This is a genomic window from Pseudomonas sp. NFACC42-2 (assembly GCF_900116055.1).
GTDB classification, from domain to species: domain Bacteria; phylum Pseudomonadota; class Gammaproteobacteria; order Pseudomonadales; family Pseudomonadaceae; genus Aquipseudomonas; species Aquipseudomonas marginalis.
In genome coordinates, this window is the sequence record NZ_FOZO01000011.1 from 1 (window position 1) to 162,186 (window position 162,186).

The following is a 162,186-nucleotide window of genomic DNA, read 5'->3' on the forward strand; positions in this document are numbered from 1 at the left end:
GGGCACACCGAGCCTAGGCGAGGTGCCGAGTGTTGGGGCGAAGCGTTTTTGGTTACTTTTGGCGCTCTTCCAAAAGTGACCCGCTGTAAGAGCGGAACCCTAAGTGGCCGTTACCGCAGCAACGGATATGTACTCGGTCAAAGCCAACGACATGGTCGGCCCGAAGGCCGCCACGGAAGCAAGCCACAGACCTCTGAAAGTTGTGTAGATACCTATGACCATCGGAGGCCCCCTAGCACATTTAGGTCGCAGGGCATCAGTTGGATAGGCGTCGGCTCCCGAGCCGTCACAGGAACAATCTCCCAGCCCCAACAAAAAAATGCCCACCCCCGCCAAGGGATGGGCATTTTCCCTCCAACCATTACTGCTTGGCGTGCTTGGCCTGTACTTCAGGCATCGCCGAAGAATGATGGTTAAGAATTTTCCACTGGCCACCCACCTGCTCATAGACGAAGGTGTAGCGCGCCTGCACCTGACGCACCTTGCCATCCGACTCGGTCAGGGTGAAGGTGTAGACGCCACTGTCCATGGCCACGTTGCTGCCCAGCTGGCGGATCTCGCGGTAGTTGATCTGGCCCACCGGCTTGAGCGCCAGGAAGTGGTCGAAATAATCGGTGATCTGCTCCGGCGTCGTGCGCACCTGGTTGGACACGGTCGGCTGCAACACAGCACCCGGCGCGTAGAGGTCAACCACGGATTTCACGTTGCCGGTCTGCAGGGCGGTGTTCCAGCGGTCGAATAAACCGGCAATCTCGCGGTCTTTGACATTGGCCGGGGCCTGGGCGACTTCACGGTAGACATACGGGGCCGTCTCGGCGGCATGAACAAACGGTACGCTCAGGGCAAACATCAGGGCGATCGGGGCAATCTTGAATTTCATGGCGATACTCCAGTGGTCGTCGTTGCGGCCACTTTGCCAACCTGCCCGCCAGCCGCCATCGGCCAACCGGAGGTATTTACCTATGCCATTTGGCAGATAGCGCCCAAGGTGTCCGACCCTGTTTAATAGCTGCCCTCGCGCCCGCAGCAAAATGGAGCATCACCCATGCATGACACGCCCCATGATCCCGGCAGCGCCCTGGCCATGCGCGCGCACTTTCGCCAATCGCAAAGTCGTACGGCGCGCCTGCGCCTGTTGGTGGATACCGGCCAGGAACTGCGCCAACTGGCCCCCGACGCCATGCGCGAACGCGTGCTCGCGCGGGCCTGCGCGTTTCTGGCCATGGACCACGGGCTGCTGCAGGAGTGGGACGCCGAGGGCATCGCCTATACCAGCGCCCGCCATGGCAACCCGTCGCGCGTGGGCAGCCTGGCCGCCCTCGCCGACCGCAGCCTGCGCACAGCGTGTTGGCAGGAGCGGCCATCCGAGGACGTGCCCAGCGTCTTGCAAGTGCCGTTGCGCGCCGGTGACGGCGATGCCTTTGGTGTACTGGTGCTGGGCAATAGCGTCAGCCTGCGGGCGCCGGAGCACGAAGACAGCGAATCCCTGCAACTGCTCGCCACATTACTGGCCGCCCACCTGGAAAACGACCGGCTGCTGAGCACCCTCAAGCTGCGCGACAAAACCCTGTCCGACCTGGTCAACCGCTTGCTCCGCGCCCAGGAAGACGAACGCAAACGCGTCGCCTACGACCTCCACGATGGCCTGGCGCAAACCCTGGCGGGCCTGCACCAGCGGCTGCAAGGTTTTGCCGGGCGCTGCCCGCCGCTGCCGGAGGCATTGGCCGCCGACCTGGAGGCGATTCTCACCCTGGCCCAACACTCGGTTGGCGAGGGCCGGCAACTGATTGCGGGCCTGCGTCCCACGGTGCTGGATGATTTCGGCTTGTTCAAAGCCCTCGATAAGGAGGCCGACCGCCTGCGTGACGCCGGCATCAACGTGGTGTGGCAGGCGCACTGTGAGACGCGCTTACCCAGCCAGGTGGAAATCGCCTTGTTCCGGATCGGCCAGGAAGCCATCAACAATGTGCTCAAGCATGCGCGCGCAAGCCAAGTGCAACTGGCCCTGGCGCTGCACGACGGCCAGGCGTCCCTGCGGCTGGACGACAATGGCCGAGGCTTCAAGGCAGAGCCATCAGCGGATGACTCCCAGCATCTGGGCCTCGCCACCATGCAGGAGCGCGCCAGCCTGTTGGGCGGCAGCTTCACCTGCGTCAGCACCGTCGATGGCGGTACCCGGCTGCACGCCCGCGTGCCTGCGCACTTGATTGGAGTCCCGCAATGACCCACGTCCTGCGCCTGGTGCTGGCGGACGACCATGAAGTCACGCGCACCGGTTTCGTCTCCCTGCTGGCCGGCCACCCGCAGTTCGAGGTGGTCGGCCAGGCCGGCGATGGCCTGCAAGCGGTGGAGCTGTGTGAGCAACTGCTGCCGGATATTGTCATCCTCGACATTCGCATGCCCGGGCTCAATGGCCTGGGCGCCGCACGCTTGCTGCAACAACGCCTGCCGGCGGTGAAGGTGGTGATGTTCACCATGGACGACAGCCCCGAGTACCTGGAGGCGGCCATGAATGCCGGTGCGGTGGGCTACCTGCTTAAAGACGCCAGCCGTGCCGAGGTGATCCAGGCACTGCAACACGTGGCCGCCGGTGGCGAGGCGCTCAACACGGCGGTCAGCGCCCGGCTGTTGCGGCGCATGACCGAACGCCAGGCCAGCGGTGCCGCCCCCGGCGAACCGCTCACCCCACGGGAACGCCAGGTCCTCGGCTTGGTCGCCAACGGCATGAGCAACCGCGCCATCGGCGAACACCTGGGCATTACCACCGGCACGGCCAAGGCCCATGTCGAGCGGGTGATCGGCAAGCTCGGCGCGGCCGACCGTACCCAGGCCGCCGTGCGGGGCATCGCCTTGGGCCTGGTGACACCCACATGAGGCAGCCCAAATGAGAAAGCGTTGGGCCGACCTGCCGCTGCGCGGCAAGGCGCTGGTGGTGATTTCACTGCCACTGGTGGTGCTGTTGCTGTCCCTGGTGCTGATCTACACCACGGAACGCCAGACCGCCCGCGCCGAAGAGGATGTGCGCCGGGTTTTGCGCGTGCAAAGCGATATCCAGGCCGTGCATACCCTGCTCGCGGAAGCCGCCGCCAGTGTGCGCGGTTACCTGCTCACCCGCCGCGAAGACTTCCTGCCCAGCTACCTGAACGCCAGGCCCCAGATCGAGTCAGCCCTGCGCAGACTGGACCGCAACGTGCGCGATCCACGGGTGCGCGAGCAGCTCAGCGCGATCAAGCCGTTGATCGACGGCAAGGTCGACGGGCTGGAGGAAATGCTCAAGGACAGCGACGCCACACCGGAGTCCATCAGTGCCATCCTGATCAGCAACAAGCACATCCTCGACGCCCTGCGCCAACACATCAGCACCATGCTTACCCTTGAGGCGTCGTTGCTGGCCGAGCGCAGCGCCGCCGCCTCCGAAACCCGCCAACGCTTGTTGCTGTCGACCTGGCTGGCGGCGATCTGCGGTTTGTTCGGGGCGATTGTCGCGGTGCTGTTTCTGTCCAAGGGCATCGTCGCCCGGGTGCAGAATGTGCAGCGCAATGCCCAGCGCCTGGCCCTGGGCTCGCCGCTGCTGCCACAGCCGCCGGAAAAAGACGAAATCGGCCAGTTGGGCACCAGCCTGGTGGAGGCCGGACTGTTGCTGGCCGAACGCGAACGCGCCTTGCGCGACAACGAGGAACGCTTGCGGCTGATCATCGATGGGGTCAAGGACTACGGGATCTTCGCCCTCGACACGGCGGGCCATGTCACCAGTTGGAACAACGGCGCCGAGCGGATCAAGGGCTATACCGAACAGGAGATCATCGGCCAGCATTTCTCGCTGTTCTACCTGCCCCAGGAATGCCCGCAGCACCCGGACATGGCGTTGCGCGAGGCCACCCGCAACGGCGATTACACCGAAGAGGGCTGGCGCTGCCGCAAGGACGGCACGCGGTTCTGGGCCAGCGTGGTGATCACTGCGCAATATGACGGCACCGGCGCCTTGCGCGGTTTTTCCAAGATCACCCGCGACATCACCGACCGCCGCGCGGCGGAGATCGCCCTGCGCACCGCCCGCGAGGAAGCCGAACGCGCCAGCCGGGCCAAAAGCGAGTTCCTGTCGCGCATGAGTCACGAACTGCGCACCCCGCTCAACTCGATCCTGGGCTTTGCGCAGTTGTTGGACATGGACGCGCCCAAGGCGCAAAAGGCCGATGTCGGTCACATTCTGCGCGCAGGCCAGCACCTGCTCACGCTGATCAACGAGGTGTTGGATATCGCCAAGATCGAGGCCGGAAGCCTGGCGTTGAATATCGTACCGATCCCGCTGGCGGGCGCCTTGCAAGAGGCGCTGACGCTGGTGTCGCCCATGGCCGCCGACGCGGGCGTGCAGTTGCGGCCGCTGCCGGCACTGGCGGCGGATACGGGTATCGTTGCCGACCGCCAGCGCCTGACCCAGGTGCTGCTGAACCTGCTGTCCAATGCGATCAAATACAACCGGCGCGATGGCCAGGTGAGCCTTGAGGTCGATATCCACGACCAACGGATCAGCGTGGCCGTATGCGATACCGGCAACGGCATCGCAGCCGATCATATGGGGCAACTGTTCAAGCCTTTCGAACGCCTGGGGGCCGACCCGAATGTGGAAGGCAGCGGCCTGGGCCTGGCACTGAGTAAAAGCCTGCTGGAAAATATGCACGGCCGGCTCACGGTACAGAGCCAGCCCGGCATCGGCTCGCGCTTTATCCTGGAACTGCCCTTCGTGCGCGTGGCCCACGCCCAGAGTATTGCCACGCCCGGCATCGACACCGAATTGAAGCGCCCTGCTCCCGTCGTCAGCACCTTCGAGGGCAAGGTGTTGTGCATCGAGGACAACCTCTCCAGCCTGGCGCTGATCGAAACCCTGCTCCAACGCCGGCCCGGCATACGCCTGCTGTCGAGCATGCAAGGCCAACTGGGCCTGGACCTCGCCGCGCAGCATGCGCCACAGCTGATTCTGCTGGATGTGTCGCTGCCGGACATCAATGGCTTGAAGGTGCTGCAACGCCTGCGTCAGTCACCGATCACCCGCGACACACCGGTGCTGATGATCACCGCCGACGCCAGCGACCTTACCCGCCAGGCCTTGCAGGAGGCCGGCGCCACCGCGGTATTGAACAAACCGATCAACGTGCCGGCGTTTCTCGCCCACCTCGACCAAGCTTTTCCGGAGCCCGCGTGAACCTCGACCTGCGAATCCTGATCATCGACGACCAACGTCCGAACCTCGACCTGGTGGAGCAACTGCTGGCGCGCGAAGGGCTGACCAACGTGCTGAGCAGCACCCAGCCGCTGCGCACCCTGGAGTTGTTCAACAGCTTCGAGCCGGACCTGGTGATTCTCGACCTGCACATGCCGGAGTTCGACGGCTTTGCCGTACTGGAACAGCTCAACCGGCGCATTCCCCAGGGCGAATACCTGCCGATCCTGGTGCTCACTGCCGACGCCACCCGCGACACGCGCCTGCGCGCCCTGGCCCTGGGCGCCCGGGACTTCATCAGCAAACCCCTGGACGCGCTGGAAACCATGCTGCGGGTGTGGAACCTGCTGGAAACCCGGGTGCTGTACAAGACGCTGCGCACGCTGGTGCCGGCGGACCGGATTGAGTTGTTGCAACGCAGCAGATCAACGGCTATTCGACGCGGCTAGGGCGATTGGCTCACAAATCCACCACGTAGCCAGCGCCGGGCAGTTGTATACGGCGGCCCGACACCGGACAATCCCGCGCCCGTCCATTTCGCCCTACAGGGATATTCCGCGCATGGCTGCTTCCAATAAATGGCTGATGTCATCGCTTGCTTATTACCTCGATTTCTTCACCGTTCCGCTGTTTGTGGTAGCTGCCCTCTATCTGGCGCCCTTTGAGCCTTGGCTGGCACTGTCGGGCCTGCTGGCCTGGACCCTGGTGGAATATTCGGCGCACCGTTTCCTGTTCCACTCGCTGTATCGCCGCGAGCATTGGACCCACCACATCGACGTGCTGGCCTACATCGGCGTGTCCAGCTGGAAAACCAGCTCGACCTTCGCCGTGCTGTTGTTGCTCGCCTGGTCCACCGGCCTCACCTCGGCGTTTATCGGCGCGGTGACGGGCTATTTCGTCTACATCTCGCTGCATTACGTGATGCACCGCCCGCAGCATTGGGCCTATGCCTTTATTCCGGGGCTGGTGGCCAACCACGACCTGCACCATCGCAAAGGCATCGAGAAGAACTTCGGGGTGTCTTCACCGCTGTGGGACCATGTGTTCGGCACCTACATCCACGCCAAACAGGTAAACGGTTAAAGCGCGCCCAACTGCCTCATGAGCGTCAGGTTGTCCTCGATATGCCAGTTGGCGGCAATCTTGCCGTGTTCGATCCGATAGATATCGGTGGCAATAAAGTCCACGGCCTGGCCGCGGCCCTTGAGTTGGCCAAAGGTGCCGGTGAAATGCCCGCGGAAATGCAGGTGCACCACCGCGCGGTCACCAGCGATGATCATTTGTTCGATCTCGCAGCCGAGGTCAGGTACTGCGGCCCGAAAGGCGCGCGACGCCAGCAACGGGCCTTCCGGACCTGGTTGACGGCCCTGTGGGGGTGTCTCGTCGACAAAGTCAGCAGCCAGCGCCTCACGGGCCAGGCGCTCCTCACCGGTATGCCAGAAGGTGTCATAGCGACGTGCGACGGTTTCCATCACCGCCAACTGGCTCGGGGTGAGGCTCTTGTCGGCTACCAGGACAGCCGGCTTGACCAGATCGGTGTTCGCTGCCAGGGCGGCCCCGGAAAGCGCCAAGGCGATGGCGGTCGTGCCAAAGCGCAAAAAAAGGGTTGTGCGTTTCATTGAGTCATGTCCTTGAGTGGCTGCCACGTGGCGGTTCAGATCGTCTCGCTTTCCCTTAGGCTGAGCGGATTTTCCAGGGTGTATCGGGCGATGGCGTCCTTGCGCATGAAAGCCACGCCGGGGTGGCTGTTGGCATAGCGCAGGAACTGGTCCCACACTCGCACCATCTGCGGTGTACCGCTGATGCGATCATGGGCGCTGATCGACATCATGCGACGCCGGCTGCCGGCCTCTTCGTAGAGCTGGTCGAATTCCTGCTTCACCTGTTCCAGAAACTGCGACGGTGAATAGTTGCGGCCTTCGACCAGGACGATGTCGTTGTTGCGCAAGGTGTAGGGCACCACGACAAAGTCCTTGCCATTGACCTGTTCGATAAAAGGCTCGTCGCGGCTGACATCATCGATGTGATAGACGTAGCCCAGCTCCTGCAGTAACGACAGGGTATTCGGCCCGCGACGCAGCCAGTTGCAGTTGTAGCCCACGACCGGCTGGCCGGTGACGTCCTGCAACATGCTCGCGGCCTGGCGCAGGAAGCTGCGTTCCTGGTCGCGGCTCATGGCAAATTGCGAGCTCCAGTGCGGGCCATGGCCGGACGCTTCGTGACCGCGCGCGACAATCTTGCGGGCCAACTCAGGGTGACGTTTTACCGCGTCACCAATCATGTGGCACGTCACCTTCACACCATGGCGTTCCCAGAGGTCGAGCATTCTCGGAATGCCTTCCCGGTAGCCGTAGGCGAACCAGGTCGCGGTGGCCAGGTCGGCAGGAACGCTGTCGGGAAAGTCCACCTTGGGGAACGGGCTGTCGGTGCCCTTGAGCGGTTGGCCGCCGGCTTCGAACTGCATGGAGACCGACACCACCAGGCGCGTGTCTCCTGGCCAGAACCGCCCTCCTCGCTGAATCCGCGCCGACGCGGGCGTACCCGCTCGTCCCTCGGGCCCGGTGGCTGCGCTGGCCGGGTTGAGTATCGATCCCGCTGCCAGGACGGCTGCACCTGTGCCGGCCTGGGCCAGGAATGTACGCCGTTGTGGGTTGATCAATGACATCGCGTTGACTCCGTTGAATAGGCACGGATGCAACCTTAGTTCTTTTGGTTTAGCTTGATAATTGAGCCATTTTCAAAAACCCTCTTCGGAAACCCCGAACAATGCCCTTGAAGAACCTTGAGTTGTTTCTGCTGATTGTCGAGAAAGGTGGGTTGTCGGCGGCGGGCCGCGAGCTGGGTTTGTCGCCTGCCTCCGTTTCCGAACGGCTGGCCCAGCTGGAGCACTTCTACGGCGCCAGCCTGCTCAAGCGCACGACCCGCGCCATCCATCTGACGGATGAAGGCCGTGTGCTGGTCGAGGGTGCCCGCCGCCTGCTGGCCCAGGCCGATGAGTTGCACAACCGCATTCGCCAGGGGGCCCACACGCTGTGCGGCCCCATTCGCCTCAGTGCCCCGCAGGACCTCGGCCGCCAGTACATCGAGCCGATCCTGGCGCAGTTCATGGACGAGCATCCCGGCGTCAGCATTGACCTGGATCTCAGTGACGGCTACGTCGACCCCGTGAGCCAAGGCATCGACTTCGCGGTTCGCTACGGCGCGCTGGCCGACAGCACATTGCACGCCAGAGCGTTGGGTGAAAACCGCCGCGTGGTCTGTGCGTCCCCGCATTACCTGGCCCTCAATGGCACCCCACTTGAACCTGAGGACCTGACCCGCCACGAATGCCTGGTGATGCGCCTGGGCATCAACATTGCCCGAGAGTGGCGCTTCGAAAAAAACGGCCGAACCCATCGAATCAGGGTTCCCTGCCGCAGGATCGCGAACGACGGCGCGCTGGTGCGCCAGTGGTGCCTGGCCGGCCATGGCCTTTGCCTGAAGTCGGTATGGGACGTGCGCGCGGATCTCGACGCGGGGCGCCTGGTCGAAGTGCTCGAAGACTATGACCTGGGCAGCACCGCGCTGAATATTGTCTACCCACCGACGCGGGCCCAGCCCCGGCGCGTGAAACTGCTGATAGAGCGCCTTGTTGCGCAGCTGTCCGATGAAGGCGTTACGTAGATGCCGGGGGCTTCATTGCAGGGTGCGCAACACACTGTTGTCATCACGCCCATTGATAGCCCCCTAACGAAAGCCCCATGCTAGAGGGCTAATCCCGCGCTTATATCATTCCGAATGATAGTTACCTTTGCTTCATTCGATTCGTGACATACCGCCTCGCCGCGCATGATCCGCCCATCTCAAATACATTGGCGGATGCACCTCATGGAACAGTCACTCAAACATTTGCGCTTCCCCCTGGCGATCCTGGCCGTGGTGGTGATGAGCGCGTGCGGCAAGACCCCGGAACAAGCGGCCGCCATGCCACCGGCAAAAGTCAGCGTGGCCAAGGTGCTTGAGCAGCCGGTCAACGAGTGGGATGAATTCACCGGTCGCCTGGAAGCCCCCGAAACCGTACAGATTCGTCCACGGGTTTCTGGCCAGATTGACCAAGTCGCTTTCACCGAAGGCGCCTTGGTCAAGAAAGGTGACCTGCTGTTCCAGATCGACCCGCGTCCGTTCCAGGCCGAAGTGCGCCGCCTGGAAGCCCAACTGGCTCAAACCAAAGCCGCCGCCACCCGCAGCGACAACGAAGCCCAGCGCGGCGAACGCCTGCGCCAGAGCAATGCGATCTCCGCCGAACTGGCCGACTCGCGCACCACCGCCGCCCAGGAAGCCCGCGCCGCCGTCGCCGGGATCCAGGCGCAGTTGGACCTGGCCAAGCTGAACCTGAGCTTCACCCGCGTGACCTCGCCGATCAGCGGCCGCGTCAGCCGTGCCGAAATCACCGCCGGCAACCTGGTGACCGCCGACGTCACCGCGCTGACCAGCGTGGTCTCCACCGACAAGGTCTACGCCTACTTCGACGCCGATGAACGTGTGTACCTCAAGTACACCGAACTCGCTCGCCAAGGCCGTCGTGGCGCCACCACCCCGGTGTACCTGGGCCTGTCGAATGAAACCGGCAACCCGCACCTGGGCCAGATGAACTTCGTCGACAACCAGGTCAACCCGGCCACCGGCACCATCCGTGGCCGCGCCGTGTTCGATAACAGCAAGGGCGAATACACCCCTGGCCTGTATGCGCGCCTGAAGCTGGTCGGCAGCGGCACCTACTCCGCCGTGCTGATCAATGACGAGGCCGTCGGCACCGACCTGGGCAAGAAGTTCGTGCTGGTGATGGAAGGCGACAAGCCGGCGTATCGCGCGGTGGAACTGGGGCCGAAGATCGAAGGCCTGCGCATCGTGCGCAGCGGCCTGAACAAGGACGACACCATTATCGTCAAGGGCCTGCAACGCGCGCGCCCAGGCTCGCCGGTCGCCCCGGAAACCATTCCGATGGCCAGCAAGGAAACCCTCGCCGCCTTGGCTCAACAACGACAAGCGCTTGAAGCCAGCAACCTGGAGCAAGTGGCGCCGGAAAAAACCGCGCCCAAGCTCGCAGCCGTTGCGTCTCCACGCGGTTAAGGGATACGACTCAAGATGAATTTTTCCAAGTTCTTCATTTCACGGCCGATCTTCGCAGCGGTGCTGTCGCTGCTGATCCTGATCGCCGGTGCGATCTCGCTGTTCCAATTGCCGATCAGCGAATACCCGGAGGTGGTGCCGCCGACTGTGGTGGTACGTGCCAACTTCCCGGGCGCCAACCCCAAGGTCATCGGTGAAACCGTGGCCGCGCCGCTGGAGCAAGCCATCACCGGCGTCGAGGGCATGCTGTACATGTCCTCGCAATCGACGGCCGACGGCAAGCTGACCCTGACCATCACCTTCGCCCTGGGCACCGACCTGGACAATGCGCAGGTGCAGGTGCAAAACCGGGTGACGCGGACTCAGCCAAAACTGCCTGAGGAAGTGACGCGCATCGGTATTACCGTGGACAAGGCCTCCCCCGACCTGACCATGGTGGTGCACTTGACCTCCCCGGATCAGCGCTACGACATGCTGTACCTGTCCAACTACGCGATCCTCAATATCAAGGATGAACTGGCCCGCCTGGGCGGCGTCGGCGACGTGCAGTTGTTCGGCATGGGCGACTACTCCCTGCGTGTCTGGCTGGATCCGAACAAGACCGCCTCGCGCAACCTGACCGCGACCGATGTGGTCACCGCGATCCGCGAGCAGAACCGCCAGGTGGCAGCCGGTGCCCTGGGCGCCCAGCCTGCACCGTCGGACACCAGCTTCCAGTTGTCGGTGAACACCCAGGGCCGCCTGGTCACCGAGGAAGAGTTCGAGAACATTGTGATCCGCGCCGGCGCCAACGGAGAAATCACACGCCTCAGGGACATCGCCCGGGTCGAGTTGGGGTCGAGCCAATACGCGCTGCGCTCGCTGATCGATAACCAGCCGGCCGTCGCGATTCCGATTTTCCAACGCCCCGGCTCCAATGCCATCGACATCTCCAACGATGTGCGCGCCAAGATGGCCGAGCTGAAAAAGAGCTTCCCGGCCGGCATGGATTACCGCATCGCCTATGACCCGACGATCTTTGTGCGCGGTTCCATCGAAGCGGTGGTGCACACCCTGTTCGAAGCGCTGATCCTCGTGGTGCTGGTGGTGATCCTGTTCCTGCAGACCTGGCGCGCCTCGATCATTCCGTTGGTGGCGGTGCCGGTCTCGTTGATCGGGACCTTTGCGGTGATGCACCTGTTCGGGTTCTCGCTCAACGCGCTGTCGCTGTTCGGATTGGTACTGGCCATCGGCATCGTGGTGGACGACGCCATCGTGGTGGTGGAGAACGTCGAACGTAATATCGAGCTGGGACTGGAGCCGTTCCCGGCGACTGAAAAAGCCATGAGCGAAGTGACCGGCCCGATCATCGCCACGGCGCTGGTGCTGTGTGCGGTGTTCATCCCAGCGGCGTTTATCAGTGGCTTGACCGGGCAGTTCTACAAACAGTTCGCCTTGACCATTGCGATCTCGACGGTGATCTCGGCGTTCAACTCGCTGACCCTGTCCCCTGCCCTGGCCGCCGTGTTGCTGCGCGGTCACGACGCACCGAAGGATCGTTTCTCGAAGGTCCTCGACAAGCTCCTTGGTGGCTGGCTGTTCCGTCCCTTCAACCGCTTTTTCGAAAAGTCCAGCCATGGCTACGTGGGTACCGTACGCCGGGTAATTCGCGGCACGGGCATTGCCCTGTTCGTGTACGCCGGCCTGATGGTGCTGACCTTCTTCGGGTTTGCCCATACCCCGACCGGTTTCGTACCGGCCCAGGACAAGCAATACCTGGTGGCCTTCGCCCAACTGCCCGACGCTGCGAGCCTGGACCGCACCGAAAACGTGATGAAGCGCATGTCGGAGATCGCCCTGAAGCAGCCTGGTGTGGAAGCTGCGATTGCCTTCCCCGGCCTGTCGATCAACGGATTCACCAACAGCCCGAACAGCGGCATTGTGTTCGTGACCTTGAAACCGTTCGATGAGCGTAAAGACGCGAGCATGTCCGCCGGTGCGATTGCCGGGGCGTTGAATGGCCAGTACGCCAACATCGAAGAAGCCTACATGGCGATCTTCCCACCGCCGCCGGTACAGGGCCTGGGCACCATCGGCGGGTTCCGCCTGCAGATCGAAGACCGTGGCAACCTCGGCTATGACGAGCTGTACAAAGAAGTGCAGAACGTCATCACCAAGAGCCGTGGCGTGCCCGAGTTGTTCGGCCTGTTCACCAGCTACACGGTCAACGTGCCCCAGGTCGATGCCGCCATCGACCGCGAAAAGGCCAAGACCCACGGCGTGGCGATCAGCGACATCTTCGACACCCTGCAGGTCTACCTGGGCTCGTTGTATGCTAACGACTTCAACCGCTTCGGGCGTACCTACCAGGTCAACGTGCAGGCTGAGCAACAGTTCCGCCAGGACGCCGACCAGATCGGCCAGCTGAAAGTACGCAACAACAAGGGCGAAATGATCCCGCTGGCGACCTTCATCAAGGTCAGCGACACCTCGGGGCCGGACCGCGTGATGCACTACAACGGCTTTATCACCGCTGAAATCAACGGCAACGCAGCACCGGGCTACAGCTCCGGCCAGGCCCAGGCGGCGATTGAAAAACTGTTGAAGGATGAACTGCCCAACGGCATGACTTACGAGTGGACCGACCTGACCTATCAGCAAATCCTCTCGGGCAACACCGCGCTGTTCGTATTCCCGCTCTGCGTACTGCTGGCGTTCCTGGTCCTGGCCGCCCAATACGAAAGCTGGAGCCTGCCGCTGGCGGTGATCCTGATCGTCCCGATGACGCTGCTGTCGGCCATTACCGGGGTAATCATCTCCGGCAGCGACAACAACATCTTCACCCAGATCGGCCTGATCGTACTGGTGGGCCTGGCGTGCAAGAACGCGATTCTGATCGTCGAGTTCGCCAAGGACAAACAGCAGGAAGGCCTCGACCCGCTCGCCGCGGTACTGGAAGCCTGCCGCCTGCGTCTGCGGCCGATCCTGATGACCTCGTTCGCCTTCATCATGGGTGTGGTGCCACTGGTGTTGTCCAGCGGCGCCGGTGCCGAGATGCGTCATGCCATGGGCGTGGCGGTGTTCTCCGGGATGATCGGGGTGACCTTCTTCGGTCTGTTGCTGACACCAGTGTTCTACGTACTGATCCGTCGCTATGTGGAGCGCAGCGAAGCGCGCAAAGCGGCCAAGGCCTTGAAGCTGGAGACACAGCAATGAGTGTGAAAGTATTCCTGCCGAGCTTGCTGGTCCTGGCGCTGAGCGCCTGTGCCGTGGGCCCGGACTACAAGACCCAGACCCCGGAGGCGGCGAACATCACCGCCGCCGCGGACGCCAAGCAGTATGACCACGCCAAGTTCGAAGGCATCTGGTGGCAGCAGTTCGACGACCCGACCCTCAACCAGTTGGTCACGCAATCGCTGCAAGGTAACCGTGATCTGCGCGTGGCGTTTGCCCGTCTGCGTGCTGCCCGTGCAATCCGCGATGACGCCAGCAATGACGCCATGCCGACCATTACCAGCCGCGTCAGCAGCGACCAGGGCAAGGGCCAGATCCCCGGCCAGACCACCAGCCGGGTCAAGACCGAGCGGTACGACCTGGGCCTGGACATGGCCTGGGAGCTGGACCTGTTCGGGCGCATCCAGCGCAACCTGGAAGCCACCGACGCCGACCAGCAAGCCGCCGAGGCCGACCTGTACCAACTGCAAGTCACCATGATTGCCGAACTGGTAGACGCCTACGGTCAACTGCGCGGCGCGCAACTGCGTGAACGCATCGCTCTCGACAACCTGAAGAACCAGCAGGACTCGCGCACCATCACCGTCAGCCTGCGGGATGCCGGTGTGGGTGACCAACTCGACGTGGAGCGCGCCGACGCACGCCTCGCCGCAGTGGAAGCCAGCGTGCCGCAACTGCAGGCCGAACAGGTGCGTGAGCGCAACCGCATCGCCACCCTCCTCGGCCAGCGTCCCGACAAGCTGACCGTGGACCTGAGCCCGAAAGACCTGCCGGCGATTGCCAAGGCGTTGCCGATCGGCGACCCGGGGCAACTGCTGCAACGGCGCCCGGACATCCTCAGCGCCGAACGCAAACTGGCCGCCGCCACCGCGCGTATCGGCGTGGCCAAGGCCGACCTGTTCCCACGGGTCAGCCTCAGCGGGTTCCTCGGCTTCACCGCCGGGCGCGGTTCGCAGATCGGCTCATCCGCCGCGAATGCCTGGGCCCTTGGCCCGAGCATCACCTGGGCCGCCTTCGACCTGGGCAGCGTCCGCGCCCGCCTGCGGGGTGCAGACGCCGAAGCCGATGGCGCCCTGGCGACCTACGAGCAGCAAGTGCTGCTGGCGCTGGAAGAGTCCGAGAATGCCTTCAGCGATTACGGCAAGCGCCAGCAACGCCTGGTCTCGCTGATCCGCCAAAGCGAATCCAGCCGCGCCGCCGCCGACCTCGCCGCGATCCGCTACCGCGAAGGCACCGTGGACTTCCTCGTCCTGCTCGACGCGCAACGTGAGCGCCTGGCCGCCGAAGACTCCCAGGCCCAGGCCGAAGTGGACCTGTATCGCGGGATTGTGGCGATCTACAAGGCGCTAGGGGGTGGCTGGAAGCCGGACACCGTCGTGGCGACTGCCCAGTAACGTAAAGAGCTCCTTTGGTTGGTCGCATCCAGCCAATTTTTAGCCCCGTGGTCTATTTGGTCATGGGGCTTTTTTTGTTTGGAGCGTCCTAAAATGTTGAAAGTTACTTCTGTAAGCGAAACAAGAAGTCCTTCGTAGGTCACTTCCTAATACCGCGCTGCGCCTGGCAATCAGGAGTACATGCTTTTTATTGCGGCAGCCACTTCTTCTACAACACAGAAAATGAGGCCTTCTAAAACAAATGCATGCACCTTAAACTTTAAATATCGTCAGCTTAAAAAGACAGATATTTAAATAAAAATGAGCACCCTGAACCCACTCAAAAACAAGCACGACAACCTATATTACTCCCTATCAATTTTTATGAACCTGGATGTCCAAAGAAGCCTGTTTGTCCTTTACCTGCTGCAACTTGGAATCACACAAGGAGAAATAGGCATTCTTCAATCTTTTTTATTCTTCTCTTCCGTAGCGTTAGAAATCCCATCCGGTTTGCTCGCGGATCGATATGGTCGTAAATGTTCTCTCATACTCGGCTTTTTAGGGCTATTTATAAGCGGCATTGGATTTCTGCTATTTTCCTCCTTTATTCCTTTCGCCATAATATTTTGTCTGTTCGGCGCCAGCATTGCCATGGGCTCCGGTTCGGACAGGGCATTACTGTATGACAACTTACTGGCTCAGCATCGCGCCGAAGAGTATCCTAAAATACTCTCACGCGCCCGCGCTATTGGTGCGATTTCATTAGGCTTATCCATGCTGCTTGGTGGCGTATTACAAGACACATGGTCTTGGAACAGTGTTTATATTTGTTTTGCGGCATCAAAGCTCATTGGAGCTGTTGTTGTGACATTCATTCCCGAAATGAAGCTCCCGGCGTTCTCACTGAATTTGAATAAAAAAAGTCACAAAAGTAATGAAAAAACGGAGGGACATCTCACCTCGCTGATTAATTTTTTTCGATCTAAAAAAGGCGCATTTCTTATACCTTTGTTTATTGGATATGCTTTATTCGAGCTTTCAACGACCCCCTTGTTCATCTATGGCCAACCCTTTTTTTCCATGCAGGGTTTAGAGGTACCTATCATCGCTGGCATTTATGCTGCTGTTGAAGCCCTATCGGCATTAATGTTCATGGCTGCTGGCTTTTTTTGTTCTCGTTTTTCTCTCGGCACAATTGCTTTCTCTACCACCCTTATTGCCACCTTTCTTCTTTTCATTCTTTCATTGAATATCGGTACAACCACTTCGGTCGCAAGCTTCCTTCTAATCATGTCGCTCCCTGCCATATATGAAACCTCATACGAAACCTATATTCATGACAATATTGAGTCACACATCCGAGCATCGTGTCTCTCTGTTGCGAACCTGGTTAACTCAGTTATTATCGGCATCTCCTATACTGTTTTCGGCGGTTTGCTGGATGCATATGGTTTTTCGGTGACGTTGATCATCGTTGCAGTCTCCTGTTTTGTTGGTTTATTGGGTGTAAGTACAACATTGCTGTCAAGTGGGCAAAAAGACCATTTAAAAAAACAAGAAGCTTGAATCGTCCCAGGTTTTCCACGGGGCCGTCGAGTCGTTGAACTATAGTGGTTTTAAACGGCAAATTTCAGCCAAGCCGTTGCTTCCCCAGGTTCATTCAAACATGCGCTTCAGTGCCACTTGAACACCTCTTGAACGACATCGCTGACAGACCGTGGAGCATGAGGCCCGTGCCCGCCCGGCCGGGGGAGACGCTCCAGCACCTGGACGATTTTGCCGGTCTGATCATGGCGTACCAGTACAAAACGCGGCAAGGGAGCGCTGCTGACTGCACGCTTGCGAATAATCCTGACGGGCAAGTGTTCGGTAATGACACCACCTGTGGCCTTGGCCTTGTCCAGCGCCTGTTGAATCGCTTTCACATTTTCCTCGTACAACGGCCGGTTGTTTTTAGCCTGGTCCAGCAACGCAATGCCGAACAGGGTCGAGTCGGCGTTATGCGCCTGGGGCGCCTTGGCGAACAAGCTCAAGGTCGCCTCCTGCACCTCGTCACCCAAGTGGCGAAAATGTGTGGGGTCCGTGGTGTTCCCCAGGTTGAGCAGGTCTGCAATGTCCTCGCGTCCGCCTTTGATCGCGCCGGAATAGACATAATCCTCATCACCGGGAAAACCATGGGCCTGCTCGTGGATCAGGGTGTTGGCCAGGGCTTCGTCGCTGTTCCCCATGTAACGGTAATAGTCCGTGGCGCCGCCCACATTCACTTCAATGTATTTTTCCCGGAGGTTGCCCGCCTTGTAGCGACTATAGGACGACGGCAGGAGCTGGGCCTGCCAATCCGTGCCTTCGTTTTCGAGGAAGTTGATGTTGGAAAGATCCAGCTTGTCCAAATCCACTTTCATGGTGCGCTGCTTGCGCGTAAAGGCAGCCACGACGTCCTCGGAATCCGCGCCGAAGAAGGTTTTGCACACGAATTTGAGGTCTTTCTCGAACTCAGGATCGGACAACGCACTCAAGGCGCCATTGAGTCGCTCCCGGGCGATGGGCAGTGCTCGCTCAATGGCTTGACGGCTTTGCTCAAGGAGGGGTGTCGGGGCGGTCTCCAGAGTGGGTAGTTGAGCCGGGGCGTGCGGACGCGGTTGCTCACCGTCGACGGAAGGCCTGCGCATTTTCCGGGGACGTTCAATGGCAAAAGGCGGCGCGCCCAGTTGCTCCTTCATCGCGGTCTTCCAGGTCGCACGGAGCTCCCCCAGCGGCCTGCCAAGACGAAAAACAGGGCGGCTGCTCAACCATTCGTAGCCTGCCTGTAAGGGCTGCTCCAAACCCGCAACAGGATTGAACAGGTTATTGCTCAGCGCACCAAACGCTCTGGTGGCCGCCGACATCTTGGCCAAGGCAGTCTCTGCCCGACTGACAGCCTGCGCCCCTTCGACAACCTCGCCAGCGACCACGGAGCCGATCATCACGGCGTCGAGCGCACAGCCGGTGAGCGCGCCCAGCTCGGTCTTCACGCGCCCGGAGGCGATGTCGTCGTAGCATCCCTTGAACGGAATAAGCAGGTCTTCAATGGTCTTGACCGCTTCCTGCGTGCGCGCCTCGAAACGCTCACGCGGCGTCGTGCCCATGGCGGAGTCCAGGAGTTCCTGGCGATTGAGCACCAGGTCATGGCGCCGCACATAGGCGGCAAAATCCCTGGTTTTCTGTGAAAAGTATCCGCCGTCTGCCAATGATCCGCGCCCGCTGCCGGCCGGCAGGGTCTCGCGCAGGGCCCGTATCTGCACCTGGGACTCCCCGGCCCCATGGCCGTCCGCATGGGATTGCAGTTTCGTCACCCACACACGGGGCACCTGCGCTTCGCCTCGGGCCAGTGCCTTGAGGAAATCGGGACGCTCGAAGTACTCGCCCCTCAAGGGCCAAAACTCAAAACATTTCGCATTGTCACCCTGTCCTGCCTGGACGATAAAACCATAGCGCCCCTTTACCCGCTCCGTTTGTTCCGCCGCACCGCTGATGGCCTTTCCTTCGGCGGTGATGGACTCGCCCTCGACCCGGTAAAACGTCAGTTCTTCTCGCTCCAGCACCTGTCGGTCCTGATAGGGCATTTTGCTGAACAGGTCCTTGAGACGTGTGGTGATGGCTGAGGTGAACGTGTCGACCCCCGACTTTACCGAACGGTCGAGCATGTCTTTGGTAAACCGAAGCCGATTAAAACCCGCCTGCAGGTCGGCGAGCTCTCTACCTATGTCTGCCGTAGTCCCGCCAAAGGGGCCGTTGGCCACTTTTTGCGCATACTCACCGCTCTTCAAGGCCCCCATCATATGCAGGTCGATCAAGCTCAATTCATGGGAGGGATCAGCCATGAAAAAAGGCATCGGATAGGTATCTCTCTGCACGGGCTTATCCAAGTCCCGCCCTGGGAACACCGCCTTGAGGTCCGCCTGGGCCAAGGCTCTGCGCGTCACGGGAGGGCTCTGCAGGACCGCAGTGGCCTTTTGAGTAGTCTCGATATAGTCCTTGTATTTGCCCGCGCTCTTGCGCAGATCTTCCACGGTGTAACGGTCATCGGTACGGCCCGCGATCACGCCATTGAGCACGCCCCAATCCAGCAACGGATCTGCCTCGGCTGCCTGGAACAACGGCACCAGTGGGGGTGCCGGAGGCTGGAGAGCCGCGCGTTCCAGCACCTGAGCATAGGTCAGGGTCCGACTCGATCCTGGCGCGTGGGCTTCAAGCAGGGCAACGGTTTTCCTCAACACCAGCCAGGCGGGAGAACCGATATGCACGGTGTCGGGGATATCCCGCACCAGAAATTCCGGCGCGACAGTCGCCAGGAATAGATGGCTGACAACCTCCACGGCGTCCGGACTCACGCCTTTGTTCTGCACCAGGTGCATGTGCAGGTCTTCGCGGGCATCGGCCATCTTGAGCCCGGCATTTTGCAGCGAGTACAGGTCATACCCCGCCACGTGATTTCTCTGCTGTCCCAGGTGCGGATCAATACGCAACAGATGCGCGGTGACCTGCAACTGATTGAGCTGCTGTCTGCGCCAACCATCGAGGGGAGCGTTCAGCCCTTCCAGCAAGCGGTGCTGGCGATACACATTGAGATTCTTCTGGCTGCGTAACCGCCCAAGAATGTGCGCATCGACATCACCGGAAAGAGGCTGCTGTTTATCCAGCCACTGCGGGCCGACGAAGCGTTCAAAGGACTCAACCAGCCTTTGGCGGTCTTGCTGGCTGAGTCTCAGCGGCGAGTCCAGCGCCAGCCAGGGCCCGGTATAGTTGCCCATCGGCGGGCTGGAGGGAAGCGGATGGCGTTGCCAGCCAATCAGGTTGCGAATGACCTTGGCCGAGCGCGGGACATCCTGCCCGTCGGCTTTGGGTAGCGTCACGCGCAGCATCTGCAATGCGTCGACTTCGCCCGTGGAATGGAGGATATGTCCGGTGGTTTGCGCCATGTCCAACAGCGTGTCGAAGCGTTTCTTCAAGCCTGGCCGGGCGGATACATGGTCGCTCAAATCGATCCAGCGCCCTGCACTGTCCAATACCTCCAAGCGTCCATCGAAAATGCGTAGATGGGCGGTCTGGCTGTCGATTCCATATTTTTTCCAGGCCGCCTGCATGCCTGGACGATTTGCCAAAGCGGCCAGGGCCTTGCGCCCACGCTGTACATCGGTCGCCAGCGTGGATCTCGTGACGCTTGAAAAGCGGATCTCGGCGAGGTCGATAGTGTCCTGATCCGCCTTGCCCTGCACGTGGTGCTCCAGGGCAGCGATCCAGCGCTCCTTATTTCTGGCCTCCAGTACCGCAGTGTCGAGCAGGGCTTGCGAAAAATCGCTGATGCCCTGCAATTGGCCGGGGATGTGATGAACCAGCGTCGAAGGGCGCAATAAGGGCTCCGGACGGATGACCTCAAGGGAACGATCTGGCTGAATGCCGGGGGCGGTGGACGGGATACCCGCTACAAAAGGTTCAGGCGCAGCAGCGACGTTGAGCATTAAGAGAACTCGCTTTCACGATTGAAGAGCATCTACCCTGCCCCGGAAAACGAATGGATGGGATCGGAAAAGTCCTGGCCGTCAGCAGTCCTATGCACTGCTCAACGAGGCTCCCCCAGAATCAAACTACGATAATGCCCAGGATTCGACCCGCTCCATTTACGAAACGCCTTATAAAACGAACTGGTATCGGCAAACCCCAACCGCGCCGCGATCTCGGCAAAGCTGATCTGCGGTTCGGCCAGCCACACAATCGCCAACTCCTTGCGCACGCTGTCCTTGAGTCCCTGGTAGCTCTGCCCTTCTTCCGCCAGGCGGCGGCGCAGCGTGGAAGCGGAGATACACAGCGTGGCCGCAAGGCCCTCGGTCTCAGGCCAGGTGTCGGGAGGCATTTGCCGCAGGTCGTGCTTGATGCGTGTAGCCAGGCTGTCGGGGTTGCGGTATTTGACCAGGATGTTGGCCGGCGCATGGGCGAGGAAGCGCTTGAGTTCTTCCGGGCTGCGCTTGATCGGCAGGTCGAGGCAGTCGGCGGAGAAGATCATGCGGGTGCGTGGCCGATCAAAACGCAGGTTGTCGGAAAACATCACCTGGTAGTCATCGCAAAAGTCCGGCTGCGGGCAGCGCAGTTCGATGGCCAGGATCGGGATGCGCCGGCCTGCCAGCCAGCAGGCGACGCCGTGCACGATCATCCAATAGGTGAAATAGGTGAATGCGCGCTTGGGCGCCGGCTCGGGTTCTTGCAACACGATTTCCGCCAGGCTCTGTTGGCGCACCAGCTGGGCCGGCAGGTGTTCCAGCATCAGCGAGAGGAACCCCAGGCCGGTGTGCAGGCCCGCTGCCACGCTGGGTTGTGCAATGGCGGCGCGACAGAGGAACTCCAGGCTACCGGACTTGAGCTTGCGCGGGTCCATGCCGAAGAACTCATCGTCCATGCGCCTGGCCAGCAGACGCCACAAACGGGCGTAGGCGGTGGCCGGAACGCGGGCCACGGGTTGTTCCAGCAATGCCGGATCGATCCCGACCTTGCTCAAGGCTTCGACGGTGGCCGGCCCCGGTGCGCAGCTCTGCAACAAGGCTTCGCGCACGAGATGGATGGAGATGGTGTCTTTTTCCGACATGGGAGATTGGGCAATCCGGCGGCACTCGAGATGCCGTGCATCATAAGGGGGGTTGCGATTCGCCACCACCGTTCAGCCATTGTTCAGCAAACGTCAAGTTTTCCTGTTTAGCAATGAGTATCATTATGTTACAACTTAGCTTCCTACCTACTTAAGCTGCGGTGCCCGATGCTTGTTCCCTTTTTAATCATGCTGCGCGAAGGCATTGAGGCCGCGCTGATCGTCGGCATCATCGCCAGTTACCTGCAACAAACCGGCCGCGGCCAGTGGATGCCCGCCGTGTGGATCGGCGTGTTCCTCGCCGCTGCCCTGGCCTTGCTGGTCGGCGGCGGCCTGGAACTGGTCAGTGCCGAGTTTCCGCAGAAACAGCAGGAATTGTTCGAAGGCATCGTCGGCCTGGTCGCCGTGGGCATCCTCAGCTCCATGGTGTTCTGGATGCGCAAGGTCGCGCGCTCCATCAAGCATTCGCTGCACGCCTCCCTTGATCAGGCGTTGACCGGCTCCAAACACCAGGTCACGGCGTTGATCCTCATGGTGTTCTTCGCCGTCGCTCGTGAAGGCCTGGAAACCGTGTTCTTCCTGCTGGCGGTGTTCCAACAGAGCGAGGGCCCAGGCGCACCGATTGGCGCGCTGCTCGGCCTGGTCCTGGCGATCATCGTCGGCTTCCTGATCTACACCGGCAGCATGCGCCTGAACCTCGGTGCGTTTTTCCGCTGGACCGGCCTGTTCATCCTCGTGGTCGCCGCCGGCATCCTCGCCAACTCGGTGCAAGCCCTGCACGAGGCGGGCGTGTGGAACCACTGGCAGACCGTGCTGTTCGATTTCAGCGCCGCATTGCCGATGGATAGCCCCCTGGGCTCAGTGCTGGCCGGCATGTTCGGCTACCAGGAAGCGCCGACCGTCAGCACCTTGGGCGCCTATCTGGTTTATCTGGTGGTGGCGCTGGTGATGTTTTTCCTGCCCGCGGCACCGGCCAAGCCCGCCGCCCGCCCTTCTTCCGTTTCCAGCCAGTAAGGACCGTCTCTTGTCCAACCCAACGCCTCAACCCGCTTCGCCCCCCCGCGCCCTGCGCTGGGCGGTAGCCGGCTCGGTGGTCGTGATGATCGCCGCCGGTGGCCTGTTCTATTACGCCTCCCAACTGGCGGCCAGCAAGCGCCAGACCAACCACGATGAAATCGCCGTGACCATCCATGGCCATGCCTGCGAGCCCAATGCACTGACGGTGCCGGCCGGCCGGGCGAGCTTTCGCATCATCAACCGCTCTGACCGGGCGGTGGAGTGGGAAATACTCGACGGCGTGCTGGTGGTCGAAGAGCGCGAAAACATCGCCCCGGGCCTGAGCCAGGTGATCAACGCGAACCTGTTGCCAGGCGACTATGCAATTACCTGCGGCCTGCTGAGCAACCCGCGCGGCACCCTGCATGTGACGCCGACGGCTGAGTCCGACGCCCAGGCCAAGGCCAAGCCGTCGATGGTGGCGTTTATCGGTCCGCTGTCGGAGTTTCGCGTGTACCTGAGCAGCCAGGGCAGTGCCCTGGTCAAGGCCGTGACCGCCCTGCAACAGGCGATCGACGCCGGTGACCTGGCCCAGGCGCAGACGCTGTACGTGCCGGCCCGTGAGGCTTACCAACGCCTGGCCCCGGCCTCGCAGCGCCTGGCCGAGCTGGACAACGCCATCAACGCCCGGGCCGATTATTTTGAAAAACGTGAGCAAGACCCGGCCTTCAGCGGCTTCCATCGCCTCGAATACAGCCTGTTCCAGCAACGCAGCCTTGATGGCCTGGGGCCGATTGCGCAGCGCCTGGTCACCGATGTCACCGGCCTCAAACAGCAGTTGCTGGCGCAGTCGCTGCCACCGGAACAACTGGTGAGCATCGTGGTGCGCAACCTCAACAGCCTGGCGGATGTACGCGCCATCAGCGGTGAAGAAGAACGCTACAGCCATGTCGACCTGAATGGTTTCGCCGCCAACCTGGAGGCCGCGCACAAGGTGATCGATCTGATGCGTCCGCTGCTGACCAAGTCCGCCGCCGACCTGCTGCCGACAGTCGACAGCGCCCTCGCCGCCTTCGATGCCGAGCTCCAGGGTTTCAAGCTCGACAAAGGCTACGCCACATACGACAGCGTTACCGCCGATCAGCGCAAGCAGATCGCCGACAAGGCCAAGGCTCTGGCCGCCGCACTCGATGGAATCGACCCCGCCCTTGGCCTTTCCGGCCTGCAGTGAAGACGACCGCACACATGAGTGATTCAGAACAGTTTTCAGCCCAACGTCGCCGTGTCCTCCTGGGCATGGCCGCCACCGGTGCCGCCATCGCCGGCAGCACCCTGACCTGCCCGGCCATGGCGGCCGCCGCAGAGCAAGTCACCACCGCACCGCGCAGTGACAAGACCCAGGACCACCACGATTTTTTCGGCCAGCACCAGAGCGGCATCGTCACCCCACGCCCGGCCTGCGGCATGGTCGTGGCGTTCGACGTCCTGGCCAGCGACCGCGAAGACCTGGAGCGCCTGTTCCGCACCTTGAACGAGCGCATCGGTTTCCTGATGACCGGCGGCACCGTGCCCCAGGTCGACCCGAAGCTGCCGCCCACCGATTCCGGCATCCTCGGCCCGGTGGTCACGCCGGATAACCTGACCATCACCGTGTCGGTCGGCGCATCGTTGTTCGATGAGCGCTTCGGCCTGGCCGCCGTCAAACCCAAGCGCCTGATCCGCATGGTGGGCTTCCCTAACGATGCGCTGGAACCGGCGCAGTGCCACGGCGACCTGAGCCTGCAATTCAGCTCCAACACCCCGGACACCAATATCCACGCCCTGCGCGACATCGTGAAGAACCTGCCCGACCTGCTGCTGGTGCGCTGGAAGCAGGAAGGCAGCGTGCCGCCCCAGGCACCGGCCAAGCCCGGCGAACCGGCACAAAGCGCGCGCAACTTCCTGGGTTTCCGCGACGGCTCGGCCAACCCGAACTCCAACGACAACAAGGCCATGGACCAGATTGTGTGGGTCCAACCCGGCAGCGACGAACCCAGTTGGGCGGCCCATGGCAGCTACCAGGCGGTGCGCATCATCCGCAACTTCGTTGAGCGCTGGGACCGCACGCCGCTGCAGGAGCAGGAAAGCATCATCGGCCGCGTGAAGACCAGCGGCGCCCCCATGGATGGCCAGAAAGAATCCCAGGTGCCCGACTACAGCAAGGACCCGGAAGGCAAGCTGACCAAGCTCGATGCCCATATCCGCCTGGCCAACCCGCGCACCCCTCAGACCCAGGCCAACCTGATCCTGCGTCGGCCGTTCAACTACTCCAACGGCGTCAATAAAAACGGTCAGCTGGACATGGGGCTGTTGTTCATCTGCTACCAGGCTGATCTGGAGAAAGGCTTTATCAGCGTGCAAACCCGGCTCAACGGCGAGCCCCTGGAGGAATACCTCAAGCCGGTCGGCGGCGGGTACTTCTTCACCTTGCCGGGGGTCAAGGGGCCCAAGGATTTCATCGGGCGCACGCTGCTCGCTGCAACGCCTGTTCAAACCACTGCCCACACCTAAAACAAACCAGAGCGGAACACGTCCCATGAAGAAGTCGACTATCGCGTTGTCGTTGTTAATGACCCTTTCGCCGCTGGCAGCGTTTGCCGCTACCGCGCCGTTGGACCTGGTAGGCCCGGTGTCGGACTACAAGATCTACGTCACCGAAGAAATCGGCGAGTTGGTCACCCAGACCCAGGCGTTCACCGACGCCATCAACCAAGGCGACCTGGCCACCGCCAAGAAGCTCTACGCGCCGACCCGCGTGCACTATGAGTCCATCGAACCGATCGCCGAGCTGTTCAGCGACCTCGACGCCTCGATCGACTCCCGTGTCGATGACCACGAAAAAGGCGTGACCGCCGAAGACTTCACCGGTTTCCACCGCATCGAATACGCGCTGTTCTCGCAGAACTCGACCAAGGGCCTGGAAGCCCTGACGGCCAAGCTCAACACCGACGTCAACGACCTGAAAACCCGTGTCGATGGCCTGACTTTCCCGCCGGAGAAAGTTGTCGGCGGTGCCGCAGCGTTGCTGGAAGAAGTCGCCGCCACCAAGATCTCCGGTGAAGAAGACCGCTACAGCCACACCGACCTGTATGACTTCCAGGGCAACATCGACGGCGCGAAGAAAATCGTCGACCTGTTCCGTGGCCAGATCGAGAAACAGGACAAGGCCTTCCTGGCCAAGGTCGACAAGAACTTCGCCAGCGTGGACAAGATCCTGGCCAAGTACAAGACCAAGGACGGCGGCTTCCAGACCTACGACAAGGTCAAGGAAAACGACCGCAAGGCGCTGGTGGGTCCGGTCAACACCCTGGCCGAAGACCTGTCGACCCTGCGCGGCAAGCTGGGCCTGAACTGATACGACCTCCCGCGCCTGACGCGGGAGGTCGTCGGCTCAACGGGTTGGTTGGAAGCCGTTCAGTGGCGTGCCAAAAGGCGCGCCGCTGCGCGGGTCAATCGCATACCAGCGGCCGTTGTATGGCGTGGCGTGCACGTCGACCTCCCGATAACGCCCCGCCTTGCCCGCTGTCGGTGTCACCACGGGCGCCTCCGCGCCGCTCGCCTGCCCGGCTGCAATCAGCAGATACGCACGCAACTTCTCCTCGGCGGTCACCAGATGTGGAACCGCCTTGCCCCACTTCATTGCGCCCCCTGCCAGCAACGCCGGCAGTTTTACCAGCCCCTTGGTCGCGGCATTGATCATCTGCGGGTAACCATCCAGCGGGTTCAGCGCCGCACTGGTAAACAAACCGGACTGCTTGATGAAGTCAAATGCTCGATCGCTGAAACTCGCTCCAGCTTTCACCTGGGGCACTGCAATCGCCGATGGCTTGAGTCGTGTAATAAGCTGGGTCAGGCGGCTGGGCACCAGGGCCCTGGCCGAGCGGATCAGCGCCCGGGCCTGGCTACCCGCACCAATGGCCACGCCGACTACATCCAGTGTCAGGTTGGCCAGACCTGCGCTGATATTGCCTTGTTTGAACTCCTGATACGCCCCCACGAACGGCACGAACCCCAATAGAAAGGCATGATCGCGTGCCCGCGCTTCACGGTGCTTCTCCAGCGGCAGTGACTCGCTTGCGCGTTGCAACATGCTTTCGGCGGGCTCGTAAAAGTTGTCCTGGGCGATCCTGTTGACGATGCTCGCTGTTTTTCGCGAGCTGTAGGTATCGGGGACGAACGATTCCGGCGTATGGCTGGGCGGTAATTCTCGCGCAGCAAATGCGCCGCCCAACGCCGACACGATCACCGCCTGGAACGCTGGGTTGGGATCAGGGCGGGAACCGTTGGCATAGGCGTCCAAATCAAGGTTCATCTGCGCGCCGCGCACCACCGGTAAATAGACCGAGCCATGGGGTGATGGAAAACCCTCGCGGCGAATGACGCCGTCGAGTTCCATCGCGTCGGGTAGATCCGTACGCTTGATGATCTTGCCGTTGGCGAACACCTCGAAATGCACGACCGTGGGTCCATGCTCAACGCGCATCAGGGTACCGTGGCGCGCCCTGCTGGCGTCTTTGAGTGCGTCGGTCTCCTTGGCCTGGATCTCCCCGGTTTCCCGGCGCAAGGTGAAAAGTTCGACCTTGCCCAGTTCCAGCAATTTGCGATCCTCCAGAGGCAACTCGGCAAACATCAGCTTAAGCTTGGTGGCGTACGCGTCCTGGAGCTTTTTCCGGTGCTGGAGCACCGAGTTTTCCAGCAACTTATCCAGCTCGGGCAGACGGCGAATACGTGTATCGAGCCTGGCCCGCGCCGCCTCGGTTACCTGGGGTGCCCGCGCGTGCTGGTAAGGCGTTTTCGCCGCCGCGGGGAAAGCAGGCATGTCGTCACTGAGCACCCACTTGCCCGGTACCAGGTCGCCGGTCATATAGGTCTCCACCAACGAGCGGGTGCGCGGTTCCGAGATCGGCAGGTTGCGACGATCTTCTGCACTGGCCACATGCACGGTCATGCCTTCCAGTTCGGCCTGGGTGATACCAGGGAACACGCGCAGCAATTCCTTGATCGCCAGCGCCTTGCGCGTCGGCAGTTCGCTGCCCGCAGCCGTGAAGGCGGTGGCGACGTCTTCGCGCTGGCGGAAAAATACCCGCGCAGCCTCCTGGATATCCCCCGGCGAGTATTCACCGTCACTGCGCTGCCTGATACAGCCGTTCAACACCCCCCAATCCGCGATGACTTTCAAAGCATTGAGTTGCATCAGCGTCGCCTGCGCGTCACTGACGGGTTCCAGGGTGGTCAAGTCGGTGACCTGCTGTTCATTCATCATCCTCGACGTCCCTGGCGCATTGTGATCGGCCAATGCGCAGCCCAGGCGCAGCTCCATCCAGGCCGGCGTGCCGATACTCACGGACTCGGGCACATCGCGCACGAGCATTTCCGGCGCCGCCTGCGCCAGGCACACGTGGGCAGCCAACACCGCCAGCTTGGGTTCCAGGCCTTTGTTGTGCTGAAGGTGGCGCTCGATATCACGGCGTACCTGACTGAACGAGCGCCCCATGTTCGTTGGCTGGTAGATCGAATAGCCAGCCACTTCCCCGGGCTTATCGGACATCGAGGGATCGACGTGCAGCTTGATCGCGGCGGTTACCAGTTGCTGGAGCAGCGTCCTGGGCAGCGTCGAGGTATCGCCTTGGCCCACCTGCCAGCGCAGCGCGCCAGCCATTTGCTCGCCGAACGCCAAGGCATCCGGGCTGTCCAGCAGCCTGTCCAGGTGAGCCTGCGGGTCGGCCTGCAACGCCTGCAATGTGACCCCGGACAATGCGCTGAACCCACGAGCCAGGGGACCGCGCAGGCGGATGTCGGCCATGGTACCCATGTGCTTTTGATCGTCTGCGGTCAAGGTGCCCGGCTTCCAGTCCTGGCTCAACAGCGCGCCGTAGTCTCCCAATGGCGGCGGCGTTGGCAAGGCAGTGCGCAACCAGGCAACCAGGTTGCGCGTTTCACCCACAGTACGCGCCGAGCCCAAGCCCTTGAAGTCCAGGAGCTGGCGCATGTCGTAGCGTGGCGTCGAGTACAGGGCGTTGCCCAACGGCACGCTGAGCGCCGCCAGTGCCACGAGCTCATCGTTCAGTTCCGGGACGGCTTCCACATAGCGGGTCAGATTCACCCAACCGCCTACCGGACTCAGGCGCTCAAGCCTGCCTTCAGACACCCTGAATGGCGCACCGGCCCAGGCGAAGCCCTCCTGCTCCAGCAGGCGAACCATTTGCGGGCACGTGACAAACCGCTGCAAACGCTCCATCGCAGCCTGGCTATGCCGGGGCAATGGCGATGCCGGTGAAAGCTCGGTCTCATGACCCGACCAGTCCGTACGCGCAGTGTCCGGCAGATCTTCAAGTTCTGCTTCAAGGCGATCGGCCAGGGCAAGGCGCTCCTCCAGTTCGCTGATCACTTGCCAGGTCTGCTCAAGGTTGCCGGCAGAGATCTGGCCGGCCACTTGGCACGGCAGCCACAATGCGTCGCCTGGCCCGATAAAAGGCACCCCCTGGTCCGAGGGGTCCAGCAGTTCTCGAATCGGCCTCAGGGTGCGGGACACTTCGTTCCAGCCGGAGTTATCGGTCAGGCTGAATCTGACGGCGCTGCGTACACCATTATGGTTGGCGTAGCCCTCGATATGATCGCGGTGAAAGGTCAGGGTCGCAGGTTCAAGGCGCTGCTCGGCAATCCACTGTTGCAACGCCGGCCGGTTCAGCAGGTGTTGGTACAAGCGCGTTGCCAGGCCCGGACGGCTGTCCGGCGGCACCTCGACCATCGTGTAGCCGCTGCTTTCAGCGGCGGCAACGCGCTCAGCCAACTGAGCGTCGGCGGCGGCAGTGCGCGCCTGATCCCGGGGAGGCAGTTGCGTCCACGGGCCAGGCGCGGCCGGCGTTGCATCGGCAGTGGATCGCCGCCTGCGCAGGGTGGGTGGTTGAGTCGGTATGGGATCAGGCGCAGCAGGCACAGCGCTGGGTGGGGTGGGAAACTCCGGAACGGATGGGCGGCTGTGAGGCAGTAGCATCAACATAGTCATCGCTCTCTCGGATGAGTCCATTAAGAATGGATCCGTCCATCCGTGAACGGTGAGAGGCAATCTAAAGACGCTTATCCCAGGCTGGATATAGGAACTGTCCGATACCCTCTACGATTGCATTGCTGATGATTTCACAAGGCGGCTTAAAGGATTCGGTACAGCAATCGCTCAATCCTCACCCGGCTGACGCGGCGCAGGAACTTGCCCACCGCCTGCGGATAATCCACCAGGGTTTGCAAGTCCTGGTAACGCTCGATCCGCGTGGTGTGCTGGAAGATCTGCGCCAGCTCCGTGCGTCGCGGCTCCAGCCACTGGCCTTGGGGGTCATCGACGAGCAAGGCGTTTTCCAGGTCGAGACGAAACGCCCGTGGGTTGAGGTTGTTGCCGGTGAGCAAGGTGTAGCGCTGATCGACCCACATGCCCTTGAGGTGGTAGGTGTTGTCGCCGTCGCGCCACAGGTGCAGGTTCAACTGGCCGCTGTCGATCACCGGTTGATGACGCTTGGCAAAGCGGCGCAGGCTGATTTCATACAGGTACGGCAGTGCCGAGATCACCTTGAAGGGTTCGCTGGGCGGGATGTAGAAATCGTTGGCGGTCTTGTCGCCGACGATGATGTCGACCTTCACCCCACGCGCCAGGGCGCGGTTGATCTCCCGGGTCACCGGCAGCGGCAGGTTGAAGTACGGCGTACAGATGGTCAGTTGGTGCTGGGCGCTGGCGATCAGTTCGAGGATCACGCGGTTCAACGGGTTGTTCTTGCCCACGCCGAGCAACGGGCTGACAGACAGGTGGCCGTTGGGCAACTGCCCTGCCGTGGTGTCGTAGGCCGCATGCTTGAGACGGCTGCGCAGGTCGCCGATGTCGTTGCGCAGGCTGCGGGTGGTCGGCGGGTTGGGCAAGTCGAGGCGGTGCACGGCCTTGGAGGCCACCAGGCCGTGTTCCACCAAATGCTGCATGGAATCCGCCAGGGGCTGGCTGTGGATCAGGTGGTAACGGTCGAAGCGGTATTTATCGAACTTGTGCAGGTACACGTTGTTCAGGCTGGCACCGCTGTACAACACGCTGTCATCGATCACGAAGCCCTTGAGGTGCAGCACGCCGAACAGCTCGCGGGTTTGCACCGGTACGCCGTACACCGGCACTTCACTGGCATGGCGCTGCGTCATGGCCTGGTACCAGGCGCTGTTGCCCGGTTGCTTGCCGGCGCCGATCAGCCCGCGCTGGGCGCGCAGCCAGTCGACCACCACCACGATGTCCAGCTCCGGCCGTGCGGCCTTGGCGGCGTGCAGGGCGTCGTAGATCTCCTGCCCTGCCTCGTCCTGCTGCAGGTACAACGCGACGATGTAGATGCGGCGGGTGGCCGTGGCGATGTTCTCCAGCAGGCAGCGACGGAAAGCGTCAGCGCCGGACAGCACGTCAATGGCGTCGGGTGTCAGGGGAAAACCGCGCAGTTTGGGCAACAGGGAGCGTTTGAAGAACGACGGCATAAGGCTCGCAATGGGTCGAATCCGAAGAGGCCCCGAGCTTACACCATGGGGGTGCTCAGGTCTCGCAGTGGCAGAGAGTAAAATTTATCTTGACCAAGAAGAACGATCGTTCTACTTTTGCAGCCATGAACGATATGACCCATAACGAAACACGCGACATTATCCTCGACGTCACCGAGAAGTTGATCTATCGCCACGGCATCGCCGCCACCGGCATGGACTTCCTGGTGAAAACCGCCGGCGTCTCGCGAAAAAGTATTTACCGTTACTTCGCCAATAAAGATGAGCTGGTGATCGCGGCCCTGCAGCGCCGTGACGAGCGCTGGATGCACTGGCTGCGCGCCGAAGTGGAGCACGTCGATGGCAGCGGCGCACGCTTGCTCGCGCTGTTCGACGCGCTCAAGGCCTGGTTTGGCTCGGCGGATTTTCGCGGCTGCGCCTTTATCAACACCAGTGGTGAAACCGGCGACCCGCACGACCCGGTCCGCCTGCTGGCCAAGGCCCATAAACAGAAACTGTTCGAGTACGCACTCGAACTGTGCCAAGCACATGGTACCCCCGACCCCGAACGGCAGGCCGCGCAACTGCTGATCCTGATCGATGGCGCCATTACCGTTGCCCTGGTCATGGGTGATTCAACAGCTGCCGATAATGCGCAATGCATGGCGCGAACGTTATTGGGACTGTGAACGCACCCGCCTGGCAACTTTCGATAACGCTGTATGGTTTTGAGGAGCCGCCTGATGTCATCTACCGCAGAAACACGTCCGCCCTTGCCGCCCTTTACCCGTGAATCGGCAATTGAAAAAGTGCGCCTGGCCGAAGACGGCTGGAATTCCCGCGACCCGCACCGGGTATCGCTGGCTTATACCCTGGACACGCAATGGCGTAACCGTGCCGAATTCGCCCATGACCGCGAAGAGGCCAAGGGCTTTCTCACGCGCAAATGGGCCAGGGAGCTGGATTATCGGCTGATCAAGGAGCTATGGGCCTTTACCGGCAACCGCATCGCCGTGCGCTATGCCTACGAATGGCACGACGACTCGGGTAACTGGTTCCGCTCCTATGGCAATGAGAACTGGGAGTTCGACGAGAATGGCCTGATGGCCAATCGTTTTGCCTGCATCAACGACCTGCCGATCAAGGAGAGCGAACGCAAGTTCCACTGGCCGCTGGGACGGCGCCCGGATGATCATCCGGGGTTGTCCGAACTCGGGCTTTGACTGAAGCCGCAAGCTTGAAACTTCAAGCTTGCGGCTCATTGCTCAATCCTGATTGAGGCCCACTCGATACAGCACGCCATCGTCCTCATCCGTCAGCACATACAGAAAGCCATCCGGCCCCTGCCGCACATCGCGAATACGTGCCTTCAAGCCGCCCAGCAAGCGCTCCTCATGGATGATCTTGTCGCCATCGAACTGCAGACGAATCAGTTCCTGGCTGGCCAGCGCACCGATGAACACGTTGTGCTGCCACGCCTTGAACCGGTCGGCGTCGTAGAAGGCCATGCCACTGATAGCCGGTGATTTCTCCCACACATGGTGGGGCGCCACGGTGCCTTCTGCGGTCTTGCCCTTGGCCTCGGGAATCGGTGTCAGCGAATAGTTGATGCCGTGAGTCGCCAACGGCCAGCCGTAGTTCTTGCCGCGCTCGATAATGTTGATTTCATCACCGCCGCGCGGCCCGTGTTCGTTTTCCCAGAGCGTGCCACTCCATGGGTTCAGCGCCAGCCCTTGGGGATTGCGCTGGCCGTAGGACCAGATCTCGGGACGTACCCCGGCTTGACCGACAAACGGGTTGTCATCGGGCACGCGGCCATCCGGGTAGATCCGTACGACTTTGCCCTGCAGCTTGTCCAGGTCCTGGGCGGTCGGACGGTCGTTGTTTTCCCCCAGGGTCACGAACAGGTAGCCATCGCGGTCGAAGGCCAGGCGCGAGCCGAAGTGGTTGCCGGTGGAGAGTTTCGGCTCCTGGCGCAGGATCACGTTGAAATCGGTCAAGCCACTCAGGTCCGGCGCCAGGCGCCCGCGCCCCACTGCGGTGCCGGCCGTACCGCCCTTGCCACCGCCTTCGGCGTACGTCAGGTAGACCATGCGGTCCTGCTTGAAGTCCGGCGACAGCACCACATCGAGCAAACCGCCCTGCCCCTTGGCCCACACCTCGGGCACGCCGGTCAACGGCGCAGACAGCTTGCCGTCCGGACTGACAAAGCGCAGGCGCCCCGGACGCTCGGTCACCAGGAACCCTTGCTGGTCGGGTAGGAACGCCACGGCCCACGGGTGGTCGAGGCCTTTGGCGATCGGGGTCGCGGTGATGCTGCCTTGTTCACTGGGGAACTGCTGCCCGTCGGCGGCATAAACGGCCGTCTGCGCAAGCAGCGTGGTGGCGCACAGGGTGGCGAGCAGGGTTTTGCGTATCAACATAAGACAGCGTCCTTACCGGCGATTGCCGTTGGCATCATAGGTGGGGGCTTTGGCGTCGGTGGCTGGACGGCTGGGGGCCGCATCGCGTTGCGGGTAGCGATTGCCGATACCACCGTTTTCCAGGGTCGGTGCGCGCGGCGTCGGCACGGTCTGAATACCACGCACCGCCGGTGTATTGGGCTGGGTGCCCTGCATGCTGTTGGGATTGGCCCGGTGGATCGGGCCGGTATTGGAATCGCTTCTACCGGGCAGGTTTTGCGCGAGGGCAACTGGCCCAAGTGCCAGGCCCAACACCAGCACCGCGAGATGACGCACACAGCTGTTCATGACAAAGCCTCTCTGGGGGCGAGGAGTACGTGCTTTCGATACCACGCTACGCCCTGGGTTCGGCTTTCGTAACTAAATAGTTTCTCATCAGGTGTAACACGATCTGTCCGCGCATCTGCCCGGGGAAACTTTTCACGCAGCCTTCGAGTCACCAGAACACAGCTTCTTGTTAAGGAATCGCACGTATGCCACGGGCAATTTGGAAAGGCGCCATCAGTTTCGGCCTGGTTCATATTCCGGTATCGCTGGTCTCGGCCACGTCCGCCCAGGGCGTGGATTTCGACTGGCTGGACAAGCGCAGCATGGACCCGGTGGGCTACAAACGCATCAACAAGACCACCGGCAAGGAGGTCTCCAAGGAGAATATCGTCAAGGGCGTGGCGTTTGAGAAAGGCCGCTATGTGGTACTCAGCGAAGACGAGATCCGCTCGGCCCACCCCAAGTCGACCCAGACTATCGAGATCATCGCGTTCGTCGCCAGCGACCAGATTCCGTTGCAGAACATCGACACGCCCTACTTCCTGGCTCCGGATAAACGCGGTGGCAAGGTCTACGCACTGTTGCGCGAAACCTTGAAGAAAACCCGCAAGGTCGCCCTGGCCAATGTGGTGTTGCACACCAAGCAACATCTGGCGGCACTAATGCCCCTGGAGTCGGCGCTGGTGCTGGTGATGCTGCGCTGGCCGGCTGAAGTGCGCAGCCTGGATGAATTGGAACTGCCCAGCGATGTGACCAAACCCAGCCTGGCCAAGGGCGAACTGGACATGGCCAAGCGTCTGGTGGAAGACATGAGCGCAGACTGGCAGCCCGAGAGCTATCGCGACAGTTTCCAGGAAAAAATCATGGCGCTGGTGGCGAAGAAAGCCAAGGCCGGCAAGATCGAAGACGTCGAATCCCAGGAAGGCAGCGACGAGCGCAAGTCCGCCGATGTGATCGATTTGACCGAGCTGCTCAAGCGCAGCCTGGCGGGCAAGCCGGCGACGAAAAAACCGGCCGCGAAAAAATCCACCAAAAAGGCCTCTTGAGCCTGCCCTATGCGGGAGAACCACATGGCCAAGCCCCTGAGCGAATACAACCGTAAACGCGATTTCGAGGTCACCGCCGAGCCATCAGGCCGCGCACCGGGTCGTAAGCCCAAGGCATCGGCCCTGAGCTTCGTGATCCAGAAGCACGACGCGCGCAACCTGCACTATGACTTCCGTCTGGAGCTTGACGGGGTGCTGCTCAGTTGGGCAGTGCCCAAGGGGCCGAGCCTGGACCCGAGCCAGAAACGCCTGGCCGTGCACGTTGAAGATCATCCCCTCAGCTATGGCGGTTTCGAGGGCAGCATCCCGGCCGGCCAGTACGGCGCCGGCGATGTGATCGTGTGGGACCGCGGCATCTGGCAACCCCATGACGACCCGCACAAGGCCTACGCCGCCGGCAAACTCAAATTTACCCTGGTCGGTGAAAAGCTCTCCGGTGACTGGGCGCTGGTACGTACGCGCCTCAAGGGCAGCGGCGACAAGGAGCAGTGGCTGCTGATCAAGGAAAAAGACCAGCAGGCCCGCCCCGCCACCGAATACGATATCGTCCAGGCCCAGCCAAAGAGTGTCCTCAGTGACGCCTCGGTCGGCGAACCCAAGGCCAAGCCTCGCGCCAAACCACAGAAGCGGGCAACCGCCCTCCCCGAACAATTCGCCCCGCAACTGGCAACCCTGGTAGACCGCGCGCCCGAAGGCGACTGGCACTACGAGATCAAGTTCGATGGTTACCGCATGCTCGCCTGCATCCGCGACGGCGAGGTACGCCTGTTTACCCGCAATGGCCATGACTGGACCGAGCGCCTGCCACGCCAGGTCAAGGCCCTGCAGGCCCTGAAGCTCAAGGACAGCTGGCTCGATGGCGAGATGGTCAGCCTCAATGACGACGGCCTGCCGGACTTCCAGGCGCTGCAAAATGCCTTTGATATCGGCCGCAGCCTGGACATCGTCTACTACCTGTTCGACGCGCCGTTTTTAAACGGCAGCGATCAGCGCCAGGCGCCACTGGAGGAACGTCGCGCCGCGCTCAAAGACGCCTTGTCCGGCAGCCGCAGCAAGCTGCTGCGTTTTTCCGAAGCATTTGCCGCCAACCAGCGCGATATCGTCGAAAGCGCATGCGAGCTGGCGTTGGAAGGCGTGATCGGCAAGCGTAAGGGCAGCCCCTACGTCTCCAGTCGAAGTACCGACTGGATCAAACTCAAATGCCGCCTGCGCCAGGAGTTCGTGATCGTCGGCTACACACGCCCCCAGGGCTCACGCAGCGGTTTTGGTGCGCTGCTGCTGGCCGTCCATGCCGATGGCGCGTTGGTCTATGCCGGGCGCGTGGGCACCGGGTTCGACCAGGCCTCACTGAAAAATATCCATGCCCGCCTCAAGCCTTTGGAACGCACGGCGTCGCCCCTGGCAAAACCGCTTACCGGCGCCCAGGCGCGCGGCGTGCATTGGGTGGAGCCGACACTGGTGGGCGAGGTGCAGTTTGCCCAATGGACCCGAGAGGGCGTGGTACGCCAGGCAGCGTTTGTGGGGTTGCGCACGGACAAACCCGCCGCGCAGATCATTCAGGAGCAGCCCCGCGCGGCCAAAACCCTGAAAGCACCGGCGGCCCGCAAGGCCAGCGGGGTGACGATCACGCACCCCGACCGCATCATCGACCCGCAAAGCGGCACGCAGAAACAGCAATTGGCGCAGTTCTACGAAGGCATCAGCGAATGGATCCTACCCTTCCTGCGCCATCGCCCCGTGTCCCTGCTCAGAGCTCCGGAAGGCATCGAGGGCGAGCAGTTCTTCCAGAAGCACTCGGAGCGCCTGGCGATTCCGAACATCAAGCAACTGGACCCGGCACTGGACCCGGGCCATGCGCGCCTGATGGAGATCGACACGACGAAAGCGCTGATTGGGGCCGTGCAGATGGGCACCCTCGAACTGCATACCTGGGGCGCCACCTCGGACAAGATCGAAACCCCGGACCTGTTTGTGCTGGACCTTGACCCGGACCCGGCGCTGCCCTGGAAAACCATGCTGGAAGCCGCTCAGCTCACCTTGTCGGTACTCGACGAGCTGGGGTTGGAAGCCTTCGTCAAGACCAGCGGCGGCAAAGGCTTGCACCTGGTCATACCGTTGGCGCGGCGGGATGGCTGGGACAGCGTAAAGGCCTTTGCCAAGGCCATTGCCCAATTCATGACCGAGCAACTGCCCGAGCGCTTCACCGCCACCTCCGGGCCGAAAAACCGTGTAGGCAAGATCTTTATCGATTACCTGCGCAATGCACGAGGCGCGAGCACCGTGGCCGCTTATTCGGTGCGCGCACGCCCTGGGCTGCCGGTGTCGGTGCCGGTCAGTCGCGAGGAATTGAAGGGATTGCGCGGCGCTCAGCAATGGACGGTGGCCAACCTGCAACAACGCTTGCACGGGCTGAAGGTTGATCCTTGGGCCGGCTACGCCAATCGGCAGAAGATCAATAAAAAAATGTGGGAAAAGTTGGGCGCAAAGCCACCGGAGTGACTAACGCCCGGGTCGACTTCAAATCAGTATGAAGATGAGTGCCAGTGCCGCGAAGATCGCCCATTTTTCCAGGTAGTAACGTGTGCGGTTGCGTTTTTTCAGTTCTTTGCCACGCAAGCGAATCTTGTACAGCCGGTTAAACGCGCGATTGAGCCCGCCGGTCTTGTCGCCAGCATCGTTGGGCGAGCCTGCAGCGGCCATGACGTTACGACTGAACCAACGGTTGAACCTGGCAGCCCAGCGATATTTCATCGGCCGCTCGATATCGCAAAACAGGATGATGCGGTTCTGCTGCGTGGTGTTTTCGGCGTAGTGGATGTAGGTCTCGTCAAACATCACTGCCTCACCGTCACGCCAGTAATAGTTCTCGCCGTCCACATTGATATAGCAGCCAGGATCATTCGGGGTCACCAGGCCCAAGTGATAACGGTACGAACCGGCGTAGGGGTCACGGTGGCGCACCAGCTTGGAGCCCGGTGGCAACTCGGCGAACATTGCCGCCTTGATCGAGCCGATGCCCTGTAACAGCTCGGTGGTACGCGGGCACAGCTTCATCGCCGAAGGATGGCTTTCGCCGTACCATTTCAGGTAAAAGCGCTTCCAGCCAGACTTGAAGAACGAGTTGAAACCTACATCGTTGTACTGGTCCGAGCGCTTGATTTCACCCATGTGCATGAGGTTCAGGCCCTCCTCGCGAATCTCCTTCCAATGCGCCTCAAGGGGGCTCAAGTCAGGAAAGTCACTGGGTGACAGGTAGGGGCGACCGGGTAGCCTGGAGCACAGGTACAGCAAGCAGTTGATCGGGGCCAGGAAGGTCGAATGATCACTGAGTTGGCGGCCCAGCTTATGCCGCACCCGACCACGCAGGTGTACATACGCAATGGAGGCAACGTAGAGAACAACAATGATGAGTTTCAAGGGATTTCGTCACATGTCAGAAGAAAACAGGCTGCTCCTGCGCGCCCACAACGGCTGAGGATGGATAGCAGCATCTGAAATCACAATTCACACAATTGGCACGACCGGTTGAGTAATGACCCGATACGTGGTCCGTGGCAGTTATTTAGCCACAGTTTGTAACCAAAAGTTAATCAAGAATTGTGAAAACCTGTCTACCGAATGTGCGTGGCAGACGCCTCGACGGGCTGGCCGCGCAACGGCCCAAGAGGCGTTCGGCCCGACCTATTGATGAGGCAACTGGCGATCCTCGAATACCGAAAACGGCCCGATTGCGCGCCGTACCTGCACGAAATGCCGTATCAGGACCATGAGTATCCCCAGCATCAGGCCAGCCACTACGCTCAGCGCGATGATAATGCCCACCCTTGGCTTTATCGGGTTCGGCGACGCCTGTGCCTGACGATCCACAGTGACCAGTTTCAGCGCGCTCATGTCGATATTCAGGCTGCGCAACCGCGCTTCTTCCGCCCACAGCGGTTCAACGTCCGACAGAAACATATCTTCATTTTTACGGCTGTTGAGAACCTCGACTTCACGGTTAGTGTCGAGCATGCGCAGTTCCTTGGCGATCTCGGCTACCCTGCTGTTGGTGAAATCATCGTTGGTGCGCTGTTGCAGCGCGGCCCGCTCCGCCTCCAGCACTTCGGTACCCATGAAGTACAAAGGAGCCTTCTGATTAGTCACCACGGTGCGCATCACCTGGTTCGATCCGTTCAGCGCATCCCCTCCCATGGATAAGGGGGTCGTGGGGTTCTTGATGCCAACGGACCTGGCAATCGAGATCGCCTCGGCCAGTTCTGCCAGGCGGTTGGTGCGCTCCATCTTCATCTGCAAGCGCAAAGCCGTGAGTTCATCCTGCAAGCGCGCGCGTTGGACTTGATCGGCCTCCAGCAACCTGGCGATCTTCGACGCTTTGCCCTTCTCATAGTTGTTACGCGCAGCGTCGATCCTACCCTTGAGTTCGTTGAGGCGGTTATTGACGATCACCTTGAGGTCGGCCCCAATCTGGTTGCGTTCCTGCGCAATGGCGTAGTCGACGAATCCGTTGAGAATGGCCGCGCCATCGATCCCCTCGGGGTACTGCATTTCCAGGCGAAGGTAAGCGTTGTTGACTGCGTCGGACTTCTTCGAATCAGGCATCACCAGGTTGATGGCGTTGCTGTTGAACGCTTCAAAGCTCTGCTCCAGGCTTTGCCCCGGCCGTTTGAGGTCTTCGAACAGCGCGGGGTTGGCCCTGAAAAAGCCCAGCCGCGAATGATAGGACTCCAACTGTGCGCCGACCTTGGCCAACGCGTCGCCCGGCGGCAACTTGTAGACTTCTGAACGGTTGAGGGCATCCAGCTCATTGATCGCCGCTGGCCGCAGTACACTGCTGACCTGGTAAACCCTGGGAGCAAGAAACGCGTAACCTACTCCCAGGAGGCCTGCCAGGATCGTGCAACCGATGACCCATTTTTTTTGCTTCCATATCGCGTGAAACAATTCAAAGAGATCAATTTCGTCCGATGTCAATCGTTGGTGGAACTGGGGAATGTTGTTCAAATTACGTAAACCCTGATGAATTGAAATCCAGCGCCCAAAAACACAGACCTTAATAACAACTGAATAAACAGGGCGGCAACGTCAACCACCCAATTGAATGAATCTTCACACCTAAGCAGCCAGAGGTTTCATTTCAGTTACACGGGTGTCTTCTCTGACAAACACCAGGAGCATAGACGGTCTGTTGCGAGACGTTACCCGACGGGCAGACAAAGTAACGTTAATCACCTGTTATTAAAGGAAAAATTAAAAAAACCCTAAAAAACAGGACAATTCCTACATATATTCTCAAATCAGATGATAAAAAACGCCGCACCGTCCGGAACGACCGGCAAACAACCCTACAATAAAAAGGAATTTGTATGTCATCCATTTCAGACCCAGATATTCAAGCCCTTCAAGGCGCCTGGGAGCAAACCTCACTCGAAGACAGTGGCGTACTCAATCCCATCGATGCCCACAGCGCTCCGGGTGCTTTAACCACCATCAGCGGCGACCGCTTCGAAGTGAAGACCGTCAGTGGCGAGGTGTTGTTGGCGGGCCGGTTTTTCCTGGACAGCAGCACGGCTCCCAAAAGCATTACCTGGGTGGACGCCCTGGGCGATGACGCCGGTAAGCACTTGCCCGCCAGTTATCGCCTCGAGGGGGATTCATTTGTGTTCATTGCTGCGGATGAAGGTATGCCCAGGCCCATCGTGTTCAGTACCGGCCCAGGCCAAACCATGCGCACTTTCGTGCGCCGCGCTTGATGCCGTGCGCCATCCGAACGCGCGACAGCATTTTCACAAAGCCTTCACTTTCAGCCCTATAGGGTGAAGCCTACCTACTCCAGTAAATCCCTTGGCCTGCCAGTGCGCGGGCTTTTTTGCCTGGCGCCAATCGGCTCAGGCGGGACGCTTTGTGGCGGCCAGCGTGAAGCACAGGGGCAACTGGGCAGGCTGGTGCTCGTACTGGTCGTAAAGTTCTTCGCGATTGGAGTGGGCATATTCCTGCAGATGGTCGATCTGCAATTGCGCAGCAATCGCCGCGCTCACCACATCCCCCAGGGTGTGCACATACCAATAGGAGGTCGGCCCCGCCACTTCGCCCTGCCCCTCATAGACAATCGACTCCTGCAGCACAAAAGGCTCACGCTGGAAGTACGAACTGGCCGGCAACAGTGGGTCTGGCGCACGCGGGTCGAACATTTCCAGAAACGGGTGGGTTTCATACATCACCAGCGTGCCACCGGGTTTCAAGGTCCTCGCGACATGGCGCATGAACAGCGCCACATCCGGCATCCAGCCCAGCACGCCGATGGTCACCAAGGCGATGTCGAAGCGCTCGTGCAAGCGTGATGGCAACTGGTGGATATCGCTTTCGATGAATTCCGGGTTGTGGGGCGAAACGTCGGCAAGCTCACGGGCCTGCTGCAGGAACGCCCGGGATTGGTCCACACCGACCACCGAACGCGCGCCCAGGCCGAACAGTGACAGGCTTTCGCGGCCGTTATTGCAGCACACCTGCAGCACCTCTTTGCCGGCAACGCCGATGTCTTGCAACAGCCCGGTAAGGGTGGGGTCCAGGCACGAAAACCCAGGGTCGCGGACCCCGTTAAGCAGGGCGCTCCAGGTCTCGGTGGTTTTGTGCAGGTCCGCGGATTGATCCCAGGCGTCCTTGTTGCAGGCAATCGCCTGTTGAGCTGAGGGCATGTCCATTGCGTCTCCAGATAAGTCATACGGCGAGGCAAAGAAAATAAGCCACAAGCCCGCAGATTAAAACCCCAGCAGCAGGCGAAACTAAATGAACTGCGCGCAGGTCACTAGCGCAATGAGTGTTCAGCCTTTGAACGCCCCCTGCGAAGTCCTGATCGTGGCCAAACACGCCGACCTGCGTAATACCCTGTCCCTGGACAGCCTGAATTTTTTCCTGGCGGATGTGCGCGACGGCCTCGGCCCGTACCTGGCCATCTATCTGCTGGCGGTGCACAAGTGGGATCCGGCCAGTATCGGCGTAGTCATGACCCTGGCAGGTATCGCCGCGCTGATCACCCAGGGCCCGGCGGGTGCCCTGATCGACCGCACACGCAGCAAACGCGCTGTGATTGCCGTTGCCGCCCTGCTGGTGACCGGCAGTTGCCTGCTGCTGCCCTTCGTCAGTTCATTCAGCCTGGTTGCCTTGACCCAGGCGGCCAGTGCCATCGCTGCCTCGGTGTTCGCGCCGGCGATTTCCGCGATTTCCCTGGGCATTACCGGGCCACGTGCGTTCACCCGGCGCACTGGGCGCAACGAAACCTTCAACCATGCCGGCAACGCTGTGGCGGCGTTGTTGGCCGGTGGCCTGGCGTACCTGTTCGGACCCGTGGTGGTGTTCTACCTGATGGCCTTTATGGCGGTGGCCAGCGTCGTCGCGGTCAGTTGCGTCTCGGCCAAGGCCATCGACCACGAGGTAGCCCGGGGCTTCGATCCCGCCCACCACAGCGACCATGAGCAGCCGTCCGGCATTGCGGTCTTGCTGGCCAACCGGCCGTTATTGCTGTTTGCCGTCTGCTGCGCCCTCTTCCACCTGGCCAATGCGGCGATGCTGCCACTGGTCAGCCAGAAGCTCTCGCAGATCAACCTGCAGATGGCCACGCCACTGACCTCGGCCTGTATTGTCGCCGCACAATTGGTGATGGTGCCGATGGCCTGGCTGGTGGGCAGCAAGGCCGACGTGTGGGGGCGCAAGCCGCTGTTGCTGTTCGGCTTCATGATCCTGCCGCTGCGTGGCGTGCTCTATACCCTGTCCAGCGATCCCTACTGGCTGGTGGCCGTGCAGATGCTCGACGGTATCGGCGCAGGGATCTTCGGTGCGCTGTTCCCGGTGATCGTCAAGGACCTGACCCAGGGCACCGGGCGTTTCAACGTCAGCCTGGGGGCGCTGTCCACCGTATTTGGGCTGGGCGCGGCCTTGAGCAGCAGCCTGGCCGGTTTTGTGGTGCAGCAGGCGGGCTACAATGCGGCCTTCCTCACCCTGGCCGGGGTGGCGGGCGTCGCGTTGGCGCTGTTATGGCTGGCGATGCCGGAGACGCTGGCGAAGCCCATCTTGGCCCCCCACGCATCTGCCGCATGATATAAGCGACACTGTGCGCCGAACCCAAACAGCAAATGGAGTTGCCCCTATGAAGAAATACATCCTGTATCCGCTACTGCTTCTGCTCGCAGGATGCAGCACGGGGCCCTATCTGCATCCGGAGTCGACGGTGGGCAGCAACGCCCTGCTTTCGCGCACCTGCCCCGGCCCGAAAGCGGCGATGAGCTATGCCCCGCTGTCAGAAGCACTCAACTGGGTTCATGTGCTGGTCTATGTTGCGCCACCCGGCACATCCAGCTGGCCGGGTAACCAGCGCTCAACCTCTGCTGAACTGCGCCTGTTCGGACGGCTCTACTCATCCAATAGCACAGCAGCCGTCAAACAGGCCGACCCGGCGCTTTGGGTCAGTGCAGCGTCGCCCGTTGTCACGGTCACCCTGGCGAATGGGCAAAGCTATCCTGTCACCATTGAACAACTCAAAACCGGTTTCGACCCCAGGAAAACATTCCACAGCGAGTTCAAAGGGACAGCATTGGGCCAAGGCGACATGGATGATTTCACGCTCACCTTCCCGGACATATTCGTCAACGGTGAAAAAGTCCCTATGGCCCCGATTCACTTCAAGAAACGCGAAGAGCGTTATGCGCCTGTGTTTAATTGCTGACGGGCCGGGTTTCTGGCGCTCAGCCGACTCTGTTATCGTGCGTCCTTCGACCGCAATGGAAGCATCGAAGAATGAATTCCTGGAAGACGCTGGCAATCGCCCTCATGGCATCGATCAGCACCAACGCTATGGCATGGTATGTGGAGAACCCGGTCGAGAGAGCGCTGAGCGCCACCACCCTGTTCCCGACCTTTGTCCTCGGCGGGACCACGGCATTTACGGTCTACTCGCCCTCAGTAATGAAAAAAGCGAAGGATGATGCCCTTGCATTCATTGGCTCCGAGGGCGAAATTCGCGGCGCTCAGTTTGAGCAGGCATCTCTGCACTACCGCTCGGCCCCTCACACGCGTCCCATGACCGACATGCAGCTCGCGCAGGCAATCGCAACAACTTACTGAGCGCGGCCTCGTCGAGAATGGCTTGCCACATTCAATGCGCTGAACATCCCTCGTCGGCCGCCATACAACTGTCGCCTGACATATGCGACAATGCGCGCCAAATTCCAACACACATCCCCCATTTTTTGCTCAGCGACCGGGTTTCGCGCCTTGATGTCGCTGTTGATGCATGCCTGAAGGCTCCTGCCGCCACGCTCGCAACCCATTGATAGGTAAAGTAATTGATCTCCACAGCTAACATCACCATGCGGTATGAAACGCATTCTGATGATTACTGTTGATCAGTGTTTACTGAGCCAAGTCGTCATAGGTAATCAGCAATAAAGCACCGAAATGCACCCGTTGGTCCCAAGACTGGTCCCAACGGGCAAATTTCAGCTCATGCCGAAACTGCATAACCCCTCTCGCGGCGTCCTGCCGACCTAAATCAAATCCAAGATTAAGACCCCTGCTAAGCTGTTCACTCCAAGGAGGAAACAGACATGCCGAATACAGACCTACTCCCTTCCCTACTCTCCAAGCTCTATGAAAATCAGCTTGCTCTCGAAGCATCCATCATGGAGTTATCGAACTGGGTTGAGCAGCGCGGCTCCGCGGATGTAGCCGAGAATATCCGGGGCGCTCTGCACACCATCGACGAGAATGAAGAGTTTATAAAACTGACCCTGGCAGTGCTCATGGCGCCGGAGTAAATCCTACAGCTCGTCGCCTCAAATCGCACAATCGGCAAACCTCGATTGCTGTGTGCACATACAGCATTTGAGCACGCTACCATGAACATCGATGAAGACACGTACAACTACCCATTGAGCGACGCCGAGGCGCAATTGATTCTGCTGGGGCTTGCCCCACCACGGCCGCGATTGACGCCCAACAAAAAGCCGCGACAGGGCGCGGCTTGATGTGCGTTTTTCGATCCTACCTTAGAACTTCCAACTGACAGACGCCGTGAAGTTACGCGGGTCGCCATAGTTGCTCTGGCCATACCGCACAGCTTGCAGGTACTTCTGGTTGGTAAGGTTGTCGAGGTTGAACTGGGTGCTCCAGTGTGGGTCGATATCATAGTGCGCCATCAGGCCCACTAGTGCGTAACCACTCTGGTTCGCGGCTGGCGTATCGTCGTTCTGGATCTCGCTTTGCCATTTAACCGTGCCGCCGACCTTGACCTTCGGTGCCATCGGCAGTTTGTAGCTCATGGAGGAGGTCAAGGCATGGCGCGGGATGAATTTGCGTCCACGGTCGTTATCCGCATCCGTGATGTACACGTAGGTGTAACCGCCACTGACTTGCAGGCCCGGAGCCAGCTCACCAGAGGCTTCCAGTTCTATACCGTTGCTCTTGTAGGACATGCCCTCATACAAGTAACCACCTAGGCTGGCGTCGTATCCGGAGTATGTGGCGACATTGTCCTGCTTGGTATGGAACACAGCGGCCGAGACGTCCAGCTTGTTGTCCAGCAGATGGCCTTTAATCCCGGCCTCGTAGCTCTTGCCCTCCAGCGGGTCGAGCACCTTGCCCTGAGGGTCTAGGTAGTACTGCGGATTGAATATCTCGGTATAGCTGGCATACAGCGAGTACTGCGGCGTCAGATCGTAGACCAGGCCAGCATAAGGCGTAACCTTGCCGTGGACGCGCACATTCCGGCCTGAACCGTAGTTTTCGCCATCGCTGTCAGCACTGAGCATGCGCCCCCCGGTGATAAAGTGGAGATCGTCGGTGAGGCTGAAGCGCGCCCCGGCATACACACTCTTCTGCCGGTCGGTATAGCTGGAGGTATCGGCAGCGTTGGCGATATCGTAAGTAGTGGGCTTGGCAATGGAGCCACTGAGCGCATCCTGCAACGATACCGAGGTGTAGTACGACGATGTGTCGTATAGCGAGGATTCGTTGTTTCGCGAGCGGGCCACGTTGGCGCCCACCGTCAACTGATGTTCACGTCCACCCAGGGAAAAGGGGCCGCTGAAAGACAGATCACCGTCCAGTTCACGGTTCTTGTCCTTGTACTTGGATGCCAGGCCGGTGTAGCCAGTGGAAGACGTGCTGTCAGCGTAGATATAGAACATCTGGGTGTCTTCCCGGTGCTCCATGGCGGTGAGGGTCAGGCGCGACTTCCAATCGTTGGCGAAACTGTGCTCCCACTCCGCAAAAGCGCGAGTGGTGTGAACATCCCAATACACCCAAGGCTGGGCGATGTGGCGCTGGAGCTGCTGTAATGCAGCGACTTGCCACTGGCGTCGGTCAGCGGCAACGCGCCCCAACTGGCGCCGTTGGCATTGCTTTTCTGGTCTTCGTAACCAACGGTCAAGATATCGCTGTCGGTCAGGTCGAATGCCAGCATGCCGCTGAAAATGTTCTTTTCCCTGGAGTAACGATCCAAGTAGGAGTTACCCACCTCGTTGGCATAAATCAATCGCCCGCGAACATTTCCCCTTTCGGTCAACGGGCCCGACAAGTCGATATCCACCCGGCGCTTGTCCCAAGAACCAGCGCTCAGATCAATCTTGGCCTGAGTCTCGTAAGTCGGACGCTTGCGCACGAAGTTGACCGTTGCCGAGGGGTTGCCGCTGCCTGTCATCAGGCCATTGGCTCCATGCAGGATATCCACCTGCTCGTAGGTAGCCATGTCGACATCGCCGACAAGCAGCCCGCCGGTCATCTGCATGCCTACGCCGTCATACTGGAAATTGGTGATATCGAAGCCCCGGGCCGTGAAGTAGGTTCGGTCGGTTTCTACTTTCTGGACGTTCACACCCGGCGTGCTGTCCAGCACATCGCGGACACTGTTGAGTTTGAAATCGTCCATTTGCTCACGCTTGATACTGGTCACGCCTTGCGGGGTTTCCTGGGCCGTGAGGTTCAACCGCGTGGTGCTGCTGTCGGGTTTGGCCTGATAACCCGACGGCGCACGTTCCTGATCTTCAGCCGTAGCGCTGATGTTCGTGGGAGGCAGATTCAGAGTGCTGTCATCCGCAAAGGCACTGTTAAAAATACCCAAGGCGATCAAAGTGAGGGCTGACGTGGGCAAGGAGGACATTTTGCGCATGAATGGTTGAAACTCCGAAAAGCAAGAATGCAAATGATGTTTATTTACAATTCTCACACTCAGAGATAACGGAAATCAATTCCATTTAGGTATCAGCTTTGTAGCGAGCAGGATGACGACTCTGCCATCATCTAGTAATGGCCCTAACGTAAGCCTGGCATGCCCGCAGAGCGATCAATCCTTGGTCACCGGAGTCGGTGATTGCGATAATTCGTTGAGCATGCGCTGGGTCAAGTTGGGCTCGACGGGCTGCATGAACCACGCCGACGGCGCCGGTGGCGGAAGGCACGTTGCAGGCACTGGCTGGATCCTCGGCAAGGAGGACTGACAGCCGGACATCAGCAGTAGCAAGCTGGTCACGCAGGCGAGCCTGGTTGCGCTGGGCATCGGATAATTCCTTGATGTGTTGTTGGTCTTGGCCAGCGAGCTTCTGCTCTAAGGTCAGCCGTTTGTCTTGCTCCGCGCGGGCATGGGCAGAGGCGGCATTGCTGATGGCTCCCAGGTCCGTTTGGAACTGGGCCGCCTGCTCGGCTAGCTGCTTGCCCATCCGCCAGTCCTGCACCTGCCAGGCGCTGCCAGCACCAATGCCGATCAGCAGCAGGCACGAAAATAGGATCAGCGCGACCTTGTACTGCGTTACCAATTCGCCCATGACTCCTCCCAATTCGGCATATCGACAGTTTGACCAGCCAGTGCATGCGTGCAGTCGCCCAGGTACTGGATTCGTCCATCGGTGACGAATGAGTGGCAGACAACATCCTTTCCATGCATCCCATAGCGGGACAGTACAGAAGGCGTGAACGTCAGGGCCTCGGCGTTTCCGTTGTAGCCCCACCGCGGGCCAGGGCCAGTTCCAACGTTCAGGCTATGCGGGAGATCGCAACCATTGCAGAAGAACCACAGCGAGTCGTCTTCCGCCTGGCCCAGGACGCGGGAGATTGTTTTTATTTCACTCATACCAGCACCTTCAGCGCCCTGTAGTACAGCGCCTGCCGATCGGCTTGGCCGGTGAGCCCGCCATTGATACGGCGAGTGATCTTCGCGAAGTCGCCCTGGTCCGCAAGCGTGTTCAGGCCCTTGGTCGACCAGAACCAGGCCGCCGACATCGCGGCGTACTGCGGCTGCTCCAACAGTTCAGGGTTGTTGATGAGGTCTACGCCCAGCGCTTCCCCGCACGCGGCATGGTTCGCCCGGCCAGTGATCTGGATAAGGCCCCGGCCACGGTACTTGGAGCCATCACCCGGCTCCGTGTTGCCCAGGTCGGCGCGCCCCTCGTACCCGGCCTGTTGCGCGGTGGGGCCCCATATCTCGCGCACGTAGCGAAGTTGGCCCGACTCGTGCCCGACCTGGGCGATGAATGCCGCGATACGCAGCTTGGTCACGATCCCGTACTTGCCCATAGCAGCGTTCAGTGCAGGAACAAAAACGCCGGCTTGGCGGCCGGCGTTCGGGAGGATCTGCAGCAACTGCTGCTCAGTGATCGGCATGACTTTCTCCAGGCAAAAATAAACCCGCTCATGGCGGGTGTCGGTGTACTGATGGTGATCAGCTCGGCGCTACAGGACGCTTGCTGCTATCGGGGAAGTCGGGATTTGTTTCGGTCCACTTGCGAAGTGCAAGCCAATACCTCTGCCACTGCTGAGCGGTGCCGGGGATGTCTTCCTCGCCATACTCGATGGCAGTCACGTTTTGTTGAGCCTTAGGCATTTCGGATTCACGCCAGGCGTTTTCCAACACAGCGGGGTCCATGGGAGTTGGCTCTGGGTCTGGAGGTCTCGGAATCTCCTCCAGCAAACCTTGATCAAGCTGATCCTGAAACCACAGCCACTGCTCAGGCGTTACCAAAGGATGAAAGTTGTATGGCTGCCCATTTAACTCGCCTACAGTCGAGCCGTCTTCAAGGTAATAAAATTGCATCAAGATATTCTCCAGTAAAATCCGAAAATGTACTGGCCCGCCGTAGCTGCCTTGATTGTAGTTCCGCCAGCAGATACTCCAGCAGAGGAAGCCCCGATCAATGCCCCCGTCTGGTTGTTAGCCTGATGTATCCACCACGCATAGGTTCCGCCCGCGGGAAGTACGGCGGCGACACTGTCTCGGTTAAACGGCATAAAGTTTGCGCTGACCGGTATAAGGGCGGCGCTTGAGGCGTTCTGCTTTAAATCCAGGGTGGCCTGCAAATCTGTTTGAGCAGAAAGTGTTCCGCCAATTACTCCCCATGCCGGCGCTGCGGTTGTCGCCTTCCAGGCGCCCCATGCCCCATTGGTCTTGAATCGCTGCTGAGTGGTAATCGATGAATCCAAAGACGTCCACGTTTGGCGAGCATAGTCAGACGTCCAGTTATCATGAACCAAGTAGCCTTGGTTACGGCCGTCTGCGCCAGGATAAACAGAGCCAGTCCATGTGCCAGGCGTCGTATATCGGCCATTGTTAAGAGCCACATTGGCAGACGATTTCTGAACGCCAGCGCCGCCACCGTTACCTCCCTGCTCGATAGAAAGCGGGGTCGTCAAACCGCTGAGCGACGTAATGTCGCTGTTCGCACCACTTGCAGCCTTGCCAAGCGTTACCTCTTCGGCTTGTTCGGCGGATTCCGCTGCAGCTGCTGCCGATGCGGCGGCGGCCTGTTCCGACTGAATGATTGAGTTCTTAGCGGTCTCGGCACGATCGGCGGCGGCGCCCGATTCCACGGCGGAAGATTCGCTCTGCTGCGCAGCCAGTTGCGCGGCCTCTTTGTTCCCCGCGGACGCATTTGCGGCGGCTGTCGCGATACCGGCTTGTTCCGTGGCAACTGTCTTGGATTGCCCGGCAGATTCAGCCGCCTCGGTCGCGGTCGCCACCTGCTCCTGCATGTCAGCAACGCCGCCGGCAATGGTTTTAGTTGCTGTGCGTAAAGCGTCAGCGGAATCCTTCAGATACCCCTGTAAGGGCGCGATTGAGTACGCCGAAGAATCTCCGTAAGGCGGCGAGATCGCCATCGCAGTGTCGCTCGCAATATTGGTGATTTCGTACCACCCGCCATCGGGGCCGCGAAAGCCATCACCTACACGTGAGTTCGCAATGAACGATGTGCCGGTGCCGATCACAGCATTACTGCCCTGCGTAACAGCGACAGTTCCTGTTTTGTACCAGGTCATGTGATACCTCTAGGAAATTGGTTTGGCCCAGACAACTGGCGTGTATAAAGTGGTTTGTACATCAACACCGATCACTTGCATAACCAGCCTGTTATTTACATAGTCCCAGACTGCATATTGATTACCCTGCCTAGAAGTGCTGCCGGCAACGTCCATGGCGATATTATTAAGGAGCATGTAATCCCCTGTATTTAAAGGTGATGCCGCTGTCCAACTGAGCCTGTAAACACCTTGACTTGTCTGCTCGGAACCTAAATAAGTCCAGCTTGTGATAGTTCTTGTGAACTGCGCAGCGGGAGTCCCATTATCAAATAATATCTTAGAACTAGAGTCCCAAAGCCTAAGACCATAATTAGCAACTGGCTTAGATTGAAATGCTGCACTAAACCAAATCCCAGAAGTGCCAACACCAACAATGCCAGTAAAAGAAAAACCAGTCCATGCACCAGGACTCCCAGTTATCTTACAAAAACAAAGAGTGTTAGACTGATTAGGCCTTACAAAAACAAGAGGTGGCTCAGGAGATGTTACTGTAGACGGAAACCCTACACTGGCACCTCCGGAACCGCTATATGTGCCTTTTGCAATTATGACTAATCTTGAAAATTCAGAATCCAATGTAATTACATTACTATCGTTAACAAATGTTAGACCGAAAGACATTATCTATACCTCATAACCAAAAGTCGCTGAGGTGTTAGAACGCCCATCGGACCATTTGTATTAGGCTGCCCCCAAAATACAGTTACAACCCCAGAACCAACAATTGGTATATATTGTATATTTCTAATATCCTGAGCATCTGTTCCATAATTTGTAATAGGGATACATACAGCCGAGTGTGTTGACGGACTAACCCCTGGCAAAGATATAGTCATTGTTCTCTGACCATTTCCACTTTGAACCACAGCTGAATATTCAACTCTAACTGTAAATGATGTTTCATCTAACTCAAGGGCGCCATTGGCGCCCCATATCCTCATTCCGAAACTCATGCCGTCAGATCTCCAAGCTGTACGCGCTTAACTCCGTTTTCGTCGTAGACCTTGATCGCGCGGTTAGTCATGGTCAGGCGTCCACCACCAGGTGCAGGTCCGTTGAACTCCAGGTTGCCGGCCTTATCAAGGCGCCACCCCTGAACACCGGCGACGTAGTTGTCAGATTGCAGCGCCTGCCCGATCTTGAGCATGGTGATGCTACCGTCCTGGATGAAGGCCGAGTTCATGAACACTTGGCCATCCTGTACGGCGAAAGGAACGCTGACGGCACCGCCAGCAATGGTGTTGACGATTGCGAAACGATCAGCGCTGACCAGAAACTGGCTTTGCAGAACCCCTTCAACGTTCTCGATTCCGAGACCGACACCTGCATACACGTACTGCCCGTTTTGATTGAGCTGCATCTTCACGGACCACATGGTGGACAGCTTGCCGTCTGTATCGGCCTGTGCCTGACTGACCGTCTGAACGGCCGCCGAGGTTTCGCCGATCTCCACACCGATCTGCTGGATAGCTTGGGCGGTTGCTTCGCGATCGGTGGCCACAACGCTTTCGAGCTCGGTCACGGTGCCCGCAACATCACCCACCGAAGCGGTGAGTTCGGTCTGGCGCTGCACCATGGCCGCGTTCTGCGACGCGCGCGTCTTCACTTCCTGAGCGAAACTCGCCGAGGCGTTGTACCCCTGGAGCGCATCCGCCAGGTCGCCTTCGCCGGTGTCATCCCGATAGGCTGACTGCAAGGACTGAAGGCTCGATGCCTGGGCAGTGACCACACCGTCCAACTCAGTGATGCTGGTGGTGTTGAGCTCTACCTGGCGCGCCAGCCCGTTGGCGGTGACCAACACCTGGCCCACGTCCACCCAGTACGCGGCGTTTGGCGGCGAGGTATCCACGGGTACCAATTGCGTAGCCTGGTAGATCCGCTTTCCGACAACCACCAGGTCGCCCTCGAGGTAAACCGACTCAGGGTCGTAGGCCGATAGCCCATCGAGCGCATCGATTTGCGCCTGCAAGCCTGGGATCTTGTCGATTTCGTCGACGATGTCCTGGCCAAGCTCCGTACGACCAACCTGGCCGGCAATCAAATCCAGAACCGGGTCAGCGTTGGAGCTCGCCATGCCCATCACACCGTTGCCGACCGGATAGAACGGACCGACGTTGCCGGTCCGGTCCACCAGGCGCGCCCAGAAGAAGAACTGCGCGCCTGCCTGTAGGGCCTGCATGCTGTAATCCGCCTGGGGGTAGGCCAGGTCTGCCAGTTTCGATGCTACGGACAGGTCATTGGCCTGTCCGTACCACAGCTCGGTGCGCTGGGTGTCCTCGGCGCCAGCAGGAAAGCCCCAGCGAATGCCGATGCCGAACAATTCGCTGGTGGTAGACAGGAATGCCACCGCCGGCGGCAAGCCGACCTTCCCTTCCAGATTGGTCAGGTTGGAGCTCTTCCAGATCGAAGATATCTCGAAGGCGCTTACCGAGCGAACCCGGGCAAGATAGGCGCCCGAGTAAATGCCGGTGACATCGACGCTCGTCGCGCCCGTGCGCTGCAGCTTGATCCAGTTGCCGCTGTCCTTGCGCCACTCTACGTCATACGCAACCGCACCAGCCACAGCGGGCCACGAGATGTTCATGGTACTGATGGCCAGACCTTGGTCAACGGAGTAGTTCGACGTAATGTCGACGCTCGCCGGCGCCGGTACCACGGTAATTGGCACAACGCTGATTGGGCGCTCCTCCAGCCGGGCGCCGGTGTCGATGTGATCGAACTTGCTCGGGTCGTACTGCACAGCCGAGATTTCAAACACGCCTGGCTCTGGCCGCGCCACGCTGACCACGCGATAAAGCGGGATGGCCAGGTCGTCAGCATCCAGCGCCCACACCAGTTCGCGCTCTGGCGCAACAGAGTAAGCCACGGTTACGGTGACCTGCCGACCGCTGACCAGTTGCACGGTGCGGCCCTCGCACTTGCCATCTGGCAGGTTGAGGATCAGCCGGTCACCGGGTTTGGCCTGGGTGTCGCGGTCCAGGGTGATGACCTTGCCGTTCACCGCCGAGATGCGCCCGCCCACGGGCCGACCGGCCAGCAGTTCGTCGGCGATCGGGATTACGTAGCCAGGCAACGGAATACGCCCGTCCAACCCAACCTTGAAGGTAACGGCCCGGTCCTTGGAGTTCGTGAGCAGCGCCCACTTGCCCCGGCGCTGGGCTTCGGATTCACGGGTGCAGCCGATGGCGCTGATCTCCAGCGGGTTATCGCCGTAGCGCCGCTGCAGCTTCGGATCGGTCACCGGGGTGACATCGGTGTCGTAGTTGTTCAGCGGGTTGTCGTAGCTGATCAGCGCGCGGCTGTAACGGGTGCGTTCCGATGCGCTGGAGTAGGTGAACTTGCCGTCAATGACGTTCGCCCGGGTGTAGGCGAAGTCGAAGTCGGTAGCACGCGGCATATCCGCGAGTGTGAACACCTGGCCCTGCGCCCAGTAGGTCATGCCCCGGTAGATCGTCGAGATGTCACGCAGCAGAGACCAGGCGTCAGCCTTGCTCTGAAGGTTCAGGTTACAGATGAAGCGCGGCTCCATGCTGCCCTTACCGTCCGGCACCAGTTGGTCGCAGTACTGCGAGATGCGGTACAGCTCCCATTTGTCCACCATCCACGGCTTGATGCGACGGCCCAGGCCGAAACGGTCGTTCGTGGTGATGCCGTAGGTGTGCCAAACAGGGTTGTCGGTCCAGGCCTCTTTGAACGTTCCGTCCCAGACGCCCGTGTAGGTGCGCGACCTGGTGTCGTAGTTGCTCGGCACCTGCCATTTCCGACCATCGCACTCGATCGTCACTGCTGGGATGCTGCGGAACTGTTCCGCAGAAAACTCGATGTAAAGCAGCGCGGTGTTCGGATACCGGATCTTGGCGTCGATCACCTCAGTGAAGCCGGCAATCTGCATGGTGTCGGAAATTTTATTGTTGTTCTGGTTTGCAGTCAGTCGAGTGATGCGCAACAGCCACCCGGTTGTCGCGCGCGGCAGATTGATTCGCCGGGTTCGCTCGTACAAGCTGGTGGTCTTGCCGGATACTGCCTCGTTCAAAACCTCCTGGTAAGTTCCACCATCCGTTGCCAACTCGATCTTATACCCGATCGTGTAACCGTTGATGTTGCCGCCGGAATCCACCGATTGGAGCGCAGGCCAGGCAAAGCGCACACGTACAGCTGAGAGCTGGGTATTGGTGATCGCTCGAACCCACGGCGTGCCGCTGCGCAGCTCGGTGCTGATGGTTGTTTCGTTCTCGACCGATGGGATGCCCTGGATATAGGACTGGTCCACAGCCCCGCTGCGCCACTCCCACTTCACGTTCGGGAAGTTCATGTTCCCCTGCGGGTCTTGCAGCGGTGTGTTGTCGAGAAAGATGTCCTTGGCGGTAGGAGCACCATCAAACTCGCCCTCACCCACAGCAATAAGCATTTTCGCAATTGCGACGGAGCGCAGGCTGTCTGGTGCCTCGGTTGGGGTTTTAGGCTTCTCGGAACCGCCCTTGGCGCCATAGACATCGATCTTGCGTGCTGCGCCCATGCTTTTCTCCAGACGTAAAAAAACCGCCCGGGGGCGGTTTTATTTGAAAGATTCAACCAGTTATTGTTATCTGTATATTTCGTGTCGCAACACCATACGCATCCGCCAGCTGAGAAATAACAGCTTTCATATCTATTGATTCTTTAAGAGGCTCCGGCCGAGCTAAAACGTTATCCCGCCCATTAAAAAGATCTTCTAAATCTTGCTTGTTATATTCGTTAAGCCACTTAGTCCCTGGCACTGGGACTGTGCTGATGTAGCTCTTCTTAACAATTTCAGAAAATCGAAACCCTGCAAAGCTCGGATCTTCAGTGCTAATTGTAATCTCATCGATTTTTGCAACTGCTCGAATCGAATTACCAACAACAAAAGCAACGTACTTAAACTTAGAGGGATGGTGCTCTAGAAACTCCTCATCAAAATACTGAAAACCAAACCCTTCAAAAACTTTTGAAAGATTTTTTTCGTCATCAAGTTTAATTACCACACCTAACGTCGCCATAAAAACTCCATTTCTTAGCGCTATTCAGAGCGTCAGAATATAGACTACAACTGATCTTCGGCATAGATGGCAGCGCTAATAATTGCGCCACCCCATCGCCGGCGGCCAGCGCAAAGCGAGACAGGATTGCCGGAGGCCGTTGTGTTCTTGGCGCTGCCGAAGGCGTAGCCGGGGGTGTTCTCGGGGGCGGCACTGGTTTTAAGTCCGCTGGCTTGAGGGCTCAGCATCTGGATAACACCGCCGGCGACAAGACCAATGCCCGCTCCTATGAGCGGAGTACCGAAAGGCGTTGCAGAGAAAATAACACCCACAACAATCAAGATCGCACCGACGATGGTTTGAAGGATGCCGCCGCGCTTGCTGCCTACGACCACGGGCGCAATGCGGATGTCTCCGGAACCGTTGTAGCTCAGCTCCTTCTCCCCGATATTGCGCTTATCGCGAAACACCGCGAATTCAAGGCCTCGAGACTTGGCATTCGAAAGAAACCGCTCGAACCCAGGGATCTGCACGCATAGTGCTTTGATCGCCTCCGCCGGCGATTTCACCGCGAGCCTGAACGACTTCCCGAACTGACGTAACTGCCCGTGCAGACGAATCGTTGTCATGGGTTGATAGTTGATCGCTGATGCCTGCATCACTTTCTCCGGACAATAAAAAACCGCCCGGAGGCGGCTTCATGGCTTTCTTGGTTCAGTTGTAATCGACATAGGGCCCAATGTAGAACCCGGCCATGTCGCCGCTGATGCGGTACAGGCTTTCCTTGCCAGGCTGAACCGTCGCTGCGATGGTTCGAATTGCAGCGCCTGCGCACAAGCCAGAGCCTGCTAGACCGGCGCCCAGATTGGGCGATCCCGGCGGAAGGTAGAATGTAGCCCGCTGACCAGTACCGATTTTTGCAGCCATGCGGCCGTCGACATAAACAACAATGTCGCAGCCAGAGCCGACAGCGCCCGAGTCGCGTACCACGGTGATTTTTCCGCTCTCGCCAGACGGTTTAGTCTGGAAGGCATAGACCTCATCGGACGGTACCGGCTTCGCATCCCGCACTGAGATCGCCGATGAGGCGCACCCCGCCAGCATCGCCACCGCCACAGCCGCTATCAAAATCCGCATGTCGTTCCCTCTTTGGTTTGGCGGAACTGTAGCACTGAGACTCGGCAACAAGAATTCGACATGCAAAGAATCGGTCTTGACAGGTGCGCTCAGCATAGCCATTCGCTAAAATTCGCCCCTTTTTTAATCCATGGATGCAGAATAGAAATGAGCAGTTCCAACTGGGTCGCAATCGTATCTGTAGTCGCCACTTCCCTAGCTACCGGCTACTCCACCTATTCAAACAACAAGTCCAATACGGACTTAGAAAACACGAAGCAAGAGCACATGCTGTCAGTGGAAAAGCTCAAACAAGATAACTTAATTGCCCTGGAAAACGTAAAATCCACTCGTGAGCAGAATACCTTCTTACAAACGAAAACCCTCGAAGTTCGCACACAATACTGCAATGAGGCGAAATCTCTATATAAGGAGCTCGGTGACTCGGTAATTAATTCACAGGATAGCAACTATGTGGTTCAGTCCGCCGCATCGAAGCTCGTATCGAAGCTTACGATACAAGCATATGCATATCTTGATAACGCTATTGCCGACACCTATACGAAGCAAACAAAAAATTCTAACACACCCGATAGCAGCGCAATTTTAGCTGCTCTTGCAACACAAGTCAGAAGGTGTGCGGCGATGAAACCGAACGACGCTTAAATTCATTTGGGGTCACAGCCCCCGAACTTTTGCCTTTTTGCCTCAAGATCAGCCGGCTTCGGTCATGCCATGGGCCGCCGTATACGATGATTTCAGAAGGCCTCCCGTACAGGTGGTGCAGCAGGAACGGACCAGGGCCGAACGCTCCAGGCTCCTCGCCAGGTAGCGAAGGATCGTTGCCAAGGTATATGCCTGCGTGGTTCGGGTGGGCCGTCCGGCCAACCTGCATAACGATCATGTCGCCGCGCTGTGGGCGGTCGACACGCACGAAACCGGCAGCCTCGTAGTTCGCCTCGTACAGGCTGGTGTTCTCCGCACTCTCCCACCAACCATCGGTGCGCTGGAATGCTTCGAACTCAAGGCCCCACTCACGTTGATACCAGTCAGCGCAGACCTGCCAGCAGTCCCAGGCCCCATGCACGAACGGTCGCTTGAGCAGCGGCGTGCTGCCCGTTGGAGTGATCGTGCGCATGTCGCCCTCGGGCCACGACAGAATGTGCCAGGGCAACGCCGTGGCCTCGCACATGGCCAGGTCATGCGGTGACGGCCTGCTGGTGGCGTCCGGGTGTGAGTGAACGATGCCGATAACTTCGCCCAGGTCTTCCGCCGCAGCGTAGTCCTCGGGATCGAGCCGGAACTCTTGGTCCGGCTCCGTGGCGATGTTCCGGCACGGGAAATACTTCTGCTTGCGCCCGATGGCCAACAACAGACCGCAGCACTCGCGCGGATATTCCGCCGCCGCGTGCGCCTGTATGGCCGAGATGATGTGCTTACGCATAATCAGCTCCGGGCTATGAGGGACACGGCGGGGAATCCACCGAAGGAGAGTTCGTTGTTCTCGCCGAAGCGCAGCTTGCAGGACGACAGGCACCCCTTGCACTGGTCCAGTGCTGGGTCATCCGTGGGGTTGTCCTCGTCGTCGAACATGGCCGCGCCGGTGTAGCCACAATCCGGCCCCCTATACCCATTGGTCATGGCCCAGTGGCAGAAGGTTGTCATCTGGCGCCCGGGAAGCCCGTGGTTATCGATCTCGCCCGGGGAGGACAGCTCCCAGACCACCGCTTCACCGTCCTCGCTGGTTTTCTGGTCGATGTACCAGATCTCCAGCGCTTCCTGGGTTGGGTCGGCAGTTGGGTTACCGTCAGGGTAGTTCGCCGCGTCCAGGTACTGGGCCAGCGTCTCACGGACCGTCAGCTTGAACTTGAGCATGTCCTCGAAAGCCAGGCACAAAGCTGTAACTCGTCCATTCACGTTGCCGGCGGCGAAAGTAGGCCGAGAGGCGGTGCCGTCACTGCTCGAGGAAATACCCTCAATCTGCACCGGCCACGCCGCGTACTCCTGGCCCTGCCAGATAATCGACTTGGCGGGCAGATCTTCTTCCGAGCCCTCATAGGCCAGCAATTCCTCTGGCGTGTGCGGGATAGCGTGACCATGGAAGCGAAGGTAATCGGCGCCGTATTCCGTCCCGTCAATTTCAAACAGGCGAATTTCGCCGCCGGGCTCCAGTTTCTGGATGTCCGTGATCAGTGCCATGGGCAGTTATCTCAGGGATGAAAGGTTTGCTGGAAAGTCGCAGTGATGGCGTAGACCTGGCCGCCACGGTGGACTGGCTTGTAACCGTTGCACTTGTAGAGGCCAAGCTCACCCAGGGGCGGCTCCCAGAGGAAGCCCTTCACCCCTTTGTGCCGGTCGAGGAAGGCCATAATGTCCTTGATGCGCCCCTTCAAGCCAGTGAAAGTCACCGGCCAGGATTGCGACCGGTTGTTGATCCCATCCTCGACTGACTGCTCGTATCCATCTCCGAACTTCTTGGAGCGAACGCGCTGGGCAATATCTCCCTCCGCGCCTTTCTCCGTCGCCCAGGTGAATCGTTCGATAGCCATCATCGCCCCTTAATTGCGTTGTTGATGACGCCGCCCTGGCGCATGTCCCTGCTCCGCAGCTCCTGATACTTCTGCTCTACGAACGTCGCAAGCTCCTTGCCGAACAGGTCATAGCCGGGAGCGTCAGCCGAGGACGAGGCGTTGCCCTCGCCATCGATGTGCACCTCGACATTGATCTGCGTGGCACCGGCACCACCGCCGCCCATGGCCATGACGCCGAGCTTGCCGCTGGATGTCCGGGTCAATGGCATGATCGCCTCTTCACCAGCTTCGCCCATGACGCCGGTCTTGCCGTTGGCCATTCCGAACGCCGTGGGCTTGCTGACGATGGAGTTCGTGAACGCACCGCCGTCGGCGAACATCTGCACACCGCTCGACCACGCGCCGCCCTTGGCTTGCGGGAAGTAGGTGCTGGAGTATCCGGCAGATGATGCCCCGAGGTTAGACGACGTGGCGCCGGCAGACCCGGCAGCCATGCCATTGCCACCGCCAGCAGCGCTACCACCTAAGTAGCTCGCTGCGGCGCCAACCAGGCTACCCAGCAAAGCCGAACTGGCCTGGCGGGTAGCGATACGTGCCATGTCGGCCAAGATCGACTTGGTGAAGTCGCCGAAGGACGCCTTACCAGTCAAAACGAAGTTGGTGATCGAGTCTTCCATGGACCCAAAGGCGTTGCCGAACAGGCTCTTTGTCTGGCCGGCAATATTGCGTGCCGAATCCAGGTAGTTGTCCCAGGCAGCTGTCGCACCCTTCGTCCAGTCGCCCTGGGCATTCTCCACATCCGCATAATTTTGCCGGATCTGGTCGGTGGCGGCCTTGTTCGCGTCTGCGAGCGCCTGCGACTTCCGTTTAAACTCTTCCTCCGACATGTTGCGCGACGGATCAGACTTCTGGTTGGCGAGCTCCAGCGACTGCTGAGCAAACCGGTCCTGCTGGCTGTTCAGTTCGCCGCTGAGCGCGTTCTGGCGGTCGCCCTGCCCTACGCCGATCACAGCGCGCTGGCCCGCCAGTTCCAAAGCCCGCTGTTGCTGCCCCAGCGCCTGCACGTACGTGCTGATCGCCCGCTCCTGCTTTGCCAGGCGCCCGGTTTCGTTGGTAGCGAGCACTTCAAGTTGGCTGTCGGCATCCTTCTGCGCCTTGACCATCCCTGCCCGCGCGTCGGCGATCTTCTGATCCAACTGGATGCTTTGCGCAGCCGACGTGGACTTCTTGCCCTTGGCGGCCTCAAGCGCTGCAATTTCGGCCTCGTAGGCTGCCGTCGTCTGGTCGAGCTCGTTACCGATCAAGGCCTGACGACGTAGAAGGTAGTCTTCCTCGGACAGCAGGCCGGCTTTCTGCGCCGCTTCCAGCTCCTTCTGGTAGTTTTTGTAGGTGTCGGTGATCGCCGCCAGGTTGTTCTTGGCGTTGTTGAAGCCGGTCAGATCGACCTGGGTACCAGCGGCTTTCGGGTCCTTGAACTTGTCGTTGATGTTGGCGATGTTTTTATCGACCGTAGCCTGGGCCAGGCGCGGATCATTCGGCGCTACCTTGCGAATATCGTCGAGTTGTTTCTTGTAGTCCTTGAGTGCATCGGCGCGTTTCTGCTCATTCGTCCACGAGGACTTGGTGAGAGCGTCAACCTTTTGCATAGAGGTGATGGCGGCTTGTTGGGCCTTTGCCTGATCGCCTTCAAGCTTTGCAATTTCAGCCTGTGCCGCCTTCTGGTCCTCAAGCATATTCAAGCGGTTTTGATAGAGATCAATCATCTCCTGCTTGTTTTGGAACAGACCAACGTCGCCGGACTGCGCGCCTGCCAGGTCTCGGCGGGCCTGTTCGATATCGGCGCCGATGTCCGGACGGCCGATGTTCTTGAGGCTGTCAGCAGCGCGTGCGACCGCGTTGTAGCCTTTCTCCCAGAAGCTCAGGTTCTCCAAAATCTTCGGCGTGCGCTCGTTGATCGCGTCAGCGTAAGACTCGGTCGCAAGCTTTACGGCGCCAGCATGGTCGCGCTGCTCTTCCAGCGCGGCGATCTGCGAGAACACCGAAGCCGTCAGATAGTGATACTGCTCATTCAGGGCAGCCGAAGCCTTAACTGGGTCGTCGGCAAGCTTCACGAACTCGGCGACCGTCTCGCTGACGGCTTTACCGGTCGCCTCCTGCATCGAAACGGCGGCCTGGGTGATGCCCGCAAAACTCTCGCCGGCGATCTTGCCGTTATCCGCCAGCATTGCCAGTACCGCAGCGGCCTGGCCTGTGGTGCCAACGGTCGCACTGACTTGGCGCGCCATGTCGCCCAACTGCCCAGCGCTAACACCTGCATAGTTGCCGGTAAGGATGAGCGACTTGTTGTAGCTATCCTGCTCTTCGCTGCCTTTGTGGTAGGCATACGCCAGGCCGCCAACGGCTGCTGTCGCAAGCGCTAGAGGCGCCAGGATGGCGAGCAAGCCCGCAGCACCTGCGCCAGCGCCGGCACCCAACTGAGCCACGGCACGAACACCACTCCCCCAGTCACCCGACGAAAGCGCGTTACCCAGCTGTACAACGTTTTCCTGTGCCTGACGGGTGCCGAGTCGCAGTTTGTCGAAACCGGTGGTGGTCTTTTCGAGCTTTCCGTAATCCTTGTCGATCTTGGCCAGGGCGCTGTTGTACTGGTCCTGGCTGATTCGACCCTCGTCGAGATGCTTACCCAGTTGCTCGACCTGCGTGTCCAGCTTAGCCAGGGCGGCACGGGCAGGGTCAATAGCCCCTAGCAGGCTGTTGAGGGCCTTCTGCTCGTCCATAGCGGACTTGGCCAAGGCCACTTGCTGCTTGTCGAGCTGCGCCGAGATCTTCGCGGCCTCGGCCTCGCCATAGGCGCCGGTCTTAGTCAGCTTGGCGAGAGCATCACGCTGCTTTGCCAAGTCCTGGGTGGTTTTGGCGCTGGAGGACAGCGACTTTTCCAGCGCCTGCATTTCGTTCATCAGCGAAACGGCGGACTGCTCGGCCCGGCCGCCGGCCTTCGCCATTTCATCCAGACTCGTTTTCGCCTGGATTGCATCGGCCGAGTCGATCTTGACGCCGAGCTCTGCAATGTTCATCGACTCACCTTGAATAAGTGCCCGCGGTTACGGGCTGTTTTCCCTCTCCTCCGCCATGACGCGCAGGGCCTCGCCTTCCAGCACCTGGAGGTCTGGGAAGATTTCAGCGAGTTTCTTTCTCTTGATGCCCAGGAAGCCGGCCACATCGCGGATGCAGCTGTAGTCGAGACCGATCGCGCCGCCGGCGCCTGCTCGCCACTGGGTGGACATCCGGTTGAATAGGAGGAAGGCAGACCAAAGGCACGGCCAAACCTCGAACTCTTCTTCCATGTCCTCTGCGTCCCAGCCGAAAGCCGCGATCTGCTCGGCATCCGGCGGGGACTCATACAGGGCGCGGGCGGCGCGGATCAGTTTCCCGTGCGAGCCTTGGCGAAAGCTGCCTGGTACGCATCCACGACGGCCTCGGTCGTCCCATGACACGAAGTCACCAAGGCCTTGATGCTCTCGTCATCGAACTTGTCGTCGAACTCCCAGCCTACGACCAGATCCTTGATTTGCTGCATCTGGTTTTCGGTATCCACGGCAATAATTTCCGATACCGTTGGATTTTCACCAAAGCGCTCTTGGCCGTCCTTGCGCCGCTGATTCCACTCATCGAACAGGGCTGCCAATTCGATACGGTTTCGATACTTGAACGTGAATTCAACCTTCACTGGCTCCTGGCCAACGACGGGGATCATCACCGCGCCCAGAAACGTCGGCGCCTGGGCAATCTTGAATTTCGCCATGATTAAGCTCCGCCGCCTGCAGCAACAGGCGCGCGATACGCAGTGATTTCCGCGTTGATGGTGAACCCGAAGGAGACAGCAGCGCCTTCGTTACGCACCAGAGTCGGCGTCTTGTTGAACGATGCGTAGCCAGCGTAGTAGATCGTTTTGCCGTTGGGCAGCGACATACGCAGGATGCGGACTTCCTTCTCGCGGTCAGCCTTATCGAGCTCTTCGTACCAGGCCAGGCTGTCATCGTCAGCCAACTGGAAGGCGAAAGCCTGTGCGTTTTTGGTGGTTGGGATCTGCTTGTCGCGACGAGCCTCGAGCGGCGCATAAGTCCAGTACTGCTGCTCGCCACCGGACATGGAGTTGCCGATCACCTGGTTGACGGCTACCCAGCCGGTAACTTTCTTGGCAGTACCGCCGCTGATGCCGTCCGGGAAGAAAGCAACATTGGATGTGTCGATGCCTTCCAGCGTAAATGCGCCGGCGGCAGCGTTGGATACACGCACGGCGCGCTCGTTGATGTCCTCCCAGCCGGAGGTGATCAGCAGAATATCGCCATTGGCAAAACCATTCGCGGCGCTGGTAGCTACACCCGGGTTTGCGTTGCTGATTGCGGAAATCAACTTGGCGGCGGCGAACCCGCTGGAAATAGAAAGTGTTGCCCCGTTGGGGAAATAAACAGACATGGGTTTTCCTCTTTGCAGAAATGACAAAACCCGCACTTGGCGGGTTCAGGATGTGCCCAACGGGCGGGTTATGGCGTGGTGTCGGACCGGTATGAGAAAGACAGCGGGACGGTGTAGGTTGAGTCGCCAGTAATGCCTGGACCAACATCCACCGGAGTCATCGGAGTTACGACGAAACCGTTCTTCACGTCGCGCACATAGAGTGGGAATAGCGCGATGATCTCGGCGGCAATTGGGTTGGTCTTGATCTTCCCGGTTCCCGCCGGCGCGATGATGCTTACCTGAAACACTCCGGTATACAGTCGGTGATCGCCGCCGAGCGTGTTGCTCGCGGTATCGCCTGGGATCGTAAATGCACGCAGGTAGGTCTCGCCCTCCGCTGGGGCGTAGGCCGTGTTTTCGAAAACGATCTTGAGCTTTTCCGACCTGGCAGCGCTCCAGGCGATGAGCTTGGCCTCGTAGATCGAGGCGATGATTGCGTGACTCATACCTGATTGTTCCTGATGGCCTCCAGCACGATCTGCTGGAACCGTGCCACGGTTACCCGAACCATGCCGCCAGGGGCCTGAGTTGAGTGTCCGAACTCCAGCGGGATCGCATAGGGCAAATTGTTGATGATGTAGGCCATCTGGCCGGCGGTGAAATCGCTCATAGCGGCGACCAGCGCAGCGGTAGTTTCAGCGCCGCTTGGGTCTACCTCGTCGAAGGTGACGCTCTCGACAACGCCCAGCGAGATATGCCAGTTCGCGCGGAACCGACCGCCGACGTAGCCTTCAGGCGCCTTGACGTCCATACCGTCGTTGAGCTTGCGGCCTTTCTTCAGCCTGCCGCCCTTCGTTAGATTGGCCGGATCGCTGCGCAGCGCGCTGTTGTGGTCGTCGACAGCCTTGTTGTACTGGGTTGCAACAGCGTTCTGCGCCCAGATCTCCGGGTTCCCCACGGGAGACATCCGGATCAGGCTGCTGCCGACCTCAATGATGATCTCGCGAACACTGGCGTCAATGGCTTCACCCGTCTGAGCGGCGAACTCGGCCAGGCTGAGCGCAAAACTGCCGGACTGTCCGGCGCCTGCCCGGCTCACGACCGCACCTGCAACTCATACAGGATCGGCGTACCGGCAGGGTTGACCTCTTTCAGCGGCGGCACGATTGACCAGGTACGACCCTGAGCAACCACTTTGTCGAGCAGGCCAGGCACCCACGCCAATCCCTGCGCGGCGATCTTGAGCTTCTTGTCGCCCTGTTTGATGAGGCTGTTGTTCTGGAATTCTTGGCCGGTGAAGTCGAGCAGGATGCCTTGGGCGGTTTGCTCGACGGTCGCGCCCGGCGACTCGCCGCCAGTCTCTGGGTCGTACTCGCCCTGCTCCGTTTTACTGATGGTCACGGGCTGGCCGAACTCTGTGATCATCTCCAGAGCCATCACGGCCATTTCGTCGTAAAATCCCATGGTCAAATACTCAAGGAAGAATTATGAGTTACCCAGAAATCAGTGAAAAACTACGCCTCCTCGCAGAAAAAATAGACGAGAAAACCTCAGGCACGGGGAAGGATTATTTTCTCAAGTTTGAAGCGAGGGATGCTCTTAAGAATGCATTCAAGCGTGTCGGACTTAAGGATGTGTACCAGGACCTTGCCGAGCACCTAACTGATAAGTTCGAGCCCATACCGATTCAGAAGCTGAAAAGAGCAGCTATTGCTTTCGGGCAAGGCAACCAAGCAATCAAAGACGAGTTTGAAGAGGAACTTGATCTCTTTGTATTGCAGCACAGGTGATTAAGCCCTTACAGCGAATAAACCGCGCTTCTGCAAATAGTCAGCAAATTGTGTGGCGCTCGGTCGATCCGGCGCCGCCGGCAGCAGGCGGTTGCTGGTAGACGGGATAGCCGCATATTGCCGCGTCACCGCGCCCTCAACACGATCCAGCAGCACGGCGCCCTTGCGCTTCTCCACCGGGTCAATGTCGTCCTGATGAATTTCGGCGGCCAGGGCCATCTGCCCGTACTGGATCCGCGCCGGCAGGTAGTTGTCTGGCTTGATCTGGCAGTCCAGCTCAACACCCCGGCGCGGCCAGGCCAACGCCTGCTCGCTGCTCATCTTGCGGCCTTTCCAGGTCTTGCCGTCCATCGCCAAGGCAGCCCGGCGCAGCAGCGCTTCCTGCTCGGGAACACCCACGGGAATGACCGTGCCGAACTTCACGGCATACAGGGCCAGGTCCTCGGCGCTCGCATAGCTTTCGGCGTCAGGCTTGCCGGTGCCGTCCTCGATGATGAGTGTCATGCGTCAACTCGCTGGAATGGTTTGAGAATGGCGGCCGCGTCACCGGCAGCCAGCATTATCAGGCCTTGGACAGGTCAGCTACGAGCTTTTCCAAGGATTCTTTCGAGGCGTTCGCCCGGTAAGGCACCTTCGCGTCATCAAGCTTGGCCTTCAGGTCGGCGATTTCCTTCGCCTCGGCATCCACCTGAGCGGATCTTTCGGCCTGCTGGTGGAGGTCGTCCACCTGCAGTTGAAGAGCTTTCACCTTCTCGACTTCACCGTCACGCTCGCGAATGAGGCTTTCCACACCGGCGTTTACCGCTTCGAACACCTGGAACAGGCGATCAGCGACGGGACCAAGTTCGCCATCCGGGCGCACCAGTTCTTGACCGGCGAATGACTCGACGATCAGGCCGACAGATTCGAGTTCGGCACGGAAAGCATCGATATTGACGCTAGAGCTGCCACCATCGATCAGCAGCACCTTCGGCACTTCCTTGACCGTCACATCAGGCACGTCATCGGCAGCATCTTCGCGGCTTTCGGTAACGCTTGCGTCTACGATGCGCAGGCCGCTTGCTTTGGCCAGGGCCTTTACGTCTTCCTGGTACTGGTGGAATGGGCCAGGCAGATACCAGATGTTTTTGTTACTCATGATCGTGTCCTCGCCAAGCCGGGCACTGGGCCCGACTCAGCTGTCAGGGTTACTTGGAGGCGTCACCGATCAGAGCCACACCGGCGGTGTGCTTGATGCTGGTGGCGGTCTTGTCCCAGTTGGTACCGGTCGCCAGTTCGGCGTCGGTTGGCGACTTGCCGCCGGTGGTGGTGTCCCAGGTGTAGCCCTTCAGACCCAGGCCAAAGGTGTAGTCGGTTTGGAGCGTGGTTTCGATACGCTCCTTGCCGTTGGTGGTCTGGACGTTGCTGATGATGTCGCGGCCGTCATGGACCAGCGCAGCGCCTTGCACCAGGGACAGGATGATTTCCTTGTTGGGGGTGCCGGCCTGCATCAGCGCCGGTGCATCCGTAACGACGGAGATCTTGCCGAGGATGTCCACGACGCGGACGTTGCCCGCCTGGAACAGCTGCTGCTGGTTCGCCAGGTTCTGCCCGACCAACTTGTGGTAGCTGGTGCCCTGCATCACCTGAGTGACCAGGTTCTGGCTTGCGTCGCCGAACTTCGCGTGAGCGTTGTTCAGGCCTGCGTAGGTGATGCCAGCGGTAGCCGACACATCGTTGACAGCGGCCGCCTGAGCGGTGATTGCAGCAACCAGGGCGGCGATGGCGGTGTTCAACTGGTCCTTCAGCAGGATTTCAGCGAACGCGCGGCTCGCAACCTCAATGCCTTGCGCGGTTGGGCGCTCCAGCCAGGTCATCTGCGATGGTTCGTAGCGGATCGGACCGAAGCCGCCGGCTACCTTCACCGAAGTGTTCTTCAGCTCGGTCAGATCGGTTGCAGCGACAGTAGCGTTCGCGCTGTAGCGGTCCACGCGGCGCTGGGCAGCGGCCAGAGTCTGGAAGAACGACTCTTGGAGGAAGTCACCAGTGAAGCCGTCCGGAGACAGCACGATTGCACCGCGGCTTGCGGCGTTGAAAGCGGCGAGATACTGATCCAGCGTCTCGAGAGTCGCCGGCATGATGTATTCGTTGAAAACCTGCATTTGCGACAGGGACATGAGTTATTTCCTTACGATTGTGGGAGATCCGGGAACCGGCTCGCGATTGCGGCCGTACGTTCCTCTTTGGTGCCGCCGATTTTTCCTTTTGCGGCCCCGCCGCCACCTCCAGCACCAGCAGCCCCGCCGCCAGATGCCTTACTACCCGCGATCAACGGCGCGAAGGCCGTGTCGTTTGCGAATTCTGCTTTCAGCTCGTCCAGCGTTGCCGCCGAGAGCTTGCCCTGCTGGTCGAGGACGACCACAACAGGCTTCCCGTCGCGCTGCTCGACGCTCAGACGGCGCTCGATGTGCGGCAACAGGGCTTTGGCGCTGCCTGGGATTGCCAGGGCAGACGCGATGTCAGTAGCGGTACGGCCGACGGTCAGATCCCGGATCTGAGTGCTCAGCGTTCCACGCTCCTGTTCCAGCAAGCCGTTCAGCTCAGCTTCGCGGCGTTTGAATTTTTCAGACCAGGACTTTTCGAGCTCTTCGACGTTGCCAGACTTGCGAGCGGCTTCTTCACGCTCCAGTCGGGCCTGTTCTTCCGCGTCCTTGCGCGCCTTCTCTGCGGCCTTCTTCTCACCGAGCAGCTCATCAACCTTGGCCTTCAGGCCGGATACGTCTTCTTGCTGCGGCAGCCCCTCAATGCCGAGTACGAACTTGCCGTCCTTCTCGGTGTAAAGAGCGCGCACGGCTTCGTCGACACCATCAAGGGTGTCAATTTGAAATTTGATCATTTTCGTTCCCCTGGAACTTGAGAGAGGCCCAGCCTCTATTTTTTACAACGAAGAGTTTACAGCGAGCTTTATTGTAGATAGAGTAGCGCTACAACGAAGCCGCTACAACTCAAAGGAATACAACGATGAACGGCGTACAGTTCTTACACGACACCCTTGGAAACCCAGTATTTGCTGTGCTCCCAATTGATCACTACCGTCGACTGACCGATCAAAACCAAACCGTGATTGATGTTCAACCGCCCAACCTACTTGTAGATGGAGAATTTACAGTTAAGCTTCCCTATGGTGGCGCGGACGCGTACCTCGATATACGCGCGTTAGTTCGCCACCTTCTGAAAAATGAGATTTATGACCTGGCGATTAATCAGCGCGCACAGTCATTGGACCAGTACCCGCCAGAGCAACGCATGACTCTTGATCCAATCATTCGCCATGACTTTTTGCCTGCGTCGTCGCCTTACAAGAACACCATGCAAGCAACAGGTGAGGTGGTCGAGGCGCTCGTGAAATCCGGCTACTTCGTACGCATAAAAAAGAAGTACCCATACCTCAGCCGCACGGTAAACGCGCTGGCGATCGTGACTGAGAAGGCCGCGGACCTCAAATAGCTGTCGCCTCAAATCCCGGCGCGCTCGAAGGCTAAAGGTTCGAGAGCGCGCATCTGTACAAGGGTCACCGGCGCAAAGTTGCGATCAAGCTGCAGTTCAGAGAACCGTTCGATGCTCAGCCCACCCTCGCGGAGGAGTTTGGCGCGGACCGGGCCGATGGCCTTGTCCTGAAACGCTACCGGCTGCTGCTGGAGCCAGTCGTAATAGCTGAGGTCCGCCCTCACCTGCTGAGCACCAACGTCGCCGATAGATGCCCGAGTGGCGTCCTTGGCGAACAAGACGCTGAAGCGCGTCACCGCAACCACGGTCGAGCGGCAGTTAATGTGGATTGGCGGTCTCGGCCCCTCGGTCAGCTTGAACCTGCGCTTATCGAGTGTCCGGCACTGGCTGGTGGTCTTCGAATCCAGGGTGCTTACCCACTCCACCGACTGCACGACGTCGCTGTTTTCCTTCAGCGTCTCCATGCGTGCCTGGGTTGCGACGTGCTGCACCGCCGTGCGCACGATGGCGCCGGCGTTACGGTTCGTCGTAGCAAGGATGCCGTCGTTGTACTGGAGCGCCTTGGTGCCCCGGATATTCTTGATGATCTGGAAGTTCGTCTGGCCTTCGAAGAAGCCCTGCCTGATCGCGCCTGTGAGGCGTTGCCGCTCGGTGGCGGTGAAGCCATCAATAAACGACTTGAGCAGCTTCCCGCCGTCCGCACCGCGCACGCTGAGCGGGTTTGTGAGGATTGCCGCCCTGATTACCGCAGCACCTGGTACTGCTGCATCGAAGGTGACGCCCACCGGCGCCGCGCGGGTCAGGCTGGTTGCTTCAAACTCGGCCTCGTAATTGGCGATGTCCACCAGATCGAGATTCAGCTTCTCGCTGTACCGGTCGAAGATGCCCAGCAGCAGTCTATCAACCTCGCTCAGCAGCCGCTCTAGGCGGGCGACGGTGTAATCCGTCAGGTCCGCGCGGGCCAGCCGCTCACGAATCGAGCGGTCGATCTCCTTGAGGAAGGGGGCGAACTTCGCCACCTCCCCTGACTTCAGCTGCTCCAGGAACACAGCATGCCGGATGGTGGCGTCAAGGATTGCTTGGTTTGCCGCCATTTAGGTTTTCCTCGTCAGCGTCATCCAGGTCAGGCCCGGTGCTTTGTGCTTCCAGCTCATCCCGGATGTCGTCGTCAGTCTTCTCCGGGTTGATCACGCCGCGATCGCGCAGGTACTGCCAGAAGTCACCCTCGGGCAGCTTCCCGCCTTGCACTGCATTGAACAGCGCAGCCAAGATCGTCGCGTCCAGAGTGATCTGGCTGAAGTCTTGGTTGAGCTTGTAGACCACTTCTCCGGGCGCGTTCACAAACTCAGCCATCCATGCCAAGCACTGGCTGTAGGCCTCGCTGACGTTGCTCACAACCAGGGAGAGAACGCTGTGCTCGGCAGCGCTGTCGTTATCGGCCTGGGTTGCGGTCTTCACCGCGCTTCCACGCTCGATCAGCCGGGCGCCGAGAGAAACCATGTCCTCTTTCTTGGCGTCCATGGCCTCTTTCACAAGCGTGTTCGGCTCAGGCTGGGCAAACCCGCACGATCCATTGGCAGGCAGCGTAAGCGGCGCCCTGGAACCGACGTAGATGCCATTGGCTTCAAGGTGGTCGCGCCAGGCTTCGTCCAGGCCGGATATCCAGAACTGCGGTTGCCCGGAAAACCACACCGAGTCCTCGTAGTCCGCACTGTTGCAGTAATGACCGATGTTCAGCACGGCCATGTCGTACAGCGGCGCGTCGTCAATGCTGGTGTCGTTGTTTTCGCTACCAAGGAAGTGAAACGGGATGATCCGCCAGGGCTGGCCCGCGCCATTGAGTGGAGTGAAGGGAGGAATGATCATAGCCGTCTGGGCTGCTCCCTCTTCCCACACCTCCTGGGTGTAAACGCCGGTCTCGTCCAGGCGTAGCACGCGGTATTGGGTAACCTTTTCGCTACCGAAGCCATCATCTGTGTCGACATCTACGGATTCTTGCAGCACAACCAGACTCAGCAGGTGCTGTCCGCCCACCTTGCGAGTCTTCCAGTTCCTGATCGACTCAGCCGGGTAACTTGCAACGCTTGCACGAGCGCGACCCGCCTGTTCGTCCGCCTTGCTCACGGTACCGGCCTGCACCGCGGCATAGTCAACCAGCAAACCGTGCCGACCAACCTCGAGCAGGTGCCCGATGACCGATTGCGACTGCTGGTAGACGCTCACGCCCTGCCCGTCGATGTCCGTGGAAACGTAATCCAGCGCGCCAGGAACAGTCAGCGTTGGCCAGGTGCGGAACACGGCCCCCACCAGACTGTGCTTCGTGCGCCCGGTAGCGTTGTAGTACACGGCCCGCTGCTTGTACGACTTGTACCGTTCAAGGTTCTCAGGGCTGGTGTCGTGCTTGTTGGGCCTAGGCAAGTAAACATCGCCGCGCCCCTTGACCGTCTCGGAGCCCTTGCACACGTCGCGCACCAGCCGCCAACGGGACTGTGCCGCGTCGTACTCCGGGCGGGTGTATGTGACGTCTGCCATTAGCGTGCGAATCCCATTTTGATTGATTTGACCGGCTTCTTCGCGCTCTTGGCGACAGCAAAGTACCGGAATGCATCGGAGCCGTGAGACGTCCAGTCATGCAGCGGCTTGTCTTTCCAGCAGCCCTTCTTGTCGTCCCACTCCTTGCGATAGTTCTCGAGGCAGGCAATGCCCTCTTCGCACTTGGATTCGTCGAAGGCACACTTGGATAGAATTTCCCGAGCCTGCTCGATGCCGTCGTCCACCCCGATTTTCGGGACGACCTGGAACGTCATCCGATAAACCTGCCCGTCGATTTCGTAACCTTCTCGGGCGATGTCCTTGCGCGTCTTCGCATCGCTGCCGAACTCACGGTTCTCGATGTCGTGCGGGCCCCAGTGCTCGGAGTACGTGTAACCCTTGTCCTTAAGCACCTTCATGTAATGCCGCAGGCCTTCGCCTGAGTTCTCGTAGTAATCAATGACGTGGTATTGCTCGCCAACCTGTCGCACGAACCAGATGGCGGTGGAGTCGCTCACACCGATGTCCCAAATGGTCATCACCGGCAGGTGGCTGTTATCGGGCAGAGTGCCGATGCGCTGAGCGGCATACAGCTTGGTGAACTGCTGCGCGTAGTAGGCGCCCTCGACCGACTGCTGGAAGGCTTCGACGGGGATCGACGGATATTCCCGCTTCATGTCGTCGCCGAGTGTCTTTTCCTTGGCTGCGTACCAGGCGCGCTGGCCGTCATCGGTGACGATGCCATGCTTGGAGTGCAGTTCGTTGAAGTAGTCGGTCAGGCGCTGGGGCAGTACCACATCGGTCGAGTCAAGGCTGTAGGCCTTGTTGCTCCACCAGCTGAAGAAAAAGAACTTCCAGTCGAGCAGGCCCAGCGGCACAGCGGCCAGTTGCTGGCGCTCTGCTGACTGACTGTAATCAAAGAAATACCCGGCCCGGCCTTCTGCCGTCGACTCGATGGTGACGAAACACTCAGCTGCTACTGCCTCAAAAGCACCGGTGACAATCTCCCGCGCCTTGTGCGGGAACTTGGCACAGATCTTCCCGAACTCGGACACGTGCAGATAGCGCAGCGTGCCGCCCCGGAACGAGGTGGAGACGTAAAGCGAGCCGCCCTTGCTGAACACCAGTTCGCCGGCAGCGTCGTTTCTCGCCGGGTTAGCAGCGCGCAGCTCCTTCGGCAAGTTGTCGTAGGCGTACTTGACCTTTTCACGAAACAGGCGCTTCGCATCGTTCAGTGTGTGAGCGATCAAGGCGCACTTGGCAGCCTCGAACAACGCTGCATCCAACTGGACGATGCACACCAACGTCGTAAAGCCCAGCTGGCGTGCTTTCAGGATGATGTTCCGGGTATGCATCCCCTGGAAGTAATCGATCTGCTCCTGCGTCATGCGGAAGCGAACCTTTTTGCCCTGCTTGTCGGTGATGAAATAGAGATTATTCAGTCGCCAGAACCGATCCCGAAGCAGCTTCATGTGCTCGGGTTTCATATCAGGCGTCCTGTGATAATTCGTCCATCATCTTCGAGATCTCGTCGGCGTCGTCCGTCTTCTCCTTCTCGTCCAGGCTGAATGCCTGACGCTCCAGAACCTGCAGGTTCTTCATTGCAGAGGAAAGCTGAAACAAGGTTTTGGAATTGCTGGGTAGTGCGACAGCAGCGAGCATCGAGGCCCGGCGCATGCCGTTATTGTCCTCGCCAGTCTCGTCGATGATCGCGTCTTCGATCTCTTCGCGGCGCTGGATGGTATTGAGCAGATCATCCATCAGCAGGTTCGCAAGGTTCGTGGCTTTGCGAATGTCTCTACGGTGGCTGCGAACCACCCGAGCGCCTTCCTCTGCGGCCTCTTCGATGATCTCGGCGTCAAGTTCGCAGTTCGCGCCTTGGTCGTTGCGAACCTCTCCGCGAACCAGCTTGCTGCGAACCTCTTTGCGCACCTGGTCAGAAAGGTCTCTCGCCCATCCTTGGACTTTGGCTTTCTTCCGGATTGCCGTGTCGCTCACGCCTTGGCGCTCTGCGATAGTTCTGATGGAAAGCGAACCAGCCCGGTAGGCGCGTTCGATTGCCTCCCAGTCGGGTTGCTTGGCTGTCATAAATTGTCTCAGGTAAGCCTAAAGGCGGGATTGAAATAGTGGCGCGTTGCCGGTATTGGTGAGCCCCTAACTATTGATATGGACTACACATGGCCGACTCAAACATTGATATTTTTGATCAAATTACAGGGCTGATTTTCTCGAGGCTGTATCAGAGCTTTCCTGTGACAAAAACCTTGAGCTCGATGGACTTCATAGCAGCTTTCCCGAATGACATTGAGCGCCCGGGTGTGTTTTTTGCGGATACTATGAAATGGCTTATAGCTTCAGGCTATTTAATGGGGGAGATCGACGCAAAGCTCCACGCTACATTCCATAAATGCACACTGACAGCTAAGGGCCTAGAGGTGCTTAAGGCTGTGCCGGATAGCGTCACCGGGACAACTATCGGCGCCCAGCTGCAAGATGCTGCAAAGAAAGGGATGCTTGATTCGGTGAAGTCTCTCACCGGGAAGGCGTTAAGCGCCGGCGCGCACATGACGATTTCTACTGCGGCAGCCTGGATGGCAAATTCTTAAAAGGGATCGGCCGGCTTGGCGATCGAGCGCACGAACCACATGAAGCCTTGTTGCAGGTTGGTCTTGGCCAAGGCCAACAGGCGCGGGTCAACACCTTCAATCTGGCCGATCTGCTTGAACAGTTCGCCCGCGTCAGCCTCAAGCGCCTTGATGGAGTTCATGCCGTCGATCTCGGATTGACTCAGGTCGCGGTAGCCGGTGATTTTCTTGTGCTGGTTATCCATGGGTGATTCCTCATGATTGCGCGCCACGATTTGGCGCATTCGAAAACGTGGCGCGGATTACTTGCCCCGGCGCTCGACACCACCTGGAGCCTTGTCACAGTTCAGGCAGTGCTCGCAGTTCAGCGTCCGGCACAGCCAGACCTTCACCCGCTGCCAGTACGTGACCATGAAGATATGCCGTGCACCGGCCAAGGCCAGGGCGACATGCAACGTCAGGCCGGCAGTGGTCGGGCCGAAGAAGATGTTCTGGCTGCGTACCATCACAACGAAACCGGTGATGGCGATCGTCGAGTAGATCAGCTTCCCGAGAATGCCGTCCCTCACCTTCCCGCTCAGTACGCACCAGGCTGCCCACAGCGCGATTAGGCCGCATGCGATGGAGTTGATCAGTTCAAGATTCATGGTGGATTGCCTCCCCCGAACCGCTGGCGAATGAGCGCCCAGAGGTCAGCGGATTTGATGGCTCGATTGATGGCCGCCAGGAGCGAGCCGCCGAATGCGCCCAGCAGGAAGCCGATGCCAGCGACTATCTTCGGTTCGGTCACTCCCAGGTAGGTGCTTACCATGCTCGTCAGGTAGATCGAGCAGGCCATGCCGGTGATGAGGAAGATCATCCAGGCACGCCAGTCGTTCAAGTCGTCCTTGTGCCACCAACTGGCGATCACCGCCCCAACGAGGCCCGCAATCAGCAATTCGAACCTGTCGATCTTGTCGAGCAGGCGCTGTAGATACTCCATGCGCTCGACTCCGTGGGGCATGTTTGGAATAGGTCGGCTCCAGCAGCACTCCCAGCTCGGAGCAATGGGTGTGGCGGAGCCGAAAATAGGAAGGCCCCGGCAAATGCCAGGGCCTTGGCCTGTCACGTAAGGACAGGAGAAAAGCAAACGGCTGCAGATGCAGCCCACCGCTTCTTACGGCAGCAGGTCGTAGGTCACGTAGGCCGTACCGCCGCCATTCTGCGTCATTGCTACCCACAGGCCCTGACCGGCAGGGATGGTTACAGAGAACGGAAGAGTGGAAGAACCGCTAACGGCGGACAAGATAACGGGCACGTTGGTCACCCAGCGCCCTTCCGGAATGGTCGTGCCGGTACTAATAAATCCGTTCCCGACAGGGCTGATCATCGTAGCTGTCCGAACTACAGCGCCATTGACGTTCTGTGCCGGAGTGAAAATTGCCTCGGCGTAGCTGGTTGCCACCGATTTGAAACGGCTGCCGATTTGTACTGGTTCCATGTTTTCACCTATTGAGTCGAATGATTTGTCGCGGAGGATTCCGCTTTCATGTCGCTCAAAGGCGATTGCTCGAGGATCTTGTCCTTCGCATGATTCAACGTCCCGCATCGGGAACACTTGATCTGGAGCTCTGTAAACCCACCCGTACGGGCGAGAAGTCTTTTGCAGTTACCGCATCTAAATTCTTTCAACATCTGCAAATTCCTTTTGCTGAATCGCCCTTTTCCGTGGGCAATAAAAAGCCCAGCGCGAAGGCTAGGCATCTGTGTTTCGTAAGGTGTTTTATATGCGAGTCCTGGCCATGACTCGCCATATTTTTATCAACAGAAGAGCAGTTAGCGCGCCGAGCAGGCCTGCAAACAATCCCATCTGAAAAATTGCAGATGGCTGCATCCAGCACAGGCTCATTGGCTTGGTAAAAGAATAAAGGCAAGGCTCAGGGAACAGGATCTGCCATGCGGGCAACGCGCCAGCGCTAAACAATAATCCTGTTCCGAATAGTACTACGGCTACCCAGCGAGAAATGGTGGGGAATTTTATTCGAGCCTGCGATAGAGCAACTACCAGGGCGGCGGAAACGAATCCAGGAACGAAAAGAGCCGCAAAAAAAACCTGGCTATACTTATGGGCAGTATCCATATCACCTCAACAAAAAACCCGACACAGCGGCCGGGCTTTTTTATGTCAATCCCTAACGCGCAAGATCGACAGGATGGATAAATAATCTCTCACTTTCTCACTCATTGCAATGGCTATTTGCTACGCCGCGCAACTTTCGATTAAACCCTCGGCGTCGAGCAGTTCCTGGGCAGCGGTGAGCGCCTCGTTCACCTGGTCATCGAGCGTCTTGCGGATCCCTGAGCGCCACCGGTACCGAGTAGATTCTGGCTTGCCGTCGTTATCCCAATTGGTGATGTCGTACCAGGCGGCCGGCAGCACTGCGGCGGAGCGCTTGCCTTCGGCACCGGCCACTTGTGGAATCGCCCAGGTCAATACGGCACACTCCCGGAAACGTTTCGGCGCAGGCGTGCGCACCGAGTTGAGCAGTTCCAGAATCGCGCCGTGCTTACGCTCCTCATGGGTGGAATACTTCGCCACGAGTGCTCGCCAGTGCGCCGGGGTGAGCGCCTTGTGCAGCCGGCCGAACACCCAGCAGTCCTGGAGAAACGCCGCCTCCTTTCCGATGATCTCCCCCTTTTGCTTGGCACATTGCACCTTCGGTTCAAAGTCGCAGCCGCCGGCGGAAGTGATGGTCTCGGCCGCGAGGGCTCGAACTACTGCTGAAACAACGTTGCGATAGGTCATGCGGCTTCCCCTTTTTTCAGCTCTCTGGTCATTGCCCGGTATTTGGCCTTGATGGCCTTGATCTCTTCCACGGTGTACTTGCAGGCTGGGTGCAGACCTTCCAGCCAGACCACCTTCTCGGCGCCGATGCGCTGCACCAGGCGGATGCGGTACTCGACGGCATTGCCGGAAAGATTGCGGTTGCACTTCACACACTGGCGGTGGATGTTCAGAGGCTCGAAGCGCAGCTCCGGGCAGGCGCCGACGGATCGATAGTGCCCGGCGTCCCACCGGCTGCCAGTCATGAGGTCGTTATCGTTCGGCGTGGAGTCGCAGCTGATGCAGGACAGGTGCGCGTCACGGAGACGCACGTATTCATTCACCGCCGCCTGGGCTTCGCGCAGGTGATCCGCCCTGCTCTTCAGCTTCTCCTTGCGGACTTTGATCTCGCGCCGCTCAACTTGAGCCAGAGACTTACGCGCCTTCGTCTGATTTACGTCCTTGATCGCCAGGCCGCACTTCGGGCTGCATACGGCCTGGCCCAGGCGCTGCGGCGGAAAGCTGATACCGCATGCCGGGTTCTTGCACTTCTTCGGTTTGGGTTGCTTGGCGATCATGCAGCCTCCTTGCTGAGTAGATCAGTGAAAACCACACCTTGGCCCGTGAAGTAGGCTGCAATGCGGTCGGTGTAAGCGATGCCCTGGGCACGGTTAAACAGGCTGGTCACAGGGAAGCCATCAGGGCCAAACAAATGACACTCGCCCATCATGGCCAGCTTCGTTTCGTAGGGCAGATGACGCATAACCCGGTACCACTCGGCCTGGAACCCAGCGTCTTCGTTAAGCAATATCTGCACGCCAAAGTGCAGCTTGCAGTAGCGCCGGGCGTCCGCCGCGTCGCCAATCTGGGTCATTTCGGCTATTCGCTTGTACATCCCGAACCACAGCCGGTTCTGGTCGAGGGTGCGGTCCTTGCCCGGGCGCAGGGTCACCACGACAAACTTCTTGTCTTTGTACATGGCGCTGATTTTGGTAATGACTTCGGAGAGCTTGGCCTGGCAGTTGACGCTGATCTTGTCGGTCATTGTGCCGCCCTCTTCGCTTCCAGCTCTCGGGCCTGCTTGATTAGCAGCGCTCGGCGATCAGCCAACTCATTCGCTGCATCAATCCGCATTTCGGTTTTCCTCTCGGCACTGGCCTTACGCATCTCCAGCATGGAGTTCCTCACCAGTTCGAGCTTATGGCGAAGCGCCGGCGCTGGCCGCGTAACGGTGCCGGTTAGCAGGCCCGCGATAGCCCGACCATCCTCGTTGATCGGCTCGACACTCAGGTCCGCCAGGTACTTCTGTGCGTGTTCTCGCGGGATGCGTTTCAGCTCCATCGCTTTGGTCACAGCCTGGATCCGGCGGTTGGCGTCAAAGCCCACGGACACGTGCCAGTTGACCGGTTTCGCATCCTCGCGAGCCTGGCCCACGAACCTTTGGTAAGCGTCGATGAACGCCATGCGCGCGCCGATTTTGTCGCCGCCATCCAAGATGGGTTTCGCAGCGGCCAGGGCCAGTTGGATTTCATCGGTCAGCACCACGGTTTCAAATTCGTCGTTGGTGGTCATGGCGATGGCCCAGGCCTCGTCTTTGCCCGGGCGCCCGTCAGAGGACTGGACGCGTTGCAGGATGTCGGCCATAGCCAGCTTGCCCTTCACTTCGCAGCGACACGCCTTCAGCGCCGCTTTGACGACAGGCACCGGGTAGGCGCAAAGGTCTTCGGCCATCATCGCGGCGGTACCGGGGTTCATCTCCTGGCCCATGGCCTCGGCCGTTGCGCAGATGGCGGCGGCAAGCCCGGCGACCTGCTGGTCGTTCATTTCAAAGGTATTCATTGCGGTCACCTGCTTGGCGTTTGGCCAAAACCATCTGGGCGGCCTGCTCGGCTGCGGAGAGGTTTGCCTCGGTCCTTTCCATCTGGCGGGCGGTTGTTCCGTTGATGCGCTGCCCAGTGACCCATTGGGTGTGGTAGCTCTCGGCGTTGGCCAGCAGTTCGTTGAGGCTGTGGCACTTGCGCAGCACAGCGGCATCGCTGGTTTTCAGGAAGTGGGCAGCGACGTGGTGGGCGACGTCGGCACCGAGGCGGTCAACCAGTTGGCCGAGCTGGCCACCGACCTTGGCATTCCACACCGGCCAGGCGCCGTAGCGTTTGCGGTAAGCCATGGCGTAGTTCGCCCAGACCTTGAAGGTTTTGCAGGTCTGGTCTTTGGGTCCAGGCATGTCGGCGGGGATCTCGACCCGTGGGGTGTCGGTGCGATCAACAACCAGCACCAAGCCGCGGGACTGAGCCGGCACAACCGCGGCGGGAGCCGGGGGTGTAATTGGTTCAATGACCGGTTCCATGACTGGTTCAAGAGAGTTACTGATTCTGGGTGCAGCTGCTGCACTACCCCCTGGTGCAGGAGATTCACTAGGGGGTGAACCTGCTGCACTACCCGGGTGAATCTTCTGCGCTACCCCTGGTGCAGGAGGTGCACCACCCCCGTCGAGGGTGAGGAAGTAAACGTTCGACGAATTCCCCTTCGGACCACCCTTCCGGATTTCCTTGCGCAACAGTCCCGCCTCACACAAGGCTGTGATGTGATTCATGACAGAGCGCTTGCTGATCTCACACTGGTCGGCGATATGCTGATAGGACGGCCAGCACTCGCCTACGTCACTGGCGTTGTCGGCCAACTTGATCAGCACCAGCTTTCGCAGAGGATTACCGACGCGAAGCTTCATTGCGGCAACCATAAGGCCCATGCTCATGCTGCACCTCCGGCGAACACGCGGAAATCAATCGTCCGCACGCCCTTCCAGCTATTGCAGGACATGCAAAGGGTCTGGAGGTTGCCCAAAGAAGCCTCTCCACCTTGGCTTTCAGGTACGACGTGATCAGCCCTCAAGCGCATCAGCACCGAGCAGCCGCAGCGCAAGCACGCGTGACCGTCGCGGGCGAACACGCGAGCACGCAAGCCAGAAGGGATTGGTTTCTTTTTCGTCCTGCGCCGGGGCGGGAGGACCGGCGGTTGGTGCGCGGTGACGTGGCCCATTCGGTCCGGATTCCACTCACAGCCTTTTTCGGTGAGTCGGAATGCTTCAGGGCGAAGCTCAATCAAACCGGCCTCTTCCAGGGCCTTCAGCATGCGGTAAGCGGTGTCCGGTTTATCGGTGAGCAAAGGCAGCTCCTCGATGATCTTGGCCTTGCTCAGCGCGAAGAAGATCCCGTCATCAGTCTTGATTGGCTTGGTCCAGCTCGGGCAGCCATAAACGAAGGCGAACAGTAGGGCCTGCTGAGAATTCAGCCCCCACTCCAGCGCCTTCACTTGGTTAATCGTGACGGTGTATTGCATGTCAGGCCTTCCCGACCTTTGCGGCCAATTCAAGGAAGCGATCCACGTACCAGTGAGGCTGCGTCTCGCGGGGGCATTGAGGGCTGGTGAGGTTCTTGCCGTAGGCCATGCCCTTCTCGGTCACAGACCAGAAGTCCACTATTTCCTGCTTGGAGTTTTTGCGCTGGAGGACCTTGAGGAAGCCGTGGGCTTCAAGTGCAAGGTTGAAGGCGCGTGGCGTGCTGGCAATGGAGTGATCTTTGATCAGGGCGGTAATTGCCTTGGTCGGCATGGAAGAGCCACCAGCGGCATCAGGGGCGGCGTCCACCGCATAGCCTGGAAGGAATTTGGCATCTAAGCCGTTGTTGGTGGCGATCTGGGCGAGCATCATCACTTGGCTGGATGGCGCAGGCTTCAGCATGCGCGTGAAGCATTCCAGGATTGCGAGTTCGCCGACGACCTTCGTGCCGCTGGCGATCACAGCATGACGTGCTGCGTTATGACCCTCCAGTTCAGCCCAGCGACGAATAACAGCGCGGCGCATCTTGGCGCTGTAACCGGTGAGCAGCGTATCTGTCAGCTCGCGATCAAGCAGATACTCGACCTGCTCCCGCTTATACCCGTCCAAATAGATGTGCTCAAAACTGAGCACATCTTCTTCAAGGTCGGTAAGCATGGATACGATATCCCGCTTCACATTGTTGTGGCGCTTTCCGGTGACATTCGCAATTTCGCGTGACGACATTGTCCGCGCCACATTTTGCGATTGCGAAAAACGTGGCGCGAGATTGTTGGGGCTATTGATCGATTCTGTGTGTTGGTGCATGATTCGCTCCAGTTGTTTACCGCTGTAGAAAAAGCCACCCTCGTCCGGTGGCTTTTTTGTGTCTGAAATTCAGGCGGCTTTCACGGACTGCTTGAACACTTCCAGGCTGACGATCACTTCCTCAGCCTCCTTGAGCAGCTCGGACTTCTCGCGGGTGCATACGCGGCCATCGGCCTGGGCGTCGAAGGCAAGGCGCGTAACGTCGGCCAGATCGGCGTGGAGGCGCAGAAGCGCGGTATTGAGGTTGATCCCCTCAGGCTTGTCCTTCGGCACCAGGTCGAAACCAAATGCCTCGGCCCATGCCTTCAGCGGGCGGAAGTCCTGGGTGAACTTCATAATCCGGTGCAGCTCCTGGACGTTCAGCTTGTGGCTGTCGTAGTCCGGGTTCGCCTTTTGGGAAAGAAGCGTCTTCGAAGAGAAGCTGGCGCCCTCTGCAATCCGCCCAGCCCCGTGCTCGTCCACCACGTCATAGATCGCCTTCATCAATTCCTGCATGTAACACCTCGAAATTCTTTACGTGGCGCCCTGCAGGTGCAGAGGCGATCATTTGCTCAATGGAGCGGCGGAAGGATGTCAGGCGGCGGATCGGGCGCGCTTCTGGGGCATGCACAGCTCACGCGCAGTGATCTTTCCACCGGTCAACTCTTCAGCCTTGAAAGCTTTTTCTGCACGCATCGGGTGAATCCCGGCGACCCAGTACGAAACTGCTGCTTGGGATACGTCGAGCGCTGAAGCGGTTTTGGTTTGCCCGCCGAAGAAGTCGACGAGCCTTTCGATAGGGGTCATATGAGAGCCCTCCTGATAAGCCTGCTTATATCCTAAGTAGAAGCAGACTTATTTGCAAGCCAATAAGGGAACTTATAAATTCATGTGCATGAGCACACTTGCAGAACGACTAAAAGAAGCGCGGAAACACGCGAATCTGACCCAGGCAAAACTGGCGACGGTTTCCGGTGTTGAGCAGCCCCTGATCTCCCAGCTGGAGACAGGCAAGAACCTTCAAAGCGCACACCTTCCAAAATTCGCCCACATATGCGGCGTGAGTGCTATTTGGCTTTCGGACGATATTGGGCCCATGGTCATTGACTCAAAAAAGGAAGAGTCAAACGTATCGCTGGCTGCCCAGAATCCTCAGAGCTTCCGCTATCCAGTGATCAGCTGGGTTTCTGCCGGCTCATGGGCTGAGGCGGTCGAGCCGTACCCTGTTGGTATTTCCGACCGCTACGAGTTTTCCGAATACAACTCGAAAGGCCCTGCGTTCTGGCTGACGGTCAAAGGTGACTCGATGACGGCGCCCGCCGGCCAGAGCATCACAGAAGGCACTCTGATCCTGGTGGACACTGAGGCCGAAGTCGCCCCAGGCAAGCTGGTAGTAGCCAAGCTGCCAGACAGCAACGAAGCGACGTTCAAGAAGCTGGTCAGCGATGGCGGCAGGCTGTTCCTGAAGCCGCTGAATCCGAGCTACCCCATTGAGGCCGTCGACGAGAATTGCAGGATCGTGGGCGTGGTTGTGCAGGCGCTGCAGAAGTTTTACTGATGCCATCCGCCCTTGGAAAACCTTCTACCTCATGGCGAGAGCAGTCCTTCTGGAGCAAGGTTGGGGTCATTGCTTGGCTGGCGCTGCTTATGATGATCCCCGGCTACTCCGACGCAGCTGGTCTTAGCTGGAGCTCATCCGGCCGCAAGCGGGTCTTCAGCCCTGGCTTCGTTGTGCTCTGCGTTTTCGTGGCGGTGGTTGAGTTGATAGCGCTGATTCATTTCTATTGAGTTAAGCAATAAATATCAAAGGCACACCTCGCCTCGGCGAGGTGTTGATCTCAGCAAGCTAGATACTTAAATTAAACCTCAAATAACGCTGAGGAACAATTTTACATATCAATCAGCTTTGCGCTTTGAGTTAGAAATAAATCTAGTATTAGATAGAGGGGACTCATAGTAATCCTCATCTAAAAAACGCAGCAATTTCCTTAGTTCAGTATTATTATCAGGAACGATAATGCGTCCGTCATCTGACAGAGCTAATGGAAACTGCATACTCGCTGCAACGGCAACAATTTGATCTGTGCTGTAGTTCTCAAGAACCGCCGACTGCCGGATGAGTGATATTTTCTTTCTGATTTGCGGACCTGCGGCAGCCAAAAAAACTTGCACATCTTGAACCGCCAACTTTTCATGACCAGCAAAAGTAGTCACTTCTTCGTTAGTCGCCTCCCGAAAGTATTCCGAAAGATCGAATACGCGCTTAGCAAAGTGAAAGCTTTGAAATTTTAAATTAGTACCTTCGAGCACAGCTAAGAGCTTGGTGTCGAGAGACAGTCCCGACTCACTCATTTTTTGAAATTGATTATTTGCAAAAAATAGCATTAACCCTGCACGGGCAATCAGTCTGCGGCGTTCAAAAATCTGCACCAGAACCCGAGGTACGCCAGCTACCTCTATTCCAGTAAAAATCGCTCGTACTAAGTCAAGGCTGTGAGTGTTGGGATCATACTGATCAACAGACAGTGGGTTTGCAACGGCAGCTAATAGGCCGTCGACATCTGCGAAGTCAGGAATTTCAAGAAGCTCGCCTTCCTCTGGAGTATATCTACCATCAAATGGTATTATAGTATCAACACCCCGAAAAAATTCTGTGTGTTGATCGTTAAAAACAGTAGAAATATCGGCGCTTAAATCCACCGAAAGTGGAAAGCGAATCAGTCTGGCTCCAGGCACATCCATTAGTGCAAACAAATTCATTTTGTTTTCTCCTTAGTTTTTGCTTCCAAAATACCGTACTCCGTAAGCTGAACTACGCTTTTAATACTGGAGACGTTATTAATTGTTCTTTTTGTTAGCATCAAATACGTCACACCCTCTTGAGTCTCAACTTCATAAAAGTGAAACCCAAGAAGACCCAGCACGGGATTCACATGCAAAGCATGAGTCGTCCAGAGCACAAATATCAGCATCCCCCCCGCAAGCATCCAAGCGCCAAAGTCTAAACCAGCCTCTCCCTTAAATATCAAAGGAAGTGCATAAGCCACGAAGAAGCCTACAACTTCTTTGTCAGCACTCTTAACCTTCTTTATTACAACGGGAAGTCTCTCAAATTGGGCTGAGGCTTCAGTGATAATCCAACTAGATATAATTCCGAGGATGAGGCAGACGCAGATCGCCAGCACACAAAGCAACCACTCACCCTTTCGTGCGCCAAAAACGTATGCCAGCGATACCGAAACCGGTGCAATCGCTGTGAGCGCTAAAAGCACTCGAGTAGGTTTACCTAGCATGGACTGCCCCTCCCTGGGCTGATGCCATCATATCGCAATCATTCATCCTACAATCCTCACAATTGTATCTTTTAGCAATAACTGTATATAAAACCAGTATAGCAGCGGAGATTGAGATTTTCCCTAGCCGTATTTCGCAGATCGCTTAGCCATCAAATCTGGATGCATGCGTGCCTGCTACGCGCTACGAATGCTAAAGTAGCGGTCAGTTAAGGGAGGGATCCAATGAAAGGGTTTGGGATGTTCGCGCTGATCGTCGGTGTGTGCTGGCTAATCTTCGCGCTGAGCATGGACGTGTCCGTGCCGACCGGCGCCGGCGGCAGAGTGAACAACCTGGGGCTGATGGCCGACCGCCAAATTCACACTATTGTTGGCGGTGTGATTGCGCTGGCCGGCCTTATCATGGTTCTGCTTGGCGGCAAAAGCTCCCCTACTGCCGCCCAGGCAGAAAAAGACACGCGCCCCTGCCCTTTGTGTGCCGAGAACATCAAGACTGCTGCGGTCAAGTGCAAGCACTGCGGCGCCGACGTTGAGCCGGCAGTCGCCCCAAGGCTGAAAAACGGCTGGGTCGCCTCGACTACCTGCCGTGACGCAGAAGAACAGCAGCGCACCATCGAAGCCATTACTAGTACAGGGCTTCCGGTTGTTTCAATGATTGGCCTCGCTGTAGGCGCTGGTCCATTTGAAACGAAGGATGAAGCCAAGCAAGCCCTGGTCACGATGCGCGACGGCCCTAGGTTGTTCAGCGAGATTGTTTACAGGGACTCGGTGAGCGGGAAGTACCCGCCGATAAGCGACTGATACCGCCAGGCCAACAGAGCCCGCCAAGTGCGGGCTTTTTCATGCCTGCCAAAAAGAACCACCTGCCCAAATATGCATTTATGCATAAACCCTCTTGCTACCATCTTGCCAATATATGCCAACAAGAATACTGTTCATTCATACAGTTATCGCAAGGAGCGAAGCATGATCCAAGCCCCCTACCCCGCGGCAAAGCAACGTAATTCCTACGAGCTTGTAGGTCGCCGTCTACAGCGCATCATTGCCGCCCCAGGCGTGCAGAAGGTGCAAGCCGTCGTCGTCTCTAGGCGAGAGGACGAAAGCTCCGAGGCCTGGCACCAGGTCATTCAGGAGATCGGAGATACCGCCGGCATTCGCATCGAGCGCTTGAACGGCGACACCGTAAGGATCGGCTGGCGAGAATACTGTGACGCGTGAATGAGCCCGCCGCTGAGCGGGCTTTTTATCGCCCGCGGGAAAATTTATAAGCGTGCTTATTGACGAATAAAATAAGCTCACTTATATTTACTCCATCGCAGCGACACACAGCCACTGCGAAGGGCCTTCGGCCTGCACCGCTCTTTAAAAACTTGATGAACGCCGAGCTGGCCGATGCATAGCCAGCGGACGTACCGCGCAACGGTACGCAGCGATTCGACCTAATGTCGGCGCTGGGCATAGGAGACCTCATTCGGAGGGCGTAGCTGGAGAAGCTTCGTGGTGGTGAGTAAGCGTTTGGCCTTGGGACCTCGATCCCCTGTCGCGCCGAAAGACATCAACGGGAAAGCGACCGTTGGCCTATGCAAGGAGTAGAGATTACCTGCCCGTGACCAGCGGGCAGGACGCTCTCCAGAAAGTCCTGAAAAGGACTTTGCGGAAAGTGAACTAACTGCGACGACCTGAGCCGGGAGACCCGCCACGAACAGGACCACCTTTTCGCTCGTAGTAACCAGAGAGGAGATGCATTTCCTCCCTGCTAATTCGAGCCTCTAGGGCTCTGATTTCTGCTGGCATACCAGCACCACGACCAGGCGGCATGTCTTCAAACCGTTTCTTGAGTTTTTCGAGGCTGCTCCGAAGTCGGTCAAGCCTCTGCTGTGGCGTCTCGTCAGGATTATTTTTGGTGGTCATTTATGCCTGCCTCTGCCTGGTTATATGCCGTCAATTGACGCATGCGAGATTAGCAGTCAACTGACCCGGGCGTGCAGCGTAAAGCGCCAAGAACAGTTATCCAGCGGGAGAACAAGCCGAAATGTCCGCGGCTGGAAGAACAATCTGGAACTGCCGAGGAATTCTCGGTGGTTGGATTTAAGCCGGTGACCGACGCCAGTAGCGGGTCACGGCCAGCTCCAAAAGATTTGAATTAGCGATCCCGATAGCCGCGGCTGGGAACGCCGGACCTCATGCACCCTGCCCACTTAAACGGGCAAACGAGCTGCAGCGTGCATGTTGTAGGGACCTGTGATCCAAGGCGAACAGATGCTGATTGACGCACTGGGGAGGAAGCTCACCGCCAACCAACGAAGACGACCGGCCAGCCCTGCAATCAGCAGCGGGCAACGGGCCACAACGCTGAAGCAACAAACCCAGGCCGTCGCCAGTAGCCGGCCTGGGCCCTTCCCCACCTCTATTACGTCAGCACTCCTCCCCCGCGCCCATCGGCAACCAGCGGGAGGCATGAGTGTTGACGAATACAGGTGAAACAACGCGCCACCTTGGAGGCGACCATGAACGCAGCATTGAATATTTGCCAGGAGCGTTACGACGCTCAGTTGCCTCCAGAGATCAGCGAGGCGGATCCGGAACAGGAGTGGCTGGAACACTCGGCAGAGCAGCTGGTCTGCGGCATGGACATCAAATGGAAGCGCCGCTACGGCCAGCCGCAGGTGGTGACGTTTGATCGGTTCTGCAGTTACTTGCAAGACCACCTGAACCAACGCCAGATCGATGGCCTGGACGAGCGCGATTCGTTCGCTCGGCTGTTCCTTTCGGCGATCCTGGGCAGCCAGGCAGACTCCAGAGGCCACGCTGCTGACTTAATCGGCCAGCCCCACCCCATCGAGGCCGCCGAGCGGATCGCCATGGAGTTTCTCCGGCCCTGCGCCGCCGACGCAGTAGCAGCGGAACGGGAAGAGGCAGAAGACGACGTGGATACAGACCTATGAGCCCTCACATCCTGATCGATGAGGCGCTGGAGGCCCTGAAGCATCCCGCCAGCGAGCCCGGCGCCCAATCCGTCGTCGTGCGGATGATCACCAACATGCTCACCGGCGACGCGATCACCGTAGAAGAATTCAACCACTACTGCCAGCGCCTGCTGAAAATCACCAGGCACCGCAAGGAGGCTGCATGACCACCGCACCGGTTAAATCGCTGATCGACGAGCAGCTCGACGACATCGAGCGCCGCATCGCCATCCTGGGCTCCGGCCGGCCCTTCAACGAGCTCATCGGCCGCAAGCGTGAAGACCTGGTGCGGGATCTGCCTCAGCGCCTGGCGCCAACCATGAAGGGTGGGCGAATTGCGGTGAGGGTTCGGCCTTGACTCCCCACCAGCGCACCAGGCGCATGCTTATCTGGCGCGGCTCTTTCTCTGCCCTCTCCCTCTTCACCTTCCTGATGTTGCTCAGCGCCCTCGCTGATCGAATCACCCAATAAACAACACCTTCAATCGCTGCGAGCATCGCGGCAAGGATTCCTCATGTCCGCAGTAATGAAACAGGGCGACAACACGCCTGCGATGTCGGAGGCCGCGCTCGTTGAAGTGCTGAGCAGCAGCCTCTATCCCGGCGCAGAAAAGAACTCTGTAGTGATGGTGTTGGCTTACTGCCAGGCGGCGCACCTTGACCCAATGCTGAAGCCGGTGCACATCGTCCAGATCTGGAACTCGAAGACGAAAAAGATGCAGGACACGGTGATGCCTGGCATCGGCCTGTACCGCATTCAAGCGGCACGCACCGGCCAGTACGCCGGAATCAGCGAGCCTGAATATGGTCCTCCAGTAACGGCGAAGCTGAGCGGCGTCGAAGTCACGTATCCCGAATGGTGCCGCGTGACGGTCAAGCGGCAGATGAGCAACGGCCTGGTTGCCGAATACACGGCCAACGAGCGCTGGCTTGAAAACTACGCGACATCGAGCAAGGACACCGCGGCGCCCAACGCCATGTGGAAGCGCCGAGCATTTGCCCAGCTCGCCAAATGCGCCGAGGCCCAGGCCCTGCGCAAAGCTTTTCCTGAAGTCGGATCAGCGCCAACGGCCGACGAGATGGAAGGCAAAGCATTCGAGGAGCCGGCGCGCGATGTCAGCCCACGACAGCAAGCCCAGCCTGAACCGGAAGCGTTGCCCGCCTACTCCGACGATTTGCTGACCGAGAACATCGTGAAGTGGCAGCCATTGATCGACTCGAACCGCACCAGCCCTGAACACCTCATTGCGACCATCAGCAGCAAGTACAAGCTGAGCCCCGCGCAGATTGAAAAAATCACCAACCTCAAAGCCCTCAATGGAGACGCAGCATGAAAATTCACAACGTAGCTCAAGGCTCCGCCGAGTGGCATGCGCTGCGCGGCAAGCACTTCACCGCATCCGAAGCGCCGGCAATGATGGGCGTCTCGAAATACCTGACCCGCACCGACCTGCTGATGCTGAAGAAGACGGGCATTGCGCCAGAGGTCACGCAGTCGCAGCAGTTCATCTTCGACAAGGGCCATGCTACCGAAGCGATGGCCCGTCCACTGACTGAAGCGTTGATCGGCGAAGAGCTGTATCCAATCGTTGCCACCGAGGGCAACTTGCTGGCCTCCATGGATGGCGCCACGATGCTCGGCGAGACACTGTTCGAGCACAAGCTGTGGAATGAGTCGCTCGTGGCCCGGGTGAAAGCCGGAGACCTGGAACCGCACTATTACTGGCAGCTTGAGCAGCAACTGCTGGTGAGCGGCGCTGAGCGGGTCATCTTTGTTTGCTCGGACGGCACGCCGGAGAACTTCGTGCACATGGAGTACCGGCCTGTCGCCGGGCGCGCGGCCCAGTTGATCGAAGGCTGGAAACAGTTCGAGGCAGACTTGGCCCACTTCGAGATGGCCGACGCGCCTTCAATCGTCGTCGGCAAGGCACCTGACGAGCTGCCAGCCCTGCGCATCGAGCTGACCGGCATGGTTACCGCCAGCAACCTGAAGGTGTTTGAAGATTCGGCTCTGGCCGTCATCGACTCGGTGAAAACCACGCTCTCCACCGACCAGGACTTCGCCGATGCGAAGAAGGCGGTCAAGTGGTGCGGTGATGTCGAAGAGGCCGTGTCGGTCGCCAAGAAACAGGCTCTCTCGCAGACCCAAAGCATCGACGAGCTGTTTTCGTCGCTGGATCGCATCAGTGCCCATGCTCGCGAGACTCGACTGAAAGTCGACAAGCTGGTGAAGGCTCAAGAGCTGCTGGTGAAGACCAACATCAAGCAAAAAGCCGAGCTGGCGCTGGCGGATCACATCGCCGCCATCAACAAGACGCTGGGCAAAGTCACACTGCCTCATGTCGTTTCGGACTTCGCCGGCGCCATGAAGAACAAGCGGACCATCGCCAGTCTCCAGGACGCAGTAGATACCGAGCTGGCCCGGGCGAAGATCGACGCAAGTCAGGCAGCGGACGGCATCCGCTTGAACCTGACCAGCCTGGCGGAGCTCGCCGTTGATCATGCCTTCCTGTTCAGCGACGTGCAGCAACTGGTCACCAAAGCCAACGATGACCTGGTGACGCTGATCAAATTCCGCATCTCCGAACACCAGAAGGCGGAGCAGGCAAAGGCCGACGCGAAGCGCATCGCCGAAGAGCAGGAAGCCCAGCGACTGGCAGCCATCAAGCCAGAGCCAGTAGTGGAGAAAGTGGCGGCGCCCGAGCCAGTCCGCGCCACGACCGTCCAGACAGCGGCACCCGTCGCCCAGGCTACAAAGCCAGTAACGAGCCACTCGGTCGAGCAGGTAGCGCTGCAGGCCAACGTGACGGACTTCGAGGCACTGATCAAAGCAGTGGCATACGGTCAGGCGCCGACCACTGTCCTTTTGGTCAACTGGGAAGCGCTCGACGCGATGGTCGCAGCGCAGGGTGCAAACTTCAGCATGGCCGGGGTGACACTCGGCAAGGCGGCAGCATGATCAGCAACCTCAGATCTGATATCGAGTTCCGACGCGAGAAAGCGCTGGAGCTTTCCAGTCAGGTCCGGCGGCACCTGGCCGCCGGCGGCAAGCTCACCATCGGCGATAGTCCGCCGATCAATCCAGACCCGGCGAAGCGTTCGGAATTCATCGACCCGACAACCATCCTCAAGCGCCGCAAGCCGCCCATGACCCGGGCCGAGCGTGAAGCGCTGCGCAAACTCGCGGAGGCATTATGAGCAAGCGCAAACCGCATAACCTGCAGGCGCGCATTGCCCGGTCGTGCCGCTCGCTGCTGGCCGCCAACCACGTCGCAGTGGTGAACATCGACCCCAGCGGCCGCCAGGGCATGATCAATTACAAGTCGATGAAGAACATCGCGCCGGGGAAGATTGGTCAGGCCGTCTGCGGTATCCCCCACCGGTGGACGATCTACCTCAGCGCTCTTTGCATCGACGCCCGCGGCGACCGCTACAGCAAGTCAGTGGAGGTAGCGCCCGATGGCGTCTACCTCTCCGACCACCTGGAAGACGTGATCGAGCATTGCTACAAGAAGCTGCGTGACGAGGCCAATCAAAGCCAGATGGTGGCTTCGGGTTGGATCGCCATTCCCGACACCCTGTCGCTGGATGAGGCGCACGCCGCGCGGATCTTCGAGGCGGTCGGAGCCTGGCACCAGGTGAAGGTCGATTCATGCGCCGCATAGCCCGCACCCAGCAACGCAAACGTCAAACCTGGCTCGCACTGCCGGCCAGCGGAATAGAAGAGGTAGGCCATGGCCAAGACTGTGCAGGAACGCTCGGTAAAAACTGCCAGGAAGCGCGTGGCGAATGCCGAAGAGGAATTGAGGCTCAGGGTTCGCCCAGGCACGCGACAGGCGCTGGCCGACCTGATGGAGTGGTCAGGCATTACTGAGCAGGGCGAGGCGATGACGCTGATGATTCATCACCTGCACGCAATGGGTTCAGCGAAGTGCCAACCGCTGCTGAATCCGCCGCGCCACGATTACGAACCATCGCAAAACGTGGCGCGGGAATTCCTCAATAAAAGCCTGCTCGCCATCCAAAAAAACCCTGGCGACGAGATCATCGAACCCGCACAAATCAACCTGCTCACGAGCAATGGTGAAGCATACCTAGAGATGTGATCAGACATCGTCATCCTTGGAATTTGGTTCGCCGTCAACGAGCGGAGCTGGTGGTGGGGGAAGATTTGCAAAAGGATTTACCGGTCGCTCCATAAACGTAAGCTTAACCTTTTCAGGCATTACATATGTTCCTACCAATATATAGTTAACGATTTCTAATGCTAAAGAGAGCTGTTCTCTTGAATGAGACTCAGCCTCATGAGCAGACTTGTTACCCAACAGCCTTATCTTGTGCAGCGCCGCGACGCCCTCTTTCGTAACAAGCGACTTATTATGCAAATCGTCAATTTTTTTATAAAGATCTTTCCCTGATGCTTTCACATCCTTGCATATAGCGTCCAATATAGCGCGCACGCCAATTCCGCCAATTATTGAAAGATCATTTTCAATAGCTGACTTTGTTTCCTCGTAGAGCATGGCAATTCTATAAGGTACATATCTGCGATCTAGCCCTTTAAGGCCAGTCGATCGACCCGGATAAAACTTTATAGTCTCGGCCGCATATCTATGCTCTTCGTCGTATTCATAATCCTCTGAATTCGTGGAGATAGTTCGAAATGAAACCAAGTCGCATCCAACGCACTGGATAATTTGACTAGTTTGATTCCAGTAATAGTAGTTGCGCGAATCAGTCTCATCCGAACCGCTCTCAACGTAAGATGCGGCTATTTTATGGTTAGTCTCAATACAACATTGCCTGCATTCAATTTTATGCAATTGATCATCAGGCAAAACCAAATTGCATTCATAACTACGTCCGCCCAAAACAAACTCCTTTATCCGGCTCCATGCCGGTTACCCGTAATACCCCAACCCAAACCAAATTGCCACCACCGGCCACCGGAGGGCGGCGCTTACCCGAGGTAAACGAAATGCCTGTACGCCATAGCGTCATCCACAAGATCGACAAGAAGCCCGACGGTAGCCCGGCCGTGCTGTTCTTGGGCGCCTCCGAGCAGGTCGAGAGCCCGGCCCGTGACGACCTGATGAGCCAGCTCAACGAAAGCTACAACGCCACTGCCGGTAAGGGCTGGGGGTTCTTTCATCAAGAATCAGGCGCTTACCCATTGAGCGGATGGCTCGGCAAGTACCTGGCAGGCGTCACCGACTTCCTGGATTTCAGCACCACCGCCGTCGAACACCTGACCAAGCTGATGGAAGAGTCGAACCTCACAACCGGTGGGCACGCCCTCTTCTGCCACTACCAGCAAGGTCTGACCGATTACCTGGTCATCGCCCTGGTGCAGGAAGCCGAAGCGGTGACCATGACCGAAGAGCTGCACCTGATGACAGTGAAGCGCCTCGACCTCGACCACATCCGCCTGGCCGCCCGCATCAACATCAGCGAATGGCAGAACAACCCGCAGTCGAAGCAGTACATCTCGTACCTCAAGGGCAAGCAGGGCCGGCGGCTGAATGATTACTTCCGCGACTTCATCGGTTGCCAGGAAGGGATCGACGGCCCAGGCGAAACCCGGACCTTGCTCAAGGCATTCAGCGACTTTGTTGAAATCGAGGATCTCCCAGAAGAATCGGCCCGCGAGAAGACGCACACCCTGGTCAACTACTCAATGGCCCAGGCCAAGCTGGGCGAGCCCGTCACTCTCGACGAACTGTCGGGCCTGATCGACGAAGACCGGCCGAAGAGCTTTTACGACTTCATCAAGGCCAAGGACTACGGTATTTCCGAAAGCCTGCCGCCGGACAAGAAGACCCTCAACAAATTCCGGCGCTTCACCGGCAGGGCTGAAGGCATGTCGATAAGTTTCGAGGCCCACCTGCTGGGCGACAAGATCAAGTTTGACGCGGAAGGCGGCACGCTGACACTGCGCGGGCTACCAACTCAACTGAAAGAGCAGCTCAAGCGCGCTGCCACCTGAACGGCCATTGCACCTTGCTCTACAGGAGCAAGATACGACGCGTATAACAAGCATTTGCTCGCGCTTGCCCAGGGTTCGCAAGTTTCTGTCATGTGAATTGAACCTCAACAGCCCGTAGTTGGTAGGGTTTGAAATCACGCATTTGCCGAAAGTGGTAGAACACCGACTCAGCCTTTTCCCGCGACGCAAAAAGCTCAGCGCCGTCCTGGCTTGATGATTTCCATCGAAGGCCCTCGCGATCTGCTGAGCTTCCGTAAAAAACGTTGCCATGAATATCGGTAAGCGTGACGACCCAGGCCATTTAGATCTCCTTTATCCGGCTCCATGCCGGTCACCCGTAATACCCCATATCAACGAATCACGCCAGCCGCCAGCGCCCTATCGCCTTCCGTTCGTATTGGGAATAAAGCTACCCAAGAAAAATACAGCCGCAGGCCCTATGAGCCAGGCGGCGGTCGTTCCCGGACTGACAATAGGTACAGCGATAGCAGTTGCAAACAGCCCTATCCCTGCCCATAGCCGCTTACGCGGCGTGAGCCAATCGCGGAACGCTTTAAGCTTTTTACCGGCCATTACCACCTCCTTGTTTGATAAACAGCAAAGCATATCACCCACTTTAACGAATCACGCCAGCCGGCGAGGATCCCCTATGAACACGTATCGACACACGTTCGCCGCGGTCTGCCCGTCTGACGGCGAAACCATCGTTTATCGCCTTGAGCTGAAATCCTTGTCGATGATCCATGTCGAGCATATCCGGGCGGCCACCGCGCTGATTAAAAAAGGCTGGCATGAACAGATCGCCGATCGTTTGGCGGAATCCCTGGGCGGCGACCAAACCATCATCGCTACGCACCAGGGCGTCGAGATCGAAACAGTGAGGCTCAGCGGATGATCCATTACCACGGCACGCCTGTTGGCGGTAAGCGTGAGGATGCGGCAAAGTTCCTGGCCGGCAGGCACGCCTTGGTGCCGTTCCCGCGCAGGGACGATCTTGGGATCGTCGCCGACGTGTGCAAATCGTTTGTTTTCGATAACGGCGCGTTCACGGTATGGAAAAAGGGTGGCCAGGTTGATGTCGAGGGCTACACGCGCTGGGTAGAAGACTGGCATCGACACCCTGGATTCACTTGGGCGCTCATTCCGGACGTCATCGACGGCGATGAAGAGGCCAACGACGACCTTGTTCGACAGTGGCCAGAGGAGCTTCGCGGCGTGCCTGTCTGGCACTTGCACGAATCGCTTGAGCGGTTGCAGCGGCTTGCGCGGTGTTGGCGAACGGTTGCCCTTGGCAGTTCTGGGCAATGGGCTACACCGGGCACTGGGCCATGGTGGAAGCGGATGGGCGCTGCGATGAACGCTATCTGCGACGACCAAGGCCGTCCGACGTGTAGGCTGCACGGGTTGCGGATGCTCGATCCCGCGGTATTCCAGCACCTGCCCTTCGCCTCTGCAGACTCCACGAACGCCGCGGTAAATGGCGGGAGTATCAGCCGGTTCGGCATGTACGCCCCACCAACTGCCGGCCAGCGCGCCAACGTGATCGCCGACCGGATCGAGGCTCACAATAGTTCACCAATCTGGCAGCGGGAAGTGCAGGTCGAGATGACGCTCTAGGGTAAAACAGCATCCTTGTCGAGAACTCGCCAGATCTCACCGGGCCGTCCGTCCGTCTCAACTACCAAAACCTTTTCGCCTGTCGAGTCGAACTCGATAGCGATGACAAGACCAACGCGCCGGTCATCAGCGCACTGATCGATCACGGGGTCGCCAACTTCAAAGATATCCGGTTCGCCGATGATCATTGACTAACTCCACCCTTAAATTAAATAAATACAAATACCCCACTTCACCCAATCACGCCACCCCGGCGAGGGCAGCTCTTGCACGCAAGGACTGAAAATGACCTTTATAACATCCGTCACCCTGCCATTCAGTTAGCGTTAAGCAACCCCTCAATTTCAATGCGCTGCCTGTACTCCAAGACGCGACCATAATCAATTTTTCGGAAACACTTCAGATTTTTATTGTTGGTCATTAGGGCTTCGATGGCACGGTACGCGGTGAGATGAATTTCAAGCTTGGCTTCTAGATGATTCTCATCGAGAGCAGCATTAACAGGATTGCAGAGATTTACTTCCCCTTTCGTTCGCCAACGCTCTAGTCCTTTGATGAATAGCGCGGCTTCGCTGGGATTATGTGATAGGTAATTGACGAAATGACTACCACACTCACGCAACTCTTCTTCCGTAAGGTGATATCCATTAACAAGCGGGACATCAAGGGCACTGAAGAAAAAACCTAAATCTTCAGGAAATAGAGGCATTAATAAATTTCTAGCCTGTTCCCTGCGCCGAATAGCAAATCTTTTGAAAGCCCCTCGAGCAACTGCCAGGCCAAACCATAAAAGAATGGAAAGCCCGTAGGTCGGCCACGCCAGAAGAACCGCGAAAATAAACAGCAGACCCATACTCCCTCCCTAGTGCAGTGTGCATTCCACCGTAGGCCATGCGCGCATAGCGCTATCAGCGACATCAATGCTAACAAATTGCCATTATTAGGTGTATCCCCATGCTCACGGAAAACAAACCAGCTGATACCTTCGGCCCGAACGGCCGCACCTTTCACATCCATCTGAGCGTTCGCGGCGCAATCCGCGATTTCAGCAAGCGCCAACTCAAAGGTATGTTCCGTGTTGACGGACGTGAATGCACCGCTGACGAGGCGAAGGACCATCTGCTCGAAGCGCTGGCCCAAGGCAAAGAGGTGCTTCCATTCGGTCCGCCGTGTGAAGGATTCGACTTCAGCGGTGGCGGCTGCCCAGGTCATGACAAGGAGGTCGCATGAAGCGCATCTACCTGAGCGGCCCCATGACCGGCTTGCCTGACCTCAACTTCCCGGCATTTGCCGCAATGACCGATAACCTGCCCGAAGGCGGCCACACCGTCACCAACCCGGCCGAACTCAGCCCGGACGGCGGCTCCTGGAACGACTGCATGCGCCGCGACATTGTCGCCCTGATGGAGTGCGACACCGTGGCCACCCTGCCCGGCTGGGAGCATTCAAAAGGTGCCCGCCTGGAAGTCCTGATCGCGGAACGCTTCGGCATGATGGTTGTGAATGCCCATGATCTGGTAGCGAAAGAGGCTTCTGAATGATCAGCCTTCTTTCTTGAGCCAGTAATTCATTCGAGCTTCAGGGTCAGTAACTGCTTCCTGGCAGTTGTCTGAGTATTTGTTTAAGAGGATTGAAAAATTTGAGATGTCATTGTCCAGTTCCTTGGACATGGATTTGATCGCCATTTCAACTCTTGCATCGGCAACTTTTTTATTCGTGAGAGTCCTGGCGCCCATATAGGCACTTTCAGCTGCTGCATCGAATTGCTTCGCCGCTTCAGGCTTGGTACGTGAAATTATTTCCGAAGTTATCGAGTAATAAGCTGCGCACTCCGCAAATTCGTGCGCGAGGTTATTCGATGCTCGCTCAGGGTCGTACGCCGCAGCCGAGCCGACCGGGAGGAGGAGTAGAAAAGAAAAATATCTGATCAAGCTGAGCATCCTTTCACTGCGATATGCAGCATGTAATACACCAGTACAACACAGCTGTAACCCCTCCCCCTTCAAAGTCAGCCGCTATAGCGGCAAGGACGAAGTCATGCCTGAAGAAATTGCGAAAGCCTGGCCGGACCACTACCGCTTCATCGACACCATTGGCCCCGAAGGCGTTGAGGTTCACTGCATCACCTACCAGGTGATCGGCGAAACCGAACAGTGCTACTACATCGGCGACACCCATACCTGCGCAATGGTCAAAGGCCCTCAATACAGCTGGACTGCTGATGCGATCAAGAAACGTCGCAAGCGTGTGCTGAAAGAAGGTGGCGAGTGGGGCCGGCGCTTCGCCTACACCGACAGGGCGCTGGCACTGCGCTCGTACAAGGCCCGCAAAGCATGGCAGATGAAGCATGCCCAGTTGTCCATGGAACGCGCAAAGGCGGCAATCGGCTACTTCGGCAACCATGAAGTCGAAAGCACCGTGCCGACCGAGGCCGTGACCATCCCAAGCGAATACATTCAGGGGTTGAACTGGGAGGATTACTGATGATCATCGATGACGTAATGACCGACAAGATCACCCTGCACGGCCTGGGCTTTGTGCAGGTCCAGCTGGAAGGAAATCAGCGCCTGCATGTCTGGCACCCCGAGCTTCCCCGGCGGGCCTGCTTCAAAGATTCAGCGATCCATGACCACCGTTTTGACTTCGTGTCGCGCGTCCTGATTGGCGTGCAGCACAACCTTGAGTACCGCTTCGACCCCTCAGCGGGCGGTGGATTCATGCTCTACCTGCATGAGGGCGCACGCACAGCTTGCGGTGGACGTCCATGGGTACCGGATGGACTAGGCCATATGGTTGAGATCGACAGCTACCACATCAGTGCTGGCTGCACCTACGATCAGAAGGCCTACCACTTTCATCGGACTGAGCCAGGTGGTGATGGAAAGGTCGCAACGATCATGCAGAAGCTCGGCGAATATTCACGCGGTGCGCATTCAAGCTGCCTGGTTGGCGTGAAGCCTGATGACGAATTCGACCGTTACCAGTGGTCACCGTCCCAACTCTGGGAAATTGTCGCAGACGTGATGCTCGGCCAGCGGGTGACGCCATGATCGCCACCCTCTGGTTCGCCTACGTCTTCATCTACAAGGGGCCAAGGCCATGAGTGGCGGGAGTCACGCCAATCAAGGCTGCGCAAGATTGGTCTTGCTGACGCGATATTTATCCCATAGGAAAAATATCGCACTCGGCGACAGCGCCAACAAAAACATTACCCAAAAACCTATTAGGCCGGCGTCCCTCAGCATCCCTGCACACAAAATAACCGCAAAGATCACTATTGCTCTTTTTACGCTAAAAAAGCTTCTTTCCATGCGATGCCTCCTTTAGTTGAAACGCAAGAATAACCCAAAACCCAATCCCCCTACATGCCTGCCGGTGAGCGGCGGGCGAGGTATTCCTATGTCTGATTCCCATGAAATCACCAAGCTGAAGGCGGAAATTGCCCAACTTAGAAGCCACTTGGTCAGGCATCACCAGCTGACTGACGCGCCATTCCTCAAGAATTATGCCCCTTACAAGGGCCTGGATAAGCCAACGCAAGAAGACTTCAACGCAGTTCTGGATGACCTTCGGCGCAAAGGCGCCAGCATTGACGGCGACAACGCCTACAAGCGCGATCTGTGCGATGCAGTAGTCGGGGCCTTGGCCATGGGTGCACAGAACACCAACCCGCCGCCGGCGGACCACTGGGGCCAACGCTTCTGGGATATCGGCCGGGAGGAACGCGTCAGCAGCGAGCAACTGCTGAAAGCACTGACAGCGCTCACCCAGGTGGCAGGCGAATGCGAGCAGATCGCCAGCAACTACAGCGGCACCATCGACGGAATCTTCGAACACGGCGGCGACGATCACGAAGACCCGAGCTGCGCGATCTTCCACCGCCTGTACTACGCCATGTTCGACGCACGCGCCGCAATCAAGAAAGCCACCACCTAATCCACCTTCTGCCGCCCAGCGCGGCGCGGAGAGAACAATGTCAGCAGCTGAACAGCTCAACGACGGTATCACCGGCGACAAAGTCCCCGAGGCCCAAATGGCCCAAATCCTCGGCACCACCCTCGCCGCCCTACGCTCCAAGCGAGCCCGAAACCAAATCCCCCTCGGCGTCTGGAACAAGCAAGGCAGCCGGGTCATGTACAGCATCAGGAGATACTACGAATGGCTCGAAAGCCAATGGGTTTGCCCGCAGGAATGGACCTCCACCACGGATCGATCCGCATCCGCTTTATGTGGAACGGCAGCCGGCGGAGTGAAACGCTCCCCTATCCCCCGACACAGAAAGGAATCAAGTCTGCCTCACAGGTTGTTGATCAAGTAAAAGGACTGATCAAGTTGGGGCTGCTCGACGACGACAAGTACGCCGAGCTTTTCCCCAGCTCCAGCAACCTCGCCGGCGGCAAGATCAACTTCGGCGAGTATGCGCAACTCTGGCTGGATAGCCGTGAGGTGGTGGCCGGTACGAAGGGGAACTACAAGGGAGCGCTGAACAGGTACTGGATGCCCGGCCTTGCCCTGGTGCGGATCGACCTGATCACCACCACGCTGCTCCGCCGGGTTATGGCCGCCAATGAGTGGAAGTCGCCGGGCGTTAAGCGCAACGCCATCTCGAAGCTGTCCACCATCCTGAACTCAGCCGTATCCGAAGAGCTGATCCCGAAGAACCCAGCGGCAATTCTCGAACTGCCCAAGCGCAGCAAAAAGGAGATCGACCCCTTCACGCTGGAAGAAGCAGACCAGATCATCGCGAAGATGTACGAGCACGATCACTGGCCCAGTACGATTTATGCGGCATTTTTTGAGTTTGTGTTTTTTACAGGGATGCGTCTATCTGAAGCCCTGGCGATGCGCTGGGATGCGGTAGACGAAGAGAAGAGGACGGCCCACGTATGTCGCGGGATCGCCTTGGGGGAAGTGGTTGAGCGCACGAAAACGGGCAGTGACCGCTTCGTTTTGTTAAATGACCGCGCCCTGCATGCCCTGAAATTTGCCAGGGAGTACGCGGAGCGTCGGAAAAATGGCAAAGGGAAAGTGCTGGAAACGCCCTTCATTTTCCCGCCATCAAAGAACTCGGAGTACGTGAAGCAGACGTCGGACCTGCATAAGCAATGGGTTCCGACGCTGAAAGCTCTGAATATCCGTCGTCGGCCGCCATACAACTGTCGTCACACCTATGCGACAATATGCATTATGTCTGGCATGAACCCCGCCTTCATTTCCCAGCAGCTCGGCCATAGTGTGCAGATGCTGCTCTCGACTTATGCGCGTTGGATCAACTCAAGCTCGGACTGGAGCGAAATGGAAAAGCTCCAGATTGGTCCCAAATTGGTCCCAGCTCAAATAAGCGCACCCTAAGCTATTGATAGGTAAAGTAATTGATCTCCACAGCTAACATCACCATGCAGTTCGGCGCCAAGCCGCTCTTTGAGAACGTCTCGGTCAAGTTCGGCGCCGGCAACCGGTATGGTCTGATCGGTGCCAACGGTTGCGGCAAGTCGACCTTCATGAAAATCCTCGGCGGCGACCTCGATCCGTCCGGTGGCCAGGTCATGCTGGAGCCGAATGTGCGCCTGGGTAAGCTGCGCCAGGACCAGTTCGCCTACGAAGAATTCACCGTGCTCGACACCGTGATCATGGGCCACGAGGAGCTGTGGAAGGTCAAGGCCGAGCGCGACCGTATCTACTCGCTGCCGGAAATGAGCGAAGACGACGGCATGGCCGTGGCCGAGCTGGAAACCGAGTTCGCCGAGATGGACGGCTATACCGCCGAATCCCGTGCCGGTGAACTGCTGCTGGGCCTGGGTATTCCCCTGGAACAGCATTTCGGCCCGATGAGCGAAGTCTCCCCCGGCTGGAAACTGCGTGTGTTGCTGGCCCAAGCGCTGTTCTCGGACCCGGAAGTGCTGTTGCTCGACGAACCGACCAACCACCTGGACATCAACACCATCCGCTGGCTGGAAAACATCCTGACCCAGCGCTCCAGCCTGATGATCATCATCTCTCACGACCGTCACTTCCTGAACAGCGTGTGCACCCACATGGCTGACCTGGACTACGGCGAGCTGCGCCTGTTCCCGGGCAACTACGACGAGTACATGACCGTGGCGACCCAGTCCCGCGAGCAACTGCTGTCGGACAACGCCAAGAAGAAAGCGCAGATCTCCGAGCTGCAGTCCTTCGTCAGCCGCTTCTCGGCCAACGCCTCGAAAGCCAAGCAGGCCACTTCCCGCGCCAAGGCGATCGACAAGATCCAGCTGGCCGAGGTCAAGCCTTCGAGCCGCGTGAGCCCGTTCATCCGTTTCGAACAGAACAAGAAGCTGCATCGACAGGCGGTCATCGTCGAGCGCATGGCCAAAGGTTTCGACGGCAAGCCGCTGTTCAAGGACTTCAGCTTCCAGATCGAAGCCGGCGAGCGCGTGGCGATCATCGGCCCGAACGGTATCGGCAAGACCACCCTGCTGCGCACCCTGGTCAACGAACTGACTCCAGATGCCGGCAGCATCAAGTGGACCGACGCGGCAGAACTGGGCTACTACGCCCAAGATCACGCGAGTGACTTCGAAAACGACATGAGCCTGTTCGACTGGATGGGCCAGTGGACCCAAGGCGAGCAAGTGATCCGTGGCACCCTGGGGCGCATGCTGTTCTCCAACGACGAGATCCTCAAGTCAGTCAAGGTGATCTCCGGTGGTGAGCAAGGCCGCATGCTGTTCGGCAAGCTGATCCTGCAAAAGCCGAACGTGCTGATCATGGACGAACCGACCAACCACTTGGACATGGAATCCATCGAGGCGCTGAACCTGGCGCTGGAGAACTACCCGGGCACGCTGATCTTCGTCAGCCACGACCGTGAGTTCGTGTCGTCCCTGGCCACCCGCATCATCGAGTTGAGCGCCAACGGCGTGATCGACTTCAGCGGCACCTACGACGATTACCTGCGCAGCCAAGGCGTGGTGTTCTAACAGTAGCGACCTGAACCCCTCGGAGCATGCTTGTTGTGGCGCGGGAGCTTGTTGTGGTGAGCGGGCTTGCCCCGCGCTGGGCTGCGCAGCGGCCCTGAAAACGAACACCGCGTTTTGCCTGGCAGAATGCGGTGTTTTTTATTGGGGCTGCTGCGCAGCCCAGCGCGGGGCAAGCCCGCTCACCACAAAAGCCCGCTCGCCACAGTAAGCCGGTTTCTCAGTCAAAGTAGTTAGCCTGCTTCCTTTTCCCCCAAGCCCTTGCCATGATGCATTCACCGCCCGCCCGCGAACGAGTGCCCATGTCCAACGCCGCCTCCTCCTCCCTGTCGATCACCCTGCAGATCGTCTCCATCGTCTTCTACACCTTCATCGCCTTTATCTGCATCGGCCTGCCGATTGCGGTAATCCCGGGCTATGTCCATGAGCAACTGGGCTTCAGCGCGGTGGTGGCCGGGATCACCATCGGCTCGCAGTACCTGGCAACCCTGCTCAGCCGCCCCATGGCCGGGCGCATGTCCGACAACGTCGGCACCAAGCGCGCGATTGTGCTGGGGCTGGCGGGCATCCTGGTCAGCGGCGTGTTGACGTTCTTCGCTACCCTGGTGGACAGCCTGCCCAGCCTGAGCCTGGGGATTCTGATCGTCGGACGGCTGTTGCTGGGCGTGGCCCAAGGCCTGATCGGCGTGGGCACCATCAGTTGGTGCATGGGCCAGGTCGGGGCGGAGCACACGGCGCGGTCGATTTCGTGGAATGGCATTGCCTCCTACGGTGCCATCGCCATCGGCGCGCCGCTCGGGGTGGTGATGGTCGCCGAATATGGCTACACCAGCCTGGGTATCGCGCTGTCGGTGTTGGCGGCGCTGGGCCTGGTGCTGATCCGCAATAAACCCTCGGTGCCGGTGGTGCGCGGCGAACGCCTGCCGTTCTGGGCGGTGTTCGGGCGCATCGCACCCTTTGGTGCCAGCCTGTGCCTGGCGTCCATCGGCTACGGCACCCTGACCACCTTTATCACCCTGTATTACCTCAATCGCGGCTGGGCCGGCGCGGCGTACTGCCTCACGGTGTTTGGCGTGTGTTTTATCCTCTCGCGGCTGCTGTTCATCTCCGCGATCAGCCGTTTTGGCGGCTTCAGGGCGGCGATTGCCTGCATGATCATCGAGACCCTGGGCCTGACGCTGCTGTGGCTGGCACCGTCCACCGGCGTAGCCTTGATCGGTGCAGGGCTGACCGGCTTTGGCTTGTCGCTGGTGTACCCGGCGCTGGGCGTGGAGGCCATCAAGCAGGTGCCGAACAGCAGTCGCGGTGCGGGCCTGAGTGCCTATGCGGTGTTTTTCGACCTGGCCCTGGCGATTGCCGGGCCGTTGATGGGCGCCGTGGCGCTGAACCTGGGTTACAGCTGGATTTTCTTCTGCGCAGCGGTGCTGTCGGTCACGGCGCTGGGCGTGACCTTGCTGCTCAAGCGCCGCGCTTACTGATCGGCGGTCTGCAAGCCGGCGCGGGTAGCCTGACCGAGGGTGTGGGTGAAAAAACGCCCGGCCTCGGAGATCAGGTCGCGGTGGATGCCTTCACGGTCGACGCCGTCGGCATCGGTGCAGATCGCCGGCATTGCGGCCAATTGGTCGCTGTCACACGGCGCCATGAACACGAAGTGCCCTGCCCCCGCCAGCAGCTTGAAGTCCGGTGGCTCCGGCAGCTTGCGCGCCAGGGCGGCGGCGTTCTTGTCGACCGCCACCAGCTTGTCGCCATCGCCGCTGTAGAGCAGCACCGGCACATGCACGTCGGCCAGGGTGTGACGGCCGAACATCAGGCTCAACGGCGCCATCAACATCAAGGCATGAATGCGCGGGTCGGATTGCGGCTGCAGGTCGTCACGGTCCACCACCAGTTCGCCCTTGGTGGTGCAGGCATCGCGGTCTTCGGGGCGTTCCTGGCAATAGCGGCGCAGGCGGTCGAAGTCCGGCTTGGCACCGGCCAGGATCAACGCGGTTTCGCCACCGGCCGAATAGCCGATAACGCCCACCTGATCGACGTTGACGAACGGCGACAGCATCGGGTCGGCCAGGGTTGCGGTGATCGCTTCGGAAATCTGGATCGGCCGGCCGTACAGGTTACTCACCGTGCCCAGGCGGCTGTGGTCCTTATAGTTATCGCCGGGATGCAACACCGCGACCACCACAAAGCCTTTGCGCGCCAGGGAGGTGGCCAGGTCATGCAGGGCCAGCGGCGTACCGGTGTTGCCATGGGACAGCATCAACATCGGAAAGCGGCCAATGGCGATCTTGGAATCTTCGCTGGCAGCGACCTGATAGGGCCCCAGTTGCGTGCTGTGTTCAGCGTCGGTGGACGGGTAGAAGGCCACGGCTTTCATCGGCTGCAGGTCCAGCGGGTCGAGAAAGCTCATGCGATGGAAGCCCACACTCCAATGGGGGTGCGGCGCGGGCGCGGCGTGCACTGAAATCAGGCCGCCCAGCAGGGAAAGAACCATAACGGCACAAAGACGCATCATGAGGATGTCCACCTTTGCTGCGTAACCACGTTCAACACCCGCGGCATGTCTATATGAAAAGTCCATGGTTCAAGGCACTCGCATCGGGTGATAACCCCATGCGTGCATAACCTGGGCCAAAGTAATGACAGCGGGCAAACGAAAAAACTCCGTATTCCGGTCGTTTCAGGCGACAAGAATACAGAGTTTAGGCGCCCGGCTTCGGATTGAAACCGAGCAGAGGCGAAATTTACACAAGCCTTACGCAGCAGCGAACAATTGTTCGTTGATGAGCACGTTGGCGTCGCTCAAGGCCTTGCTGCGGAACTCATCGCCATAGGCCAGGCCATGGGCGCGGACGAATTCGATGTCGGTAATGCCGAGGAAGCCCAGCATCACCTTGAGGTATTCCTCGTGGGCCACACCGGTTGCCTGGCCAACATGCAGGCCGCCGGAGGTGGACACGATGATGACTTTCTTGTTACCGCACAGGCCTTCAGGGCCGGCTTCGGTGTAACGGAAGGTCTGGCCGGCAACAGCGATGCGGTCGATCCAGGCTTTCAACTGGGTTGGAATGGTGAAGTTGTACATCGGCGCACCGATCACCACGGCGTCGGCGGCGAGGAATTCGGCCAGGCTGTTGGCACTCAGGTCGGCCTCTTGCTGTTGCGCGGCGTCACGCAGTTCGGCGGCGGTGCCAAGGGCGCCCAGGGTCGCGCCGGAGAAGTGGTTGATGCCTTCGCTGGCGAGGTCACGGTAGGTCACTTCCACACCTGGCTCGGCCGCCTGCCAGGCCTTGACCACGCCAGCGCTGAGCTGACGGGAAGCCGAGTTGTCGCCGAGGATGCTGGAATCGATGTGCAACAGTTTCATGGTGGATCTCCGAGTGTGGGATCGACAGTGGCGATCAGATGGTGGTGATGCTACGCATGAAACCAATAGTCGATAAGTCGCCTGAAATGCGATAGTTTGTCCCACTGACAGGACAATAGGCTGACCATGCAAGACCTCAACGACCTCTACTATTTCGCCAAAGTCGTCGAAGCCGGCGGCTTTGCGGCGGCCGGGCGGCTGTTGGGCATTCCCAAGTCGCGGCTGTCGCGGCGCATTGCCGAGCTGGAAGAACGCCTCGGCGCACGCCTGCTGCAACGCACCACGCGGCAACTGACCCTGACCGCCGTCGGCGAGCGCTACCTGCGCCACTGCCAGGCGATGCTGCTCGAAGCGGAAATGGCCGACGAGGCCGTCGCCAGCATGTCCAGCGAACCCCGTGGGCGGCTGAGGGTGACGTGCCCGGTGGGGCTGGCGCAAAACATAATGCCGGATGTGGTGGCGGGTTTTCTGGCTGCTCACCCCCAGGTGCAGCTGGAGATGACCCTGGTCAACCGCCGTGTCGACCTGGTAGCCGAAGGCATCGATGTGGCGCTGCGCGTGCGCGAACTCGGCGATGAAGACCCGCTGCTGGTCACCAAGCGCCTGCGCCCCGCCCAGACGGCCCTGGTCGCCAGCCCGAACTTTTTGCACGGTCGACACATCAACACCCTCGACGACCTCAAGCAACTGCCGATACTCGGCGCGCTGGAAGCTGACCGCATGGTGCACCAACGCATCCTCGACCCCGAAGGCAACCCCCACGACCTGGTGATGGAAGCGCGCCTGGGCGTCGATGACTTCAACGTACGCAAGGCCAGCGCCATCATGGGCCTGGGCTTTACCGTGCTGCCAATGATGTACTGCGAAGAAGAACTGGCCAGCGGCCGGCTCGTACAGTTGCTGCCGGAGTGGTCGTTGCCGGGCGGCTGGCTGCAGGCCGTCTACCCGCATCGACGCGGCGTGCTGCCGGCGATTCGCGCCTGGATCGATTACCTGGAAGAAGGCTTCAAAAGCTGCGGAGACCGCCTGCTATGAAAATGACCGAAGCACAGGTCGCGAGTTTCTGCCTGAGCCTGCCCGGCGCGCGGGAAGACTACAAATGGGGCGGCGTGCGAGTGTTCTCGATCGCCGGCAACAAGATGTTCGCCCTGCAGAACCTGCGCGGCGACTCGCTGGCGTTCAAGGTCGACAAGGACTTGTTCCTCGGCCATGTGGACCGTCCCGGCATCCACCCGGCGCCGTACCTGGCACGCGCGCAGTGGATCATCATGAACACGCCCTACCCGCTGGGGGCCGAGGAACTGCGAAGCCTGTTGCAGCGCTCCCACCAGTTGGTGGTGAGCAAATTGCCCAAGCGCACACAGGTGGGGTTGCTGCTAGAGAACGGACAGTAGCGTGCCACCGAGGAACAACTGGTCCAGCCAGAACACCTGGTGCAACAGCACGATCACCCAGAACAGCACCTGGTAAGACACCTTGCGCGTCTTGTGCCGAAACACCTGCTGGGCAATCAGCGCCCCTGGCCAGCCGCCCGCCAGTTCCACGGCGTGGAGGATGTTTTCCGGGGTGCGCCAACTGTCGGTGCGGGCCTTGCGCTTGTCGCTCCAGTACAGGAAAAACGCGATGACGCTGACCACCCCATAGGCCACCAGCGGAATCACGGTTTCGCCGCGTTGCCACACCAGTACCGACCCCACCAGCGGCGCCGCGCACAGCAGCACAAAGATCGCCGCTTTCAAGCGCGGATGCTGAACCATCATGCCTTGGCCGCTGCCCAGTCGATCCAGCCGAATTGCCAGGTCGCCAGGATCAGCAGGCCGAACGCAATGCGGTACCAGGCGAACGCCGCGTAGCTATGGCTGGCGATGAATTTGAGCAGGCCCTTGACCGCGATCATCGCGAAGATGAACGAGGTGACGAAGCCAATGGCAAACACCGGCAGGTCCGCCGGCTGGAACAGGTCGCGGTATTTGTAGCCCGAGTACACCGCCGCACCGACCATGGTCGGCATGGCCAGGAAGAATGAAAACTCGGTGGCGGTCTTGCGCGACAGGCCGAACAGCAGGCCGCCGATGATGGTCGAGCCGGAGCGCGACGTACCCGGGATCATCGCCAGGCACTGGGCAAAACCGACCTTGAGCGCGTCTTTCCAGGTGATGTCATCGACGCTTTCGGCGTGCACTTCATGCTCGCGGCGCTCGGCCCACAGCATCACGATGCCGCCGATCACCAACGCGGCTGCCACGGTGATCGGGTTGAACAGGTAATGGTGGATCAGGTCGGCAAAGATCACCCCCAGCACCACGGCCGGCAGGAACGCGATCAGCAGGTTGACCGTGAAGCGCTGGGCATTGCGCTGGGTCGGCAAGCCGGTGACCACGTCGAGGATCTTGCGCCGGAATTCCCAGACCACCGCGAGGATCGCACCCAGCTGGATGATGATGTTGAACGCCATGGCGCGTTCGCCGCCGAAGTCGAGCAAATCGGCGACGATAATCTGGTGTCCGGTGCTGGAGATCGGCAGGAACTCGGTAAGCCCCTCCACGACGCCAAGAATCAATGCCTGAATGGCGGTCCAAAAATCCATGCTTCCCCCAAAGGTCATGCGCTGTGGCATGCCTTATCAATCTTTTAATGGTTCACTGACGAGCGCACTCAAGTGCCCGGTGTTGACCATGGTCAATGCCGGTCTGCAAAAATTCTGTGAAAAATCAGGCAGTACTCAGGTTTTGCGATTTCAGGCCGAAAGCCTATCAGACGAGGCGTAAAAGTCGATGCGACGCCCACAATTATAAAAAGCCCGGAGTGACAGGACGATGAACAGTTTGCGCAATATGTCGATCAGCCGACGCCTCTGGATGATCCTGATCGTCGCCGTGCTGATGCTGATGGCCCTGGGTTTGCTGATGCTCAAGCAGATCCACGACGACCTGTACCAGGCCAAGCGCCAGCAGACCCAGCACGTGGTCCAGACCGCCAGCGGGATCCTGACGTTTTATCACAGCCTCGAAACCACCGGCGTGATGACCCGCGAAGCGGCGCAAAAACAAGCCCTGAGCGCGGTGCGCGGCCTGCGCTATGACCACGACGACTACTTCTGGATCAATGACCTCACCCCCGTGATGATCATGCACCCGGCCAACCCCAAGCTGGACGGCCAGAACCTCTCGGCCATCCGCGATCCCGACGGGTTTGCCGTGTTCAACGAGTTCGTGATCCTGGCCAAGGCCAAGGGTGCCGGCATCATCAACTACCGCTGGCCGAAGCCGGGCGCGGATGCGCCGGTGGCGAAAACCTCGTATATCCAGTTGTTCGAGCCGTGGGGCTGGATCATCGGCTCCGGCGTGTACGTGGACGATGTGCAGGCCGAGTTCAACAGCCAAGTGTGGAAGGCCTCGTTTATCGTCCTCGGCATCGCACTGGTGATGGCCCTGCTGGTATCGCTGATTGCCCGCAGCATCGTGCGCCCCCTGCAGGATGCGGTGAACGCCATGGGCAACATCGCCAGCGGCGAAAGCGACCTGACCCGCAGCCTCGATACCCACGGCCGCGACGAAGTCACCCAACTGTCCCAGCACTTCAACACCTTCACGGCCAAGCTGCGCCAGGTCGTCAGCCAGTTGCAGGTGTGCGCCAACGCCCTGGGCCAGTCGTCCACGGAGCTGGGCAACAACGCGACCCAGGCCCATGACCGCAGCCAGCAACAGTCCCAGCAGATGGAACTGGTGGCCACCGCCATCAATGAAGTCACCTACGGCGTGCAGGACGTGGCCAAGAACGCCGAACACGCCGCCAGCGAAATGCGCGATGCCCAAGCCCAGGCGCAGCAAGGCCAGGTCAATATCGACAGCAGCCTGCAGCAGATCGACCAGCTCTCCACCACCATCAGCCAGGCCGTGGAAGTGATCCGCACCTTGTCCAGCGAAAGCACGCAGATCGGTGGTGTGTTGGAAGTGATCCGCTCCATCGCCGACCAGACCAACCTGCTGGCCCTCAACGCCGCCATCGAAGCCGCACGCGCCGGGGAACAAGGCCGTGGTTTTGCCGTGGTGGCCGATGAAGTCCGCCTGCTGGCCCAGCGCACGCAAAAATCCACCGCCGAGATCCAGGCGATGATCGAGCGCCTGCAAGGTCACTCGGAAGCCGCGGTCAAGGTGATCAGCGACAGCCACAGCGCCTCGCAACTGACTATCGAACAAGCCGGCCAGGCCGGTGCCAGCCTCACCGCCATCGGCCAGGCGCTGCACAACCTCAACGGTTTGAATGCCTCGATTGCCAGCGCCACCCTGCAACAGGCCCATGTGGTGGAAGACATCAACCAGAACGTCACCCAGGCTGCGAGCCTGTCCCACAGCACCGCAATGGCGGCCGAGCAGTCCAACGTGGCCAGCGTGCATTTACGCGGGCTGAGCGAGCAGCTCGACGGCCTCTTGCGCCAGTTCAAGGTCTAACACTGCTCCAAATATGGGATGGGGCTTGCCCCCGATGGCGATACATCAGTCTGCATATGTGCAGCTGACCCTCCGCTATCGGGGGCAAGCCCCCTCCCACATTTGCCCTACTGTGTTTTGAAGATTGCTGGCCTCTGGTTACAATCCCCGCCCTCTCCCACTCTCCCAAGGAACCGCCATGTCCGGGCTTGAACTGTTCGCCGCCGCCCTGGGGGTGATCGCTGTCTGGCTGACGGTCAAGCAAAACCCCTGGTGCTGGCCCATCGGCCTGGTGATGGTGTTGCTGTACACCTGGGTGTTCTATGACGTGAAGCTCTATTCCGACATGCTGCTGCAGGTGGTCTATGCCGCCTTGCAAGTCTACGGCTGGTGGCAGTGGACCCGCGCCGGCGAGGTCAGGCAAGGGCGCCAGGTCACCCGCCTGGGTTGGCCGGCAATCATGACCAGCATGGCCATCGGCGCGGTCGGCAGCCTGCTGCTGGGCGCCGCGATGGCGCACTGGACCGATGCCGCCCAGCCCTGGCTCGACGCCGCCCTCACCGGTTTCAGCCTGGTGGCGCAACTGTGGATGGCGCAGAAACGCGTGCAATGCTGGCCGCTGTGGATTGCCGTGGACGTGATTTTTGTCGGGCTGTTCCTCTACAAAGGCTTGTATCTCACCGCTGCGCTCTATGCCCTGTTCACCGTGATCGCCGTGCAAGGCTGGCGTGAATGGCTCGCCGACCCGGCGCTGCGCGCATGAAGGTGGTGGTCCTGGCCGGTCCCGAGTCCAGCGGTAAAAGCTGGCTGGCCGCCGAGCTGCACGCGCATTTCGGTGGGCTGATGGTCGGTGAGTACGTGCGGTATTTCATCGACCGGCACCAGCGCGACACCCACCTGGGGGATATCCCGGCGATCGCCCACGGCCAACTGGCCTGGGAAGATGCCGCCCGCGCCCGGCAGCCGCGCCTGCTGGTCCTCGACACGCACCTGCTGACCAACAGACTGTGGAGCCAGACCCTGTTCGGCGACTACCCCGCATGGCTCGACGACGAACTGCTGGCGCGGCATTACGACCTGCACCTGCTGCTGTCGCCGGATGATGTGGAATGGACCGCCGACGGCCAGCGCTGCCAACCGGAACTGGCCGACCGCCAGGCGTTTTTCCAGGACAGCCTGGCGTGGATGCAGGCGCATCGACAGGCGGTGGTGGTCATCAGGGGGAGTTGGGAGGAGCGCCGCACCGCCGCGTTTGCTGCGGTAGAACAGCTGTTGTGGTGAGCGGGCAAGCCCGCTCACTACGACACCAGGGGGGTTAGTAGCCCAGCGACAGGCCGGTATTACGACGCGGGTCATTCGCGCCATAGAAGCGGTTGTTACCCACCGGCTTACCCTCCAGGGACGGTGCCCCCACCAGGATCGCCGCCAAGTGGTTGGCATCCTGCGGCCCGGCAAACTTGTGGCCCCAGCTTTCCAGAATCTTCTGGGTGTCCGGGCTGACCGCGAAGGTCTCCAGGTTGGTGGTTTCCGGCATCCATTGCTGGTGGAAACGCGGCGCGTCCACGGCTTCCTGGATATTCATCTTGTAGTCGATGACATTCAGGATGGTCAGCAAGGTCGCGGTAATGATGCGGCTGCCGCCTGGCGTACCGACGACCATCACGGCCTTGCCGTCCTTGGTCACAATGGTCGGGCTCATCGACGACAGCGGCGCCTTGCCCGGTGCGATGGCGTTGGCTTCACCCTGGACCAGGCCGTACATGTTCGGCACCCCGACCTTGACGGTGAAGTCGTCCATTTCATCGTTGAGGATCACCCCGGTCTTGCTCGCCATCACGCCCGCACCGAACCAGTCGTTGAGGGTGTAAGTGACAGAGACCGCGTTGCCCCACTTGTCGACGATCGAGTAGTGCGTGGTGTTATTGCCTTCGTGCGGCGACACACCCGGCTTGATCGCCTGGGAATCCCCGGCCTTGTGCGGCTCGATGGCGTCACGCAGTTTGGCCGCGTAGTTCTTGTCCAGCAGATGCTCGATCGGGTTCTTCACGAAATCCGGATCGCCCAGGTAGCTGTTACGGTCCACGTAGGCGTGGCGCATGGCTTCGATCTGGTAGTGCAGGCCCTGGGCCGAGTGATAGCCGAGGTCGGCCATCGGGTAGCCTTCGAGGATGTTCATGATCTGGCAGATCACCACGCCGCCCGAGCTTGGCGGCGGTGCCGAGACCACGTGGTAGCCGCGGTAGTCGCACTCGATGGGCGCCAGTTCGCGGGTCTTGTACTTGTCCAAGTCGGCCTGGGTGATGATGCCCTTGCCGGCCTGGCTGGAATCCACCAAGGCCTTGGCGACCCACCCTTTATAGAAACCGTCGCTGCCCTTGGCGGAGATTTCCTTCAGGGTTTTCGCCAGGTCTTTCTGCACCAGCTTCTGGCCGACCTGCAGCGGCTGGCCGTTGTGCAGGAAGATCCCGCGCATATCCTTGTCTTTTTCGAACTCACCGGTGGCGGTGTGCAGCAGGTCGATATCGCCCTGCTCCAGGGCAAAGCCGTTTTCCGCCAGCTTGATCGCCGGGGCAATCACCTGGGCGCGCTTGAGGGTGCCGTACTTGCTCAGGGCCAGCTCCATGCCGGACACGGTGCCGGGCACGCCGACCGCCAGGTGCCCCTTGGCACTCAAGCCTTCGACCACATTGCCGGCCTTGTCCAGGTACATATCGGCGGTGGCCGCCAACGGGGCTTTTTCGCGGAAGTCGAGGAAGGTCTTGCGCCCATCCGCCAGTTGCACGGTCATGAACCCGCCGCCACCCAGGTTACCCGCCGCCGGGTACACCACCGCCAGCGCGTAGCCGACCGCCACGGCGGCATCCACCGCGTTACCGCCGGCCTTGAGTACATCCACACCGACATGCGTGGCCAAATGCTGGGCGGTCACCACCATGCCATTTTCACCGGCCACCGGGGCCTGGGAAGCGGCCTGTACGCCGCTGACGGTCAACACCAGGGCGGTGGCAATCAGTGTGCGGCTGAAGGGTTGGTATTTCATCCATGGCTACTCTAGTTATTGAGATGCACCAAAATAGCCCGTCCCGAATTTAATCCCCAGCGCAATGGCGTTTTTATTACAGAACCTGTCGGTCACGGAACGGAGCGGAAAAAGCCCATGTTATATTTCGCGCCCAAACTGTCCTGCAAGGCGCTTTGACATGGCGATCAAGAAGACCGGAGTTCGTGCCCAACAGGCGGACCAGACGCGTTCGCGCATTCTGCAGGCGGCGGTCAAGGTGTTCACCCGCGACGGCTATTCCGGTGGGCGCGTCGACACCATTTCCAAGGAAGCCGACTCCAACGACCGCATGCTCTATTACTACTTCGGCAGCAAGGAACACCTGTTCGTCTGCGTACTGGAACACACCTACGAGCAGTTCAACCACGCCGAAAGCACACTCAAGCTGGACCTTGATGCGCCGGTGCAGGCCCTGCGCGAGCTGGTTGCGTTTATCTGGAACTACTACATCAAGCACCCGGAGTTCGTGGCGATCCTGAGCATCGAAAACCTGCACCAGGGCAAGCACGCCAAGCAGTCCGGCGAATTGCGCAGGCTGTCGGGGGAAGCGGTCGGTGTATTGCGCCCGATCATCGAAGCCGGCCAGGCCCAAGGCGTGTTCCGCGAGGATGTCGACCTCAAGCACGTGTACTTGATGATCGCCTCGCTGTGCTACTTCTATAACTCCAACCGCCACACTCTCAGCTCATTCCTCGGCGAAGACTTGTCGAACAAGGGGCAGCAGCAGGATTGGCTGGGGTTTATCAGTGACCTGGTGGTGCGCGGCGTGATCCCCCTCCCACCGCTTTAGCCCTGCCGTGTCAGTGAGTACCCGGGTTGGCGCGCAGCTGCGCGACCTTGTGTTCCAACCCATTCCACATCGGCGCATTCGGCGCAAACCGCCCGCGCAGGTACGCCACCAGATCCGCCACCTGGCTGTTGGACAAACTGTCCTTGAAACCCGGCATGTAGCCCAGGTCCTTGGTCGCAGGTTTGCCGATGCCTTGCAGGATCACCTTGATCAGATTGTCCGGCTGATCGCTGAACACGTTGGTATTGGTCGCCAGCGATGGGCTCACCCCGAACAATTTCGGCCCCAGCCCGTCGGCGTGGCAGGCCTTGCACGCACCGTCGAACACGCGCCGGCCATTTGGATTTGGCAGCGTGGCAGCCACCTGCACTTCAGCAACGGCCTCGCCCTTCAGCGACGCCAGGTACACCGCCATCGCACGGATATCCGCCTTGGGCAGTTTCGACAACTCGCTCACCACCGGCCCCATCGGGCCTGCCGCCACGCCATGGGCATCGGAATAGCCGGTGCTCAGATAGGTGAATAGCTGATCCTCGGTCCACGGCGTCGGCGCCTTCGACAACCCGGTCAGTGCCGGCGCCTCCCAGCCATCGACCATGCCGCCCGCCAGGAAAAACTTGCCGCCCTTCTCGGCCCCGATGAAATTGCGCGGCGAGTGGCACGCTGCGCAGTGGCCCAAGCCGTTCACCAGATAATTGCCGCGATTCCATTGCTCGCTGCGCTCAGGCTGCAGCGATATTTCACCGCGGCGCAGATTCAACGCATTCCAACCCGCCATCAGCGGCCGGATATTGAACGGAAAACCCATGGCATTCGGCGTCGGCGCCTGGCTGACCGGCGCCTGGGACATCAGGTAGGCGTACAGCGCCTGCATATCCGCATCGTTGATATTGCGAAACGCCGTATAGGGAAACGCCGGGTACAGGTTGCGCCCGTCGCGGCCAATGCCATCGCGCATCGCCCGCTCGAACGCAGGATAAGACCAGGCGCCGATGCCGGTCTCTACATCCGGGGTGATATTGCTGCTGTACAGGGTACCGAAGGGGGTTTCCATGGCCAATCCACCGGCATTGACCGCGCCACCGGGCGCCGTATGGCACACCGCGCAATCGCCCACCGCCGCCAGCAAGCGTCCGCGCTCCAACGTGGCCTTGGACCAGGTGCCGGCACTCGGCGCAGCGATGGGTGCGATTTCATTGTGAAACGGCCAGGCCGTAGCCAGCAGCGCGCCCAACGTCGCGAACAGCGCACCGAACCACCACTTGCGGCGTTTTTCCGGCGACTTGGCCGGCTCACCCAACGTGCCGGCATTCAGCGCCGCCAGCACCCGCTCCGGAGTGATCGGCAATTCGCGAAAACGAATCCCGGTGGCGTCGTAGATCGCATTGGCAATCGCCGCCGCGCTGGGCACCGACGCCGATTCACCCGCGCCCATGGGGGGCTGGTCCTGGCGCGGCATCATCAGCACGTCGATCTGCGGCACCTCGGGGAACGTCAGGATCGGGTAACCGCCCCACTCCTTGCTCGCTACCGTCGATTCTTCAAAGGTCACACGCTCCTTGAGCACGCGGCTGGTGGACTGGATCACATTGCCGTGGATCTGATGCTGCACGCCGGCCGGGTTGATCATCATCCCCGCGTCATGCCCGATCACCACCCGCGTCACCGACACATCGCCGGTGTGTTTGTCGATGGCCACGTCCGCTACCCAGGCGGCCCACGCCGCGCCGAAGCCGGGGAACTTGCTGTGGATGTAGCGCGCGTAGGCAAAGCCGCGACCGCGCAACAGGTGGTCTTCACTGGCGGTCTGCATCGGCGCGGTGCGCGGTGACCAGTTGGCGCGTTCAGCGGTGGATTTCACCAGGTCGATGGCGCGCTCGTCCTTCAGATAGCGCAGGCGGTATTCCACCGGGTCGACGCCGGCCGCGAAGGCCAGTTCATCGATATAGGACTCGTGGGCAAAGGTGTTGGGCAACGCCGACACGCCGCGCATCCACGACGCGCGCACGATGGGCGCCATGTCGTTGATGGTCACGCGCAGGTGGTCGATGTCGTAGGGTGGAATCGAGGTGCGGTCGCCCATCTCGAACATCGCCGCCAGCGGTTCGACGCGGCCGGTGAGCAAGAGGGCCAGGGTCGGTGCACCGTTGGAGGGGTAGCTGGTGTCGAAGTCGTAGGCGGCGATGCTGCCATCGGCGTTGAGGCCGCCGTCCACCTCCATCAACTGCGCGGTGCCCTTGGGCTCCCACAGGTGCTCCTGTTCGCGGCTCAATTGCACGCGCACCGGCTTGCCCACCGCTCGGGACAACAGCAAGGCGTCGGCGCACACATCGTCGGCGCAATTGCGTCCATAACAGCCGGAAGCCTCCATGCGGATGACCTCGATCAGCGCCTCATCGCATTCCAGCAACCATGCCAGGTCGGCGCGCAGCAGGTGCGGGTTCTGGCTGCCCGACCACACGCGGCTGCCGGCCGGCGAGTAATCGGCCAGCCCGCAGGAGGGACCGATGGAGCCATGCATCTGGTATGGCCACAGGTACTTACGCGGCATGCGTTGGCTGGCGTCGGCCAGGGCTGCGTCGACATTGCCCTGGTCGAGCACGGTACGGCGCACCCGTGGGTTATCGCGGATGGCCTGCTCCACATCGCCCATGTCCGGCAGCGCGGTGTTCCAGGGTTTCCACTGCACCTGCAACGCCTGGGCAGCCTTGATCGCCTGCTCTTCGCGCAGCGCCACCACGCCGACAAAATCGCGGATCACCACCACCGCGACGATACCGGGGATATGCGCGATGGAGTCTTCATCCACGCACAACAGGCTGTTGCCGACAAAGTCACCGCAATCAAGCCCCGCATACGGCGGGCGGATCACCCGGCCGTGGAGCATGCCGGGCACACGCATATCGTGCACATAGGTCAGTTCACCGGTGGCCTTGCCCGGGATGTCTACCCGCTCGGCGCCCTTGCCCACCAGGCGGTAGTCCTCGACGGCCTTGAGGGGCGCATCGCCGCTGATACGCAACTGGTCGTGCTGGCCGCTGACCAGTTGCGCGTAGGTGCTGGTGCGCCCGTCGGCGCCGTGAATCACGCCGCCTTCCACCCTGAGGCTGGCCGTGCTCACGTCCCAGCGCCCCGCCGCCCGCGCCAGCAAGAAGCGCCGCGCCTCCGCCGCCGCATTACGCAGTGGGATCGCGGAAATCTGCAATGTGGCGCTGGCAATGGTCGCGCCCTGGTTCGGCACGCGCTCGGTATCGCCGAGGACCATCTTCACCTGCGCCATGTTCAGGTCGAGTTCCTCGGCGACGATCTGCGCCAGCGCGGTACGGATGCCGGTGCCCAGGTCCACATGGCCGTTGAATGCATACACCAGGCCGTCATCGTTGACGGCAATAAACAGCCCCAGCTCCTTGGGCTTCACGCTGGGTGTACCACCCTTGGCCACCGGCCCCGACGGCGGCAGCACGTCATCGACGACCAACAGAACGCCGGTCTTGGCCAGCCACTGGTCACGGGAAAGCGAGGCGTCGGTCATGGTCATCCCTCCACGTTCATCAGGTGCGCGGCTCGCAGCACCGCGCGAAGGATTTCGATATGGGTGCCGCAGCGGCAGAGGTTGCCCGCCAGCTCAACGCGCACTTGGGCTTCGCTGGGGCTGGGGTTACGGTCGAGCAAGGCCTTGGTGGCCATGATCATGCCGTTGAGGCAGTAGCCGCATTGTGCGGCCTGCTCATCGATAAAGGCCTGCTGCACCGGATGCGGCGCCTCGCGGGTGCCGAGGCCTTCGAGGGTGACGATCTCGCGCCCCACCGCGCCCGACAGCGGAAACACACACGACCGCGCAGCGACGCCATCGATGATCACGGTGCACGCACCGCACTCGCCCAGGCCGCAGCCGTACTTGGGGCCGTTGAGTTGCAGGTCATTGCGCAGTACCAGCAACAGCGGTGTATCCGCCATGGCGCTGACTTCGCTGGTTTGCCCATTGACCTCAAGCGCTACCGTGATGTGCTGGCTGATCATTTGCTTCGCCCGAATCATTTGATGAAGTAGACACTACATGAACAAGCCAAAAAAAAGCGTCGCGGACCTGGGGTCTCACGACACACTTGACTGATGAAGTGCCTGCTACATCAACACAAAGCAAAAACGATGCCAGCCAGCTTTATTCCTGGGGATCGTCGATCATCTTGCGCAACAGAAACAGTACCGCGATCCGTTCTGCAGGGTTGAGGTTGCTCATGGTCAATTCGCTGATCTGTGTGGCGCGGGGCGTGGTTTGAGCGACCAGCTCGGCGCCGGCGGCAGACAGGTCGACCACCACCTTGCGCTTGTCCTGCGGGTCGGGCTCAAGGGTGATCAGCTCCTTGGCCTTGAGCCGCTCGACGATCCCGCGAATGGTCGCCTGGTCCACGGCCGTGGCCTTGACCAGTTCGGTGAGGGAACTTGCACCGTGATCGCGCAGCGCGCACAGGGTGACGAACTGCACGGCGGTGAGCTGGGAATCGCCGACATTCTGCTGAAAAATCGCCAGGTGGCGCTGGTAGGCCTTGCGCAACAGGTGACCAACTTGTTCAGAAAAAACGTAGGAATCAGGCACGGCGGGCTCGGTGGGTGGTTGGCGATGGGGAGGCATGATGGCGGGGATGCCGAAATGACTCAAGGATCTCATTGCCTGAATGCGGTCAAAAAAGTGGGAGGCCCCAATAGCGGTGGGTCAGTCAGATTATCTGTAGCGGATCCACCGCTATCGGGGGCTGGCGCCCCCCTCCCACATTGGATTTTCAGCGTGCCAGGGAAGCTTTTGGGGCAACCACATTCCCCCCAATGACCACCGCCTCATCATCCAGATACACATCGCAGTTACGCAGCGGAATATCCATATGGCAGGGCGTCTTGCGGGTGCCACCCACTTCGGTATTCGGCCCGGTGGAGAACAGGAAATTGCCGTAGAACGCCCGCGCATCCATGCACATGCCGTCGTTCTTGTCGTGCAGGCCCATGGCCGTCCACTGCGCCCGTGGCTGCAGGCCCCAGCCGATATGGGAGATGCCGTACACCTCGGGGTCATTGAAGTACTTCATGTAGTCACGCAGGTACTCGGCCTCGAAGCCGCCGTAGATCCCGGTGATAAAGCCCTTCTCGATGTCCAGGGTGATCCGCTCGCGGGCGTAGGTCTTGAACGGCAGCAGAATATCGCCGACATCCAGCACCAGCACGCCCTCGGCGGTTTCTTCATTGGGCCAGGAAAACAGGAAACCGCTGGGCCAATGGTCCCAGCGCCCCGGTTCATCGGCAAAACCGTACTCGGTCACCGACGGGTATTGCCCCAATGCGGCGCGGAAGTCGCTGCCGGCACGGGACTTCACCTGGATCGAACGCGCCTTCTTGAGCACTTGCTCGGCGGCCAGCACACGCACCTTGTCCGCCTCGGTGGGCAGCATGCGCGCCAGTACTTCCGGCGGCTCCACCGCCAACAGGATGCGCGTGCCGGTCTTGAGGATCTGCTCCTGCTCCGGCGAATGCAGCAGCATCATGGTGTCGACGATCAGGTCGGCCGCTTCCAGGGCGCGCTGGGCGGCGAGATTGCCGGTGAGCGCGGTGTCGCCGCAGTAGGCGGTCATGTCATTGCCCATCGCCCGTGGATGGTTGAATGACGGCAGCTCCACCGCATACACCTTGGCCCCCAGGCGCTGCGCCGCATCCATCGCGGCGCGTACGGTGCGCGGGTCGGAGTAATGGCTCTTGAGCACGGCAACGCTCTGGGTCGGGTCGACGTTCGACAGCTTCAGCACATGTTCAAACATTTGGGTCAGTTCGCAATCGCTTACCGGCATTTTCCTGTCTCCTGTGGGCTGCACCACGTTCAGGCATCGCGCTTCACGCTGGTGCATTTTTATAGCGTACACGCCAATTAATTTCGATAAGACCTGAATTGCAGGCGGACTGCAAGTAGCGCAAGAGAACGTTACCTTTTCACACAAAACCAACAGACAAAGGGAAAAATACAGTACAGATGACAAATACAGGCAGATAATAAATTTATCAGCGCGGGCTTCCCATTTGAAAAAAGTAGCGTATACACTTTAAAAACCTTGCGGACAGACGCCGCCAAAAATCAACAGGACAGAGGATCACGCCCCATGGGAAGCACACAAAAAATCGCCATCGTCGGTGCCGGCCTGGGCGGCGCGGCGGCGGCCACCCTGTTGCAGCAAGCCGGCTTCGACGTCGACATCTACGAGCAGGCGCCAGAGTTTTCCCGGCTGGGCGCAGGGATCCACATGGGCCCCAACATCATGAAAATCTTCCGCCGCATGGGTATCGAAAAGCAGCTGGACCTGATGGGCTCGCACCCCGAGTACTGGTTCAGTCGTTGCGGTGAAAGCGGTGATTACCTCTCACGCATCCCGCTCACCGGCTACGGCGCGTCCTACATCACCGTGCACCGCGGCGACCTGCACGCCTTGCAGATGTCCACCCTCAAACCCGGCACCCTGCACTTCAACAAGCGCCTGGAAACCCTCGAAGAAACCGACACCCAGGTGCGCCTGAGTTTCGCTGACGGCGAAGTGACCTACGCCGATATCGTGATCGGTGCCGACGGCATCAATTCGAAGATCCGCGAGGAACTGCTGGGCGTGGAAAAACCGCTGTACAGCGGCTGGGTCGCGCACCGCGCACTGATCCGTGGCGACCAACTGGCCAAGTACGACGTGAAGTTCGAGGACTGCATCAAGTGGTGGACCGAGGACCGCCACATGATGGTCTACTACACCACCGGCAAGCGCGACGAGTACTACTACGTGACTGGCGTGCCCCATGCCGAATGGGACTTCCAGGGCGCGTTCGTCGACAGCAGCCGCGATGAGATGTTCGACGCCTTCAAGGGCTACCATCCCACCGTGCAGGCGCTGATCGAGTGCACCGAAAGCGTGACCAAGTGGCCGTTGCGCAACCGCAATCCGTTACCGCTGTGGAGCCGTGGCCGCCTGGTGCTGCTGGGCGATGCCTGCCACCCGATGAAGCCCCACATGGCCCAAGGCGCCGGCATGGCCATCGAAGACGCCGCGATGCTCACGCGCTGCCTGCAGGAAACCGGCATCAGCGACTACCGCACGGCCTTTGAACTCTACGAAGCCAACCGCAAGGAGCGCGCATCCCGCGTGCAGGCCGTCTCGAACGCCAACACCTGGTTGCGCAGCCAGGAAGACCCGGCCTGGGTGTATGGCTATGACCTCTACGCCCAGCCGCTCAAATCGGGGGTGGCCGCATGAGTACCTTCCTCTACGGCGGCAACGTCCAGGCCAACGGCATTCGCCAGCATTACCTGCGCTATGGCGGCAAAGGCCCGGCGCTGATCCTGATCCCGGGCATCACCAGCCCGGCAATCACCTGGGGCTTCGTGGCCGAGCGCCTGGGCACGCAGTTCGACACCTACGTGCTGGATGTACGCGGGCGCGGGCTGTCCTCGACGGGTCCGGAGCTGGATTACAGCGCGGATACCTGCGCCGAGGACATCGCTGCCTTTGCCGATGCGCTGAACCTGGACAGCTACCACCTGATGGGCCACTCCATGGGCGCGCGCCTTGCCGTACGCAGCGCCGTGCTGCATCCCCAGGGCGTCAACCGCGTGGTGTTGATCGACCCACCGATATCCGGCCCGGGCCGACGGGAGTATCCGAGCAAATTGCCGTGGTACGTCGACTCGATCCGCCAATCCCTGATCGGCATGGACGCCGAGGCGATGCGCGCCTTCTGCGCCACCTGGACCGACGAACAACTGCACCTGCGCGCCGAATGGCTGCACACCTGCTTTGAGCCCGCCATCGTGCGCGCCTTCAATGACTTCCACACGGTGGACTTCCACCAGGACCTGCCCCACCTCATTGCCCCAGCCCTATTGATGGTGGCCGGACGCGGCGGCGTGATCCTCGACGAGGACATCGCCGAGATCCAGGACCTGCAACCGCGCACCCAGGTGGTCCGCGTGCCGAATGCCGGGCACATGATTCCGTGGGATGACCTTGAAGGTTTCTTCGCTGCCCTCGGCGACTTCCTCACACAACAATAAGGACACTCCCATGCAGAAGCCCTACCGCATCGGCCAGATTGTGCCGAGTTCCAACACCACCATGGAGACCGAGATCCCGGCCATGCTCACCGCACGCCAGGCGATCCGCCCCGAGCGCTTTACCTTCCACTCCAGCCGCATGCGCATGAAGCAAGTGCGCAAGGAAGAACTGGCGGCCATGGACGGCGAATCCGACCGCTGCGCCGTCGAGCTGTCCGACGCCAAGGTCGACGTGCTGGGGTATGCGTGCCTGGTAGCGATCATGGCCATGGGCTTGGGTTACCACCGCCAGTCCGAACAACGCCTGCGCAAGGCCACCGCCGATAACGACGCCAACGCCCCGGTGATCACCAGCGCCGGTGCGCTGATCGACGGCTTGAAGGTGATGGGCGCCAGGCGCATCGCGATTGTCGCGCCGTACATGAAACCGCTGACCGAGCTGGTGGTGAACTACATCCGCGAAGAAGGCTTCGAGGTGGTGGACTGGCGCGCGCTGGAGATCCCCGACAACCTCGAAGTGGCCCGCCACGACCCGGCCAACCTGCCGACCATCGTTGCCGGCATGAACCTGGAAGGCGTCGACGTGATCGTGCTGTCGGCTTGCGTGCAGATGCAGTCGCTGCCGGTGGTGGCCAAGGTCGAGGCACAGACCGGCAAGCCGGTGCTCACCGCCGCCATCGCCACCACCTACGCCATGCTCAAGGCGTTGGACCTGGAACCCATCGTTCCCGGTGCGGGCGCCCTGCTCTCCGGTGCGTACTGAAGTGAGCACTACTCGAAAATGAGGGTTGAAAAGATGAGCGAACAATCCGCCGACGCCAACTACCAGGGCGTGTGGGGCAACCGCATCGGCTTCGGCAAGAAAGCCGCGCTGCTGATGATCGACTTCATGCAGGGCTACACCACCGAAGGCGCGCCGTTATATGCACCCGAAGTGGTTGTCGCCGTGACTGAAAGCATCGAGCTGCTGGCCACCGCACGCCAGCACGGGATTGCGGTGGTGCACACCAATATCCGCTACCATCCCGGCCATTTCGCCGATGGCGGTATCTGGGTGAAAAAAGCCCCGGTGATGAAAGACATGGTCGAAGGCAACCCACTGGCGGCGTTCTGCGCCGAGGTACTGCCCCAGGCCGATGAAGTGGTGATCACCAAGCAGTACGCCAGCGCGTTTTTTGGCAGCAGCCTGGCTTCGATGCTGCATGCCCAGGGTATCGACACGGTGGTGCTGGCCGGCTGCTCCACCAGCGGCTGCATTCGGGCGACGGCGGTGGACGCAGTGCAACATGGGTTTCGCACCATCGTCGTGCGTGAGTGCGTCGGTGATCGACACCCGGCCCCCCATGAAGCCAACCTGTTCGACATCGACAGCAAGTACGGCGACGTGGTGAGCAAGCAGGAGGCCATGAGCAAGTTCAGGAAGCAATAAGGCTTTACCACCAACCGCGCCACAGAGCACGGCACCTGCAGAACACTTCTGACACTGCCTTTGGAAGCCGCTTCGACAGCATTCCGAAGTGCTGACACAAAAGCGGCTGTATAAAAACCATAAGTCACCGCCAGGAGACACCCGATGCCCATTGCGAATGCAGCGCCCGCGACCACGGTCGCCGACCCGGTCAACACGCTTTACCACAAGATCACCTGGAAGCTGATTCCCTTCCTGTGCTTCTGTTATCTGGCTGCTTACCTCGACCGGATCAACATCGGCTTCGCCAAACTGCAGATGCTCGACCAGTTGCAGTTCAGCGAAACCGCGTTCGGCCTCGGCGCCGGGCTGTTCTTTGTCGGCTACATCCTTTTTGAAGTCCCCAGCAACCTGGTCCTGGAGCGGGTCGGCGCGAAGATCTGGATCGCGCGCATCATGATCACCTGGGGCCTGTTGTCGGCCTGCACCATGCTGGTCACCTCCACGACCCAGTTCTACATCCTGCGCTTCCTGCTCGGCGCCGCCGAGGCCGGGTTCCTGCCGGGCGTGCTGTATTACCTGACCACCTGGTTTCCCACCTACCGACGCGGGCGCATCATTGCGCTGTTCATGATCGGCCTGCCGCTGTCCAGCGTGATCGGCGGCCCGTTGTCCGGCTGGATCATGGGCCACTTCGACCACATGGGCGGCCTGCGCGGCTGGCAGTGGCTGTTCCTGATCGAGGCGGTGCCCAGCGTAGCGCTCGGCGCGCTGACGTTCTGGGCACTGCCCAACACCTACCAGCAAGCCAAATGGTTGTCGGACGAAGAAAAGGCCTTGCTCGAAACCGAACTGCGCAAGGACGACACCGATGGCGCCGGCAGCAAGCACAGCTTCCGTGACGGTTTCTTCAACCTCAAGGTATGGATGCTCGGCGGCATCGACTTCTCGATCCTGCTCAGCGCCTACGCCATGGGCTTCTGGATGCCGACGTTCATCCGCAACGCCGGGGTCACCGACACCTTCCATATCGGCATCCTCACCGCCCTGCCGAGCGTCGCCGCCCTGCTGGGCATGCTGTTGATCGGCGCCAGCTCCGACAAACACCGCGAACGCCGCTGGCACATCATCGTGCCGTTTTTCATCGGCGCGGCAGCGATGGCCACCAGTACCTTCTTCACCCATAACGTCGCGGCTACCGTGGCGCTGTTCGCGATTGCCTCGGCGGCGATCATCGGCGCAGTGCCGGTGTTCTTCAGCCTGCCGGCGACCTTTCTCAAAGGCACCGCCGCCGCCACCGGCTTTGCCCTGGCGTGCTCGCTGGCGAATATCGCCGGCCTGGTGAGCAACTCGTTGATGGGGGTGGCGATCGACGTCACCGGCAGCAGCGCCGGTGCGTTGTGGTTCTTTGCCGGCTGCCTGATCCTCAGCAGCTTCCTGGTCATCGCGCTGCCGGCAAAACTGGTCAACCGCTGACCCCCCCTGTACCGCGCCCGCCTTGCGCGGGAGCGGTCATCCTCAGCCCGCCAGGGCAAAGCCGCGTTGCAGGTCTTCGATCAACGCCGCCACATCCTCCAGACCGATGTGCAGGCGCACCACCGGGTTCAGCCCACGGTCGGCCACACTCTCGCGGTCGCGGGTGTCGGCCACGGCGACCAGGCTTTCATAGCCGCCCCACGAAGCGCCCAGGCCGAACAGCTGCAAGCCGTCGATAAACCGCTCGATGTAGGCGGCCTCGGCATTCACCAGCTCAAACGACACCAAGCCATTGCTGCCAGTGAAGTCCCGGCGCCACAACCCATGCCCCGGATGCTCGGGCAAGGCCGGATGGAACACGCGCTTGACCTGAGGTTGCGCCTGCAACCACAGGGCGATGTCCACGGCCTGGCGTTCGTGCACATCCAGGCGCGAGGCCAGGGTGCGTGCGCCGCGCAGGATCAGGTAGGCGTCGTCGGCACTCACCGCGTTGCCGAAAGTGTCGCTCATCCTGCCCAGCGCCGGCCAGGCGGCTTGCGTGGTGCACACACTGCCCATCATCACGTCGCTGTGGCCGCCGAGGTACTTGGTCAGGGCCATGATCGAGATATCCGCGCCCAACGCCAGCGGTCGATACAGGTAGCCCGAACCCCAGGTGTTGTCGACCGCGAGCAGGATGTCGCGTGGCTTGCACAACGCGGCAATCGCCGGCAGATCGCACAGCTCATACAAGAGTGAGCCCGGCACTTCGGCGTAGACCAGCCGGGTGTTGGCTTGCAGTTGCGCTTCCAGGCCCTTGCCATCGGGTGCGAAGTAGCCGACCTCGATGCCGAACGGCTGGAGGAATTCACGTGCCAGCTTGCGCACCGGGGAATACACCGCGTCGGTGATCAGCACATGATCGCCGGGGCGCAGGTAGGCCAGGAACACCTGGGCCGCTGCCGCCAGGCCCGTGCCGTAGAGCCGTGTGCGAAAGCCGCCCTCCAGCTCGGTGACCAGGTCTTCCAGCGCATGGGAGGTCGGGTTGCCACGCGCGCCGTAGCTGAGCACCCGCTCGCTGTCGCGGCGGGCACGGGCGTCGCGCATCTGCGCCAGGTTGTCGAACAGCACGGTGCTCAGGCGCGTGATGGGTACGTTGACGGCGCGGCCACCGTGGCCTTTTTCGGTGCGCGCGGCATGGATCAAGCGCGTGCGCACCCGCGACACAGGTGCCAACGGCTTGAGACTGGCGATTTCCGCTTCGCTCATTTGCGCGAGCAGGCCGATTTCCCAGGCCAGGTACTGGCGCGCGGCGTCCTTGTTGCCGCTGTGACGGTCGTGGGTGAAAAACAGGAAGTCGATGCACTCGGCGTCGGGCGGTGTCTGCGGATCCTGGTTGACCGGCAGGCCGGCCGAGACCCAGGCAGCGAAGCCACCGTCGAGCAACCGGGCCGACAGGCCTTCGGCAGCAAAGGCCGCCAATGCCGGCTCATCCGCCACCAGCACCAAGGGACGATGGTCGGTCTTGAGCCGCGCACGAATCGACCAGCGTGAACCGGCAATATGGCCCTTGCGATAGGCCATGCTCGGGCGCAGGTCGATCAGGTTCACGGCGTTCAATTCCAGCGCCAGGGCCTGAGCACTGATCAACGGCAACGGCTGATACGCCACTGGAGGCAACGCCGGCAATACCAGGCCACTGTCGATACCGCCGCTCAGCACATAGGCCTGGTGCCCGAGTTGACGCAGCCAACTGGCGACAATCGGGGCACGCACGCCATCGCTGTCCACCAGCACGATGCGCGCCTGGCGCACGCCGATATACAGGTCGGTGGCCTGGATCAACTGCCCGCCCGGTGTATGCTGCGCGCCCGGCAAGCTGCCCGCGGCAAACTCTTCGGCAGTGCGCACATCACACAAGAACAGACTGCGCTGCGCGTCATCCGCCCAGTGTCGAACCTGATCCGCCGATACCGTCACCACCCCTGCCCGCTCGGCCAATTGCCGCGCGGCCAGGCGCTGCCGAGCCAGGTCAGTGCTGACCTGATCGGCATAGCGCCGCGTACTGCCATGTTCCAGCTGGAAATCTTCCAGGTACCAGCCCTGGGTGCCGTTTTCCAGGGCATAGATCGGGTTTTTCAAGCCCAGGTTGATCAGGGTCTGGGCGCCGATAATGCTGCGGGTGCGTCCTGCACAGTTGATCACGATGGGCGTGCTTTCATCCGGCACCAGATCCTGTACGCGGTAGCCCAGCTCGCCGTTGGGGCAGCAGATGGAACCGGGGATGGTCATCTTGCGATATTCATCGAACGGCCGCCCGTCCAGCACCACCAATGGCTCGCCGCGCGCCTGCCAATCCGCCAGCTGCCGCGCAGTGACATGGGGCGTATGACTGGCCTCCTCCACTAACTCACCAAAGGCCTTGGACGGTACGTGCACACCGGCAAACAGCTGCAACCCCGCTGCCTGCCAACCCTCGGCACCGCCCTCCAGCACATGCACGCGGCGGTAGCCCAGCGCCTGCAAACGCGCGTCGACCAGCGCCGCCACCTCGCCGCCATCCTGGTCATAGATCACCAGCCGCACCTGCGGGTTGGGCGCCAGGCGGCGTACCTCCAGCTCCAGGCGGCTATAGGGCAGGTTCACCCCATGGAACAGGTGGGCCTCGCCGTATTGCCCGTGCTCGCGCACGTCGAACACGGCGATTTCCTGCCCGTCGAACAGCCATTGCTGCAGTTGACGTGGGGTGATGGTCTGGCTCATGGAAGTCCCAACAATTAAGAGAAAAGTGACTGCAACGCCAACTGTGGGAGGGGGCTTGCCCCCTCCCACAGTTGATCCGGTTGACACCCCGCGATTAGTAAGCGCGAATAGACGGCGCCATCTGCGAGGCGTTGTAGTTGAGGATGCGGCCGTCCGCGTCCACGCCGTAGCGGCCATTCAGGGATTCCAGCGGCAAGCCATACAGGTGGAAATGCAACGTTGCCTGCTCACCTTCAACCTTGATGCCATGCAGGTCTTCACCGAGGAATGAGATCGACGTGCCTGGCTGCACGATCACTTCTTTCTCCAGGCTGAGGGTGGTGAAGCCCGGTTCGCGGCCTTCGTCATTGCGTGCATAGACGTAGTTGATCTCCTGGCCTTCCACCGCGCTGATGATCGCCCAGGTCTCGTGGTTATGCGGCAGCGTGCTTTTGCCCGGCAACAGCGAGTTGAGGTACAGGGTCGGCGTATCGCCGTCGTCGTTCAGGCGATAGCGAAACGCGGTGCTGCCCTGCCCCGGCACAGGTGCGGGGAATGCCTCGAAGTTGAACAGGTCGCGGCGCTCGGCCAATTGCTCCAGCAGGCCGACGATGTCCACCAGGGCCGCACGGTCTACGCCGCGCTGATTGATGACGCGGATCTGCTGCAAAAACGCCTCGATCACGGCGGCACGGTTTGCGTTGCTCATCACGGTTTTCCTCTTATCAGACTGACAGGCTGTAACGGCTCAAATGGGTCAACAGGTACGGGTCATGGTGGATGGGACCACGGCGCCCCGAATCGCCCAAGGCATGGCGCAGGAACGTCTGGGTGCGTTCGTTGCCAGGGTTCTGGAAGATCTGCCCGGCGCTGCCATGCTCGACAATCACGCCGTTTTCGGTGAAGTACACGACGTCGCTGATCTCTTCGGCGAAGCGCATTTCGTGGGTGACCAGCACGCAGGTCATGCCCTCTTCGGTCAACTCGCGGATCACCGTCAGCACTTCGCCGACGGTTTCCGGGTCGAGCGCCGAGGTCACCTCGTCAAACAGGATCAGCTCCGGGCGCATCGCCAGGGCGCGGGCAATCGCCACGCGCTGCTGCTGGCCGCCGGACAACTGGCCGGGGTACGCATCGGCCTTGTGCTCCATGCGCACCTTGGCCAGCAGCGCCCGCGCGTCTTTTTCCGCATCGGCACGGCTGCGACCGAGCACCTTGCGCGGGGCGATCACCAGGTTTTCCAGCACCGACAAGTGCGGGAACAGGTTGTATTGCTGGAACACAAAGCCGACGCGCTTGCGCAGCTCGATGCGCTGGGCTTCCTGGACCAGGCTGTCGACCTGGGTCTGGTCCACGCGAATGCTGCCGCGCTGGGGCTGCAACAGCCCGGTGATGCAGCGCAGGATCGTGGACTTGCCCGAGCCGGACGGGCCGATGATCGACACGGCCTGGCCGCGCAGCACGTCGAGGTCGATGCCCTTGAGCACCGGGTTGGCGCCGAACGACAAGTGCACATCCCGCAGGCTCACCAAGGGTTCAGTAGAAGGCATAACGGCGCTCCAGGTGTTGGGTCAGGCGGGAAATCGGGTAGCAGTAGGCAAAGAACAGCACCAGCAGGCTCAGGTAGATCACCACGGTAAAGCCGGTCATGTTCACGGTGTTGCTGGCGATCTGCGCGGTGTCGATCACATCATGCACACCCACCAGCGAGGCCAGCGCGGTGCCCATGGTGACTACCGCGTAGAGGTTCATCCACGGCGGCAACATGCGCTTGAAGCACTGCGGCAGAATGATCGAGCGAAACAGTTGGCCACGGGTGAATGCCAGGGACCGCGCGGCTTCCCATTGGGTGCTGGGGATCGAACCGATGGCGCCACGGAAGATTTCCGCGACATTGGCGCTGGCCGGCAAGGCCAGGCCGAGGGTGACCTTGATCCAATCGGGGAACGACACGTAGCTGCTGCCGATCCGGATCTCGAACGGGAACACATAGGTGGTGAAGTAGATCAGCACCAGCCATGGCGCATTACGAAACACCTGCACCCACAGCCGCGCCACAAAGCCCAGGGGCGACAATGCCAATGCACCGATCAACAGGCCCAGCACCGAACCAATGGCAATCGCCAGCAGGCTGATCAGAATGTTCTGGCCAAAGCCTGCGACCAGCGCCGGCGACCACTGCCACAACGCCGACAGCACGGGAAATGAATCAATGGCCATAGCCGGGCATCCTCAGGCGCGCTTCAAGCCAGCGCCCCACACAATTGACGATAAAACTCAGCAGGCCGAAAAAGCTCAGGATCAGGAGCATCAGCTCCAGTACGTTGTCACTCTGGGTCCAGATCATGATCGCCGCGTAGGTGATATCGCCCACCGCAATCGCGGAGGCCACGGCGGTCATCTTCACCAGGTCGATCAGGTTGTTGATCAGCGACGGCAAGGCGAAGCGCAGCGCCAGGGGCAACTGCACATTCCACAGCAACTGGCGGCGACTGAAGGCCAGGGAGCTGGCGGCCTCCAGGGTCACGGCCGGCACCGCTTCGATGCCGGCGCGCAAGGCCTCGGCATGGAACGCGCCCTTGTGCAGCGAGATCACGATCACCACCCAGGCGAACGGCGTCAGCGGGTTGGCCGCGCCGACCGCCTGGGTCAACAGCATATTCAACACCAGGAACGCGCAGTAGAGCTGCACCAGTGTCGGCGTGTTGCGCGTGACTTCCACAAACACCCGCGCCGGCTTGGCCAGCCAGGGATTGCCTGAAGTCAGCATCGCCGCCAGCGTGATCCCCGCCAGCAGGCTGCCGAGGATGGTGAACAGGCACAGCAGGCCGGTGGTCAGCGCGCCCTGGACCAGGCTGCCGCGCTGATAGGCGTCGAGCAGGAAGGTATAGTTCAGGCCGATACGCGCGGCCCAATCGACGAAAAGCTCCATCATTGCAATTTTCCGCAGGCTGTCGCGATACGCCGCCCGGCTTCGGCAACGCTGTCGGTCGCGGTGGCGATGGACAGGCGGAACCACGGCGACAGGCCATAGGCACTGCCCGCCACGCCGGCCACGCCTTCCTCCAGCAACCAGGCCACCACATCGGCGTCATTGTCGATACGCTGGCCGTCCGGACGAGAACGCCCCACCAGCCCGGCGCAACGCACGAAGACGAAGAAGCCGCCTTGGGGCTCGAGTACGTCCAGTCCATCGATGTTTTTCAGCGCCTCGACCAGCATGTCGCGGCGCAATTGATAGGCTGCGACCTGCTCCGCGAGGAAGTCCAACCCGCCGGTATACGCCGCCAGCGCTGCGGCCTGCCCCACCGATGAGGCGCCGGAAGTGGATTGGGATTGCACCACCGCCATGGCGTCGGTGAGGGTTTTCGGCCCCGCCCCAAAGCCGATGCGCCAGCCGGTCATGGCGTAGGTCTTGGACACGCCGCCCACCAGCAGGCAGCGCGCCTGCAAATCCGGCGCGACATTCAACAGGCTCTGCGCCGGGCGACCATCGAAGCGGATGTGTTCATACAGCTCGTCCAGCAGGATCAATACGTGGGAATGACGCCGCAGCACCTCGGCCAGCGCCTGCAGCTCGGCTTCGCTGTACACCGCGCCACTGGGGTTGCCGGGGCCATTGAGGATCAGCCAGCGTGTGCGTGCGCCGATGCGCTGCTCCAATTGCGCGGGCAGCAGCTTGCAGCCCTGCTCCAGGCCGCATTCGATAAACACCGGTTCGCCGCCATTGAAACGCACGCTGTCCGGGAAAGACGGCCAATACGGCGTCGGCACCAGCACTTCATCGCCGTCATCCAGGGTGGCGGCGAAGGCATTGAAGATGATCTGCTTGGCGCCATTGGCAATCACGATGGACGCCAGCGGGTAGTCGAGTTGGTTTTCTTCGGCCAGCTTGCGCTGCACCGCGACGCGCAAGGCTTTAACGCCCGGCGTCGGTGTGTATTTGGTCGCGCCGGCAGCGATGGCTGCGCAGGCGGCCTGCTTGATGTGCTCGGGCGTGTCGAAATCCGGCTCGCCGGTGGTGAGGTCAAGGATGTCGCGACCGGCATCGCGCAATTCAGTCGCGCGGGATTTGGCCGCGGCGTTGGCGGACAGCGACACTCGCTGCACACGCCGGGACAGGCGTACGGTCATGGCTGAACCTCGAGGACTTTGCCGGGGTTGAGCAGGTTGTGCGGATCCAGCGCCTGCTTGATGCGGCGCATCAGGTCCAGTTCCACCGGGCTTTTATAGCGGCCGAGCAGGCCGACCTTGCGCTGGCCAATACCGTGTTCGGCACTGATCGAACCCGCGTGGGCGTGGGCGCTGTCGTGCACCAGCGCGCTCAACTCGGCGTAATGCGCCATATGCGCCTCCACCGTCGAATCCAGCGGATGGGCCACGTTGTAATGCAGGTTGCCGTCGCCCAGATGGCCGAAGGTGAAGTTGCGCACGCCGGGGAAATGTTCCTGGAGCACTGCATCGGTATGGGCAACGAAGGCCACCACCTGAGAAATCGGCACCGAGATGTCGTGCTTCATGTTGCCCCCGGCACGTTTCTGCGCCTCGCTCATGTTCTCGCGCAGCAGCCACAAGGCGTCGCTTTGCGCCAGGCTCTCGGCAATCAGGGCGTCGGCGATCAATGCGTGCTCGAAGGCTTCTCCGAGCACACGCTCAAAGGCCTCGCGGGCATGGTTCTCGCCGTGGTTGTCAGAGAGTTCGATCAAGGCAAACCAGGGTTGGCTCGCGTTGTTGAACGGCTGGGGGCCTTCAGGGAACTGGTCGCGCAGCAAGGCCAGGCAATCGGCGCTGAGTAATTCGAAAGCGGTGAGATTGGCGCCAAAACCGGCACGGGCGTGGGACAGGAACGCCACCGCCTGGGCCAGCTCGTCAAAGGCCAACAGTGCGGTGGCCTGGGCCTTGGGCAGCGGGAACAGCTTCAAAGTGGCGGCAGTAATAATGCCAAGGGTGCCTTCGCTGCCGATGTACAGGTCGCGCAAGTCGTAGCCGGTATTGTCCTTGCGCAAACCGCGCAGGCCATCCCATATCTCGCCTTCGGCGGTGACGACCTCCAGGCCCAGGGTCAGCTCACGGGTGTTGCCATAGCGCAGCACGGCGGTGCCGCCGGCATTGGTACCGAGGTTGCCGCCGAGGGTGCAACTGCCTTCGGCGCCCAGGCTCAACGGAAACAGACGGCCGGCCTCGCGGGCCACGTCCTGGACGTTTTGCAGGATGCAACCGGCTTCTACCGTGAGGGTGTCATTGTCGGTATCGACATTGCGCACACGGTTCATGCGGTCGAGCAGCAGCAACACCGAACGCCCGCTGGCGTCCGGCGTGGCGCCGGCCATCAGGCCGGTGTTGCCGCCCTGCACCACGACGGGCGCTTTCAACGCCACACAGGCGCGCACCACCGCGGCAACTTCTTCGGTATTCCCTGGGTGCACCGCCGCAACCACCCGCCCGCGATAACGGCCCTGTTTATCGGTGAGGCGGTGCGCCGCCTCATCACTGGTTTGTACATGGGCCGCGCCGAGCAGTTGTTGCAAGGTGGCGAACAGCGCATCACTCATGGCTGAACTGCTCATGCAGGTCACGCAGGGCCTGGGACGGTGCCATGCCGGTGCGCTCGCCGAGGGCGATCAGAAAGCCGCTTTTATGCCAGCCCTTCACGATGGCATCGAGCTTGGCCTGGGTGTCGTGCTCGCCCTTGCGAATCCAGATCACCGATTTCGACGGGATCAAATCGCCGGGCAACGGGATTTCATAACCGGCCCACTCGGCATCGCTGAGCAGCGCATGCATGGTCGGGCTGACATGTACGGCGGCCACGCAACCATTGCCACGCAGCGAGAGCAGCGATTCGGATTGGCTGCGGAACGCCTTGATCTGTGCGCCGTAGGTCTCCTGCAAAGGCTTGATGAAGTTGCTGCCCTGGGACACGCACACCGGCTGGCCCTTGAGGTCGGCCCACTGCTGGATGCCGGCGCCTTTGCGAATCAACGCAGCGCCGCCGACTTCTTCATAGGGCGTAGGCACGTAGTCGAGGATTTCGGCGCGCTCTTCGGTGAACTGCATATTGGCGATCAGGATGTCGACCTTGCCCTGTTGCAGGAACTGCACGCGGTTGGGCGCCAGCACCGAGACAGTCTGGGTCTCGACACCCAGCGCCTGGCCGATGCCTTTGGCCAGCTCGACGTTGTAGCCCAGGTGTTCGCCGGTCTTGGGATCAATGGTGCCGAACGGCGGACCGCTGAGGATCACGCCGACGCTGATGACGTGGCGTTGCTGGATCTTGTCGAAGGTGGCATCGGCATGGGCGAGGCCCGCGCACAGGGCCAGGCCGAGTGCGGTGAAGGTTTTCAGGTTCATGCTCAGGCGCCCTTGAACTGTTTCTGCAATTCCACCAGGGCCGGCGATGCCGGGCTGATGCGGTTGCGGGTCTGGGCCTCGATCAGCCAGCCGCTGCGGTGCAGTTCCTTGACGATCGGGTCGAGCCTGGCCTGGGTGTCATTCTCGCCGCGACGGGTCCAGATCACCGACGGTGCCGGGTTGAGTTCCGGGCCGAGGACGCGGTAGTCCTTCCATTCGGCGCTGTCGTTGACCAACGGGTTGATCAGGGTGGCGTCGTGCACCGCCGCGACGCAGTTGTTACCGCGCAGGGCCAGCAACGATTCGGACGAGCTCTTGAACGCCTTGAGCTGCGCGCCGAACCCGGTCAGCGGCTTGACGTAGCTGCTGCCCTGGGAGGTGCACACGGGTTGGTCCTTGAGGTCTTCCCAACGGGTGATCTGGCTGTCTTTGAGCACCGCAGCCGCACCGCCGACGCGATAGAACGGGGTCGGCACAAAACCGAGGATCTCACCGCGCTCGGCGGTCCATTCCATATTGGCGATCAGCAGGTCGACCTTGCCCTGCTGCAGGAACTGTACGCGGTTGGCCGGCAATACCGGCACCAGCTGCACCTCGGCCTTGAGTTGACGGCCCAGCTCATTGGCCAGGTCGACGTTCAAGCCCTTGGGCTGTTGCGTCGCCGGATCGATGCTGCCAAACGGCCCGCCGGACAACAACACGCCCACCACCAGCACATGGCGCTGCTCGATCTTGTCCAGGGTCGCATCGGCCTGCGCCGCCACACTGCCGCCCAGGGCGATCATCGACCCCAGGGCCACCGGCAACCATTTCTTCAACATCATTGGACTTCCCCCTGGCGAATGATCGGCGTACCCCGACCTGATGGAGGCGCATGCTAGGGAGAGTACGGGGGCAACGGAAATGCAAATATCTCATATCGTTATAACTTGCCGTGTCTGCCCCGCCTTAGTTTTTGGCATAACCCTTCATTTATTGGCCCACGCAAAAATAATCTTTAGAAAAGCATAAATATCTGTAATGTTTAACTTCACTTCCTTGATATAAAACCGCCCCTGGAAATGGCCATGTCGACCCTCGACCTTGAACTCCTGCGCACCTTTATCGCCGTGGTCGACCACCACAGTTTCGCCGAAGCCGGCACGCACCTGGCGCGCACCCAGTCGTCCGTGACCCAGCATATGCAGCGCCTGGAGCAGCAAGTGGGGGTCAGCCTGTTCGAGAAGCGTGGCCGGCAAAAACAACTGACCGAGCCCGGCCGGCAACTGCTGCGTCATGCGCGGCAGATGCTGGCGCTGAATGATGATGCCTTGAATTCCCTGCGCGAAAGCAGCCTGAGCGGCGTGCTGCGCATCGGCTCGCCCCACGATATTGCCGACACCATCCTGCCGCCGATCCTCAGCCATATCGCCCGCTCGGCGCCGCGCCTGCGCCTGGAGATCGATGTGGGCCGCAGCCCGTTCCTGATGGACGACCTGCACCGGGGCAAGGTCGACATGGTGATCTCCACCCGCGCCGACCCGAACCTGGAAGGCTTTGCGCTGCGGACGTCGCCGGTGTGGTGGATCTGTTCGGCGCAGTACATTCACCAGCCCAGCGAGCCGCTGCCGCTGATCCTGGTGGATGAGCCGAGCATCTACCGGCGCTACGCGCTGGAGGCGCTGGAACGGGCGAACATTCCCTGGCGCCAGGCGTACCTGGCGTCGAACCTGATCGGGATTAAAGCGGCCACTCGCGCGGGCCTGGGGGTGACGCCGCGCAGCATGGAAATGCTCGGCCCGGACATGCGCGTGCTGGGCGAAACGGATGGGTTGCCGAGGTTGCCGGAGGTCACGTATTACCTGTGGATTCGGCCGAATACGGCGAACCCCACTGCGCGCAAGGCGTATGACTTGATTCGGGGCAGCCAGGGCCTGTAAAGACGGGGCTGGCATCTGGATTTTATCCCGTTAGAATCATCGCCATTCCCGCCTGCCCTCCCTGACACGAGCCCCTTCATGAGCTTTGATTTCGATACGATCCACCCCCGACTCGGCACCGGCAGCACCAAGTGGAACCGCTACCCGGCCGATGTGTTGCCGATGTGGATCGCCGACATGGACATCGCCGCGCCGCCCGCCGTGCTGCAGGCCCTGCACGCGCGCCTCGACCAGCAGATTCTCGGCTACAGCGTGGCCGGCCCGGATGTACGCGAGGCCATCGTGGCCGACCTGTGGGCCAAGTACGCCTGGCGCGTGCAGCCCGACGACCTGCTGTTCCTGCCCGGCGTTGAGCCTGGCTTCAATATGGCGCTGCACGCCTTCGTCCAACCGGGCCAGCCGGTGGTGCTGCAAACCCCCAACTACCGGCCGATTCGCCTGGCGCCCGGCCACTGGAACCTGCCGCGTATCGAAGTACCGTTCGAGTTGAACAACGCCGAATACATCACCCCCATGCCCGCCCTGCGCGAGGCCCTGACCGGCGCCGGCGCACTGCTGCTGAGCAACCCGCACAACCCCATCGGCAAGGTCTTCCCCCGCGAAGAACTGCTGGCCCTGGCCACTGCCTGCCTGGAAAACGGCGCGCTGATCATCAGCGACGAAATCCACGCCGAACTGTGCTTCGACGGCCGCCGCCACATCCCCACCGCCAGCCTCAGCCCGGAGATTGCCCAGCGCACCATCACGCTGATGTCGGCGAGCAAGGCCTACAACGTGGCCGGCCTGAAGACCTGCTTTGCGGTGATCCAGAACGCCGGGATCCGCGAGCGCTTCAACCAGGCCCGCTGCGGCATGGTCGACAGCGTCAGCCCCCTGGGCCTGGAAGCCACCCGCGCCGCCTACAGCCAGTGTGGCGAATGGCTCGACGCGCTGAAGCAGTACCTGCAAGCCAACCGCGATTACCTGCTCGACGCCGTGCAAACCCGCTTGCCCGGCGTGGTGATGCATGCGCCGCAAGGCACCTTCCTCGCCTGGCTGGACTGCAGCGCCCTAGGCCTGGACGACCCACAGCAGTTCTTCCTCGAACAGGCCAAGGTCGGGCTGAGTGCGGGGATCGAATTCGGTGACGACAGCCAGCAGTTCGTGCGCCTGAACTTCGGCTGCCCACGGGCCTTGCTGGAAGAGGGTCTGCAACGTATGGAGCGTGCGCTGCAGCAGCGCTGAGGCGCCGTTGCAGGCTTTATGAATGTGGGAGCGGCGCTCCCACATCCGGTGAACTTCACAGCTTGGCGATGGACACTTCGGTGGACTTCACAAAGGCAATCACTTCGCTGCCCACCTTCAATTCCAGGTCACGCACGGAGCGGGTGGTGATCACCGAGGTGACGATGCCGGACGCGGTTTGCACGTCGATTTCGGACACCACCTCCCCCAGCAGGATTTCCTTGATCACGCCCTTGAACTGGTTGCGCACGTTGATCGCTTTAATGGTCATGTCGGCTTTCCTTTTGGCTGTTGGGTCAATCCGCACGAATGCGCAGGCCTTTAAAATGCGCTATCACGCAGAACATTAAAAGGAATATATAACTCTTTATTTATTCCATATAGAAATATACAAGCTGTTGCCGCACCAACAGCCGATCAACGATTTGCTCTTCCAGGAGCAGCTGCCGATCCCCGGCAGCTTGCGCAGGCTCACCCCACGTGATCGAGGACTACTCGTAACCTGTGGTGAGCAGGCTGGCCACAAAACCGCATCACGCCGCCTTGCGCAGGCTCACCCAATAACGGGTCCGAGATTGCACCTCCAACCCCAGGGTCGAGGCCAGCAGGTTGAGGATGCGGTCGGTGTCATCCAGGCGAAAACTGCCGGTCACCCGCAGCGTTTCCAGGCTGGGATCCCAACGCAATACGCCCGGACGATAGCGTTCCAGCTCGCGCAGAAAATCCCCCAGCAACTGGTTCTGTGCGGTCAACACGCCGTCGCGCCAGCCTAATTGCAGCACATCGAAGGGCACCGAGGCGCCAAGCCCGGCGGCTTTCAACGGCGCTTGCTGGCCCCCCTGCAATGTCGCCAGGTTTGCGCGCAAATCACGCACCTGCACCGTGCCCTTGAGCACCGACACCAGGCAGCCGGAAGGCAGTTGCCGCACGCACACCTCGGCCTGGCTGACGAGCAATTGGCCGTAGCGGGTTTGCACCGTCATCGCCGCCGTACCCGGAACGTTCAGCGCCAGCTCACCGTCGACCAGGGTGATGCGCCGTTGTGCCAGGTCCACGTCTACGGCTGTAGCGGTATTGAGTTGCAGGCTGCCCCCTTCGGCTAACGGCAGGCGTTTGCGTTCGCCGGTAGCGGTGTGCAAATCGGCACGCCAGGCGTCGATGGGCAACTGGCGGCTGATCAGCCAGGCCGCCGGCACCAGCGCCGCCACCCCCAGGGCGCGCTTGAGCACGGCACGTCGCCCCGGTTGCGGGCGGTCGAGGCTGGCCATGGCGAGCGCCTGGGGTAAATCGCTGAAACGCTGGCGCAGGGTTTGGGCTCTTTGCCAGGTCTGTTCATGCTGGGGATGGCTGTCGCGCCAGTGCTGCAAGGCGGCGTGATCGCGCTCGGTGGCCGCGCCGGATTCGAGCAGCGCCAGCCACTGGGCGGCGGCGCGCGCGACGTCGCGGCTCACAGCTCCACCAGCAGGCAATGCTCGTAGGCCTGGGCCATGTAGCGCTTCACCGTACGTTCGGACACGTCAAGGCGCTCGGCAATCTCGCGGTAACCCAGGCCTTCCAGCTGGCTCCATAGAAACGCACGGCGCACCAGCACGGGCAAGCCGTCGAGCAATTCATCCAGGGCTTGCAGGGTTTCCAGCACCAGCCAGCGCTGTTCGGGCGACGGCACACAGGTGTCGGGCAAGGTGGCCAGGGCATTCAGATACGCCTGTTCGAGGCTGCGGCGCTGATGAAAATTCACCAGCAGGCGCTTGCCCACCGTCACCAGGTACGCCCGGGGTTCCTGCATCTGCGCAATCGGCTGCGCACTGGCAAGCACCCGCAGGAACGTATCCTGGCTCAGGTCGGCCGCATCCCAGGCATTGCCCAGGCGCCGCCGCAGCCAGCTTTCCAGCCAACTGCGATGGTCACGGTACAAGCTCGATAGCGTCAGTTCAGGAGCGTGCGTGGGGACAACAGCATCATTCATGGCAACAACCTGCACGGCGCGATTGAGTCTCAAATGAGATTCATTCTATTTAATATCGTGCCGGGACACCATGATCTTTTCAACTTCGCGTTTACAGCATCGCCGCCTTCTGCCGCAGCAGGTCAATAAACAAGCCCAATTCGCGGCTCACCCCCTCGCCCTTGCGCAACAAGATGCCAAACGGCGCCAGCCGCACGTCCAGGGCCACCGGCAGCGCGACCACCAGGCCCATTTTCAGATAATCACGCAAGGCACTTTCCGACAGCACCATCACCGCGTCGGTCAGTTGGATCAACTGCTGCATGGAGTACACCGAGCTGCATTCGATGATGTCCGCCGGGCTTGGCAGCGCCAGGTCTTGCAGGGCCTGGTCGAAACCGATACGCGCCGGGCTGGTTTGCGGTTGCAGGATCCACGGCCAGTCGCGCACCAGCTCTGCCAGGGATAGCAGGCCGCGTCGGACCAATGGGTGGCCGGCGTGCACCACCACCAGCAGACGCTCGTTGCCCAGGGGTTCGAAGCTGTAGTGCTCGCTGTCGGTGGCGGCGTTGCGCCGGGAGATGGCCAGGTCGATGCGCCCCTGCTCCAGCAGTTGGATCACCTGGTCGCTGGTGTCGCCCATGATGCGGATACGCAGTTGCGGGTTGAGCGCCTTGATCTGCGCAATGCAGTCCATCACCAGGTCCGGCGCGGCGCCCATGATGGTGCCGATAGACAAGTAGCCATACCCGCCCTGCTGGCGCGCCATCAGGTCTTCGGCGCAACGGTCGAGACCGCTCAGTGCCGATTCGGCAAAATTGATCAGTTGCTGGCCGAGTGCCGTAGGACGCATCCCCCGTGGCAGGCGCTCGAACAGGTCACAGCCGAACATGTCCTCGATCTCGCGCAGCATGCGCGTGGCCGCCGGTTGCGACATGTTCAGGGCCTGGGAGGCGCGGTGCAGGTTCTGGCTGGAACTCAGCGCCACCAGCATATGCAAGTGCTTGTAGCGCAGGCGGTTGAACAGGCTGGGGGAGATCGTGGAACTACGCATTTTTTTCCTTATTATCGATACCCTGAGGTTATCGGTTGTAAGCGAGATTCGATTTGTAGCGCATTGCTCGGCCGCCGTACAGTCCGGTCCATAAGAACAAAACAACGGACCTCCTCATGAAAACCCTGCCCGCGCACCTGCTCGCCAAGATTTCCTGGCGGCTGCTGCCCTTCCTGCTGTTGATGTACATCATGGCGTTTCTCGACCGCGCCAACGTCGGGTTCGCCAAGCAAGCCTTCCAGGCCGACACCGGTTTGAGCGATGCCGCCTTTGCCTTTGGCGCTGGTGTGTTTTTCGTCGGCTACGCGCTGCTGGAAGTGCCGAGCAACCTGATCCTGCACCGTGTCGGCGCCCGTCTGTGGATGTGCCGGATCATGGTCAGTTGGGGCCTGATTTCGGCGGCGATGGTGTTCGCCCATGACGAAACCAGCTTCTACGTACTGCGCTTCCTGCTGGGCGTGGCCGAAGCCGGGTTCTTCCCCGGCGTGATCCTCTACCTCACCTACTGGTTCCCCCAGGCCGTGCGCGGCAAGGCCATGGGCTTCTTTTACTTTGGCGCGCCCCTGGCCTTTATCTTCGGCAGCCCATTGTCCGGTTTGCTCTTGGAAATGGATGGCTTCGGTGGGATTCACGGCTGGCAGTGGCTGTTCGCCGTGGAAGGCTTGATGGCCAGCGCGGTAGGCATCTGGGCCTACTGGTACCTGGACAATCGCCCCGCCGACGCCAAGTGGCTGAGCGTGGACGAGCGCCAGCAAATCCAGAGCCTGCTCGACCTGGAAGACCAACACAAAACCTCCCATGGCCGCAGCCTGCTGACCGTGTTGTGCCAACCCTCGGTGCTGTACCTGTGCCTGGTGTACCTGCTGATCCAGGCCAGTGTGTATGGCGTGGTGTTTTACCTGCCCACCCAGGTGGGCGGCCTGCTCGGCACCAAGGTCGGCTTGATGGTCGGGCTGGTTTCGGCGGTTCCCTGGGTCTGCGCGCTGTTCGCTGCCTGGTGGATCCCCGATTATTCCGACCGCACCGGCGAACGCCGCCGCACCGCCTGCCTGACGTTATTGATGGCGGCCGCCGGCATCGCCTGCTCGGTGACCTTCGCCAACCCACTGCTGGGCATGCTCGCGCTGTGCTTTGCCGCCTCGGGTTTTATCGCGGTGCAGCCGGTGTTCTGGACCTTCCCCTCCAGCTACCTGGCCGGCAGCGCCGCCGCAGCCGGCATTGCGTTGATCAATTCCTTCGGTGCCCTCGGCGGCTTTATCGCCCCTGTGATCAAGCAGTGGGCCGAAGGCGCCTTCGATTCCCCGGCGGCCGGTTTGTACTTGCTGTCCGCCACCACGGTACTCGCTGCATTGCTGGTACTGGGCATCCATTCACCCGGCCGCACCGCGTCGAACACGCCGGCCACTGTTTAATTCCAGGAGTCATACCATGGGTCATCTCACCATCAAACACGTGCGCGCCTTTGTCCTGCGAGGCGGCGGCGCCGATTACCACGACCAGGGCGACGGCCATTGGATTGACGACCATATCTGCACGCCCATGAGCAAATACCCGGAGTATCGCCAGAGCCGCCGCAGCTTCGGCATCAACGTGCTCGGCACCCTGGTGGTGGAAATCGAAGCCAGCGACGGCACCGTCGGTTTTGCGGTGACTACCGGCGGCGAACCGGCGGCGTATATCGTCGAAAAACACCTGGCACGCTTTATCGAAGGCGCACGTGTCACGGACCTCGAGAAGATCTGGGACCAGATGTACCAGTCAACCCTCTACTACGGTCGCAAGGGTTTGGTGATCAACACCATTTCCGGGGTTGACCTCGCGCTGTGGGACCTGCTCGGCAAGATCCGCCAGGAGCCGGTGCACCAGTTGCTCGGCGGCGCGGTGCGTGACGAGTTGCAGTTCTACGCCACCGGCGCGCGCCCGGACCTGGCGCAGAAGATGGGTTTTATCGGCGGCAAGATGCCCCTGCACCACGGGCCCAGCGAAGGCGAAGAAGGCCTGCGCAAAAACCTCGAAGCCCTGGCGACCATGCGCGAACGGGTCGGCCCGGAGTTCTGGTTGATGCTCGATTGCTGGATGAGCCTGGATGTGAACTACGCCACCAAACTGGCGATAGGCGCCCATGAACACGGGCTCAAGTGGATCGAGGAAGCGCTGTCTCCCGACGACTACTGGGGCTACGCCGCCCTGCGCAACAACGTGCCAAAAGGCATGTTGGTGACCACCGGCGAACATGAAGCCACGCGCTGGGGCTTCCGCATGCTCCTGGAAATGGGCTGCTGCGACATTATCCAGCCGGATGTCGGTTGGTGCGGCGGCCTCACCGAGCTGGTGAAAATCTCCGCCCTGGCCGATGCCCACAACGCAATGGTCGTGCCCCACGGCTCGTCGGTGTACAGCTACCACTTTGTTGCCACCCGCCATAACAGCCCGTTCGCCGAATTTCTGATGATGGCGCCCAAGGCCGATGAAGTGGTGCCGATGTTCCACCCGCAACTGCTCGGCGAGCCGGTCCCGGTGAATGGCCGCATGCGCTTGTCGGTGCTCGACAAGCCCGGTTTCGGCGTAGACCTGAACCCGGATTGCCAGTTGCACCGTCCGTACAATCGCTGAGGAAAACGCCATGAATATGCCCCGTAATGGTTTCAAGGCCGCCCTGGCCAAGGACGCCACCCAATATGGCATCTGGGCCGGTTTTGCCACCGGCTACGCCGCCGAGATCGTCGCCGGCCTCGGCTACGACTGGATGCTGATCGACGGCGAACACGCGCCCAATACCGTGCCCAGCGTGCTCAACCAATTGCAGACCGTGGCCCCGTACGCCACCGCACCGGTGGTGCGTGCGGTCAACAGTGACGCCAGCCTGATCAAGCAACTGCTCGACGTCGGCGCCCAGACCCTGATGATCCCCATGGTGGAAACCGCCGAACAGGCCCAGGCCCTGGTGCGTGCCATGCGCTATCCGCCCCATGGCATTCGCGGCGTCGGTGGCGGCCTGACCCGCGCCACCCGTTGGGATGGCGTGGCCAACTACCTCAATACCGCCCATGAAGAGCTGTGCCTGATCGTGCAAGTGGAGTCGCGCCTGGGCGTGGAAAACGTCGCGGCGATTGCTGCCGTGGAAGGCGTGGATGCGGTGTTTATCGGCCCCGCCGACCTGTCCATCGGACTCGGCCACGCCGGCAACCCCGGTCACCCCGAAGTGCAGGAGCGCATCAAGCACGCGGTGGAGGCCACCCTCGCCGCCGGCAAGGCCAGCGGCATCCTGGCGCCCAACGAAGACGACGCACGCCGCTACCAGGCCTGGGGTTGCCGCTTTATCGCGGTGGCCATCGACATCAGCCTGCTGCGCCAGAGCGCCCTGGCCACCCTGGCCCGCTACCGCCCTGCGGCTGAAACGAACGCGCCATCGCGCACTTACTGAGGAGCTGCCCATGTCATCCGTTCCCGTGTACCAGAACTTTATCAACGGCCGCTTTACCCCAAGCCAGGCGCACATCGATGTGCTCAACCCGGCGACCGGGGTCTTGTTGTCCAAGGTCCCGGCGTCCACCGCCGACGACGTCGACCAGGCCCTCGCCGCGGCCCGCAGTGTGCAAAAAGACTGGGCGCGCAAACCCGCGATCGAACGCGCCGGGCACCTGCGCCGCATCGCCGCCAAGCTGCGGGAAAACGTCGCCCACCTGGCCCGCACCATTACCCTGGAGCAAGGCAAGGTCAGCGGCCTGGCCGAGGTCGAAGTGAACTTCACCGCCGACTACCTCGACTACATGGCCGAATGGGCGCGGCGCATCGAAGGCGAGATCATCACCAGCGACCGCCCCAACGAAAACATCTTCCTGTTCCGCAAACCGTTGGGCGTGGTGGCCGGGATCCTGCCGTGGAACTTCCCGTTCTTCCTGATCGCCCGCAAGCTGGCCCCGGCGCTGCTCACCGGCAACACCATCGTGATCAAGCCCAGCGAAGAAACCCCGAACAACTGCTTTGAATTCGCCAAACTGGTGGCCCAGACCGACTTGCCCGCCGGCGTGTTCAATGTGGTGTGCGGCGATGGCCAGGTCGGCGGCGCTCTGACTGCCCACAAGGGCGTGGACATGATCAGCTTCACCGGCAGCGTCGCCACCGGTTCACGCATCATGGCCGCCGCCGCGCCGAACATCACCAAGCTCAACCTGGAGCTGGGCGGCAAGGCGCCGGCCATCGTGCTGGCAGATGCCGACCTGGACCTGGCGGTCAAAGCCATCCGCGATTCGCGCATCATCAACACCGGCCAGGTGTGCAACTGCGCCGAGCGCGTGTACGTGGAGCGCAAGGTTGCCGACCCATTCATCGAGCGTATCAGCGCGGCCATGTCCGCGACCCGCTACGGCGATCCGCTGGCCATGGCCGATGCGGAAATGGGTCCGTTGATCAATCGCCAGGGCCTGGACAGCGTCAACCACAAAGTGCGCACCGCCCTGAGCCAGGGCGCCACGTTGGTCAGCGGCGGGCAGATCGCCGACCTGGGTGCCGGCTTTCACTTCCAGCCGACGGTATTGGCCGGGTGCCGGGCCGATATGGAGATCATGCGCGAAGAGATCTTCGGCCCGGTGCTGCCGATCCAGATTGTCGACGACCTCGACGAAGCCATCGCCCTGGCCAATGACTGCGACTACGGCCTGACCTCGTCGATCTACACCCGCGACCTCGGCAAGGCCATGCACGCGGTGCGCGAGATCGACTTCGGCGAAACCTACGTCAACCGCGAAAACTTCGAAGCCATGCAAGGCTTCCATGCCGGCGTGCGCAAATCCGGGATCGGCGGCGCCGACGGCAAGCACGGCCTCTACGAGTACACCCATACCCATGCGGTGTACCTGCAGAGCTGAGGTGGTGAAACGGGTCGGCGCGCGGTAGCGTGCGGGCCTTTCCTGACAAAATCCCACAAGGATTGCGCGATGCCCCTGACGCCTTATAGCGGCCCCATCATCGACAGCCACCTGCACCTGTTCGACCCACGTCGCCCTCAGGGCATCCCGTGGCCCGAGCCGGGCAATCGGCTGTACGCCGCCCATTTACCTGCCGACTACTGGGCCCTGGCCGGCCCACACAATGTGATCGGCGCAATTGCCGTGGAAGCCAGCCCGTGGCGCGACGACAACCGCTGGCTGCTGCACACCCTACGCCGCGAGCCGCGCATGCTCGGTTTTGTCGGCAACCTGGACCCGCTGCACGCCGACTTCGCCACCGACCTCGAGGCCCTGGCGGATGAGCCGCTGTTCCTCGGCCTGCGCTACGGCAACCTGTGGGACCGCGACCTGCTGCACGACCAGGCCCGCCCGGGGTTTATCGACGGCCTGCGCCAACTCGCCGCCACCGGCCGCAGCCTGGACAGCGCCAACCCGAACCCGCGCCTGCTCAGGGGCCTGCTGCAGCTGAGCGAGGCATTGCCGCAGCTGCGCATCATCGTCGACCACCTGCCCAACGCCCAGGTACCCCTGGGTGAGGAGGCGGCGTACCACGCCGACCTGCTGCGCCTGGCCGAGCGCCCGAATGTGTTCGCCAAGCTGGCGGAAATTCCCCAGGTCGGGGCGCTGGGCTTGATCACCGACACTGCGTTCTACCACGACCGCCTGGCCGTGCTGTGGGAGGCCTTTGGCGAAGAGCGCTGCTTCTTCGGCAGTGACTGGCCCAACAGCGATCACCTGGCGGATTTCGCCACCACCCTGGGGCTCGTCAAACGCTGCATGGCCGACAAACCTGAAACCGTGCAGGCCAAGTTTTTCCTGCATAACGCCGTGCGTATCTACTCGCCTACGCCACCCCATGGAGCGCTGTGATGCAGACCCGCGCTTTTCGCATGCACCTCAATCCGGGCCAGGCCGATGAATATCGCCGGCGTCACGACGAGATCTGGCCGGAACTGGCCCAAGCCCTGCTCGACGCGGGCGTGGTGGATTACCGGATTTTCCTCGATGAGCCGGCCAATGCGCTGTTCGCCGTGCTCACCCACGAAGACGCCCACGGCCTGGATGAACTGCCCCGCACCGCACTGATGCAACGCTGGTGGCGCCATATGCAGGACATCATGCCCAGCCATGGAGACGGCTCGCCGGTCAGTGTCGACCTGCTGCCGATGTTCCAGCTGAGCCGCCCTTGAATTAACCGACCCACAACAACAATAAAAAGGATTCGACCACGTGGAAATCATTCTCCTCGGTGTGATTCTGCACTTTATCGGCGGCTTCGCTTCCGGCAGTTTCTACATCCCCTACAAGAAGGTGCGCGGCTGGGCCTGGGAAAGCTACTGGATCACCGGCGGCCTGGTGTCCTGGCTGATCGTGCCGCTGATCGCCGCCCAACTGACGGTGCCAGGCTGGGTGGAAATCCTGCGCAATGCCGACACCGGCACCCTGCTCTGGACCTACCTGTTCGGTGTGCTGTGGGGCATCGGCGGCCTGACCTTCGGCCTGACCATGCGTTACCTGGGCCTGTCCTTGGGCATGTCGCTGATCATGGGCCTCACCTCGGCCCTCGGCGCCTTGATGCCGGCGCTGTACCGCGACCTGTTCACCCAGGACACCGAAGGTACCCTGACCTCGATGCTGGCCTCACAAGGCGGGCATTGGGTGCTCTGGGGCGTGGCGGTATCGCTGATCGGCATCGCGGTGTGCGGCAAGGCCGGGCTGATCAAGGAACGGGAAGTGTCCGCAGCGGTGAAGTTCGCCAGCGTCAGCGAATTCGCCCTGGGCAAGGGCATGCTGGTGGCGGTGATTTCCGGCGTGCTGAGTGCCTGTTTCAGCTACGGCATTTCCGCCGGTCGCCCACTGGCGGCGGCAGCGGTGGAACATGGCGCCAACAGCCTGTTCCAGAACAACGTGACCTTCATGGTGATCATGTGGGGCGGCCTGACCACCAACGGCATCTGGTGCCTGTGGCTGAACTGGCGCAACCGCACCTTCCATAACTACACCGACCGCAGCACCCCGCTGCTGGGCAACTACCTGTTGGTGGCCATTGCCGGCACGCTGTGGTTCCTGCAGTTCTTTTTCTACGGCATGGGCGAAAGCCGACTGCAGAACGACGCCAGTTCCTGGGTGCTGCACATGTCATTCATCATCATCGTGTCCAACTGCTGGGGCCTGTATTTCCGCGAATGGCACGGCACCAGCGCGGCCAACAAGGGCGTGCTGGTGGCGGGCATTGCGGTGATCCTCGGCGCTATCGCCATGGTCGGCTACGGCAATTACCTCGGCTGATGCCGCTTGATTTTCTAGGAGTATTTTTATGTTGCTTGCAGACAAAACCGTGATCATCACCGGCGCCTCCCGTGGCATCGGCCGCGCCGCCGCCCGTGAGTGTGCCCGCCAGGGTGCCCGCGTGGTGATCGGCCACAGCGGCAGCGGCCAAGGCACCGAGGCTGCGCATTCATTGATCGAAGAGATCAAGGCCTTTGGCGGCCACGCCATCGAAGTGGGCGGCGATGCGGCCGACCCGGACACCGGCGACACGCTGGTGGCCGGCGCAGTGCAGGCCTTCGGCAGCGTCGACGTGTTCGTCAACAATGCCGGCATCTGCCCCTTCCACTCGTTCCTCGACATGCCCCGCGAGGTCTACCTGAAAACCGTCAACACCAACCTCAACGGCGCCTACTTCGCCGTGCAGGCGGCGGCCAACCAGATGAAAAACCAGGGCCGTGGCGGCGCGATCATCGCCGTCAGTTCCATCAGTGCGCTGGTGGGCGGCGGCATGCAAACCCACTACACGCCGACCAAGGCCGGCCTGCATTCGTTGATGCAATCCTGCGCGATTGCCTTGGGCCCGTATGGGATCCGCTGCAACTCGGTGCTGCCGGGCACCATCGCCACCGACATCAACAAGGACGACCTGGCCGACGAAGAAAAACTCGCCTACATGACCTCGCGCACGCCCCTGGGCCGCCTGGGCGAGCCGGACGATGTGGCCGGGCCGATCGTGTTCCTCGCCTCGGACATGGCGCGCTATGTGACCGGTGCGTCGTTGCTCGTCGATGGCGGCCTCTACGTAAACCTGCAGTAACCCCGCGCCCTAACAAACACCACACTTCCACTGTGGGAGGGGGCTTACCCCGATAGCGCAGTGTCAGTCGGTACATTAGTGACTGATACACCGCCATCGGGGGCAAGCCCTCTCCCACAAGGGATCTCTGTGTGCCTGAAGTTTGTGTTGTACCTAATAAAAACAACAATTCCAGGAGTACTTCCATGCGCACCACCCTCCCCCTGGCCCTGCTCTGCAGCGCCATGTCCACCTGCGCCTTCAGTGCGGGCCTGCTCGACCCCAACTCCCCGGCCATGCTCGGCGATTGGAACGGCCTGCGCCCGCAACTGGCCGAACAAGGCTACGACTTCACCCTCAAGTATGTCGGCGAAGTCGGTGCCAACCTCGGCGGCGGCTACAACTCGCACACCACCGCGCGCTGGAGCGACCAGTTGATCCTGGGCGTCAACATGGACCTGCAAAAACTCCTCGGTTGGCAGGATGCGACCTTTCGCATCGGCATCGGTGAGCGCCATGGCAAGGACATCACCAACGACCGCGTGCACCAGCCCAACGCCACCGGCCTGACCTCCACCATGGAAGTCTTCGGCGGCGGCAATGCCTGGCGGCTCTCGCAGTTCTGGTACGAGCAGAAGTTCTTCGAGCGCAAGTTTGCCCTGAAACTGGGGCGCTTCGGCCATGGCGAAGACTTCGACCAGTTCCCCTGCGAGTTCCAGAACGTCACCCTGTGCGGATCCCAGGAGGGCAACTGGAACGGCGTGTGGAACAGCTTTCCGATCAGCCAGTGGGCGGTGCGGGCCAAGTACCAGTTCACCGATGAGTTCGCCATGCAGGTCGGCGCCTACGACAAGAACCCCGGCAACGCCGAAGCCAGCAATGGTTTCAAGCCGTTTATCAGCGGTTCCCAGGGCACCAGCTTCCCCATCGAGGCCATCTGGAAAGGCCAGCTCGCCGGGCTGAATTCCGAGTACCACGCCGGTTACTACTACGCCAACGCCGACACCAAGGACATGCTCAAGGACGCCGACGGCAACTACGCCGCCAGCTCACGAAAGCCCTACCGGATGTATTCCAGCAACAGCGGCTGGTGGCTGTCGGGCCAGCAGCAATTAACCACGGTCGACGGCAACGCCAGGCGCGGGCTCAACGTGTTCGCGAACCTGACGGTGAATGACCCGGACAAAAGCGTGATCAAGCACCTGATCCAGGTCGGCCTGATCTACCGTGGCCCCTTCGATTCACGCCCGGACGACACCTTCGGCCTCGGCGCATCGAAGTTGCAGGTCAGCGACCGCTATACCCGCAATACGCAGATGCTCAACGGCGCCAATGGCGTGACCGACATCGATGACCCGCTGTACGTGCCCGAGCAGCGCCGCGAGTACAGCTACGAGATCAACTATGGCGTGCAGGCGACGAAATGGCTGATGGTGCGGCCTAACCTGCAATACGTGAAATACCCCGGCGGGCTTACGCAAACCACGGGCGCAGTGGTCGGCGGCGTGCAATTTATCGCCGACTTCTAGCCGTTCTCTGCATCAAACACCTGTCCGCGTCCCACGACGCTGGCAGGTGCCAGAACCGCCCCCGGCGCCAATACCGCATTGGCGCCAACCCGGCATTGATCCCCCAGCAACGCGCCAAACTTGTCGCAGCCGCTGCGCTGCAATACCCCGTCAACCCGTACCAGCACTTCCTTGTCGTCCCGCTCGTTGCGGTAGTTGGCGACGATACTCCCCGCCTCGAGGTTGACCCCATGGCCCAGCACTGAATCACCGACAAAGTTGAAGTGGGCCAGCTTGCTGCCACTGAACATGAAGGTGGTTTTCAGCTCGGCGCCGGGGCCGATGATGCAGTGCTCATCCACCCAGCACCCACCGCGCAGCAGCGAGCCGCTGGCGATAAAGCAATGGGCGCCGATGATCAGGGGGGGCTTGAGCAAGGCACCGGGTTCGACGATGGCGGTACGGTGGATGGCGACCTCGTCGTGCACGCGGTAGTCGTCGGCCGGCAGTTCGGCGAGCATCTGGCGAACAACGGCCGGCGCCTGGGCGACCAGGGCCCAGGGCGCCAGGCCGGCCCACGGGGCCAGGGGGGATTGAGCAAGGTTGGCGATGTAGTCGGTGAGTCGAATCAAGGTCGAGCCCTCACGTGGTCAGAGACAGTCAAGAAAACCCACATTGGCGATCATTCGACCTCGAGTACAGCACTTCCAGGCCCTCGCCTCTCACAGACCGCGCTTGCGCAGCCACTGCAAAAAGCCCTTCTTCACCGGCACCACCGGCGCGTCCTGGGTCAGGACCTGGGCGGCATGCAGGCGGAATTCCAAAAGTGCCTTCATCGCCTCGCTAATGTCGCGGCGCGCATCCAGGCAGGGTTTCAGGTATTCGTTCTCGATGCGGTACAGCGTACAGAAGGTCTTGGCGGAAAAGTCCGCCAGCACGGCCTGGTCGGACAGGATCCCCGCCTCGCCAATCACTTCTCCCGGCCCCATGCGCCCGGCTTCGAATACATGGCCGCCCTTGGTCAACATCACCGAGACCACGCCGGACTCGACGATAAACAAATGATCGCTGACCTCCCCCGCCGGCAGGATCATCTCGCCGGCGCGGTAGGTGTGCAGGGTCATGTTCTGGCTGAAGGTGTCTTTCTCTTCCTGGCGCAGGGTGGAGAAAATCGACGAACGCTCCAGCAATGCCCGCGCGGCGGACATGGCCGGCGGCGCGCTGCTTTCGGTGGCGGACAGCACAGCCACGCCCGCCGCTTGCAGGTGCCGGAACGCCAGGTCATAGAGCTGGTTGCGCACCTCGCGCTTGAGGGCCATGGCCGGCACGAAGCCGCTGATTTCATACTCCACGCCGCCACTGGCGGAGGTCTTGAACGCCACGCTCGGCGCGGGCTTGGCCAACAGTGGCCGGCACCCCTGCATCGCACGCTCCAGTGCCTCGATCACGGTTTGCGGACGTGCATGGGGGCTGACCTGCAGGCTGACCGCCAGGCCGAACATATCCGCCGGGCGTGAAAAGTTGATGATCTTGGCCTTGGCCGCCAGGGAGTTGGGGATCACCGCCAGGCTGCCCTGGGAGGTTTGCAGTCGCGTGGCGCGCCAGTCGATGTCGGTGACCCGCCCTTCGGTGCCGTCGATGGAGATCCAGTCATCGATCTGATAAGGCTTGGTGGTGTTGAGCACGATCCCGGAAAACACATCGCTGAGGGTACTTTGCAACGCCAGGCCGACGATGATCGCCACCGCGCCGGAGGTGGCCAACACCCCCTTGACCGGCAGGTCGAGCACGTAGGCCATGGCGGCGATGATCGCGATGAGGAAAATCACCGCGCCCATCAAGTCCTGCAACAACCGCCCGGTGTGGCCCACCCGCTGCATCATCACCGCGCCCAGCAACACCGTCAGCGTACGCGCTGCAAACAGCCACCAGCCGATCTGCAGGGCCGTGGCGGCCAGGTGCAAGGCGGTACTGTCGGCATAGGGCGCAAGTTGCATGGGGTTCATGCCGTCGTTGAACAGCACGGCACTGAACACGGCAAAAATCGCCAGTCGCGCAGCCAGCTTCCAATTGGCCAGGTCGGCAGAGATCAGGCGCCACACGGCGATGTCGATAAAGATCAGCGCCACGGCGCACAGCATCGGGTGATCAGCGATAAATGAGGGCATCCAGGCGACTCCAGGGCGAATGACGGGAAGATCGCATGAAATGCCGTTCCGGGGTATAGCGAAAACAAATGTGGGAGAAGGCATGCCCCCTCCCACATTGGCCTTGTGGCCGACCTTAATCCTGCATCTGCCCGAAACGACCCGATTGGAAATCCGCAAACGCCTGGTGAATCTCCTGCTCGGTATTCATCACAAACGGTCCATGCCCAACGATAGGCTCGTCAATCGGTTCGCCGCTGAGGAGCAGGACCTTGGCGTCGTCGTTGGCCTCCAGGGTGAGTTGGCGGCCATCGCGTTCGAACAACGCCAGTTGGCCTTGGCGTGCGACCTCTTCGCCGTTGACCAGCACCGTACCACGCAGGATCACCAGGGCGGTGTTGCGCCCGGCGTGCAGGTCGAGGGTGACGGGCTTGCCGGCGTTGAGGCGCAGGTCCCACACATCGATCGGCGTGAAGGTGCGCGCCGGTCCCTGGGTGCCGGCGAATTCACCGGCGATCAGGCGCAGGTGGCCGGCGTCGTTGGCCAGGGGCAGCACGGGGATATCGCCGTCGACGATGGTCTGGTAGCCCGCGTCGGCCATTTTGTCCTTGGCGGGCAGGTTGACCCACAGTTGCACCATCTCCAACGCACCGCCGCTGCGGGCGAAGGCGGCGGAGTGGAATTCCTCGTGGAGGATACCCTTGGCGGCGGTCATCCATTGCACATCGCCCGGGCCGATTTTGCCGCCGGCGCCGGTGGAATCGCGGTGTTCGACTTCGCCATCGTAGACGATGGTCACGGTTTCAAAACCGCGATGGGGGTGCTGGCCGACGCCGCGACGCTGGTCTGTCGGGGCGAAATCGGCCGGCCCGGCGTGGTCCAGGAGCAGGAATGGGCTGATGTGCTTGCCCATCGAGTCGTAGGAAAACAGCGTACGCACGGGGAAGCCGTCGCCGACCCAATGGGCGCGAGGGCTGGTGTAGATGCCGATGAGTTTTTTCATGGTAGTCCTCCAAAGTGCATACACCTTAAAACTCGCAGCAATTCGGCGCTAGACGGTAAAAACAACCTTGATCGTCCTACCAGCAGGACGATCTACGGCTGCGTCCTCACAAAAACAGCGTTAATGATAATGACTCGTAGTAATATCCGCCCTCTCCCGCTCAACCCTCGAGGGCTGCAATGCCGTTTGCCCCTGCGCCTGCCGCACCGCGCGTACTGGTGGTGGATGACCACCGCAAGATTCGTGAACCCCTGGCCACGTACCTGCGACGCCACACCTTTGAGGTGCGCACCGCTGAAGACGCGGCCGGCATGTGGCAATTGCTCAAGACCCAGGCGTTCGATGTGGTGGTGCTCGACGTGCTGCTGCCGGATGGCGATGGCTTTGAGTTGTGCAACCAGTTGCATCGGCGCAGCAACACCCCGGTGATCCTGCTGACCGCCCGCGACACTGCCGCCGACCGCATACGCGGCCTGGACCTGGGTGCCGACGATTACGTCACCAAGCCCTTCGAGCCCCGGGAGCTGGTGGCGCGTATCAACAGCGTGCTGCGCCGCCAGGGGCGCGCTACCGGCCCCACCGCGCCCGGCGCTGGCGCACGGGCCTATGAGTTCGCCGGCTGGCACTTCAGCGTGACCAGCGCCACCTTGCGCCGCGACGGCAGCCCGGCCATCCAGCTCAGCACTGCCGAAAGCCGGCTGTTGCAAGTGTTCCTCGCCCACCCCAACACCCTGTTGCCCCGCGAACGCTTGATCGACCTCACCGCCGCCGCCGACAGCGATGTCAGCGACCGCGCCATCGACCGGCAAGTCAGCCGCCTGCGCCGCAAGCTGGCCCAGGGCGATGCCACCCCGGAACTGTTACGCACCATCTGGGGCGGCGGCTATCTATTGGCGTCCGAGGTCAGCGAATGCACACCTTGAGCCGGCTGTGGCCGCGCACCCTGGCACGGCAGTTGAGCCTGTTGTTGTTGCTGGCACTGCTGGCGTCGAACGCCATTGCGATGTTGTTTTTGCAACGCACCGGCAGCCTGATCCACCCGCTGTCGCGCAGTTTCAGCCTGGAACGCCTGGGGATTGCCCATCACACGGCAATCGACCTGACCCCAAGTGAAACCGCGCACCTGCTGGCCGGCATGAGCACCGACGACACGCGCTTCTGGATCGGCCCCACGCCGGAGGTGGCGCCGTTTGCGCAACGCCCGGAAGAACAGCGCCTGGCCAACGAGCTGCGCCACCAATTACAGCTGGATAACAGCGCCGCCATTGGCATGCAGTTGGAACGCATCAGCGGCGCCGACGCCCGCACCCATGTGTTCAGCCCCGCCGGCTGGGCGCCGTTGCGCCTGCGCAGCAGCGTGCCGCTGCCCAACGGTACCTACCTGAATGCCGTGCAATACCCCGCCGGCGCCTATGAATGGGGCCGCGTCCTGGCCTACAGCCTGCCGGTGACCACACTGCCGGTGCTGCTGATCGTGATGTTTTTCATCGCCCGCGTGGTGCGCCCGATCAAGACCCTGGCCCAGGCCACCGAGCGCGTCAGCCGTGGTGAATGGATCGCCCCGCTGGCGGAAACCGGCCCACAGGAAGCCCGCGACCTGACTGCCGCCTTCAACACCATGCAGGTCAACCTCGCACGGCATGTCGAAGGCCGCACGCGAATGCTCGCAGCGGTCAGCCATGACTTGAATACGCCGATCACCGAACTGCGCCTGCAAGTGGAGTTGCTGGAGCCCGGCGCAGCCCGCGATGACATGCTCGAAAGCCTCGGGGAACTGAGTGCAATGGTGCGTGAAACCCTGGATTTCGTGCGCGACGACGCGGTGCAGGAAGCGACTGCCACGCTTTCGTCGAGCGACTTGCTGGATGACCTGGCCAAGCGTTACCAACGCCTGCAACAGCCCGTCACTTGGGCCGGCGCACCCGCGTTACTGCTGACCTGCCGGCCGCTGGCGCTCAAGCGCGCACTGACCAACCTGATCGACAACGCCCTGCGCCATGCCGGCGATGCCGACCTGAGCCTGGTTCGCGAAGACAACGGCTGGCTGCGCATCGAGATTCTCGACCACGGCCAAGGTCTACCCGAGGCGTGGTTGAGCAAAGTCTTCGAGCCCTTCGTACAACGGGGTGTCAGTGATGGCGGCGTGGGGCTGGGCCTGGCGATCGCACGGTCGTGCATCCAGGCCCACGGCGGTGAACTGGTCTTGGAAAATCGCCCACCGGCCGGTCTGTGCGCGGTGGTGCGATTGCCCACCGCGCTCTAGAAGTTGAGCGTGGCGCCCATCCACAGGGTGCGGCCGTAATTCACCGTGCCGTAGGTTTCATCGTCCAGACGCTTGTCGGTGAGGTTGTTGAGGGAGGCGTTGAGGGTCAACGAATCGCTCACGTCGTAGGAGCCGCCCAGGTCGGCGGTGGTGTAGCCCGGCGCCGGTTCGTCGGTGGTGATGGTGTTGCCGGTTTCCTCGCCGTAGTAGCTCAGCGAAGCCCAGGCCTGGGTGCGGTCGTTAATGGTCCATTCCGTGCGCACATTGGCTTTTTGCTCAGGGGTGAGGGCCAGGGGCGCGCCTTTGTTCGCGCCACTTTTCTGCTCGGAGTCGGTGTAGGTGTAGTTGGCCTTGAGCAGCACGCTGGGGTTGATGTCCCATTGGCCGTTGAGCTCAACGCCCTGGATGATCGCTTTGTCGACGTTGACCCGCTCCATGATGGTGTAGCCGTTCCAGCGCCGGTCGGTGGTGACGGTGGAGAGCTTGTCCTGGAAGTCGTTGTAGAACAGCGTCACGCCGCCGGACAGGTTGTCGCGGTTGCTCCACAGCGCCGAGACTTCGTAGTTGGTGCTGGTTTCGGGCTTGAGGTCCGGGTTGCCGAACATCACGAAGCGGTTGCGGCGCAGGTAGGCGTAATCCTCGACGACCGCACGCAGCTCGGGGGCCTTAAAGCCACGTGCAACACCACCCTTGAACGTCCACTGCTCGGTGGCGCGCCACACCCCGTAGACCCGTGGGCTGAGGTGGGCGCCGTACTCTTCGTGCTCATCCAGGCGCAGGCCGGTGGTCAGGGCGAAGCTGTCGGTCATCGACCACTCGTTTTCCGCGAACAAGGCTTTTTGCACCACCGAGAATTTATAGTCGACGCGGTCACCGAGGCCCTGGTTCCAGTCGGTCAGCTCGCTTTTATTCCATTGCACGCCCACGGTGCTGACGTTGCGGGCGGTGGGCACCACCAGCTTGGCGTCAAACACAGTGTTCTTGATCTCGGGTTTGCGCCCGTAGATGTCAGTCTGCGCCGGCGTCGCCTTGCCTTCACGGCTGGAGGTTTCCTGGGACAAGGCAACGTCCGAGGTGGCCCAGCCCCAGCGACCCTGATGGGACAGCGACCAGTGATCGCGGTTGTTTTCCTGTTCACGGGTGGCCCAGTTGGCGCTCATGCCGTCGCCATTCTTCAAGCGCGTGGCGCCGGCTTCCAGCAGGATGTCGTGGTCGATAGTGGGGGTGAAGGCCAGGCGCGCGGTGAGGTCGCGGTGGTCAGCCTTGCTAAAGCCATTGGTCTGCTCGATGTCGTCATCGGCCTGGCGGTCCAGGTAGCGGCCCCACACCTGCAAACCGAGGAAATCTTCCTTGAGCGGACCACTGAGGTAGAACTGGGTCTGGCGTGCATTGCCCTGGTCGCTGTGCTGGCGCGCCGAGTAGTCATACCCGACGGAGCCGCCCCAGGTCGGTGAGACCTTGCGCGTGATCACGTTGATCACCCCGCCAATGGCATCCGAGCCGTACAGCGAGGACATTGGCCCGCGCACCACTTCAATCCGCTCGATGGCTGCAGCGGGTGGTACAAAGCTCTGCTCGTAACCACTGTTGCCGTTGACCCGCGATTCCCGGGCGCTCTGGCGCTTGCCGTCGACCATGATCAGGGTGTAGTCGGCCGGCATGCCACGGATGGAGATGTCGGTTTCATTCGCACCGCCGTTGACGGTCACGCCTTCCACGTCTTTAACCGCGTCGCCGAGGTCGCGGTAGGACTTGCGACGCAGCGCCTCGCCATCGATCACGGTGACCGAGGCCGGCGCGTCTTCCACGCTTTGCGCAAAACCGGATGCAGTCACCACTACATCATTGAGTTCCAGTGCAACAGGCTCATCGGCGTGGGCATGAAGACTGGCGGCCACCAGCAGGGCCAGGGGCGAGAAACGAAAAGCAGGCAGCATGGGCGAAGACCTTCGGATTAGACTCAAAAGAGAATCGTAATCATCCAGCCCCGAATAACTTGGACAAAGTGTGACAACTCAAGCCGCCGCGACCTCTGCGGTACGGCGCTCACGCAACAGATGGAAGGCCACGAACGCCGTCACGGCAAAACACGCCTGGATCACGATCATCGGTGTTGCACTGCCGTCGCGCAGATGGCTCAGTAACAGGCCGCTGCAGGTCGCGCCGAACATCTGCGCAAAACCCATCAAGCCCGCCGCCAAACCGGCGCGGTGAGCGTTGGGCATGACCCCACCGGTCACAGACCCGGGTAATACCAGGCCACCGCCGAGGGTCGCCAGCGCAATGGGAATATCCAGGCCCAGCACCGACAGACCAAACAGCGCATAAATCACCAGTGCGGCAATCCCGCCCATGGCCACCAGCGTCACGCCCATCGCCACAATCCGTTGCGGCCCCAGGCGCTGGATGTTGCGTCGGGTGTAGGTGGAACCGATGATCAGCATCGACACGATCAGGCCAAAATTGATGCCGTACTCCAGGCTGCTCAAGCCCAACAAATTGATATACACCGCCGAGGAACCGGCGATCACCGCGAACATGGCGCCATAGGTACACGCCAGCGCCACGGCGAACGCGCGGTACGGGCGGCCCTTGAGCAGGTCCAGGTATTGCCCGCCGAGGGTGCGCCAGTGGCCGGCCTTGGGGTCTAGGTAGTGGTTGCTCTCGCGGAAGAACAGCAGCGCCAGCAACAACACCCCACTGCCAATCGCCAAGGCCAGCAGGATCGGTGCCCGCCAGCCCAGCAGCTTGATCAGCAGGCCGCCGACCATCGGGGCGACGACGATGGCGTACAGCATGCCGATCATGGTCAGCGCCAGCGCCGGGCCCGCCTCGGCCTTCCACACGTCACGCACCACGGTGCGCGCCAGTACCAGCGCAGCGCAGGCGCCGAGGCCTTGCACGACGCGAGCGGCGATAAATTGCGGGATGTCATTGACCAGCAGCATCGACAAGGTCGCCAGCACATACAGCAACAGCCCGCCGATCAGCACCGGACGACGGCCGATACGGTCCGACAGCGGGCCAAACAGCAGTTGCCCCAGGCCAAAGGCGGCGACAAACGCCGACAGGGCCATCAACGCCGAACCCGGTGGCGCCAACAGGGCGTGCTCGATCAGGCCCAAGCCTGGAATGATCAATTGGGTCGAGACTTCACCCAGCGCCGTCAAGGCCACCAGTAAAAACAACAAACTTCGCGATGGGGCCGGGGCGTTCGACATGGGGATTATCCGAGGCTGGATTTATTTATATTTCGACCATAATATGCGTAAAAAATTATGTCCATAATTTTTTGCCCAATGGTAATCCCCGGAGCCCGACATGATCCCTCTCCCCCCGCGCCTTCTCACGCCCCTGGCCCTGTTGATCGTCCTCAGCGGCTGCAACAGCCAGGCCGACACCGCCGCCCAAGCGCCGCAACCGCGTCCGGTACTCGCCGCCAAGGTCGAAGCCGCCGGCACTCAGCAAAGCGCCTATACCGGCGTGGTGGCTGCGCGTACGGAAAGCGACCTGGGCTTCCGGGTCGGCGGCAAGGTCATCGAACGCAAGGTCGACCCCGGCCAGCATGTCTCCCGTGGCGACACCCTGCTGGTGCTCGACATCGGTGACTTCGAGCTGGCCCTGCGTTCGGCGAAAAACCGCGTCAACGCCGCCCAGGCCCAACTGCGCCAACGCCGCGACGATGAAAACCGCTACCAGCGCCTGGCCAGTACCGGTGCCGTGTCCCGGCAGATCTTCGACCAGTCGGCGACTAACTTGCGCGTGGCCGAGGCCGAGTTGGCCGCGGCGCAATCCGACGCCAGTCAGATCGAGAACCGCCGCACTTATTCGGTGCTCAAGGCCGATGGCGACGGCATCATCACCGACGTGCGGGTGGACCGCGGCCAAGTGGTCGCCGAAGGGCAAATCGTCGCGCGCCTGGCCCATGACGGTGCCCGCGAAGCCATCGTCAACCTGCCGGAAAACCAGCGCGACCAGGCCGCGCAAAAAGCCCTGGCCTTCCCCTTCGGCGCCCCGGACCAGGCGGTGACGGCGACCTTGCGCGAACTGTCGGCCAGCGCCGATCCCACCACCCGCACCTACCGCGCCCGCTATGTGCTGCACGGTAACGTCGAGCGCTTCGCCCTCGGCTCGACCATCACCGTGCGCCTGCAAGGCGACGGCCAGGCGCAACAAACCCGCGTACCCATCGGTGCCTTGCACGATGCAGGGCAAGGCACCGGTGTGTGGTTGATCGGCGCGGATAACAAGGTCAGCTTCGCCGCCGTCAAGGTCGCCAGCCTCGGCCAGGAAGACGCCCTGCTCGACAGCGGTGTGAACCCCGGCCAGGTCGTCGTCGCCCTCGGCGCGCACCTGTTGCACAGCGGCGACGCGGTGCGCCTGTTGCCCGCCCAAGTACTGGCCCTCAACCGCACACAGGACCAATGAGCATGCGTGGCATCAACCTCTCGGAACTGGCGGTCAAGCACCGCGCAGTCACGCTGTTTTTGATCATTGCGATCCTCGCCGCCGGGATCTTCTCGTTCGGCAAACTGGGGCGCGCCGAAGACCCGTCGTTTACCGTCAAGGTCATGACCATTACCGCCGCCTGGCCCGGCGCCACTGCCCAGGAAATGCAGGAGCAGGTGGCCGACCGCCTGGAGAAGCGCCTGCAGGAACTGGACTACTACGACCGCGTCGAGACCATCGCCCAGCCGGGCTTTGTGTCGATGCGCATGACCTACAAGGAGTCCACGCGCCCCAGCGAAATCCAGGAGCTGTTCTACCAGACGCGCAAAAAACTCAGCGATGAAGCCGCGAGGCTGCCCAGCGGGGTGATCGGGCCGTTCTTCAACGATGAATATTCCGATGTGTACTTCGCCCTGTACGCCCTGGAGGCCGAGCACTTGCCCCATCGGCAACAGGTGCAGATGGCCGAGGAATTGCGCCAGGGCCTGCTCAACCTGCCGGGGGTGAAGAAGGTCAATATCCTCGGCGAGCAGGCGCAGCGGATTTTTGTCGAGTTCTCCTATGAGCGCCTGGCGACCCTGGGGATCAAGCCGGAGCAGATCTTCGCCGCCCTCGCCGCACAGAACGCCGTGGCCCCGTCAGGCTTTGTCGAAACCGCAGGCGCGCGCGCCTATATCCGTATCGACGGTGCCTTCGACAGCCTGGCGCTGATCGAAAACGTGCCCCTGGAAGTCAACGGTCGCGTGCTGCGCATTGCCGATGTGGCCAGCGTCAGCCGCGGTTATGAAGACCCGCCCAGCTACCGCATCCGCCACCAGGGCGACCCGGCGCTGATGCTCGGCGTGATCATGGAAAAGCACTGGAACGGTCTGGAGCTGGACAAAAGCCTCAAGGCCGAGGAAGCCCGGATCCAGGCGGACCTGCCGTTGGGCGTGAACTTCGCCAAAGTCTCCGACCAGGCGAAAAACATCAGCCTGGCGGTGAATGAATTCATGCTCAAATTCTTCGTCGCCCTGGCGGTGGTGATGGTTATCAGCCTGCTGGCCCTGGGCTTTCGCGTCGGCCTGGTGGTGGCGGCTGCGGTGCCGCTGACCTTGTCGGTGGTGTTTGTGATCATGCTGCTCACCGGGCGTGAGTTCGACCGCATTACCCTGGGCGCGCTGATCATTTCCCTGGGCCTGCTGGTGGATGACGCCATCATCGCCATTGAAATGATGGTGGTGAAACTGGAGGAAGGTTTTGACCGGATTCATGCGGCCACCTTCGCCTGGAGTTCCACGGCGGCACCGATGCTCACCGGTACGCTGGTGACGATCATCGGTTTTCTGCCGGTGGGGTTTGCGCGGTCCGGTGCGGGGGAATACGCGGGGAATATCTTCTGGATCGTCGGCTTTGCACTGATCTCGTCCTGGCTGGTGGCGGTGGTATTCACGCCGTATCTGGGCGTAAAGTTGCTGCCGCAGATCAAGCCGGTGCCCGGTGGCCATGACGCGATTTACGCCGGGCGCTATTACCAGAAGCTGCGTGATTTGGTCGAAACCTGCGTACGCAGGCGGTGGCTGGTGACCGGGTTGGTGATCGCTGCCTTTGTACTGTGCGTACTGGGCATGGCCGTGGTGAAGAAACAGTTCTTCCCCAACTCCGACCGTTCCGAGCTGATTCTTGAGGTGTATATGCCGCCCGGCAGTGCCTTCAAGAGCACCGAGGCGGTGGCGGCGCAGTTGGAAAAGGCGCTGCTGCAAGAGCCGCAGACCAGCATGGTCGACACCTATGTGGGCGGTGGCGCACCGCGTTTCTTCCTGTCGCTGAACCCCGAAATGCCGGACCCGGCGTTTGCCAAGCTGATCGTGCAGACGCCGGACTCTCACGCCCGCGACGCCTTGAAGCTGCGCATGCGTGAGCGAATTGCGGCCGGTGAGTTTCCGGCGGCGCGGGTGCGGGTCACCCAATTGCTGTTCGGTCCGCCGGTGCCCTTCCCGGTGGTGTTCCGCGTGTCCGGCCCGAATGTGGAGGTGCTGCGCGGCGTGTCCGAGGACGTGCGCAAGGTCGTCGCCGCCAACACGCTGACCAAGGACGCCTTTCTCGATTGGGGCGAGCGCACCAGCGGTTATCGCCTGGTGCTGGATCAAGACCGCCTGCGCCTACTGGGTTTTACCCCCAACGAGGTCAAATCCCAGCTCAACGCCTTGCTCAGCGGCAACCCGATCACCGAAGTGCGTGAGGGCAACCGCACCGTGTCCGTGGTCGCCCGCGCCCAGGGCAACCAGCGCGAGAACCTCGGCAACCTCAACAACATGACCCTGACCAACAGCGCCGGCACGTCGGTGCCCCTGGCCCAGGTCGGGCAGTTCCAGGCGGTGATGGAAGAACCGATCCTCAAGCGCCGCAACCGCGCGAGCACCGTGGAAGTGCGTGCCGACATCATCGACGGCGTGCAACCGCCCGACGTGGAAATGGCCGTGTACAAAGACCTGCAACCGCTGATCGCCCGACTGCCGGCCGGTTACCGGATCGACATCGGCGGCCCGGTGGAAGAAAGCGCCAAGGCCAATGTGGCGCTGGCGGCGCTGTTCCCGATCATGATCCTGCTGACCCTCACGGTGATCATGTTCCAGGTGCGGTCCTTCGGCGTGATGTTCATGGTCTTCGCCACCGCGCCGCTGGGCTTGATTGGCGCGGTGCCGACCTTGCTGCTGTTCAACCAGCCGTTCGGGTTCAACGCGATCCTGGGCTTGATCGGGATCGGCGGGATCCTGATGCGCAACACGTTGATCTTTACCGACCAGATCCGCCAGAACCAGGAGCAAGGCATGGCGATCCACGCGGCGATTGTCGAGGCCACGGTGCGGCGCGCGCGGCCGGTGATATTGACCGCGCTGGCGGCGGCGCTGGCGTTTATTCCGCTGACGTTGTCGGTGTTCTGGTCGTCCCTGGCATTCGTGCTGATTGGCGGGGTGCTGGTGGGCACGGTGTTGACGCTGTTGTTTCTGCCGGCGCTGTGCAGCCTGGTGCTGGGGCGGGAGAAGACAAAAATTGTCGAAACGCCCCACGTAAGCGCCGGATAAGCACTACTCCCCTGCCCTGAAAACCGCTGCAAAGTCCCTCGCCTGAATACACAGTGCGAGGGATTGCAGATGGTGGTTTTCGTTAAAGCCCCGGTTGAAGGGGCTGTTTCATGATCGAGGTGACCCGCCAAGCCATTGGCTACCTGGTGCTGGCCGCCATGGATTCAAAGACGCGGGACGTCGAATCCGTTCTCAGCGACTTCGGGCGCTGCCTCAATACCTACGAGACCTGGGCGGAAAGCTTCTTTAGCTTTTCGGCCCTGGATGTCGAACAGGTCTTCAAGGTCGGGGATGACGTGGCGCTCGTCGCGCCGATCAACCGCGCCATCCTTCCCAGCAGCACCGTTGCCACGTGCCCGGCCAGTGGCACCCTGACGCTGGTGCATATGTTCCAAAGCGCGCGCTTCGTGCCCATCGGCGACACGCCGGTGATGCTGCAGCGCGTCGATCCCAATGGCGGCCCGTTGGGCGAGCCGATCCACAAGACCATCGGCCCCAGCGGCATCCTCGAAATC

170 protein-coding genes and 1 pseudogene are annotated in these 162,186 nt (G+C 60.6%); 78 read left to right on the forward strand and 93 right to left on the reverse strand.

Annotated features, from left to right (window positions below):
* Positions 1-361 precede the first annotated feature (361 nt).
* Positions 362-880, reverse strand: a complete 519-nt coding sequence (locus BM416_RS19355; RefSeq protein ID WP_092489092.1) for an SgcJ/EcaC family oxidoreductase — start codon at positions 878-880, stop codon at positions 362-364.
* A 165-nt stretch (positions 881-1,045) separates the two neighbouring features.
* Here BM416_RS19355 and BM416_RS19360 point away from each other — a divergent pair, with 165 nt between their 5' ends.
* The 5 genes from BM416_RS19360 to BM416_RS19380 all read left to right on the forward strand — a co-directional run bounded on the left by BM416_RS19360 (position 1,046) and on the right by BM416_RS19380 (position 6,301).
* Positions 1,046-2,224, forward strand: coding sequence for a sensor histidine kinase (locus BM416_RS19360; RefSeq protein WP_092489093.1), 1,179 nt, complete (start codon positions 1,046-1,048; stop codon positions 2,222-2,224).
* Positions 2,221-2,874, forward strand: coding sequence for a response regulator (locus tag BM416_RS19365; RefSeq protein ID WP_092489094.1), 654 nt, complete (start codon positions 2,221-2,223; stop codon positions 2,872-2,874). The genes BM416_RS19360 and BM416_RS19365 overlap by 4 nt, the downstream gene beginning before the upstream one ends.
* A gap of 10 nt (positions 2,875-2,884) precedes the next feature.
* Positions 2,885-5,200: an ATP-binding protein gene (locus BM416_RS19370; protein ID WP_092489095.1), complete on the forward strand. Its 2,316-nt coding sequence runs from the start codon at positions 2,885-2,887 to the stop codon at positions 5,198-5,200.
* On the forward strand, positions 5,197-5,667 hold the full coding sequence (locus tag BM416_RS19375; RefSeq protein ID WP_092489096.1) for a response regulator: 471 nt from the start codon (positions 5,197-5,199) through the stop codon (positions 5,665-5,667). Before BM416_RS19370 ends, BM416_RS19375 begins: the two co-directional genes overlap by 4 nt.
* Before the next feature lie 112 nt (positions 5,668-5,779).
* Positions 5,780-6,301: a sterol desaturase family protein gene (locus tag BM416_RS19380; protein ID WP_092489097.1), complete on the forward strand. Its 522-nt coding sequence runs from the start codon at positions 5,780-5,782 to the stop codon at positions 6,299-6,301.
* Here BM416_RS19380 and BM416_RS19385 read toward each other — a convergent pair.
* A complete protein-coding gene (locus BM416_RS19385) occupies positions 6,298-6,837 on the reverse strand; it encodes an ester cyclase (RefSeq protein ID WP_092489098.1) in 540 nt (179 codons plus the stop codon). The genes BM416_RS19380 and BM416_RS19385 overlap by 4 nt on opposite strands.
* A 35-nt stretch (positions 6,838-6,872) precedes the next feature.
* The gene (locus tag BM416_RS19390) at positions 6,873-7,883 is read right to left on the reverse strand and encodes a polysaccharide deacetylase family protein (protein WP_092489099.1); all 1,011 of its coding nucleotides are present in this window, start codon (positions 7,881-7,883) and stop codon (positions 6,873-6,875) included.
* A gap of 101 nt (positions 7,884-7,984) precedes the next feature.
* On the opposite strand from BM416_RS19390, the gene BM416_RS19395 reads away from it, so the two are divergent.
* From BM416_RS19395 to BM416_RS19415, 5 genes are all read left to right on the forward strand, one after another.
* Entirely contained in the window at positions 7,985-8,881 is an 897-nt protein-coding gene (locus BM416_RS19395; protein WP_092489100.1) for a LysR family transcriptional regulator, read from the forward strand.
* Between the two features lie 204 nt (positions 8,882-9,085).
* On the forward strand, positions 9,086-10,327 hold the full coding sequence (mexE, locus tag BM416_RS19400) for a multidrug efflux RND transporter periplasmic adaptor subunit MexE (protein ID WP_065927800.1): 1,242 nt from the start codon (positions 9,086-9,088) through the stop codon (positions 10,325-10,327).
* A gap of 15 nt (positions 10,328-10,342) precedes the next feature.
* Positions 10,343-13,522, forward strand: coding sequence for an efflux RND transporter permease subunit (locus BM416_RS19405; protein ID WP_092489101.1), 3,180 nt, complete (start codon positions 10,343-10,345; stop codon positions 13,520-13,522).
* Positions 13,519-14,934: an efflux transporter outer membrane subunit gene (locus BM416_RS19410; protein WP_092489102.1), complete on the forward strand. Its 1,416-nt coding sequence runs from the start codon at positions 13,519-13,521 to the stop codon at positions 14,932-14,934. The genes BM416_RS19405 and BM416_RS19410 overlap by 4 nt, the downstream gene beginning before the upstream one ends.
* Before the next feature lie 300 nt (positions 14,935-15,234).
* A complete protein-coding gene (locus BM416_RS19415; protein ID WP_256577551.1) occupies positions 15,235-16,482 on the forward strand; it encodes an MFS transporter in 1,248 nt (415 codons plus the stop codon).
* Positions 16,483-16,589: 107 nt separating this feature from the next.
* Here BM416_RS19415 and BM416_RS19420 read toward each other — a convergent pair whose 3' ends face one another.
* Positions 16,590-20,414 carry a hypothetical protein gene (locus BM416_RS19420; RefSeq protein ID WP_139237763.1) on the reverse strand — a complete coding sequence of 1,275 codons (3,825 nt, stop codon included), beginning with the start codon at positions 20,412-20,414 and terminating at the stop codon, positions 16,590-16,592.
* A gap of 101 nt (positions 20,415-20,515) precedes the next feature.
* Positions 20,516-21,532 carry an AraC family transcriptional regulator gene (locus BM416_RS19425; protein WP_092489104.1) on the reverse strand — a complete coding sequence of 339 codons (1,017 nt, stop codon included), beginning with the start codon at positions 21,530-21,532 and terminating at the stop codon, positions 20,516-20,518.
* A gap of 168 nt (positions 21,533-21,700) precedes the next feature.
* Here BM416_RS19425 and efeU point away from each other — a divergent pair, with 168 nt between their 5' ends.
* The 4 genes from efeU to efeO (BM416_RS19445) are packed head-to-tail and all read left to right on the forward strand — an operon-like array spanning position 21,701 to position 25,922.
* Positions 21,701-22,546 (forward strand): iron uptake transporter permease EfeU, encoded by an 846-nt coding sequence (efeU, locus tag BM416_RS19430; protein WP_092489105.1) that lies wholly within the window; start codon positions 21,701-21,703, stop codon positions 22,544-22,546.
* 10 nt (positions 22,547-22,556) lie between these two features.
* The gene (gene efeO, locus BM416_RS19435) at positions 22,557-23,759 is read left to right on the forward strand and encodes an iron uptake system protein EfeO (protein ID WP_092489106.1); all 1,203 of its coding nucleotides are present in this window, start codon (positions 22,557-22,559) and stop codon (positions 23,757-23,759) included.
* A gap of 14 nt (positions 23,760-23,773) precedes the next feature.
* On the forward strand, positions 23,774-25,078 hold the full coding sequence (gene efeB, locus BM416_RS19440; protein ID WP_092489234.1) for an iron uptake transporter deferrochelatase/peroxidase subunit: 1,305 nt from the start codon (positions 23,774-23,776) through the stop codon (positions 25,076-25,078).
* Positions 25,079-25,103: 25 nt separating this feature from the next.
* A complete protein-coding gene (efeO, locus tag BM416_RS19445) occupies positions 25,104-25,922 on the forward strand; it encodes an iron uptake system protein EfeO (RefSeq protein WP_092489107.1) in 819 nt (272 codons plus the stop codon).
* A gap of 36 nt (positions 25,923-25,958) precedes the next feature.
* Here the strand turns inward: efeO (BM416_RS19445) and BM416_RS19450 are convergent, their stop codons facing one another.
* Entirely contained in the window at positions 25,959-29,561 is a 3,603-nt protein-coding gene (locus BM416_RS19450; RefSeq protein WP_139237764.1) for a hypothetical protein, read from the reverse strand.
* A 155-nt stretch (positions 29,562-29,716) separates the two neighbouring features.
* Positions 29,717-31,060 (reverse strand): CDP-diacylglycerol--serine O-phosphatidyltransferase, encoded by a 1,344-nt coding sequence (pssA, locus tag BM416_RS19455; RefSeq protein WP_092359446.1) that lies wholly within the window; start codon positions 31,058-31,060, stop codon positions 29,717-29,719.
* A 125-nt stretch (positions 31,061-31,185) separates the two neighbouring features.
* Between pssA and BM416_RS19460 the strand changes: the two genes are divergently transcribed.
* Both BM416_RS19460 and BM416_RS19465 read left to right on the forward strand, forming a co-directional pair.
* Positions 31,186-31,749, forward strand: coding sequence for a TetR/AcrR family transcriptional regulator (locus BM416_RS19460; protein WP_092489109.1), 564 nt, complete (start codon positions 31,186-31,188; stop codon positions 31,747-31,749).
* A gap of 54 nt (positions 31,750-31,803) precedes the next feature.
* Positions 31,804-32,283, forward strand: a complete 480-nt coding sequence (locus BM416_RS19465; protein WP_092489110.1) for a nuclear transport factor 2 family protein — start codon at positions 31,804-31,806, stop codon at positions 32,281-32,283.
* 42 nt (positions 32,284-32,325) lie between these two features.
* On the opposite strand, the gene BM416_RS19470 is transcribed toward BM416_RS19465, so the two are convergent.
* Positions 32,326-33,483 (reverse strand): PQQ-dependent sugar dehydrogenase, encoded by a 1,158-nt coding sequence (locus tag BM416_RS19470; protein WP_092489111.1) that lies wholly within the window; start codon positions 33,481-33,483, stop codon positions 32,326-32,328.
* A 12-nt stretch (positions 33,484-33,495) separates the two neighbouring features.
* The gene (locus tag BM416_RS19475; protein WP_092489112.1) at positions 33,496-33,810 is read right to left on the reverse strand and encodes a hypothetical protein; all 315 of its coding nucleotides are present in this window, start codon (positions 33,808-33,810) and stop codon (positions 33,496-33,498) included.
* Between the two features lie 185 nt (positions 33,811-33,995).
* Here BM416_RS19475 and BM416_RS19480 point away from each other — a divergent pair, with 185 nt between their 5' ends.
* Both BM416_RS19480 and ligD read left to right on the forward strand, forming a co-directional pair.
* On the forward strand, positions 33,996-34,835 hold the full coding sequence (locus BM416_RS19480) for a non-homologous end joining protein Ku (RefSeq protein ID WP_092489113.1): 840 nt from the start codon (positions 33,996-33,998) through the stop codon (positions 34,833-34,835).
* 24 nt (positions 34,836-34,859) lie between these two features.
* Complete coding sequence (gene ligD / locus BM416_RS19485; protein WP_092489235.1) at positions 34,860-37,334, forward strand: DNA ligase D; 2,475 nt, start codon at positions 34,860-34,862, stop codon at positions 37,332-37,334.
* A gap of 18 nt (positions 37,335-37,352) precedes the next feature.
* Here ligD and lpxO read toward each other — a convergent pair whose 3' ends face one another.
* Positions 37,353-38,252: a lipid A hydroxylase LpxO gene (gene lpxO, locus BM416_RS19490; RefSeq protein ID WP_092489114.1), complete on the reverse strand. Its 900-nt coding sequence runs from the start codon at positions 38,250-38,252 to the stop codon at positions 37,353-37,355.
* Positions 38,253-38,516: 264 nt separating this feature from the next.
* Positions 38,517-39,836: a Wzz/FepE/Etk N-terminal domain-containing protein gene (locus tag BM416_RS19495; protein WP_092489115.1), complete on the reverse strand. Its 1,320-nt coding sequence runs from the start codon at positions 39,834-39,836 to the stop codon at positions 38,517-38,519.
* Between the two features lie 362 nt (positions 39,837-40,198).
* On the opposite strand from BM416_RS19495, the gene BM416_RS19500 reads away from it, so the two are divergent.
* Positions 40,199-40,585 carry a TIGR03067 domain-containing protein gene (locus tag BM416_RS19500; protein ID WP_092489116.1) on the forward strand — a complete coding sequence of 129 codons (387 nt, stop codon included), beginning with the start codon at positions 40,199-40,201 and terminating at the stop codon, positions 40,583-40,585.
* 135 nt (positions 40,586-40,720) lie between these two features.
* On the opposite strand, the gene BM416_RS19505 is transcribed toward BM416_RS19500, so the two are convergent.
* On the reverse strand, positions 40,721-41,533 hold the full coding sequence (locus BM416_RS19505; protein ID WP_092489117.1) for a class I SAM-dependent methyltransferase: 813 nt from the start codon (positions 41,531-41,533) through the stop codon (positions 40,721-40,723).
* Between the two features lie 154 nt (positions 41,534-41,687).
* Here BM416_RS19505 and BM416_RS19510 point away from each other — a divergent pair, with 154 nt between their 5' ends.
* The 5 genes from BM416_RS19510 to BM416_RS30880 all read left to right on the forward strand — a co-directional run bounded on the left by BM416_RS19510 (position 41,688) and on the right by BM416_RS30880 (position 44,851).
* Positions 41,688-42,926, forward strand: coding sequence for an MFS transporter (locus BM416_RS19510; RefSeq protein WP_092489236.1), 1,239 nt, complete (start codon positions 41,688-41,690; stop codon positions 42,924-42,926).
* Between the two features lie 49 nt (positions 42,927-42,975).
* The gene (locus BM416_RS19515; RefSeq protein ID WP_092489118.1) at positions 42,976-43,551 is read left to right on the forward strand and encodes a hypothetical protein; all 576 of its coding nucleotides are present in this window, start codon (positions 42,976-42,978) and stop codon (positions 43,549-43,551) included.
* A gap of 71 nt (positions 43,552-43,622) precedes the next feature.
* Positions 43,623-43,949 (forward strand): DUF2388 domain-containing protein, encoded by a 327-nt coding sequence (locus BM416_RS19520; RefSeq protein ID WP_092489119.1) that lies wholly within the window; start codon positions 43,623-43,625, stop codon positions 43,947-43,949.
* A 482-nt stretch (positions 43,950-44,431) separates the two neighbouring features.
* Positions 44,432-44,641, forward strand: coding sequence for a hypothetical protein (locus tag BM416_RS19525; protein ID WP_017528106.1), 210 nt, complete (start codon positions 44,432-44,434; stop codon positions 44,639-44,641).
* A gap of 81 nt (positions 44,642-44,722) precedes the next feature.
* Positions 44,723-44,851, forward strand: a complete 129-nt coding sequence (locus tag BM416_RS30880; protein ID WP_256577552.1) for a hypothetical protein — start codon at positions 44,723-44,725, stop codon at positions 44,849-44,851.
* 21 nt (positions 44,852-44,872) lie between these two features.
* On the opposite strand, the gene BM416_RS30885 is transcribed toward BM416_RS30880, so the two are convergent.
* The 12 genes from BM416_RS30885 to BM416_RS19585 form a co-directional block, all read right to left on the reverse strand.
* Positions 44,873-46,126 (reverse strand): TonB-dependent siderophore receptor, encoded by a 1,254-nt coding sequence (locus BM416_RS30885; RefSeq protein ID WP_256577553.1) that lies wholly within the window; start codon positions 46,124-46,126, stop codon positions 44,873-44,875.
* Positions 46,048-46,992 carry a TonB-dependent siderophore receptor gene (locus BM416_RS30890; RefSeq protein WP_256577554.1) on the reverse strand — a complete coding sequence of 315 codons (945 nt, stop codon included), beginning with the start codon at positions 46,990-46,992 and terminating at the stop codon, positions 46,048-46,050. Before BM416_RS30890 ends, BM416_RS30885 begins: the two co-directional genes overlap by 79 nt.
* Before the next feature lie 127 nt (positions 46,993-47,119).
* Entirely contained in the window at positions 47,120-47,644 is a 525-nt protein-coding gene (locus tag BM416_RS19535; protein ID WP_092489120.1) for a lysis system spanin subunit, read from the reverse strand.
* Positions 47,629-47,949 (reverse strand): ubiquitination-like system serine protease family protein, encoded by a 321-nt coding sequence (locus BM416_RS19540; protein WP_092489121.1) that lies wholly within the window; start codon positions 47,947-47,949, stop codon positions 47,629-47,631. Before BM416_RS19540 ends, BM416_RS19535 begins: the two co-directional genes overlap by 16 nt.
* On the reverse strand, positions 47,946-48,479 hold the full coding sequence (locus tag BM416_RS19545; protein ID WP_092489122.1) for a glycoside hydrolase family 19 protein: 534 nt from the start codon (positions 48,477-48,479) through the stop codon (positions 47,946-47,948). The genes BM416_RS19540 and BM416_RS19545 overlap by 4 nt, the downstream gene beginning before the upstream one ends.
* Before the next feature lie 58 nt (positions 48,480-48,537).
* Complete coding sequence (locus tag BM416_RS30895; RefSeq protein WP_256577555.1) at positions 48,538-48,909, reverse strand: hypothetical protein; 372 nt, start codon at positions 48,907-48,909, stop codon at positions 48,538-48,540.
* Positions 48,909-50,129 carry a hypothetical protein gene (locus BM416_RS30900; protein WP_256577556.1) on the reverse strand — a complete coding sequence of 407 codons (1,221 nt, stop codon included), beginning with the start codon at positions 50,127-50,129 and terminating at the stop codon, positions 48,909-48,911. Before BM416_RS30900 ends, BM416_RS30895 begins: the two co-directional genes overlap by 1 nt.
* Before the next feature lie 9 nt (positions 50,130-50,138).
* On the reverse strand, positions 50,139-50,792 hold the full coding sequence (locus BM416_RS19560; protein ID WP_092489123.1) for a hypothetical protein: 654 nt from the start codon (positions 50,790-50,792) through the stop codon (positions 50,139-50,141).
* Between the two features lie 328 nt (positions 50,793-51,120).
* Positions 51,121-54,687, reverse strand: a complete 3,567-nt coding sequence (locus BM416_RS19570; protein ID WP_092489125.1) for a TipJ family phage tail tip protein — start codon at positions 54,685-54,687, stop codon at positions 51,121-51,123.
* A 52-nt stretch (positions 54,688-54,739) separates the two neighbouring features.
* Positions 54,740-55,189 carry a hypothetical protein gene (locus BM416_RS19575; protein ID WP_092489126.1) on the reverse strand — a complete coding sequence of 150 codons (450 nt, stop codon included), beginning with the start codon at positions 55,187-55,189 and terminating at the stop codon, positions 54,740-54,742.
* 44 nt (positions 55,190-55,233) lie between these two features.
* The gene (locus BM416_RS19580) at positions 55,234-55,827 is read right to left on the reverse strand and encodes a tail assembly protein (RefSeq protein WP_092489127.1); all 594 of its coding nucleotides are present in this window, start codon (positions 55,825-55,827) and stop codon (positions 55,234-55,236) included.
* A gap of 55 nt (positions 55,828-55,882) precedes the next feature.
* Entirely contained in the window at positions 55,883-56,305 is a 423-nt protein-coding gene (locus tag BM416_RS19585; protein ID WP_092489128.1) for a hypothetical protein, read from the reverse strand.
* A gap of 147 nt (positions 56,306-56,452) precedes the next feature.
* Between BM416_RS19585 and BM416_RS19590 the strand changes: the two genes are divergently transcribed.
* Positions 56,453-56,950, forward strand: coding sequence for a hypothetical protein (locus BM416_RS19590; RefSeq protein WP_092489129.1), 498 nt, complete (start codon positions 56,453-56,455; stop codon positions 56,948-56,950).
* Here the strand turns inward: BM416_RS19590 and BM416_RS19595 are convergent.
* From BM416_RS19595 to BM416_RS19640, 10 genes are all read right to left on the reverse strand, one after another.
* Positions 56,913-57,728: a C40 family peptidase gene (locus tag BM416_RS19595; protein WP_256577558.1), complete on the reverse strand. Its 816-nt coding sequence runs from the start codon at positions 57,726-57,728 to the stop codon at positions 56,913-56,915. The two genes, BM416_RS19590 and BM416_RS19595, sit on opposite strands and share 38 nt — an antisense overlap.
* A 2-nt stretch (positions 57,729-57,730) precedes the next feature.
* Positions 57,731-58,483 (reverse strand): phage minor tail protein L, encoded by a 753-nt coding sequence (locus BM416_RS19600; protein ID WP_049712384.1) that lies wholly within the window; start codon positions 58,481-58,483, stop codon positions 57,731-57,733.
* Positions 58,484-58,494: 11 nt separating this feature from the next.
* A complete protein-coding gene (locus tag BM416_RS19605) occupies positions 58,495-58,833 on the reverse strand; it encodes a phage tail protein (protein WP_092489130.1) in 339 nt (112 codons plus the stop codon).
* On the reverse strand, positions 58,833-61,889 hold the full coding sequence (locus tag BM416_RS19610; protein ID WP_092489131.1) for a phage tail tape measure protein: 3,057 nt from the start codon (positions 61,887-61,889) through the stop codon (positions 58,833-58,835). The genes BM416_RS19605 and BM416_RS19610 overlap by 1 nt, the downstream gene beginning before the upstream one ends.
* A gap of 27 nt (positions 61,890-61,916) precedes the next feature.
* Positions 61,917-62,240, reverse strand: coding sequence for a DUF1799 domain-containing protein (locus tag BM416_RS19615; protein WP_371856061.1), 324 nt, complete (start codon positions 62,238-62,240; stop codon positions 61,917-61,919).
* Complete coding sequence (locus BM416_RS19620; protein ID WP_092489133.1) at positions 62,237-62,617, reverse strand: phage tail assembly chaperone; 381 nt, start codon at positions 62,615-62,617, stop codon at positions 62,237-62,239. Before BM416_RS19620 ends, BM416_RS19615 begins: the two co-directional genes overlap by 4 nt.
* Before the next feature lie 2 nt (positions 62,618-62,619).
* Positions 62,620-63,291, reverse strand: coding sequence for a phage tail protein (locus BM416_RS19625; protein ID WP_056785418.1), 672 nt, complete (start codon positions 63,289-63,291; stop codon positions 62,620-62,622).
* Between the two features lie 68 nt (positions 63,292-63,359).
* Entirely contained in the window at positions 63,360-63,779 is a 420-nt protein-coding gene (locus BM416_RS19630; RefSeq protein ID WP_092489134.1) for a phage tail terminator-like protein, read from the reverse strand.
* The gene (locus BM416_RS19635) at positions 63,776-64,372 is read right to left on the reverse strand and encodes a hypothetical protein (protein WP_092489135.1); all 597 of its coding nucleotides are present in this window, start codon (positions 64,370-64,372) and stop codon (positions 63,776-63,778) included. Before BM416_RS19635 ends, BM416_RS19630 begins: the two co-directional genes overlap by 4 nt.
* Positions 64,369-64,737, reverse strand: coding sequence for a hypothetical protein (locus tag BM416_RS19640; RefSeq protein WP_092489136.1), 369 nt, complete (start codon positions 64,735-64,737; stop codon positions 64,369-64,371). Before BM416_RS19640 ends, BM416_RS19635 begins: the two co-directional genes overlap by 4 nt.
* Before the next feature lie 23 nt (positions 64,738-64,760).
* On the opposite strand from BM416_RS19640, the gene BM416_RS19645 reads away from it, so the two are divergent.
* A complete protein-coding gene (locus BM416_RS19645; protein ID WP_092489137.1) occupies positions 64,761-65,063 on the forward strand; it encodes a hypothetical protein in 303 nt (100 codons plus the stop codon).
* On the opposite strand, the gene BM416_RS19650 is transcribed toward BM416_RS19645, so the two are convergent.
* Genes BM416_RS19650 through BM416_RS19665 form a run of 4 tightly spaced genes read right to left on the reverse strand, consistent with a single transcriptional unit; the run spans position 65,064 to position 67,938 of the window.
* A complete protein-coding gene (locus BM416_RS19650; protein WP_092489138.1) occupies positions 65,064-65,567 on the reverse strand; it encodes a DnaT-like ssDNA-binding protein in 504 nt (167 codons plus the stop codon).
* Between the two features lie 58 nt (positions 65,568-65,625).
* Complete coding sequence (locus BM416_RS19655; protein WP_092489139.1) at positions 65,626-66,201, reverse strand: hypothetical protein; 576 nt, start codon at positions 66,199-66,201, stop codon at positions 65,626-65,628.
* A gap of 49 nt (positions 66,202-66,250) precedes the next feature.
* A complete protein-coding gene (locus BM416_RS19660; protein ID WP_078825126.1) occupies positions 66,251-67,219 on the reverse strand; it encodes a major capsid protein in 969 nt (322 codons plus the stop codon).
* Positions 67,220-67,230: 11 nt separating this feature from the next.
* Positions 67,231-67,938 carry a hypothetical protein gene (locus BM416_RS19665; protein WP_092489140.1) on the reverse strand — a complete coding sequence of 236 codons (708 nt, stop codon included), beginning with the start codon at positions 67,936-67,938 and terminating at the stop codon, positions 67,231-67,233.
* Positions 67,939-68,063: 125 nt separating this feature from the next.
* Between BM416_RS19665 and BM416_RS19670 the strand changes: the two genes are divergently transcribed.
* Entirely contained in the window at positions 68,064-68,549 is a 486-nt protein-coding gene (locus tag BM416_RS19670) for a hypothetical protein (protein ID WP_092489141.1), read from the forward strand.
* A gap of 8 nt (positions 68,550-68,557) precedes the next feature.
* Here the strand turns inward: BM416_RS19670 and BM416_RS19675 are convergent, their stop codons facing one another.
* From BM416_RS19675 to BM416_RS19690, 4 genes are read right to left on the reverse strand one after another with little or no spacing between them, the layout of a single operon-like run.
* Positions 68,558-69,643: a minor capsid protein gene (locus BM416_RS19675; protein WP_092489142.1), complete on the reverse strand. Its 1,086-nt coding sequence runs from the start codon at positions 69,641-69,643 to the stop codon at positions 68,558-68,560.
* Complete coding sequence (locus BM416_RS19680; protein ID WP_092489143.1) at positions 69,618-71,081, reverse strand: DUF4055 domain-containing protein; 1,464 nt, start codon at positions 71,079-71,081, stop codon at positions 69,618-69,620. Before BM416_RS19680 ends, BM416_RS19675 begins: the two co-directional genes overlap by 26 nt.
* Positions 71,081-72,568: a terminase large subunit gene (locus BM416_RS19685; protein ID WP_092489144.1), complete on the reverse strand. Its 1,488-nt coding sequence runs from the start codon at positions 72,566-72,568 to the stop codon at positions 71,081-71,083. Before BM416_RS19685 ends, BM416_RS19680 begins: the two co-directional genes overlap by 1 nt.
* A gap of 1 nt (position 72,569) precedes the next feature.
* Positions 72,570-73,169, reverse strand: coding sequence for a hypothetical protein (locus BM416_RS19690; RefSeq protein WP_092489145.1), 600 nt, complete (start codon positions 73,167-73,169; stop codon positions 72,570-72,572).
* Between the two features lie 89 nt (positions 73,170-73,258).
* Here BM416_RS19690 and BM416_RS19695 point away from each other — a divergent pair, with 89 nt between their 5' ends.
* Positions 73,259-73,687 carry a hypothetical protein gene (locus BM416_RS19695; protein WP_092489146.1) on the forward strand — a complete coding sequence of 143 codons (429 nt, stop codon included), beginning with the start codon at positions 73,259-73,261 and terminating at the stop codon, positions 73,685-73,687.
* Here BM416_RS19695 and BM416_RS19700 read toward each other — a convergent pair.
* The 16 genes and pseudogenes from BM416_RS19700 to BM416_RS19770 form a co-directional block, all read right to left on the reverse strand.
* Positions 73,684-73,911 carry an Acb2/Tad1 domain-containing protein gene (locus tag BM416_RS19700; protein ID WP_092489147.1) on the reverse strand — a complete coding sequence of 76 codons (228 nt, stop codon included), beginning with the start codon at positions 73,909-73,911 and terminating at the stop codon, positions 73,684-73,686. The two genes, BM416_RS19695 and BM416_RS19700, sit on opposite strands and share 4 nt — an antisense overlap.
* 57 nt (positions 73,912-73,968) lie before the next feature.
* The gene (locus tag BM416_RS19705; RefSeq protein ID WP_092489148.1) at positions 73,969-74,313 is read right to left on the reverse strand and encodes a hypothetical protein; all 345 of its coding nucleotides are present in this window, start codon (positions 74,311-74,313) and stop codon (positions 73,969-73,971) included.
* Complete coding sequence (locus BM416_RS19710; protein WP_003218335.1) at positions 74,310-74,648, reverse strand: hypothetical protein; 339 nt, start codon at positions 74,646-74,648, stop codon at positions 74,310-74,312. Before BM416_RS19710 ends, BM416_RS19705 begins: the two co-directional genes overlap by 4 nt.
* A gap of 174 nt (positions 74,649-74,822) precedes the next feature.
* Positions 74,823-75,146, reverse strand: a complete 324-nt coding sequence (locus BM416_RS19715; RefSeq protein ID WP_092489149.1) for a hypothetical protein — start codon at positions 75,144-75,146, stop codon at positions 74,823-74,825.
* 8 nt (positions 75,147-75,154) lie between these two features.
* Positions 75,155-75,340, reverse strand: a complete 186-nt coding sequence (locus BM416_RS19720) for a Com family DNA-binding transcriptional regulator (protein WP_092489150.1) — start codon at positions 75,338-75,340, stop codon at positions 75,155-75,157.
* Positions 75,341-75,428: 88 nt separating this feature from the next.
* Complete coding sequence (locus BM416_RS19725) at positions 75,429-75,785, reverse strand: hypothetical protein (RefSeq protein WP_092489151.1); 357 nt, start codon at positions 75,783-75,785, stop codon at positions 75,429-75,431.
* Between the two features lie 120 nt (positions 75,786-75,905).
* Positions 75,906-76,451: a hypothetical protein gene (locus BM416_RS19730; RefSeq protein WP_092489152.1), complete on the reverse strand. Its 546-nt coding sequence runs from the start codon at positions 76,449-76,451 to the stop codon at positions 75,906-75,908.
* Positions 76,448-77,047: a recombination protein NinG gene (locus BM416_RS19735; protein ID WP_092489153.1), complete on the reverse strand. Its 600-nt coding sequence runs from the start codon at positions 77,045-77,047 to the stop codon at positions 76,448-76,450. The genes BM416_RS19730 and BM416_RS19735 overlap by 4 nt, the downstream gene beginning before the upstream one ends.
* Positions 77,044-77,514, reverse strand: a complete 471-nt coding sequence (locus BM416_RS19740) for a hypothetical protein (protein WP_092489154.1) — start codon at positions 77,512-77,514, stop codon at positions 77,044-77,046. Before BM416_RS19740 ends, BM416_RS19735 begins: the two co-directional genes overlap by 4 nt.
* Positions 77,511-78,308, reverse strand: a complete 798-nt coding sequence (locus BM416_RS19745; RefSeq protein WP_092489155.1) for a hypothetical protein — start codon at positions 78,306-78,308, stop codon at positions 77,511-77,513. Before BM416_RS19745 ends, BM416_RS19740 begins: the two co-directional genes overlap by 4 nt.
* Positions 78,295-79,224 carry a helix-turn-helix domain-containing protein gene (locus tag BM416_RS19750; protein WP_092489156.1) on the reverse strand — a complete coding sequence of 310 codons (930 nt, stop codon included), beginning with the start codon at positions 79,222-79,224 and terminating at the stop codon, positions 78,295-78,297. The genes BM416_RS19745 and BM416_RS19750 overlap by 14 nt, the downstream gene beginning before the upstream one ends.
* Positions 79,221-79,508: an HNH endonuclease gene (locus BM416_RS30905; RefSeq protein WP_256577565.1), complete on the reverse strand. Its 288-nt coding sequence runs from the start codon at positions 79,506-79,508 to the stop codon at positions 79,221-79,223. Before BM416_RS30905 ends, BM416_RS19750 begins: the two co-directional genes overlap by 4 nt.
* Before the next feature lie 6 nt (positions 79,509-79,514).
* A pseudogene (locus BM416_RS30910) lies at positions 79,515-79,808 on the reverse strand (phage replication protein); the annotation flags it as partial.
* A gap of 1 nt (position 79,809) precedes the next feature.
* The gene (locus BM416_RS19760) at positions 79,810-80,613 is read right to left on the reverse strand and encodes a Rha family transcriptional regulator (RefSeq protein ID WP_092489158.1); all 804 of its coding nucleotides are present in this window, start codon (positions 80,611-80,613) and stop codon (positions 79,810-79,812) included.
* A gap of 69 nt (positions 80,614-80,682) precedes the next feature.
* Positions 80,683-81,108: a phage regulatory CII family protein gene (locus tag BM416_RS19765; protein ID WP_092489159.1), complete on the reverse strand. Its 426-nt coding sequence runs from the start codon at positions 81,106-81,108 to the stop codon at positions 80,683-80,685.
* A 78-nt stretch (positions 81,109-81,186) separates the two neighbouring features.
* Entirely contained in the window at positions 81,187-81,399 is a 213-nt protein-coding gene (locus BM416_RS19770) for a transcriptional regulator (RefSeq protein ID WP_092489160.1), read from the reverse strand.
* Positions 81,400-81,481: 82 nt separating this feature from the next.
* On the opposite strand from BM416_RS19770, the gene BM416_RS19775 reads away from it, so the two are divergent.
* Positions 81,482-82,150 carry a LexA family protein gene (locus tag BM416_RS19775; protein WP_092489161.1) on the forward strand — a complete coding sequence of 223 codons (669 nt, stop codon included), beginning with the start codon at positions 81,482-81,484 and terminating at the stop codon, positions 82,148-82,150.
* A complete protein-coding gene (locus BM416_RS19780; protein WP_092489162.1) occupies positions 82,150-82,380 on the forward strand; it encodes a hypothetical protein in 231 nt (76 codons plus the stop codon). The genes BM416_RS19775 and BM416_RS19780 overlap by 1 nt, the downstream gene beginning before the upstream one ends.
* 108 nt (positions 82,381-82,488) lie before the next feature.
* Here the strand turns inward: BM416_RS19780 and BM416_RS19785 are convergent, their stop codons facing one another.
* Together BM416_RS19785 and BM416_RS19790 are read right to left on the reverse strand one after the other, a co-directional pair.
* Positions 82,489-83,352, reverse strand: coding sequence for a Kiwa anti-phage protein KwaB-like domain-containing protein (locus BM416_RS19785; protein ID WP_092489163.1), 864 nt, complete (start codon positions 83,350-83,352; stop codon positions 82,489-82,491).
* Positions 83,349-83,885: a hypothetical protein gene (locus BM416_RS19790; protein WP_060764996.1), complete on the reverse strand. Its 537-nt coding sequence runs from the start codon at positions 83,883-83,885 to the stop codon at positions 83,349-83,351. Before BM416_RS19790 ends, BM416_RS19785 begins: the two co-directional genes overlap by 4 nt.
* 240 nt (positions 83,886-84,125) lie before the next feature.
* On the opposite strand from BM416_RS19790, the gene BM416_RS30915 reads away from it, so the two are divergent.
* The 10 genes from BM416_RS30915 to BM416_RS19840 all read left to right on the forward strand — a co-directional run bounded on the left by BM416_RS30915 (position 84,126) and on the right by BM416_RS19840 (position 90,956).
* Positions 84,126-84,686 carry a hypothetical protein gene (locus tag BM416_RS30915; RefSeq protein WP_256577560.1) on the forward strand — a complete coding sequence of 187 codons (561 nt, stop codon included), beginning with the start codon at positions 84,126-84,128 and terminating at the stop codon, positions 84,684-84,686.
* Positions 84,687-84,851: 165 nt separating this feature from the next.
* A complete protein-coding gene (locus BM416_RS19800) occupies positions 84,852-85,103 on the forward strand; it encodes a DUF1654 domain-containing protein (RefSeq protein WP_092489164.1) in 252 nt (83 codons plus the stop codon).
* A gap of 1,289 nt (positions 85,104-86,392) precedes the next feature.
* Positions 86,393-86,830 carry a hypothetical protein gene (locus tag BM416_RS19805; protein ID WP_092489165.1) on the forward strand — a complete coding sequence of 146 codons (438 nt, stop codon included), beginning with the start codon at positions 86,393-86,395 and terminating at the stop codon, positions 86,828-86,830.
* Positions 86,827-87,018, forward strand: a complete 192-nt coding sequence (locus BM416_RS19810) for a hypothetical protein (protein ID WP_092489166.1) — start codon at positions 86,827-86,829, stop codon at positions 87,016-87,018. The genes BM416_RS19805 and BM416_RS19810 overlap by 4 nt, the downstream gene beginning before the upstream one ends.
* Positions 87,015-87,209, forward strand: a complete 195-nt coding sequence (locus tag BM416_RS19815) for a hypothetical protein (RefSeq protein ID WP_092489167.1) — start codon at positions 87,015-87,017, stop codon at positions 87,207-87,209. The genes BM416_RS19810 and BM416_RS19815 overlap by 4 nt, the downstream gene beginning before the upstream one ends.
* Positions 87,210-87,377: 168 nt before the next feature.
* The gene (bet, locus tag BM416_RS19820; RefSeq protein ID WP_092489168.1) at positions 87,378-88,184 is read left to right on the forward strand and encodes a phage recombination protein Bet; all 807 of its coding nucleotides are present in this window, start codon (positions 87,378-87,380) and stop codon (positions 88,182-88,184) included.
* A complete protein-coding gene (locus BM416_RS19825; RefSeq protein ID WP_092489169.1) occupies positions 88,181-89,809 on the forward strand; it encodes a YqaJ viral recombinase family protein in 1,629 nt (542 codons plus the stop codon). The genes bet and BM416_RS19825 overlap by 4 nt, the downstream gene beginning before the upstream one ends.
* Positions 89,806-90,048 carry a hypothetical protein gene (locus tag BM416_RS19830; RefSeq protein ID WP_092489170.1) on the forward strand — a complete coding sequence of 81 codons (243 nt, stop codon included), beginning with the start codon at positions 89,806-89,808 and terminating at the stop codon, positions 90,046-90,048. Before BM416_RS19825 ends, BM416_RS19830 begins: the two co-directional genes overlap by 4 nt.
* Positions 90,045-90,515: a hypothetical protein gene (locus BM416_RS19835; RefSeq protein ID WP_092489171.1), complete on the forward strand. Its 471-nt coding sequence runs from the start codon at positions 90,045-90,047 to the stop codon at positions 90,513-90,515. The genes BM416_RS19830 and BM416_RS19835 overlap by 4 nt, the downstream gene beginning before the upstream one ends.
* A 69-nt stretch (positions 90,516-90,584) precedes the next feature.
* Positions 90,585-90,956 (forward strand): hypothetical protein, encoded by a 372-nt coding sequence (locus tag BM416_RS19840; RefSeq protein ID WP_092489172.1) that lies wholly within the window; start codon positions 90,585-90,587, stop codon positions 90,954-90,956.
* On the opposite strand, the gene BM416_RS30430 is transcribed toward BM416_RS19840, so the two are convergent.
* The gene (locus BM416_RS30430) at positions 90,957-91,721 is read right to left on the reverse strand and encodes a DUF4145 domain-containing protein (RefSeq protein ID WP_139237765.1); all 765 of its coding nucleotides are present in this window, start codon (positions 91,719-91,721) and stop codon (positions 90,957-90,959) included.
* Between the two features lie 107 nt (positions 91,722-91,828).
* On the opposite strand from BM416_RS30430, the gene yejK reads away from it, so the two are divergent.
* On the forward strand, positions 91,829-92,836 hold the full coding sequence (yejK, locus tag BM416_RS19850) for a nucleoid-associated protein YejK (RefSeq protein ID WP_092489174.1): 1,008 nt from the start codon (positions 91,829-91,831) through the stop codon (positions 92,834-92,836).
* An 88-nt stretch (positions 92,837-92,924) separates the two neighbouring features.
* Here the strand turns inward: yejK and BM416_RS19855 are convergent, their stop codons facing one another.
* The gene (locus BM416_RS19855) at positions 92,925-93,137 is read right to left on the reverse strand and encodes a hypothetical protein (protein ID WP_092489175.1); all 213 of its coding nucleotides are present in this window, start codon (positions 93,135-93,137) and stop codon (positions 92,925-92,927) included.
* A 348-nt stretch (positions 93,138-93,485) separates the two neighbouring features.
* On the opposite strand from BM416_RS19855, the gene BM416_RS19860 reads away from it, so the two are divergent.
* A complete protein-coding gene (locus BM416_RS19860; protein ID WP_065927266.1) occupies positions 93,486-93,731 on the forward strand; it encodes a hypothetical protein in 246 nt (81 codons plus the stop codon).
* The gene (locus BM416_RS19865; RefSeq protein ID WP_092489176.1) at positions 93,728-94,453 is read left to right on the forward strand and encodes a hypothetical protein; all 726 of its coding nucleotides are present in this window, start codon (positions 93,728-93,730) and stop codon (positions 94,451-94,453) included. The genes BM416_RS19860 and BM416_RS19865 overlap by 4 nt, the downstream gene beginning before the upstream one ends.
* On the opposite strand, the gene BM416_RS19870 is transcribed toward BM416_RS19865, so the two are convergent.
* Positions 94,450-94,641 (reverse strand): hypothetical protein, encoded by a 192-nt coding sequence (locus BM416_RS19870; protein WP_092489177.1) that lies wholly within the window; start codon positions 94,639-94,641, stop codon positions 94,450-94,452. The genes BM416_RS19865 and BM416_RS19870 overlap by 4 nt on opposite strands.
* Positions 94,642-94,769: 128 nt before the next feature.
* Complete coding sequence (locus tag BM416_RS19875; RefSeq protein WP_092489178.1) at positions 94,770-95,306, reverse strand: hypothetical protein; 537 nt, start codon at positions 95,304-95,306, stop codon at positions 94,770-94,772.
* Positions 95,307-95,407: 101 nt separating this feature from the next.
* Between BM416_RS19875 and BM416_RS19880 the strand changes: the two genes are divergently transcribed.
* A complete protein-coding gene (locus BM416_RS19880) occupies positions 95,408-95,683 on the forward strand; it encodes a hypothetical protein (protein ID WP_092489179.1) in 276 nt (91 codons plus the stop codon).
* Complete coding sequence (locus tag BM416_RS19885) at positions 95,680-95,994, forward strand: DUF4406 domain-containing protein (protein WP_092489180.1); 315 nt, start codon at positions 95,680-95,682, stop codon at positions 95,992-95,994. Before BM416_RS19880 ends, BM416_RS19885 begins: the two co-directional genes overlap by 4 nt.
* On the opposite strand, the gene BM416_RS19890 is transcribed toward BM416_RS19885, so the two are convergent.
* Complete coding sequence (locus tag BM416_RS19890; RefSeq protein ID WP_256577561.1) at positions 95,995-96,393, reverse strand: hypothetical protein; 399 nt, start codon at positions 96,391-96,393, stop codon at positions 95,995-95,997.
* Between the two features lie 97 nt (positions 96,394-96,490).
* Between BM416_RS19890 and BM416_RS19895 the strand changes: the two genes are divergently transcribed.
* Together BM416_RS19895 and BM416_RS19900 are read left to right on the forward strand one after the other, a co-directional pair.
* Entirely contained in the window at positions 96,491-96,937 is a 447-nt protein-coding gene (locus BM416_RS19895; protein WP_092489182.1) for a hypothetical protein, read from the forward strand.
* The gene (locus tag BM416_RS19900) at positions 96,937-97,503 is read left to right on the forward strand and encodes a hypothetical protein (RefSeq protein ID WP_092489183.1); all 567 of its coding nucleotides are present in this window, start codon (positions 96,937-96,939) and stop codon (positions 97,501-97,503) included. Before BM416_RS19895 ends, BM416_RS19900 begins: the two co-directional genes overlap by 1 nt.
* 72 nt (positions 97,504-97,575) lie before the next feature.
* Here the strand turns inward: BM416_RS19900 and BM416_RS19905 are convergent, their stop codons facing one another.
* The gene (locus BM416_RS19905) at positions 97,576-97,764 is read right to left on the reverse strand and encodes a hypothetical protein (protein ID WP_092489184.1); all 189 of its coding nucleotides are present in this window, start codon (positions 97,762-97,764) and stop codon (positions 97,576-97,578) included.
* An 88-nt stretch (positions 97,765-97,852) separates the two neighbouring features.
* Between BM416_RS19905 and BM416_RS30920 the strand changes: the two genes are divergently transcribed.
* From BM416_RS30920 to BM416_RS19925, 4 genes are all read left to right on the forward strand, one after another.
* Positions 97,853-98,389: a hypothetical protein gene (locus BM416_RS30920; RefSeq protein WP_256577562.1), complete on the forward strand. Its 537-nt coding sequence runs from the start codon at positions 97,853-97,855 to the stop codon at positions 98,387-98,389.
* Between the two features lie 222 nt (positions 98,390-98,611).
* Positions 98,612-99,805, forward strand: coding sequence for a tyrosine-type recombinase/integrase (locus tag BM416_RS19915; protein WP_092489185.1), 1,194 nt, complete (start codon positions 98,612-98,614; stop codon positions 99,803-99,805).
* A gap of 20 nt (positions 99,806-99,825) precedes the next feature.
* Entirely contained in the window at positions 99,826-101,412 is a 1,587-nt protein-coding gene (locus tag BM416_RS19920) for an ABC-F family ATPase (protein WP_092489186.1), read from the forward strand.
* A 299-nt stretch (positions 101,413-101,711) separates the two neighbouring features.
* The gene (locus BM416_RS19925; protein ID WP_092489187.1) at positions 101,712-102,887 is read left to right on the forward strand and encodes an MFS transporter; all 1,176 of its coding nucleotides are present in this window, start codon (positions 101,712-101,714) and stop codon (positions 102,885-102,887) included.
* Here BM416_RS19925 and BM416_RS19930 read toward each other — a convergent pair.
* Both BM416_RS19930 and BM416_RS19935 read right to left on the reverse strand, forming a co-directional pair.
* Positions 102,881-103,918, reverse strand: coding sequence for an alpha/beta hydrolase family protein (locus tag BM416_RS19930; RefSeq protein ID WP_092489188.1), 1,038 nt, complete (start codon positions 103,916-103,918; stop codon positions 102,881-102,883). The genes BM416_RS19925 and BM416_RS19930 overlap by 7 nt on opposite strands.
* A gap of 240 nt (positions 103,919-104,158) precedes the next feature.
* Positions 104,159-104,770 carry an FMN-dependent NADH-azoreductase gene (locus BM416_RS19935; RefSeq protein WP_092489189.1) on the reverse strand — a complete coding sequence of 204 codons (612 nt, stop codon included), beginning with the start codon at positions 104,768-104,770 and terminating at the stop codon, positions 104,159-104,161.
* Between the two features lie 126 nt (positions 104,771-104,896).
* Here BM416_RS19935 and BM416_RS19940 point away from each other — a divergent pair, with 126 nt between their 5' ends.
* Both BM416_RS19940 and BM416_RS19945 read left to right on the forward strand, forming a co-directional pair.
* Positions 104,897-105,805 carry a LysR substrate-binding domain-containing protein gene (locus BM416_RS19940; RefSeq protein WP_092489190.1) on the forward strand — a complete coding sequence of 303 codons (909 nt, stop codon included), beginning with the start codon at positions 104,897-104,899 and terminating at the stop codon, positions 105,803-105,805.
* Complete coding sequence (locus tag BM416_RS19945) at positions 105,802-106,164, forward strand: MmcQ/YjbR family DNA-binding protein (protein ID WP_092489191.1); 363 nt, start codon at positions 105,802-105,804, stop codon at positions 106,162-106,164. The genes BM416_RS19940 and BM416_RS19945 overlap by 4 nt, the downstream gene beginning before the upstream one ends.
* Here the strand turns inward: BM416_RS19945 and BM416_RS19950 are convergent.
* Positions 106,147-106,530 carry a DUF1294 domain-containing protein gene (locus BM416_RS19950; protein ID WP_092489192.1) on the reverse strand — a complete coding sequence of 128 codons (384 nt, stop codon included), beginning with the start codon at positions 106,528-106,530 and terminating at the stop codon, positions 106,147-106,149. The genes BM416_RS19945 and BM416_RS19950 overlap by 18 nt on opposite strands.
* Complete coding sequence (locus BM416_RS19955) at positions 106,527-107,357, reverse strand: undecaprenyl-diphosphate phosphatase (RefSeq protein ID WP_027607910.1); 831 nt, start codon at positions 107,355-107,357, stop codon at positions 106,527-106,529. The genes BM416_RS19950 and BM416_RS19955 overlap by 4 nt, the downstream gene beginning before the upstream one ends.
* Before the next feature lie 229 nt (positions 107,358-107,586).
* Here BM416_RS19955 and BM416_RS19960 point away from each other — a divergent pair, with 229 nt between their 5' ends.
* The 3 genes from BM416_RS19960 (at position 107,587) to BM416_RS19970 (ending at position 110,481) form a co-directional block, all read left to right on the forward strand.
* A complete protein-coding gene (locus BM416_RS19960) occupies positions 107,587-109,221 on the forward strand; it encodes a methyl-accepting chemotaxis protein (RefSeq protein WP_092489193.1) in 1,635 nt (544 codons plus the stop codon).
* Between the two features lie 178 nt (positions 109,222-109,399).
* Positions 109,400-109,963 carry a nicotinamide riboside transporter PnuC gene (gene pnuC / locus BM416_RS19965; RefSeq protein WP_092489194.1) on the forward strand — a complete coding sequence of 188 codons (564 nt, stop codon included), beginning with the start codon at positions 109,400-109,402 and terminating at the stop codon, positions 109,961-109,963.
* Positions 109,960-110,481 (forward strand): AAA family ATPase, encoded by a 522-nt coding sequence (locus BM416_RS19970; RefSeq protein ID WP_092489195.1) that lies wholly within the window; start codon positions 109,960-109,962, stop codon positions 110,479-110,481. The genes pnuC and BM416_RS19970 overlap by 4 nt, the downstream gene beginning before the upstream one ends.
* 34 nt (positions 110,482-110,515) lie before the next feature.
* Here BM416_RS19970 and ggt read toward each other — a convergent pair whose 3' ends face one another.
* Complete coding sequence (gene ggt / locus BM416_RS19975) at positions 110,516-112,240, reverse strand: gamma-glutamyltransferase (RefSeq protein ID WP_092489196.1); 1,725 nt, start codon at positions 112,238-112,240, stop codon at positions 110,516-110,518.
* A gap of 160 nt (positions 112,241-112,400) precedes the next feature.
* On the opposite strand from ggt, the gene BM416_RS19980 reads away from it, so the two are divergent.
* Positions 112,401-113,051, forward strand: a complete 651-nt coding sequence (locus tag BM416_RS19980) for a TetR/AcrR family transcriptional regulator (protein ID WP_092489197.1) — start codon at positions 112,401-112,403, stop codon at positions 113,049-113,051.
* 10 nt (positions 113,052-113,061) lie between these two features.
* On the opposite strand, the gene BM416_RS19985 is transcribed toward BM416_RS19980, so the two are convergent.
* From BM416_RS19985 to BM416_RS20000, 4 genes are all read right to left on the reverse strand, one after another.
* Positions 113,062-116,583 (reverse strand): molybdopterin cofactor-binding domain-containing protein, encoded by a 3,522-nt coding sequence (locus BM416_RS19985; RefSeq protein WP_092489198.1) that lies wholly within the window; start codon positions 116,581-116,583, stop codon positions 113,062-113,064.
* Between the two features lie 2 nt (positions 116,584-116,585).
* Positions 116,586-117,071 (reverse strand): (2Fe-2S)-binding protein, encoded by a 486-nt coding sequence (locus BM416_RS19990; RefSeq protein WP_092489199.1) that lies wholly within the window; start codon positions 117,069-117,071, stop codon positions 116,586-116,588.
* Positions 117,072-117,213: 142 nt separating this feature from the next.
* Positions 117,214-117,648, reverse strand: coding sequence for a MarR family winged helix-turn-helix transcriptional regulator (locus BM416_RS19995; protein WP_092489237.1), 435 nt, complete (start codon positions 117,646-117,648; stop codon positions 117,214-117,216).
* Between the two features lie 184 nt (positions 117,649-117,832).
* On the reverse strand, positions 117,833-118,885 hold the full coding sequence (locus tag BM416_RS20000) for a 2,5-dihydroxypyridine 5,6-dioxygenase (protein WP_092489200.1): 1,053 nt from the start codon (positions 118,883-118,885) through the stop codon (positions 117,833-117,835).
* A 306-nt stretch (positions 118,886-119,191) separates the two neighbouring features.
* Here BM416_RS20000 and BM416_RS20005 point away from each other — a divergent pair, with 306 nt between their 5' ends.
* From BM416_RS20005 to BM416_RS20025, 5 genes are all read left to right on the forward strand, one after another.
* Positions 119,192-120,325: an FAD-dependent monooxygenase gene (locus BM416_RS20005; protein WP_092489201.1), complete on the forward strand. Its 1,134-nt coding sequence runs from the start codon at positions 119,192-119,194 to the stop codon at positions 120,323-120,325.
* Positions 120,322-121,122, forward strand: coding sequence for an alpha/beta fold hydrolase (locus tag BM416_RS20010; protein ID WP_092489202.1), 801 nt, complete (start codon positions 120,322-120,324; stop codon positions 121,120-121,122). The genes BM416_RS20005 and BM416_RS20010 overlap by 4 nt, the downstream gene beginning before the upstream one ends.
* Before the next feature lie 10 nt (positions 121,123-121,132).
* A complete protein-coding gene (locus tag BM416_RS20015; RefSeq protein WP_092489203.1) occupies positions 121,133-121,885 on the forward strand; it encodes a maleate cis-trans isomerase family protein in 753 nt (250 codons plus the stop codon).
* A 33-nt stretch (positions 121,886-121,918) separates the two neighbouring features.
* A complete protein-coding gene (locus BM416_RS20020) occupies positions 121,919-122,551 on the forward strand; it encodes an N-carbamoylsarcosine amidohydrolase (protein ID WP_092489204.1) in 633 nt (210 codons plus the stop codon).
* A gap of 144 nt (positions 122,552-122,695) precedes the next feature.
* Complete coding sequence (locus tag BM416_RS20025; protein ID WP_092489205.1) at positions 122,696-124,006, forward strand: MFS transporter; 1,311 nt, start codon at positions 122,696-122,698, stop codon at positions 124,004-124,006.
* 42 nt (positions 124,007-124,048) lie between these two features.
* Here BM416_RS20025 and metC read toward each other — a convergent pair whose 3' ends face one another.
* From metC to BM416_RS20070, 9 genes are all read right to left on the reverse strand, one after another.
* Entirely contained in the window at positions 124,049-126,748 is a 2,700-nt protein-coding gene (gene metC / locus BM416_RS20030; RefSeq protein ID WP_092489206.1) for a cystathionine beta-lyase, read from the reverse strand.
* 94 nt (positions 126,749-126,842) lie between these two features.
* Positions 126,843-127,436 (reverse strand): cysteine dioxygenase family protein, encoded by a 594-nt coding sequence (locus BM416_RS20035; RefSeq protein ID WP_092489207.1) that lies wholly within the window; start codon positions 127,434-127,436, stop codon positions 126,843-126,845.
* Between the two features lie 16 nt (positions 127,437-127,452).
* Positions 127,453-128,277: an amino acid ABC transporter ATP-binding protein gene (locus tag BM416_RS20040; RefSeq protein WP_092489208.1), complete on the reverse strand. Its 825-nt coding sequence runs from the start codon at positions 128,275-128,277 to the stop codon at positions 127,453-127,455.
* Positions 128,264-128,947 (reverse strand): amino acid ABC transporter permease, encoded by a 684-nt coding sequence (locus BM416_RS20045; RefSeq protein WP_092489209.1) that lies wholly within the window; start codon positions 128,945-128,947, stop codon positions 128,264-128,266. Before BM416_RS20045 ends, BM416_RS20040 begins: the two co-directional genes overlap by 14 nt.
* On the reverse strand, positions 128,937-129,662 hold the full coding sequence (locus tag BM416_RS20050) for an amino acid ABC transporter permease (RefSeq protein WP_027607919.1): 726 nt from the start codon (positions 129,660-129,662) through the stop codon (positions 128,937-128,939). The genes BM416_RS20045 and BM416_RS20050 overlap by 11 nt, the downstream gene beginning before the upstream one ends.
* Complete coding sequence (locus BM416_RS20055; protein WP_092489210.1) at positions 129,659-130,861, reverse strand: aminotransferase class I/II-fold pyridoxal phosphate-dependent enzyme; 1,203 nt, start codon at positions 130,859-130,861, stop codon at positions 129,659-129,661. The genes BM416_RS20050 and BM416_RS20055 overlap by 4 nt, the downstream gene beginning before the upstream one ends.
* The gene (locus BM416_RS20060; RefSeq protein ID WP_092489211.1) at positions 130,858-132,279 is read right to left on the reverse strand and encodes an FAD-binding oxidoreductase; all 1,422 of its coding nucleotides are present in this window, start codon (positions 132,277-132,279) and stop codon (positions 130,858-130,860) included. Before BM416_RS20060 ends, BM416_RS20055 begins: the two co-directional genes overlap by 4 nt.
* Positions 132,272-133,078, reverse strand: a complete 807-nt coding sequence (locus tag BM416_RS20065) for a transporter substrate-binding domain-containing protein (RefSeq protein WP_092489212.1) — start codon at positions 133,076-133,078, stop codon at positions 132,272-132,274. The genes BM416_RS20060 and BM416_RS20065 overlap by 8 nt, the downstream gene beginning before the upstream one ends.
* Before the next feature lie 2 nt (positions 133,079-133,080).
* A complete protein-coding gene (locus tag BM416_RS20070; RefSeq protein WP_092489213.1) occupies positions 133,081-133,902 on the reverse strand; it encodes a transporter substrate-binding domain-containing protein in 822 nt (273 codons plus the stop codon).
* A gap of 243 nt (positions 133,903-134,145) precedes the next feature.
* Between BM416_RS20070 and BM416_RS20075 the strand changes: the two genes are divergently transcribed.
* Complete coding sequence (locus BM416_RS20075; RefSeq protein WP_371856060.1) at positions 134,146-134,997, forward strand: LysR substrate-binding domain-containing protein; 852 nt, start codon at positions 134,146-134,148, stop codon at positions 134,995-134,997.
* Positions 134,998-135,075: 78 nt separating this feature from the next.
* The gene (locus BM416_RS20080) at positions 135,076-136,221 is read left to right on the forward strand and encodes a MalY/PatB family protein (protein ID WP_092489215.1); all 1,146 of its coding nucleotides are present in this window, start codon (positions 135,076-135,078) and stop codon (positions 136,219-136,221) included.
* 55 nt (positions 136,222-136,276) lie between these two features.
* Here BM416_RS20080 and BM416_RS20085 read toward each other — a convergent pair whose 3' ends face one another.
* From BM416_RS20085 to BM416_RS20100, 4 genes are all read right to left on the reverse strand, one after another.
* A complete protein-coding gene (locus BM416_RS20085) occupies positions 136,277-136,492 on the reverse strand; it encodes a TOBE domain-containing protein (protein WP_003173733.1) in 216 nt (71 codons plus the stop codon).
* Between the two features lie 262 nt (positions 136,493-136,754).
* A complete protein-coding gene (locus BM416_RS20090; protein ID WP_092489216.1) occupies positions 136,755-137,672 on the reverse strand; it encodes a DUF4880 domain-containing protein in 918 nt (305 codons plus the stop codon).
* Entirely contained in the window at positions 137,669-138,187 is a 519-nt protein-coding gene (locus BM416_RS20095; protein WP_027607930.1) for a sigma-70 family RNA polymerase sigma factor, read from the reverse strand. Before BM416_RS20095 ends, BM416_RS20090 begins: the two co-directional genes overlap by 4 nt.
* A 91-nt stretch (positions 138,188-138,278) precedes the next feature.
* A complete protein-coding gene (locus BM416_RS20100; protein ID WP_092489217.1) occupies positions 138,279-139,220 on the reverse strand; it encodes a LysR family transcriptional regulator in 942 nt (313 codons plus the stop codon).
* A 116-nt stretch (positions 139,221-139,336) separates the two neighbouring features.
* On the opposite strand from BM416_RS20100, the gene BM416_RS20105 reads away from it, so the two are divergent.
* From BM416_RS20105 to BM416_RS20145, 9 genes are all read left to right on the forward strand, one after another.
* Positions 139,337-140,632, forward strand: coding sequence for an MFS transporter (locus tag BM416_RS20105; protein ID WP_092489218.1), 1,296 nt, complete (start codon positions 139,337-139,339; stop codon positions 140,630-140,632).
* 16 nt (positions 140,633-140,648) lie between these two features.
* Complete coding sequence (gene rhmD, locus BM416_RS20110; protein ID WP_092489219.1) at positions 140,649-141,833, forward strand: L-rhamnonate dehydratase; 1,185 nt, start codon at positions 140,649-140,651, stop codon at positions 141,831-141,833.
* Between the two features lie 10 nt (positions 141,834-141,843).
* A complete protein-coding gene (locus BM416_RS20115) occupies positions 141,844-142,644 on the forward strand; it encodes an aldolase/citrate lyase family protein (protein WP_092489220.1) in 801 nt (266 codons plus the stop codon).
* Positions 142,645-142,654: 10 nt separating this feature from the next.
* Entirely contained in the window at positions 142,655-144,088 is a 1,434-nt protein-coding gene (aldA, locus tag BM416_RS20120; RefSeq protein WP_092489221.1) for an aldehyde dehydrogenase, read from the forward strand.
* 69 nt (positions 144,089-144,157) lie between these two features.
* On the forward strand, positions 144,158-145,039 hold the full coding sequence (locus tag BM416_RS20125; RefSeq protein WP_092489222.1) for an amidohydrolase family protein: 882 nt from the start codon (positions 144,158-144,160) through the stop codon (positions 145,037-145,039).
* Positions 145,039-145,359, forward strand: a complete 321-nt coding sequence (gene rhaM, locus BM416_RS20130) for an L-rhamnose mutarotase (RefSeq protein WP_175539084.1) — start codon at positions 145,039-145,041, stop codon at positions 145,357-145,359. Before BM416_RS20125 ends, rhaM begins: the two co-directional genes overlap by 1 nt.
* Before the next feature lie 40 nt (positions 145,360-145,399).
* Positions 145,400-146,458, forward strand: a complete 1,059-nt coding sequence (gene rhaT / locus BM416_RS20135; RefSeq protein ID WP_090404933.1) for an L-rhamnose/proton symporter RhaT — start codon at positions 145,400-145,402, stop codon at positions 146,456-146,458.
* 28 nt (positions 146,459-146,486) lie between these two features.
* Positions 146,487-147,257: an L-rhamnose 1-dehydrogenase Lra1 gene (locus BM416_RS20140; RefSeq protein WP_092489223.1), complete on the forward strand. Its 771-nt coding sequence runs from the start codon at positions 146,487-146,489 to the stop codon at positions 147,255-147,257.
* A gap of 185 nt (positions 147,258-147,442) precedes the next feature.
* Complete coding sequence (locus tag BM416_RS20145; protein ID WP_092489224.1) at positions 147,443-148,765, forward strand: carbohydrate porin; 1,323 nt, start codon at positions 147,443-147,445, stop codon at positions 148,763-148,765.
* Here BM416_RS20145 and BM416_RS20150 read toward each other — a convergent pair.
* The 3 genes from BM416_RS20150 to BM416_RS20160 all read right to left on the reverse strand — a co-directional run bounded on the left by BM416_RS20150 (position 148,762) and on the right by BM416_RS20160 (position 151,894).
* Positions 148,762-149,376, reverse strand: coding sequence for an LbetaH domain-containing protein (locus BM416_RS20150; protein ID WP_092489225.1), 615 nt, complete (start codon positions 149,374-149,376; stop codon positions 148,762-148,764). The two genes, BM416_RS20145 and BM416_RS20150, sit on opposite strands and share 4 nt — an antisense overlap.
* Before the next feature lie 90 nt (positions 149,377-149,466).
* Positions 149,467-150,912: a mechanosensitive ion channel domain-containing protein gene (locus BM416_RS20155; RefSeq protein ID WP_065927776.1), complete on the reverse strand. Its 1,446-nt coding sequence runs from the start codon at positions 150,910-150,912 to the stop codon at positions 149,467-149,469.
* A 115-nt stretch (positions 150,913-151,027) separates the two neighbouring features.
* Positions 151,028-151,894, reverse strand: coding sequence for a pirin family protein (locus tag BM416_RS20160; protein ID WP_092489226.1), 867 nt, complete (start codon positions 151,892-151,894; stop codon positions 151,028-151,030).
* A gap of 179 nt (positions 151,895-152,073) precedes the next feature.
* Between BM416_RS20160 and BM416_RS20165 the strand changes: the two genes are divergently transcribed.
* Both BM416_RS20165 and BM416_RS20170 read left to right on the forward strand, forming a co-directional pair.
* A complete protein-coding gene (locus BM416_RS20165; RefSeq protein WP_092489227.1) occupies positions 152,074-152,817 on the forward strand; it encodes a response regulator in 744 nt (247 codons plus the stop codon).
* A gap of 20 nt (positions 152,818-152,837) precedes the next feature.
* A complete protein-coding gene (locus tag BM416_RS20170) occupies positions 152,838-154,157 on the forward strand; it encodes a sensor histidine kinase (protein WP_175539086.1) in 1,320 nt (439 codons plus the stop codon).
* Here the strand turns inward: BM416_RS20170 and BM416_RS20175 are convergent.
* Complete coding sequence (locus BM416_RS20175) at positions 154,154-156,094, reverse strand: TonB-dependent receptor domain-containing protein (RefSeq protein WP_092489229.1); 1,941 nt, start codon at positions 156,092-156,094, stop codon at positions 154,154-154,156. The genes BM416_RS20170 and BM416_RS20175 overlap by 4 nt on opposite strands.
* A gap of 78 nt (positions 156,095-156,172) precedes the next feature.
* Positions 156,173-157,378 (reverse strand): multidrug effflux MFS transporter, encoded by a 1,206-nt coding sequence (locus BM416_RS20180; protein WP_092489230.1) that lies wholly within the window; start codon positions 157,376-157,378, stop codon positions 156,173-156,175.
* A gap of 100 nt (positions 157,379-157,478) precedes the next feature.
* On the opposite strand from BM416_RS20180, the gene BM416_RS20185 reads away from it, so the two are divergent.
* The 3 genes from BM416_RS20185 to BM416_RS20195 form a co-directional block, all read left to right on the forward strand.
* On the forward strand, positions 157,479-158,585 hold the full coding sequence (locus tag BM416_RS20185; protein WP_092489231.1) for an efflux RND transporter periplasmic adaptor subunit: 1,107 nt from the start codon (positions 157,479-157,481) through the stop codon (positions 158,583-158,585).
* A 2-nt stretch (positions 158,586-158,587) separates the two neighbouring features.
* Complete coding sequence (locus BM416_RS20190; protein ID WP_092489232.1) at positions 158,588-161,671, forward strand: efflux RND transporter permease subunit; 3,084 nt, start codon at positions 158,588-158,590, stop codon at positions 161,669-161,671.
* Positions 161,672-161,781: 110 nt separating this feature from the next.
* Positions 161,782-162,186, forward strand: a 405-nt coding sequence (locus BM416_RS20195) for a hypothetical protein (protein ID WP_139237766.1), incomplete at its 3' end; no start/stop codon positions are given.

Coding starts and splice junctions, on each gene's coding strand:
- BM416_RS19355 (WP_092489092.1), bottom strand. CDS start 880: ATGAAATTCAAGATTGCCCCGATCGCCCTGATGTTTGCCCTGAGCGTA.
- BM416_RS19360 (WP_092489093.1), top strand. CDS start 1,046: ATGCATGACACGCCCCATGATCCCGGCAGCGCCCTGGCCATGCGCGCG.
- BM416_RS19365 (WP_092489094.1), top strand. CDS start 2,221: ATGACCCACGTCCTGCGCCTGGTGCTGGCGGACGACCATGAAGTCACG.
- BM416_RS19370 (WP_092489095.1), top strand. CDS start 2,885: ATGAGAAAGCGTTGGGCCGACCTGCCGCTGCGCGGCAAGGCGCTGGTG.
- BM416_RS19380 (WP_092489097.1), top strand. CDS start 5,780: ATGGCTGCTTCCAATAAATGGCTGATGTCATCGCTTGCTTATTACCTC.
- BM416_RS19385 (WP_092489098.1), bottom strand. CDS start 6,837: ATGAAACGCACAACCCTTTTTTTGCGCTTTGGCACGACCGCCATCGCC.
- BM416_RS19390 (WP_092489099.1), bottom strand. CDS start 7,883: ATGTCATTGATCAACCCACAACGGCGTACATTCCTGGCCCAGGCCGGC.
- BM416_RS19395 (WP_092489100.1), top strand. CDS start 7,985: ATGCCCTTGAAGAACCTTGAGTTGTTTCTGCTGATTGTCGAGAAAGGT.
- mexE (WP_065927800.1), top strand. CDS start 9,086: ATGGAACAGTCACTCAAACATTTGCGCTTCCCCCTGGCGATCCTGGCC.
- BM416_RS19405 (WP_092489101.1), top strand. CDS start 10,343: ATGAATTTTTCCAAGTTCTTCATTTCACGGCCGATCTTCGCAGCGGTG.
- BM416_RS19410 (WP_092489102.1), top strand. CDS start 13,519: ATGAGTGTGAAAGTATTCCTGCCGAGCTTGCTGGTCCTGGCGCTGAGC.
- BM416_RS19415 (WP_256577551.1), top strand. CDS start 15,235: ATGAGCACCCTGAACCCACTCAAAAACAAGCACGACAACCTATATTAC.
- BM416_RS19420 (WP_139237763.1), bottom strand. CDS start 20,414: ATGCTCAACGTCGCTGCTGCGCCTGAACCTTTTGTAGCGGGTATCCCG.
- BM416_RS19425 (WP_092489104.1), bottom strand. CDS start 21,532: ATGTCGGAAAAAGACACCATCTCCATCCATCTCGTGCGCGAAGCCTTG.
- efeU (WP_092489105.1), top strand. CDS start 21,701: ATGCTTGTTCCCTTTTTAATCATGCTGCGCGAAGGCATTGAGGCCGCG.
- efeB (WP_092489234.1), top strand. CDS start 23,774: ATGAGTGATTCAGAACAGTTTTCAGCCCAACGTCGCCGTGTCCTCCTG.
- efeO (WP_092489107.1), top strand. CDS start 25,104: ATGAAGAAGTCGACTATCGCGTTGTCGTTGTTAATGACCCTTTCGCCG.
- BM416_RS19450 (WP_139237764.1), bottom strand. CDS start 29,561: ATGCTACTGCCTCACAGCCGCCCATCCGTTCCGGAGTTTCCCACCCCA.
- pssA (WP_092359446.1), bottom strand. CDS start 31,060: ATGCCGTCGTTCTTCAAACGCTCCCTGTTGCCCAAACTGCGCGGTTTT.
- BM416_RS19460 (WP_092489109.1), top strand. CDS start 31,186: ATGAACGATATGACCCATAACGAAACACGCGACATTATCCTCGACGTC.
- BM416_RS19465 (WP_092489110.1), top strand. CDS start 31,804: ATGTCATCTACCGCAGAAACACGTCCGCCCTTGCCGCCCTTTACCCGT.
- BM416_RS19470 (WP_092489111.1), bottom strand. CDS start 33,483: ATGTTGATACGCAAAACCCTGCTCGCCACCCTGTGCGCCACCACGCTG.
- BM416_RS19475 (WP_092489112.1), bottom strand. CDS start 33,810: ATGAACAGCTGTGTGCGTCATCTCGCGGTGCTGGTGTTGGGCCTGGCA.
- BM416_RS19480 (WP_092489113.1), top strand. CDS start 33,996: ATGCCACGGGCAATTTGGAAAGGCGCCATCAGTTTCGGCCTGGTTCAT.
- ligD (WP_092489235.1), top strand. CDS start 34,860: ATGGCCAAGCCCCTGAGCGAATACAACCGTAAACGCGATTTCGAGGTC.
- BM416_RS19500 (WP_092489116.1), top strand. CDS start 40,199: ATGTCATCCATTTCAGACCCAGATATTCAAGCCCTTCAAGGCGCCTGG.
- BM416_RS19505 (WP_092489117.1), bottom strand. CDS start 41,533: ATGGACATGCCCTCAGCTCAACAGGCGATTGCCTGCAACAAGGACGCC.
- BM416_RS19515 (WP_092489118.1), top strand. CDS start 42,976: ATGAAGAAATACATCCTGTATCCGCTACTGCTTCTGCTCGCAGGATGC.
- BM416_RS19520 (WP_092489119.1), top strand. CDS start 43,623: ATGAATTCCTGGAAGACGCTGGCAATCGCCCTCATGGCATCGATCAGC.
- BM416_RS19525 (WP_017528106.1), top strand. CDS start 44,432: ATGCCGAATACAGACCTACTCCCTTCCCTACTCTCCAAGCTCTATGAA.
- BM416_RS30880 (WP_256577552.1), top strand. CDS start 44,723: ATGAACATCGATGAAGACACGTACAACTACCCATTGAGCGACGCCGAG.
- BM416_RS30890 (WP_256577554.1), bottom strand. CDS start 46,992: ATGCGCAAAATGTCCTCCTTGCCCACGTCAGCCCTCACTTTGATCGCC.
- BM416_RS19535 (WP_092489120.1), bottom strand. CDS start 47,644: ATGGGCGAATTGGTAACGCAGTACAAGGTCGCGCTGATCCTATTTTCG.
- BM416_RS19540 (WP_092489121.1), bottom strand. CDS start 47,949: ATGAGTGAAATAAAAACAATCTCCCGCGTCCTGGGCCAGGCGGAAGAC.
- BM416_RS19545 (WP_092489122.1), bottom strand. CDS start 48,479: ATGCCGATCACTGAGCAGCAGTTGCTGCAGATCCTCCCGAACGCCGGC.
- BM416_RS30895 (WP_256577555.1), bottom strand. CDS start 48,909: ATGCAATTTTATTACCTTGAAGACGGCTCGACTGTAGGCGAGTTAAAT.
- BM416_RS30900 (WP_256577556.1), bottom strand. CDS start 50,129: ATGACCTGGTACAAAACAGGAACTGTCGCTGTTACGCAGGGCAGTAAT.
- BM416_RS19560 (WP_092489123.1), bottom strand. CDS start 50,792: ATGTCTTTCGGTCTAACATTTGTTAACGATAGTAATGTAATTACATTG.
- BM416_RS19570 (WP_092489125.1), bottom strand. CDS start 54,687: ATGGGCGCAGCACGCAAGATCGATGTCTATGGCGCCAAGGGCGGTTCC.
- BM416_RS19575 (WP_092489126.1), bottom strand. CDS start 55,189: ATGGCGACGTTAGGTGTGGTAATTAAACTTGATGACGAAAAAAATCTT.
- BM416_RS19580 (WP_092489127.1), bottom strand. CDS start 55,827: ATGCAGGCATCAGCGATCAACTATCAACCCATGACAACGATTCGTCTG.
- BM416_RS19585 (WP_092489128.1), bottom strand. CDS start 56,305: ATGCGGATTTTGATAGCGGCTGTGGCGGTGGCGATGCTGGCGGGGTGC.
- BM416_RS19590 (WP_092489129.1), top strand. CDS start 56,453: ATGAGCAGTTCCAACTGGGTCGCAATCGTATCTGTAGTCGCCACTTCC.
- BM416_RS19595 (WP_256577558.1), bottom strand. CDS start 57,728: ATGCGTAAGCACATCATCTCGGCCATACAGGCGCACGCGGCGGCGGAA.
- BM416_RS19600 (WP_049712384.1), bottom strand. CDS start 58,483: ATGGCACTGATCACGGACATCCAGAAACTGGAGCCCGGCGGCGAAATT.
- BM416_RS19605 (WP_092489130.1), bottom strand. CDS start 58,833: ATGGCTATCGAACGATTCACCTGGGCGACGGAGAAAGGCGCGGAGGGA.
- BM416_RS19610 (WP_092489131.1), bottom strand. CDS start 61,889: ATGAACATTGCAGAGCTCGGCGTCAAGATCGACTCGGCCGATGCAATC.
- BM416_RS19620 (WP_092489133.1), bottom strand. CDS start 62,617: ATGGCGAAATTCAAGATTGCCCAGGCGCCGACGTTTCTGGGCGCGGTG.
- BM416_RS19625 (WP_056785418.1), bottom strand. CDS start 63,291: ATGTCTGTTTATTTCCCCAACGGGGCAACACTTTCTATTTCCAGCGGG.
- BM416_RS19630 (WP_092489134.1), bottom strand. CDS start 63,779: ATGAGTCACGCAATCATCGCCTCGATCTACGAGGCCAAGCTCATCGCC.
- BM416_RS19640 (WP_092489136.1), bottom strand. CDS start 64,737: ATGGGATTTTACGACGAAATGGCCGTGATGGCTCTGGAGATGATCACA.
- BM416_RS19645 (WP_092489137.1), top strand. CDS start 64,761: ATGAGTTACCCAGAAATCAGTGAAAAACTACGCCTCCTCGCAGAAAAA.
- BM416_RS19650 (WP_092489138.1), bottom strand. CDS start 65,567: ATGACACTCATCATCGAGGACGGCACCGGCAAGCCTGACGCCGAAAGC.
- BM416_RS19655 (WP_092489139.1), bottom strand. CDS start 66,201: ATGAGTAACAAAAACATCTGGTATCTGCCTGGCCCATTCCACCAGTAC.
- BM416_RS19660 (WP_078825126.1), bottom strand. CDS start 67,219: ATGTCCCTGTCGCAAATGCAGGTTTTCAACGAATACATCATGCCGGCG.
- BM416_RS19665 (WP_092489140.1), bottom strand. CDS start 67,938: ATGATCAAATTTCAAATTGACACCCTTGATGGTGTCGACGAAGCCGTG.
- BM416_RS19670 (WP_092489141.1), top strand. CDS start 68,064: ATGAACGGCGTACAGTTCTTACACGACACCCTTGGAAACCCAGTATTT.
- BM416_RS19675 (WP_092489142.1), bottom strand. CDS start 69,643: ATGGCGGCAAACCAAGCAATCCTTGACGCCACCATCCGGCATGCTGTG.
- BM416_RS19680 (WP_092489143.1), bottom strand. CDS start 71,081: ATGGCAGACGTCACATACACCCGCCCGGAGTACGACGCGGCACAGTCC.
- BM416_RS19685 (WP_092489144.1), bottom strand. CDS start 72,568: ATGAAACCCGAGCACATGAAGCTGCTTCGGGATCGGTTCTGGCGACTG.
- BM416_RS19690 (WP_092489145.1), bottom strand. CDS start 73,169: ATGACAGCCAAGCAACCCGACTGGGAGGCAATCGAACGCGCCTACCGG.
- BM416_RS19695 (WP_092489146.1), top strand. CDS start 73,259: ATGGCCGACTCAAACATTGATATTTTTGATCAAATTACAGGGCTGATT.
- BM416_RS19700 (WP_092489147.1), bottom strand. CDS start 73,911: ATGGATAACCAGCACAAGAAAATCACCGGCTACCGCGACCTGAGTCAA.
- BM416_RS19705 (WP_092489148.1), bottom strand. CDS start 74,313: ATGAATCTTGAACTGATCAACTCCATCGCATGCGGCCTAATCGCGCTG.
- BM416_RS19710 (WP_003218335.1), bottom strand. CDS start 74,648: ATGGAGTATCTACAGCGCCTGCTCGACAAGATCGACAGGTTCGAATTG.
- BM416_RS19715 (WP_092489149.1), bottom strand. CDS start 75,146: ATGGAACCAGTACAAATCGGCAGCCGTTTCAAATCGGTGGCAACCAGC.
- BM416_RS19720 (WP_092489150.1), bottom strand. CDS start 75,340: ATGTTGAAAGAATTTAGATGCGGTAACTGCAAAAGACTTCTCGCCCGT.
- BM416_RS19725 (WP_092489151.1), bottom strand. CDS start 75,785: ATGGATACTGCCCATAAGTATAGCCAGGTTTTTTTTGCGGCTCTTTTC.
- BM416_RS19730 (WP_092489152.1), bottom strand. CDS start 76,451: ATGACCTATCGCAACGTTGTTTCAGCAGTAGTTCGAGCCCTCGCGGCC.
- BM416_RS19735 (WP_092489153.1), bottom strand. CDS start 77,047: ATGATCGCCAAGCAACCCAAACCGAAGAAGTGCAAGAACCCGGCATGC.
- BM416_RS19740 (WP_092489154.1), bottom strand. CDS start 77,514: ATGACCGACAAGATCAGCGTCAACTGCCAGGCCAAGCTCTCCGAAGTC.
- BM416_RS19745 (WP_092489155.1), bottom strand. CDS start 78,308: ATGAATACCTTTGAAATGAACGACCAGCAGGTCGCCGGGCTTGCCGCC.
- BM416_RS19750 (WP_092489156.1), bottom strand. CDS start 79,224: ATGAGCATGGGCCTTATGGTTGCCGCAATGAAGCTTCGCGTCGGTAAT.
- BM416_RS30905 (WP_256577565.1), bottom strand. CDS start 79,508: ATGGGCCACGTCACCGCGCACCAACCGCCGGTCCTCCCGCCCCGGCGC.
- BM416_RS19760 (WP_092489158.1), bottom strand. CDS start 80,613: ATGCACCAACACACAGAATCGATCAATAGCCCCAACAATCTCGCGCCA.
- BM416_RS19765 (WP_092489159.1), bottom strand. CDS start 81,108: ATGCAGGAATTGATGAAGGCGATCTATGACGTGGTGGACGAGCACGGG.
- BM416_RS19770 (WP_092489160.1), bottom strand. CDS start 81,399: ATGACCCCTATCGAAAGGCTCGTCGACTTCTTCGGCGGGCAAACCAAA.
- BM416_RS19775 (WP_092489161.1), top strand. CDS start 81,482: ATGTGCATGAGCACACTTGCAGAACGACTAAAAGAAGCGCGGAAACAC.
- BM416_RS19780 (WP_092489162.1), top strand. CDS start 82,150: ATGCCATCCGCCCTTGGAAAACCTTCTACCTCATGGCGAGAGCAGTCC.
- BM416_RS19785 (WP_092489163.1), bottom strand. CDS start 83,352: ATGAATTTGTTTGCACTAATGGATGTGCCTGGAGCCAGACTGATTCGC.
- BM416_RS19790 (WP_060764996.1), bottom strand. CDS start 83,885: ATGCTAGGTAAACCTACTCGAGTGCTTTTAGCGCTCACAGCGATTGCA.
- BM416_RS30915 (WP_256577560.1), top strand. CDS start 84,126: ATGTTCGCGCTGATCGTCGGTGTGTGCTGGCTAATCTTCGCGCTGAGC.
- BM416_RS19800 (WP_092489164.1), top strand. CDS start 84,852: ATGATCCAAGCCCCCTACCCCGCGGCAAAGCAACGTAATTCCTACGAG.
- BM416_RS19805 (WP_092489165.1), top strand. CDS start 86,393: ATGAACGCAGCATTGAATATTTGCCAGGAGCGTTACGACGCTCAGTTG.
- BM416_RS19810 (WP_092489166.1), top strand. CDS start 86,827: ATGAGCCCTCACATCCTGATCGATGAGGCGCTGGAGGCCCTGAAGCAT.
- BM416_RS19815 (WP_092489167.1), top strand. CDS start 87,015: ATGACCACCGCACCGGTTAAATCGCTGATCGACGAGCAGCTCGACGAC.
- bet (WP_092489168.1), top strand. CDS start 87,378: ATGAAACAGGGCGACAACACGCCTGCGATGTCGGAGGCCGCGCTCGTT.
- BM416_RS19825 (WP_092489169.1), top strand. CDS start 88,181: ATGAAAATTCACAACGTAGCTCAAGGCTCCGCCGAGTGGCATGCGCTG.
- BM416_RS19830 (WP_092489170.1), top strand. CDS start 89,806: ATGATCAGCAACCTCAGATCTGATATCGAGTTCCGACGCGAGAAAGCG.
- BM416_RS19835 (WP_092489171.1), top strand. CDS start 90,045: ATGAGCAAGCGCAAACCGCATAACCTGCAGGCGCGCATTGCCCGGTCG.
- BM416_RS19840 (WP_092489172.1), top strand. CDS start 90,585: ATGGCCAAGACTGTGCAGGAACGCTCGGTAAAAACTGCCAGGAAGCGC.
- yejK (WP_092489174.1), top strand. CDS start 91,829: ATGCCTGTACGCCATAGCGTCATCCACAAGATCGACAAGAAGCCCGAC.
- BM416_RS19855 (WP_092489175.1), bottom strand. CDS start 93,137: ATGGCCTGGGTCGTCACGCTTACCGATATTCATGGCAACGTTTTTTAC.
- BM416_RS19860 (WP_065927266.1), top strand. CDS start 93,486: ATGAACACGTATCGACACACGTTCGCCGCGGTCTGCCCGTCTGACGGC.
- BM416_RS19865 (WP_092489176.1), top strand. CDS start 93,728: ATGATCCATTACCACGGCACGCCTGTTGGCGGTAAGCGTGAGGATGCG.
- BM416_RS19870 (WP_092489177.1), bottom strand. CDS start 94,641: ATGATCATCGGCGAACCGGATATCTTTGAAGTTGGCGACCCCGTGATC.
- BM416_RS19875 (WP_092489178.1), bottom strand. CDS start 95,306: ATGGGTCTGCTGTTTATTTTCGCGGTTCTTCTGGCGTGGCCGACCTAC.
- BM416_RS19880 (WP_092489179.1), top strand. CDS start 95,408: ATGCTCACGGAAAACAAACCAGCTGATACCTTCGGCCCGAACGGCCGC.
- BM416_RS19885 (WP_092489180.1), top strand. CDS start 95,680: ATGAAGCGCATCTACCTGAGCGGCCCCATGACCGGCTTGCCTGACCTC.
- BM416_RS19890 (WP_256577561.1), bottom strand. CDS start 96,393: ATGCTCAGCTTGATCAGATATTTTTCTTTTCTACTCCTCCTCCCGGTC.
- BM416_RS19895 (WP_092489182.1), top strand. CDS start 96,491: ATGCCTGAAGAAATTGCGAAAGCCTGGCCGGACCACTACCGCTTCATC.
- BM416_RS19900 (WP_092489183.1), top strand. CDS start 96,937: ATGATCATCGATGACGTAATGACCGACAAGATCACCCTGCACGGCCTG.
- BM416_RS19905 (WP_092489184.1), bottom strand. CDS start 97,764: ATGGAAAGAAGCTTTTTTAGCGTAAAAAGAGCAATAGTGATCTTTGCG.
- BM416_RS30920 (WP_256577562.1), top strand. CDS start 97,853: ATGTCTGATTCCCATGAAATCACCAAGCTGAAGGCGGAAATTGCCCAA.
- BM416_RS19915 (WP_092489185.1), top strand. CDS start 98,612: ATGGCTCGAAAGCCAATGGGTTTGCCCGCAGGAATGGACCTCCACCAC.
- BM416_RS19925 (WP_092489187.1), top strand. CDS start 101,712: ATGTCCAACGCCGCCTCCTCCTCCCTGTCGATCACCCTGCAGATCGTC.
- BM416_RS19930 (WP_092489188.1), bottom strand. CDS start 103,918: ATGATGCGTCTTTGTGCCGTTATGGTTCTTTCCCTGCTGGGCGGCCTG.
- BM416_RS19935 (WP_092489189.1), bottom strand. CDS start 104,770: ATGAAACTGTTGCACATCGATTCCAGCATCCTCGGCGACAACTCGGCT.
- BM416_RS19940 (WP_092489190.1), top strand. CDS start 104,897: ATGCAAGACCTCAACGACCTCTACTATTTCGCCAAAGTCGTCGAAGCC.
- BM416_RS19945 (WP_092489191.1), top strand. CDS start 105,802: ATGAAAATGACCGAAGCACAGGTCGCGAGTTTCTGCCTGAGCCTGCCC.
- BM416_RS19950 (WP_092489192.1), bottom strand. CDS start 106,530: ATGATGGTTCAGCATCCGCGCTTGAAAGCGGCGATCTTTGTGCTGCTG.
- BM416_RS19955 (WP_027607910.1), bottom strand. CDS start 107,357: ATGGATTTTTGGACCGCCATTCAGGCATTGATTCTTGGCGTCGTGGAG.
- BM416_RS19960 (WP_092489193.1), top strand. CDS start 107,587: ATGAACAGTTTGCGCAATATGTCGATCAGCCGACGCCTCTGGATGATC.
- pnuC (WP_092489194.1), top strand. CDS start 109,400: ATGTCCGGGCTTGAACTGTTCGCCGCCGCCCTGGGGGTGATCGCTGTC.
- BM416_RS19970 (WP_092489195.1), top strand. CDS start 109,960: ATGAAGGTGGTGGTCCTGGCCGGTCCCGAGTCCAGCGGTAAAAGCTGG.
- ggt (WP_092489196.1), bottom strand. CDS start 112,240: ATGAAATACCAACCCTTCAGCCGCACACTGATTGCCACCGCCCTGGTG.
- BM416_RS19980 (WP_092489197.1), top strand. CDS start 112,401: ATGGCGATCAAGAAGACCGGAGTTCGTGCCCAACAGGCGGACCAGACG.
- BM416_RS19985 (WP_092489198.1), bottom strand. CDS start 116,583: ATGACCGACGCCTCGCTTTCCCGTGACCAGTGGCTGGCCAAGACCGGC.
- BM416_RS19990 (WP_092489199.1), bottom strand. CDS start 117,071: ATGATCAGCCAGCACATCACGGTAGCGCTTGAGGTCAATGGGCAAACC.
- BM416_RS20000 (WP_092489200.1), bottom strand. CDS start 118,885: ATGCCGGTAAGCGATTGCGAACTGACCCAAATGTTTGAACATGTGCTG.
- BM416_RS20005 (WP_092489201.1), top strand. CDS start 119,192: ATGGGAAGCACACAAAAAATCGCCATCGTCGGTGCCGGCCTGGGCGGC.
- BM416_RS20010 (WP_092489202.1), top strand. CDS start 120,322: ATGAGTACCTTCCTCTACGGCGGCAACGTCCAGGCCAACGGCATTCGC.
- BM416_RS20015 (WP_092489203.1), top strand. CDS start 121,133: ATGCAGAAGCCCTACCGCATCGGCCAGATTGTGCCGAGTTCCAACACC.
- BM416_RS20020 (WP_092489204.1), top strand. CDS start 121,919: ATGAGCGAACAATCCGCCGACGCCAACTACCAGGGCGTGTGGGGCAAC.
- BM416_RS20025 (WP_092489205.1), top strand. CDS start 122,696: ATGCCCATTGCGAATGCAGCGCCCGCGACCACGGTCGCCGACCCGGTC.
- metC (WP_092489206.1), bottom strand. CDS start 126,748: ATGAGCCAGACCATCACCCCACGTCAACTGCAGCAATGGCTGTTCGAC.
- BM416_RS20035 (WP_092489207.1), bottom strand. CDS start 127,436: ATGAGCAACGCAAACCGTGCCGCCGTGATCGAGGCGTTTTTGCAGCAG.
- BM416_RS20040 (WP_092489208.1), bottom strand. CDS start 128,277: ATGCCTTCTACTGAACCCTTGGTGAGCCTGCGGGATGTGCACTTGTCG.
- BM416_RS20045 (WP_092489209.1), bottom strand. CDS start 128,947: ATGGCCATTGATTCATTTCCCGTGCTGTCGGCGTTGTGGCAGTGGTCG.
- BM416_RS20050 (WP_027607919.1), bottom strand. CDS start 129,662: ATGATGGAGCTTTTCGTCGATTGGGCCGCGCGTATCGGCCTGAACTAT.
- BM416_RS20055 (WP_092489210.1), bottom strand. CDS start 130,861: ATGACCGTACGCCTGTCCCGGCGTGTGCAGCGAGTGTCGCTGTCCGCC.
- BM416_RS20060 (WP_092489211.1), bottom strand. CDS start 132,279: ATGAGTGATGCGCTGTTCGCCACCTTGCAACAACTGCTCGGCGCGGCC.
- BM416_RS20065 (WP_092489212.1), bottom strand. CDS start 133,078: ATGAACCTGAAAACCTTCACCGCACTCGGCCTGGCCCTGTGCGCGGGC.
- BM416_RS20070 (WP_092489213.1), bottom strand. CDS start 133,902: ATGATGTTGAAGAAATGGTTGCCGGTGGCCCTGGGGTCGATGATCGCC.
- BM416_RS20075 (WP_371856060.1), top strand. CDS start 134,146: ATGTCGACCCTCGACCTTGAACTCCTGCGCACCTTTATCGCCGTGGTC.
- BM416_RS20080 (WP_092489215.1), top strand. CDS start 135,076: ATGAGCTTTGATTTCGATACGATCCACCCCCGACTCGGCACCGGCAGC.
- BM416_RS20085 (WP_003173733.1), bottom strand. CDS start 136,492: ATGACCATTAAAGCGATCAACGTGCGCAACCAGTTCAAGGGCGTGATC.
- BM416_RS20095 (WP_027607930.1), bottom strand. CDS start 138,187: ATGAATGATGCTGTTGTCCCCACGCACGCTCCTGAACTGACGCTATCG.
- BM416_RS20100 (WP_092489217.1), bottom strand. CDS start 139,220: ATGCGTAGTTCCACGATCTCCCCCAGCCTGTTCAACCGCCTGCGCTAC.
- BM416_RS20105 (WP_092489218.1), top strand. CDS start 139,337: ATGAAAACCCTGCCCGCGCACCTGCTCGCCAAGATTTCCTGGCGGCTG.
- rhmD (WP_092489219.1), top strand. CDS start 140,649: ATGGGTCATCTCACCATCAAACACGTGCGCGCCTTTGTCCTGCGAGGC.
- BM416_RS20115 (WP_092489220.1), top strand. CDS start 141,844: ATGAATATGCCCCGTAATGGTTTCAAGGCCGCCCTGGCCAAGGACGCC.
- aldA (WP_092489221.1), top strand. CDS start 142,655: ATGTCATCCGTTCCCGTGTACCAGAACTTTATCAACGGCCGCTTTACC.
- BM416_RS20125 (WP_092489222.1), top strand. CDS start 144,158: ATGCCCCTGACGCCTTATAGCGGCCCCATCATCGACAGCCACCTGCAC.
- rhaM (WP_175539084.1), top strand. CDS start 145,039: ATGCAGACCCGCGCTTTTCGCATGCACCTCAATCCGGGCCAGGCCGAT.
- BM416_RS20140 (WP_092489223.1), top strand. CDS start 146,487: ATGTTGCTTGCAGACAAAACCGTGATCATCACCGGCGCCTCCCGTGGC.
- BM416_RS20145 (WP_092489224.1), top strand. CDS start 147,443: ATGCGCACCACCCTCCCCCTGGCCCTGCTCTGCAGCGCCATGTCCACC.
- BM416_RS20155 (WP_065927776.1), bottom strand. CDS start 150,912: ATGCCCTCATTTATCGCTGATCACCCGATGCTGTGCGCCGTGGCGCTG.
- BM416_RS20160 (WP_092489226.1), bottom strand. CDS start 151,894: ATGAAAAAACTCATCGGCATCTACACCAGCCCTCGCGCCCATTGGGTC.
- BM416_RS20165 (WP_092489227.1), top strand. CDS start 152,074: ATGCCGTTTGCCCCTGCGCCTGCCGCACCGCGCGTACTGGTGGTGGAT.
- BM416_RS20175 (WP_092489229.1), bottom strand. CDS start 156,094: ATGCTGCCTGCTTTTCGTTTCTCGCCCCTGGCCCTGCTGGTGGCCGCC.
- BM416_RS20180 (WP_092489230.1), bottom strand. CDS start 157,378: ATGTCGAACGCCCCGGCCCCATCGCGAAGTTTGTTGTTTTTACTGGTG.
- BM416_RS20185 (WP_092489231.1), top strand. CDS start 157,479: ATGATCCCTCTCCCCCCGCGCCTTCTCACGCCCCTGGCCCTGTTGATC.
- BM416_RS20190 (WP_092489232.1), top strand. CDS start 158,588: ATGCGTGGCATCAACCTCTCGGAACTGGCGGTCAAGCACCGCGCAGTC.